The following is a 227,222-nucleotide window of genomic DNA, read 5'->3' as shown; positions in this document are numbered from 1 at the left end:
GTTGACGAAGCGGCTTTGTGGGTCGTCTTGATACTCCAGTGGCCAATCGGCCAGCAGGTAATAGTTGATCGCCGGCCGGCAGACATGACAGCCATTGGGCGTTTTCCATCCCAACTCCTGCCAGACAGCGGCCTGGCTTTTCAGCTCTTGGCCCTTGATCAAACGCCGCACATCCTCATGCTTGAGGTCGGTACAACCGCAGATCGGTTGCGCGGTCGGTAATTGGAAAGCGTCGCCCAAAGTGACTTGCAAGACCTGTTCGACCAGCCCCGTGCAAGTTCCGCAAGACGCGCTGGCCTTGGTGTTTGCGCGCACCGCGCCCAGATCCCCGGCCCCGGCATTGATCGCCTCGACAATCTCGCCTTTGCATACGCCGTTGCAGCCGCAAATCTCCGCCTCAGGCGGCAATGCTGCAACGGCTGAGAGAGGGTCCGCGGTGTCGCCCCCCTGATAGGCCGGGCCGAAGATCAGCGTTTCTCGCATCTCCTCTATGCTTGTGCCATCTTTGATCAGGCCGAAGAACCAACTGCCATCGGCTGTGTCCCCATACATGACAGCGCCGACGAGACAATCCTCTTCGATAACAAGGCGCTTATAGACACCGCGTGAAGGATCGCGGAAGACGATGTCCTCACGTCCAGGTCCGTCCGCGAAATCCCCCGCGCTGAACAGATCACAACCGGTGACTTTCAACTTGGTCGAGAGGGTCTTTTGAACGAATGCCGCCTCTTCCTCGAGCAACGACTGCGCTGCTACCTTGGCTTGATCGTAGAGCGGCGCAACAAGGCCGAAGACTTCTCCGTCATGTTCGACGCATTCGCCGACAGCATAGACATCCGTGTCCGAGGTCAGCATCTGGTCATCCACATGAATGCCGCGCCCGGTGGCCAGACCAGCCTCTTGTGCCAGCGCCGTATTGGGGCGGATGCCCACCGCCATGACCAGCAGATCACAGGGCAACTTGGTCCCGTCATCCAGCAACAGAGCGCGGACCTTGCCGTCTTCCCCAAGGACTTCCTTGGAATTCGCTTGCAGGCAGATTTTGATGCCTTTGTCTTCCAGCGACTTCTTCAACAGATAGCCTGCGGCCTCATCCAGCTGACGCTCCATCAGATGACCCATGATGTGGACCACGGTGACGTCTACTCCATGCGCGGCCATACCCGCCGCAGCCTCGAGACCCAACAAACCGCCGCCAATCACAACGACCTTGTTGTCCGGGCCCATGCCCATCATCCGCTGGGTGTCTTCCAGATCGCGATAGGCGATCACGCCTTCTAGATCATGACCGGGCAAAGGGATCATGAACGGGGTCGACCCGGTGGCAATTACCAGCTTGTCGTAAGGCACATGTCCGTTCTCGCCCTCGACCACCTTCATCTCACGATCGATTTTCTCAACCTTCTCACCAAAGCGACAGGCGATACCACGCGCGGCGTACCAGGCATCGTCATGGGTTACGATCTCTTCGTATGTCTTCTCACCCGATAGAACCGGGCTAAGCATGATCCGGTTGTAATTCCCGCGCGGCTCGGCGTTGAACAGGGTGATGTCGAACGCATCCGGCGCGGCGTCGGTCAGGTGCTCCAGCACCCGGCCCGAGGCCATACCTGCGCCAATGACTACAAGTCTTTGCTTCATGATTTCACTCCGCTGCAATCGCTTTGGGGGCGGGTGTTTTGGGTTTGGCGCCATGTTCGTATTCTTCCAGAAAATCGAGGACTTCCTGCCGGTACGCGTAGTAATCTGGGTGCTCCAACAAGGCTTTGCGCGTGCGTGGGCGTGGCAGGTCGACCTTGGTGATCTTGCCGATGGTCGCCTGTGGGCCGTTGGTCATCATCACCACGCGGTCGGCCAGAAGGATCGCCTCGTCCACATCATGGGTCACACAGATCGCGGTGACTTTGGTGCGGGACCAGACCTCCATCAGCACTTCCTGCAATTCCCAGCGCGTGAGGCTGTCGAGCATTCCAAAAGGTTCATCCAGCAACAGGAGTTTGGGAGATAGGGCAAAAGCGCGGGCGATGCCGACGCGCTGCTTCATGCCGTTCGACAGGTCGCTTGCGGATTTGTCCATCGCATCGGCCAATCCGACGCGTTCCAGATAGTACTCCACCACGTCCTGCCGCTCGGCCATGCTGGCCCTGGGATAGACCTTGTCGACACCGATCGCGACGTTCTCCTTGGCGGTCAACCAGGGGAACAGGTTGGGCGATTGGAACACCACGGCGCGTTCGGGATCAGCCCCTTCGACGTGACGACCGTCCAGTTTGATCGCGCCTTTCGAGATGTCGTTCAGCCCAGCGGCCATGGTCAAAACGGTGGACTTGCCGCAACCCGAATGGCCGATCAGCGAGATGAACTCGCCCTTGTCGATCTTCAGGTCGAAATCCTCGACCACGGTCAGAGGACCTTTGGGCGTCGGATACACCTTGTGTAACTGTGAAAAGTCGAGGAAGCGGCTCTCGATCATCCCCTTTTGGGCCTCGGCGACCGCCGTTGGAACTCCGTGGATCGGGGTGACATCCGGCAAGATGCGCGAGCCTTCGACCTTGGCCTCGATCCCCACATCCATCAGGTATTTAGTGACTTCAGCGCGCAGGTGTTTGAAGGTCTCATCGTTGTTCATCGCCCCACGTTCACGTGGGCGCGGGATCGACACGCGGAACTCTTGCCCCAATGTCCCATCAGGGTTCAGAGCGATGATACGGTCCGCCAGAATGATCGCCTCATCCACGTCATTGGTGATCAGCACGCAGGTCTTCTTGTCGGCTTCCCAGATATTTTCGATCTCATCGGCCAGATTGGCGCGGGTCAGGGCGTCGAGCGCCGACAGCGGTTCATCCAACAACAAAACTTCGGGGTTCATCGACAAGGCGCGCGCCACGTTGACCCGCTGACGCATCCCGCCGGACAGCTCAGCCGGGCGGCGCGAAGCGGCGTGGCTGAGGCCTACCATCTTGACGTAGTGCGCGACTTTCTCGGCTTTCTCGGCCTTGCTGAGGCCGGGAAAGACCGTATCCACTGCCAGACCCACATTGCCGCTGACCGTCAACCACGGCATCAAAGAGTAGTTCTGGAAGATCACGCCGCGTTCGGGACCCGGCCCCTTGATCGGGTCACCTTTAAAGGTGACCTCGCCATTCGACGGCATATCCAGGCCGGCCATCAAGTTGATCAGGGTCGTCTTACCGGTGCCCGAAAACCCGAGGATCACCAGAAACTCGCCCTCTTGTACGTCCAGATTGATGCCCTTCAAAACATCTGTGCGCGCGGTGCCTACACCAAAGGATTTCGAGGTGTTTTTGAAGCTCAGAATGCTCATCGCGCTCACCGATTATTCGTGAAGGTAAACAGGGATTGCAGCGCGTACATCACCCGGTCCAGCATGAAGCCGATAATGCCGATGGTGAAGACTGCAACCATGATCTTGGCGAGCGAACTGGAGGAACCGTTCTGGAACTCATCCCAGACAAATTTGCCCAGACCGGGGTTCTGCGCCAGCATTTCCGCGGCGATCAAGACCATCCAGCCTACGCCCAGTGACAGGCGCAGGCCGGTGAAAATCAGCGGCAGCGCTGAAGGCAGCACCAGCTTGGTGATCTTGGTATAAGTGTTCATTTTCAGAACCTTGGAGACGTTCACCAGATCTTTGTCGATGGATGCCACACCCAGTGCAGTGTTGATCAAGGTGGGCCACAGCGAACACAGCGTCACGGTAATGGCCGAGATCAGGAAGGATTTGGCGAACCAGCCGTCATTGGTCACGTATACCGCCGAGACGATCATGGTCACGATCGGCAGCCATGCCAGCGGCGAGACCGGCTTGAAGATCTGGATCAGTGGGTTCAGAGCCGCATTCGCAGTTGGGGACAGACCGGCGGCGATCCCCAAAGGCACGGCTACTACGGTCGCGATCAGGAACCCGAAAAACACGGTTTTGATCGAAGTCCAGATTTGCTGATAGTAGGACAGCGCACCGGTGTAAGCGACTTGCTTGACCTCATCTGCGCGGCCTGCGTCGATCAGTTTTTGATTCCGTTTCTCGACCATCGCCTCAAACTCGGCGCGTTTGACAGCCTTCGCCTGCGCGTCCTCGTTCAAGTTGATCATTTCTTCCCAGACCTGAGCCGGTCCGGGGACCGCACCCAGAGAGGTTTGCACTTTCGGGGCAAGTGTCCCCCAAAGCAGCAGGAACGCGCAGATCGACAGCAGGGGGACGACCAGAAGACGCCATATCTCGGTCATTTGGGCGCGCGGGTTGTCCCCGGCGGCGGCTTTCAGAACAGGCGTGGCCCAGCTGAGGCCCAGCACTTGGAACCATTTGTCGGCCGCGTTGATGCGGGTGAAAAGGCGGGCGCGACGTTCCTCTCGGGCTGCGTCAGCGTTGAATTCGGGATCGACCGTTGTCATCTGATGTGTCCTTGCGATGGCGGGGCACTTTGGAATCCGCACCCAGCGCTGGCCGGGCGCGGCGCTTCGGGCTTAGCCTTGTACGTCCGAGCCGACGATCTTCTGATCGCCTTTCAGACCGATGGACAGGCTTTCGAGATAGGCGTTGGGGGTACGACCGTCATAGGCGATGCCGTCGATGATATCCTCTGCCGGGGTCGGCGCTTTGTAACCATCGCTTTCCCAGGGGAAGTCGGCTTCATTCGCAAGGCCTTCGTCGACCAACAGGCGCGCGGCTTCCAGATAGATTTCTGGCTTGTAGACGGACTTAGCGACCTCGTCATACCAGCTGTCTGGCTTCGCGTCGGCGATCTGACCCCAGCGGCGCATCTGGGTCAGGTACCAGACCGCGTCCGAATAGAAGGGATAGGTCGCATTGTAGCGGAAGAACACGTTGAAATCGGGAACCTCGCGTTTGTCACCTTTTTCATATTCAAATGTGCCGGTCATCGAGTTGGCGATGACGTCGTAATCCGCGCCCACATATTCCGGGCGGCTCAGGATTTCGACCGCTTCAGGGCGGTTGGCGTTGTCGTTCTCATCCAGCCAAATCGCAGCGCGGATCAAAGCCTTGGTCACGGCCAACGTGGTGTTGGGATACTCTTCGGCGAACTCGGCAGTGATGCCAAACACCTTTTCAGGGTTGTTCTTCCACAGCTCATAGTCCGTGATCACCGGTACACCGATACCCTTGAAAACAGCCTGCTGGTTCCACGGTTCACCCACGCAGTAACCGTAGATCGTGCCGGCCTCCAACGTGGCAGGCATTTGCGGTGGAGGCGTCACGGACAGGAACACATCCGCGCCAATCTGACCGGTCACGTTTTCGGGGCTGTAATACCCCGGGTGCAGACCACCGGCGGCAAGCCAATAGCGCAACTCGTAATTGTGGGTCGAAACCGGGAAGACCATGCCCATGTTGAACGGCTTTCCTTCGGATTTGTATTTCTCAACCACCGGGGCCAGAGCCTCGGCGCTGATAGGGTGTTGCGGGCGGCCGTCATCCATCTTTGGGATGTTGGGCTTCATTTCTTCCCAAATCTCGTTCGAGACGGTAATGCCGTTGCCGTTCAGGTCCATCGAAAACGGTGTGATGATATGGGCTTCGGTCCCGTAGCCAATAGTGGCCGCCAGCGGTTGACCGGCCAGCATATGCGCGCCATCTAACTGGCCGTCGATCACGCCATCCAGCAGTACTTTCCAGTTGGCCTGCGCCTCAAGCGTGACGAAAAGGCCCTCGTCCAGAAAATAACCGTTCTCATAGGCCACGGCCAGCGGCGCCATATCGGTCAGTTTGATAAAGCCAAAGGTCAGTTCGTCTTTTTCCAGTTCCAATTCAGCCAATGCCGGAGATACAATCGCTGTAGACGCTGCGAGGCTCAGAAGAAGCTTTTTCATATCGATCCCTTTCGGTTTAGCCCAACCCCTTGGGCAAACAAAAAAAACCGCCGACACACACCGCCAGGAGGAGTTGGCAGTTGGTCGAGCGGCTTTGCTCTCGTGAGGTGCCCAATACTTTGGGCGAATTCTGTCGGTGGGCGTCGTTGCCTGCCGATGTCCTGATTTAGGCATCCCTGAACCGGGCCGTCATCCGCTTTTGGGCATCAGGATGCGAATTTTCTGCGATGCGGCATGAATTCATGCTGCATTGCAAAAAAATTAGGCACTCTCAACCAGCGGGCTCGAAAATGCGACGGTCGAAAAAAACATTGGGCGGCAGAATCAGGCTTCCGTTTACCGAGGCCACCGCGGTCGACTCGGGCAGCGCACCTTCGAGCTTCTCCGACGCGCCGGGAGTTTCGACACCCAAGCCGACAAGCTCGCGTCGATACAGATCGCTGCGAAAGACTCGGGCGGCCTGACGTTCGGCAGTGCTAACATCGATCCCATTCCGTTTCGCCAGTTGATGCGCGATCCACTTGGCCTGACTGCGCCATGGGAAACTCGCGGCACCGTCAAAGAATTCAACAAAACCGTCCACCTGTCGCTGCTCACCGCTCGCCGAGATGGTGAACTCTCCCATAAGGGCGCGGTCAATCAGTTCCGGTGACACGTTGAGGTATGCCTTGCGCGACAACATTTCGGACGCGGTGGTCCGGCTGTCGGCCTTCGACAGCCAGCGCCCGGCTTTCCAAACCGCGCGCATGAGGCTACCCAGCAGGTGCGGTTCGGTCTCTGCCCAATCGTTTCGGACCGCCAGCACCTTTTCCGGTGCGCAAGTCCAAATCGCTTTACCCGGTAGCAACAGTGCACCAACATTATCGTCCGCGGCGTAAGAGCCCCACGGCTCGCCCACGCAGAACGCATCGATCTCGCCACCGGCAAGGGCCTGCGCCATCAATGGCGGCGGGACGGTGCGGATTTCGACCTGTTTCGAGGCCAACTCGGTTCCCGCAACCCAATAGCGCAACAATTCGACGTGCATGGAAAATGGAAAAGGCACACCAAAGACCAACACGTCACCGGTGGCTTTTGCCAACGCGGACCCAGCCGCAGCGGCATCTGAGAAATCGAAGCCGTAGCCTTGGTCGGTTAACCGCCCAGCCAGTCGAGTTCCAACGCCTATAACATTGCCATTCAGTGACAGGACGGACACAGCAGATAAAGGTGTCGCAATGCCACCAAGACCCAAGGCCATCGCAACAGGGACCGGTGAAAGCAGATGCGCGGCATCCACATGCCCAAAGGCAAGCATATCTCGCAGAGATGACCATGACGGAGCTGGACGCATATCCAGCGAAATCCCTTCTGCATGATCAAACCCCATCTCGCGCGCAACGATCAGCGGGGCGGCGTCGACCAAGGGCATGTAGGCAACAGGCAGAGTTACGGTTCTCATGATAACAACCCCGAAGCAGTGACCAGAGCTTCTGCCACATCTGCGACCCGGCGGTTCTGGTTCATCGCGGTTTTGCGCAGCAGGGCATAGGCTTCGTCCTCTGACACGCCCTTTGCTTTCATCAACAGCCCTTTGGCACGGTCGATCACTTTTCTCTCTTCCAGCGCACGGCGGGTTTCGGCCAGTTCGGTCCGCATTTGGCGTAGGACCTGAAAGCGGGCGATAGCCGTATCGATCACAGGTTTGATGCGTTCGGCCTGCAATCCGTCGACCACATAGGCTGACACCCCAGCCTCAACAGCGGCTTTCGCCAATCCGCCCGCTGCGCCCGAGACGAACATAGCTACTGGACGTTCCAATGGACCCGACGCAACGGTCAGCTCTTCCAGCATATCGCGCGAGGGATTGTCGATATCAATGAGGACAATGTCTGGGCCATGCGTTGCGATTTTGCGTGCCAGCCCAGAGACGTTGCCGATCACAAAAACCTCTACGTCACCGGACTCTTTTAAGGCATCTACTATTGCAAAAGCACGATCTTGATTCTGCTCTACTACAACGACAGTCAGGTGTTGTTTCATAGAAACTCAAGTGAGCCCAAGACTCATTGATCGCAATTACAAGGTCATTGAATGCAGTCATCGGACTGCCGGTTCGCCCAATTTCTCAGCTCATTTTTGCGTGTAGCGGAATATTTGCTCAGTTTTCTTGCATGCTATCAAAGAAAGCTGCCGTGAACACCGCGGTGGTGCATTGGAACGACTCATTGTTTTTTCATTTGGGCAACTTGTTGGTTCTGGGGTATTCAAATGCACTTCCATAGAAGATCCAATTCGAAGGCCAGCTTTGACAGCTGGAACCATGTCATTCCGCGCGCGCAGCGACCCCCCGCTTTCCGCCCTAAACGACACATGCTGCGCTCATCACCTAAGTCGCCTTTGGACTCCAACGCTGTCATTCGCTGCACTTGGCATGGACGACCACTTTGCGGACAGATTGGAAATCGCAATGCATATCGACTGGCTTTCGCTGCCGTTTACTTGGCAAAGCAGCCATTCGCTGAGGATGCCAGAACTTGGTTCAACAAAACTCGTGGCCTGCGGGACAGCTGTTACGTCACCTGTCGGTTCAAATGGCACTGAGCGGCCCGCAGAAATTTATTCGCACTACTTTCTTGGGGAAAACAAACCCTTGGATTGCTTTTCTAAGTAACCTTGTCACTTCATCCTCAGATTGGTGAAAACCTCGTTCGGTACGCGGTCAGAAAAACTCTGACTTTCAGATCATTGAACACGGACTAAAGTCATCACTTTAAGCCGTTAGGCAATTCCTCGCTCCACTTTCGCAATTCGTCGAGAAACCCAAGTGCCGTGCGGCCAAGGTCAGTGATAGAATACTGCACGGAAACCGGCGCTGTATCCATCACGTGTCGGCTCACCAACCCCTGATCCTCTAGCTGGCGCAGCCGCTCGGCAATCATCTTTTTACTGGCCCCACCCAGCAACCGAGCAAGATCGTTGAAACGCACCGGACGATCCTTCAGGTGCCATAGGATGGACCCGGTCCATTTACCACCGATGATCCGCATGCCCCGTTCAATTGCGCATGGCTCCTGGCAGGCCTCTGTCACAATTCGGCGCCCTTTCACATCTTCGTCCACCCGCGCCCGCATCGTTATCCTTCCCCTTATTTTTTAAGGTTACTAAAAGTATACTGGTTGATTTTCCACACCTCAATACTCAAATGCTCCCGACCCCCTCCTACGTCAAGGGGTTCACACAGTGCACATATAGGATATGGACATGAGTAAAATCCTCATCGTGAACGGCACCCAGCCCTACGAATTCGCCCCCGGACAGTTGAACGCCAGCCTCGTCGAACGCGCACGCAGAACGTTGGCCGCAATGGGCCACGAAGTACGCATTACCACCGTTGCTGATGGCTATGACGCAAATTCAGAGGTCGAGGCGCATGTTTGGGCAGATACGGTCATCATGCAGTTCCCGGTAAACTGGATGGGCGTCCCATGGATCTTCAAAAAATATATGGATGAGGTCTACACAGCCGGAATGGATGGCCGCTTATGCGCTGGCGACGGTCGCACCGCCGACGCACCAAAAGCCAACTACGGCATGGGTGGATCACTGCACAGCAAGACATACATGCTGTCGGTGACATTTAATGCGCCGAAAGAAGCATTCGACAACCCCGCCGAGCCGTTCTTTGCCGGAGCAAGCGTTGACGATCTGCTGCGCCCGATGCATCTGAACGCCAAGTTCTTCGGTATGCAGGCCCTACCGACATTCGCGGCATTCGATGTTATGAAGAACCCCGAAATCGAGGCCGATTTCGCTCGATTTGACGCGCATCTGAAATCCACTTTTGTCAAGGTTGAACATGTCCCAGCCTGATATTCACCTGTATACCGCAGGCACGATGAACGGCTACAAGCCGGTCATTTTTCTGGAAGAGGCAGGTATCCCCTACGACCTGACCCATATCAACTTTTCCAAACAGGAACAGAAGGCGCCGGATTACCTGGCGCTGAACCCAAACGGAAAGATCCCAACGATTGAGGACCGTTCGGAAGGCCGTGCCATCTTCGAATCCGGTGCGATCCTGTGGCATCTGGCCGAGAAATATGGAAAATTCCTGCCGTCGGACCCGGTCAAGCGGTCCGAGGTTGTGCAGTGGATGCTGTTTCAGGTCGGCCATGTGGGGCCGATGATGGGACAGGCGATGTATTTCCAGCATATCGCCGCGCCAAATGGCCACGAAGAGCCTTTCTCGATCCGTCGCTACGTGGACGAAAGCCGCCGATTGATGGAGGTGATGAACACACGGCTGGACGGGCGTGAATGGATTGCAGCGGACGAATACACCATCGCTGACATGATGCTGTACCCGTGGGCGCGTGCCTATGTCTGGGCCCGGGTGGATGTGTCGGACCTTCCGCATCTGAACGCCTGGTTTGACCGTATCGATGCCCGGCCCGCTGTGCAGAGAGCGCTGACCATCCCCAAGGCCAACCCACAGTTCTGGGATGCTAACGCGGATGCCAGCGCCTTTGCCAAGGAAAACGCGGCGCGTTTTTCCGGAGATGTGAAAGGAACCTGAACCGTGCCAGATGCGCCCTCTTTCCGTGTCGATGTCGTGTCAGACGTTGTTTGTCCGTGGTGTGTGATTGGCTACCACCAGCTCGCCAAGGCCGCACGCGACACCGGCGTCGAACTGGATATCCGCTGGCACCCGTTCGAGCTGAATCCTCAGATGGCAGAACGCGGAGAGAACCTGCGCGACCATCTGGCATCGAAATACGGGACCACGTTGGAAGGGTCGATCCAGGCACGAGCCCGCCTGACCGAGATGGGCGCAGCACTGGGGTTCACGTTCAATTACGCCGATGACATGCGGATATATAACACCTTCCGCGCGCATCAATTGATTGACTGGGCCGCCGAGCAAGGCAAGGGCCACGAAATGAAGCAGGCCCTTTTTTCGGCGTTCTTTACACGCCGCGAAAATGTCTCGGACATACAGGTTCTGGCCGGCGCGGCTGCTGGCATCGGGCTGAACCGCGCGGATGCGCTGGACATGTTGCAAAGCCAAGATCGGGCCAATCACGTGCGCCAGAAAGAGCAAATCTGGATCAACCAAGGTGTTCGAGGCGTGCCCGCAATGATGTTCGACCAACGCCACCTTGTGACCGGCGCGCAGGGCGTAGAAAACTACACCCGCATCCTGCTGCAACTACGAGACGACAGGGCCGCGTGACACCCGTGAATGCCGTGTCCTTCCGGCACAAAAAATCCACGAACGGACGGATGTTGCCCGGCATGCCCTCGCTGAACAACCATTGTGGGGGTTGCATGACGTAGGTCTCCGCGACAACCTTCCGTTATAGAAAAAATTCAGTCGGGGTGGCTGCATGTCGGCCACTACAGCCTTTCAACCTTGAAGAGTTCTAATTTATGGCACTGCATGACCACCCCATGTGGCGAAAGCCCCAACATCACCGGGACCTTGACCACGCACATGATCATGTCCACTGGGCCGAGCTGTTCTATGACCTGATCCATGTCGTGACGATCTTTCTGCTGGGCAATTACCTTTCGCATCATCTCGATCTGCATGGGTTTCTTGTGTTCGCCGGGGTGTTCATTACGCTCTGGTACGCGTGGGGCGAACTCAGCATATTCAACTCGATCTACGTCAGTACGGATTTTTGGCATCGCCTGATCATGTCCGTAATGATCTGTACCGTGATGTTTATGGCAGCGGCGATCCCGGCTATTGACGGAAAGGGTTGGGTTTTCTTCGCGTTAGGATTTGCCGCGAACAGGGCCATGATCGCGGCGCTGTACTATCGAGCCCGGCGGGCCAATTCTTCAGGCGAGTCGATGTCGACGGCCCAGATCCGCAATTTCTCGGTCTTTGCGGTAATCTTTGCCATCGCGGCTTTTTTGCCCACTCCGCTTGCCTATTGGGTATTCGCGGCAGCTATGGTGGCCACGCAGGCAATGTACATGATCCCCGGTGTCACCGTCCTGCGTTTTGAGCGGTTCGTTCCCCGCCTTGGCCACATGGCCGAACGGTTTGCTCTGCTGACACTGATCGTTTTGGGCGAAGGGTTCTTCAAACTGGTCGTCACCCTGTCCGAGAAAGGCATCTACAAAGTTTCGCCCGACGTGCTGGTCAATTTTGTCATCGGTGGTGTGTCGATGTTCGTCATGTGCTGGATCTATTTCGACTTTGTCGGCAATGCCAAACCAAAGGACAAAAAGGTGTCGACATTGGTCATCTGGTGGCTTGCGCATCTGATCTTGATGCTTTGCGGCGTCATGGTCGGCGTCGCTCTTGCTGCCGAGGTCAAAGTCGGATTTTGGGAACCATATCCAACCGAATATGCCGCCATTGGCTGTTTCGGTCTTGCTGGTTATATCGCAATGCTTTGGGTGCTTCAGAGCGTCACAGAACACCGTTTGGCATCGGATTTCGGCCGTTGGGATGTACGGGTGTTTGGGATTGTTCTGGCTATTGCCTGTTTCTATGTCGTCCCACATGTCCCCTCATTGGTTGGCAATCTTATTTGGGGGACCGCTTTGCTATCGCAAATCGCAATCCCCTTGACACGCGCCTGGACGAAGTTTCGACATGAGTGAGGCTGTGACAAATTCAGGCTTTCTAAGAAGGAAAGTCTATTGGTGGCTCGAGCGCCCGGACCGGGCGGCCACCGGTCCGTGGTTTCTTGAAATAGCTCTAATTGCCCTAATCACGCTGAACGTGGCCGCCGTTATCCTGGAAACGGTCGACTCCATATATTTCCGTTGGGGCCTGGCGCTGAACCTCTTTGAGGGTCTTTCTCTGTTTGTTTTCGTGGTCGAATACGCGGCAAGGCTGTGGGTCGCCACCGAAAATCCAAGTTACAAAACGCGCGCCGCCTGGGCCGTCTCGCCGATCGCCATCATCGATTTACTAGCGATATTACCTGCGCTGCTTTACCTGATTTTCCCGGTTGATCTGCGTCTTCTTCGGACATTTCGTATGCTTCGACTGCTCAAGCTCACGCGGTATTCGCCCGCACTAGGCATGTTGCTTGCCGTGTTCGAGGAAGAGGCCGGCGCTTTTTTTGCAGGTTTCTTCATCCTGATGGTGATGCTGATCTTTGCCGCAAGCGGCGCTTGGCTGGCAGAGCACGAGGCGCAGCCAGAAGCGTTTGGCTCCATCCCCGCGGCTATGTGGTGGGCCATGGCAACGCTGACGACCGTTGGCTATGGCGACGTGACACCTGTTACTGTGGCCGGAAAGATCTTCGGTGCTGCGATCACAGTGATTGGCATTGGAATGGCGGCATTGCCGGCAGGTATCATCGCCAGCGGCCTAAACGACCAGTTACACCGCCGACGTGCGAGCTTGGAGCTCGAATTTCGAAAAGCACTGGAAGATGGCGATATCTGCGAGGCTGATGAGAAGGAAATTGACGCCGTTCGCAAGCAATTGGGTCTGTCGCGCCGCGCTGCAGATCATATCCGAAACCGCGTGCACACCGAAGCAATATCACAGTTCGATCACTGTCCCACATGCGGTCAGCCAACGGGGCAAAATACAAAGCCCTAAACGTTCACTTGCGTTCTGCACTCGTCCGCTTTCCGGCCCCCAACAAGCTGTCTACCGTGACCGAGATTTGCTTGGAAACCCAAGCCATCTATTCGGACGTTTCGAAGGTGCGTTACACCGATTCAACACGTGAGTCGAAGAAATGCCGGCAAGTTAAAGACATTTGACCCTCTTGTTAGCGGCCTTGAAACGCACGGTTACGTCGGGCTCGAAGCGGTCGTTCGGCAGAATTCAATGAATGCCTGCTAAGCGGACAAAGCTACCGTTCGAAATCTAGTCATTTCCAAAAGACAGGGAAATTGAGGCAAGGTGACATAGTCCACCTTGCCTTTAGCTGAGTTATTCAGGGATTGTCGCGCCGGGAACAGCCTCATACGCATTGGACGCCACGACTTGGGCCTCCCCAGCCGCGGTGCCGGGCAAGATCTCGAACAATGGGTCAAAGTCAACCATGGTTGAGGCAAGTTGTGAGAGAACGTTGGCATCGCCTTCAATCTTAGCAGTGCCATCTGCAATCTGCTGCTCCAGCTCTACCGCACCCATCATCGTCATTTCGAGGTCTGAGCGATTGATCACAAGCGTCAGGTCCGGATCATTCGCTTGATACCCCTCGATGTTGGTCAGGGTGGCATTTTCCAGTTCGATGATGAACTTCTCTCCATTGTCCGGTGTGACCAAGTTGATGGTGAACCGCATGCCTTCGGCTTTGCGGCTGTCCATCTTGATGCCGAGGTAGTTCAGGAACAGCTCGGTGGACATTGCGCGGACTACGTCGGGGCTGGTCGAGCTAAGCACCGGCGCATCTGAGATGCCGGAGCGTAATTCATAAGCACCCGACAAGAAGCTATTCCGCAATCCGGGATTTTCTTGTTGGTAGCCAAGCTGTTCATAGCAATCTGCCAAGAGATCACGAGCTAGCTGATTATCATTTTCAGCCAGGAAAAGCCTGTTCAGGATTTCGACGGCCATCTTGTACTCGCCCGCACCAAAAAGTTCCTGCCCTTTGGCCATGATCTTGTCCGATCCGCCCATCATCTCGACATAGAGCGGCGCTGAGTCTTCCGGAGACGGCGGGATAAGTGTCGCGGGATTGGCATCCCAAAACCCGAGGTACCGCTGGATTACCCCTCGGCTGTTGTGCTCGGGCGAGCCGTGATAGCCGCGGCAATGCCATTCGTTCTGCAAGCTTTTGGGCATCTCGTAGACGTTCTGGATCTGGTTGATCGTTACGCCCTGATTGGCAAAGTGCAGCACCTGATTATTGAAATGCGCGTACATATCGCGCTGCGCCCGCATGATCTCTTGAATGCGGTCGTTGCCCCAACGAGGCCAATGGTGCGATTGGAACATCACCTCTGCTTCTTCGCCAAATAGGTGCAACGCACGCGAGATGTACTTAGACCAGCGCAGCGGATCACGCACCGGCGCGCCGCGTAGGGTGTAAATGTTGTGCAATGTGCCGGTAATATTCTCGGCCATCCAGAGGGCCTTCATATCAGGAATGTACGTATTCATATTAGAAGGCGCTTCAGTGCCCGGTGTGTTTTGGAAGACCATTCGCACGCCATCGACGTCGATGTATTCGATGTCTTCTTCGATTATCTTTGTCGGCGCGATCAGCCCAAGAGCGCCCAGCGAAACGCGATGCCCTAGACCCTGACCGGCAAAGCCAAACGGGTTAATAGGAAGCTGTTGTCCATACTGGTAGGACAAGCGGCGGTTCATCGCGTTACCAGCGTAGACGTTTTCAGAAATTGTGAACTGCATGAAGTCGCGTGGTGCGATAATTTCTACCTTGCCCGCGCGTACGTCGGCTTCGTCAACTATCCCGCGGACGCCCCCCCAGTGATCTCCATGTGAATGCGAATAGATAACGGCTGTGACTGGAAGGCCATCACCGACATGTTCTTGAAAAAGGTTCCACGCTGCGCGAGCGGGCTCAGTCGTGAGAAGCGGATCGATGACAATCCATCCGTTGTCACCACGTACGAAGGAAACATCGGATAAATCCAATCCGCGCACCTGATATATGCCTGGTACCACCTCATAGAGGCCATAGTTCTGATTGAGCCGTGAGACACGCTGCAAAGAAGGGTGAATGCTGGGCCAGTCCTTGTCCTCGTCGAAAAAGCGGAAGCTCGCCATGTCCCAAGCAATGTTGCCCGCATCCGCCATTATCTCGTCTTCGGGCATTGCCGCGATAAAACCACGAGCCTGCTCGTCGAAATCTCGGGTATCTGAGAACGGCAGCGCCTCCCGCGCTTCGGCGAGGATTTTCAAAGTGTGCTCGGAAGGTGCTTTGCCTTTTGGATGAAAGTGCCCTTCGGCAGGTGTGGCGCTCTGAGCTTGCGCGGAACCTTCCTCTGAAAGGAACGTTGGCGCGACGGCAAAAGCGGCTCCCATCGCCGGAACGGTTTTCATGAAATCACGTCGGGTCGTCATTAGTAATCCCCTCCCAATTACTTTTGGATTGGAGAAGATTGAGGTACAAATAGTTTCGGCGCCTTGATCCATGACAATCAAATTTGAATTTTAGAATGACTGCTCAGGACTCGAAGCGATCGTTCGTTGCTACTTGTTTGTATGAATGATTTGCGGACAAGTGCAGACCCTTAGTTTTCTTAACCTGATTATCACAGTTAAGGCATGACGCACGTTGCGCTCAACCAAAGAGATCATTGACCGATAGGCCATTCGAACCTCAATATGATCACGCGCTGGCCCCGCGGCGAACACCATTGAAAACATGGGCGGAGCATCGGCCAAAGAACGACTGGGAGGGGCGCATGACTGCCAATGTGGAGACCCTTTTCACCGAAAGCGACGGGCTTTCCATCGCCTATCAAGTTTGGGGCGATGGGCCACGCAATCTTGTTTTGGTCCCCGGAATGATTTCGCACCTGGAAGCGTCCATGGAAAACCCGGGCTATCTGCAGTGGATGACAGCTCTCAGCTCGGTGGGAAGATTGGTTACTTTCGACAAGCGCGGCAACGGCATGTCAGATCGCATTCAGGGGACACCAACCCTTGAAGAGCGCGTCATGGATATAGAGGCTGTGATGGATGTCACTGAAATGACCTCAGCCACGGTCATTGCTTTTTCCGAGGGGGCCTCCCTTGCCTGTGTCTATGCCGCGATGCGCCCCGAGCGCGTTGAACGTCTGGCTTTGTGTGGTGGGTACGCTCAAGGCCGTCTAACTCGCGGTTACCTGACCCCCGAAAGCCTTGAAATCGCGTTGAAACAGTTCCGTGAGAATTGGGGGAAGCTCTATAAACCTCACCCATTTTCGGCTTTCGGCCCAAGTGAGGACGATGCTGAAGCTCAGGAAGCATGGGCGCATTTCCAAAGGATGAGCGCGACCCCTATTACAGTCGCCAACCTGTTCGAATTGGCGGCCCGGATAGATATCCGGGAATTGCTGCCTTCTATTTCACAACCCACTTTGGTCATACATCGCGAATTCGAAGAACCCAACGGGGCTGATTGCGCCCAGGATTTTCTGCGTTTGATGCCATCCACTAAATACAAAACCATACCCGGCCACGAGCATGTGCCATGGGAAGGCGACGTGGACAGTTATTCGGCCTCAATCGTCGAGTTTGTCACCGGCGAAGCACCGGCGACGATCCAACCCAAGCGCACCCTTGCTACCGTTCTGTTCTCAGATCTCGTCGCGTCCACTTCGCAACAAGCACGCATCGGTGATGAGAGTTGGCGCAACTTGATGAACCGCCACGATGACATTTGCGCAAACCAGATCTCTCGACACGGTGGTCATCTGGTGAAATTCACTGGCGACGGCGTGCTGGCGACGTTCAGTTCTCCTACGAACGCGCTGGCCTGCGCTGGTTCTGTGAAAGAAGCATTGTCTGCAATCGACCTTAACGCACGCTTCGGCGCTCACACTGGTGAGATTGAAATTCGCGGTGAGGATATCAGCGGCCTTGGCGTGGTCATAGCAGCGCGGGTGATGGGCCAAGCCAAGGAAGGACAGGTTCTGGCATCCGATCTCACGCGGCAACTGATGCTTGGTGCGCCGTTCGAGTTTCAAGACTGCGGTGAGCACGAGTTGAAGGGCGTTCCAAATACTTGGCGACTGCACGCGGTCAGTCCTGCGAACTAGACAACGCGGAACACTGGCCTTGCCTACTGTTCTTTACCACGGGATCCGATTGTGGGCTTTGCGCTCGAAGCGGTCCTTCGCCAAGTCGCAACGGATGTCCACTTTGCGGACCTTTTTGTCATTGGCGTGTGGGGGGCCAAGGGCGGCGACCAGCCCAAAACGGAGGTTGAACAGTTGTCTATTTGCCAGCAGTTTTAGGATAAAGTCGGCATCTGAATCATGCCTCAGTTTTTTGGCAAGTACCGATCCAAAAGAGCGTCGACCAACCCTTTCTGAAGTTGGTAACCAGTAGCTTCGTCCACACGTAAAATGTCTTCAAGAATGACAAGTTGTTCCATGCCCGTCGTCATGGACAATCGCTTTGCTAGGTCGTCAATTTCCTTCGGCTCCATCAATGGGTGAACTGGCGCAAGTGCTTCCGAAAAAGCCGCTAATCTTCTGGCCCCACGCATTTTGACCGTTCCATCCTCAAGAGATGCCTTGAGTGATTCCGCCAGAAACTGCCGGAAGTGCGCCTCATTAACCCGAGAAAATTCCAGATAGTAGCGCGCGACCACATGTACACGGCTCCTAACGTCATCCAGCCCCTCAAGAAGTTCCGACGTGGGAGTGACGTCAAGATCCAGCGTCGCATCCAAAGCCAAGACACTTGGGTCAGAAAAGTAGCGATAGACCGTCGCACGACTGGTTTTGGCGCGTTCAGCGACTTTTGCTAGCGTGACCTCCTTGCCTTCCGACATCAGGTCACGTGCAGCCGAAAGAAGTACTTCTCGCGTTCGGTTGATTTGATTTGTACGAGGCGCCAATTCCAAACCCTTTATAATACACTTGTCTCATAAGTGGATATGTGTATCATAAGGGCAGTTTGTTTCAAGTAAAGGGAGTCGCAATAATGACTGAATCTCGCCCGCGAATTTATCATCTACTTGGGAACCTTTTGACCTTTCATGCCTTTCCCAGTGAGACTGGAGATCGTTGCACAATTGTTGAGATAAAGACGGCACCGGGTGCCGGTGCACCGCCCAATCATCATGCTGGTGAAGATGAGAGTTTCTATGTGCTCGATGGTGAATTCGAGTTCTTTTTGAATGGTGAGACAGTCAACGTCAAATGTGGTGACTTCGTTAAGGTTCCGGACGGCGCAGTGCACGCCTTTACATGCACCGGAGAGCGGCCTGGCCGGTTACTTTGCATTAATGCCCCCGGCGCGATGCATGACACTTTCTTTACTGAAGCCGGTGAAGCAATGCCTGACGGCACGACCGATATTCCGGCGCCAGATGCACCACCAGACATTCCGGCGATCATGTCCGTGGCAGGTCGAGTGGGAATGACGATCCTGGCGCCTGCGGACGTTCCTAGCTAACTAGTCTGCTTAAAGTGCGCCAGCCTGCGAACCGGAGGCTTTGAACTAAAGATTCTACGGTACACCATATCTGCTACTACTAGCTCATTACGAAGGCGACATTCACGAATAGACCTTGCATTTCGGATAGCGGACATTCGCTGCGCTTCCGGAGAGTGTTATTTGCCTGAACCAAAGCAGTCGAATAGGTGCAGGCGATCTAATGCTTGGGTTTGTCCGCCATCAAAGGTGGGTCGTGTTTGTTTTGTCCCGAGAACGATCATCTGAGCATTCTTTCCGAAACGTCCTCGAGAAGAGTACGCAAATCGAACTCTCCTCCTTTATCCGCAAGTCCTTTGTCATGCAGAATGAACGACAGCCCGTGCACGAAACTCCATAGCAAAAAACCGCGGCGGCGAACTTCGTCTGTGATTCCCGGTTCGCCGAGACACTTTGCAACCTCAGCTAGCAGAATCGCAAAGCTTTGCTGGCCGCCTTCCTTCAGCCGGGGATCCGCGATGCGGTCTGTGAAGCCGCCAAATTTCAGCCTGAAGATCCCGGGCTCATTTAAAGCGAAGGCTATATACTCCATCCCGATGGCGGTAATGCGGTCGGGGGATCCTTCAGGAACGCCTTCCAGTGCGGCAAGCATTTTGTCTCGGTGCCGATCCATTCCCTCAAGGACAGTGGCGACCAGCATTTCTGTCTTGTCTTTGAAGTGCTTGTACGGTGCCGCAGTCGAGACGCCCGCGCGTCTGCACGCCTCAGATACGGAAAAACTGTCAGGTCCTTTCTCTTCAACCAACTGTCGGGTTGCTTCGATCAGCGCAGCACGGAGATCGCCGTGATGGTAAGCCTTCTTGCTCATTGAATGACCGGTCGCCTGGATGGTTGTTGAGTGATTTTTTTCTGTGCTGCTCATGATCCAAGATGTGCCAGATCACGTACCCCTTGTCAAAGTAAGAACTTCTAACATATGTTAGAGACGCTAACTTGATGAGGTTCCCAAATGCCGAATCCTGCAAATTCATCTACTAAAGCGATCAAACCGAACCTATTTTCGCTTTTGCTGCGCGGCACTACGCGTCTCGGCATGACCGTCAGCTTCATAGCCGTCGCAGCGGCCGCAGTTTACTTCGGCGCGTCCGAGCTCACTCGCAGGGCAGATGCTGTTCCCTCACCGGAAGCGGCCGCAGTGACCCCGGTTTCCGCAACGCTGATCACGTCGGAGAGCGCTTACACGGTCGGACGTGTATTCATCGGACAAGTCGAACCTCAACGTTCAGCGGATATCTCTTTCGAATTGAATGGCACGCTTGACCAAATCCTGGTGGATGAGGGAGACGAGGTCGCCAAGGGCCAGCTTCTCGCAACATTGGACGTCGCTCTGTTGGAGGTCGAACGCGACCGTCTCACAGCGTCACGTGATGCCATTGCAGCCCAGCTTGCATTTGCCAAGAAAACGGTCGAGCGAAACGCTAAACTCATCGAGCAAGGCTTTACCAGTCAAGCCCGCCTAGATGAGGCAGTTTCCCAACAAGATGAATTGCTTTCCAGAATTGGCGAACTGGATGCGGCCTTGCGTGATGTAACCGTTCGGATCGAGAAATCCAGTATAGAGGCTCCGTTTGCCGGTCAGATAACCGCTCGAAACGTGGACGGTGGAGAAACTCTGCGCTCAGGCGAGCTGGTTCTGGGTATGGTCGAGGTCGAGTCGCCGCAGGTTCGGATCGGTGTTCCTCTCGATGTTGATCCGGTTCTGCTGACTTATGTTGAGATCGAAGTAGCAGGTCAAAGATATAGGGCTGAGCTTACAACTTTGCGGCCTGATATTGACCCGGTGACCCGAACCCGAACCGCGCTGTTCGACCTGAAGAAAGCGCCGGACGTTGCTTTCGGACAAACCGCACGTGTGCATGTACTCGAACCTGTCCAAAGTGCGGGAACCTGGGTGTCCACAACTTCACTTAAGGAAGGAACGCGCGGGCAATGGACCCTGCTCGTTGCCGACGCGCAAAAGACTGTGCGGCTAGCGGCGGTCGAAGTGCTGCATGCCGAAGACGACCGTGTCTTTGTGCGTGGAGTGTTTCCGGAAGGCACAGTCCTGATCGATCAGGGGCCGCAGCGAGTCAGCGTTGGTCAGCGCGTCGCCTTCGACACTGGCGAGTAACGGAGCGATCTGATGGAAACCCTTACCTTTCGCCACCCCCGGCTGGTTGCCCTCATCATTTTGGTGCTTGTATCTGCAGGCCTGTCTTCGTTCCTATCTCTTGGGCGACAGGAAGACCCTACGATCACCAACCTCTTCGCAACTGTAACGACACAGTTCCCGGGTGCAGACCCAGAACGGGTTGAAGCGCTGGTTACAGCAGAAATCGAAGAAGAGATGCGGAAAATCGCCGAGGTGGATGAGATCAGTTCAGTCTCCCGCTCGGGTGTGTCGGTCGTTTCGGTAGAATTGCTGGAAACGCTAGACGAAGCCACCATTGAGCAGGTTTGGGCCGAGGCTCGGGATGCCGTCGAAGATGCGCGCCAGAATTTTCCCATAGGAGTTTTGCCACCGGAATTCGATGCCGAGGGCATTTCTGCCTATTCTGCGGTCATTGCAGTTGCGGCCGAGGATCCAGACTTCCCGTTAACTTTGCTGTCGCGTCATGCCGAAGCATTGGGTGACAGATTGCGTGCGATACCTGATACACGCGCAGTGGACTATTTCGGTCAGCCAGAAGAAGAGGTGCTCGTAAGCGTCGATATGGACAAGGCCGCTGCGCTTGGGCTTGGCGTAGCCGAGATTTCCCAACGGATCGCCGAAGCAGATGGGAAGGTCCAGTCTGGGCGTTTGCAGTCCGATGTCGACCTGACAATAGGCATCAGCGGAGAAATTGAGACTTTGGACCGCATTCGAAGCATCATCCTGCGAGAAAACGCAGACGGTGCCGTGGTGCAGCTCGGAGATATTGCCAGCGTAGACCGGGGCGCGCGCGAACCGCAGTCCTCAATAGCGTTTGCCAACGGAAAGCCCTCGGTTTTGGTAGGTGTTCTGGCGCAGGACGGCGTACAGATCGACCGTTGGACAGGCTTTCTTCGGGATGAACTTGAGGCTGGTGCTGCATCGGTGCCTTTGGGCATGCAGGAAATACTGCTGTTTGATCAAAGCCAGTACACAACGGATCGTTTGTCAGAGGTTGGGGTCAACATGGCCATTGGCGTGGCTCTGGTCGTGGCAGTTTTGTTTGTTACGTTGGGGGTTCGGGCGGCCGCGATTGTGGCTTTGGTATTGCCGGTCGTCTCATTGACAACTCTGGCGACGATGAACATGATTGGATTGCCAATCCATCAGATGTCCGTGACGGGTCTGATTGTTGCCCTCGGTCTGCTCGTTGACGCAGCTATCGTGATGACCGATGAAATCCGACGTCGTCTGCAGGATGGGATGGAGCGACTTGCAGCCGTGCGAGATGCCGTACGCCGGTTGGCCGCGCCACTGCTGGCATCGACCGTGACAACAGCGCTTGCCTTCACGCCGATGATCTTGCTGCCGGGACCCGCAGGCGACTTTGTAGGTGCCATCGCTATCGCAGTGGTACTTATGCTTGTCTGGTCCCTGGTTGTGGCGTTGACGGTTACACCGGCGATTGCTGGCTGGTTACTGTCCGATCGCTCAGACGCAGGAATGCTGAGCCGTGGTATCGTCATCCCGCCGCTTTCCCGCTTGTTTGAGGCCTCAATCCGATTGTCTGTTTCTAATCCCGTGCGATCCATCGCGTTGGCATTGGTCTTGCCTGTGCTGGGCTTTGCGGCCTTTCCAACGCTGACGGCGCAATTCTTCCCGGGTGTCGACCGAAACCAGTTCTATATCGAGGTCGACATGCCGGGTGGAACATCTATTGCCACCACTGAAGCAACAGCGCGCCAGATTGACGAAATGCTTCTGGCGGATGACGGCGTCAAGAGTGTCTACTGGACAGTTGGAGAGTCCGGCCCGGCATTCTACTACAACATCGTTGGCAACCGTTCACGCGAGCCCGGTTTTGCACAAGCCATGATCACGACCGACACGGCTGACGACGCGGCTCGCCTTGTCGGAGCGTTGCAGCGTCGTCTGGATACCGACTTTCCTGACGCGCAGATCATCGTTCGCAGTCTTGTTCAGGGCCCTCCGGTCGCCGCACCGGTTGAAGTCAAAATTCAGGGCCAAGACATCACGGTATTGCGCAATCTGGGCGACGAGGTGCCTTCAGTCATGGCCAATCTCGATTTGGTGACTCAGGCGCGCGCCAGTGTGAACGGCGGCACCCCTCAAGTCCGGTTCGAGATTGATGAAGTCAAAGCCCGTCTGTTGGGGCTGGACGTGGCGGATATAGCTGGCCAGCTGGACACGGCGCTGGTTGGCATTACCGGTGGATCGCTGATCGAAGGAACCGAGCAGTTACCAGTCCGCGTTCGCTTAGGTGACGAGGTGCGTTCAGATCTAAGCACGATTGTCAGTATGCCTATCCTACTGCCAAATGCAGCTGCGATATCTGCGACTGGAGCCTTCCCAGCGGTACCGCTGTCGGAATTGGCCAAGCCCGTGATTGAACCGGCAGAAAGCGTAATAACTCGAACGGATGGCGTGCGCGAAAACACCATACAGGCGTTTATCGTACCCGGTGTTTTACCCGAAGAGGCATTGCAGGACATACTAGAAGCGCTTGATGCGTCCGGGTTTGTGTTGCCGCAAGGCTATTCGATGTCCTTAGGCGGCGACAGTGATGCCCGATCCAACACCGTGGGCAATCTGCTTGCCTCTGTTGGTTTGATTGTCACACTCTCCTTCGCGACCATCGTTCTGACCTTTAACTCGTTCCGACTAACACTGGTGACCTTGGTCGTGTGCGTGTTGTCTGCAGGCCTTTCAATGCTGTCGCTGGCGGTTATGCAATTCCCGTTCGGTATAACAGCAATCATCGGGGTCATCGGCTCAATCGGGGTTTCGATCAACGCGGCGATAATCATTTTGACCGGGTTGCAACAAGACGTTGACGCAAACCAAGGCGACCGTGCGGCCATGGCGCGAGTAGTGACTGGATCAAGTCGGCACATCATCTCGACAACGGTCACTACCTTCGGCGGGTTCCTACCCCTGATCATGGGTGGAGGCGCATTTTGGCCGCCATTCGCCGTTGCAATCGCCGGAGGCGTTTTGTTGTCGACCGTCGTATCCTTCTATTTCACCACACCCGTGTTCGCGTTGGTGTATCGTGGCAAGCTCAACAAACCGCTTGAGGCAAACAACCAACATTCCCAGCCTCGAGAAGCAATTGTCGCACTTGTGGCAGAATGAGGATTGAGACTACTTCTCCTTGCGAGTTGGTATGTTTCGAAGCCGTCGTTGTTCGAAGCACGGTTCAAGTTCTGTTATGGGCCGCACACGGACTTAGCAAATTCTGGTTTCTGCGCATTACCGCCATTCACCACTGGTGCAGGATCTGACGCTCTTGGGCTCCAAGTAGACCTTAACTGCACCGGGCATGAATGACTGCTCTGCGGATTAAGCGGCCGCTAATCCCACTGAAGCGCATTGCAGGCTAGTCTCCGTTAAGATTTAGGCGACCCGCATTAAGCCAATCCGACAACTCTGTTCTTTCGCTGGGGTCAGGTGGGCCCGCAGGAGTTGGAGGGTCAACAGGCAATGGACTGTCTGATCCGACGATCTCTCTAACACTTACGGCATCTTCCGAAACATTCCAAACAAGCATGTCCTGAGCCAAAGTGAGCGGGCCGTCATACGTCTTTCGGATTGCTGCAATTGTGTCCGGAGCAATATCGAAATCGGCAAATGTATGGTAGGCAATCGCATGCCGCGGCTCAATCATCGCGAATAGTTTTCCGCACGCGTCTGGTGGCGTGTGAACCACCGTTGCCACCAATCGGGCGCGTTCAGGGTCGTAGTTTTTGATATCAATGAATTGTTGGATCGTTAAGTAGCATTCGTGAATGACAAGATCCGCTTCTTTAGCGTTTTCCACGAACCACTTGTTTGGGTTGGTGTCACCTGAGTAGACGAATTTAAGTCCTTTCCACTCCAAGCTGTAGGACACTGAACCGTCTATGCCGTGAATCGCGGGCCAAGATCGAATGACAACACCATCGCTTTCATAAACTATCTGTGTCTTAGAATAGTCGAACTCAGTCACCGAGAGGTGTCCACCTGCCGAGGGCATATTCCCGCGCCGCCCTGCCAAGTCCCAGGCCAACATTTTGAGGAGGCCATCCATGGCCGCAGCGGTCCCGTATTCTGGCTTTAAGCCACTTGGTCCCCATACCTGCAGGGGAACCGTTCGGTTTGACACCCAGCCACCCACAAAAAGTGCATCGAGGTCTCCAATATGATCTACGTGCAGGTGGCTAATGAACACTTTGTCCAGATAAGTGTATGGGATTTCCAACGCGGCCAAATTTGCTAACGAACCAGTTCCGACATCGAAGAGGAACTTGTCGCCATTGCCAAGTTCAACCAACCACGACGCTGACGCTTGAGAGTGTCGAAAATTAGGTGTTCCGGTTCCCAGCGAGATAACTCGCATCTCCGCTTCACCGAGCGGCTCTGCGTTTGGATAATAGAACTTTCGCTCTCCGGACGAACCAGCTGAAGCTGCGCCGCACCAAATCGACGCAAATACAAAACTCAATACCGGCAACAACCTTAGGCGCACGGTTTTCTCCGATTTGCTGATGAAATCTATTGTACAAGAAAATTGCTTCTGTCCAAAATCGCGCGTCTGCATTGGGCTAAATGCGGTCAACTTGCTTAAACCTCTACTTAGCGGAAAAACCCGACATTTGCTTTTTTCCGCCAAACGCCTTCACAATGCTCATATGCAAGATAACCAAGCACAGGCTGACTACTGGAGTTCGAAGAGCGGACTTAAGTGGATAGATTTCGAAAGCGAACTTGATGTGGTATTTGGCGCGGTCGACAAAGCGCTGGTTGAGCGGTCGAAGCCTTCGCCAGGCGAGCGCGTCTTGGACATAGGTTGCGGTACTGGAGCTACGAGCAGGACGTTTTCTTCGCTTGTCGCACCAGGCGGAACAATATGCGCAGTCGACATTTCTGCACCCTTGATCGAACAGGCCCGCCAGCGTGCAAAAGAAGCAACGGTTGAAGCACAGTATCTGTTAGCGGATGCGCAAACCGACCAGTTTCCTGACGCGCCGTTTGATTTGGTGATCTCTCGCTTCGGATCAATGTTCTTTGCCGATCCCGTTGCTGCCTTCGTCAATATTCGGGGCCAGATCAAGCCATCGGGCCGAATGGCTCTTGCTGCATGGGCACCGGCCAAGGGAAATCCTTGGTTTGACGTGCCCAAAGACGGTGCGGTTGACAGGCTGGGACCTTTAGAAAGCTCAGACCCCAACGCCCCTGGACCGCTGGGCTTTCAGAACGCTGGCCATGTCGCTGGAATTCTAGAAGAGGCTGGTTTCAAAGACGTGAACGGCGAAACGATCAGGGTAAACCTAACTCATCCCGGGCCCTTGGAGCGTGCTGCGGCTTTGGCTTCGAATATCGGCCCGGCAGCGAGGATACTCAAGAAGTACTCCGGGAGCGAGGAAGATATCGAGGCGATAACCGATTATGTAATCGCCAATTTTCGCTGCTTCGAAGTCAACGGAGGCATCCGCATCCCGGCAAATCTGAATTTCTTCACAGCCAGAAATCCGGGCTGATGACCTCAACTGCAACTTTGCGAGTATTGGAGCCAGCCCCCAATATTTTGGCGTTTTATGACGGTCGGGTTGCAGGGGCCCGACTTCATTCTCCGTCGTGGAATTGGATGGACGACGCGGCATATACACTCGGGGTCGCCAGCTATGCCATCCTCAATGGCACTGACGCTGTGGTCTATGACACGCACATCTCGCTTGATCACGCTCGTTGGATACGAAGCGAGCTGCAACGTCGTGGGGTGACATCAATTCGGGTTGTGCTTAGCCATCATCACAAGGATCATATCGCTGGAACCGAGGTGTTTGCTGATTGCGAAATCATTGCGGGCAACAAAACGGCAAAGGCGCTGGTTGAAAAAGAGGAAAGTTATTCGAAGAGCGATCCGCCGATCAAGCCGGTAGTGATGCCCACAACTGTGTTTGACGGTGAAATGGCGTTGAGTGTTGGGACGACCGACATTGAACTACGTCCTTTGGATATTCACAGTCACGACGGTGTCGCGCTCTACCTTCCAAAGTCCAGGATCTTGCTGGCGGGTGATGCGCTGGAAGATAGCGTGACCTATGTCGCCGAACCAGATCGCCTTGATATTCACCTGGCCGAACTTGACCGGCTTTCCACCTGGGATATTTCGGCCATCCTGCCCTGCCATGGTGACCCCGATCGGATCGCAAGAGGTGGATATGATTGCTCATTCATAACGGCTACGAGGCAATATGTTGCAAAGCTCTTGCAGTGCCGCGATGGGGCAGGATGGAGCAATCTTACGCTTCGGGAATTTGCGAAAGTCTGGTTCGAAGAAGGCTCGTTGACCTACTTCGATGCCTATGAGGGCGTGCACCAAGACAACCTGCAGTCTGTGACCGGCGTCTAAAAACGACGAACTGTATTGGTCCTGAATGACGTCCGATGTGGGCTCGAAGCCGTCATAAGGCGGTGCAGGCGCGAGGCTGTGACCTCTGCCGATCCTTCCGCATATCCGGCGCAGATTGCGGGGGCTAGTTGGGGGATTGATGCGGAAGGTTCTTTTATTTTTTTACAGAGTGTTAGATAAAATTTTGGTGCGGGCGGTGGGCACCATGTTTCTGGTGCAACATGTTGCAAACTGTCGCTAACACCTTAGCCCTGTTGCAAAATGCAACTGGCACCTGTAGCACACTGTTGCAGAATGTCGCAAAATAACGCGGCGCAAGTGTGGGGCAGAATGTGGGGCAGGCATGGCAAGAGGCATATCGCCCGCCAGCGACCGAAACCATCATCCCGATGGATCAAAGGCCGATGATGCACTAACAATCAACTTGGACCAGTCAGATGAGGCTGCTCATGAGCGCTATCGTTCGCGCAAACGCGTTGTTCAGTCATTACTGTTTCCTCCGGTTGTGATATTGATAGAAATCATATCATCACGAGCAAGGCAAATGTCAGTAGAAATTCTATCAATTAGGCAAATCAAAGCCGCTAGGGCATTATTGGCTTGGTCTCAAGTAGACTTGGCGGAACGGTCAGGTGTGTCCTACCCTACAATAGCCAGACTTGAGACAAACGACGGCCCCATGGGTGGCAGAAAGGAAACTGCACAAGCCATCCGATCCGCCTTAGAAGCCCAAGGCATTCAGTTCCTTGACGAAGGCGATACGGCAAGCGGGGTTGGGGTGGTTTTGTCCAGATAACAAGACTTTGCCGTTTCTGAACGCAGACCAAATCACACTACAAACAACACCTGTTTCCTCTGCGAATAGCCTCCCAGAACACTCCAGCGACTTCTGTGGCTCTCGGGAAATACAAACTTGGCGTCTATTTGAGGACCAACACAGCACCAGTAGGGCGATGGGTCGGTGCCAATCGCATCTGATTCCCGTCCAATTGCAACAACGGCCCAGCCAAATAGTCTTCATCTTGAAGTCCGATTGCCCAAACAACCGGAAGAGTGTCGTCGATTTCGGCGGCAATCGCAGCGACAATCACCATCATATCAAACGAACTGACACTTGATATTGATGATGCCAGAAACGTTCGATAGTCCTCTCCGCTACCAATACGGAAAATGACATTTCGCTGCGCTGCTCGGAGTGACAGTCCAGAAATCCCCGGAACACTTTGAGTGTCACCGGATCTCGGGCGCTCCCAAAATGCTGGTCCAGTTTGAAACGCGTCCGAGCAGTTTTCTGTCGCATACTTGTCAATCGCTGAGTCAAGTACTTTTTCGTTTGAAGTCGGTACACCTAGCTTTTCAGCAAGCCAATCTCGCTCTAGCAAATCAAGTCCATTTTGGCCAACGCAAAGAACGTGGCGGCCCGAGAAATTCCGATACTCACCAAGCTTCCCTAAGGTCTTCGATAGAATGATCCCAATAGGTTCTTCTCCATCTTTTGTTGGGCGGAAAAAGGGTCCGCTGACCAGTAGCCTAAATTGACTGCTATCTGGAAAAAGGAGTTCATTGTTGTTCACTAAGAAGTCAATTGACGAAGACAGGAAGAGTTCTCGTCCCGACTCTAAAAAAAGAACAATATCTCCGATCCTTTGAATGTTGGATCCTTCGGATTCCAATGCAGCATTTGTCAAGTTTCTAATAGGTAGTACAGAATATTCCTCATCATTGGGTAGCTCAATTAACCAAGTGAAAGCGCGGTAAGCCGGGTACGCTTGTTGGCGAGTGACACTGCAACGAAAGTTAGTTGCAAAAAACTCTGTCTGACTAAAAGCCACCTCATAAACAACGGGGATCAATGCCCCCTCTAAAGGCATCGGTGAAGAGACTGCCGCCACCGAACCCGCACGTTCATTGTACTGCCGCTCAATGCTATCTTCTGGGCACTCGGCGGCGAACAAAGGGTTGATGGTGCCAAAAAGAGCCGTGGCAAAGGAAAGCCAATACAGGTATCTTTTCAAATTAACCTCCTAAGTTCTTTTTCATGAAGGATTGTATCGTTCTTCCAAGGCCTCCAGGCTGAAATTCCCGAGGGTTGTCTCGAACATAGATCATTATCTCAAATGAACAGGATGAAAGAGCAGTTGCGCCTACCGCTCGCCGTTCCAGCGCTTCTCGCGCAGTTATTCCTTCTGCGGCACCACGCTCGGGAAATATCTCCAACACCAGAGATAGTTGGCGTAGGTCTGAACCGGTCTCTGTAGGCACCAAATTGGAGACACTTATTCCATCAAGGTCCAAGTCTTGATAATGTTCTCCGATCCCGGAACGTGACAGTTGAACCTGATCAACTTTCATCGAATAAGCGACCACTTCTTTTGTGGGGAAGTTAGAGACATTGTGGCAGTTTACATTGTGCCATATCGTAACTAGCGCGTCGATGGCTGCCGAAAATGGGAAGTTCTTGAATACTGTTTGATCAATTTCAATGTTGGCTTTGCGCAGCGTATTTATGTCATTTCTTACACGAAGGATTAACTCATTGGGTAAGTTCCCACCTTCGGCAATAGGTACAAACTCATCAGTTTGCGATTTCGCGCGCTCTTCGTTAAGTGCATTTCTCCAAAATTCTTTTAGTGTTCCTTCCAACCCATCAATCTTATTTCTATCCAAAAGGTTGATGACCGGCTCGGAAATTCCATAGAACGCGAGCATGTTCTCTTCATCTTTCAAAGATGGTATTTGAAATTCAAACTGGTGATAGAAAACGGTATCTTCAGAATGCGCGACACTCTTCTGAAGTTCAACAAGGTAACGCTCGATTGCCGTTATTCCTAAAGCTGCTTTAATTTGGTTCAGGAACAACAGTGCAAGAGCTGCGATAGCAAGAGGAACGAGTAATTTTGATAAGAATGAAATAGTCGTTTTCTTTGCCTCGGCGACCCATTCACTTTGCTGGTTTGTGGTTTTATTTGCTTCAGCCGAATCAGGTGATACGGCGGATGGTTTCTGATTTGCTGGGTCCGATTCTTCAACCAAAGTACTTCTCCTGAAATCTGTTTTTCAAACAGTCAGAAACTTCAACAATGCTCGAACTTACCTACAACTCTAAAAAGTTTTTTCTAATTTGACTCACCTTGCACAATTGGCATGAATCGCGCAAGTGCTGGCGCAAATGCACTGTGCTTAAGGCATTGTTGTGCCCTACGCCGGTTCTCTCCCTACCTCTAGAAATTGGCGTCGCGCTGTCCAAAGCGCCTCAGCCCCTTCGGACTGCCACTTGCGGTCCTATGGGGTCTCGGAATCCGCCGATAAAGCACCATGCAGTCGGCAGTGTGTCTCGCTGGGCAAGTGGGTTCGATGCAAACACCGCCCTTTGTCTTGGCTGTACAAGTCTTGGTCTCGCCGCTCACTACTTGCACGCTATCTGGAATAAAGCGAATGCGCCGGCAAACAGGCTCAAAGTGTTGGCGGGCTTTAAACATGAATCCTTGGTGCCCATCTTGTACCTGGATCGCAAGAACGTCTTGATTGCTGACGAAGAACAGGCGAAGGGCACTGTTGACCATGTGCCGGTATATCCGCGTGAGGTCGTTAAACGTGCTTTGGAACTCAACGCCAGCTCACTAATCTTGGTCCATAACCACCCATCAGGAGACCCGACCCCCAGCAAGGCAGATATCGAAGTGACTGAGCGCGTACAGGACGCCTGTGAAACATTGGGCATTTTGATACATGACCATGTTATTGTCGGGAAAAAGGAGGAATACTCTTTCAAGAGCAACGGGTTTCTGTAGAGATTTCCTCAAGTAGCTCTTAAGGACGGAAACTTTATCGACTTATGAAATACTTGATATTCACCACTTCCGTTTTTCTTGCTGTCCCAGCTTTTGCGGACTCTCTACACGTCCGAGATGCTGACACAATCGTTGTAGACGGCACCCCTGTTAGGCTGAACGGTGTTGACGCGCCGGAGTTGGGCACACGCTCAGGGCAGAACGCCAAGCGCTGGATGATAAACTATCTGCGTGGCAAGTCTATCTCCTGCCAGTTGAACGGTGAGCGCACCCATGACCGCTGGGTAGGGGTGTGTTACGCAGACGGACAGGACATAGGAGCGGCTGTTATCGCCGCAGGGCACGCGCTAGACTGTCGTAGGTATTCAGGTGGCCGCTATAGGCACCTGGAGACGTCAGCAGCCAAATCACGGCTCAAGCGGGCCGGTTATTGTCGTTGATGAACTGGAGCGAGTGTCTGCTGTGCGGACTTTCCTGCCGTTCGCATTGATCAGACCAGCTGCTGCTTTCGGCCCATTGTTACCGTTTCCCGACGTTCCTGTCGCCGCAATGCAGCTGCGCCAGACCGGCCATTCACTCGAGGTGGACAATCAAGGCACCCGCGAATTTTCGCTGTGTGAGACAAAGCGGAATTTAGATTCGGCGGGGATCCAATCGATTGCGGGACCAGACCTGTTGACCAAACGCGTGGCGCGAATGCTCCTGTCTCGGCGATTTTCTGGACGCACGCTAATTGCCTTTTAAGAGCCTCCTTCTGAACATCGCGAACGCGTCGTAAGAAATAGACGCATTTTAGATAGTCCAATGACGCCGGGGCAGACACCCTACGGACATCGCCAAGCGATACTGGATGTACATCAGCAATTCAGAATGCAGGAGCGAAAGCCATGAAACATGTCAACACAGTCATCATTGGTGGAGGTCAAGCGGGTCTCGCCATGGGCCGGTGCCTCGCTGAACACAACATCGACCACGTGATCCTCGAAAGGGGGCAAATCGCTGAACGGTGGCGCAGTGAACGCTGGGATTCGCTGCGCATGCTGACCCCCAACTGGCAAAGCCGCCTGCCGTACTGGCACTATCAGGGCGACGACCCTGACGGTTTCATGTCCATGGGCGAGTTTATCCGCCATCTGGAAGCATATGCAGAGTCCTATGAAGCGCCCGTTGAAACGGGAACGACTGTATTGGCGGTCGAGTGCCGAAAGGACGGAGCCTTTAAGGTTGCCACGGACAGAGTCGAATGGATTTCTTCAAACCTGGTGGTTGCAACCGGTTTCTGCGATATCCCCCGCGTGCCAGGCTTTGCGGCGGATTTGCCCAAAGACATTGCTCAAATCGTGCCCGCGCAGTACCGGAATCCCGGGCAAGTGCCCAAGGGTCACGTTCTAATCGTCGGCGCTTCGGCCACGGGGCTGCAAATCGGCGAAGAGTTGTTGGACGCCGGACACGAAGTCACCGTTGCGGTCGGCAATCATAAACGGGTTCCGCGCCGTTATCGGGGCAAAGACATCCTCTACTGGATGGACGCCATTGGCGCTTTTGCGGCACAGGCCGATCCGAAGGACGAGCGTTCAATGCCGCCCCCCCAGTTGGTTGGATCACTGGACAACCACGATCTGGACCTGAACGCTCTCCAAAGTCGCGGCGCCCGCCTGGCTGGTCACGCAACCGGGGTAACCGGCCGTTCCATTCGGTTTGCCGGCGATCTTGGCGAGACCGTTCGCAAAGCCGATGCGCAGATGTTCGATATCCTCGGAAAGATTGACGGGTACATTGCCGCCAATGGCATTGAAGCGCCGCAATCCGAACCTGATGCAATCCAGCCGGTAACGTTGCCCGTTGCCCCGGAAACTTTGGATATCGACGCAGAAAACATCCGCTCTGTCATCTGGGCGACGGGATATTCCCGCCAGTATCCGTGGCTCAAGGTCCCGGTCGTGGATGAACGTGGCGAGATCGAGCACAAGAACGGTGTGACACCGGTCGAGGGCTTGTATGTTCTCGGTATGCGCTTTCAGAGAACAAAGGGCTCCAATATCGTTGACGGTGTCGGCCGCGATGCAGAGTACTTGACCGACCATTTGATGGCGAGAAAACAGGCCCGTGCCGCCTGACCGGGCGAACGCGGCCCCTAAATAACCGAACGTAGCGCGTCGAGGATCAATTCACTGTCCTCGGCGCGCTCGTACGGCAAGGTCTTTGCAAACACTTCAGCGTCAAAACCCGGCAGCGCGTTGCGGAGCGTGTCCAGGGCTTTCTGCGTAAGACGTTTGTCCCCCAGCTTCGTGCTTGCCACGATGCCATATACCAGGTCGTCGCTTCTTGGCCTTCCGATCCGATCCAAAATGTCCAAAGCTTCGCTGTAACGTTCAAGGTGGACCAGCGCGCGGGCCAAATGGCTCCAGTATCGTTGAGGGTGGTAGGGGTTCAGTTTCAAAGATTTTCGCACCCACATCTCGCCCTCTGCAGCTTGTCCCGCAAAGGTCAAAAGCTCTCCCATCGCGCAGATCGAACGGTCATCATTCGGGTTGAGAAACAATGCGCGTTCCTGGTGCCAGAGCGCGCGACGCAGATTGCCACGGGTTAGGTAGACCTGTGCCAGAACACGGTGGCACTCGCTTTCATTCTCATCCAGTTCCAAGCCCCGTTCGGCCGCTGCTTGCGCCTTGTCGACGAGTTCTGCGATGCCGCCCAAATTGTGGACCATCGCCTGACCATAGCCGCACGCCAACCAAGCATGCGCGATCGCGTAATTCGGTTCGCGTTGGATCGCGAGCTCAAAGCAATCGATGCAGGCCTGGCAATCTTCGGCCGTAAATAGGTGGTGGTGATACTTCCCTCTGAGCATGATGTCATAGGCTTCGAGCCGTTCGACCGGAACAGAACGCGCTTGTTTGAGCCTTGCAGTTTCAACCCGGCCCACAAGCGTGGCAACCAGGGTCGACACGATGTCGTTTTGGATTGCGAACACGTCCTCCAATTGGCGGTTGTATTGTTCCCCCCAAATCGTTCGTTTGTTTTCAATGTCCAGCAGTTGCACGTTGATACGTACTGCTGCATTTGATCGACGAACGCTTCCCCGTACCAGATAATTTGCGCCAAGGGCCGCTGCGGCTTCGTTTTCAGGGACATCATTGCCGCGGTAAACAAAGGATGAGTCGCGTGCTATCACTTGCAGATCGTGAAACCGTGACAGCGCGGTTGTCATATCCTCAGTTATCCCGTCTGCAAAGTACAGATCGTCCTCTCCGGAAAGGTTGTCGAATGGCAAGACAGCTATGATTGGCGAGGATTCACCGGGTTCAGGGGGCTCGTATTGCACATTTTGCCCGCACTCCTGACTGTGGCCGCCGGTACGTATCTCTTCGTACATGGCCAAAGTTGCAGCCTCCGGTTTCACCCCGAGTTCGCGCTCCAGCGCATCGACGCAAATCTGATACTGCCTGATTGCTTCCGAGCGGTGCCCGCGTCGTGCAAGCATGTTCATCAATGCGCGATGTGCACTTTCGCAAGCCGGATCCATTTGCAATCGCTTCCGAACAACCCCTTCGGCTTCTTCGGTTCTGCCCTCTTTGAGCAACACCTCCGAGAGGCGATCAATGATCGTGCAGGCGCTCTCATGAAGGCGTTGACGCGTGTCGCGAAGCCAGTCCTCGAACGCAGGGGCATTTATCTGAATACCTTCCAGAAGGTCGCCTTTGTAATGCTCAAGGCACGAAAAAAGCCTTGTCGGGTCATCGCTTTCGACACCATCGAGAAATTCGGCTATGTCCGACGAACACACGTTTCTGTCGAGCTCAAGATACTGACCGTTTGAAGCAATAACCGCTCCACAATACTGCTTGATGTTCGACAATGTCTGGCGCAGGTTATGTCGGGCCCGGTCGTCGCCAGTTTCACCCCAAAGAAGCGCAGCCAAATGTTCCCTGCTTTTCGGGCCGGCATTTTCCACAGCGAGATAAGCCAAAAGCGACTGCGCTTTTTTTGCGATAGGACCACGTGGCTGACGTGCAGATACAACTTCAAAACGACCAAGAAAGTTCAGGTTTACTTGCTCTTTCATTACCGAAGTATACTCTGAATATGTTGAGCGAAAAGAAAAACAGATTTGGCTAGACGGGCATTCATAAAGAATGCAGCTAAATTTTTTCGCAACAGCCCAATGTTCGCTTCGGACTCTTACCTATCATCTGAGCCAACTGAGCTTGTAGATTTCAGCGCACCTGACAAAGACGAAGAGGTGCTTCTTCTCGAGGCGTTCCGTGCCCTTTCCCCCGAACAGCGAAAAGCTTGGCTCGAATGGGCGAAAGTAGCTAAGGGATCCGCCCTGGATAAAGAGTAAACGTTCTACACACCATGCCAATCGGATCAACCGATCTTGTGCACAGAAAAAAACGGCAAATCGAATAGTCACCGGGGCACGGGCTGCAAGACGGTGAAGGTCGAGGATCTGAAAAACCTGATCGAACGAAAAGCGGCCTGAAACCGCAGGTACGAATAGCCAAGTGTGGGGCAGAATGTGGGGCAATGAAAGTTGCCCCATTTTTTATTGTTTATTTATAAGCGTTTAATTTACTTTTGTGGTGCGGGCGGTGGGACTCGAACCCACACGGGCATACGCCCTTCAGATTTTAAGTCTGATATGTCTACCATTCCATCACGCCCGCACGGCGCGGCCTTGTCGGGCCCTGCATTCCCCTTACAGTCACAACCGGATGAGAACAATGCACTTTGATGCAAATGCGGCTGTAAATGTGTCGGGAAATCCAGTTACAAGACATCCCTCTTCCCGATTAATAAGGGCGTGGCGCTGCCCCGCCCCTTTGGAAGGCTCACATGCCCAGCGCTTCTTTATACATTTCCAAAACCGCCTCTTCCTCGGCGATGTCATCCTTGTCCCGCTTTCGCAACGCGATCACCTTACGCATGACCTTGGTGTCGTAGCCTATTACCACCATTAAAAAACTGTTCTTTAGGCTCATTTCAGAGAAAATCCGGCTTATCCTCCTGGGCCGCTCTTTTATTAGATTGACTTCTGTTCCTTGGTTTCGGTGTGCTTTAGACCGAGGCCTGCTGAGCGGAGCCATGCGTAGCTCAAGCGAAGCAGGCCGGGCGCGACGGTGGAGTTTAGCAAGGGCAATCGACCCCAGTCTGCCATAACACTGGATTGATTTCCTTACGTTATTTCCTGTTCTTTGGGTATGGACGATCATGCGCGCCTCCACATTACTTTGGTGATCAGTCTTCCAAGAGCTGGGTAAAAAGCGCCTGTCGTGTTAAAGTGTGTCCAATTACCACCACATCAAAATTAGTGCCTCATGAACCAAATGGATTTCCCTGTCGCGACTGAGGTAACGCTTCCCATCCGTGGAAATGGGCACCAATTCTTACCTGTTTTGCTCCAACAGGTAGGAAACGATGTCTTCGTTGACCGGCCAGCATTGCTGTGGTCGCGCGAACTCACGCTGGCCCTCAGCCTACCCTCAATCCAGCAGCGCATTAAAACGATAACTCGTTTTAAAAACTTCTATGCACTTTTTTCCGCCGGACAGAGCTTCAACATCGAAGAACAAACTCACTCGATCTATGCATACCTTGATTGGCGACTGGCCGGAACAGTATCCCTTTCGCCGGATAGGCGTCTTTCCAAATTGGGATGGCGTCCCGTCCAGAAAGAGACTGCAAGAAATGAGTTTCGACACATTGTCGAGTATTTCATCTTCTTGTCGAAGTACAATAACGACTCACGCTTTGTTCAATTTGAAACCCTGAGCATTCCCTCTCGACTGCTCAAAAAAATAATGTCCGACAATCATGACGACTTCTTTAAGCATTTAAAGTTTTCCCGTGATTATTGGGCAGATCACAGCCCCGACAATCCACAAGTGCCTTTATGGGGCCGTCCAGATTCAGGTAGATCAGGTTATCGACCATTCCCCACTTGGGAAGAAGTACGTGAAATAATATCCGCAAAAAAAACCCAATTTTCCGAGCTGTGTGGATAGCAGCCGCATTTGGCTCCCACCGCATAAGTGAGCTTCTAAACGTTTGGCAGATCGACGTGCTACCCGGCTCGTATCGAACGGAATTTTTTGAACCCAACATGAATAGCGATATGGTGCTGCTTTTGTTGGCTCATCCGAGCGAAAGTACCTATGTAGATCAGCCAGGTGAAAAGAACGCTGGTACGCGCCAGAAAGCGCTTGAAACTCGGTACAACCTAACCCCGAGAAACTTGCTACCGGAACGGCACCCATTGCGATCTGGTTGGAAATCAAAGCTTTTTACTGGGTTTCAGAAAACAGCTAATACCTTCTGGCTCGACCAATCGGCAGAAGCTGCATTTACCGAATGTGCTAAAGAAATTAAAAGATTTCATCTACTTCGCCAAACCAGCCGCTACCATCCTTACTTTTTCGTAAACATGTACTCCAAGGATGACACATTCGGCGAGCCTTTGAGAATGGCAAGGATTCAAAAGGCATGGGTGGCAGCCTGCAAACGTGTAGGCGTTCAACCGCACGTCCGAGGACGAAATATACATGGATTACGTCATTTTGCGAAGTGGTTTGCTGAGAGCGAATTGAAACTCAGCCAATCAAACATCCAGATTATCCGCGGGGATCGAAGCATCAATTCACAGAACGAGTATGCGCGCTGCGCCCTATCTGTGAACGAAGTCATGTCAGCGAACGCGCTTGGAAAGGTTCCGACGCCATGGAGATGAACCGAGACTTACTGGCAGCGACAGGCGATGGTCGCTTTTTCGCCAACACAACCAACCAAGTTTTCGTACTTAAGAACTTTTCCGAAGACGATCTTCTGAACGAATTCGACGATTTCGAAAACACGTATCGTGCGGCAGTTCTTGAGACGCTCCTATCCACGCCGAGAGAATTATACTCTGGCCCATTAGTGCACGTGGCTATTATGCCCAAAATTGATCTCTGGGAGAACCAACACGGTAATCTACCAGCGTTCTTCATGGGCACGACGGATAAGAGTACCGGATCCTACAAGTTTCTGTTCCTCCGCAGATCGTTAATACTGCGCGATTGGCTACAGCAGAATGGGCATTGGCCCAAAAAAACGAGTCCCGATGGAAGCGTGAGTTTTGCAAAGCGCTTAAAAACAGGCCTGAAACTTCATGACATGGTGTTCAATTTGTCCGAAGCCGAATACACCAGCATGCTGCATTCTGTCATCTTGGATCCACAATCCCGCACTGATCTGGATCGCAGTTGGGGGCTTTCTGTACAAGCCAATTTTGATCACGTTCGTGCGCACCTTTCAGAAAACCTTCGGGACGGGCTTCAGTATCGCCTTCAAATGCTGTTGGAAGATCATCTGCCCTCCAAAGCAGGACATGGCTTCGGCGCTCATCGGCGAGCGGCTTTGTCTTTTTTGATGTGGTTGGCACACAAAGGTTACATATTGCTCCCCATTCCGCACGTACGGCGTTCACCTTCACAGGTAAGCAATTTGTTTTCCGGTTGCTTCCGTCCAAGGTTCTTAAAAGCACTATTGCCGGATCACAAACTTGAAGAACTTATTGCGTGTGAACTCTACGAACGAAGGCCGAAAGAGCATAGTAAGTCGAAGAAAACTCAGCGCCGAATTCAGGAATGTGACCTGTTTACACTATATTTTGGAACGAACTACTGCTCTGCGAAAGGCTTTCATCCAGTTGCTATAGATCTTGCTCGCATAGCATCTGCGCCATCAAGCAATGGGATACGAATGTATCTTTTTGGCTGCATGAACTTTCACAAAATCAAAAGCAGTGAGCGTCGTAAATGGCAAAGTGTCTTTTCAGTAAGAAGCTCTGTGGGCTTAATCGAAGAAGACCAATTTGCACTTTTTCGCCTACCGGCAAGCACCGCACTCCAGGCTTTGAAGGTTCAAGTCGCCACTTTCGAGCGGAGAGCCGGGCTACGATTTCCGGATAAGGGCTTTGACACAGACATTCTTGCTTGGACGGATCTTCTTGAGGAAACCATTAGAACCGTTTCTTCTCGCAAGAATACAAAAGATTATTTCGTAAGTTCAATTGTTTGGCTTACTTATCTCCAATGCCTCGCACTCTTCACCTCGAAACTGCTGGCTTCGGCATCGGAACTTCGTGGCGTGAGCAAGTTCCTGCCCTACCAATAGAAGTGCTCCTTCAAAGCTGGTGCACCCATTGATTTCAAGTTCCAAAAGCGGGCGCAGGAACGGGCGATCGAGAAGGCTCGTTATGAAACGGCGCGCCAAAGGCTGCGGAATGCTCTCTACGATCACTTCGTCTCGAGCCTTTCTTGCCGCCAAATCCGCCAAGGCTATGAAATTCAACGAACCACCTTCAGGCACGCGCGTCGCTCCAGGTTGTTTTATCTACTTTTTAGATAATCTAAAATCCAGATTAGGGATCGTCAAGCACACAAATGTTTGGCGGTCATGTCAAAAACTATAAGAAGCAGTGGGCACAAAGCTTTGTGCCAAGCCATTGTAGACGCAAGGAAGCGTTCAGGATTGTCCCAGGAGCAAGTGGCCGAAAGACTACATTGCCAGCAATCCTTAATTGCTCGAATAGAAAGCGAAGAACGCCGTATAGACGTCGTTGAGCTAATTGTTATTTGCAGGGCTTTGGGCGTCGACCCTGAAGAAGTTCTAAGAGTTACTGAAGCCGCTACGCAGCGCGATCATTACCTTTGAAACTTGGGGGTGTCCGCAAACTGTGTTGGTGCGCTATGCGGACAAACCTCCAATTCGCTGCTGAGTAGCAGCCCGGCTGTAGAACGTCAGAAATGCTCAGATAGGGACCTTTGCAAAGTTTGAGGACCGGCCCAAAGCTGGCATCGGAGCAATCGCGGCATCTTTTCGACTGGCCCAACTCGCTCAGGTGCGAACGGCCCAAACCGGACATTCAGCACGGGGTCGAAATTCTGCGAGGCGCCCGCTTTGTCGACATTCGCTGAAAATGAAAATCTCGACGTCTGCGAATTCACCGGATGCGGACGTTACTGCCGTTCGCTGTGTGGCAAGGCCACTTCGTGATAGGATTGCTCACACCCGACATGCTTTGAGGAGGAATTCACTATGGGGGGAAAGGTATGTGCAATCATCGGCTTTGGCCCAGGCCTTGGGACTGCTTATGCCGAGACCTTCAATCGAGCTGGGTACAGTCTTGGCCTACTAAGCAGGTCGGGGGCGAGGTTCAAGGCAGCGGAAGCGACCAATACATCGGTTCGAGCCTACAAATGCGACGCGGGCGACCCTGATAACCTTATGGCGGCTCTGACATCCGTTCAAAGCGATCTTGGTCCCATCGACGTCGTAATTTACAACGCAGACCTCGCCCAGTTTGGAGCTCTGGACGATGTTTCAGAACTCCAGTTCGAACAAAGTTGGCGTGTTGGAGCACTGGGTCTATTCGCCACCGCCAAGGCCTTAGGACCTCAAATGTCCGAACGTGGTTCCGGCGCAATCATCGTATCTGGTGCCACTGCAGCGCTCCGGGGGAACGTCTGGACAACAGCATTTGCCCCTTCGAAATCGGCACAGCGCACACTGGCGAACGCGCTTGCCAAGCAACTGGGTCCTAAAGGCGTACACGTTGCGTACTTGGTCATCGATGGCGTGATCGACACGGAAGACACCCGAACGAACTTCGCTCCAAACGAGCCCGACGAGTTTTTTATCCAACCCCAGCGCATTGCGGAAACGGCGTTGATGCTTGCGCATCAAGACAAATCTGCTTGGACGTTCGAACTCGATATTCGGCCATTCGGCGAGAAGTGGTAAAGGTGCGGACGATCTACTGGCTGCTTAGCGGGACGATCTGGCCAAAAGTATCTATAGCTCGAACGGCAGGTTGGTTCGATGCTGCCGCCTTCTCGACTGTCTTAGGACTGTCTTAGTAAGCGCTCGAGCAATCTCGCGCAGGTGGGTGTGGCCGGTGCCGCAGCAGCCGCCGAAGATGTCCATGTGCGGATAGCGCGCCCGTAGGTCGGCCAGTTGCTGGCCAAGTTCCAAAGGGTTACCATCTTCGATATGGCCCAGTTTGCACAATGCGATTTTCTCCATCTTCGAAGCATTGGGCCGCACGCCGCGCAGGCGGTTTAACCAGTTGCCCTCGGTCAATGCCGGTTCGTATTCCAACGGGTGCGAGCAGTTGAGCAGGTAATAATCCGGCGCGGCGTCCCCGGCTTGATGGTCAATCGCGGGGATGGCTTCCGCCAGTGTCGGTCCGGAGCGCAGCCGATGAGAACTGTCCAGCGTGAGTGAAACGGTCAGCGGAACGCCTATCCTCGCTGCCGCGCGGGATACGCCGACAGCTTCGGGTATGTTGTTGAAAGTTGCCGCGCAGGCGAAATCCACGTTTGCTGCTTTCAGCGTTTCCAGTTGCACTGAATGATAGTCGTCGGCGCTCTCGGCGGTAATTTCGGTGTTCAATCCGTAAGCATCACCACGCGGCCCAATACAGCCACCGATCAGAAGTTGCGGGATCTGGCCAGCATAGGGCTTTGCGATTTCACGCAGGAACTCGATGCTGGCGATATTGGCTTCGGCCAGACCATAAGGAGAATAGCCCAGCTTCGCCCCCCAATCGGGGCTGGCACGATAGTCCAACCCCGTCAGCATGAACGACAGGCCAAATTCGGCGGCGACGTCCAGCATATTTGACAGGACTTGTCGCATGGCGCCTACGGCCTCGGGGTTTTCCAGCAGCGGGAACATGGCGAACTCGGGCAATTCGAACCCGTGGCGAAACATGATCTCGGTTTCCATGCCACCTTCGGTCAAGAAAATTGCGCCAGTGGCCGGGGTCGGGGTCGGGTTAGTCTGGGTCATGCCTTAGGCCTCCGGCTTGATGTTCTGGTTGAACCGGAAGCGGTTTCGCGGATCAAATTTCCTCTTGATTTCGACCAGCCGTTGATAGTTTGCCCCGAAGGTCGCACGGGTCAGCGCATCATTGTCTTCGCCATGGCCGGGAAAATTGAGATAAGCGCGGCCCTCGTGCCCGAAGCGTGCGGCACTTTCCCAGCCATCGCGTGCCCAGGCAATATTTGCAGCGTCGTCTGCCGCATCCGGCCAGACGCCATCGAGCGAGTACATCCATCCGAAAGAGCGGTCGCCAAAGGCGGTGGCATCCGCAGGCACCTGCGCGGTGGCCCCGCCGAAGTTCCAGAGTGACGAGATCGAGTTTTCCGAGGGCGCGGCCTCTGCATTGGCCATAGCAAGGTCAATCATCTCGTCAGAAAGATCAGTCAGATAGCGTGCCTTCCAATAGCACCGGAAGTCACCGGCGGGCATGAGCGTGTCAAACAGCATCTGAACCTCGCAATAGCTCATCCGGCCCGAGAAATCGGTGACCATGTTCCCCAGCTCTCGCAGGGGCTGCATCAGCACTTCGCCTTCGGCAGCGTCCCCGTTGTACACGCAGGCCAGAGTAAAAACGCGCTTCCCCCAGCTTTCCTTGGGGAAATCTTCGCCACCTGAGGTTGAAAACTCGCACAATGAACCGATGAGCCCGTCATGCTCAAGCATGAAATCCCGCCAAGCGCGGATCGGGCCGGGGCCGTCTTCTACTGCGTAAATCGGGGCGGCGAACATGACTTCGGGCCCGGCCGGGTGCAGGGAGAATTCGAACCGGGTCACCACACCGAAGTTGCCGCCACCGCCCCTGAGCGCCCATAACAACTCCGGGTTTTCATCGGCGCTGGTGTGTACAAGCGTGCCATCGGCCGTCACCACATCCGCCGCTACGAGGTTGTCAATCGACAGCCCGTGCTTGGCCCGAAGCCAACCGATGCCACCCGAGAGCGTCAAGCCAGCCACGCCTGTATCCGAGATCAGACCGCCGGGTGTGGCCAGCCCATGGGCCTGCGTAGCCTTGTCCACGTCACCCCAGAGTGCGCCGCCCTCAACCGAAGCGATGCGTCGTTCGGCATCAACGCTGACACCTCGCATCTGTTTCAGATCAATCATCAGCCCGCCATCGCAGACCGCATGACCTGCCACGTTATGGCCACCCGCTCGGATTGAAATACCCAGATCATGGGCTTCGGCATGGCGCACAGCGGCCATCACGTCTTGCGTATTCCGACACCGCGCAATCAGTGCAGGCCGCCTGTCGATCATTGCGTTCCAGACGCCCCGTGCCGTGTCGTAGCCGTCTACCCCTGCTGTTAGAAGCTCACCTTGAAAGCCGGAAATATTTGTGTCTGGGGCGCTCATGATCAAATCCTTTCCTCCATTTACAGAAAGGGTAACGCATCGGGTTTGGCGCGCTCAGTGGCGATTTTGCCAGTTTTGCGGCATACTGGACAAGCGATTATGGCAGACCGGTCATAACCGGGCCGTTTTGGACATTCTTTGAAAGAAGGGGGATTTCGACCATGGCGAAGAGGCCGCAGATTCTGTTGCTGGCCGCGCCAGAGACCTCAGCCTCAGTGCTATATGGGCTTTATGATGTGTTGATGTCGGCGGGGGCTGTTTATCTGGATATGGTGATTGGCAAGCCGGGGGATGAATTACTGGACGTGAAGATTGTCAGCGCCAACGGAAAGCCATTCCGTTGTATCGGCAATATCCCGGTAGAGCCACACGCCGCCATTGGCGATGTCGCGAACCCCGATGCGGTGATTGTCTGTGACATGTACACTACGATCTACGATGTGCCGCACGGACGCTACCCGCGCGAGATTGCCTGGCTAAAGGGGATGCACGCTGGCGGGGCGCTGGTGTCGTCGGTCTGCTCGGGATCGCTGCTCTTGGCCGAGGGGGGCTTGTTGGATGGCCATCGTGCCACGGCGCATTGGGCCTATCGTGACATGTTCCAGCGACATTTCCCCGATATCTCGTTCCAGACGGACTCGGTGCTGTGTCTGGCCGCAGAGGAAGACCGGATCGTTACCGCCGGGGGCGTCAGTGCCTGGCATGATTTGGTGGTCTACCTGATTGCACGCTTCTGTGGCTATCAGGTTGCGATTGAAACCGCCAAGGTATTTCTGATCGGGGGGCATGCCGAGGGCCAGTCGCCCTATGCGGTTATGACCCGGCCTATGGAGTCTAACGACGGCCCGATCACCGACAGTCAGGAATGGATTGCCGAGCATTATGCCACCGCCAACCCGGTGGAGAAGATGGTTGAGCGATCCGGCCTCAATCCGCGTACCTTTTCACGTCGCTTCCGCACGGCCACGGGCTTTGCCCCAATCGAATACGTGCAGGCGTTGCGGGTTGAAGAAGCCAAGCAGATGTTGGAGATGGACCAGATCAGCAATGACGACGTGGGGGCCGCCATCGGTTATGACGATCCAGCGTCCTTTCGACGCGTCTTCAAACGAGGAACTGGCATGACACCCGCTGCCTATCGCAAAAAGTTCCAACGGATTGCCCGGATCGCACAACCTTCGTGAAGCACGGCATTGCGGGCATGCAACCATCCCGCAGAGGCACGCATTTACAGCTCACTGCAGACCTCGGATAAAGCGCAGCATGAGCTTGAAGGGCTGAGCATGGCTGCGTGAACGGCCCAAAGCGGCCATTTGTGTCAGCCGCATCGAAGGTCTGGTTCGATCCCATAGTGACAAATCCTGCGCGATCAACTGACGGCGGCTATGCGCAGAAACCGGCTTTGCGATGTCCTGTTTACACCCCTTGACCCAGCCCCCTTGGCGAATGCTATCGAAACACTTCAGAAGACGATCCGCGTTCTTATACCGAACAGAGTAATCCGGTCTTGAGCGGGGTTCAGCAACGGGTTCGAAATGTACTGCAGGGACGGTGTGATCTGCAGCCCGGGTGAGACCGAAAATCGGTAGAAGGCTTCCAGCGTGAACTGGTCGCTATCTATGCCTCGTGCCTCGGCCCAGTTCAACCCGAGACCGGCCAGATCGGTATTGCGGCCATAGTAACCCAGACCGGCAGAAACCGATCGGTCATAGAGCGCGGCGGTCCCCTTTGAAGCTCCTGCGCGGAAGAACGGCATCCACTTATTGTCAACAAACCAAGCGGCAGAAAATGCAGCGCCGTAGTCTTCCGCTCGGCTGCCATCTTCGGCCGCATCCGCATGCCAGAGGGTCAGATGGATGTTGTCGAAATAGATGCGATCAAAGTCCGACGTGTACCCAAGTTCGAGTGATTTGAAGAGATTGCCGTCACTAAACACATCAAAGTTTGGATCAGATGGATCGGCGTTTGCATCTGCAACGCTCGCGACAGCGTAGAAGTTTTCGCTCAGCTTGACCCCACCGGCAATACCAAGGCCCGGGTTGGGCGCGTTTAGTGTCGGGTTGGTATTGAATGACAGGTTCTGGAAGCCACTATAGGGGCTTACCAGCCCATAGATATCCACAAAGTCCGTAACATCAATCTGCCCGAATTGGAGCGTCCACGAACCGTTCTCGGCCCTTTGGGTCCAGAACAGATTGGTCAGCAGCAGACCGCTATCGTTGAAGGCCGTTCCCGTGATTGAAAGCGCTCCGCCATCCAGACCGAGAAACTGCGGAGCAACGTCCGTGTAACTGTGCCGGTCTTCGATCTTGAATGTCAGAGAACCCCGTTCAGTTGCCTGCCAATTCCCGTAGAAACGCGCAATTCCGCTGGCCGCTTCGCCGTTTCCCAAATCAGCATTCGTGGTTTGGCCTAGCGCCAGGTAATCAATATTGAACCGAAACCCACCTTCGGCCAGTTGGTCTTTCCACCGAAACCAGCCCGGCGCGATATTGCGTGGAAAATCGGAACGGTATTGCGGGTCGGTTAGCCCATCTCCGGGCGCAAGATCAGCTTCGACCGAAGATGGTCCGGACAGTCCCTGAGCCGACGCTGCGCCAGCAAAGGCAATACTCAATGCGGCGGCAAGTAGTCTTTTCATTCAGACGCCCTTGCACCACCGGTCTTGCGATTGAGCGCCGCGCGGATGCGATCAGCGACGCGCTGCTGCCATTCCAGCCTGTCCGCCTTGGTTTCGAGCGTTTCGACACGTTCCGTTTCCAACTGGAAAGTCGCGTTCATGGGCACCTGGCCATCCACAACCATCATATTCTGAACAGACGGATCGATGGTCAGCATGCCCGTCAGCCGAACGGGTTCATGGAAATAGCGGGGCGCCCAGTCCCCGTTCAACCGCACACGGATCATCTGGTTGGGCGGAGGGGGCGGCATGTGACTGCACATCCCGCGTTCCGGCACCAAATACGCCACAGACCGCCCGTCCGGATCATTAGGCGCAGGAATGGCGAAACCAGCCAGTGTTATTGTTTGACCATCGAATTGCGGATTTCCGTTCGTCCCAGCCTTTCTCCGACGTTCCATCACAACTTCACGCTGATCGAGCAGCCAGTCGATATCAATTCCATCAGCAGCCAAGGCATCCTCAGTCTCGGTCAAGAACGATTGCCACTTTTGCCGCTCTTCTTCGCTGCCACCATGCTGCTGCAGCCTGCCGCGCAATCGAACGACGTAGAGGACATCGTCAAATTGTTCAGGGCTGAGATCACGATAGGGGTCTTCAAAGACCTGCGCGGACGGGTCAGGCAAGTCAGACCAGTCCAACGCGGCTCCTGGCGTCGCCATGACAGGATGACCACACCAAACCATCCCTGCGAGTACTACGGAGCGAAACCAATAGTGCATAAATACTCTCCGGCTTTTTAGACAGCTCAATCCAGTGTGTTCTTGTAGATTACACCGTCCTTCATGATCAGGCGGATTGTTGCTGGGCTTTCAGGCCTCGGGTCGGCGCCGAACCATTGATCACCCGTACCAACAACCGAGAAATCCTCGAGCGGGTTACCGTCGATCAGCAGGATATCGGCATAGGCGCCTTCTTCGATCACACCCAGTTTGCCTTCCGGGTAGGGGTTCATGAAATCACCGCTAAGTGCCGCGATCTCGCCACCTACCGAAGTTAGGGTTACCATCGACGCATAGGGGCCGAAGAAATGGTTATTCAGATGTTTCTCGTAGGCGATCTGGATGTTGCACGCTTCGACCGACCCGACGCAATCGGTTTGGAACCCTCGCGGCGCCGGGCATTCCTTCATGCTTGGAATGTAGGCTTCGAAGGTCGCCGAGGCCGATTTGGCCTTCCTCAAACTGTTGGGGTTGTTTTTCACGGACGGAACATCAAGTAGGCCTGGATCAAATGCTGTGATGTTCGTCGTGATGTACGCTCCTTTTTCTTTCATCAAAGCAGAAATCTCGCAGTCAAAGTGAAATCCGTGTTCAATGGTTCTGACCCCTGCATTCAGGGCATTGATGATCGCTTCTTTACGGTAGGAATGTGCCATGACATAGGTGCCGTACTCGTTGGCAACCTGAACAGCGGCCTCAATCTCTTCCTTCGAACCGGCGAGCAACTGCCATGGATCGAATGCCGAAATCACCCCACCCGATTGCATGAACTTCAGTTGCGTGGCACCCATGCGCAAGTTGTTGCGGCCATACATGTAAATTTCATCAACACCGTTGACCTGTTGGGCCATATTCAGAGTGCCGAAATTGGTCACCCCGCCCGGCGGAGATGTGAAGGATGCGAAATCGGCGTGACCACCACGTGTTCCGAGAAATGCCCCGGAAGGGTAAAAGCGGGGGCCGACGATCTGGCCGGCGTCTATTGCGCGCCGCAGCCCGCCGCCAGCGCCCCCGGCATCGCGAACAGTCGTGAAACCCTGCATTAGGTACATTTCGGCCATCCGTGTCCCGTGGATGGCGAAATCCTCCCAGGTCGAGTTGGTTTCCATCTCGGCAATCGATGGCCCCATGAGCATCAGGTGCGCGTGATTCTCGATAAAGCCCGGTGTCAGAGTGCGTCCGCCACCGTCGATAACCTTCGCACTCGGCGCATCAATGGCATCGGTTGAGACGGACTTGATCAGATTGCCCTCGACCAGAACACTGGCATTCTCAATGCGTTGCTCATTCACACCGTCGAAGACATGCACGTTGGTAAACAGCGTTTGGGGTTCTTCTTGATCCTGAGCCTGCGCGGTCGTCGAAAAAGAAAGAACTGCCGCGACAATTGCCGTCGAGCAAAGAGACATTCGTAAGCCGGACATAAGTACTCCCTTCATATTCATGTTTTGCCAACTATAGTCTGGAATTCATTGGCTCGGTTGCCCCTTTTGAATTAGGATGTGCGAATGTGACTGCAAAAATGGCCACTTCTTAAAGCTAATCCAGACAAGGGTTATGAGCTTGCCTTTCAACTCCACCTCCCGAGAGCATAGCGAGGGCTTTATTCGCCTCTCTTTAGCTGCTCCGTTTCTGCAATATCTCACCGAACGTAAGATCAATCCGCAACCAGCATTGGATCAGGTCGGCTTGAAAGCCGAACTGTTGAGTAACCCATCCGTGTTCGTTCACTCAGAGTTGGTTTACGGCTTGGTAAATGCTTTCTCAGAAGTGTCAGGGGATCGATACCTTGGACTGAATGTAGGGGAGACGTTTGACCTGCAAGAGTGGCCTCCATTCGCTCAAGCCCTGCAAACTACAAAAACGCTGTTCGAGTTTTTTACCCGCTTTGTTGGGCTTGTCCCGCAGGAGTCCAATTCTGTGCGGCACAGCCTTATCATTGAAGCGGACAAAGCGACTTATCGTATCGATAGGCAACAGGAACCAACAGTCCCGCCCATTCAGGTAACCGGTTTTGGTGCTGCAATCTATGTACGCCTGTTGCAGACCGTCGTCGGCGATTCCTGGGACTCTTCGCGTGTGCGATGGGAAAGCAGATACATCAATGGTCTGCCTCTCGACTACAAGGGCGTCGAGATCGGCGTGGGACCCGATCCCGGAATGCAAATCAGTTTTCCCGTGGAATGGTTGTTTCTTCACCATGCCTCCGAGGGTCATGCCAAACCCATAGCCTCTCCGCGACGAGATGAAGAAGTAACCGTGGTGGCCGCTTTGCGATCTGCCTTGCGCGACAAACTAGATGAAGCCGATTTGGGACCCGAGGTGGTGGCTGGATTGCTGGGAATACACCCGAACCGGTTTCTGAAAGCGCTTCAGAAACAAGGCACGACGTTGCCCCGCGAGATCAAACGGCTACGTATCGATGTCGCCAAAGAGCAACTCAGAGATGAGAAGATGACAATTGCGGACATTGGTCTGATGCTCGGCTACTCCGACAAGTCCCATTTCACTCGCTTTTTCCGAGGTCAGACCGGAACGACACCGACCAAGTTCCGAAGCAAGTAAATGTGGTCGAGCCAAATAAATGCTTCGAAGATGAGGTCCTCGTCGGACCAGTTCGGAGCAGTTGTAAGGCGACTTTGAACAGTTTAGCCGACGACCTGCATGGCTGGTTGCCACTTCCGATACAAACTCTGCAACTGGACCTTTCGTTGTGTAATTGAGTTTTCCAATGCTTGGTAGCGAACGTCCGCATTGGCCTGAGACCGGTCATCAGCAACCATTGAGCCTACGGCGAATTTGTACGCAATGCGGTCATTGGCACAAAGCGCAGCGAATGCCTGCTTTCCGCCCGACGTGCTGATAAAGCATGACCGCTTTGGGCTGCGACCTGCCGAATGCAAATACAGCTTGGATTTGACTTAGCGTGGTAGGTATGGGCTCGAAGAAGACCTCTGCGCGGCGTCTGGTCTACGATGCGTAGATAATCTCCGCCGGGCGCATACACACCGCTGACGGCGATTTTAATCGCCGATGCTATGATGCCGAACCCTGCTACCTGCTGGCGCATCAAACACTGGCTCCGATAGACCAAGTCGGACCCAACACGTCAGACTTATGAATAAGCCATCCAGGTGAAGTTGCCGAAGCTTGCCCGGAATGACGCCAACCATTTTCTTGGATGCCAGCGCCACATGGTTTTGGTAAGAAACTTTGTCTTCACAAGGAAGGGTTGCAGTCTTTGTGCCGCAAACTCGTTCAATCAGTATGATAGGGAGCGATACCGTAACCACATCCGGCCGTTCATGATGCGCCTCCAGCTTCTCCAATTGTTCCATTACCGCGTCGACGGCCATCTCCACGGCACGCGCATCGCTCGGTTCCTTGGCAATCTTTTCGATCTGACTTTTCGTCAGTACGCCTTCTTCGGCGGCCACCATTTCGAACCGACACCGATACGGGTTCTGATTTCTCAACCCGGGAAAATCCGGGTGCAGGTTCGGGTGTTTTTTGGTCTTGCCCTCAAACCCGTCTTCTATCGCATTCAGAAACTCGCCTGTTTTCTCTACGGTCATAATCGATGGGCCCTTCACCCTTCGACTTCTGATACACAGAGACAACTTCCGCCTGCGTCTTCTGTTTTGCGCCAAGGTATCTACCGTCGGCTTTCAACGTCCCGTTTCGGACTTTGCTTTTCAAATGCCGGTCTGGAGAGAACTGCTGCTTTCCACCTGTCGTCCCGTTCGGATCGATGTCCACTATTGGGGCAAGCTACAAGATAATTATCCGCTTTAGCACTGGGTCCAAGTTGTTTTCACAAAAACGGTGAAGATCGGCTTTCCGCCCCCACCCACCAGTGCTGCGCCTGCCGCTTGTACTCAACGGAGCTTTGCCATGGCCCTCGCACTCCAAGCGTTCGCAGCGACGTGCAAAGTTCTACTGGAAATTTAATTTTATGCCCGAAACTACAATCGAAACATCAGAGAACAATACCCGATCCAAGTGCCAAATTAACAAACTCGCGCCCGGATGAGATCGGTGCCACGTCTCAACTCAGCGTCAGGTCATACCCAACGCTTCTTTGTACATTTCCAACACAGCCTCTTGCTCTGCGATTTCGTCTTTGTCTTTTTTTCTGAGGCTAACGATCGCTCTCAGCGCTTTTTGATCGTAGCCACGTGCCTTACTTTCAGAATAGACCTCACGGATCTGATCCGCGATATCCTTCTTTTCCATCTCAAGGCGCTCTATTCTCTCGACGAACTGCCGCAGTTCTCCCGCGGTAACCTTGTAGCTATCTTGAACCGATTCCTGTTCCATCATTTACCTCATTAGTCTTCGCTGCGCATATCCGGGTACAGAGAACACATCTCGGGATATGTGTATTCCTCCTAATCCATTGCCTTTAAAGTAAGACAACAAATTATTGGTGGTAAAAGAATCCCCGCGCCTTGGCTTCGGCCATGACTTCCTTCTGTTGCTCGGCCAGGTCCTTTTTCTCGGCATCCAGACGTTCAAACCGTTCGATGAACTGGCGCAGCTCGCCTGCTGTTACGCGATAGTTGGCGGCGGCCTGATCTTCGGTGATATCTTCCATATGCGTCTCTCCCAAAGGCTGAAAATCTGATGCAAGATGCCGGATACAGTGCTGCCGCCCGGGTCGCAAGCACCCAATCCCCGGTCGCACTTGTACGATCTGATTCGATCCGTTAAGCGCGGTGTCAGTTCACGATGAGATGTGGGGAACCATGTTCGAATTCATCACCTGGGGCGGTGCAGCCCTTTCCCTTGCCGGGCTCTTTGGTCTGGTCTGGTGTATTCTTCGCGTGATGAAAGCGCGCAAGGCCGGTTTGTCGGATGACGAGTTGCGCGCGGTGGTTCAGGGCGTTCTGCCCTGGAACCTGGCCTCTTTGTTCTTGTCTGTGATTGGACTGATGATGGTTATCCTAGGGATTTCCTTCGGATGACCCCCCTTGTCAGATCGGCAGGTTGTCGAACTGCGCTTCCATAGCGTCTTCACACAACGCCGCATCGAGACGCCGCAATCGAGATGGCACATGCATCCCCTGCTGGCGCATACGATCTACAACCTTGCTTACACTCGGTTGAAGCGCCAACCGCGTGTCCAGACACGCGCCTTCCAGTTTCTGCTCAAGCTGTTCTGCTTCGGAATACAGATTAGTTGCTGTCATAACCATCCTCCCAAGTGTTGCCAGTATTCCAAATATAGGTAACGGGAATACGACCCACAGATATTAACCTGAACTTGTGCGGGAATTTGCCTGACGTATTCGTAATTTCGGCAATTCGGCGCAGATAGGTTAAAGTTTAAGCCAATTTAACCGAACCTGCCTTGACGGGCATCAAATTCAGATTGGCAGTTGTGTCACATTCCAAATTACATATATGATATACACAACGGAAACGGAGGACCTCATGACGCCCGCAGTGAAAGCGTTTTTCGACGATCAGACCTTTACGGTGTCCTACGTCGTTCACGAACCACAAGGGCGCGCCTGCGCCATCATCGACAGTGTTTTGGATTTCGATCATGCCTCGGGTCGAACAGCGACCACATCTGCAGATCAAATCATCGACTATGTGCGCAGTCGCGATCTCAAGGTCGAATGGGTTTTAGAAAGCCACGTTCACGCCGATCACCTGTCTGCGGCCCCCTATCTGCAACAGGAACTTGGCGGCAAGATCGGGATTGGTGCCCAGATCGTTACTGTTCAGGACACGTTCGGCAAGGTCTTCAATGAAGGAACCGAATTCCAACGCGATGGCAGTCAGTTCGATGCGTTGTTCTCGGAAGGTGACAGTTTCCACATTGGCCAGATGCGCGGCGACGTGCTGCACACTCCGGGTCACACACCTGCCTGCCTAACCTATGTCATTGGCGACGCCGCCTTTGTGGGCGACACGCTGTTCATGCCTGATTTTGGTACAGCGCGCTGCGACTTCCCCGGCGGCTCTTCGGCAACCTTGTATGAGTCGATCCAGAAAATTCTGGCCCTGCCTGATGAAACGCGCATCTATGTGGGCCACGATTACAAAGCGCCGGGCCGCGAAGAATACGCTTGGGAAACAACGGTGGGTGAGCAAAAGGCGCTGAACGTGCACATCGGACAGGGGCGTAGTATCGAAGAATTTGTGGAAATGCGCGACGCACGTGATGCGACCTTGGCGATGCCGCGCCTGATCTTGCCCTCCTTACAGGTGAATATGCGCGCAGGGCAGATGCCTCCGGCGGATGAGCAAGGTGATGTCTTTCTGAAACTGCCGGTCAACAAGCTCTGACGCGAGTTAAAAAAGGATATAACTTATGGAAATAGAATGGGTCTGGGGCCTGTGCGGCGGTTTACTGATTGGGCTGGGCGGCGCAGTTTACCTGCTTGGGAATGGCCGGGTTATGGGCGCAAGCGGCATTCTGGGCGGCCTTGTTGACGGCAGCGCCCGCGATACGAAGGCCGAGAAGTTGGCCTTTGTTGCAGGCCTGATCGGCATGCCTCTTCTGCTGCGACCGCTGATCGCGCCCGAGGCCCAAACGCATCTCACCAGCAACTTGGGCCTTGTTGTCATAGCTGGTTTGCTGGTTGGCATCGGCACACGTATCGCCAATGGCTGCACATCTGGTCACGGGGTCTGCGGCATCTCTCGGTTCTCACTCCGCGGCATTGTGGCCACCGTCTTCTACATTCTCGCCGGGGGCGTGACCCTTGTTCTGCTACGCCATATCTGGGGATTGATCTGATGCGCCTTCTTGTTGCCCTAACAGCTGGATCACTATTTGGTGCCGGATTGTTGATTTCTGGCATGACCGATACGACAAAAGTTCAAGGATGGCTGGACGTATTCGGCAACTGGGATCCGACTTTGGCGTTTGTTATGGGGGGCGCCATTTTGCCAATGCTGGTCGCATGGCGACTGACGACCGGGCGCAAGCCTTTGACCGGGAATGAATTTCCGCCTCCTGCGAAGCCCGAAGTGGATCGTAGACTGGTTGTGGGTTCAGTCCTATTCGGCATGGGTTGGGGGCTGGTTGGGCTCTGCCCCGGACCGGCCATGGCCTCGCTGAGTTATGGTGGGCTTGGAGGACTGGTTTTTCTGGTCGCAATGGTGGTTGGTATGTTCCTGGCCCCGACCTTTGGCGCGCAACTGGACAGAGCAGCAAACGCAGCCTAAGGAATTGGCATGGAGATTCGACCGATCACCCCCCGCTATGCCGTCTCACCGCAGATCACAGTTGATGATGTGCCAGCGATAGCTGCTGCCGGCTTTGTCAAAGTGATCTGCAACCGACCCAACGTCGAAGTTCCACCCACAATGCGATCCGACGCGATCGGTGATGCAGTGCGCGCTGCGGGCATGGAATACGAAGTGCTTGAGTTGACCCATCAGACCATGACGCCCGAGAATGTGCAGCGTCAGCGCGATATGGCGGAAAATTGTAGCGGACCGGTCTTGGCCTATTGCGCTTCGGGCACGCGATGTTCAGTGATTTGGGCTTTGGGTCAATGCGAACATATGAGCACGGATGACATCCTGACCGCGACCACAAACGCCGGATACCAGTTGGACGGTCTGCGCCCTGCTCTCGAGCAACTTCGCAGTAAGGCTGGTTAGACCTAAAGCGTTATTACTGTTCACCCAGCCCTGGTTCTGATGCGTTCAGACCGGCCAGCTGCGAGATTTCCGCCACCATCTGCTCAGAGTCGCCAATGACCAAATCCCCCGCAAGGGTCCCACCGGTCTCGGCCAAGGGCACCGGGGGCGTGATTTCAACGGCGCTGTCAATTGGCGCGTCCAGGCTGCCCTGAGGGTTTAGCCCTCCCCGGCTTTCGATAAACTCCTGGGCTTCTGCTCCGCTCAGCGCTGGTAAAGCAGCATGCTCGTTTAATCGAATGGCCCTTAGACCACCGCACTGTCCCAAGCGACCAACACCTGCTCGCGTTCGTTCAATCGTCAGAACCTCAGCTCGATCCAAGCGCGCGCCGCGCAACGGCAGGACATCACCAACCTGCATCCCAGACAACGCGGACAATGGCAACGTCATCCGACACAAGGCCGCATTCAAATCCGCCCTTACCATACCCGAAGACTGTTCAATGCGGGGGCCTGCAGGGCTTGGGGTTTCCTCCACAACTTCTGGCGCAACCGGTGCTTCGGGTAAAATGACCGAAATCTGCCCTTGCCGTACCCCGTTGGCCAAATCGACGGTCAGGTCGAAGATGCGATACTCATCCTCGGTCATGGTCAGAGACAAGCTCTGCAAATCTGCCGCGCGTGACGAATACTCGTTTCCCTCAAGGCAAACTTGTTCTGTCGTCGGGTCGATTAGACCCGCAGATCGAGCCAAGGCCGCTTCGACCAATGGCGCAACCATAGCGGCGTCGGTATCTGTAAAGGCCCGTGGTGTTGGCGCGTCCGACATCACCTCACCGATGGTTTGCGTTTGAACGATGGCGGACACCAAGTGCGAGTCCAAGCACGTGGCTGCACGTCCCTGTGGCCCATCAAACTCCAGTAGTAACCAGTCTTGACCAATCGCTTCAACCAGATGTTCAGCAGACTGACTGGTTTGTCTGGCCCCGATCACTGCAAGCGGCAAGTTCAGGCGATCCCCCGCGGCCCGCGCGAACCCCAAGCGCAGCGCCCGCAGAACCGAGCGCGGCCGGTCGTCCAAATCCTTTTGCCCAGCGGACAGTTTGCGCACCAATGCGGCATTGACGGGTTCTGACATAACGCCTGATCACCAATTGTTTCAGCAATTGGCAACAGGTTTACACCGTCGGACGTTACGAAGTTCTTTATGTCCGCTTCACTGGGCGGCCTGTCGGTGCGCCAATGGCAGGCTGACTCGGAACGCCGCCCCGCCCTGCCCCGGTAAATAGCTGATCTCGCCCCCCAACCGCTGCATGATTTCGCGGCAAATTGCCAAGCCCAGACCTGCCCCTCCGGCCTTGTCGCCGCCGACGCGGGCAAATTTCTCGAACACCATCGAGCGCGCGCCGGGCGGAATGCCACTGCCATTGTCGATGAAATCTATGATTACGCGCCCGCCAACATCATATGCGGAAATGGTCAGAACGGGCTCGTCCGCGTCACAGTATTTCTGTGCGTTTGAGATCAGGTTAATGAACACCTGCCCCAACCTGTCCAGATCCGTGTGCAAGACAATCCGTTCGGCCGCACGGGCGCGACGCACGCTTATCTTGCGCCCAGCACCAGCCAATGCGCTGGACACGGCCCGATCCAGGACCGAGCGCAGACTATCATCACCCAAGTTGAGATTGACTTGCCCGTTTTCCAGCACGCTCAGATCCAACAGATCATCCAGCAAGCGGGTCAAACGCAGCGCTTCGTCATGGATGATCGTCGCGTATCGGGTCTGCTCATCCCTGCTCAGCCCTTCGGTATCGCGCATGATTTCAGAAAACGCGCGGATCGAGGTCATCGGCGTCCGCAACTCATGACTGACCTGACTCAAAAAGTTGTCCTTTTGCGCCGAAACCTGCGTGAGTTTGGCATTTGCTTCGCGCAGTTGCCGTGCCGTCCGGCTGAGTTCAGAGGACTTCACCTCAAGCTGACTGGAATACTCCAGCAATTGCGCTGACTCATCCGCAACAGCCAAAAGGTCTTCGACCGAAACCGACGAGCCGCCGACGATCTGCCCAATCATCGCGTGAGCCGTGGCCGTTCCAACTGATCCGCTCAATTCGCGTTCAAGGCGGCCCAGGAATGCTGGCGTGGGCTCGGGCAGATGCGATCGACCTCCTTGTTTCTCGGCCTCGGCCTGGAAAAACTCCTGCGCGGGCCCGGTGCCCAGAATCCGCTGGGTCATGATCATCAAATCTTCGCTTTGCGCGACCGATCCGGACCAGCCACGCGGCGCGACCGAATGATCGAAAACATTGACAAATTGCGCGCCCTGCAACCGTTCCAACGGGCTGGGAAAACTCAGCAAAGAAGCCACACAGAACGCGATTGTGTTCAGCAACAGTGACCACATCACGGAATGGACCATTGGGTCGATCCCCTCGATCCCGAACAAGGCCTGTGGGCGCAGCCAGCTGATGCCGAACAATCCGTTCTGCAACACCGTTTCCGGCATCGACGCGCCGCTCATGCCGGGCAACAACAAGGTGTAAATCCACAAAACAAAACCGACCGTCAGCCCAACCAGAGCCCCGGTTCGCGTGGCCCCGCGCCAAAACAGACCGCCGACCAAAGCGGGCAAAATTTGAGAAATCCCCGCAAAAGCGATCAATCCGATTGAAGCCAGCGCTGCACCGCCTCCGGACAGGCGGTAGTAGAAAAAGCCCAACGCCATAACAACCGCGATGGACACACGACGGGCCATCAATACGATATTGCGCACATCGCCAGAGACCGAGCCCGTACCTTCTTGTGTGTTCAGCCAGATGGGCATGACAACATGGTTCGACACCATCGTGGACAAAGCCATGGCTGTTACGATCACCATCGATGTCGCAGAAGAAAACCCGCCGATGAAAGACAGCATCGCCAGCCAGTCATTGCCTTGCGACAACGGTACGGTCAGGACGAAAAGGTCGGGGTTAGCCCCTTCGGGCAGCAGGTCCAGACCCACTACGGCAATCGGTACTACAAACAAGCTCATTAACAGCAAGTAGAGGGGGAAAGCCCAGGCAGCAGTTCTTAGATGGCTTTCGTCGTCATTCTCGACCACCATCACCTGGAACATGCGCGGCAAACAGATAAAGGCCGCCGCCGACAGGAATATAAAGGTCGTCCACCGCCCGGCATCAACATGCCACTGCCCGATTTCCGACGCGTCGATCCGCTCCATCATCGGGCCGATACCGCCAGCGATGCCCCACACGACAAAAACGCCGACCGCAATCAACGCAAACAGCTTGACGATAGCCTCCACCGCGATGGCCGTAACCACCCCGTGGTGGCGTTCGTTCACGTCCAGATTGCGCGTTCCGAAGAGGATGGCAAAAACGGCCAAGCCAGCCGCAACCCAAAATACACTGGACCCTTCGCGATACAGGCCCGATGGGTCAGCTTCGGCAAAGATCGAGAAAGACAGGGTAATCGATTGCAGCTGTAGCGCGATATATGGCGTTCCGCCCAATACCGCCAGAATGGTTACGCAGACCGCCAGCGTGTTTGATTTACCATATCGAGACGACAGCAGGTCCGCGATTGAGGTCACTCTTTGACTGCGCCCCACACGCACCAGTTTGCGCAGCCCCCACCACCAGCTGACCATGACCAGTGTCGGGCCAAGATAGATCGTAACAAACTCCAACCCTGACCGCGCGGCGTTGCCCACGGCGCCATAGAAGGTCCAGGCGGTGCAATAGATCGACAGCGACAAGGTGTAGATCAGCGGCGAGCGCAACCATTTCCCACGCCCAGCAGCAGCCATGCGATCCGCAGCGAAGGCGACGGCAAACAGAAAGACCACATAGCCCAGACAAACCAGAATCAGAACGTTTACGGTGGTCATCACTCGGCCCCTGTTTCAGGGTCCTCGGGCGTGCGCATACGGCGCGCGGCAAAGCCGAAAATCACGCTGATCAAGATCAGCGCGCCCCAGCAGACGAAGATGTAGAAAATTGCCGAAGAAAGCGGTACGGCCGCATCTCCGCTGGACCGGTCGGGCCAAAGAAGCGGCAGTGCGAACAAGAGCGCCCCAAGAAACGGCAAAAACCGGGCCGCATCCGTCAGTCTGCGACGGCGATAGCTTTGACGTTCCAGAAAAAGCGAGGGTCTGGGGCTGGATGGCTGACCTTTGTCGCTCTCGTCTGACATTACATTTGCGTCGCCTGCGCGTGAAGATCACGCACAGCCGTCAACACTTCGGCGTTGGAAAACGGTTTGGTCATAAAGCGGCTAACGCCTGCATTTTCCGCCATTTCCCGGTCGCGCGACTGCCCGCGCGCCGTCAGCATCAAGACCGGAAGGCTTGCCAGTTCTTCCATCTCTCTGAGATCGCGCAGAATATCCATGCCGTTTTTACCCGGCAACATAACATCCAGAATAACCAAGTCGGGCTGAGCCCCCTGGATAACCTCAAGCGCATCGGAGCCATCGCCATGAATCTCGACCTGCCACCCCTCGCGGGACAACAGAAACCGGATTGCTTCGGCAATGTTCGGCTCGTCCTCGATCAACAGAACCTTGCGGCTCATATTTTCTGTTCCTCCCCAAAACCGGTCGTCCGTCCCGCAACCGATTAGGATCAGATTAAGCGTTCTGTCAGGAAAGTGTCAAAAACCTTCGCTCAAAATCGACGGTTCGCGGCGAGCGGTGCATTCGTTGCGGGGGCAGACCCGGCAGTTCGGCCCAACTTGCGTAACCGGTGCATCACCGGCTTGCTCTTGAACCGGCCGTACCAACATGACGGATCGATAAGCCGGATCCTGATCATAGCCCGGCACCGCATGGGGCCACGCATAGGCAAAGCACTCGAACTCAGCCGAAGCCCGCCCGGTTTGCTCGACTTGCTTACGCACCGGAACCAAAGGTCGGTTCAGCGCCGTGAAAACAGGCCAAAGCGGACAAGCCTCGCCATGTCTGGGCATGGCAAATCCTGGTGTTGGTTTTAGAAACAAGATGCTGCCGGATGCATCGCACAACACCAACCCCGCCGGTTCAGAAACAACACTTTCTGGCAAAAAAGCCAAACGCCGCAGCACGGTCGCCATGTCGACAGAAAAATGATGGGCCAAATCAACAGGGTCTGGTTGGGCGCCCCGAACACGAGCGGCGACAGCATCCAGTGGCATTGCCCGGGCGTCAGCCCTGTAAATCTCCAACATCTCGCGTGCCAAGGTTTGGGCTGCTGTGGTATTTAGGCTGCTCAGATCGACGGCATCCGTAGCGCCCCCCTCTTCCAGTTCCGTGAAACTATAATCGCGGGCCTGGAAAAACGCTTCGACCTCCTCCAACGGAACGCCACGCGGGTCGACGGCTGCGTCGCTTTCATCCAGAAATGTCACCAACGCCTTGGAGCTGTCCGCCAACCGCTCGGCATCCTGGTGCAGGTTTTTATGGAACCGTTCGCGCCATTCAGCCTCGATGTCTTCAGTATCCGCAAGAATCGCGGCCGTAGATCGAATCGCTGCCGCGGTCGACAAAACCTCGTGCATCGAGGCCGCCAGATGGGGGTCATGAGTCAGCCGGTCCGATAGGATCTCAACATTTCGTTCGAGCGAGACGACACGGCGATGCATCTGCGCCAGAACACCTGCCCAGCCGGTAAAGCGCCCGGCGAACTCCTCCAAGCTGTCCAACTCTGCATTCTGGCCAACCGCGTCATCTGCCGCTTCGCGCAAGGCCGACACCAGCGTGGCTTCTATCCCTCGCGTCAACACCGATGGTTCAACCGACAGGGCCGCAGCAATATCCACCAGCAACTTACCCCCGATCCGACGGCGATTGTGCTCGATAAGGTTCAGGTAAGAGGCCGAAATCCCCGCCAAACGGGCCAGTTCCGCTTGCTTAAGCCCGGCAATCTGCCGCCGCTCGCGAATGCGGCTTCCAGTCAAAGCGTCACGCATGTTAGTTGCCTCCTGACCCGCGACAAGCTAAGCACCCCAAATTATTTTCGAAACATACTATATTTCTCATTTAGTTAGGTCAAAATTTTCTGTTTCGATTTACATAGTTTACACAATCCAGACACACTCCACGACAGCGCAACTTGTCATCATCATGTAAGAAGTTGCTTCACCCCTTCTCTTCCGTGCTGTTTCCCGGCACGATACCCACATGAGCGACCCCGCCTTTGAATACGCACCCATCGGCCTTGTAGAGCTGGAGAACCGGATTATCCGGCGCTGCAATCTGCAGTTCTCGCGCACGTTTGGTGGTGAGGAAGCTGACTATCGCAATATGCCTTTGCTGCACCTCTATCCCTCGGTCGCCGATTGGGAGCGGATCGGAGAGCGCAGCCTGCAGGTGATGCGCGACACCGGATACTACACCGATGAACGCGTCATGCGGCGGCGCAATGGCGATCTGTTCTGGTGCCGCGCTCGGGGCCGCTCACTCACCCCTGATGACCCGTTCCGACACGGTATCTGGAGCTTTTCCGACATCTCGGAAGAACGGCCTCTGGTTGAGTTGACGGTACGTGAACGCGAGGTGGCCATCCTGTCGTGTCGCGGCTTGTCGGCTAAGGAAATCGGTGGGGAACTGGGGCTGAGTTATCGGACAATCGAAGCCTATCGTGCCCGCTTGCTTGAAAAGTTCGGCGCTCGAAAACTTTCTGAGTTGGTCGCAAAGCTGTCGGGAATGCCATTGTGACCCATTCGGCCCCTTAATTTAAGCGGCAAACCAGCTCGCAATGGTGCGAGTCGGCGCTTTTCATGCACGGCTGCTTGGCCTATAACGCTGCGTAATTTGATTAGAGCCCGCAAAAACAGACGGGCCAAAGGGGAACCGTCGAGGACACTCATGACAGATACCAAACACGAAGCGGATGTGGCATTCATCAAGGCTCTGGCTGAATTGCTGCGCGAAAACGACCTGACGGAACTGCAGGTCAAACGCGAATATGGCGAGGAAGACAGCCTCAACGTGCGCGTCAGCCGCATGACACAGGCCGCAGCCGCTCCGGTTCAGGTCGCAGTACCCGCCGCGGCCCCCGCACCAGCCGTCGCCCCTTCGGCTGCCCCTGTCGCAACCGAAACCCCCGCAGCGCAAGAAGACCCGGCCAATCACCCTGGCGCTGTCACCTCGCCTATGGTTGGAACGGTCTATATGCAGCCCGAACCCGGCGCGCCTGCATTCATTAGCGTCGGTGCTTCTGTTTCTGAAGGCGACACACTGCTGATCGTCGAAGCGATGAAAACCATGAACCACATCCACGCCCCCAAATCGGGCTCGATTAAACGCATTCTGGTTGGCGATGGCGACGCAGTGGAATTCGGCACCCCTCTGGTCATCATCGAGTAAGGCGGGCCCATGTTCGACAAGATCCTGATTGCCAACCGAGGCGAGATCGCCCTGCGCGTCATCCGCGCCGCCCGCGAGATGGGGATTAAGACGGTCGCCGTCCATTCCACCGCTGACAGCGACGCGATGCACGTGCGCATGGCAGACGAATCGGTCTGCATTGGCCCCCCTCCTTCACCGCAAAGCTATCTGTCCGTACCGGCGATCATCTCGGCTTGTGAGATTACAGGTGCGCAAGCGATCCACCCGGGCTATGGCTTCCTGTCAGAGAATGCCGAGTTCGTGCAGATCGTCGAAGATCACGGCATTACCTTTATCGGCCCCACCGCGGAACATATCCGCGTGATGGGCGACAAGATCACCGCCAAGGACACGATGAAGGCGCTGGGTGTGCCCTGCGTGCCCGGCTCGGACGGTGGCGTTCCCACGCTGGAAGATGCCAAGCGTATCGGAGAGGAATTCGGCTATCCCGTCATCATCAAGGCTACCGCTGGTGGCGGCGGTCGTGGCATGAAGGTCGCGATGAACGCCGATGAGATGGAAAGCGCCTTTATGACCGCGCGCGCTGAGGGCAAGGCCGCCTTTGGCAATGACGAGGTCTATATCGAGAAATACCTGACCACTCCCCGTCATATCGAAATTCAGGTCTTCGGTGACGGCAAGGGCAAAGCCGTGCATCTGGGTGAACGCGACTGCTCGTTGCAGCGCCGGCACCAGAAAGTGTTTGAAGAGGCCCCCGGCCCCTGCATCACCCCCGAAGAACGCGCCAGGATCGGCAAGGTCTGTGCAGATGCCGTGGCCAAGATCAACTATATCGGCGCGGGCACCATCGAGTTCCTCTATGAAAACGGCGAGTTCTATTTCATCGAAATGAACACCCGCCTTCAGGTGGAACATCCTGTCACCGAAGGCATCTTTGGCGTCGATCTGGTGCGCGAGCAAATCCGTGTGGCCGCAGGCGAACCGATGTCATTTGGGCAAGAGGATCTGGAAATCAACGGCCACGCCATTGAGGTTCGGATAAACGCCGAAAAGCTGCCGAACTTTTCACCTTGCCCGGGCAAGATTACGGCCTATCACGCGCCGGGCGGTCTGGGCGTGCGGATGGATTCAGCTCTCTATGACGGCTACTCGATCCCACCCTACTATGACTCGCTGATCGCGAAGCTGATCGTTCAGGGCCGCGACCGGGCCGAAGCTCTGGCGCGTCTGGATCGCGCGCTGGGAGAGTTGATCGTGGACGGCATCGATACCACAGTCCCTCTGTTCCATGCCTTGTTGCAGGAACCCGACCTGCACAGCGGCGATTACAACATCCACTGGCTGGAGCGCTGGCTTGCGGAGAATATGGAATAGTAACCTCCAAGAACCGGAGGGCGCACGCCTTCCGGTTCCCTCTTACCCAAAATGAGCCTATCCGCTGAACTTTTGCTGCACGGGTACTCCATCGGCATTTTCCCGATGGCCGAACATCGCGATGATCCCGAGTTGTTCTGGGTCGATCCAAAGTTTCGCGGCGTCTTTCCGTTGGACGGGTTCCATGTCTCGCGTAGTCTTTCACGCCGCATCCGCAATTGCGGGTTCGATATCACGATCAATCAGGACTTTTCAGGCGTCGTGGATGGCTGTGCCGACCGGGCCGACACCTGGATCAACGCAGAGCTGCACGATCTGTACCGCCAATTGCACCAAACAGGTTATGCCCATTCTCTTGAAGTCTGGGACAGAGCCGCACTTGTGGGCGGTGTCTATGGTGTAACCTTGGGGGCTGCATTCTTTGGGGAAAGCATGTTCTCACGCCGAACGGATGCGTCGAAAATCGCCCTTGCCTATCTTGTGGACCGCCTGCGACAAACCGGATTCCACCTGTTCGATACGCAGTTTCTAACCGCACACCTGGCTTCATTGGGTGCCATCGAAATTCCACGCAGCGCTTACAAAAAGGAACTGGAAGAGGCTCTGAATCTCAGCGCCGATTTCACAGCATCAATAGATCAGTCCGCAGCAGGTGTAATACAGCGGATCACCCAGACATCATAACGCGCATGATCCAGCGCGTTCAGGGCTGGGGATGTTGCAATCATCCAGCCGTCAAACAACTGATCAGCTTTCCCCGTTTCCCAAATCGTCAAATAGGCAAACGCGTCACCCGTCGGGTTGTCAACCGGATAGCGGCAATCCCCCAGGGCAACGTCCAAGCCAAAAACAGCTTCGGTCTCACCGCTTTGCATTTCAACATCGACGGTCTGACCGCTGACTTTGTCCAATCCGCGCAACATGGCCCCCGGACCGGACTGGACCTTTTGCTGAGCAACAGCGCTGGTCCCGACCATAAGAAGGGCAATTAAAGCAGCGCGGATCATTCGCTGCCATCTCCGGCCACAAACTTGACCAGCAGAGAGATCAGACTGACCGCGCCTTGCGTATCCTCAATCTCGTCTCCGGGTTCGAAATAGAATGGTGACCCGCCGGGCATTAACTCGACGAAATTTCCGCCCAGCAGCCCCTCGGACGAGATCACAATGGCGCTGTCATCCGGCACCAGGACGCCATCGGCAATGGTGAAGGTCGTGTCTGCGCGATAAGTATCCGCGTTCAGCGTCACGCCGGTCACGGTTCCAATCTTGACACCTGCAAGACGAACATCCGTCCCGACACCGACCCCTTCCAACGATCTGAAAGACGCGCCAAGTTCATACCCGGCCGCGCCCTTCGACAGGCCCGTCGATTGGCTGGCGTAAACACCAAATGCCAGCGCACCGGCCAACACGACGCCACCGACAACAACTTCGGTCCAATTATGGCTCGACATCTTTGCCTCGCTTATTCCGGGCTCCAGGCCTCATAATCTTTGCGCTCAACCGGTTCGGCCCGACGCAGCGATCCGGCCGGCGTATAAGCCAGCGCAGTACCCGTCAGGTTTTCCTGATGTGGTTTTTCCCAGGATTTATGCGGTAAAGGTTTGTCCGTCGGAGGTTCGTCCCAGGTGCGGTGCAACCAGCCGTGCCATTCCGGGTCAACTCGACTGGCTTCAGCCTCGCCGTTGAATATCACCCAGCGCTTGCTGTCATCCGCCGTTCGATAAAACACATTGCCTTCATTGTCTTCGCCAACTTTGACGCCCTTACGCGACGTATAGATCTGCGTGTTCAGAGTGGACCCGTTCCACCAGGTCACGGCTCGCAAAAGACTGTTCAGGATTCCCATCGGGTGCCTCCGGCATTTCGGTCGAGGAAAGGTATGGACCAAAGGCTCGCCAAGGTCCAGTGCCACTGGGGTCGCCTGCGTCACTCCGGCAGAAACGCGGTCACTTCAATTTCGATCCTGTATTTTGGGTCGATCAGCCCACACTCAATCATAGTCGCAGCCGGAGGATTTGCGCCGAAGGTTTCAGCCAGAATGGGCCAACACGGCTCAAACTCTATACGATCCGGCAACATGTATGTCACCCGCACAACATCTTTAAAACTTGCCCCGGCATTTTGCAGAGCAGTTTCGATGGTCGCCAGCGCGGAACGGCACTGCGCAACAATATCTTCACCTTGCCCAACTGTGCCGGCCACGTGAACCCACCCGCCGGCAACGACCGCGCGGCAGTAACCAACTTTTTCCTCAAATTCGCCGCCTGATGAGATCCGCTGGATCGCCATATCGCTCCCTCTTTGTTGTTGGCAATCCGCAAACCGCCATGCCCATCGCAGGACCCCTGCGTTCATTTGGCCTGACTTTTTTCCAAGAAAATCAACTGCGGCGGCGGGGGCAAAGCCCCCAACCGCATTGTCAAAAACAATAGCCGCGACAGGGCAGCTTACCCAGCAGAAGCTGATTCAGGAGCCGCATCCGCATAGATGAACAAAGGTTGAGACTCGGACGCGACGGCCTCTTCGTTCACCACAACTTCGCTGACATTCTTCATGCCGGGCAATTCGAACATGGTATCCAGCAGAATGTCTTCCAGGATCGACCGCAGTCCCCGTGCACCGGTTTTGCGCTCGATGGCCTTCTTGGCAATCGCTTTCAATGCGTCATCGGTAAAGTCGAGTTCGACGTCTTCCAGCTCGAACAGGCGCTGATACTGCTTGACCAAAGCGTTCTTGGGTTTTGTCAAAATAGTGACCAGAGCATCTTCGTCGAGATCCTCCAGCGTTGCCAGAACTGGCAAACGCCCAACAAATTCTGGGATCAGACCAAATTTAAGCAGATCCTCGGGCTCCAAATCCTTGAAAATCTCGCCAACGCCACGATCATCATTGTCGCGCACATCGGCTCCGAAACCCATGGCCGAGCCTTTGCCACGCTGCGCGATGATCTTATCCAGGCCCGCAAACGCGCCGCCGCAGATGAACAGGATATTGGTGGTATCCACTTGCAGGAATTCCTGCTGAGGATGCTTGCGCCCTCCTTGCGGCGGAACGCTGGCCACGGTGCCTTCCATCAGCTTCAGCAGCGCTTGCTGCACGCCCTCGCCCGACACGTCGCGCGTGATCGATGGGTTTTCGGACTTGCGCGTGATCTTGTCGACCTCGTCAATATAGACGATGCCGCGCTGCGCGCGCTCAACGTTGTACTCACTGGCTTGAAGGAGCTTGAGGATGATGTTTTCGACATCTTCGCCCACATAGCCAGCTTCGGTCAACGTCGTTGCGTCAGCCATGGTGAACGGAACATCCAGGATGCGGGCCAGTGTTTGAGCCAGCAGAGTCTTGCCGCAACCGGTGGGACCGATCAGCAAAATATTCGACTTCGCCAGTTCAATATCGCTGCCAGCTTTCTGAGCATGATTCAAACGTTTGTAGTGGTTGTGAACCGCCACCGACAAAACACGCTTGGCTGTGGCCTGACCGATCACGTAATCGTCGAGAACCTCGCAAATATCCTTTGGCGTTGGAACGCCATCAGACGACTTCAGCCCGCTGGCCTTGGTCTCTTCGCGGATGATGTCCATGCACAGCTCGACACATTCATCACAGATGAATACGGTCGGGCCTGCGATCAGTTTTCGCACCTCGTGCTGGCTTTTCCCGCAGAAACTGCAGTAGAGCGTGTTCTTACCGTCGCCGCCTGAATTCGTCGCCATGATCTACCTTTCGGGCCTCGTCCCTGCACCCCGTCAGGGATGCGCTTACGCCTGTTTGTGCAGCTTAGGCCAGCACTCTGGCGGCTACAATCTCAAAATGAACCCCGCGCCCAAGGCGCGGAGTGTCGGTCTCAGGCCTCATCTGTGTCCATTTTTGCACGGTTTTCGACGATTTCGTCGATGTGGCCCCAGTCTTTCGCCTCTTCCGGGCTCATGAAGTTGTCACGGTCAAGCGCTTTTTCAACCGCCTTTTTGGTCTGCCCGGTATGACGCACGTAAATGTCATACAGGCGATCCTTCAGCTTTTGCGTCTCGGCTGCATGAATCATGATGTCGCTGGCTTGGCCTTGGTAGCCACCGCTGGGTTGGTGAACCATGATACGGCTGTTGGGCAAGGAGAAACGCATTCCCTTCTCGCCGCCAGCCAACAAAACCGACCCCATCGACGCCGCCTGACCGATCACCAATGTGGAACATTTCGGCTTGATGTACTGCATTGTATCGTAAATCGACAAACCGCTTGTCACTACACCACCAGGCGAGTTGATGTAGATCGAGATTTCCTTGTTCGGATTCTCGGCCTCAAGGTGCAACAGCTGCGCGACGACCAAATGGCTCATTCCATCATGAATCGGGCCGTTGATGAAGATGATCCGCTCTTTCAGCAGACGTGAGAAAATATCGTAAGCGCGTTCGCCCCGGCTGGTCTGCTCGACGACCATGGGAACGAGCGTATTCATGTAGGTATCTACGGGATCGAACATTCGGAACCTGCCTGCTTTGCTATGGATCGGGACACTACCCCAACAAGTATTACCCAAGTCTTAGTGTTGGCTCGGGGGGGCTGCAAGGGGGGGCAAGCGAGAACGATGAAGGAATGTAGGATGACACCAATTCCGCACAGCTCGACCCGTTGTTCGCGATCCGGAATACTTTTGAGCCACCGCCTAAACCACACAGCCTTAGTATACGGGGAAAAGCGGCGAGGGTTCCCCTTTCACTCATCACGGTATTTTGATTTATACATATGGAACAAAATGCACGAAACATGTAGGTGAGTGAACGGCGTAGTTGCGCCGTAATATGATAACGTTACCCATTGACGGGGTTAGCAAGGAACTAGAACGATGGCACTTCCACAGTTGTCCCAGGACATGCCCCAAGAAGACATGTATCGCATGGTAGAAAACGCCGCGTTTGCATCTAATTTTCTAAAGGCAATTAGTCACGAAGGACGCCTGATGATTTTGTGCCATCTGGTATCTGGTGAGAAGTCCGTCACAGAACTGGAAGGGCTTTTGTCCGCGCGGCAAGCCGCCGTATCCCAGCAGTTGTCGCGTTTGCGCCTTGAAGGATTGGTCGTACCTCGGCGGGAAGGCAAAGCAATCTACTATCGTTTGGCAGACGATCGTCCACGTCGGATTCTTGAAGTTGTCTACGAGCTATTCTGCGACAGAGACGCCTCCTAACTACTGGTCTGGTCAGTAGAAAGCTGCTACCGAAAATTTATCGAGCACCAAGGAGACGACTATGATCCGTGTATTTCTGATTGGCCTGAGCCTGTTTGCCCTGACCGCCTGCGAAACTGCAAAAGGCGCTGGCAAAGACATCGAAAAAGCCGGGGATGCCATCCAGAACGCTGCAACAGACGTGCAGGAAAACCTGTAAGCGTTTCTGACCCTGATCACCAAGCATCGGCATTTCAAGAAAGACGGGCTCCGGTGTCACTACCAAGCATCCGCGCTTGGACGCTTGGCCCTACGACTTGATCACAAGCCAAATACCGGGGCTCTTTTGTTCGCGCAAAAGAGCCCCGTTCCCGTTCAGAAGAGGGGTGAGTGGTAGCCTGTATGAAACCGTGATCCGGCAAAGGAAAAGGCGTCAGGTGCGCAGACGCGGTCTTTGCATGTACCCTTTCGGATACGCCTGACGCCTTACCGGGTCGGCGCGCCCCGAGGGACGTTCCGATCCTTTTGCCTCAGCCCCACAGGGGGCTTTGGCGATTGCTGCGAACCCATAGGGAAACACAGCATGCATCGGTAAACCAAGAGGATGATCAACTGACGTGGGCGGGTTGCCCGCAATCACCTGACCTCAACGGTAAGTCTTTGAAGTTCAGAGAAAATCCCAAGACCCTCTCAATCGCTCCAACCCTCCGGCCCTTTGCGTACCGCCTTTGGCTCCGAGGATCCTGGGCGGTGTCAGGACTTTGGCATTCCGGCCGGCTTCGGACAAGAAAATAGCACTGCAGCATGAAAAATTGACGGGGATAAAATGTTGATATCCGCAGGGACATTTCTGTGGATAATCCGAGAAAGCGCGGCACTGCGCAGGGTTGATGGAGCATTTGCCAATACGGGTAGAAACCGCCCTTTTTCCGCGCAATGCTGCAAGCGCGAACGCCAACATGCACTCTGCCGGGCGAAAAACACCGGGTTTGACAAGTTCTCTGCGCCTCAAACTATCGAATCGCGCACTCAGACGCGAGAGAAACACACTATCGCATGAACTGGGACCGGATGGCGCGTAAGTCACCGCACGCAACGCCGCGCTGAAGGTCCGCGAGGTCCAGATGCCCATGGGTCGAGGAACACCGCATTCTGACCCAAAACCAACTGAACCCTGTCGCGGGCAATGTGCGCCACCCGGCCCACCTCCCCTGGTGGAGACAATGGTTGCTTTACTGAGAAGCGGCCCGGCCCGGCTGGCTAACCTACACCTCCGCCGCGCAGACAATCGGGCGGCGGTCCATACCCCCTACTGTCCGACCGGGCCGGAACCGCTTCAGTTCACCTGACGTTCCAGAACGGTGCTGTAGGTCGTTCCATTCCGCAGGCTACGGAAATCCGCATAGATCTTGCCATCCTCATACCGCGCGTCGATCAGCGCATTGGCTCCGATCACCAGCGGTGAGGTTTCAACGATGCCAATAGACCCCGAGCCATCGAGACTTATGGTGCCGGTGGCCTCGTACTCATTCCATTCTGTATCGCCATCACGGCGCCACTTGCTGGGCCCCCAGAAGACATTGTCTTCCTGCATCTGGACGTCGAGCATCCATTCGGCCTGATTGAACCGGGGCTGATCGCCCTTGTAGTAGTGGCTGGGTTGAACGGTCGTGTAAGACCCCAGCCACGTGCCGCGCAGGTCGGGCGTGGTATCGGCCAGAGCGGCCGTTCCAAGGGTGAGTGTCGTGGCCAAAGCGGCTGCTCCGGCAGTCATGTATCTGGTCATGGGCTCTCTCCTTTTCGTCTGGTCAACAGATTGGGAGGGCGCGCACAGGTTACAACTTACCTAAGGGAAACTTCATGATTGGTTCACCGGGAGCTTAGAATGGGGCTTCAGGCCCATGCCAGAGCTGTCCCGACAATGACCAGCGCGATGCCGACCCCCTCGCGATAAGAAAAGTTCTCGCCAAACAGGAAATATGAGGAGATGGCGATCAGCACGACCTCGGCCCCGAGAATACCGGTATAGATGATGCCCAACCGTTCATTGCGCAGCGCGGCAAGTTCCAGCGTCGCGGCGGCCAACAGCGTGGCAACGATCAGAAGGGTCAGGCCAACACCGGGGATCTTCCACCAGAACTTCATCGAGATCATGGCCACGGAATAAAGACCGGCCGACCCGAGGGCAATGAGTGGGAGCATGGATATGGACATAGGGGCCTCCCGCCGGGGTTGCCGTTAGGTCAACATTAACAGGAGAACGGAGTTGGGGCTGTGAGGTTGGTCACAGTTAGTCGGTTATTTGAATTGCGGGCAGCGCCGCCCGAGGGGGTGAGGGCGTCTTGGAATTCGTCCAGTGGACGAATTCAGCCGCGAACGGGCGGAGCCCCGGGGCGCAAACGCGCCTCCCGTTTTGCCGGAGGCAAACCTACGGTTTGACGGGGGCGGATCATGCCAGAGGCATGCTTTCAGCATGACGTGGCCCGGCGGTGCCGCCGGGCGGGTGGGTTCGGTTCGGATAAACCCGATCGACTACGTTACTATTCCACGAATTCGCATTCAGAACCGCTAACCGTCGCGTTATCGAAGCCATAATCATTCAACAAAATCTCTACAACTCCCCTATCAGACCGATTGTTAGGACCAATGATGACTTCTGCGATTGATGGCCTCGAACCACCCCCTCGATCAGCATGCACCAAGTCAAGACCAGCGAAAGCTCGAATGTTGTTTCGGGTGGCTCTGAACCCAACATCGCCGTTTTGAACAAATGGTTCTGGATCACCAAAAATCTCAAATGTGCTCGGTTCACCAGCCATTGAGCCAAACGGTATTAAAAGACGCGTTTCCCGCTCATTTTCCCAAGACTTGTGTTTATATGAAGCAGTCAAAGAGACCAAATCGATTGCGCAAAAGACCGGCATTTTTTCCTTCATGTTCGCATCGCAACCGGAATACTCGCGCATATGCTCTTCAAAAGTTTGCGCAATACTTTTTGAGAATAGTTGCGGCTCGTAAATTACACTGCGCCACCAATGCCGAGGAAAATAGTCTTCTTCTATTGCGATAGAAAACCCTTTACCGCCATCAGAGTAGTTCATCCAAGAATACAAATCGTCCTTTCGCTGAGTAAATGATGCGCCTAGAAATTTGATTTTTTCTTTGTAGTTATCGAAAGCGGCGCGCACTTCTTCCAAAAACTTTTGGTTTTCTGAACCCTCAGCAAATGAAAGGCTGTCTAGGTAGTCTTTGACTACAGGAAGGCCATTCTTTACTTCGCGCGGATCGTTCATCGATTCTAAGTCAGAAGCCCAAATCTCACCGTTTTTGACGATTTCAAGAAATGCCGCCGCGCTACAATAGTGATAGTATCGCGGAGAAAGACCCGAAAACAGGCCAGTAAGTGCGTTCTGCAAAATGCTACCTCGAAAGCTATTCGAAACAAGTTTATTCACCAAAACAAGATTATCAACTCTTCGGTTCTCGCGCTGAGACCCTGTGGGCAAGCAGTTGGCTGCGCCAACCGCTTTCGCCTACCCGCCGTAAAATGGCCAGCCTTTAGCTGTCCACCAGCACTATTACTGCACCGGGTGCCGCACGCAGTTGGCTGCGCCAAACGCTTTCGCGCACTCGCACTTAAAATGGATTAAGAATCCATTTTAAGTGCGGAAATAAACGCTTCCTGAGGGATATCCACCTTTCCGAACTGGCGCATCTTTTTCTTACCCGCCTTCTGCTTGTCCAGCAGTTTGCGCTTCCGCGTGGCGTCGCCTCCGTAACACTTCGCGGTCACGTCCTTGCGCAGGGCCGAGAGGGTCTCGCGGGCGATGACTTTGCCTCCGATGGCGGCCTGGATCGGGATTTTGAACATGTGGCGCGGGATCAGGTCCTTGAGCTTTTCGCACATCGCCCGGCCCCGCATCTCGGCCCGGTCGCGGTGAACCATGGTCGACAGCGCGTCGACCGGTTCGTCATTCACCAGCACCGACATCTTGACCAGATTGTCCTCGGTATAGCCGGTCATCTGGTAGTCGAACGAGGCATAGCCTTTGGTCACTGATTTCAGGCGGTCGTAGAAGTCGAAGACGACCTCGTTCAGCGGCAGGTCATAGACGACCATGGCGCGGCTACCGGCATAGGTCAGGTCCAGCTGGATGCCGCGGCGATCCTGGCAGAGTTTCAGTACGTCACCCAGATACTCGTCGGGCACCAGAATAGTCGCCTTAATACGCGGTTCCTCGATATGGTCGACCTTGGACGGGTCGGGCATGTCGGCGGGGTTGTGCAGCTCGATCATCTCACCGTCTTTCATGTAGACGTGATAGATCACCGACGGCGCGGTGGTGATGAGCTCGATATCATATTCGCGTTCGATGCGGTCGCGGATGACCTCAAGGTGCAGAAGCCCCAGGAAGCCGCAGCGGAAGCCAAAGCCCAGCGCGGCCGAGGTTTCCATTTCAAAGCTGAAGCTGGCGTCGTTCAGCGCCAGCTTGTCGATCGCATCCCGCAGGTCTTCGAATTCGGCCGAGTCCACAGGAAACAGGCCACAGAACACCACCGGCTGCGCGGGTTTGAAGCCGTCCAGCGCGTCCTCAGTCCCGTTACGGTCATTGGTGATCGTGTCACCCACTCGGGTGTCGCGGACCTGTTTGATGGATGCGGTCAGAAAACCGATCTCACCGGGGCCGAGGCTGTCGACCATCTCCATCTCGGGACGGAAAACGCCGACGCGGTCGACATGGTGCAGCGTGTTGTTCGACATGAACTTGACCCGCATCCCCTTTTTCAGCGTGCCGTCCATGATGCGGACCAGAACGATGACGCCCAGATAAGCGTCGTACCACGAATCCACCAGCATCGCCTTGAGTGGCGCATCCAAGTTGCCCTGCGGTGCGGGCAGCTGTTTCACAATGGCTTCCAGCGTTTCGTGGATGCCCTGCCCCGTCTTGGCGCTGACCTGAATGGCATCAGTCGCGTCGATGCCGATCACATCCTCGATCTGTTCGGCCACACGGTCACAGTCGGAGGCAGGCAGGTCGATCTTGTTGAGCACCGGCACGATCTCATGATCGGCGTCGATGGCTTGATAGACATTCGCGAGCGTCTGCGCCTCGACTCCTTGAGTCGAGTCCACAACCAGCAAAGAGCCTTCGACCGCGCGCATGGACCGGCTGACCTCATAAGCAAAGTCCACGTGACCGGGCGTGTCGATCAGGTTCAGAACGTAATGCTCACCATCATCCGCCGTATAGTCGATGCGGACCGTGTTGGCCTTGATGGTGATGCCACGCTCGCGCTCGATATCCATGCTGTCGAGCAGCTGTTCCTTCATGTCGCGATCCTTGACCGTTCCGGTCTCTTGGATGAGCCGGTCAGCAAGGGTGGATTTGCCATGGTCGATATGCGCGACGATGGAGAAATTGCGGATATGAGCGAGGTCTGTCATGGGTTGGGGATATGTAGAGGAATCGTGGGTTGGTCAAGGTGGATTGAGTGCGCCGACGATACTATACAACGTCCTTCGACTTGTTCACCTCGGCAAGCCGTTTGACAATTGCTTGAGCCTACGATGAATTCCCGCAATCTGAAGCCAGCTTATAGTCCCGCTCTCGATCAAGAACGCCAGGCCAATCAGCTTTCAAAATTAGGTCCCTAAGCAAAGGAACATGGCAAGTTCGATCCCGAGCATAGAAGTGGCGCCGGTTAATCACGAGGATTGGGAATGGTGTTTCATCCCCCTCAAACTCCGCCGTCAATACGGTTAGAAAATTGTCTTCATCATTACTTTGAAAGTCGCTTTCGACAAATCCGAGCGCCCTTACGATTTCTTCATCGAGAGCCTCAAAAAAATGGTCGGTAAAAATTACCATAAGGTCAAAATCAGAAAGTTGTTTTGAAGGATAGTTGAAGTCGATCTTCTGATTGAAATCCCCGCCGGTTACTTCAGTGGCGAGTTGACCGGAGATGCCTGAAATGAGCACTCTGACAGGTCTATCCAGGTCGTCTGATCGATCTTGAGCAGTGCTTTGCTCTGCCATGCCGAACACAAACATCAAAGTCGCGATTAAGAATAGTCCTGTTGTTTTTAGTTTCATTAAAACTTCCGCGTTCATAAACTTGAGTGTTGGAACAACCGTATAGCCAATAGTCCAGCAATCAAGCTATGTCGCGATGGGTGCGGGTTACACTCTTTCAGATGAATGCCGAGTTGAAGCCCGCCCTGCGGGCTAGGCGTTTCCGACTCGTGCAATCACTTTTTTGCAACGTACGATTGATCCGTTAACCACTTTGATTCATACTCCCGCTCAGACTGAGAGGGGCACAAGATCCCTCAGGGCAGGCAAAAACGAGGCATGAGCATGAAACAGTTCCTCTTAATCGCTTTCTGTGCCGCAACGATGACGGCCATCGCTCCGCAGGTTGAGGCCGCGCAGATCAAGCGCGCCTGCCTGGCGTCGGATCGGGCGGCGGCCACACGTGATCGGTGCAGCTGCATTCAGCGCGTGGCAGATCAGGCACTGACGCGCAGTGACCAGAAGACCGTCTCGAAGTGGTTCGAAGACCCCCATCAGGCGCAAGAGCTGAAAATGTCGCGCACGGCGCGTGATGATGCGCTGTGGGATCGGTATCAAAACTTCGGCCAGATGGCGCAGGCGATCTGCAGCTAACGCACCGCAAATCCTTGACCTGATCCACGCTGCGCCTCAGAAAAGGCGCAGCGAAAGGGATGTGCGATGGTGATGAAAGGGCTGACCCTGCGGGGCCTTGAGGTGTTCGAGGCTTTGGCGCGGACGGGATCGGTAGCGCAGGCCGCCGAGATCACCGGGCTCAGCCAGCCGTCCGTATCCCAGCAACTGCGCAATTTGGAAAAGGCGCTAGGCACCGATCTGGTTGATCACGGGCGGCGGCCTATGCGGCTGACCCAGGCCGGGCGCAGCTTTCTGGCGCGGGCCGAGGCTGTGCTGGCCGAATTGCAGGTGGCCCAAAGCGAGCTTTCGGTCATGGAGTTGGGTCATCTGACCACGCTTTCCATCGGGTTGATCGACGATTTCGACAATGATCTGACTCCACGGTTGGCCACATTGCTGGCCGATAGCCTGACCCGTTCGAAATTCAAACTGATCACCTTGTCGAGCCTCGATCTGTTTGAAGCTTTGGCCGAGCAGCGCCTCCACATGGCGATCACCGCCCATAGCGGTGAGGCGCTGGAAGGCGTGATCGAGTATCCTTTGGTCCGCGATCCGTTTATTCTGGTGGCCCCAAAGGGTTCGGGCGCGGTCGAGGCCGTGCAAGAGAGCTTGCCGTTTCTGCGTTACGCGCGCGAGCAACTGATCAGCCGCCAGATCGAAGCGCATATGGCGCGCGACGGGAAAGAGTTCGAGGAACGGTTCGAGATCGGCTCACACATGGCTTTGATGGCCATGGTCGCGCGGGGTTTGGGTTGGGCAATCACGACGCCGCTGGGCTTCATGCGCGCGGCACGCTTCCATGACGGGTTGGAGGCGCACCCTGCCCCGTTTGGAGATTTCTCTCGCACGATCTCGCTTTTGGCCCGCACCGATTGGTCGGATCAGGTCCCGCAGGAGGTCGCAGGTATGACACGTCGGCTGATGCAAAACCAGATCATCGAACCGGCCCTTAACAAACTGCCCTGGCTGAACGGTCAGTTGAAGGTGATCGGCGGCTAGCGCTCCAGATGAGCGGCCAAGCCGGCTACTGCTGTTTCGATCAGATCCAGCGCACCATCGAAATCCCGCGTATAATAGGGGTCAGGCACATGATCAGACTGGGTTTCATGGGCAAAGTCGGTCAGCAGGCGCACAGGCGTGGCGTTGCCCGTAGGACGCAGATCCTCAATATCCGCGATGTTGTTGGCATCCATGCCAATGATCAAATCGAACCGATCAAAGTCGGCGGCTGTAAACTGTCGGGCACGCAGGTCGCTAAGGTCAAATCCTCTGGCTTTTGCGGCGGCCTGCATGGGGCCGTAAGGCGGGTTGCCTGCGTGCCAACCCATGGTTCCGGCACTGTCGGTTGCGTGATGCGGCGCGCGATCGCGAAAGACGCCTTCGGCCGCAGGGGACCGGCAGATGTTGCCCAAACAGACAAAGAGGATACGGTGTGACATATGCAAGCTGTACCGTGTGGAGAGGACATGGAAAAGATTGTCATTCTGACCGGAGCCGGAATTTCCGCTGAAAGTGGGCTAGGTACCTTTCGCGATGAGGGCGGATTGTGGGCCAAGCACCGGATCGAGGATGTGGCCACGCCCGAAGGCTTTGCCCGCAATCCGGCCTTGGTTCAGGGATTTTACAATGCCCGTCGCGTTCAGGCGGCTGGCGTGAAACCCAATGCCGCCCACAAAGCACTGGCCCGGCTTCAATGCGACTGGCCCGGTGAAGTGGTGATTGTCACTCAGAACGTCGACAGCCTGCACGAAGCCGGTGGTGCACGGAATGTCATTCACATGCACGGCACCTTGGCCGGCGCGTTGTGTTCGAACTGTGGGCACCGCTGGACTGCCCCGCCCGAGATGGCGGTCGCAGAACCCTGCCCCTCCTGCAACCGGCCAACAGCCCGTCCTGATGTAGTCTGGTTCGGAGAAATGCCTTACCACATGAATGCGATTTACGACCATCTGGCCAGCGCGTCGCTCTTTGCGGCTATTGGCACATCGGGTCAGGTCTATCCAGCAGCAGCCTTTGTGCACGAGGCACAAGCGGCAGGCGCGCAAACCGTCGAGATTAATCTGGAGCCAACGCTTGGGGCCTCGGGGTTTGACACATATATCCTTGGCAAGGCGTCAGAGACGGTGCCTAACTGGGTTGAGCAATTGCTGGCACGACCCTCATAAGATGCAGACAACACTATATTTTTTGCTTAGATTGCGCCCGAAACGATTGGAGGATCAGCCATGGCCGACCAAGAACCCAAAACCGGCGAAATCCTGGAGGATGGCAGCATGGCCCAGCGCGACTTGCTGGGCGAGCAGCTATCCAATCTCTGGTGGACCTTTTTACTGCGTGGAGCGTTGGCGGGGATTGTTGGCATTGCTGCGCTGTTCTGGCCCTCTGGCAGCATCGCCGTGCTGTTGCAACTGGTCGGAGTACTATTGATCCTGGATGGCGGCCTGACTCTTTTGGGGGTTGGACGCCGTGGTGTTTTAGGAGGTGCCGCGATCGGCGCGCTAGTGATCGGTCTGATCCTGCTGATCTGGCCGGAAGGCACGGTCAAGCTTGCCTTTTTCCTGTTGGGTGCATGGGCGCTTATCATCGGGATCGGTTCACTGGCCGCCGCTCAGCAGATGCACCAGCGAGACCCGCAACGCGGATCAATGCGGGTTTCGGGCTTTGTTGCCCTGGTTGTCGGGCTGGTTCTGATGATCTGGCCAGCGGTGGCATTGGTGGCGCTTGGGTGGGGTATCGCCTTTTCGGCGCTTGCAATCGCTGCTGTCATGTTCTGGCTGGCCTCCCGGTTCCGAAAAGCGGGTGATCGGGTCGGACTAAAGACCGTGAATAAATAAAAGCCACCCCCCTCAACAAACGCACTCAGGCCGGGCAATGCCCGGCCTGATGCATGGAAAAGGTGCAACGTGGCGCAAAGACAGGCGCGCTTTAATCCGTGCTCTCTCCGTGAGATCCGTGACCGCCATGACCACCTTTGTCTTGACGTTCCAGATCAACGGGTATCTCGATCGCGACCTCGCCGGCATTCTCGAAAATCAGAGTGACGGGCACCATTGCGTCTTGCTCGAAAGGCGCTGTCAGGCCCATGAACATCACATGAGCCCCGCCGCGTTTCAGCATGTAGGTTTCGCCAGCGGGAATGACAAAGCCTTCTTCCACATGCACCATCTTGGCCACGCCGTTATCGTCGACCTCGTGTGTATGCAGCTCAACACGGGCCGCGGCGTCCGAAGTTGCGCCGATCAGGCGGTCATCTGCGACGCCCTGATTCTCGATCATCATGAAAGCGGCACCAGCCTTGGCCGTTTTGCCCGAAGAGCGGGCATAAGCGTCATCCACCTTGATGGTGCCATCGGCCAGAGCGGGAACGGCCAGCGTGACTGCGGCCAAGGTTGCAAGCAGTTTGGATTTGAGGGACATCGCGCCTCTCCTTGTTGTTCAAAACTTTAGAAAAGATGGGTTTCAAACAACAGAAGGCGGCGCGCGGGCCGGAGCGCGCGGCACCGGCAATGCGATCTGGTTGCCCACATCTCGCAATGGCGCGGGTTGCGCAAGTTCCGGCGCTGCGGGCAATGTGGGATGGGTCGCGGCAATTGCCCCCATGAGGGACAGCGCGTAATCCGGGCAATAGTGCGGTGGCGCAATAGGTTGCCCACTTTCATCCATGTAGACAACGACCGGGCCATTTCCGGTGCACAATACCATCTGGCCAACAGCACTATTCATGCCGCGCGACATGGCAAGACCCTGCCCGGTCAGCACCAGAAGCAGGGATAAAACAAACGGCAGAATACTGGCGGTCTTAGGTCTCATCCTGACCTTGGTATAGGTCAGCGTGCAAAGGCGCTTCAAGCGCTAAAGGGTCGCGCTTGAAGCGGTTCTCAGTAGTCCACCCCAGGTCGTTTCACTTCGCTTGCAGTAAAGCTGGTGTGCGACTGGTTCACTTTGCGCTGTATCTGCGCGCAGGCTGCAATTGCCTTGCGGAGCACAGCGGCCAGAAAAAGAAAAATGTAGAAACTTTTTAACGACATATTCGGGCCCCCGCCTGATGAATGACCTAACGTTAAGTCAGATTCGAATCTCTGTATGTGAAGAAATTCACCAATCGAGAAAAATTATTTCGAATTCGGGAACAATGCGAATTGCCGCCATATAGCCACAGAGCAAAAAAGCCCCGCACCAAAAGGGTACGGGGCCTTGAATTACGTAAGAGAATAAAGGCTTAGGCCGAGGCTTGCGCCTTGGCGATTTCCTTTTTCACTTTCAGAGCGTTTGCCGACAGCTCTTCGTCCTTGGCTTTAGCCAGGAACGCGTCCAGACCACCGCGGTGGTCTACCGAGCGCAGCGCAGCTGCCGAGATGCGCAGTTTAACACCGCGACCCAGGGTCTCGGACTGCAGGGTGACGTCGTTCAGGTTCGGCAGGAAACGACGTTTGGTTTTGTTGTTGGCGTGGCTGACATTGTTGCCAGTCATCGGGCCTTTTCCGGTCAGTTCGCAACGGCGCGACATGGTTTCTTCCTTTGTTTCTGGAGGCCGGGCTTCAGACCCTTGGCCAAATCACAAGGGGCGCAACCCGAAGTCGCGCCCGAAAACTGGTTGGATGCGTGTAGTGGGAATCGCCGGGAGGGTCAAGACAGGCCGCGCGAAATCTTTTATTTTGCACAGCCCGTAGGCTCCCCGACCAAACCCGACCATCAGGTCAGCGCACCGAGCAGTTCCTCTGCCGCTTTTGCCGGGTTCAAATGCCCGGCTGAGACTTCGGCGTTCAGACGCTCCATCTCGGCCTTGGCCTGCGGTGTGTCGAGTCGCGCAAGAAGAGCATGACGCACCTCTTGGTCGAACCAATACCGTGCTTGCGCCGCGCGATTGGCTTCCCAAATGCCATTGTCCCGACGCCATTGGGTCAAGGATTGCATTTCGTCCCACGCCTGCTCCAGCCCATGTTCTTCAACCGCTGATACGGTCATGGCCTTGGGAAAACCTTCGGGATCTTGCGGACGTTTACGCAGCAATCGCAACGCGCCCGCATAGTCCGCGCAGGTGCGTGTGGCAGTGGCCTTCAGGTCGCCATCAGCCTTATTGATCAGGATGATGTCGGCCATCTCCATTATGCCGCGTTTCACACCCTGCAATTCGTCTCCGCCCGCAGGGGCCAACAACAGCAGGAACAGATCCGACAGCTCGGAAACAACCGTCTCCGACTGCCCCACACCAACCGTTTCGATGAGCACCACATCATAACCCGCCGCCTCGCACAGGGCGATGGCCTCACGGGTACGACGGGCTACGCCGCCAAGGTGGCTTTGGCTGGGAGAAGGCCGGATAAAGGCATTTTTTTCCCGACTCAGGCGTTCCATCCGGGTTTTGTCGCCCAGAATCGAACCACCCGAACGTGCCGAGCTCGGATCGACCGCCAAAACAGCCACGCGCAGTCCTTGCCCAGTCAGCATCATGCCGAAGCTTTCAATAAAGGTGGACTTGCCAACCCCGGGCGTCCCCGACAAACCGATCCGCAACGCCTGACGTCCCGATCCCGCAAGCTGAGTTAAAAGCTCGCTGGCTTGCGCCCGATGATCAGCACGATTGCTTTCGACAAGAGTGATGGCACGCGCCAGCGCACGACGCTCGCCGTTCAATATCCTGTCACTTAAACTGTCTGTCTGCATGCTTGTTCCGTTCCCTGAGGCAGGAATAGTTGCCGTGGTCGGGGGGTATTTGTCCAGACCGAAGAGCACGGGAATTGCGCGCAAAACAAATCCTGCGGCATTTCGTTCATGGCCTGCAGCTTGTGCAAGTGCGGGAACTGGACGCCGCCAGCACGATGGCGGATAAGGTGCACATGACCAATCGCCTGCCAATAGATGACGCCGTTCCCGCCTTGCTGAATGCCTTGCGTGCCCGTGGACGCGCAGTGCTGCAGGCACCGCCAGGCGCAGGCAAGACCACGCGGGTGCCGTTGGCGATGCTCGAGGCCGATCTGTGCGACGGCAAGATCGTGATGCTGGAACCCCGAAGGCTGGCTGCGCGGGCAGCGGCAGAGCGGATGACCGAAACTCTGGGAGAGCGCGCGGGGCAGACCGTGGGCTACCGTGTACGTGGCGATGCGAAAGTGTCCAAGGACACGCGGATCGAGGTCGTCACCGAAGGCATCCTGACCCGAATGCTGCAATCAGACCCTGACCTGCCCGGTATCAGCGCGGTGATTTTCGACGAATTCCACGAACGCTCTTTGAACGCTGATCTGGGGCTTGCGCTGTGCCTCGAGGTGGCAGGTGCGCTGCGGGATGACCTAATCCTGCTGGCCATGTCTGCCACCTTGGATGCCGAGCCCGTTGGCCAATTGATGGACGCCCCGCTGATCACGTCCGAGGGGCGCAGCTTTCCTGTCAAGACCCGCTGGCTGGATCGCCCCTTGGGGCTACAAGCACGTCGTTTGGATGCGCTGGTAGAACTGGTGGTACAGGCCGAACGTGAAACGCGCGCCACAGGAGGTGGTCTTTTGGTGTTCCTGCCCGGTGAAGGCGAAATCCGGCGGGCCGAGGCCGCCTTGAAAGCCAGACTATCTGAAGCCTGTGCCGTGTATCCATTGTTCGGGGCAATGCCCTTTGCCGCCCAGCGCGCAGCGATTGCCCCCGCTAAAAGCGGGCGCAAAGTGGTGCTGGCGACGTCGATTGCCGAAACCTCTTTGACCATCCCAGATATCCGCGTGGTCGTGGATATGGGGCAAGCGCGGCGGGCACGGTTTGATCCGGGCTCGGGCATGTCGAGGTTGGTCACAGAACGCGTGACGCGGGCCGAAGCGACGCAACGCGCGGGTCGCGCGGGCCGTGTGGCCGAAGGCGTGTGTTATAGGCTGTGGTCAAAAGGTGAAGAAGGCGCGCTGGCCGCCTACCCGCCCGCCGAGATCGAGGCAGCTGACTTGACCGGACTGGCGTTGGAACTGGCGTTGTGGGGCGCGGACGCCAATGATCTGGCCTTTTTGACACCGCCGCCCGACGGAACACTGGCCGAGGCACGGGCATTGCTGACGATGCTTGGCGCACTGGACGATAAGGGGCGGATCACTGATCACGGGCGAGCCTTGGCCGCGTTACCTCTGCACCCCCGGCTGGGTCACATGTTGGAAAGCGCAGGTTCGCAAGCTGCGCCATTGGCGGCACTTATGGCTGAACGTGACCCCTTGCGCGGCGCCCCGGTCGATATCGCGCTACGGCAAGAGGCGTTGCGCGACGTGCGTGCGTTTCAGCGTAACCGCGTATGGCAGGTGAATATGGGCGCCATAGACCGTATCCAGGCCGAAACCAAAAGACTGCGGGCGCAGGCCAAGAACGGGTCCGAGCGCCTGAGCCCTGCGGCCATGGTCGCCCTGGCCTACCCTGATCGCGTCGGACAGCGGCGCAAAGGAGAAGCACCGCGCTATGTGCTGTCGGGCGGCAAGGGCGTTGTTCTGGACAATGGTGACACGCTGGCGGGCGCGCCTTACTTGGTTGTGAACGATACGGATGGCAACCCGCGCGAAGCAAAGGTACGCATGGCCACGCAGATCTCGGAACAAGAGATCCGGGATTTGTTTTGCGATCAAATCGCCTGGGTTGACAGTTGCACGTGGTCGAAACGCGAACGCCGGGTTGTGTCACGACGACAGGAACGGTTCGGTGCGATCACCTTGGATGATCGTATCTGGAAGGAAGTCCCGGATGAAGATGTCGCGCGGGCCATGCTGGACGGGGTCCGCGACCTAGGGCTGCGACTGGACGGGGCCGCCGGTCGACTGGCAGCCCGGGTCGAACTGGTGCGCGCAGACGGGACCGACCTGCCCGATTTCTCGGTCGAAGGCCTGATGGCCGACTTGGAGGATTGGCTGCTGCCGATGCTCTCAGACGTCAAAAGCGCGGAAGATTGGAAGCGTTTCGACCTGTTACCCGCCCTGCGCGCCCGTTTGGATTGGGCACAGACGCAAGAACTGGACCGCCGTGCACCGGGATCGTTTGAAACACCGCTAGGACGCAAGGTGCCGATTGACTACAGTGCAGCGGTGCCAGAAATCTCGGTCCGGTTGCAGGAATTGTTCGGCGTTTCGAGTCACCCGGTTGTCGGGGGCGCGCCGCTGAAAATTACCCTTCTGTCACCTGCGCAACGTCCGATCCAGATCACCCGCGATCTACCCGGATTCTGGGCTGGCTCTTACGCGGACGTGCGCAAGGATATGCGGGCCCAGTATCCAAAACACCCGTGGCCGGAAGACCCAACACAAGCCGACCCAACGCTGAGGGCAAAGCGCAGACGCGGCTAAGGCAAGATCGACCGGGGCTGAAACAGTGTTCAGCCACTCGAACCGAAAACTGCTCACGAATACGGAAAATCTGAAGATTTAATTGAAATTCAACATTTCCACTGTTACGTCCCTTCAGTTCCGATGACAGGATATGGTTGATACGCTGCGGATGGGTTCAAAACTGCGAAATATCTGGGAAGAGGTTGGTCGGCCTTTGTTCCTGCGCCCCAGACGGGTGCAGTTCGCGGCTTTGTGCACCCGAAAACACAAAGGGCAGAATGAGGTTCTGTTGATCACCAGTCGGGATACCGGGCGCTGGATCATTCCAAAGGGCTGGCCGATTGACGGTCTGGACGGGGCCGAAACGGCGCTGCAGGAGGCTTGGGAAGAGGCCGGAGTGCGGGCGGACAAGGTGGACAAGAAACCCATCGGTCACTTTACTTACGACAAAATCCTCAAGGACGGGTCGACGCAACCGGTGCTGACCAATGTATACCGGATTGTGGTGCGCAAGCTGGTCGAAGACTTCCCCGAAGCCCATCAGCGGACACGAAAGTGGTTTTCACCGGCCGAAGCCGCCACGCAGGTGCAGGAACCTGAACTACAGTCGCTGCTGCGTCAAATGTAACAACTTCGCAACAAATTGATGACATGCGGCTTGTCCTTGCAGCATCGAAACGTTAGCTGCGGGCCGTCTTTGAAAAACTGATCAAGCCCATGTCTGACACAAACCCCAAGCCGCGCTGGCAGGCGCTGGACAGCGACCTGCATCGCATTTCTCGCGTTGAAAACGCCAACATACACGTTTCCCGTCCTTTGTTGGCACCGGGAATCGCGTTGGCGTTCATGGTCGTTGCAGGACTGACAGCGGCCGTTCTGTTTGGTCAGGCCGATGGCAGCTACATCGTGGTCGCCGCTGCCGCTTTTGGGGCCTATATGGCGATCAACATTGGCGCAAATGATGTGGCCAACAACATGGGTCCAGCCGTTGGTGCAAACGCACTGACTATGGGCGGGGCCATCTTGATCGCGGCCATCGCCGAAAGCGCAGGTGCGTTGCTGGCAGGTGGTGATGTGGTTTCGACCATTTCCAAAGGGATCATTGATCCTGCGTCTGTTCAGAACAGCAACGTTTTCATCTGGGCGATGATGGCAGCACTGATTTCGTCGGCCATGTGGGTCAATCTGGCAACTTGGGTCGGCGCGCCTGTGTCGACTACGCACTCGGTTGTCGGAGGCGTCATGGGGGCCGGGATTGCAGCAGCGGGGCTAAGTGCAGTCAGTTGGGGCACGATGAGCGCAATTGCGGCCAGTTGGGTGATCTCGCCTGTACTGGGTGGTTTGATTTCCGCCGGTTTTCTGGCGCTGATCCAGACCAAGATTCAATATCAGAATGATAAGATCGCGGCGGCCCGCAAATGGGTGCCCATCCTTGTGGCAGTGATGGCAGGGGCCTTTGCCACTTATCTTGCCGTAAAGGGGCTTAAACGCATCGTTAAAATCGAACTTGAGATGGCGCTGCTAATCGGGTTGGCCGCAGGTCTGCTGGCCTGGTCCGCCACCATCCCATGGGTGCGACGCAAGTCCGAAGGGCTTGAAAACCGAACGCGGTCACTGAAAGCTCTGTTTGGCTTGCCGCTGGTCATCTCGGCCACGTTCCTGAGTTTCGCACATGGCGCAAATGACGTGGCCAATGCGGTTGGCCCTCTGGCCGCGATTGTGCACGCGGCAGAATTCGGGGATTTCGCGTCGAAGGTCTCAATTCCGCTTTGGGTAATGATTATCGGCGCGTTTGGGATTTCCTTTGGTCTGTTCTTATTTGGCCCCAAACTGATCCGGATGGTCGGTAGCCAGATCACCAAGCTGAACCCTATGCGGGCTTTCTGTGTCGCCCTTTCGGCGGCGATCACCGTGATCGTGGCCAGTTGGCTGGGGCTGCCTGTCAGCTCGACCCATATCGCAGTTGGCGCAGTTTTTGGTGTGGGCTTTTTCCGCGAGTGGGACTCCGAACGGCGACGTAAACGCGCCAACCTGCTGCGTGCAACAGGGCATAATCTGGCACCCGAAGAGTACCGCCGTCGTAAACTGGTGCGGCGCTCGCATTTTATGACCATCGTAGCGGCCTGGGTCATCACCGTACCTGCTGCCGCGACCATGTCAGCCATAATCTTTTGGATGCTAACTGCTTTCGCCTAAGGGGTCTTACAACCTGATCTGATCCGGGGTCAGCGGGTGATCAGGCGCGTGTTTGATCAGGTCGGACACTTGTATGCAGATGGGCGTCGGCACCCCGGCTTCATGGCCCAACCGTATTATGTGGCCTTGCAAACTGTCGATTTCCGTTTGTCGTTCAGCCATCAGATCATAGGCCATAGACGTCCGGGCACTGGGATCAATCGTCAGCATCCGGGCGGCGACGCGGGTAAACAGCGGAGTCGGCAGCCGCAGGATATGCGGGGTCATCCAAACCGGAAGCGGCGTGGTCGATGCCACTGGGTGCCCCGCCGCCTTGAGAACCAAAAGCGCCTCGGCCATCTGATCCGCAACAAGTAAACGCCAGTCGCGGCTTTTCAGTTGATCCACGATCGTCAAACCCGACAGTGCATTCAGCGCGTTATTCAGATTGATCAACAGTTTGCCCCATTGCACGGCCTCGATCTGATCACTCGCCAAAACAGGCAGATCCGGGCTGCTGAGACGCTCGGCCAGATCTCCGGGCCCATTTTCGATGACGACTTCGCCCGAGGTGGCCCGGTGATAGGTCGCAGGCCCACTAGGCACCACGTTAAAGGGCACCATTCCGGCACGGACATCTCGCCCCGGCAAGGCAGCACGCAAGGTCGCAGCGTTTTCGATCCCGTTCTGCCAGGACAGAATCGGCGCGTCCGACGGTGCCTCAGCGGCGATCTGTTCGGCCATATCCGCAGTGGCACCCGATTTGACAGTGACGATGACCAATTCTGCATGAGCCAAACAAGCTGGATCTTGGCTGAGGTCTAGGGAATTGGCTGATGCTGTGTAATTAAGCCCATCGAAATCCGTAACAGTCAGCCCGTGTTGGCGGATCGGGTCCAGCACACGGGCGCGGCCCAGCAGGGTGACGGAATGGCCCGCTCGGGCCAGTAATGCTCCGCAATAACACCCAATGCTGCCCGCACCTGCAATGACGAGTTTCATAATGCCCCCTCAGAAATACCTGAAAGGATCACCGCAAACGACCTGTTACACAACCCCGCCGCTTTTCGGGGCGCTTGTCAACGTGCCAACCGAGGTTTGGTACGTTCAAGCTCTTCAGAAATAGGGATAAACTCCTGATCGTCACCCGGTGGCAAATGGAACGCACCATTGGCCCAATCGGCGCTTTTCCACTCACGCGTTGCGGTTTCGATCTTTTCTTTCGAAGAGGAAACGAAGTTCCACCAGATATACCGGTCCTCGTTCAGCGTCGCGCCGCCCAGCAGCATCAGCCGCGCACCCAAGGGGCCCGCTTTGACCGACAGCTTGTCGCCGGGGCGGAAAACCATCATACGGCCTTCGTCAAACGTGTCGCCTGCGATCTCGACCGAGCCTTGAGTGACATAAACGCCGCGATCCTCTTGATCATCGGGCAGCGGGAACGAGGCACCGGGTTCAAGCTGCACGTCCAGATAGAAGGTTTCGGACAACATAGTCACCGGACTGGTTTCGCCATAGGCCGAGCCCAGAATCAACCGGGCGCTAGCACCCGCGTCCTGAAGATGCGGCAGCGCGGCCTGTTTATGATGTTCGAAATCAGGGGCCATATCCTCATGCGCTTCGGGCAAGGCGATCCACGTCTGGATTCCAAAAAGACTATGCTTTTTACCACGCGTTTCGTCGCTTGTGCGTTCGGAATGTGTAACACCTCGCCCCGCGACCATCCAATTGACCTCACCCGGATAGATCATCTGATGGGTTCCAAGGCTGTCGCGGTGCTCGAACTCGCCCTGATACAGATAGGTCACTGTGCCCAGTCCGATATGCGGATGGGGGCGCACGTCGATACCGCCTTCGGTGATGAATTCGGCCGGACCCATCTGATCGAAAAAGATGAACGGGCCAACCAATTGTCGTTTCACTGAAGGCAATGCGCGGCGCACTTCGAACCCGCCCAGATCGCGGGCACGCGGGATGATCAGCGTGTCCAGCGCCGGGTTTTCCGAGACGCAATCAGGATTATGGGTCGGATTCCAACTCATTTCAGCACTCCCTTGGTTGCAGATGGCAAAGCCATCCATCGTTCGCTCAAACAAGAGATAGACGCTTATTCCGCCCAATAAAGTGCGCAAACGCACAGATTGGGTGCATTGCCCCCCCGCTTAGCGGGGCCATAAGCGGGGGAAAAAGGGGCCGTCGATCTTATCGCCTTCGCCATAACCCGCGGATTCGAACTGCGCGCGCTCGTCTTCGGCCCAGTCGCCGCGGTATCGGATGACTCCATCTGGTGCAGTCATGCGAAGGGTGAAACGGCGGACCGTTTCCGACGGGGTCGTCGCGGATAGCCCGCCATGTAACGTTCGCATATCGAAAAAGATACAGTCCCCAAGCTCCAGATCCCATTGCAACAGGTCATACGCTTCGGGGTCCGCGTTTACATCAGGTGGCGGGTGATAGGTTTGCCCGGCAACTTCAGTCGGTTCATAACTCGGATGCCCATCAGCAAAGCGCACCCGCATGAAAAGCTTGTTCCAGAGGTGTGATCCCTTGACGAAGGCGATACCGTTTTCCTTCGTCACCTGCTCCAGCGGCAGCCACAGCACGCACATTGTGCCCTCAAAATCGAAGTAGGACAGATCCTGATGAAAAGGTGGGCGCGAGGTTGATCCCGCTTCGCGCAAGAACCAGTTGTCCATGACAAGATTGACAGACGGAGCCCCAAGCAGTTCAGCAGCAAGTGGTGCACAGGGAGAGTGATGAACGAATTCGGTAAATTGGGGAATTTTGTTCCAGGCCCAGTAATCCTCGAAATAGCCGGGAGCGCTTGGGTCCTTGGTATGGCGTGTGAAATTGTCGGTCGGATTTTCAAGGTCGGCGTCGATGCCTTCGCGCAATAACGACAACCAGTCGTGCGAAAACTTTGACCGAAGGACAACAGCACCGTTGCGCCGGAAGGCAGCTATGTCCTCGGCTGAGACTTTATCCACTTGTGTCATGGCACGACCTTTCGTTTCAGACACGGTGAATACAAACATCGCACCTTGTAAAACGAAACGTCAAAGAGATTCGGTGCCGCTGCCCCTGTCCGTCTCACAGAACCGTGAGAGTAGGATTTTATGATCCGGTGCACCTCGGAATCCATCGGAACCATGCTATCTTGAGTATCGTTGTCGGACCGTAAAGGGTCGCGGATTGGAGGTTTCTCAATGGCTGACGCTTTGCTCTCCCGTCGTTCACTGATTACCCAAGCTGCCGCTGTTGTGGCAACTGGGGCCTCGGGGCTTTTGTTACCAGCACGTGCGAGCGGGCTTGCACCAACGCCATCGATGCGGGGCGGATCGAACAATTACCGTCCCGGAGCACCTATCGTGAACCAGATCGGTGGCGGTGGGTTCTGGATGACCGGCACAGTGCGGCGTGCAGGCGATGGAGCCCCCCTGCCCGGCCAACGCATTCAGATCTGGGCGCACACGACCGAGGGGCACGAGCGCGATCCGCACAGCCATGGCGCGACGTTGACGGATGCGAAGGGTGAGTTTCGGCTGGAGATGCCGCAGATCGTGCCCGCCTTCGGTCAACCTCACGGGCATTTGGCCTATGACAGCGGGGAGTTCGAGACCGTTTTCCTGCGCCCCGTGATGTCGAGTGCAGATGACTTGACGCTAGCCGCGCATTTTGTATTGCAGCCGCTTTAAGAAGTGTTGAGGCGCAGTTTGATCTGGGTGCTGTTAAGTGCCGCGCTTGCTATCCCGATCATCGCAGCGGCCTATAGCCCTTATCTGGCGTGGCGTGATCCGATCTACATTCTCGCCGGATTTGCGGGCATTATCGGAATGTGCCTTTTGCTGCTGCAACCGCTGCTGGCCGGGCGCTGGTTGCCTGGACTTTCCCCTGTGTCCAGCCGCCATTGGCACAGGCGGTGTGGTCTGGCACTGATCGTGGCCATATTGATCCATGTGGGAGGTCTATGGATCACCAGCCCGCCAGACGTAGTCGACGCCTTGCTTTTTGTTTCAGCCACCCCGTTTTCGAATTGGGGTGTCATCGCGATGTGGTCAGCTTTTGCAGCGGCTCTGTTGGGTGTCATGCGCCAACGTTTGAACCTGCGGTTTCGCCTTTGGCGGCTTAGCCATACCGGTCTAGCAATGGTGACGATTATCGGCAGTGTTGTTCACGCGATGCTGATCGAGGGAACGATGGAAACCATGACCAAGACCACGTTATGCGTTCTGGTTCTATTGGCGAGCGCACGGACGCTCGCCAAGCTAAAGGTTTGGGATATCCGCCGACGAGCCTAAACGCCCAGGCACCAACGCATGACAGCTTTTTGCGCGTGCAGGCGGTTTTCGGCCTCGTCAAAAATGACCGAGTTCGGACCATCCATCACCTCGGACGTTGCCTCTTCCTCACGGTGCGCGGGCAGGCAGTGCATAAACAACGCATCTGGTTTGGCGTGTGACATAAGTTCCGTGTTGACCTGATAGGGGCGCAGCAGATTGTGGCGGCGTTCTTTGGCCGATTGGGAATCATGCATGGAAACCCAGGTGTCCGCGACCACCAGGTCCGCTCCTTCAACGGCTTTGAACGGGTCGCGTTCCACCACGATTTGCGAGCCTTTCTGGCGCGCAAAGCCCATAAACTCTTCCTCGGGATCAAATTGCGCCGGACCTGTGAATGTCAGATCGAACCCGAACTGGCCCGCCGCGTGCAGGAACGACGCGCAGACGTTATTCCCATCTCCGGTCCAGACCACTTTTTTTCCTGCGATGGGGCCGCGATGTTCTTCGAACGTCAGCACGTCGGCCATGATCTGGCAGGGATGAGTCCGGTCGGTCAGGCCGTTGATCACCGGTACATCCGAATATTCCGCCATCTCAGTCAGGATGGTTTCATCAAAGGTCCGGATCATGATCATGTCGACATAGCGGGACAGGACGCGCGCGGTATCGGCAATTGTCTCGCCATGCCCCAGCTGCATGTCTTTACCCGAAAGTACCATGGTCTGTCCGCCCATCTGGCGCACACCCACGTCAAAGGACACGCGCGTCCGGGTTGAAGGCTTTTCAAAGATCAGCGCAACCATACGATCTTTGAGCGGTTGTGCCTCATCAAGTGCTGCCTTGGGGCGACCCAGGCGGGCCCGCTTCATTGCGCCCGCCTGATCAATCATGGCCCGCAGGTCGTTGGCGTCGGTTTTATGGATATCGAGAAAGTGGTTCATGTCGTTTCGCTTTTGGCTGAGCGGTGCGTGGGGGCCAGCCCCCACACCCCCGCCGTATTTGGAACAAGAAGAAAGGTCAGGCGCTGGTGAGTTGTGAGTTGACCTGTGTTGCCGCCTTGGCCAGGCGGATCAGGGCTTGGGCGATGTCGTCCTCGGACAGCGTCAGCGGCGGCAGCAAGCGGATGACGTTGTCGGCGGCGGGGACCGTAATGACCTCGTTTTCATAGCCCGCATTGACCATATCGATATTGGACGTCTTGCATTTGAGACCCAGCATGAGACCTGAGCCACGCACCTCTTCGAAAACGTCGGGGTGATCTGCGACCAGACCTTCGAGTTTCTGCCGCAACAGACCCGCCTTGCGATTGACTCCTTCCAGAAAAGCGGGTGTTGCGACCTGGTCAATCACTGCGCAGCCGACAGCGCAACCCAAAGGGTTGCCGCCATAGGTCGAGCCATGGGTGCCAGCGGTCATTCCGCTGGCAGCGTCTTCGGTGGCCAGTACAGCGCCCAGAGGGAAACCACCGCCAATGCCCTTGGCAACCATCATGATATCCGGAGTAATGCCCGCCCATTCATGGGCGAAGAGTTTGCCGGTGCGGCCAACGCCACATTGCACTTCGTCAAGGATCAGAAGCAGGCCATTTTTGTCACAGATCTGGCGCAGCGCCTTTAACTCAGCATCAGGCACGGGGCGGATGCCGCCTTCCCCCTGTACCGGCTCGATCATGACCGCGGCGGTGCGCTCGGTAATCGCGTTGGTAACGCCATCAAGGTCCCCAAAGGTCAGGTGTACAAATCCCGGCAAAAGCGGACCGAAGCCTTTGGTCATTTTTTCCGATCCGGCCGCGGCAATACCTGCCGACGAACGTCCATGAAATGAGCCGTCGAAGGTGATGATTTCAACCCGCTCGGGCTGACCTTTGTCATAGAAGTATTTGCGGGCCATTTTCACAGCCAGCTCGCAAGATTCCGTACCGGAGTTGGTGAAGAAAACCGTGTCGGCAAAGGTGTGTTCCACCAACTTGTCCGCCAGCGCCTGCTGCTGTGGGATGTTATAAAGGTTCGAGACATGCCACAGAGCATGAGCCTGTTCGGTCAGAGCGGCCACCAGCGCAGGATGGGCGTGGCCCAGCGCGTTGACTGCGATCCCGGCGCCCAAGTCCAGAAAACGTCGGCCATCCGCCTCGGTCAGCCAGGCGCCTTCGCCCTTCACAAATGTCAGGGGCGCGCGATTATAGGTCGGCAGAACGGACGGGATCATCGGATCATCCTTTTCGAATTGCTTGAGCCCTGTGAGTGATACACCAGAGCCTTGGTCGTCAACATATTTGGTGGGATTTGCGCGGATTTTGAACACGCAATAGATCAAAAGGGCCGGTTACGCGGTCAGGCGTCGGCGTCGGAGTCGCAGGATATGTGCGGTTTTGATCATGCTGGTCGTATAGCGGCGTAAGCTCGATCTGGGAACCCTCTAAATGAATCGTCGATAATTATCGCCACGCGGTGCTCGAAACAGGATTTCCTTCTTGTCTTTCGCGCCTATCTGCCGCACCGCTGAGACATGACGCCTGCACGCCAAGACCCCGCCCTTGCAGCCCTGTTGATCTTTGCCGCCAGCGCTCTGTTGGCTGGCACAACACTGCTGGCAAAGGCGCTTGGGACGGATGCGTTGGGCCCGCCGCTGCACCCTATGCAGATCAGCCATGGACGTTTTTTGTTTGCTTTTCTGGTGATCATCAGTGCGGTCGCGATATTGCGTCCACAGCTCAAACGCCCGCATTGGGGATTGCATATCGGGCGCTCCAGCTTTGGATGGTTGGGAATTACGCTTATGTTCGCATCGGTCGCGTATATCCCGATTGCAGATGCCACCGCGATTTCCTTCTTGAATCCGGTCTTCGCCATGGTTTTGGCGATCCCGCTTCTGAAAGAGGGGGTCGGTCCCTGGCGTTGGCTGGCCGCAGCGGTCGCCCTTGTAGGTGCATTGATTCTGTTACGCCCGACCCCTGCCAGCTTTCAACCTGCTGCCTTGTTAGCCTTGACCGCGGCCGCCGTGATCGGAATGGAGCTGATTTTCATCAAAAAGCTGTCTGGCCGCGAAATTCCAATCCAGATTTTGCTGGTGAACAACGCGATGGGATTGGTAATTGCCTCTGTCGCGGTGATTGCGGTGTGGCAGGCGCCAACATCGGAACAATGGGCAGCATTGGCTGGAATCGGTGCTTTGATGGCCTGTGCGCAAGCCTGTTTCGTCAACGGCATGGCCCGGGCGGATGCCTCTTTTGTGGCGCCGATCAGCTATGCCACGCTGGTTTATGCAGCGTTCTATGACTTTTTGGTATTCGATGTGATCCCGGACCGGATCAGCCTGATCGGGTCTTTAACCATTCTGACCGGAGGGTTGATTCTGGTTTGGCGCGAAGCGGTTAGGCGCCAAAAATGAACGGTAAAAGACAGTTTACACGGGGGGTTCTGTTCAAGCCTTCAATCTGTACCCCGTGCGCAGCATGTGCCAGGTGATCACTCCGATCAAAAGGGTTGCAAAGGTACAAACCACCATACCCACCCAGGGTGAGCTGTCTGAGACTCCGATCATGCCATAACGCAACCCGTCGATCAGATAGAAGACGGGGTTCAAGTGGGTCAGACGGTTCAGCACAGGTGGCAGCGCCTGAACCGAGTAAAATGTCCCCGACAGGAAGGCCAGCGGTGTAACGATGAAATTGGTAATGGCCGCCATCTGGTCGAATTTGTTTGCAAAAATCCCGGCAAACAAACCAAGCGCGCCCATGAAAGCCCCGCCCAGAACGACGAAGATCATCGCGATAATGATGTTCTGTGGCACGATGCCAAGAACCAGGGCCAGTGCAACAGCGACGACGCATGCAATCAGGATGCCTCGGGCAATTCCACCCGCCAGATAGCCAAGCAAGATCTCAAGCGGCGACAGAGGTGGCATCAGGGTATCCACGATATTGCCCTGCACCTTGGAAATGACCATCGAAGACGAGGTGTTTGCAAAGGCATTCTGGATCACGGTCATCATCATGATCCCCGGTGCCAGAAAGACCAGAAACGGCACGCCCATGACATCCGGTCGGCTGGGGCCGATAGCAATATTAAAAATCAGCAGAAACAACCCGGCCGTCACAAGCGGTGCCAGAATGGTCTGGGTCCAAACCGCCAGAAAGCGCAAAGTTTCACGCTGCGCCAGCGTGTAAAGGCCCATCCAGTTGACGGCTCCAAAGCGGCGCGCGGTCTGATCTGCGGAATTCTGCATGATTTGCCCCAAACCTGATTCGAAGACAGCTTGTAACTCGGGCTGCAGTGTTTAGAATAGGGGGCTGAGACGATTTCCCAAGGCGGCCCGAATCCGGGGCCGCTTTCCGCTTTTGAAAGGCTAACGATGTCCTGGACAGACGAGCGCGTAGAACTGCTGAAGAAGATGTGGGGCGAAGGCCAGTCGGCCAGCCAGATTGCCAAGGAACTGGGCGGCGTGACCCGCAACGCGGTGATCGGCAAAGTGCATCGCCTAGGCCTGTCCAACAGGACAGCGGGCGCGTCCCCTGCCAAATCCGAGCCTAAGGAAAAACCGGCCCCCGCACCCAAGGCCGAGGCCAGGCCTAAACCTGCACCAAAGACTGAACCGGCGCGCCCGGCCCCTGCCCCTGCCGCCGAGGCGAAACCTGCCGTACCGGCACGTCGTCAGATCATCCCGGCCGGTCAACCATTGCCTCCTCAACCGTCGGCCAATGAGATCAGCCCCGAGGCGCTGGCCAAGGTCAACGAGGTCGAAAAGAAGGCCAAGAAGCTGACGCTTATGGAACTGACCGAGAAGACCTGCAAATGGCCTGTGGGCGACCCCGCGACCGAGGATTTCTGGTTCTGTGGTCTGCCAGTTGAAGCAGGCAAACCCTATTGCGAAGCGCATGTGGGCGTGGCCTTCCAACCCATGAGCGCGCGCCGCGACCGACGCCGGTGACACAGATGCGCCAGGATCCGACAGCAATGGAGGATACCTGGCTAGCCCGTGCAAAGCGCCTGCTGGCCCTGTCTGAAACCGGCCAGCATTTCACCAAAGACCCTTTTGACAGGGAACGTTACGACGAGATCGCCGCCATGGCCCGCGCCATGCTGGCTGATCTCGGTCAGGTGCCGATTTCGCGGATAGAAGGGCTGATCACAGACCATGCGGGCGGCTATGCAACCCCTAGTATCGACATTCGCGGCGCGGTGATCCGGGATGACCACATCCTTCTGGTGCGCGAACGTAGTGACGGTCGGTGGTCGATGCCCGGCGGCTTTGCCGATATCGGCAGCTCTCCGGCGGAAAACATCGAGCGTGAGGTCTGGGAAGAAGCAGGGCTTCGGGTTCAGGCACGAAACCTGTACGCCTTGCGCCATAAGGCGCGACACCCTTACCCGGCAGATGCGCGTGATTTCTATAAGCTGTTCTTTTTATGCGATGAGGTAGGACAGGACGACCCTAAGACGGGAAGCGAAACCAGCGCGGTCGGGTTTTTCCCAATGTCTCAGCTGCCTGACTTATCCCTAGCGCGAAACATCGAACGAGACATTGCAGAAGCATTTGAAACGCTATCCAACTCGTCTGCAACAGTGCTTTTTGACTAATCCCTACTGCGCAGGATGTGACGGCAGGTTCGGCATCGCCACCCAACTGGGCAGTTCGTCTGGTGAAACCGAGACGTGCAGACGCTCGGATTGGTCGCGGCCTACTTTGCGGTGTTTGCGCAGAAGGAAAATCTTGCCCCAACCGCGCCACGTGCCCACCGAACGCGCATGTGGATCAATGGGGAAGCGATCGCGCCAGCCCTCAGGCAGCGGCAGCCCGTGCATCTCGGCCTTGTCCAGCATCCAGATCAAAGAGATGTTGCTGAGCGGTCGCGCCTCTTCGTACCCGTTCAACTGCCCGCCGACATCGCCATGAGTTCCGCGGAACCAGACCTGTTCTACGTGACCCTTGAACTCAGGCGTGCATTTCCAAAGCACCGGGTCGAAAACCTCGCGTGTCTCGTCCAACGCCATCGCGTGATAGCCGTGGCGGGTGGAAGGGCCCAGTTGATGGTTGTGAAAGGCGTGGCGCTCTTCGGCCCAGCGCCACAACAGCGGCAGCCGCAAACCCAACGCCTTGACGGTGTCCCAGACCCCAATCATCTCGATCTCAACCCCGTCGTGGCAGAACTTGCGGCGAAAATCGCGCGCGGCGGTGCCACTGGGATTGCATTCATAGTGGCGATAGGCTTGCTGGATGTTGCGCTCGGTCGCGTGTTCAGCCTTGAGCAAACCGATCATGTCGATCACTCCGGCCAGACTGCGCACGCCATAAGCTCCACGCGAATAGCCGATGAAATAGATACGGTCCCCAGGTTTGTAGCGTGAGGCAAGATAGCCATAGGAACGGCGGATCTGGCGGTTGATACCCCGCCCCATCATCACATCAAGCGAGGACTTCCAGCTTTCCCACTGCACGCCCGCCTCATAAAAAACCGAAACCTTGTTGCCCATTTCGCAACACAGCCGCAAGGTTTGCCCCGCATGGGTCTCGAACCCCGGTTCGAGCGTCGACATGGTACCGTCGAGGATGATGACATGGCTGAGCGGTTCGCGGTGAAGAACCTCGGCAGAATGTTCGGACCGCAGGGGCCGTCCGAGCCATCCCAGAACCTTTCTACTCAGCCGCGACAGATTCATGCGTCAGCAATTCCCATACTCTTTGAGGTGTGAAAGGCATATCCGCCTGCCGCACCCCGTGATCCCAGAGCGCATCCTGAACCGCGTTTGCCACCGCGGCCAGCGCGCCCACTGTACCGGCCTCGCCGCACCCTTTCATGCCCATCGGGTTTGAGGTTGACGGAACCGGCACCGAGGTAAACTTAATCATGGGTATGTCAGCGGCACGGGGCAAGGCGTAATCCATAAACGAAGCCGTGAGCAGCTGCCCGTGTACATCGTGCACAACACGCTCGCTCAGCGCCTGTCCGATGCCCTGAACCACCCCGCCATGAACCTGCCCTTCGGCCAACATCGGATTGATAAGATTACCAAAATCATCAACGACCGTATAGCGATCAACCCACGTTTCCCCGGTGTAAGAATCGATCACGACTTCGGCAACATGCGCGCCATTGGGATAGCTTCGGGCATCCAGGTTGGCGCGGGCTTCATGCTGTAGCAAATCCATACGCCCGTCGATGCGCGCCATCTCGGCCGCCTCGGTCAGGGTTGGCGTCAGGTTGGACCCCGGCGCGCGGAATGTCTCGTGGTCAAAACTCACATCGTTTTCCTCGACCCCCATCTTATCGGCAAGATAAGGCGTGAATGCGGCGATCATCTGGTCGATGGTCGCCAGAGTCGCCGTGCTTTGCACTGTGACCGAACGCGAGCCACCCGTGCCGCCGCCATGAGCTAACCTGTCGGTATCGCCCTGAATGACAGAGATCTTGTCCATGGGAATGCCGGTCTGATCGGACAAGAAATGGGCATAAACCGTCTCATGCCCCTGTCCGTTCGACTGAGTGCCTACATAAAGGTTCACCGAACCATCCTCGCAAAACTCGACCTTTGAGTTCTCGGAAGGGTCACCCAAAATGCTTTCGATATAGTAACATAGGCCCTGCCCCCTGATCAGGCCGCGCTCGGCATCCGCCGTTTTGCGGGCCTCAAAGCCGATGGTCTGGCTGGCTGCGCGGCTGAGGATCATGTCGAAATCGCCGACATCATAGGTTTCGCCAGTGGCCGAGGTATAAGGAAAATCGTTGGGGTGGATAAAGTTCTTGCGCCGCAGCTCCCACGGATCAACCCCCAGCTCGCGTGCTGCACGGTCCATCGCACGTTCCAGCACATAGATCGCCTCGGGGCGGCCCGCACCGCGATACGCATCGACCTGCGTTGTATTGGTATAGAACCCCTCGACCCGCAGGTAGGTAGTTTGCACGTCATAGACGCCCATCAGCACCTTGCTGAACAGGCTTGTCTGAATTGCCTGCCCGAAATGGCTGTTGTAGGCACCAAGATTGACCTTGCTGTGGACACGGTAGGCCGTGATCTTGTGATCAGCATCAAAGGCCAGTTCAGCCAACGAGTGCAGATCGCGGCCATGGTGATCGGACAGCATCGCCTCGGACCTGTCCGACATCCAGTGCACCGGTTGGCCCAACTTCATCGCAGCGACAGCGACGCAGAAATATTCAGGATATGGCATCACTTTCATGCCGAATCCGCCGCCCACATCCGGCGTGGTGACCCGGATATCCTCAGCATCAAGCTTCAGCTTTTGAACCAGTTGCGCCTTCATCGCCCAGACGCCCTGCCCGCCGTAAGAAAAATGCAGACGACCATCGGACCAATCGGCCTGACATCCGCGTGGTTCCAACGAGCTGATGATGACTCGGTTGTCCTCCACGTTCAGCGACACGGTATGAGCCGCGTCCTGAAAAGCGGCCTCGGTGGCGGCTTCGTCACCCAGCCCCCAATCAAAGGCCCGGTTGTCGGGGGTTTCTGGGTGCAGAATCTCACCGCCTGCCTTCACGTCCAGCTTGGCAGGGCGCTCTTCCGTGTCCATCCAGATCAACTCAACCGCGTCCTGCGCCTGTGTCAGCGTGTCCGCGATAACAACCGCCACCGGCTCGCCGACAAAGCGCACGCGGTCCTTGGCCAGCATGTGCCGCTCCGGAGCCGCAGCCTTCGATCCATCGCGGTTTTGTAAAACGGCGGCGTTTAGCACCGTGTCAATGCCCGAAGCTGCCAGATCATCCAACGTCATCACCAGTCGCACACCTTCGGCAGAGCGCGCATCCTCAAGATCTAAACTTGTAATTTCCCCATGGGCCACCGGGCTGCGGAAAAAGGCAGCAAACAGCGCTTTTTCAGGCACGGCATCATCCATGTAACGCCCCTGCCCAGTCAGGAACCGCTGATCTTCGGTCCGCTTTACGGGTTGGCTCCTGCCGAATTTTTCCATGGACGGTCCTCCTTATGGATCTTGCGGCCGAGCCTAGCCCGTGCCCCGACGATGTCCAGCGGAGCTCACGGAAATTCGTTTGTGCCTGCCAGATGTTGGAGTAGGTTTGGTCATGACCTGGACCCACGACACCGTTTTTCCTTTTTCCGCTCCGCTAACTGGCGGTCAGAGCGTGACACATGACGTCTATGTCGGCGGAGAGGGGCCACCGATCCTGATCCTTCAGGAGTTGCCCGGAATCGGACCAGAGACTTTGGCGCTGGCAGCAAAGCTGAACGCATCCGGTTTTCGTGTCTACCTGCCACATCTGTTCGGCACCTACGGCAAGGTCGAGATGGCCAAAAACACCGCCCGTCTATTTTGCGTTCGGAAAGAGTTCAACATCTTCGCCAGAGGCAAACAAAGCCCCATCGCAGGGTGGATGCGTGCCCTAACTCATGAGATCAAACAGCGCGAAGGTAGCGCCGGTGTAGGTGTCATCGGTATGTGCCTGACAGGCAGTTTTGCCCTGACTTTGATGGCCGAAGACGCCGTTGTTGGTGGGGTCGCCAGTCAACCTGCTTTGCCAATATTTGGTGGTAAGCATCTTCACATGAGCACGCAGGATATCGGCGCAGCGTCGGCAGGCATGGCCGCGAAGGGGCCCGGGCTGGCGATGCGGTATTCCAAAGACAAACTGGCACCTAAGAAACTGATGCACGCGTTGGAGCGGGCTTTCGGCGATCTGTTGGAGACAGTGGAATATCCTGGCAGGGATCACTCGCTGCTGACGCTGGATTTCCACGAACCTGCCTATCAGCGCGTGGACGCCTACTTCAAAGCCCGCTTTGGCATGAGCTAAGCGCGCAAGGCCTTCCCCTTCCTGCCTCCATTCGCTATTGCAGGCGCTGACCCGAATTTGTTGACGCAGGACGCACCCCATGGCGATGGAAAAGACATTCAACGCGGCCGAGGCCGAGGCCCGCATCTATGAAGCCTGGGAACAGGCCGGAGCCTTCAAGGCAGGCGCGAACAAATCGCGCGACGAGAGCTTTACCATCATGATCCCGCCGCCCAACGTCACGGGTGCGTTGCATGTGGGTCATGCGTTCAACAACACGTTGCAGGACATCCTGATCCGCTGGCACCGGATGCGCGGGTTCGACACGCTGTGGCAACCCGGTCAGGACCACGCGGGCATCGCCACGCAGATGCAGGTCGAGAAGATGCTGGCCAACACGCAGCAGCCCGGTCGGCGCGAGTTGGGCCGTGAGAAGTTCCTGGAAAAAGTCTGGGAATGGAAGGGCGAGTATGGCGGTACAATCATCGAACAGCTGAAGCGTCTGGGGTCATCGTGTGACTGGTCGCGGAACGCCTTCACCATGGCCGGTGCTGCAGGTGATCCACGCACCGGGCATGAGAACTCGGCCAACTTCCACGACGCCGTGATCAAGGTCTTCGTCGATATGTACGAAAAAGGTCTGATCTATCGCGGCAAGCGTCTGGTCAATTGGGACCCGCATTTCGAGACGGCAATCTCGGACCTTGAGGTCGAAAATATTGAGGTCGCCGGTCATATGTGGCACTTCAAATACCCCTTGGCCGGTGGCGAGACATATGAGTATCTGGAAAAAGACGAAGATGGGAATGTGATCTTCCGCGAGGAGCGGGATTATATTTCCATTGCCACGACCCGCCCCGAAACCATGCTGGGCGACGGCGCAGTTGCGGTCCATCCCTCGGATGAGCGTTACGCGCCAATCATCGGGAAACTTTGCGAAATCCCGGTTGGGCCGAAAGAGCATCGCCGCCAGATCCCGATCATTACTGATGACTACCCCGATCCCGATTTCGGCTCGGGCGCGGTAAAGATCACCGGTGCGCATGACTTCAACGACAACATGGTCGCCAAGCGCGGCGGCATTCCGATGTACCGCCTGATGGACACCAAAGGCGCGATGCGAGCCGATGGCGCGCCTTACGCCGAAGAGGCCGACAAGGCGCAGGAATACGCGCGCGGCAAAGCATTCACCGAAAACGAGATCGATGCGATCAACCTGATCCCCGATCACCTGCGAGGGCTTGATAGGTTCGAGGCTCGGGCGAAGGTGGTGGAAGAGATCACCGCTGACGGCCTGGCCGTGATGACTCGCGCGGATGACCCGCGTCTGGGCACCAAACTGGGCGAGGATGACGACCCGGCGGCGTTGGTCCCGCTGGTCGAGAGCAAACCGATCATGCAGCCCTTCGGCGACCGCTCGAAAGTGGTCATTGAGCCGATGTTCACCGACCAGTGGTTCGTCGACGCCGCCAAGGTCGTCGGCCCCGCGCTGGATGCGGTCAAGGACGGCACGGTCAAGATCATTCCTGAATCGGGCGAGAAGACCTATTACCACTGGCTGGAAAACATCGAGCCTTGGTGCATCTCACGCCAACTGTGGTGGGGGCATCAGATTCCGGTTTGGTATGGCCTTGATCTCTCGGCTGAGAACTTCGAGGACGACGAAAACGATGGCGACCTTGATCTCGTCGAACTGGGCCGTTTGCTGAACGAAGGCGGCATGCTGCACCGCGGCAACGTCATGGAGTGCGCAGCAAGCCTTGAGGCTGTGACGGAGAAATTCCTCGACGACAACGCAAACATTCCCAGTCCGCTGAGTCACGCGACGGTTATCGAAGTCGCTGACAAGCAGGAAGCCATCCATCAATTTGCGGAAAGCCTGGCTCAATATGCGGTCGACCAGGATCCAACCAAGCTGGTCTACCCTGTTTGGCGCGACCCCGACGTCCTCGATACCTGGTTCTCCTCCGGCCTCTGGCCCATCGGCACGCTGGGCTGGCCCGAACAGACCGATGAGCTGGAGCGCTACTTCCCCACGGACGTTCTGATCACCGGCTTCGACATCCTGTTCTTCTGGGTCGCCCGGATGATGATGATGCAACTGGCCGTAGTCGATCAAATCCCGTTCCACACCGTCTACCTGCACCAGCTTGTCCGCGATGAGAAGGGCAAGAAGATGTCGAAGACCACCGGCAACGTTATCGACCCGCTGGAGATCGTGGACGAATTCGGCGCCGACGCGCTGCGCTTTACCAACGCCTCGATGGCCGCGATTGGCGGCGTGTTGAAACTGTCGCGCGAGCGCATCACCGGCTATCGGAATTTCGGCACCAAACTGTGGAATGCCGTCCGCTTTGCCGAGATGAACGAGGTCTTCACCGACGCCGTTCCTCAACTAGACGTGGCCGATCTGAAGCCTAAAGCCGCCGTGAATCGCTGGATCATCGGTGAAACCGCCCGCGTGCGCGAAGAGGTTGACGCGGCGCTGGAAAGCTATCGTTTCAACGATGCGGCCAACGGGCTTTACGCCTTTGTCTGGGGCAAAGTCTGCGATTGGTATGTGGAGCTGTCAAAACCCCTGCTACAAGGCGACGACGCCGAGGCACAGGCCGAAACCCGCGCCACCATGCGATGGGTTCTGGATCAGTGCATGGTCCTGCTGCACCCGATCATGCCCTTCATCACCGAAGAGCTGTGGGGCCTGACCGGCGCGCGAACCAAGATGGTTGTCCACGCTGAGTGGCCGAATTATTCCACCGCTGATCTGGTGGATGCCGATGCAGATCGTGAGATGAACTGGGTGATCTCGGTGATCGAAAACACCCGTTCGGCCCGTGCGCAGATGCGAGTACCGGCTGGCCTCTACGTCCCGATGCTGGTGACCGAAATCGACGCCAACGGCCAAGCCGCGTGGGACCGAAACGAGGCTCTTATCAAACGCCTGGCGCGGATCGACAGCCTGACCAAGGCCGACGAACTGCCCAAGGGCACCATCTCTATCGCCGCCCCCGGGGCCTCCTTCGGACTGCCGCTGGCCGACATCATCGACATCGGTGCAGAAAAAGAACGGTTGGAAAAAGCCAAAACCAAACTGGCCAAGGAACTCGGCGGTCTGCGCGGACGTCTGAACAACCCTAAATTCGTGGCCTCGGCCCCGGAAGAGGTTGTCGAAGAAGCCAAAGCCAATCTTGCCGCCCGTGAAGAGGAAGAGGCGAAACTGAACGAAGCGCTCGCCCGCCTGGCAGAAATCGCCTGATCTTCTTCTCGTTCCAAATACGGAATTCCCAGCCTCACCGCCCTAACCGGCGGTGAGGTTTTTGTTTGCGTTCAAAGCTTTCCCCTTGTTCGCAACACCAAGCAGTTGCTAGCAATTCAGCACCAAAACTCCCGAGGCCCCGATGGCAAAGCCCCTTCCCCCAGTGCAAACCATTTCAACCGGGCTGGTCGTTTCAGTGGTCGGGTTCTTCAGTTCCTTCCCCATTATTCTGCAAGGGCTTGAAACCATGGGAGCTTCGGAAGCCGAGGCTGCCTCGGGCTTAATGAGTGCAGCGATTGCGATGGGGTTGGCTGCGATCTTTCTCAGCCTACGCTATCGGCAGCCGATCAGCGTCGCCTGGTCTACTCCGGGTGCTGCCCTTTTGGCAGTGTCCGCCACCCCGGCAGAAGGCTTTTCGGGCGCAATCGGGGCCTTCCTCTGCGCCGGCGCACTGACGGTATTGGCCGGTCTCTGGAAACCGCTGGGACGTTTGGCCGCCACAATCCCGACGACGCTGGCCCAAGCTATGCTGGGGGGTGTGCTGCTGCCGTTGTGCATCGTCCCATTTAAGGCGGCAGTCGAACTGCCCTGGCAAGCCCTTCCCGTTATCCTGACATGGTTCATCGCGGGGCGTTTCAACAAACTGTTCGCAGTACCCGCCGCAGTGGTTGCCGCAGCACTGGTTGTCGTCTTCAGCGCCGAAGGCACCTCCGTGCGGCCCGAAAGCTTTCTTGCGCCCCCCGTTTGGACGATGCCCACTTTCTCGCTCGCGTCGGCCATCGGCATTGGTCTGCCCCTTTTTGTCGTCACGATGGCCACGCAGAACATCCCCGGCATCGCGGTCATGCGCGGTTTTGGCTACACGTCTGAACCGGGTAAGCTGTTCTCGTCAGTGGGTGGCGCAAGTCTGTTGTCCGCCCCATTCGGGGCACCCGCGACCTGCCTTGCTGCCATCACGGCCGCCATGTGCTCCAACGAAGACAGCCACCCGGATCGGGCCTTGCGCTATTGGTCAGCGATCATGGCGGGGCTGTTCTATTGCCTGTTTGGTGTCTTCGCCGTGGCCATCACTGGTTTCGCTGCTCATGCCGACCCACTGCTGATGGGGACGCTGACCGGTGTCGCTTTGATCGGAGTGATGGCCAACGCCACCTTCGCCGCGCTTGAAGTTCCAGCCGAGCGCGAAGCGGCAATCCTGACCTTTGCCATAACAGCTTCGGGCATTACTGCGTTTGGTCTGGGCGCGGCTGTTTGGGGGCTGCTGGCGGGCGGGGTCGCCTACCTGATCTCGCAACGCATCAGATAGATGGTTTGTCTGGTATCACAGATCGCTTAAAGTAAACCCATGTTTGGAGCATTGGCAAAACTGGTCGAACGCCAGATCAAAAAGGCTCAGGCTGAGGGCCAATTGCAGGGGCTGGAGGGTGAAGGCCAACCACTGCCTGACAGGTCGCCTGAAGCGATGAGTGATCCGGCCATCGCCGCAGGTCACAGGATCATGGCGCAAGCCGGTGTTTTACCGGAAGAGTTCGACATCAAAAAGCAGCTCGACGCAGCGCGGCAGACCTATGCTAATCTGACTGACCCGGCCAAGCGAAAAGCCGCGATGGCCCACATCGCCGATTTGGAAATGCGCTACAACATGGCCCGCGACGCACGCCGGGCCTTTATGCGCTGATTACTTGAACTCGGGCTTGCGGCCCTGCATCTGCGCCATCACAACCTCCATCTGGTGGGGCTTGCCGATCAGTCCGACCTGTTCGGCGGATTCTGCCATCAGAACGTCGGCACGCGCCTGCGACTCGGCAACTTCGATAAGGCGTTTGGCGGCGCGGATAGCCGAAGGGCTTTGACCGGCGATATTCTCGGCAAGGGCCAAAGCTTCGGTCAGCGGATCATCAGAAAGCTGCGTCACCAACCCCCAATCCGCCGCCTGCTGCGCGCCGATGGGACGCGCGGTGTAGGTCAGCAGTCGCAGCACATCCGAACGAACCAGGCGCGGCAACAGAACCATACCGCCCATGTCGGGAATGATCCCCCATTTCATCTCCATCACGGCCAGTTTGGCCTCTGGATGCGCAATTCGAATATCCGCGCCCAGTGCGATCTGCAGGCCACCACCGAAAGCCACGCCCTGAATGGCGCAAATTACAGGCACCGGGACGCGTCGCCAGATCAGTGCCAGCTCCTGCATCTCGTTGGCGTCCTCGTGGCTTCGGGTCATCAGCCATTCAGTTGGGTCCATGTGCGCCATCTTGGCAAAGCTCGCCATATCGAGCCCTGCGCAAAAGCTCTTGCCTTCACCCGATAGCACCACGGCGCGGGCGTCAGAGGCCGCGACTTCTTGCCCTGCGGACAGAAGCGCCTTGATCATCGCATCATCCAACGCATTCATCTTGTCGCCCCGGGTTAGGGTGACATGGGCAACATGATCTTGGTAGATGACGGATACGCGTGACATGGGGAACCTCCCGAAATTTTCGTGTTACAACCATGCCCGGGCCGACGGCCAAATACCACTGCGACGTCAGGGCAAATCGCTGACGGGCATCCGCGCAAACCACGGGGAATCGAGCGTCATGACGTAGAACTGATCCGCCACGATCTTACCCCCGGTCGTGATTCCCAAACGACCCTGCGGATCCTGCAACGTGAGCAAAATACGACCTTCACCATCGAACTGCACCATCATGCCACGATGGATCGGTGCAGGGCGGACGGCTGGACCCAGCCGCCAGATGATCTTACGCAAAAACGGATACGGCATCAGTGCCTCTGACGGTACACGTGGGCTGGCGAAGGCCATCCAATAGGTGCCATCGCCTTGCGCCTCGATGTTGTCTGGATAGCCGGGCAGGTTATCCATCAAGACGTTCTGCTTCCCGGCCTTCGGACCGGTCAGCCACAGTTTGTGCACCCGTGCCCGACCCGTTTCGGCGATCAGCAAAAAGTCTTCTTCCGGGGACAGGGCGACACCGTTGGTGTAGACGAACCCTTCGGCGATCTTCTGGGTGGTGCCATCGGGCGTGCGACGGGCGACATAGCCTGTTTCGGACTGTTCCCAAATGGTCAGAACCGAGGTTGGTTTTGTCCCACCCATGGTTTCGGGATCGAAACGGTCCGAAGAGTTCGAGAAATAGATCGTGCCGTCCTGTGCCACATCCAACTGGTTGGCATAGATCACTGGCGCACCGTTGATGTCACCTACCACCGTTTCCAAGGTACCCGGCCCAGTCCAGCGCATCACGCCGCGAAAGCTGTCAGCAACATAAAGCGCGCCGTCAGGCCCGGCCTTGAGACCCAGAGGGCGCCCGCCCAGACGGTCGACCTCTACAGGTTCTTCTTCTTCGATGCGGTAGAGGGTACCCGCCCGACTGGTGGTATAAACCGATCCATCGGGCATCACCGCGATGTCTTCGGGGCCGACCTCATCCCTAGGCAGGCGGACTAGCTGTGCGGAATCCAGCGCCGCATTTTCAGCGAAATCTCCTGTAAACCCAGCATCTTCCGGCATTTCAACTGCGACGGGCGTTACCGGAACGGGCCAGAACAAAAGATAGGCGAGGCCCAACAGAATGACAGCTATGAGAATGCGCATCTGCGCTCCTTTATTCAAAGTCTTTGCTAGCGCGCCGGATGGCACACGCTTGCTCAATCTTCGGGCTTAGGGTTATCTGCGCACATGACCGGACCTCGATACACCCCGCTTGCCCAATCCCTGCCAGCCACCGTGCCCTTTGTCGGCCCAGAAACGCAAGAGCGGCAACGCGGTGCGCCGTTTGGTGCGCGTCTGGGTGCAAATGAAAGTGTGTTTGGCCCCTCGCCACAGGCTATCGACGCGATGGCGCAAGCTGCATCTGAAATCTGGATGTATGGCGATCCCGAAAACCATGACCTGCGCGACGCCCTGGCAAAGCACCATGGCGTGACGCCAGAAAATATCGTCGTGGGCGAAGGGATTGACGGGCTTCTGGGTTATCTCGTCCGACTGCTGGTCGGTCCGGAAGATATGGTGGTGACATCGGACGGGGCTTACCCGACCTTCAACTATCATGTGGCCGGATTCGGAGGTGTTCTTCACAAAGTGCCCTACTCCGGCGATCACGAAGACCCGACAGCGCTGTTTGCCAAGGCGGCTGAAGTCGAGGCCAGGTTGGTTTATCTGGCAAACCCGGACAACCCGATGGGCAGCTGGCATTTGGGTGCCGATATCGTAAATGCGATGAAGGACTTGCCGGAAGACTGCCTGCTGGTACTGGATGAGGCTTATGTGGAATGCGCACCCGAGGGGACGGCGGCACCAGTCGACGCAAATGATCCCCGCGTCATCCGGATGCGGACATTCTCAAAAGTTTATGGCATGGCAGGCGCGCGCGTTGGATATGCCATAGGCGCGCCGGACCTGATTTCGGCCTTCAACAAAGTGCGCAATCATTTCGGCATGAACCGCGCAGCGCAGGCAGGTGCTTTGGCCGCACTCCAGGATGCAGACTGGCTGCCGCATGTCCAGAACCGGATCGCGGACGCGCGAGAGCGTATCGGCGCGATTGCACGCGACAATGGATTGCAGCCACTGCCGTCGGCCACCAATTTTGTTGCGATCGACTGCGGGCACAATGGGGATTTCGCCAAAGCGGTGTTGGATTCACTGGTCGAACAGGGAATTTTCGTACGCATGCCGTTTGCCGCGCCTCAAAACAGATGCATTCGAGTAAGTTGTGGAGAGGCGGCGGATTTGGACGCATTTGCAGAGGCTTTGCCCAAGGCTCTGGCGGCAGCTCGGGCGCAAACCGCCTGACCACTGCCCTGATCAGGCAGCGAGCACAGTCGCTGCGGCCTCGAGCGCCCCAGTGCCACGGGGGATGTCCAGCGCGGCCAAAGCTGTTTCAACACCGCCCAGCATTGCCATGATCATCTGCCCGTTGACATGCCCCATGTGACCTAAACGGAAATATCCGTCATAGTCCGCCATCCCCAGGCCGATGCCCAGCGTCAAACCCAACTGGTTCTCCGTAAAGGCGCGCAGCGGGGTGCCCCGGCCATCACTAAGGCGCAGGGACGTGACCGCGCGGCTGCGATGGGCGCGATCTGTAACGTTAAGATGCAATGCACCGCCTTCTGCCCAAGTTTCGCACGCTTTCCAGATTGCTTTGGCCAAGTGTTCGTGGCGCGCCCAAACCTGCTCGATCCCTTCTGCATGGATCAGATCCAGCGCGGCACGCAGGCCATAGAGGTGGTGCGTGGGTGCTGTACCATTGAAATACTGGTAGAACAGGTCCGGGTTCGCGCGCGGCTGCCAATCCCAATATTGCGACACGCGCGGCATTGTAGCCCGTTTCGCCTGTGCTTTGTCGTTAAAGAACGCAAATCCCATACCTGCCGGGGTCATCATCCCCTTTTGACAGGCACTGACCGTCACATCGACACCCCATTCATCCATCTCGAACCGGTCACAACCCAGAGACGCGATGCAATCGGCCATCAGCAACGCCGGATGACCAAGATCGTCCAGAAGTTTGCGAAGCCCGGGAATGTCGTTGCGGATCGAACTGGATGTATCCACATGGACCGCCAGCACGGCCTTGATCTGGTGGTCTTGGTCGGCGCGCAGCGCATCAGCGATTTTGTCTAAATCCCACGCCGAAGCCGTTCCAAAGTCGATCAATTCAACCTTTGCCCCGATCCCTTCAGCCATTTCGGCCCAGCCGTGGGTAAAGCGGCCCGACGCCGGAGCCAGCACCGTTTCACCCGGTGCAATCACGTTGGAAAGCACAGCTTCCCACGTGCCATGGCCGTTGGCGATGTAAATCGCCACATTATGCCGGGTTCGTGCAACACGCTTAAGGTCGTTGGTCAGCGCGGGCATCATTTCTATCAACTCACCGTCATAGATATTCGGTGAAGGACGGTGCATGGCTTGTAATACGGCATCGGGCATGACCGACGGGCCAGGAATAGCCAGATACTCGCGCCCTTGCGCAAGCGAAACTTTGTTTGTCATGAGGTCAACCTGTTTGAATTGACGCCCAACCTAGCAAGGGTTCTGGCGGCGTCAATCCATCAGCTTGGATGCTTCGCTTGCCAGCGCCTCGATCCCAGCCCAATCGCCTGCTTCGACAAGATGTTTCGGTGCGACCCAGCTGCCACCGGCACAAATCACATTGGACAACGACAGGTAATCGCGCGCGTTAGACGGAGAGACACCACCCGTCGGGCAAAAGCTGATCTGCGGCAGAGGCGCGCCAATCGCCTTGAGCGCGGGTGCGCCGCCCGACGCCTCGGCCGGAAAGAATTTCAGCATGTCATAACCCTTTTCCAGCAAGGCCATCGCTTCGCTTGCTGTGGCAGCGCCTGGTAGCAGCGGCAGGCCTTCGGCCTCACAGGCCGCGATTAGTGTTTCGGTTGCACCCGGAGAGACCCCGAATTGCGCACCTGCGTCCTTGGCGGCGCGGACGTCTTCGGGCGTGACCAGCGTGCCTGCGCCCACGACGCCCCCCGGCACCTCAGCCATTGCCCGGATCGCGTCGAGTGCAGCCGGAGTGCGCAGAGTGACTTCCAGCGCGGGCAGACCACCTGCAACCAGAGCTTCAGCCAGAGGGCGCGCCTGTGCGGCATCATCGACGACGAGCACCGGAACGATGGGCGCCAGCGCGCAGATTTCGCGGGTGCGTTGGGTTTTAGACATGTCTTAAGCTCCGAATATGCTGGCACCTGTGTCGGCAGACCCGACGTTCTGCCGGAACGCACCGAAGAGGTCGCGACCGACACCGTGATGGTTGGATGAAAGATCGGCGGTGGCCGGTGCCCGGTCCAAAACGCCGGGAGTGAGGATTTTCAACGCGCCCTTGACCGCATCAACGCGCAGCATGTCACCGTCTTGCAGATAGGCGATGGCTCCACCGTCCAAAGCCTCGGGGCAGACATGGATTGCTGCGGGCACCTTGCCGGACGCGCCGGACATGCGACCGTCGGTGACCAGAGCCACCTTCTGCCCCCGACCTTGCAGAATTGAAAGGATAGGCGTCAGAGAATGCAGCTCGGGCATCCCGTTCGCCTTGGGGCCTTGGAAACGCACGACAACGATGACGTCATCCGTGAACACTCCGGCCTTGAAGGCCGCTTTGACGTCATCCTGATCATCGAACACACGTACAGGTGCTTCGACCACCTGATGTTCGGGGGCAACGGCTGAAACTTTCATGACACCGGTGCCCAGGTTGCCCGTCAGGCGCGACAGACCTCCGGTTGGTTGGAACGGATCATTGGCCGGGCGTAAAATCTTTTCGTTCAGGCTGCGGTCAGTCCCATCCTGCCAGACGAGGTCTCCATCGAGCAGCTTGGGTTCTTTGGTGTAGTTCTGGAGGCCCTGCCCCGCGACGGTCAGCGTATCGGGGTGCAACAACCCCTCGTCCAGCAATGTGCCGATTGTATACCCCAGCCCCCCAGCAGCGTGATAGTGGTTCACATCCGCCAGACCGTTGGGATAGACCCGCGCAACCAAAGGCACGACGGCAGAGATGTCGGAAAAATCTTCCCAATCCAACACGATACCACCTGCCCGCGCCATAGCGATCAGGTGGATCAGCAGGTTGGTCGATCCCCCTGTGGCCATCAGACCCACGATGCCGTTCACAAAGGCACGTTCATCAAGAATCTGGCAGACCGGTGTGTAGTGGTTGCCCAGCGCGCTGAGCGACAAGGCGCGGCGTGCACCTTCCTCGGTCAGGGCATCACGCAAGGGCGTGTTTGGATTGACAAAGCTAGAGCCCGGCAGATGCAGGCCCATGAACTCCATCAGCATCTGGTTGGTGTTGGCCGTTCCGTAGAAAGTGCAGGTGCCGGGTCCGTGATATGCGGCCATTTCGGCAGCCATCAGGTCTTCGCGGCCGACCTCTCCGGCGGCAAATTGTTGGCGGACCTTGGCTTTTTCGTCATTCGGCAAGCCACTGGTCATCGGCCCCGCAGGCAGGAAGACGGCAGGCAGGTGGCCAAAGGCCTGTGCGCCGATGACCAGCCCGGGGACGATCTTATCGCAAACGCCAAGGAACACCGCCGCGTCATAGGTGTTGTGGCTCAGCGCTACGCCAGTCGCCAATGCGATCACGTCGCGCGAAAACAGCGACAGTTCCATCCCGGCCTCACCTTGCGTGACGCCATCGCACATCGCCGGAACTCCACCTGCGACCTGCGCGGTGCCTCCGGCTGCGCGGATCGCCTGACGGATCAGTTCGGGATAACGCTCAAACGGCTGATGCGCCGACAACATGTCGTTATAGGCGGTGACAATTCCCAGATTGCCTGCCGTGCCAGTTGCCATCGATTGCTGGTCTTCCCCCGAACCCGCATAAGCGTGGGCCTGCCCGCTGCAAGACAGATGCGCACGGGCCGGGCCCTTGGATTTGGCCTGTTCCATTCGGTCCAGATGCGGACCGCGCAGATCGGCGCTGCGGTCGATGATCCGTTTTGTGACGTCGGCAATAACTGAATTTACCATGATTACCCTCCGATCTGACGCCACCGGCGTCCATCGCGATGCATCAGCATCAGTGCTTCTTCGGGACCTGAACTGCCCTGATCGTAGCGGGACGGGCGGTCTCCGCGCTGTTCCCAGCCCTGAATGATGGGATCGACCCAGGCCCAGGCGGCCTCGGCCTCATCACCGCGCATGAACAATGTTTGATCGCCTCGGATGACATCCATGATCAGACGCTCATAGGCATCTGGGGCTTGCGCCTCGGCCCCAAGCGCATCGGCAAAGCTCATGTCCAGCGCCACGTCCGACAGGCGGAACCCGCCCGGCCCCGGATCCTTGATCGTGGTGCGCAGGGTAATGCCTTCGTCGGGTTGCAGACGGATCACCAGCACGTTGCCGTGCAGAGGGCCGACATTGGGGAAAATGGTATGTGGCGGATCGCGGAAGAACACCGCGATCTCGGATTCGCGCGCGCGCAGACGTTTGCCGGTGCGCAGATAGAAAGGCACACCCGCCCAACGCCAGTTACCGATATGAACCTTGAGTGCAATGAAGCTTTCGGTTCGGCTGGCGGGGTTGCCGACATGATCGACATATCCGCCCTCACCCTTGTCCGCCCGGTATTGGCCGCGCGCGATATCCTTGGGTTCGATCGGTTCCAGCGCTTCGATCACCTTGACCTTTTCATCACGTACGGCGTTGGGCGCATATTTCGAAGGCGGCTCCATCGCCGTCAGACAAAGCAATTGAACCAGATGGTTCTGGATCATGTCCCGCATTGCACCGGATTGATCGTAATAGGCCCCGCGCCCTTCAACACCCACGGTCTCGGCCACGGTGATTTGTACGTGATCGATATGGGTGGAATTCCAAAGCGGCTCGAACAGCGAATTCGCAAAACGAAGCGCCATCAGGTTCTGCACGGTTTCCTTACCCAGATAATGGTCGATCCGATAAATTTGATGCTCTTCAAAACAGGCGCGCAAACCTTCGTTAAGTGCCTTGGCCGAGGCGAGATCATGACCAAACGGCTTTTCAACGACGATGCGGCTGTCAGGCGTGGCCAAGCCGGTGTCATGCAAACGCTGCGCGATCCCAGCGAACAGGCTTGGACCCACTGACAGATAAAAAGCCCGGACAACCTCGTCGCGCAGCAACTTTTTGAGACCGGACCACCCGGCTTCACCCAAAGCATCCACGGGCACGTATTCGACATGTGCCAGAAACTGGTCCAGCGTCTCAGGAGAAAAGTCTGGTGCAAATTGCTGCATCGACTTGCGGACCTGATCACGGAACCCATCGCTGTCGATTTCTGATCGTGCCGTACCGATGATCCGCGCGCCTTCGGGCATCTGTCCAATCGCGAAACGATGGCACAGGCCCGGCAGTATCTTGCGTTGCGCCAGATCGCCGGTTGCCCCGAACAGAACCAGGTCGAATGGTTCTACCGGAATTACACGTGAAACCATCATGGGCTCCTTCTGAGTGTGTCGATACCAACCCAGCATGGTACAAAACTGCACAATACCGCGACTGTTATCGCTAACATTGCCCGCGTATTAGAAAGACCCCACGCAAAAATCAAGCAGAGTTTCCGAAAACCCGCGCGTTTTGCGCGTTATCCTTGATTGCGCAGCCATTCCATCACAGCCGGGCGTACGCTTTGCTCACCTCGATGCCGGGCATCGGCGATGATTTTACGTACCTCTGACAGATCACAGCGCAGCAACAGGCTTTTGACCGGGCCAATCGAAGCAGGGCGCATCGACAATGTCCGAATGCCCATCGCCGCCAAGCACAGCGCTTCGACGGGGCGCCCGGCATCTTCACCGCAGAAACTGAGCGGAGTGTCCGAGATATCGCAGCGCTCAACAATCCGCTCCATCAAACTCAGGAAGCTGACATTTAGCGTGTCGTAACGGCGCCGGACCAGTTCATTTTCACGGTCGGCAGCAAAGAAGAACTGCTTTAGGTCGTTGCCGCCGATCGAGATAAAGTCCACCTCGTCAAAGAACTTCTGGGGGGCAAAGGCCAGCGACGGGGTTTCCAGCATCGCGCCAACCTCAAGCGTTTCAGGCAGGATATGACCCAGCCGTTTTTCGCGATCGATGGTTTTGTTCACCTCCCACCGGGCTTCGCGGAACTCGTCCGCCTGCGCGACAAATGGAAACATGATCGTCAGCGGTCGTCCATTCGCAGCCCGCAGAAGCGCTTGCAACTGCATCCGCATGACCCCGCGTTTATCCAGCCCCACCCGAATAGCGCGCCAGCCCAGCGCAGGGTTCGGTTCAGCAACATGCTTCATATAGGGCAGAACCTTGTCTGACCCGATATCCAAGGTGCGGAACACAACCCGCTTGTCCCCTGCCGCATCCAGAACACGTTGATATTGTGTGACAAGCTCGGACCGCTTGGGCATCTTGTTACGGATCAGGAATTGCAGCTCGGTGCGGAACAGGCCGACGCCCTCGGCACCTGATGTGCCCAACGACGGCAGATCAGCCATCAGACCCGCATTCATCACCAGATTGATGCGTGCACCATCCCGTGTGACACAGGGAGTTTCTCGGATCGACGCATAGCGTTCCTGCGCCTTGGCCTGCATGGCGATCTTGTCGCGAAAGGCGCTGACCACGGTATCTTCGGGACGCAAATGCACCACGCCCTGATCACCATCGACCAGTATATGATCACCGTTCAACGCTTCGGTCGTAATCCGACCCACATGCACCACAAGCGGGATCGCCAGCGCCCGCGCCACTATGGTGGCGTGGCTGCCAACCGAGCCCTCTTCGAGCACAATCCCCTTCAGCGCGCGCCCATATTCCAGCAGATCACCCGGGCCGATATTGCGCGCGATCAGAATCGGATCCGGCGGCAGATCGGCACTGTCGGTCTTGCCCTGACCGGTCAGGATCCGCAGCAAGCGATTGCTGAGATCGTCCAGGTCCGCCAGCCGTTCGCGCAGATAGGGGTCCGTGACCTGCCCCATACGCGCGCGTGCCTGCGATTGTTCCTTTTCGACCGCAGCTTCGGCGCTGAGGCCAAGGGCAATGTCCTCTTCCATCCGCCGCATCCAGCCTTTGGAATTGGCAAACATGCGATAGGCTTCAAGCACTTTAAGCTGCTCGGTGTCACCGTCCCGAGAAATCTCGAGCATCTTGTCGACCCCGACGCGCAACTCATCTACCGCCCCGATCAGACGCTCGCGTTCTTTGTGTGGGTCTTCTGCTATTGGGTTCGTGACGACCACGCGGGGCTCATGAAGCCAGACATGTCCTTCAGCGGACCCTTCCTGCGCGGGACCACCACGCAGTAGAACCGATTGCTGGTGAAGCGGTGACAGTGCCGCGCCCTCGCCCACAAAAGCACCAAGCTCGGCCATTTCGGCCAAAACCATAGCAACCACTTCCAAGGCATAGACTTCGTCAGCGGAAAATTCGCGTGCTTCACGCGACTGAACCACCAAAACACCCAGCTTTTCCCCAAGGCGCTGTACCGGAACCCCAAGAAACGACGAATACCGTTCCTCGCCGGTTTCCGGCATATAACGGAACCCTTTTTCGGATGGCGCATCCGCTGTATTGACCACCTTACTGAATTTGGCAACGCGCCCCACCAGGCCCTCGCCCATACGCATCCGCGTCTTGTGGACCGATTCAGGAGAAAGACCTTCGGTTGCACAAAGCTCCAGCGTCTCATCATCGCGGAACAGGTAGATCGAGCAAACTTCGGCCCTGATGCTGTCGGCAATCAGGTGAGTGATCCGGTCAAGACGTTCCTGACCGGCGGCTTCGCTCGCCATCTCTTCGCGCAACCGCCGCAGCAGCTTGCGGGATTCTGTTTCGGTGCCGTCCGCCATGGCCCACCCAGTTTAGTGTGTCAGGCGAAACCCTTGGCTGAAAAGCTCAGGCCGCCTTGTCCAGTTCAAAGGCATCATGCAGCGCCTGAACAGCAAGTTCCATGTATTTCCTGTCGACCAGAACGGAAATTTTGATCTCAGAGGTTGTAATGACCTTGATGTTGATCCCCTCATCCGAGAGCACCTTGAACATTTTGGCCGCAACACCCGACTGCGAGCGCATACCGATTCCCACAACCGAAACCTTGCAGACGTCATTGTCCGCCACCAGCTCGGCATAGTTCAACTCGCCAGCTTCCTTAATTGCCATCAGCGCTTTTTCTGCGCGGGCCACCTGGTCGGTCGGGCATGAGAACGTCATGTCCGTGCGCCCCTCGTCCGAGATGTTCTGAACGATCATGTCGACGTTCACACCCTCATCACTGAGCGCGGTAAAGATGATCGAGGCGATACCGGGGCGGTCGGCCACCGATACGACGGTCATCTTGGCTTCGTCACGGGAATAGGCCACACCGGCCACAACATTGGATTCCATGATATCCTCCTCGTCGCAGACCAAAGTACCGGCCTCGTCGGATTGTTCTTCGAAACTTGAAAGAACGCGCAGTTTCACCTTATAGCGCATCGCCAGCTCGACCGAGCGGGTTTGCAGCACTTTCGCACCCAGCGAGGCGAGTTCGAGCATCTCTTCGAACGATATGCGGTCCAGCTTGCGCGCCTTTTCGCAGATGCGCGGATCGGTGGTATAGACGCCATCCACATCTGTGTAGATGTCACAACGCTCCGCACCGAACGCTGCTGCAAAAGCCACGGCCGTGGTGTCCGAGCCGCCACGACCCAACGTGGTGATACGGCCCTCGGGGCTGAGACCCTGGAAACCCGCGACAACCGCTACTTTCATACCTTCGCCGAATTTCTGGTTCAGGTTTTCGGTCGGGATTTCCTCGATCCGGGCCTGGCTGTGGGCGCTGGTGGTCAGCAGCGGCACCTGCCAGCCCTGCCAGCTGCGCGCAGGGATGTCCATTTCCTGCAAAGTCAGAGCCATGAGCCCAGCAGTGACGTTTTCACCCGAAGACACAACGGCATCGTATTCACGCGCGTCAAACAGCGGCGATGTCTCATTCACCCAGCCCACAAGCTCGTTGGTTTTTCCCGACATGGCCGAGACGATGACAATCACGTCATAACCCTTGGCAACTTCGACGCCGATGCGCTTGGCGGCACGGCGGATACGGTCCAGATTGGCGACAGATGTGCCGCCGAATTTCATTACGAGTAAGGGCATGGGGGCAAAAGTCTCCGCGCCTTGGATTGTAGGTTCCGTGCCTCATATGCGAGGGGCACACCAAGAGCAAGGGCGCAAAAGGCACCAGCCTGCGGCGCAGGGCCGCTTTACATTGTGCAGACGCAATGTCAGCCTACGGGCAACAACCATATCAAGAGGTTCTTCATGTTTCGCCTAGCCCTTGCCGTCGCCCTAATTTCGTCGCCAGCCTTGGCTCAGGTCGCAAGTGTCGCTGGAACCGACGGTCAAAACGCACTGGGCACGGTACCTTGCGCCGCAAACGCCGGTGATCCTCTGCAAAGCTGCCATGCAGAGTTGCGCCGCCACGACGACGGCAACATCACACTTGCAGTCGGCCTAGGCGGCGGGCAGGTGCGTAACATCTATTTCAAAGATGGTGTGCCTGAATCCAGCAGCTCGACCTCAAAAATGTCCTATGAAACGCGCGGCGATCTGTTGGTGATCTATATTGATCCTGGCGAAGTCTACGAAATCCCCAAGGCTGCGCTGAGCTCTCAGTAAGCGTGTGGCTGCCCATCATAGGTTTCGAAGCACCCTGTGGTGGCCAGTGACAAATCATCGAACCGCTCGATCAGGCCCGATACGGCCTGTTCCACGTCGATTTCTGCTGCGTCTCCGCCCATGTCCGTCTGGACCCAACCTGGATGATAGATTCCAACGGCGATACCGTCGTCTTTGAGGTCGGTCGCCAGATTGCGCCCCAAATTCAACACCGCCGCCTTGGACGCGCGATAGATATAGCTGCCACCCGGTGCGCGGGTATGCGAGGCCATTTGCGAAGATAGGATGGCCACCTTTCCGCGCGACGCTTGTAGATTGGGCAACAAAGCCTGAACCGTCAGGAATACCCCAGTAACGTTGGTTGCAAAGCTCTGCGCCCACATGTCGGCCGGGTAGTCGTTGATCGTGTGACCTTTGTCCAAATATACGCCCGCGTTACAGATCAGAAGATCAACGGGTTGGTTCCTCAATTGCTCTGCGAATGCAGCGTGTTGCGCGGGATCGGTTACATCAAGGCGCAGCTGTGCGCTGCCATCGCGAGAGGTTCCTGTAACGGTGTCGCCCCTGTCACTATAGCGCGTGGACAACGCCAGGCCGATTCCGCGATTGGCACCGGTAATCACGATGTGCATGTTTCAGTTTGTCTTTCTGCTGGGTACAAAGGGCAATGGCGCCACAGGCACGCCGTCTTCTATCAGCGACTTTGCCTCATCTGGCTTGGCCTCGCCATAGATTGCACGGTCCGGAGCCTCACCCAGATGAATTTTGCGGGCTTCACTGGCAAAGTCCTTGCCCACGTAGTCCGAGTTCTCTTCGACATGGCGCCGCATCTCGGACAAAACCTTCTCAATCTCGGGCGAAGGTGTGGCCACGTCGATCTTTTCATCCGCAGCAGGCGGCACTTGAAGCTTGGGTTTCGCGTTTCGAGCCGGACGGACACGCGGTGTCATGATCGCCTTTTCGACGTGCACGCACCCGCATACCGCGCAGGTAACCATCCCTGCCGCAGCCAATTTGTCGTAGGCTTCGGCGGATTGGAACCAACTGTCGAACGTGTGGCCTTCAATGCATTTCAACGCGTATTGAATCATGTTCAGTCCAAAAAATCGATTGGCGAATAGATACCGACCCGAATGACAATATCAAGCCTCTCTGGCCCGATCTTAATGTGTGCAAGGCTTAAAGTCTCGTAACAGTTCGGCAAGGCCCGGAGAATGAACCTTCAAAGCCGCCTTTTTGAGCGGATACCACTTGCGTTTTCGCATCCCCTGTTCCGGGAAATCCTGCGAAACGGACCGCACAAGAACCGGGAATACATCCACTAGAATCGGTACAGGCGGGCGATTCAGCCGGTGCTTGTGGTGCAGAAACTGCCCCACCTGCTCCCCAAAACTCTGACCGGCTACACCTGCTTCTTCCCACGCTTCCTGCAGTGCCGTGTCAGCCCGTGACAAGCCGGGGATAAGCCAGCCTTTGGGAATAATCCAACGTTGCGCCCTGCGTGTCGTGATTAGCAAGACCTCGGGGCGATTCCCCTTGATCCGGTAACACAGCGCTGCAGCTTGCTGCAAAACGGATTGTTCCGCAGATTTGAGATGCTCAACACGCAGCAGCCGTGGCTTCATCGCTTGATGGCCCCTTCAGCCAGTACCATGTCCCTTCGCACATGAGATCCGAGTACACTCATTTTGTGGAAGGCTGCCACAAGTATACCACATGATGTGGATTTCGCCAAGCCAGGTGCGTCTGCTGAAGTGTGATCTACATGCGGGCCGCGAGTTGCCGCACCAGATCATCATGCGGAATATCGGCATCGATTGCCAGCCGCCGCAAACCGAAATGCACGCGCGCGATCTGCTGATAATAACGCGTGTAAACATAATTCGTCCCGCCGCCCGCCAAAGCCCCAAGTACAGGAACCGACTGAGCCGCCAGCTTTTGCCCCAGAACAATCGAAAAGCGCGGCGCAACAGCAGCGATCAGGCGCTGTATAGCCGGTCCTGTCAGGGTCAGGCGCACCGAAAAAAAGCCAAGATCCGCCCCATCGTCATGCGACAAAGGACCAGAAGCGGCTAAAACCCGCACGCAATCGAATTTCACATTCTCCGCAGCGGGATCGAACCCTTCGCGGGCTGCAGCCCCTTGAATGGCGCGCAGCAGCAAGGCGGTTGTTGCGGGCAGTTCCATCAAAGCTGTCGAGACACCACCCATCCCGCCAGCCGCACCCATGGCCGTGGTCACGGCTGTGTTCACCCAGGGCTGCTGATCAGGGACAGCGCGCCGCGAACCCTGTGCAGCGTGCATCGCGAGCCATAAAGCCTGCTCGGTTGCTCCGGTCAAGCCATGCCGCACCGGTTCCGGCAACTGCTCAAGCAAAGACTCGGCTGACCCGCCCAGCTTGTTCAAGAGTTTCACACCAGCACCACCGGCAGATCGGTAGTGATCCGCCAGACGATCCAGTTCGGCCTCGGCATCCACGTTTTCGACAAGAACCACGTTCTGCATCTACGCCCTCCTGCCTATCAACATCGGCGTTGCGCGGCGCCGATTCAATAGGTCAGCGGCTCCAACGGGTCACTGCACCCTGCACCCCGGACCATACGCCGGGTCTCAATTCCAATCCCAAAACCCTGTCAGGGTTGGTGGGTGGCGGCATCTCGACCCCACTCAAACGCGCGAATCCGAACCGTTTGTAGTAAGGTTCATCGCCCACCAGCATGACCCGCTGCCACCCGCGCGTGCGCCCTGCGTCAACACCTGCGTGGATCAGATACCCGCCCAGCCCCTCGCCCTGATGAGTAGGGTGTACGGCAACCGGCCCTAGCAGTAAGGCATCGTGGTCGCCGACATGAACGGGCCAGAACCGGATTGCACCGGCCAAAATACCCTGACCATCCCGCGCGACCAAAGACAGCCCCGCAACCGGCGGCACATCATCGCGCAACCGATAAGACGACAAAGCCTCACGACCCGGCGCAAAGCACAGGTCATAAAGGGCCTCAACCTCCCACCAATCGTCTGGCTCTTCCGGCCTGATCCCGAATTGCTGCACCCTGCCCTCTTTTCCTTGCTGGAAATCGCCCTAGCACTTCGCTACGCCTTGGGCAAACGCTTGGAGATCAGATGTTCTATCGCCCCAAAGACGGCCACGGCCTGCCGCACAACCCGTTCAACGCCATTATCACACCGCGTCCAATCGGCTGGATTTCAACCCGGGATGCAAATGGGATCAACAATCTGGCACCTTATTCCTTTTTCAATGGCGTCGCCTACACGCCACCGCAAGTGATGTTTGCCACAACCGGCACCAAGCACGATCAGAACGGAGGCAAGGACAGCATCGCCAATATCGAAGCGACCGGCGTTTTCTGTGTAAACGTGGTGGCTCATGCGCATCGGGATGCGATGAACGCCAGTTCGGCCGGACTGCCGAAAGACGTTGATGAGTTTGAACATGCCGGGTTGTCACCCATCGAATGCGAAACCATTCCGTGTTCCCGGATTGCAGGGGCTCCTGCTGCACTGGAATGCAAGCTCACCCAGATCGTCACTCTACCCGGTGAAGCCAATCGAGTTGTATTTGGCGAAGTAATCGGAGTGCACCTGCACGACGATCACATCCGAAACGGCAAGTTTGATGTGACGTCGTTTCAACCATTGGCACGCCTTGGGTACCGGGATTACTCGGTCGTGTCAGAGTTGTTCTCACTCAATCGCCCAGACGATTGACGTGATCCGGGGGCGCTGCCCCCGCCGCCCGTTCCGGGCGACTCCCCCGAGGTATTTGACGCCAGATGAAAAATGGATCCCCTGCTTCATCTGGCCAAAAATACCTCGGAGCGCGAGGCAGAGCCTCGCAAAAGGCCTAGTGTCCACCCAAAATGCCGGTACGGACAGAGTAGTCGACCGCCAGCTCGTAATCCGGATCGTCATCACTGTCGATCATCAGGTGGCCAGCTTTGTTCAGCAGCTTGTGACAATCGCGGCTCAGATGACGCAGCATGACCCGTTTACCTGCCGCCTCGTATTTCGCAGCGATGTTTTCGATGGCCTGCAGGGCTGACTGATCCACAACACGGCTTTCGGCGAAATCAACAATCACGGTTTCCGGGTCGTTCGGTACGTCGAACAGTTCGATAAAACCATCAGAAGATCCAAAGAACAGCGGCCCCTGGATTTCATAGACTTTCGCGCCTTTTTCAGTTTCCGAGTCCCGGGTAACGGCGTGAATACGTTTGGCGTTATTCCAGGCATAGGCCAGGGCCGAAACGATGACACCGACCACAACGGCAACTGCAAGGTCCTCCATCACCGTCACTACTGTCACCAGAACAATCACGAATGCGTCCATCAGCGGCACCTTGCGCATGATCTTGAACGAGTTCCACGCAAAGGTGCCGATCACCACCATGAACATCACACCGACCAGCGCGGCAAGTGGGATTTGCTCGATCAGGGGCGAGGCGAACAGGATGAAGATCAACAGGAAAACCGCAGCTGCAATACCTGCAATACGGGTGCGTCCACCGGATTTCACATTGATCATCGACTGACCGATCATTGCGCAACCGCCCATGCCACCGAAGAATCCTGTCACGATATTGGACGCGCCCTGAGCGATACATTCTTGCGAGGCCCCGCCGCGCTTGCCCGTGATCTCGCCCACCAGGTTCAAGGTCAGCAGGGACTCAATCAGGCCAATGGCCGCGAGAATGACGGCATAGGGCAGGATGATCTCAAACGTTTCCCAGTTCAAAGGCACCATCGGGATGTGGAACGCAGGCAGACCGCCCTCAATCGAGGCCAGATCGCCAACGCGCGGTACATCCAGACCCAGACCTATTACCAGTGCAGCGACCACCAGAATACCGGCCAGCGGTGCCGGAATGATGCGTGTGACACGCGGCATCACCCAGATCACAGCCATCGTCAGCGCCACAAGACCCAGCATGGTATATAGCTGCATCCCCGACAGCCACTCGCCGCCGCTCATGCCATGGCCGGTGTTTTCCATAGTGCCGGGCACTTTGAATTGACCCATCTGAGCCAAAAAGATCACGATGGCCAGGCCGTTCACAAAGCCCAGCATCACCGGATGCGGCACCAAACGGATAAAACGCCCCCAATGCATTGCCCCGGCAATGACTTGGAGAATCCCCATAAGAACTACGGTCGCAAACAGATATTCGACCCCGTGCTCGGCCACCAGCGCGACCATGACAACCGCCAGTGCGCCGGTCGCGCCCGAGATCATACCGGGCCGTCCGCCGATCAGTGCCGTGATCAGGCCCACCAGGAACGCCGCATACAGACCAACCAGAGGGTGCACGCCCGCCACAAAGGCAAAAGCCACAGCCTCGGGCACCAGCGCAAGGGCCACGGTCAGGCCGGACAAGAGTTCGATCCGCAGGCGAGAGAAGGTCAGCCCCTCATCAGGCACCCAGCGCAGATCGGGCATGGCGACGCGGTTGGCAAAACTTGCCAGCAAGGCTCGGGGCATTGGTCAGTCCTATAGGGTTTTATGTTCGCGCGAAGGCGACGTTGTAGCGGACACGAGGGTTTTAAGCTACTGCACCAAGTGGGATGCAGCCATGTTCTTGGCGCATACCTCATCCTCGCAGCAACGTGATTTGCGGGACTGTGGTCCAGCAACCAAATCTGAGATCATGCGCTGGATCATACTCTTTTTCTTCTCTGCCCTTCCCGCCCTTGCGCAGGACTTGCAAGGCAACGACACGGCCGGAAACTGGCGCGTGACACATCATGAGATTTTCGGGATCTGGAATTCAATCTGCGACGAGCGCGAAGAAAATGGTGCGTTGAAACAGCGGTGCTACATCCGGCGGGCAGAAGTTTTCTCATTTCGGCCGAAGTTTGCGGCACAGTTCGTGTTCATCACGCCTGAACCCGAAGGATTCAAAGTTGAGTTCGGGATGGAGCCCGGCACCTTTTTCAACCCGTCAGGGTTTCGCATCGACAAAGATAACGAAACGATATGGCGCACGCGGCGTCCGGGATGCCTGACGGGGCTTGGCTGTACCTTTGCAGACCAACGCGCACAAGACCTGCTGGATGCTATGCAAACCGGGGATGCGTATCGCTTTGTTTTCCGCGACAGGCACGGACAATCGCAGAATCTGACGTGGCCACTGGACATGTTCGACGCAGCTTGGGCTGACTTCACCGCGCAGTCTCAACAACGTAACCTGTTGCCAAAACAGGACTAGGCCTCTTGTCAAACTGTGCGCAAGCCCGCACAAATCCAATAGCATTGCAAGACGTGGAGCAGGACAGTGACCCAAACCAAGATTGCCGTCATTGGCGGATCAGGCATCTATGAAATTGATGGGCTGGAAAACGCCGAATGGGTCGCGGTTGAGACCCCATGGGGAACGCCGTCAGACCAAATCCTGACCGGATCGCTGGGCGGTGTCGAAATGGCTTTTCTGCCGCGTCATGGCCGCGGCCACGTGCATTCGCCGACCGATGTGCCCTATCGCGCCAATATCGACGCGTTGAAGCGGCTGGGCGTGACGGACGTGATCTCGGTTTCAGCCTGCGGATCGTTCCGCGAGCACATGGCACCCGGCGACTTCGTGATTGTCGATCAGTTCATCGACCGGACTTTTGCACGTGAGAAAAGCTTTTTCGGCTCGGGGTGCGTCGCCCATGTAAGCGTGGCCCATCCCACCTGCCCGCGCCTGTCGGATGCCTGCGAAACCGCCGGCAAGGCCGCTGGCATCACCATCCATCGCGGCGGCACTTATTTGGCGATGGAAGGACCGCAGTTCTCGAGCCTTGCTGAATCGAAAATGTATCGTGAGCAATGGGGCTGCGACGTGATCGGCATGACCAATATGCCCGAAGCCAAACTCGCCCGCGAGGCCGAGCTTTGCTATGCCTCGATCGCGATGGTCACGGATTATGACAGCTGGCATCCCGACCACGGAGAGGTGGACGTTGCGACCATCATTGCCACTCTGACAGGCAATGCCGACAAGGGTCGCGCTCTGGTCAAGGGTCTGCCCGCGTTGCTGGGGGCTGAACGTGAACCTTGCCCGCATGGCTGTGATAGGGCCTTGGAATACGCAATCCTGACTGCCCCTGAAAAGCGCGACCCGGCGCTTTTGGCCAAGCTGGACGCGGTCGCCGGGCGAATTCTCTGAAATCAGTACTGTGGCAGGCGGTCTTGAACGGTCTGCCACAGGCCGTATGACCACAACTCGTTGTGGGTTCCGCCGGGAATCAAGAAAAACTCGACCCTCTCGCCGCCCATCTTGGCAAGGCGCGCGCCGTGATGCACTGGAACGGTTTGATCACCTGTGCCGTGGAAGATCAACGTCGGCACCTCGATTGTCCCGATGATGTCGCGGGTGGCAAACTGGTCGTGCATCAGGGCCGATACCGGCAGCCACGGATAGCGTTCCGCCGCCACATCTACGGTTGCAGTGAAGGGCGCTTCCAGCACCAACATCGTGGCTTCGGGTCGTTGTGCCGCCACTTGCGCCGCGACCGCCGTACCGAGGCTTTGGCCGTGCAAAACAACCGCCTCTCCGGCGTCGTAAAGTTGGTCAAACAGCTCCAATCCGTCCGAAACCAAGGTCGCTTGGGAAGGTGTGCCTGTGCTGCCGGGGTATCCGCGATAACTGGGTGCCAGCAGCCCATACCCGCTGTTCAGTATCTCACGCAACCTGTCCGCGCGGTCACCCAAATTGCCGCTTTGGCCGTGAAGGAACAATACGGTCGGTGCACCTTGAGTGGCCGCGGGCGCTGCCCAGACGGTCAGTTCTGTCCCATCCTCCATGGACTTCGTCATGACATCGATATCGACCAATCCGACAGAGGCAGGCTCGGGAAGTACTCCCGAAGGTTTGAACAGCAGCGCGCGCTGGTTCAGATACATGTACCCGACCACAGCGGCGTAGAGCGTTGTGATCAGAACAATGGATACAATGCCCGCGATTTTCCATCGGCTGGTCATCAGACCCGTCCTGGGAACCTTACCGGGAGTTGCGTATTCGCTATGTTCCATCACAGCCTCATTTAGACTTGTTCGCACCATAGACTGGTAGAGGGCGTTTGCAATTCAAGGAAGATGGAGGAGACTTAATCTTGGCTTTAAGGCGAACCTAGCTGGCGTTGAATCGGAAGCTTCCTCCGCAGAACGCATCAATTAGCCGGGAACGAATACGCCCGGCGTCAAAAGAATGGGATTGCTTACTGGACAGGGATGCATTCTGTCCTCGGACAACTGGATTGAGCCTCGAAATGGTCAATGGCCTACTCGCCAACTGGGATCAAGCACGCGTCTGGCCTGCATGGCAGCGATCAGGCAACGGAATAGCGATACTATCCAAGCCGGATCAGCGCCAACTGGCGTTGGTAGCCAAGCTAGATGAAATCACAGGGCGGTCGTTTAGTCCCAGTTTGAGGCAATCAAGGGAATGCTTGCGACTAATGGATACGCACGATACCCCATTCGTCCTTGGACCGCGTCAACCAACCGGGATTGAGTACTGATTTGACCGGCACCGGCGCTTGGCATTCTGGTTCGCATCCGCTGAAGATTATCGACGTTTGCGACAATTGCACCATTTCCATGTCGTCAAGGGCCTCCTGATCGAAGAACAGTGTTTCGACCAAGAATACCGAAAAGTTCGGATCCCTGGCTAATTCCTCGACCTTTGAACGGCAGGACTCATCGAATGATGTACCGTTCTTTGCCTTCCAGAATTGTTTCTGGAATTGCCATTTGGCGTCAGCACCAGAGATCTGCATGGCTTCACCAATCTTGTCGCCGACATATTCCGTGATGGAATCCCATGCACCGTTCCAACCTAGGGCAATCAGACTTGAACTGTGGATCGAAACCGGATGCGGCCCAACTTGGTTGCCACCGACAACAAGTTCACAAATCATCTGTGGTTCGAATTCTTCCGAAATGTGGTTATACGCAAAGGCACCACCCAGCACCGGACCGTTCAACTGACCTTCGGATACGCTGAACTTCTGATACCGCAAATCCGATTCGTTGGCGTTGAACAGGAGTGCTTTACCAGCACCAAACGCAGCTAAACCAACAACGACGACGGCGGCGTACCGCAAATTGAATTTAGGCATGTCATATCCTCTGAACTAGTTCTGAGGATTGGGGCAGCACAGGTCTCCGCCGCAATTAAAGTAGCCGTCCGGGCACGCAGAGGCGACAGTCGGGATCAGCAATATGCCCAACAGAAAAACGGAAACGATAAGTTTCATGACGAACCTCCTATTTTAAAATCGAAACAAAAAAATGCGGCGCAACCATAACACAAATTGAATGTTTTGTCGCGAAACTAATAAAACCCGAGTAAGCATTTGAGTATTTTTGTGTTTCACAGCCAAGCGCGAAAGGCATGCTGCTGATACGTCGTGCATATGCGACTTGATTCCTGAAGCTGATTCTCTCAATCTCAGACCGTCAAATCAGGACTTCTGCGATGCAATTTGATCTTTGGCTGGCCTTTGTTGCCGCCTCCACCGCTTTACTGCTTATCCCCGGCCCGACCGTTTTGCTGGTGCTTAGCTATGCCCTGTCCAAGGGGCGCAGCGTCGCGGTTGCTTCGGCGACCGGGGTCGCTGTGGGTGATCTGGTGGCCATGACAGCCTCATTGCTGGGGTTGGGCGCATTGGTGCTGGCCTCGGCGACCTTGTTTTCGGTACTCAAATGGGTTGGGGCCGCCTATCTGGTGTGGCTCGGGATCAAACTGTTGCGCAGTGCACCTGCCGGAGGGTTAGGCACAATTGATACCGCGCGCGACGTGACTGCGCGCAATGTGTTTGGGCACGCTGCGGCCGTGACCGCGCTAAACCCGAAATCCATTGCCTTCTTCATCGCTTTTGTTCCGCAGTTTCTGCGCCCGACCGAACCGCTGGGTCCGCAATTCGCCATCCTGATCGTGACATTCGTGGGGCTGGCCTGGCTGAACGCATTAGCTTACGCGCTGTTGGCCGACCGACTGCGGCGCCTGATTGGCCGTGCGAGTGTCATAACAGCAATGACACGGTTTGGCGGGCTGACCTTGGTAGGGATGGGAGTCGCCACGGCAGTTCTACGCCGCCCGGCCTGAGGTCATTCTAATCCTCTGCGTGTTCTTTCATAAAGCCACGGATAAACCGGCGAATTTCTCGCGCGGCTGAGGTATCCAGCTCTTTACACAGTTCGACAAAAGCGTCCCGTTCGTCTTTATCCAGACGCAGGACCAACTGACTGTTTTTCTTGTTTGATCCCTTGCCGTCTTTCTTTGCCACGCGCGTTGCCCCCCAGCAGACCTTGCAATTTTCGGCGATGCATTGTATATACATAGCATAGTGATTGTCGTTATCGGGCACTTAACAACAATAAAAGGAATATGGCAATGAACCTTCATACTGCTCAGGCATTTCTATTGCGAGATCAACGCAATTGGCGCAAACCGCACCTGTCCTGGTTACCCGCTGCGCTCTATCGCTACAAAAGCTTGCCTAGGGCCATCATGACCCCTCGCTCATGAAAGTTGCGCCGGATTAGAACCTTGCGCGGGGCTGTTTGATGGGCCAAACACCTTGGTGTGTTTTGACGCTAAAAGGGTTGGCCCATGTCCAGAAACAAATCTGTCAAAGATTACATCCGAACAATTGTCGATTTTCCCCACGAAGGGATCATGTTTCGCGATGTGACAACCTTGTTTGCCGACCCCCGCGGGTTTCGGATGGCGATTGACCAGATGTTGCACCCCTATGCCGGTGAGCGGATAGACAAGGTGGTGGGGCTGGAAGCGCGGGGCTTTATCCTGGGCGGTGCGATTGCGCATCAGCTAAGCGTTGGCTTTGTGCCGATCCGCAAAAAAGGTAAGCTGCCCGACACCACAATCAGCCAGGACTACAAATTGGAGTATGGTGAAGCGATTGTTGAGATCCACGACGACGCCATCCAACCCGGCGAAAAGATTCTGGTTGTCGATGATCTGCTGGCCACAGGCGGCACAGCGGCGGCGGGCATCAAGCTGATCGAACGGCTTGGGGGCGAGATCGTCTCATGCGCGTTCATCATCGACTTGCCCGATCTCGGAGGTCGTAAAGTTCTGGAAGAGATGGGAATGGACGTGCACATACTGTGCGAATTTGAGGGGCTCTGACACAGAAATCTTCACAAAAGCGTGATTGGACTATGAAAGCCACGCTGGCTTAGCGCGGCTTTCGGTTCCTTCAACCCACAATTCGGCGCAAAACAAGTGATCTTGCTGTGAGGATGCCGCGTACCTCGGTTGATGCTGTTTCGAGCATTCTTACCAAGGGAGACCCTCATATGTTCCGCAAATTCGCCGCCGCTGGTGTCGCCACGATCCTGTTCAGCACTACCGCTTTGGCCGACGGCCATGGCAAAGACATTGTTGATACCGCTGTTGCCGCTGGCAGCTTTGAAACTCTCGTAGCCGCCGTGCAAGCGGCCGAACTAGTTGACACGCTGAAAGGCGAAGGGCCATTCACCGTATTTGCCCCAACAGACGACGCGTTTGCGGCTTTGCCAGAAGGCACAGTCGCAGACCTGCTCAAGCCGGAAAATAAGGACCAGCTTGTTGCTATCCTGACTTACCACGTCGTACCGGGCAAAGTGATGTCCGGTGATCTGACCGATGATATGACTGCCGCAACCGTTCAGGGCGGTGATATCACAATCGATCTGGACTCGGGTGTGATGGTGAATGATGCCAACGTTGTTCAGGCTGACATCGAAACCAAGAACGGTGTGATCCACGTGATCGACAAAGTGATCCTGCCTGCGTCGTAACACCGTTTAAAGACACGGCCCGTATCATGGGCCGTGTTCACCCTTTGAGGACCGCGCCCGGGTTCATGATCCCCTGTGGGTCCAAAGCTGCCTTGATGGCCCTCATGGCACCCAGCTTTACCGGGTCGCCATAGCGTTCAAGATCGTCCGTTTTCAAACGCCCCACCCCATGTTCAGCACTGACCGAGCCGTCAAAAGCGTCAACCAGATCATGTACAGCCTGCTTGATCGCGCCCCTTTCCGTGTCAAACTCTGATCGGCTTTGCCCTTTGGGCGGGAACACGTTGTAATGCAGATTGCCATCGCCAAGGTGTCCGAAACAATTGATCCGAAACGGTCCGAGGCCAGCAATCACCTGCCCACCTTTGCGAATAAAGTCTGGAATCCTGGAAATCGGTATCGAGATGTCATGGCTCGAAACAGATCCGATCAGGCGGTTGGCCTCGGGAATGTGTTCGCGAACCGCCCACAGATCAGCGCGCTGCGCTTCGCTTTGCGCAATCACCCCATCTTGAACCAGACCGCGCTCTTCAGCGCGGATGTAAATCTCCTCCAACGCGGCTGACGATGATTGCCCCTTTGCAAGTCCCAATTCAATCAACACGCTCCACTCTGTCGCTGTGTTGAAAGGTTGGCGAACATCCGGAAGGACATCGGTCAGGAAATCGAGTCCTTGCCGATGGATCAGCTCAAACGTACTGACAGTCTCGCCCACCTGATCTCGGGCCAGCGCCAGCAGGTCGATGGCCGCCTCGGGCGAAGCCACCTGAAACATCGCCGTGCCCTGCGCAGCAGGTTTTGGAAACAGCTTAAGGGACGCTGCCGTGATGATCCCCAGCGAGCCTTCGGCCCCGATCAAAAGGTCCCGCAGATCGTAGCCCGTGTTGTCCTTTCGCAACCGGCTCAGCCCATGCCATATCTCGCCATTGGGCAACACCGCCTCAAGCCCCAGACACAGGTCACGTGCGTTGCCATAGCGCAAGACATTAACGCCCCCGGCATTGGTCGAAAGGTTGCCCCCGATCCGACACGACCCCTGCGCCGCCAATGACAGCGGAAACAGCCGATCCGCATTCTCGGCCGCTGTCTGAACGTCTTGCAAAATGGCCCCGGCTTCGGCGATCAGGATGTTCTCGGTCGGGAAAACAGACCGAATGGCTGTCATTCGCTCCAAAGAGACCAGCAAAGGGAGTGGGCCATCTGACATCACCTGCCCGCCTACCAATCCTGTGCCACCGCCATAGGGTACAACCGGCACCCGCTCCTCCGAAGCCAACCGCACCAGTGCGGAAACCTCTTCGGCGCTGTCGGGAACAGCCAACACCCCGATCTGCCCGGAAAACCGCCCGCGCGGTTCTTCCAAATACCGTTCTTCAACGGGGCGCAGGACATCGTCGCGTATTGTCGATTGGATCAGCGCGGCAAATCGGGCATCGGCGGGGTTTAAATTCATACGTTTTCAATGCCCAAGCGACGCGGCTGCGGCAAGCCCTATTCCAAATCAATCAGATATTGCGGCTCCAGAACAATCACCGTAGGTCGGTCGGGAAGATCGCGAAGCGAGACAGTGATTTCCGAAACACCGTTGCGTTCAACCGGAAAAGTATCCCGAATATCAACAAGGAACCGGTCAAGCGAGAATCCAGAAAACCAGTGCATCGGAATGATGACAGAACTTTTCAGTCGCTTCAGAACCGAGATCATGTCTGGCAAGGGCATTGTCGTCCCGCCATCAACCGCAGCCATTACAACATCCAGCCGCCCCAACGCGGCGAACTGCTCGTCTGACGGCACATGATGCAAATGCCCCAGATGACCGATACATAGCCCTTCAACCTCGAACACGAAGATCGAATTGCCCCGTTCTTCGACACCGCCATAAGCCGAACGAATATCGGTCGAGACATTCCGCACCAGCATCTCACCCAGATCAAGATGATGCTCAATGCCCTGACCAAACTCACCCCATCCCGGCAGAACATGTGGGATCGCCGGATCGGGATGGGCCGTCCAATGCGTGCTGTGGGCATGGTTCATCGTCACCACATCAGGGATCAAATCCGCACTGCCGATAAAACCGGTGAAATCGGTGACTGCATTCAACCCGCCCCGCGTCTGGATCAGAAACGACGCGTGCGCGATATAGCTGATCCGCACAGAAAATTCCGGCACCGGATCTTGCCACGCAGCTTTGTGAAGGTACTCAATCCCCGGCGCGGCATCAGCAATGGCGATGCAATGGCTTGGCCGCCGCTCTTGCGCTGCAGCTCCACCAGAAATCACCATCAATGCCGCAACCAACCAGCGCATAACTTAACTTTAGCGCAGAACACGCCCAAGTCATGCCCCTTGTTCATCTGGCGCCAAATACCTCGGGGGAGGCGCGGCCTGCCGCGACGGGGGCAGAGCCCCCTAACCCGCGTCGGTCTTTCCGCGCCTGTCGGACCGCAGGCTTGCATACAAAACATGCGTTCGCCATCGTCCGTTGATCTGCAGATAGGACTGCGCCACACCTTCGTATTTGAAGCCAGAGCTTTCCAGCAACCCGCGCGATGCCCGGTTTTCAGGCAAACAAGCGGCTTCGATCCGGCTCAGGTCCAGCCGAGTAAAGGCGTGATGGACCATGGCACCAATTGCCTCGCGCATGTAACCTTGGCGGGCAAAAGCTTGACCGGTCCAGTATCCTAAGGTTCCGGCCTGCGCGGGACCACGCCGAATGTTGTCCAGCGTGATGGCCCCAACCAGCGCGTCGTCTTCGCGACGAAAAAGGAACAGAGGTATCGCAGTCCCACTGGCGACCGAGCGCTGCGCCCAATAGACCCGATTGGTAAAAGACTTGCGGCTCAGGTGATCCGCTGCCCAGACCGGCTCCCACGGTGTCAGGTAATCCTTTGAAGCCCGCCGCAATGCGCACCAGGTATTGAAATCGGAATGTACAGGCGGGCGCATGCTGAGCCGCGCGGTTTCGAGTTTCAGCTTGCGTCTGCCCAACAGCATCACGCCGCCCGCCTCTCCTGCAGTTCGGTCAAGCTCGGCGCGCCAGCCACAGGCCCATAAAGCGCCAGAGCTGCCGGAGCCTGTACAGCCATGGTTTCTGCAAATGCTTTCACATCTTCGGTGCCGACCGCATCAATCTTGGCAACGGTATCCTCTAGCGAAGGCACCCTGCCCCAGATCTGCACCAGCCGCGCCAGACGTTCGGCCCGGTTTGAAGGGCTTTCCAATCCCATCAGCATCCCGGCCTTCATCTGAGCACGGGCGCGGGCAACCTCTTCCGCGCTCATGTCCTCGGCCGCGCGCTTCATCTCATCAATGGTGATTGTCGCCAACTCACCAACCTGATCCGCCGAGGTTCCCGCATAAATCGTGGTTGTACCAGTATCAGCGTAAGCACCGGTCTGAGCAAAGATTGTGTAGCACAGCCCGCGCGTTTCTCTCACCTCCTGGAACAAACGCGAGGACATGCCGCCGCCCAAAGCCGTCGAATAAATCTGCGCCGTATAAATCGCATCGTCGCGGTACCCGGGGCTTTCCAGCGCCAGGGCAAAGTGCGCCTGCTCCAACTCTTTCTCTTGCCGTGCCTCACCCCCGGTGAACCGTGCAGCGTCCGGGATCAGGCCCTTGCGCGGTTGCAGATGGCCAAACATCTCTTCGGCCATTTTCATCAGCGCATCGTGATCCACGGCACCGGCAGCCGACAGGATCATCTGCTCGGGGCCATAATGCTCGGCTACAAAGCCCGACAGATCCTCGCGTGAAAACGCACTGACCTTTTCAGTTGGCCCCAGAATAGTGCGGCCCAGGGGTTGGTCGTGATAGCTCTGCTCTTGCAGCCAGTCAAAGATCACGTCGTCCGGCGTGTCATAGGCCTGACCGATTTCTTGCAGGATCACCCCACGCTCGACCTCGATCTCACGCGGATCGAAAACCGGGTTCAGAACGATGTCGCCGATCACATCCATGGCCAGCGCGACGTCGTCTTTGAGAACACGCGCGTAGTAGGCCGTCACCTCGCGCGAAGTATAGGCGTTGATATAGCCGCCCACATCCTCGATCGCTTCAGCGATTTGCAGCGCAGAACGACGCTCGGTTCCCTTGAACGCCATATGTTCAAGGAAATGCGCGATGCCGTTTTGTTCGATCCGCTCATGCCGCCCACCGGCGGTCACCCAGATGCCGATGGCCGCTGATTGCAGCCCCGGCATATGTTCACTGACGATACGAAAGCCGTTCTTCAGTTGGTCTTGTCTGACTGTCACTCAGCGATATGCCTTCTGATATGATCCTCAAGGGTACCCAGTTCGTTTGCAATGCGGGTCACCCGTTCCGAACGTTCATACAGATCAGACATGCGGGATGGAAGAGGCGGATGTTCGCCGCTTGCCTTCTCGACCGCCGCCGGGAACTTGGCGGGATGCGCCGTTGCCAAAGTGATCATAGGTGTATCGGCGGCGCGGTGGTCTTCCCCAACCTTGACCCCAATAGCGGTGTGGGGGCAAACCAGCTCCGCACTATGCGCCAGCGTATGCTTGATCGTTTCCAGCGTCTCGTCTTCGGACATGCGACCCGAATCGAAACTCTCGCGCAGTGCCTCCATCGCGCCCTGGCTGACGTTGAAGCCACCATTCTTGAGCTCATCCATCAGCTGCGCCACAGCGCTACCGTCCTCGCCATAGGCGTAATACAGAGCCCGCTCAAAGTTCGAGCTGACCTGAATATCCATCGACGGGCTGATCGAGGGGATGGTTTCGCCCTTGAAATATCCCTCGCCCGACAGACAACGATGCAGAATGTCATTCTGGTTGGTTGCCACCACCAAACGGTCGATGGGCAGGCCCATACGTTTGGCCAGATAACCCGCGAAAATATCTCCAAAGTTCCCGGTCGGCACGGTGAAGCTGACCTTGCGATGCGGCGCGCCGAGACTGACGGCGGCAGAGAAATAATAGACAATCTGCGCCAGAACGCGGGCAAAGTTGATCGAGTTCACACCCGCCAGTTTCACCCCATCGCGGAAATCAAAATCGTTGAACATATCCTTCAGCGCGGCCTGGCAATCGTCGAAGTCTCCGTCGACGGCCAGAGCGTGAACATTGCTGTCCGCAGGCGTTGTCATCTGACGGCGCTGCACCTCGGATACACGGCCATGCGGAAACAGGATAAACACGTCTACCGCATCCAGCCCCCGGAAAGCTTCGATAGCGGCAGAACCCGTATCACCGCTGGTCGCACCCACGATGGTTACACGGTCGCCACGGCGTTTCAGAGCCACCTGGAAAAGTTGGCCAATCAACTGCATGGCAAAATCCTTGAAGGCCAGTGTCGGGCCGTGGAACAGCTCTAGCAGAAAATGGTTTTCGTTGAGTTGCTTCAGAGGCGCGCGGGCGTCGTGGCCGAAACCCTCATAAGCGCGGGCGATGATCGCCTTGAACTCTTCCTCGGTAAAGGAGCCGCTGACATAGGGCCACATCACGCGAAAAGCGATCTCTTCATAGGGCAAGCCCGCCAGCGCCGCGATCTCGTCTTGCGACATCACCGGGATCTCGGCGGGCAAGTACAAGCCACCGTCGCGGGCCAAACCCGTCAGCATCGCCTCTTCAAAAGTCAGTTCGGGCGCCTGCCCACGGGTCGAGATGTATTTCATATCGTGTCACTCTCAGAATTGGCACGGCTGCGCCATAGGAAGTACCCGGTCATTGCGGCCCAGACCAGAGCCAGACCAAACCAGGTGATTGCATATTGTAGGTGATCGTTGGGAATGCCCGCCGTATCTACCGGCAAAGGCGTAATGTTTGGGTCCGTTTCCGACCGGGCGATCAGAAGCACAGGTTCGGCACCCAAAGCTGCGGCCAAGTTCGGCACGTCGCGAGCAAACCAGATATTGGCGTCAATATCGGCTTCGGGCGTATAGCTGTCGATCTCGTCCGGCCAGTGCAAATTACCGGTGATCTTCATCGGGCCAGTCAATCGCTTTGCGTCTTTGGCAGTTGTTGGAACAAAGCCCCGATCCACCAATATTGTGCGGTCCCCGGCGGTGAAAGACTGAATGATGCGGTACCCTGCGCCAACCTGCTTTACGGAAACCAGAACGTGGATTTCCCCGGGCTCCATATCGCCCGAAATGGTGACTGGCAGGTATTTGTCAGCGTCTTCTGACACCTGCGCTGGTAAGTCCACAGGATCCGCCGAGATACGGCTTTCAATCTCGGCCAACACCTCTTGTTTCCATGACAGACGCTGCACCTGCCAAATGCCCAGCGACAGCAGCACACCCAAACCGGCAAGGCCGAAGATCAGCAGAAACAGAATGCGGCGCATGGCAGGATCAAACCTCGTTGCAGGAACCGGCGTCTTGTTAAGGGCGGAGCGGTCGAAAACGCAACCACACAATTGTATTGGGTGCAATCTTGCACCGGGAAAAGCAAAAAGCCGCCCCCAGGGGCGGCTTTCGCAATCGGCTCATTTGACCGGTTTTACATCAGCGGAGCTTGGCCCCAGATGTAGACGGCAAAGAACAGGAACAGCCAGACTACGTCAACGAAGTGCCAGTACCAGGCCGCGGCTTCAAACCCGACGTGCTTCTCGGGTGTAAAGTCACCCTTAAGCGCCCGTATCAGACAGACAGTCAGGAAGATGGTGCCGATGATCACGTGCGCGCCGTGGAAACCGGTTGCCATGAAGAAGTTCGAATAGAACTGATCACCACCGAACTCCCAGCCTTCATGGGCCAGCAGCTCGTAATATTCATAACCCTGCAGGAAGGTGAACAGCACGCCCAGAACGATACCGATGGCCAGACCGTTTATAAGCGCCTTGCGGTCATTGTCATGCACCAGCGCATGGTGGGCCCATGTGATCGCGCAGCCCGACAGCAGCAGGACCAGAGTGTTGATCAGCGGCAGGTGGAAAGGGTCAACCGCGTGGATGTCTGGCTGAATGTATTCGGTGCCCGCATAGTCATACATCGGGTACATGCGATGCTTGAAGAACGACCAGAACCAGGCGAAGAAGAACATCACCTCGGACATCACAAACAGGATGAAACCATAGCGCAGGCCGATGCGGACGACAGGTGTGTGATCGCCCTGACGGCTTTCAGCAACCACTTCAGACCACCAGGCGAACATGGTGTACAGCACCGCGACCAAGCCAGCCCAGAACATCCACGGCGTAATGCCATGCATCCAAAGGACGGCTCCGAGCAGCATCACAAAGCCACCGACGGCTCCGATCAGAGGCCAGATCGACGGGGCCAGAATGTGATAATCGTGGTTTTTAGCGTGTGCCATCAGCGTCCCTCACCTACAGGCGTTAGTTCGTGTTTGTTTCTGCCTGCGTTTCAAGGGCGGCATAGCCCTCGGGCAGGTCGATTTCGTAGAATGTATACGACAGAGTGATCGTATGAACATACTTTGCTTCAAGATCCTCGACCAGTTCCGGGTCGACGAAGAAAGTTACTGGCATTTCAACCCGTTCGCCGGGTTGCAGCACCTGCTCTTCAAAGCAGAAACAGGCGATTTTCTGAAAATACCCACCGGCCGAATATGGGGCAACGTTGTACGAGGCCTGCCCCGCGATGGGCCGGTCGGTTGGGTTATATGCTTCGTAGAATGCCAGACCGGTCTCGCCGATGCGCACTTCCATCTCGCGTTCAATCGGCTTGAACTCCCACGCCATGCCTTTGGCCTTGGACGCGTCGAACCGAACGGTGATGGTGCGGTCCAGAATGTCTTCGGGCGCTGCTTCGGCTACACCCGTGGTGCCGCCAAACCCCGTCACCCGACAGAACCAATCATAAAATGGCACAGCCGCCCAGGCCAAGCTGCCCATCAGAACAACCACACCCACAGTCTGAACAACCGTTTTCTGGGGACCAGTCAATGCCATCAGTTCTGAACCTCCTGTGTTGCCATACCGAAATCCGTGCCCGACACCTTTACGACCGTCAGCCCAAAAATGATCACGATAAAGGCGGCCAGTGTCAGGCCAACCCCCAGATTGCGGCTGAATCGCCGTTGGTGCAGCTCGTGGTTCTTTCGAAGGCTCATGACCAGCCTCCCAACCCATAGGGTTTCAGCAACGCCTCAACCAGAATGGCGCCGAAATGCAGGAAGAGGTAGAGCAGCGAAAGCTTGAAAAAGCTGCGCTCGACCTTGAAATTGTCGGCTTCCGAGTCCTCCTCGGTCCGGCGTGAAATCCGCCATGCTCCGTGTAGGAACAGCGCGTTCAACACCAAAGCAACGGTCAGGTAAACTGGGCCACCGATACCAGAGAATGCGGTTCCCAATGCCAAAATGGCCAGCAGAGCCGTGTAAACCAGAATATGCACCCGCGTCGCACGGCGACCATGCGTCACGGTCAGCATCGGGACACCCGCGTCGTCGTAATCTGAGCGCATGAACAGAGCCAGCGCCCAGAAATGCGGTGGCGTCCACATGAAGGTCAGGGCGAACATCAGCCAAGGTTCAACTGACATCGATCCGGTTGCCGCAACCCAACCAATGACGGGCGGGAAAGCGCCTGCGGCGCCACCGATCACGATGTTCTGCGGCGTCGAACGCTTCAGCCACATCGTGTAAACGACAACGTAGAAGAAAATGGTGAAGCCCAAAAACGCGCCTGCAAACCAGTTGGTTGCGAGACCCAGCATGATCACCGAAAGGCCCGAAAGCGCTAGCCCAAGCGCCAGCGCCTCACCCTCTTCCACTTTGCCGGAAGGGATCGGACGACCCTTGGTGCGTTTCATAACGCGGTCGATATCCGCGTCCCACCACATGTTCAAAGCGCCAGAGGCACCGCCTCCAATGGCAATGAACAGAATGGCGCAAAAACCCACAAACGGATGCACGGAAACAGGTGCCGCCAGCAAACCCACCAGCGCCGTGAAAACAACCAGAGACATCACGCGAGGCTTCAGCAGGGCGAAGTAATCGCCAAAGCTGGCCTCGTCCGCCTGAGCGGTCGCAGTGCTGGCATTGATACTTGCGTCGGTCATTTCCGGTCCCTTTGGGCGAAAGCTGCGCGATCACGCGCGCAGCCTGCGTCATGTCTTAGGCTGGGTCTACCCCGCCCATGTCGCTTCGATTAGTTCGAGGCAACCTGATAGTTTTGCGGCAGACCCGCATATTCATCGATCGCGCCCTGCAGCCATTCGTCGTAGGCTTCCTGGCTGACCACTTTGACAGTGATCGGCATATAAGCGTGGTCTTTGCCGCAAAGTTCAGAACACTGACCGAAGTAGACGCCCTCTTTCTCGGCTTCGAACCACAGTTCGGCCAGACGTCCGGGCACACCGTCCTGCTTCACGCCAAAGGACGGAATGGTCCAGGAATGGATCACGTCAGAGGCGGTAACCTGCATCACGATGACCTTGCCGACAGGTACGACAACCGCGGTGTCGGTGGCCAACAGCCATTCGTCATCGCTGTACCCGGCATCGGCCAGCTTGGCACGCATGGCGTCATCCAGAACAAACGGGGTCACGTCCGCATCTGCTGGGCGCGCACCTTCATCCAGAGTTGCCGGGTGGCCCAGAAGATAGCTGTCGAAGGCAAAATCGTGATCAACATATTCGTAAGTCCAGTACCACTGGTTGCCGACGACTTTGATGGTGATGTCACCTTCTGGAATTTCCTGTTGCTTGAACAGAACCGGCAGCGAGAACGCACCAATGAAGACCAGAATCAGGATCGGACCGAGGGTCCAGGCAATCTCGACCGGGGTATAGTGCGAGAACCGAGCCGGTGTCGGGTTTGCGCGCTGGTTGTAACGCACGATGCAGTAAAGCAGCAGGGCCGCAACAAACAGACAGATCACGGTGATGATCACCAGAATCATTGTGTCCAGCCGCTGAATTCCATCGGCCAAGCTTGTGGCCGCAGGCTGGAAGCCCATACCGCCGTCGACCGGCTTGCCAATAATCTCTAGCTCCTGAGCCATGGCGGGAAGGCTGGAGAGGGCTGTCATAAACCCTGAAAGCATCAAAGCATTCTTCATTTTCTGTCCTGATCGTTTGATCTTTGCGTCCCTGGCGAAAAGGTGTGAATCGGTCGCACCTCTCCCGTTGTCTTTGGCCGCGTTAAAAACCATATTCCGTCGGGTAGATAAAGCAAAATGCTTGCGTCAAACAGACGCTATTTTTGATCTGGATCAAACCCGAAAGGTCACAACTCATGTCCGACGCCCCATTTCGCCCCTTTGAAAGCGCTCTTGCGCATGACGAAGCGCTGTCTGTATTGCAATCGGCGACCGCTGGGGCCGAGGACGGAGAACTGTTTGTCGAACGTCGAAAATCCGAGTCACTGGTGTTTGATGACGGTCGGCTGCGCACCGCATCTTACGACGCTTCCGAAGGATTTGGCCTGCGCGCGGTTCAAGGGGAAGTCGCTGGTTATGCACATTCTACTGATGTTTCCATTCCCGCGCTGAAACGGGCAGCCGAGACCGCGCGGCTGGCCGTTGGGGATGGCGGCGGAACCCTTGCCGAAGCACCTCGATCCACCAACACACGTCTTTATACCGACGAAGATCCCATCGATTCTGCCGCGTTTCCTGTCAAGATCGAAACCCTGCGCGAGATTGATGCATTTGCCCGCGATCTGGATTCACGCGTTGTTCAGGTCAGCGCAATGATCTCGGCCGCCACTCAGGAGGTCGAAATACTGCGACCTGATGGAGTGATGGTGCGCGATGTTCGCCCGATGACACGCGTGAATGTTTCAGTGATCGTGGAACAAAATGGACGCCGCGAAAGCGGTTCGGCGGGTGGCGGCGGTCGCGTGGGCCTGAGCGGATTGATTGATCCGGCAGACTGGCAGGCCAAGGCCCGCGAAGCCTTGCGCATTGCGCTGGTCAATCTGGACGCGATCCCGGCTCCCGCGGGTGTGATGGAGGTGGCGCTTGGCCCCGGCTGGCCCGGGATTTTGCTCCACGAGGCCATCGGCCACGGGTTGGAAGGGGATTTCAACCGCAAAGGAAGTTCTGCCTTCGCCGGTCTGATGGGGCAACAGGTCGCTTCAAAAGGCGTAACCGTGGTCGATGATGGCACGATCGCTGACCGGCGCGGCTCGATCACTGTAGACGATGAGGGCACGCCCAGCTCACGTACGGTGCTGATAGAAGACGGCATCCTCACCGGATATATGCAAGACCGTCAGAACGCGCGTCTGATGGGCGTTGCGCCCACAGGCAACGGGCGGCGGCAAAGCTATGCGCACAAGCCGATGCCGCGCATGACCAATACAATCATGCTGGGTGGCGAGTCCGACCCAGCGGCCTTGGTCGCAGATATCAAAGACGGCATCTGGGCCGTGGGATTCGGCGGCGGTCAGGTGGACATCACCAATGGCAAGTTCGTCTTCTCCTGCACCGAAGCCTATCGCGTTGAAAACGGAAAAATCGGCGCCCCGGTCAAAGGCGCGACGCTGATTGGCGATGGGCCATCCGCTTTGAAACGGATCCGGGGGCTTGGCAACGACATGGCGCTGGATCCCGGTATGGGCACCTGCGGCAAGGACGGGCAATGGGTGCCGGTGGGCGTCGGACAACCCACCGTTCTGATGGATGGACTGACAGTTGGGGGGTCGGCAACCTGAGTCGCAAAAGACCAAGTTACACGGGCGCATGGTTAACCTTGCGCCCATGCGTAAAGCGCCCAAACAGTTGAAAATCCCTTTGCATCAAAAAGGCCGATTTTTATTTTTCCTTTTATTTCATAAGCATGCTTCTGTTGGATAGAACAAGTTCGAACAAAAACACATCTAGTTTTCCACGATTTACAAGCTGTTAACCCGCCCGCCTGTAAACCAGTTTTGCAACAAGGCGGAGCAACGGATGACCGAAGAGCAGCTTTCTTCCAATCACCCCCCACTCCCACCCACCACGGAAGAGGACCGGTTTTCGTGGCTTCGCCTTTTGCGTTCTCGCAAGGTCGGTCCGGCGACGTTTCGTCGGCTTCTGCGGGAACATGGCTCGGCGCAGAACGCGCTGGCCGCGTTGCCGGAAATGGCACGCGCTGCCGGAATAGAAGGGTATGAAATCTGCCCCCCCGGCGTGATTGAGGCGGAGCTCAAGGCCGCAAAAGCCGCAAAAGCGCGGCTTTTGTGCCTTGGGTCCGCCGATTTCCCAGCAGCTCTGAGTGATCTGAATGATGCGCCCCCTATGCTTTGGGCAATCGGTGACGTGTCTCTCTTGCAAAAACCTGCGGTTGCAATGGTTGGTGCACGGAATTGTTCTTCGCTCGGTGCTCGAATGGCCCGGGGTTTGGCGACTGACTTGGGCAGCAAAGGCTATGTGATTGTCTCAGGCCTGGCGCGCGGCATTGATACGGCGGCACATATAGCGACCCTTACATCCGGCACCATTGCCGTCATGGCCGGCGGCGTGGATGTCGTCTATCCAGTCGAGAATACAGAGCTGGCTCATGACATCGCTTCCAACGGGTTGCGCGTGTCGGAACAGCCGATGGGCGTGACACCGCAGGCTCGGCACTTTCCCCGCCGAAATAGGATCATCTCTGGCCTTGCGCAAGCTGTTGTCGTGGTCGAAGCCGCAGCAAAGTCTGGCAGCCTGATCACGGCACGCGATGCCTTGGATCAGGGGCGCGAGGTTCTGGCCGTACCCGGCCACCCCTTCGATGCGCGGGCCGCCGGGTGCAATCTGTTGATTCGGGATGGGGCTATCTTGGTCCGGTCCGCGGAGGACGTGGTTGAAGCCTTGCCCCACAAGGACAACCTGCCTTCACACCGCCCCCAGCAGCCACCTACCCCGGTCGCACACCCTGCCCAAGACTTACACATTCAAATCCTTGAACGACTTGGCCCCTCACCCATCGCGGAAGACCAGTTGCTGCGAGACATCGCGGCATCGGCTGGCGAGCTTGGCCCCGCATTGGTCGATCTGGAACTGGATGGACGAATCCAGCGCCAGCCCGGGGGTCTATTGTCCCTGGCAGGCTGATCGAACCACTTCCATGAAACATGGTGTCGGCCCTTCCAGAGACACGGCACCTTGAATAATGACCTGAAATTAAGGCGTTTTTCGACCTGCAAAAGGAACGCATTGACAATTCCCGCTTGCCCCACACATTTTGCACCACCATAGAAGGCGCCAAATTCGTCGAGCGAGGTTTCCCCTTAAATGCCTGTAGTTGTTGTAGAATCTCCGGCCAAAGCAAAAACAATCAATAAATATCTCGGCCCCGACTACACAGTTTTGGCCTCTTACGGCCATGTTCGGGACCTTCCACCAAAGGATGGGTCGGTCGATCCCGAGCATGAGTTTTCCATGAAATGGGAAGTTGGCAATGACAGCCGCAAACATGTCAAAGCCATCGCCGATGCCCTGAAAGAAGATAACGCACTGATCCTCGCCACTGACCCTGATCGTGAGGGCGAGGCGATCAGCTGGCACTTGCAAGAAGCTCTGACCAAGCGCCGTTCGATCAAGAAAGATACGCCGGTCAGCCGCGTAACGTTCAACGCCATCACCAAAGAAGCCGTCACCCAGGCGATGCAGAACCCGCGTCAGGTCGACATGCCGCTGGTCGAGGCCTATCTGGCCCGCCGTGCGCTGGACTATCTGGTGGGCTTCAACCTTTCTCCCGTCCTTTGGCGCAAGCTGCCCGGTGCAAAGTCCGCCGGTCGCGTGCAATCCGTCTGTCTGCGCCTGATCGTCGAACGCGAGATGGAGATCGAAGCGTTCAAGCCGGTCGAATACTGGTCGGTTAAGGCGCTTTTCGAAACACCGCGCGGCCAGACCTATGAGGCGCGGCTGGTTACTCTGGCCGGCAAGAAACTGGACAAGCACGATCTGGCCAACGCCACACAGGCGGAGCTGGCGGTTCAGGCTATCACAAGTCGGGCGCTCAGCGTCACCTCGGTCGAGGCGAAACCGGCAGCACGCAACCCCAGCGCGCCGTTCATGACATCAACCTTGCAGCAAGAGGCCAGCCGCAAGTTCGGCATGGGTGCGCGCCACGCGATGCAGGTGGCGCAGCGGCTATATGAGGCTGGCTACATTACCTACATGCGGACCGACGGTATCGATATGGCCCCCGAGGCCGTGGCCGCCACCCGCGATACAATCGCGGAGCGCTATGGCGCCGAATATGTGCCGGACAGCCCGCGCATGTACAAGAACAAGGCCAAGAACGCACAGGAAGCGCACGAATGTATCCGCCCAACGGATATGTCACGCGATGCCAAGGCCCTGAAAGTCACCGATGAGGATCAGCGCAAGCTTTATGACCTGATCTGGAAACGCACCATAGCTTGTCAGATGGCCGCCGCCCGACTGGAGCGGACCACCGTAGAGATCGGCAGCGATGACGGTCAGGTCGGCTTGCGCGCCACTGGTCAGGTAGTCATGTTTGACGGGTTCATGCGTGTTTATGAAGAAGGTCGCGACGATGTAGCCGACGACGACGAAAAGCGCTTGCCGCAGATCATGCAGGGCGATCCGGCGCGTTTTGCCAAAACCTCACTGAAAGGTCAGTTCGCGAAGGCCGAGGAAAAAGCCGCAATCCTGTCCGAAAACGAATCCGTTCTGGCGCAGCAGCACCACACGCAGCCTCCGCCCCGCTATACCGAAGCCACACTGGTCAAGCGCATGGAAGAACTTGGCATCGGTCGCCCCTCGACTTACGCCTCGATCGTGACCACGATTCAGGATCGGGAATATGTGCGCAAAGACAAAAACCGACTGATCCCCGAAGAAAAGGGCCGGATCGTCACGATCTTTCTGCTGAACTTCTTCCGTCAATATGTGGGTTATGAATTCACAGCCAATCTGGAAGAAGAACTGGACGACGTCAGCGCAGGGGACCGCGATTATAAGGACCTGCTGGGCAAGTTCTGGCACGATTTCTCGGCCGCAATTGGCGAGACGTCCGAACTGCGAATTTCCGAAGTACTGGACAAGCTGGACGAAGCGCTCGCGCCGCAGCTGTACCCGCCGCGTGAGGATGGATCGGATCCGCGGATATGCCCGAAGTGCGGCACTGGGCAATTGCACCTGAAAACCTCGCGCACGGGCGGTTTCGTCGGTTGCGGCAACTACCCCGAATGCACCTATACGCGTCCCATCGCAGGTGAAGGTGCCGAAGGGGATGAACGCTTGTTGGGCGAAGATGCGGGTGATGAGATCTGGCTGAAGTCCGGTCGTTTCGGTCCTTACGTTCAGCGCGGCGAACCCACGCCCGAGAACAAGAAGCCACCGCGCGCCTCTTTGCCGCGCGGGTGGAGCAAAGATGACATGGACCTTGAGAAAGCTCTGACGCTGCTCTCTCTGCCACGTCAGATCGGCGAACACCCTGAGGGTGGCATGATCAGCTCGAATTTCGGGCGGTTTGGCCCCTACCTGATGCACCAACTGCCGGAAGACGCAAAGCCGGTTTACGCCAATCTCAAAGACCCCAACGATGTGTTCGAAATCGGCATGAACCGCGCGGTCGAGTTGCTGGCTGAAAAACGCGCCAATCCAGGGCGCGGGCGCCGCGCGGCTGCGAAACCGTTGAAGGAGTTGGGCGAACATCCTGACGGCGGCGCCATGCAAGTTCTGGATGGTCGCTATGGGCCATATGTCAAATGGGAAAAGGTCAATGCGACCATTCCCAAGGACATCAAGCCAGAAGACGTGACGCAGGAAATGGCCATCGAACTGGTGAATGAACGCGCCGCCAAGAAAGGCACCAAGAAAAAGGCGGCCCCAAAGAAGAAGGCCGCAGCCAAGAAGGCAACCAAGAAGGCGGCGGAATAGGTAGAAATACCAACACACCCTTGGTTTCATTGACTTCCCCATGACGTGGCGGCACAACCTGCCCATCACCATGTCATTGGGGGAGTTTTCCATGAAAAAAATCTATGCCAATGCCTCTGAAGCGCTCGATGGGGTGCTGACAGATGGTATGCTGATTGCCGCGGGCGGCTTTGGCCTGTGCGGCATTCCGGAACTATTGCTCGAAGCTATTAAAGAGTCTGGCGTCAAAGACCTGAGCTTTGCATCGAACAATGCCGGTGTGGACGATTTTGGAATCGGCATTTTGCTGCAAACGAAGCAGGTCAAAAAGATGATCAGCTCGTATGTCGGCGAAAATGCTGAATTCATGCGCCAGTATCTGAGCGGTGAATTGGAACTGGAATTCAATCCGCAGGGAACCCTGGCCGAGCGGATGCGCGCAGGTGGTGCCGGTATTCCCGGCTTTTATACCAAGACAGGCGTGGGCACGGTGATCGCCGATGGCAAGGAACATAAGAACTTCAATGGCGAGACCTACATCCTAGAAGAAGGGATCTTCGCCGATCTGGCCATCGTTAAGGCGTGGAAGGCGGATGACACCGGAAACCTCGTGTTCCGCAAGACCGCCCGTAATTTCAATGTGCCTGCGGCGACCTGCGGCAAAATTTGCGTAGCCGAAGTAGAAGAGATCGTTCCGCGCGGCTCACTTGACCCGGATTCGATTCACCTGCCCGGCATCTATGTGCATCGCATCATTCAGGGCGAGCACGAAAAGCGCATCGAACAACACACCACCCGCAAGAAGGAGGAAGCATAATGCCCTGGGACCGCAATCAGATGGCCGCGCGCGCGGCAGAGGAGCTGGAAGACGGCATGTATGTGAACCTCGGCATCGGCATTCCGACGCTGGTGGCGAACTATGTTGGCGACAAGGACATCACCCTGCAATCGGAAAACGGCATGCTGGGCATGGGGCCGTTTCCTTTTGAAGGCGAGGAAGACCCAGACCTGATCAATGCAGGCAAGCAGACGATCACGGAACTGTCCCGCACGGCCTATTTCGACAGCGCCACTTCTTTTGCCATGATCCGCGGCGGCAAAATCGCTGCGGCGATTCTGGGCGCCATGGAAGTGGATGAGAAAGGCGACCTGGCAAACTGGATGATTCCAGGCAAGCTGGTGAAAGGCATGGGTGGAGCAATGGATCTGGTCGCGGGTGTCGGCCGTGTCATCGTTGTGATGGATCACACCAACAAGCACGGCGACAGCAAGGTTCTGAAAGAATGCACCCTACCCCTGACAGGTAAAGGCGTGGTCGATCGCATCATCACCAATCTCGGTGTATTGGATGTGGTCGAAGGCGGCCTGAAGATCGTCGAACTGGCCGATGGTGTCAGCGAAGACGAGATGCGCGCAGCAACACAAGCGACACTTGTTTCTTAAAAGAACAAAGGCCCGCCGAATCGAGGCGGGCCTTATTTAGTTTGAGGTCTGGAACACGCAGCCGTCAGAAATCAGATCAGGCGGGGTGGCACACAAGGCCTTTGCGATCTGGAATGCAGCCAGAACTTTGGGCACATAGTCCCGGGTTTCCGTATAGGGTGGCACACCGCTGTGTTTACGCACTGCACCTTCACCTGCGTTGTATCCGGCCAATACCAGAATCGGATCGTTCCCGAACTCTTCCATCAGCCAGTTGAGGTATTTCACCCCTCCGGCGATGTTCTGTGCTGGCTGAAGGCTGTCTTTCACCCCGAAGCGTGCCGCCGTGGCGGGCATGAGTTGCATGAGCCCCTGCGCTCCGGCAGAGCTGATCGCATCCACCCGCCCGGCGGACTCGACCGAGATCACTGCCAAGACCAGCGCCGGTGAGACATTGGTACCGACAGTCGAGCGCAGAATCTCTTTACCCTGCTGCTGAGCAATGTTCTGCAGGGTTTGAAGTCGGGGAGACCGCACACTCGTGGCTGCAAGGGCCGAGATGGCGGCATCTAAACGTCCTGCACCACCCTGACCTATCTCGGGCGAGATCCTGTCCCAGAAAGCTTTATAAGACCCTTTGGGATTACGCTTGTTTTGTGCCTCTGGAGGAATCGGCTGGGCAATTTCTGTGCGCGCAATGACATCTGGCACCGATAGGTCGGCCCCTGTGCTGGGCGCAGAAGGTTGTGTTGCATGTTCCTCCGCAGTGATTTGTACGGTCACGCGGGGGCGTTCACCCGGCTGGGGTGCTTTGATCCGTTTGTACACGCCGCGCGGTTCTACTTCGGTTGCGTCTGCATATGTGACACTCGAAACTAGAAACGCGAGTACACCGGCGCATTGGAGTGCGGTCCGGAGATTCATTTGCCTGCCTCATGTTTTCTTTTTAGGCGATTTGAACCTCGAATCTTCGCGCAAAGCCAGAAAAACAAAGCGAAATGGGGCAATTTCGCCTCATTTGACGCAATTTTGCACCGTCCAAACAGGTATGATCTGACCATTGCGTTTTTTTAATCGTTTTATTTCAGTCTCTTATGCATTTTCTAACTAAAAAGTTAAGCTGCACGAAAAAAAATCTGCGTTTGGCCCAATTCCTGCCACGCACCACAGGCAAACATAGATGCATACCGAGACGGACGGGAGCGGACTGAGAGAGGAAGCTCTGGAAGACGCCGAGGTTCATTAGACTTATTTAGATCCTTTAGGAGGGACGTAACATGATCAAGTTCATCAAGAACTTCCGCAAAGACGAAGACGGCGCAGTAACAGTTGACTGGGTTGTTCTGACCGCAGCAGTCATCGGCCTGGCCGCAGTTGCTTACCAGCAGATCGAAACCGGCGCCACTGGCCTGGCAACCGGCGTGAACGAAGCGCTGAACGGCGCGGCACTGAGCACCGGCAGCAACACCACTTCGGGCGGTATCACCACCGAAGGCACAAGCAACTAAGTTGTTGACATAGAGAATTTTCGAGGCCGCGCCAGTCTGGCGCGGCCTTTTTTGTCCAGGGCGACCTGCAAACTAACTTAATGCTCACATCAAGACTAAGCAGGCAACGTCTTGGATTAGAACTTGGAAACACCCGACACCACGCGCAACCTGGCTTTGTTCCCAAAGCGCCTTTAATCTCGCGCGAAAACAGCGTTTGTCCAAGTTCAATCCTAAAAAGCCTATTATTGCCCAATTTCCGCCATTACCGCGCAATCTTTTGAATAAAAGCTGCCAGCAATATGGTTAAAATCAATTGGAGTAGAGAACATGGTCAAGTTCCTAAAACGCTTCAAATCGGAAGAAGCGGGCGCGGTGACAGTCGACTGGGTAGTGCTGACGGCTGTTGTCATTGGCCTGTCCGGTGCGACATACCTCGTCATCAGTTCCAGTGTTGACAGCTTAGGCGGAAATGCAAACGAAGCCATGAATGCTGCCGTAGTCAGCACCGGCTCAAACAGCGCTCCTGGCGGGATCGTCACCGAGGGTACCGCGGGTGGCGGCGGTTAAATCACGCAGCTTGGTGCTTTTGGCGGCCTGAGCAAAGCAATTCCCCAAATTAAAAAACGCGACGTCCATTGGGATGTGGCGTTTTTTGCGTCAAACCCAAATGTCGGGCGAAGCTCGATAGATCATGTGCAGAATTGTGTGGATTTTGGCAGAGAAACTGACAATCAGACATATTTGTCCCACATTTCGACACAATTTGCATTTAAGGATTAGGCTGTTTCAAAGCGCCCTTGCGGCAGCTTAGTATTCGACCAAACTAAATAAAGAGGTACTCGCATGCGAGCGGTATTCGGACTTGTCCTAATTGTCGGCGTAGCTCTGGCCGGAGGCGCAGTCTATATGGCGCGCAACTATATCTCGGCTTACCAAAACGAGCTGGCCCGTCAAAGGCTTGCCGCAGAAGAGGCTCTGGCCAACGCACAGGTCGAGGTAATTCCTACGGTAACAGTATATGTGTCGAATCGCGCACTTAAGTACGGCGAGCGTCTAACGCAGGAAGACATCCGCGCTGTGGACTGGCCGGAAAACGCGATTCCGGAAGGCACCTTCACTGAACTCACAGCTCTGTTCCCTGAAAACGGTCCTACAGAACGTTTTGTTCTGAGAACGATGGAAAAAGACGAAGCGATCATGGGCGTCAAGATTACCGAGCCTGGTGAAAAAGCTGGCCTGACCTCGCGTCTTGAAAAAGGGATGCGCGCCTTTGCAATCAGTGTTGATGTTGCGTCGGGCGTTTCAGGCTTTTTGCGCCCTGGTGATAATGTGGACATCTACTGGACAGGCTCCAGCGGCACTCTTGAAGGCACTGGCAACGGGGGCATTACCCGCCTGATCGAAACCAATGTACAATTGATCGCCGTTGACCAAACAGCGGGGTCCGACGTCACCAACACAACGATCGCACGGACCGTCACAGTTGCGGTAACTCCGCAACAGGTCGCCGCTCTGGCACAAGCTCAAAATTCCGGCCGACTGTCACTGGCACTGGTTGGTGTAGCAGATGAATCTGTCGCATCTACGATTGAAGTTGACCAGCGCAAGCTGCTTGGCATTCAAGCTGCAGCACCGGAACCGGAACAGAAAGTAGAAGAAGTTTGCACGACCCGCATCAGACGCGGCGGCGAGATTGTCAACGTGCCTATCCCTTGCACAAATTGACGCTAATTCAGAACCTTACAAGATCAGAGCCGCGCCTAGGGTGCGGCTCTTTTTTTGTGGTTGTTGCCAATTCTCCACATAAGGAACATTCCGGAAACCATTGATTATTGCAATAAATTTGGAATTCGCGCAGTCTGCTTTGGTATAGGGCATAAGACCCAAAAAACGAGGCGTGATCGGAGAGGCAGGTCACATGACAATACGTTCCTGGATCAGCGCAACCCTGCTGGGGTTGTCGCTTGTTATTAGTCCGGTTGGCGACGCCGCCTGGGCTGAAACTTTGCGCGTGGTGAAAAAGGGTACGGTGGAAACACTGGATGTCCCTATGAACCGCGCAATCGTCGTTGAAAGCGAGCAACCGTTTGCTGAACTCAGCATTGCCAACGCAGGCATTGCGGACATCTCGTCGTTGTCGGACCGGACCATTTATGTTCTGGGTAAGGCTCCGGGCTTAACGACACTGACCCTGTTTGACGGGGCCGGCAACCTGTTAGCCAACGTCCGCGTACGCGTTTCACCCGATGTTTCGGAGTTCAAGGAGCGTCTGCGTCAGATTCTGCCTGAAGAACCCATTGAAGTTCGCACCGCCAATGATGGCATCGTGCTGTCCGGTACGGTTTCCAGCTCGGCCAAACTGTCGCGTGCACTGGAGTTAGCCGAACGCTATGCGCCTGATCGCGTCTCGAACCTCATGTCAGTTGGTGGCGTTCAGCAGGTGATGTTGAAAGTGCGCTTTGCCGAGATGAATCGGTCCGTTGCCAAGAGCTTGACCGCTTCACTGGGTTTCGGCGGCAGTGATGTGACAGGTGGTTTCAACACTCTCAACAACCAGCTTTCACTTAATAATGCCCTCAACAACAACATACCTGCGATTCAAACAAACACAGGCGCGATCCTTTTCGGGTTTGGTGCCGGTTCAACTCAGGTTCGCTTGTTGCTGGAGGCGCTTGAAAGCAAGGGGCTGGCCCGCAGCTTGGCTGAACCGAACTTGTCAGCCTTATCTGGTCAGCAAGCAACATTTTTGGCCGGTGGCGAAGTTCCGATTCCAGTACCACAGGATGAAGGCGTCATAACCATTGAATACAAAGCGTTCGGTGTCGAGATCGATTTCATCCCTCGCGTCGTAGATGGAGACCTGATCAACCTTGAAATGGCAACAGCGGTTTCAAGCATTGATCAAAGCTCTGACTTCACGCTTAACGGTGACCCCGTTCCCAGCTTCATCACGCGCCGGGCAACTACGACGATTGAACTGCGTGACGGCGAAAGCTTTGCTATAGCGGGATTGATCCAGGATGATTTTGCAGACCTGAGCAACCAAGTTCCATGGCTGGGCGACGTTCCGGTTCTTGGGGCCCTGTTCCGCAGCGCCAACTACCAGCGTGAGCAAAGCGAACTCGTTGTTATCATTACTGCGCACCTGGTCTCGCCAACGCGCGGCGAAGCGCTGGCCCTTCCAACCGACCGGGTCAAGCCGCCCAGCGAATTTGATCTGTTCGTGAATGGGCAGGTCGCACGCACTCAGCGTGCCGGTTCCGGTGGAGCATCCGAAGTTGCCAAACAAGATTTCGGCAGCTCGTACGGCTACGTCCTAGATTGATCAGGAGGATAGGACCAATGCAAAAGTGGATCATCACATTGGGTCTTACGGTCGCAGTTGCCGCATGTACGCGCGAGGCCGGATACGAGATCGATGCTGGAACTTTCGGCAACGCAACGTTGAACAACATTCAGGTACAAAACGGTGAACTGACTTACGCTCAGATCCTCGGCCAACGCTTTGCGGCGGATGTACCAAGCCAGGTGAACTTTGCCTTTAACAGTTCACAGTTGGACGCGTCGGCACAGCGAATCCTGTTGCAGCAAGCAGACTGGATCAAACAGTTCCCTGAAGCGCGCTTCCGGGTATACGGCCATACCGACGCTGTGGGTTCGACCAGCTACAACAAAAGCCTCGGCTTGCGCCGTGCCCAGTCGGTTGTGGCCTTCCTTGAGCGCCAAGGAATCTCGCGTTCGCGACTTGAAGCAGTTGTGTCCTTTGGCAAATCGCAGCCTTTGATTGCCACACAGCAGCGCGACCGCCGGAACCGCCGGACTGTGACCGAGGTTTCAGGCTTTGTTGACGGCAACCGGCAGCTTCTGGACGGCAAATACGCAAATGTGATCTACCGGGAATATGTGGAAAGTGCGTCATTCAAGAGCACGGTCCAAGAAGTGACCGCGTCAGATGGCGATGATGGATAATACATCCGAAATGGGCGGCATCGTCGCCCATTTCCCTACAATTGGTTCTTTTGCGCCCAATTCTTGCCCAACTTCAAAGCAACATTGTGAACAATAGGGTGACCTGCGGCCAAATTTGACCGTATTGGGGCGACAGCACATCAATCTGGCGGATTTCGTTCATATGACATGCTGAGCCCTCACGACGAGGATAGTGTTTATGACCAGCGCGACGCCGCAAGATGACAATACAGCAATTTTGGCCTGCACCATCAGCCGGGATGTCCAAAATTTCGATCTTTTGATCGAAGACATGGAGGCCATTCTGGGTGAACGCTGGGGAGATCTGGGCTTTGCCGAGGCGCTGGCCTTTTTCAGCCAGCCAGAAGCTGAATCTCTTGAATTTGTGGCGTTGGCAATTGATGGAGAGGACGAAGACAACCTTTCTTTGATGGGTGAGATCATCACCCAGGCCAAAGAAAAGAAAATCAAAGTTGTCCTGATCGCTGAAGACGTCACACCGGCCTCACTGCATCAGCTATTGCGCAAAGGCGCAGACGAATTCGTCCCCTACCCTCTTCCGGAAGGCGAACTGCAAGAAGCGATCGAGCGCATGAAGCAGCCCGATCCTGTCGCAGTGGCTCAAGCCGCCGCCGTTCCTTTGACAAGCGGCGAGGCAAAGGAAGGGGCATTGTTCGTTGTGCAGGGGCTGGCTGGCGGTGTGGGTGCGACCACAATGGCCGTCAACCTGGCTTGGGAGCTGGCCTGTGCGTCGGAAAAAGATACCCCTTCGGTCTGCCTGATCGATCTGGATCTTCAATACGGTACGGTTTCCACCTATCTGGACCTGCCGCGGCGCGAAACGGTTTTTGAAATGTTGTCAGATACCGAATCGATGGATAACGAGGTTTTCTCACAAGCGCTTCAAACTTATGAAGAAAAGCTTCAGGTTTTGACGGCACCATCGGATATGGTGCCGCTGGATCTGATTACACCAGATGATATTCAGCGCGTTATCGACATGGCCCGCACACATTTCGATTATGTGATCGTCGACATGCCCAAGACGCTGGTTCTGTGGTCCGAAACGGTCTTGCAAGCGGCGCATGTGTATTTCGCGATGATCGAATTGGACATGCGCTCTGCGCAGAATGCACTGCGCCTGAAGCGCGCCTTGCAGGCAGAGGAGTTGCCCTTCAATAAACTGCGTTTTGCTCTAAACCGAGCGCCCAAGTTTACCGATCTCAACGGAAAGAGCCGAGTAAAGCGTATGGGTGAAAGCCTTGGGATCTCGATCGACCTGCAATTGCCCGATGGGGGCAAGCCGGTCATGCAGAGCGGTGACCACGGTCTGCCACTGGCGAATTCGGCCGCCAAGAACCCGTTGCGCCGGGAAATCGCGAAACTGGCAAAATCGCTTCACAGCCTTGGTAGCGGCAGCGCCGAAGAAGCTGCGTAACATCTTTGCAAAGGGGTACCTGCCGTGTTTTCAAGATATAAGAAACCGTCCGCTGCACAGCCGGTAAAAGCGCCGGCACAAGCCACCGAACCGGCAGCGCCCGTTGCACAGGCCGCTGCCACAACGACAGCGGTTGCACGCAAACCCCAAAAAAAGAAGCCCGGCGAGGTCGTTGGATCCGATCGTGATCGCAAGCGAAAGGAACGACTGGGCGAAATCAAGATCGAGCTGCACAAGGAATTGTTGGAAAACCTGAACCTTGCGGCTTTGGAAAACGCGGGCGAAGCCGAATTGCGCGCAGAAATCAGCGCAATTGCCAGCGAGGTTCTGGAAACCAAGAACATCGTTCTGAACCGCGAAGACCGGTCTCAACTGAACAAAGAACTGTATGATGAGGTGACAGGTCTCGGCCCGCTTGAGACCCTGCTACAAGACGACACGGTCAACGATATTCTGGTCAACGGCCCGCAACAGATTTTTGTTGAACGCGCGGGTAAGCTGGAACTCAGCGACATCACGTTCAAGGATGAAAAACACCTGATGCGGATCATCGACAAGATCGTGTCCGCTGTGGGTCGTCGTGTTGATGAATCAAACCCTTATGTTGACGCCCGTCTGGCCGACGGCTCGCGTTTCAACGCCATGGTCCCGCCAATTGCGGTGGATGGATCGCTGGTCTCGATCCGTAAATTCAAAAAGGACAAGCTGGGCATTGACGATCTGGTCAATTTCGGCGCTTTCACGGAAGAAATGGCTGCCTACCTGCAGGCGGCGGTATCAACGCGCCTGAACATAATCGTTTCGGGCGGTACCGGTTCCGGTAAAACAACCACTTTGAACGCACTGTCCAGTTTTATCGACGATGCCGAGCGCATCCTGACCATCGAGGATACGGCGGAACTTCAGTTGCAGCAGACCCATGTGGGACGAATGGAAAGCCGCCCGCCCAACGTGGAAGGCAAAGGCGAAGTCAGCCCGCGCGACTGTTTGAAAAACGCCCTGCGTATGCGGCCTGATCGCATCATCGTGGGTGAGACGCGAGGCGCCGAAGTGATCGACATGTTGCAGGCCATGAACACCGGCCACGATGGGTCGATGACCACGATCCACGCCAACTCGGCGCGTGACGGTATTTCGCGACTAGAGAACATGATTGCCATGGCAGGGATCGAGATGCCGATCAAGGCGGTCCGCAGCCAGATCTCATCTGCTGTGAACCTGATTGTGCAGGCCAGCCGCTTACAGGACGGTTCACGCCGGATGACCTCGATCACCGAGATCACAGGGATGGAAGGCGATGTGATCTCGATGCAGGAAATTTTTCGTTTTCAACGCGTTGGACTAACACCCGACAACAAGATCATCGGTCATTTCACCGCAACCGGCGTGCGCAGCCACTATTCGGAACGCTTCCGTCTGTGGGGCTTTGATCTACCAGCGTCGATCTACGACCCAACCACGATGTAGGAGAAACACGCATGAATGTGCCTATGGAGGCGATTATCTATGTCGCCATCTTTGTGGGGGTTCTTGCCCTGGTCGAGGGCATCTATCTTGTCGCCTTCGGCAAATCCATCAGCCTGAACAGCCGGGTTAACCGCCGTCTGGACATGCTGGAAAAGGGTGCCGGGCGCGAACAGGTGCTTGAGCAGCTGCGCAAGGAAATGCAGCAGCATATGAAATCGCAGAGCATCCCTCTGTATTCACTGCTTGCTGACAAGGCTCAGAAGGCGGCGATTGCGTTTTCCCCGCGTCAGTTGATCATGATCATGGCTTTGGTGTCCGGCGTGGCGTTTGTCGGGCTCAGCATTGGCACTGCCACAGATACCGCACTGCGCGCCGTAATCTCTATCGCGATTGGCATCGGAGGCGTTTACGCATGGGTCAATCACAAGGCCAAGAAACGCATGGGTATGATTGAGGAACAACTGCCCGACGCGGTTGAATTGATGGTGCGTTCGCTGCGTGTGGGTAACCCGTTCGTGTCGACCATTCAGGTGGTTTCAAACGAAGTTCAGGATCCGCTGGGCACTGAATTTGGCGTCATTGCGGATGAATGTGCCTATGGCCGCGATGTCGGTGAGGCCTTGAAAGATATGGCCGAGCGGCTGGACATGCAGGACTTGCGTTTTTTGGCCGTCGCTGTGGGTATCCAACAGCAATCCGGTGGTAACCTCGCTGAAATTCTGGCCGGTCTGGCTCAGGTCATCCGGGCCCGATTCCGCCTGTTCCGCCGGGTAAAAGCCATCACCGCCGAAGCGCAGTGGTCAGGAAAGTTCCTGTCTGGCTTTCCGATTGCCTGTCTGGTTTTCATCCTGGTTAAAGACCCAGGCTATTATGACGAGGTGTTGGACCATCCCTGGTTCATCCCCGCCTGTTTCGTTGTCGCCATCATGCTGACACTGAACCTGATCGTCATGAAGATCATCACCAACATTAAGGTCTGAGGGCGCATCATGGAATTTCTGACCAGCATCAATGACCTTTTGACACAACACCTGGGTGAATTCGGACCGCTTATCGTTGTCGGCATTCTGGGTCTGATAATGATTCTTGTGGCCGTCTCGCTGATGATGAATCAGCCCGAAGACCCGCTGAAAAAACTGCAAAGATCAAACTCAGCCCCTAAAAAGCAAACAAAAGACAAAAAAGAACGGCTTCGCAACTCAAGCCGTAACGAGCAGCTTGAGAAATTTGCAACGTTCCTTGAGCCTAAGAACGAAGAAGAATATTCGGCGGTCGAACTGAAACTGCGGCAGGCCGGGTATCGGTCGAAAGACTCGGTTCGGTTCTTCCATTTCGCTCAGTTTTCGCTGGGTATTCTTGGGATTCTCGTCGGTGTCCTGTTGATCACCGTCTTTTCCGGTGGACAGGAATTCACCGGTCAGCAGATGATCATCCGGGTTTTTGTTCCGGGCGCGATCGGCTACTTCGCCCCCAAATACTGGATCTCACGTCGAGTGGAAGAGCGAAAAGAAGCCATTACCGCAGGATTTCCCGACACGCTTGACCTGATGCTAGTATGCGTCGAAGCCGGGCAATCCCTGGATCAGGCAATCGTCCGTGTGGCCAGCGAAATGAGTGCCTCCTACCCTGACATCGCGCAAGAATTTGAAATCGTCGCCTACGAAATGAAGGCCGGTAAGGACAAAGATACGGTTCTGCGCGACTTCGGTACGCGGTGCGGTGTGCAGGATGTGAATTCATTCGTGACCGTGATGATCCAATCGGCGTCATTTGGTACATCCATTGCCGAAGCTCTGCGGGTGTATGCCGGTGAGATGCGCGACAAACGCGTCATGCGCGCCGAAGAGGCCGCGAACAAGTTGCCGACAAAGATGACTCTTGTCACAATGGCGCTGACAGTGCCGCCATTGCTGATCATTCTGATCGGTCCGTCGGTAAGGGTCATTTCGAGTTTTGGACGCGCGGGCGGATAGAACCCTATGAAAGCTGAAAACAGGTGCTTCCCTTTCGGGTTTCGCCGAATACTTTGGGCCACCACAGTTTGCGCTGTGGTGGCTTCCTGCACGGAAGAGTCGTCGTCAAACGGTTTGGACGCGCCGGGGTTTGATCCCAAAGGTGAGGCTGAAGACAACATAACGGTCGGAAACAGATTGATGGCCGCTGGCGAATACGAGCTGGCATTAGAGTCGTTTTCCCGCGCCGCGCTGGATCAAGGTATGACCACACAGGTGCTGACGTCACTGGGAACAGCCAATCTTGGCTTAAGAAGGGTGGGCCAGGCTGAGACACTTTTGCGCCGCGCTGTTGAGAACGAGCCCGACTGGCCCGTCGCCTGGAACAATCTTGGTGTCCTTCTGATGGAAAAACAGGAATATCCCGAGGCCGCACAGGTGTTTCAGCGAGCGTTTGCATTGGACAATGGCGAAAGTGACGCAATCCGCGACAATCTGCGCTTAGCACTCGCAAAAATGGAAAATCCTGTTAATACTACTACTCAAGAACAAGAATACACACTGGAACAGCGTGGCGACGGGCAATTTACGCTCCGCAAGATCCAGTAATTGAGGCAAGAGCAGTAAAGGACGCAAAAATGCGCCAGCAATTCTTGATTCCGACTGTCATTATCAGCGGTCTGATCCTTTCGGCCTGTGCAAAGGAAACCGAAGAGGAAAAAGTCGAACGCACGTTTCAAGAAGTGAACGTGATTGACGAAACAAACTTGAACGATGTGCTTCTGAACGCGGCTGACCCAAACGAAGCTGTTACCTATTTTCAGGGTGCCGCGCTAAAAAATCCCGACCGGATCGACCTTCAACGCGGATTGGCCATTTCTCTGGGACGTGCCAAGCGCACGACTGAAGCCGCAGCCGCGTGGAAGCGCGTGACGACAATGAAGGGCACGAACGCCGCGGACAGGGTCGAGTACGCGGATGCATTGGTCAGGAGCGGCGACTGGACAAAGGCCAAATCAGTTCTGGATACAGTTCCCCCAACCTTTGAGACCTTCAAGCGGTATCGACTTGAAGCAGTGGTCGCGGATTCGCGCAAAGAATGGAAGCGTGCTGACCACTTTTATGAAACCGCAGTCGGCCTGACCACCCGGCCCGGCAGCGTCATGAACAACTGGGGATATTCGAAACTGACCCGCGGTGAATATGCCGAAGCTGAGCGCCTGTTCACTGACGCCATCCGTCAGGATAGCTCATTGTTCACCGCCAAGAACAATCTGGTATTGGCCCGTTCGGCACAGGGCAACTATAGCCTACCAGTCGTTCCGATGACCCAGATCGAGCGGGCGCGGCTGCTGAACACAATGGCAATTTCAGCTGTTAAACAAGGCGACGTCACAACCGCAAAGAACCTGTTCCGCGAAGCAATCGCTACCCATCCACAGCATTTCGACGAAGCGGTCCGCTCGCTTCGTGCGCTTGAAGGGGCCTGATACATGCACATTCCAGCAGCCGCTGCGGCCTGGTTTCTGCCGTTTGTGCTGCCGATCTGTTTTTATGTCGCCTTCACCGATATGCGTGACATGCGGATCAAGAACCATGCCGTTTACGCGCTGACGCTGGTCTTTGTTGTAATCGGCCTGATCGCAATACCACCCTGGTCGACAGACTGGCTAAGCGGCAATCTGGGTCCTTTGTCGGTGTCGTTGCCGATTTATGCATGGCAACTGCTCCATATCGTGGTGATCTTGCTTCTGGGTATCATCCTGAACGCTGCAGGGGTCATGGGTGCGGGCGACGCCAAGTTCATGGCTGCGGCATCTGCTTTTATCTGGTTGGGTGATCTCAGGGTGATGATGCTGATCCTTATGGCCTGTATTCTGGCCGCTGTTGTGACACACCGGCTTGCTAAACATACACCGCTGCGGGCCATTGCGCCGCATTGGGAAAGCTGGGATCGCGGCAAACAGTTTCCAATGGGCCTTGCTCTGGCTGGTTCCCTAGCCATGTACTTGATTTTGGGTACTGTTCTCGGATCGTAAACTATCATCAGCACGCCTTGTCATTGCCTTTGTCCCGCCACAAAGCTGGGTCATTTTTCCTCCAAACCGCCCTCATTCGGGTATTTGGCGTGACACTTTGACAAACGAGCAACGCGCATGAATATGCAGACTTCCGCAGTTATGGCCCCCCCTGCCCCAAAAGGCCTGGGCGAAATGAAACTTCCGCTGGTGATGATGCGGGATATTCTGCTGAAAACCGTCTTCCGCAAAAATGCCAGCACCGTTTCCGAAATCGCAGCGGCCATTTGTCTGCCCGGTTCGGTAACGCAAGAACTGGTGGACATCGCACGCGATCAGAAACTGCTGGAGGCGACCGGGACCCTGAATGCTAACAGCGGCAACGAGATGGGGTATCAGCTGACCGATGCAGGCAAGGCCCGCGCCTTGGACGCGCTGAGCCAGTCAGAATACTTCGGTGCCATGCCCGTGCCGCTCGACGTTTACCGCGAGCAGGTTAAACGCCAGTCAATCCGCAACATTCAGGTCACACGAGAACAACTGGTTGGCGCAATGGGCCATCTGGTGCTGCCCGACAGCCTGCTGGATCATCTGGGCCCCGCGGTCAGCGCTGGTCGTTCAATCCTGATGTATGGCCCTCCGGGCAACGGTAAATCCTCAATTTCGAACGGTATCCGCGACGCGCTTGGGGACAATGTCTATGTGCCTTACGCCATCGAATATGCCGGTCAGGTGATCACCGTCTATGACCCGATCGTACACACTGCGATCGAGCAAGAGCCTGACGACCCCAACAGCCTGCGTCGCCGCAAACGGTTTGATTCGCGCTATGTCCAATGTGAACGACCTACGGTTGTGACCGGTGGTGAACTGTCACTGAGCATGCTGGATCTGGTCTACAACCCGACCGCGCGGACCTATCAGGCCCCATTGCAGTTGAAATCGACTGGCGGCATCTTTATCGTGGACGACCTTGGCCGTCAGGCCGAACCGCCGCAGGCGCTGGTCAACCGTTGGATTGTTCCGTTGGAAGAGAACAAGGATATCCTGGGCCTGCAATCGGGTGAGAAATTCGAAGTGCCGTTTGACACGTTGGTCATCTTCTCGACCAACTTCCACCCGAATGAGATCTTCGACCAAGCGGCCCTGCGCCGGATCTTCTTCAAAATCAAAATCGACGGTCCGAACCAGGAAAACTTCCTGAAAATCTTTGCCATGGTGGCCCGCAAACGCGGCATGCCACTGGATGAGGCGGCACTGGTGCATCTGCTGAAGGTTAAATACCCGACCATCAACAACATCTACGCCAATTATCAGCCGATCTTCCTGATCGATCAGATGATCTCGATCTGCGAGTTTGAGGGCATCCCCTATCAGATGAGCCCCGATCTGATCGACCGCGCCTGGGCCAACATGTTCGTAAAAGACGAGAAAATCGTCAAATAACGCTGTGCCAATTCCTCTGCCGCGCGGGTAATCTGTGTTCATGACGCAGATTCCCGCTCGGATCGGTACGTGGTTTTCCACCAAAGGCTGGTCCATCCACCCGCATCAGCATGAGATGTTCGACCGGGCGCAAGACCCCGCAACCTTGCTGATCGCGCCCACTGGTGGTGGCAAGACCATGGCCGGCTTTCTGCCAACACTGGCCGAGCTGGCCGACGGTGCCCATACCGGTTTGCACACGATCTATGTTTCACCGCTCAAGGCACTGGCGGCCGATATCAAACGTAACCTGCGCACCCCGGTGGACGAGATCAACCTGCCCATACGGATCGAAGATCGCACCGGCGACACATCGGCCACACAAAAGAAACGTCAACGCGCCGATCCGCCCCATATCCTGCTAACCACACCCGAAAGCCTGGCACTGCTGACCTCTTACGAAGATGCGCCACGTATGTTCGATGGTGTGCAACGGATCATCGTCGATGAAATCCACGCGCTGGCAGAAAGCACGCGGGGTGATCAGCTGATGCTGGCGCTGGCACGACTGCAACGCCTCTACCCTGCTCTGCGTCGCGTCGGCTTGTCAGCCACCGTTGAAGACCCCGCAGCAATAGCCCGCTTTCTGGCCCGCCACCCAGACCCCTGCCAGATCGTGCAGGCAGATCCGGGGCCGGACCCGGATATCCAAATGCTGGAAACAACCGAGATGCCGCCCTGGTCCGGTGGTGGCGCAGCCTATGCGATTCCGGCGGTGCTGGATCAAATCCGGCAGCATAAAACCACACTGATCTTTCATAACACGCGCGCTCAGGCCGAAATCTTCTTTCACAACCTGTGGCTGGCCAATGAAGACGGCCTGCCCATCGGCATTCATCACGGCAGCCTTGACCGGCAACAACGCGAGAGGGTTGAGGCTGCGATGGTCCGGGGGGATCTGCGCGCCATCGTTTGCACTGGTTCTTTGGATCTGGGCATCGACTGGGGCGATGTGGATCTGGTGATCCAGATCGGTGCACCCAAGAATGTCAAACGTCTTGTTCAACGGATCGGGAGGGCCAATCACCGTTATAACGCGCCCTCAAAGGCGCTGCTGGTGCCTGCCAACCGGTTTGAAGTGGTCGAATGCGTCGCTGCGCTGGAGGCGGTAAAAGCCCATGATCTGGATGGCGAACCCCGCGGCCCTGGCCCCCGCGATGTCTTGTGCCAGCATATTCTGATTGCCGCCTGCGCCGGACCGTTTGAGGCTGGTGATCTGTACAAGGAAATGACGGCTGCGGGGCCTTACGCGCACCTGAACCGTGCCGAGTTTGACGCCTGTCTCGATTTCTGCGCCACCGGTGGTTACGCCTTGAAGGCATATGATCGCTGGCAACGGCTGCAACAACGTGCTGACGGGAAATGGCAGCTGCGTGATCCCCGCGCAGCGTCGCGCATTCGCATGAATTTGGGCACAATTCAGGACACTGACACGCTCAAGGTCCGTCTAAAGCGCAGCCGGGGCGGCAAGCCGTTGGGAGAGGTTGAGGAAGCCTTTGCCGCCTCTCTGACGCCTGGCGACACTTTTTTGATAGGTGGACAAATTGTGCGGTATGAGGGCCTGCGCGAAATGGTGGTCGAGGTCAGCCGTCGTGCTGATCGCAAACCCAAGATCGCGACCTTCTCGGGTACGAAATTTGCAACCTCCACCCAGCTCAGCGACCGCATTCTGCGCATGTTTGCCCAAGAAGATTGGCCGCAACTGCCCTCTCATACCGCGGAATGGCTGGCCTTGCAGCGGCAGATCTCGCGCCTGCCTCAGCGCGACCGCTTGCTGATCGAAAGCTTTCCAAGCGACGGTCGGGAAAATCTATGTGTTTACGGATTCGCCGGTCGTAACGCGCAGCAAACACTGGGTCTGCTGCTGACGAAACGGATGGAAGATACTGGCCTGGCCCCGATGGGCTTTGTTGCAACGGATTACGCCACGCTGATCTGGGGGCTGGATGCAGTTACAGATCCTACCCCACTGTTTCAACGCGACGCGTTGCGCGACGGGTTGGACACTTGGCTCGCTGGCAATGCCGTGATGAAACGCACCTTTCGCGCCTCTGCCACCATAGCGGGCCTGATCGAACGCAACACGGTTGGCCAACGCAAAAGCGGGCGGCAGGCAACGTTTTCGTCGGACATTCTCTATGACACTCTGTGGAAATACGACCCGGATCACCTGTTGATGCAGATCACCCGTGAAAAAGCAATGCGCGGGTTGGTCGATTTTGGCCGGATTGAAGCCATGCTGGAGCGAATAGGCGACCGAATGGATCTGCTGCGGCTGGATCGCATATCGCCACTGTCAGCCCCACTTTTCCTTGAGGTCGGAAAAGTTCCCGTGAAAGGCGCTGCAGAGGAACGCCTGCTGGCGGAAGAAAGCGAGCGTTTATTGCAATCAGCCGGGCTAGATCAGCTTTGATCCTCTTGCGTCAGGCAACGAAACACGCCAAGAACGTATCATGAACGTGTGCGAGTTTTTCTTTGCAAGTCAGCGCCTCGGCGCTCTGTCTTCGGGTGCGCTGTGGTGGCCAGAGCAGCAAATGCTGTGTGTCTCGGACCTGCATTTGGGCAAATCCGAACGATTGGCGCGGCGCAACGGGCTTGCATTGCCCCCTTACGACACCCGCGAAACACTGGATCGATTGGCGGATGATTTGGAGCGCACCAACGCGGAAACTGTTCTATGCTTGGGTGACAGCTTTGACGACCTTGAAGCCGCCCAAGCGCTGCCTTCAGCCGAAAGACTACGGATCGCAGCATTGCAAGCTGGGCGCAAATGGATATGGATCGAAGGAAACCATGATCCCGGCCCAATTGAGCTGGGCGGAACTCACCTGTTCGAATGGCGCATTGGCCCGCTTGTCTTTCGCCATATTGCAGAGGATCAAGCACAAGGAGAAGTTTCCGGCCATTACCACCCAAAAGCGCGGATCAGGGTAAGGGGGCGGCACATTTCGCGACCCGCTTTTCTATTGGATCAAAAACGCCTGATCCTGCCGGCTTACGGTACCTTCACAGGCGGGCTGCGCAGTTCGGATCAAGTTCTGGCAGACCTCATGGATCAAAGCGCCATGGCTATTCTAACCGGCCCGCACCCGCAGATGATGCCGATGCCGCGCTAACGTCAGATCAAACCGTCCTGTTCCAACATCGGTTTGTACTTTCGGCTGACTGGCACCAGATCGCCGTTGACCAGCTTTAAGAACGTTTTGCCATTTGTCTTTTCAACACCGGCGATAGAAGCATCCGTCACCCAATGCGAGCGATGCGAGCAATGGCCGGGAACCGGTTCCATCTCGGCAATGGCGTCCGTGAAACGCGACCGGAGCGTGAAAACTCCTTCCGAAGTCACAACATCCACATTGTGATCCCTTACGGTCAGGCGATAAATCTGACCATTGAAACCAGCAGGTAAGCGTTTGGCAAGACGCGGCTTTTCAATGTCTGGCGACAACGCCACTGCAGCTTGCAAGTCGTTGCGTTGCACAAAAACCAGCCCTGCCACCAACAACACCCCATAAACAGCAACTGTTTGCGCACCTGGTGCCATATGACCACCGATAGTGAACAAAATCCACGCCAGCAACCAAAGCGACGGTGTGAAAAAGGACAGGATCAGACCGGCGTAAGCTAGATCCCGGGCTGGAATGTTCAAAAGCAATGGGCTGTTGAGCATCAGCTTTCGCACTAAACCGGTCACTGAAAGTGCCAAGACCATGACGCCGACCCAAAACAGAAGGCGCAAACCAAAGCTGAGTTCGGCAACCAGAAATGGTGGGAACGCATAGGCAAGCACAGGAAGAAAAACGACGCCCGCTGACACTCTTTGCGGGGTGCAAGCTTTTCGAATTGAATTTAACTTAGACGACATACTGCTTTTGTGCGTGCATAGCCCGAGCGCGATAGGCACAAGGGAAAATAAACCTGTAAACAACTGGAAATACAGGCTTATCAAGATAATTCAAGCTGGGAAACCCACTCATGAGTACGTCGCTCATGTTGTCTTGGGTTTAGTCCTGGCGTGTCACGCAGTCAGGTTAGGCGACGGGCCGTCTGTAGCGGCCCGACCCAAGTTGGTTTAGGCTGTCAGACCTTCCGGTTCTGGCAATCCGTTGGACCGGCAGCAGGCGGTCAGCGTGTTGGCCAGCAAACACGCGATAGTCATCGGGCCTACGCCGCCCGGAACCGGAGTGATTGCGCCCGCACGTTCAGCCGCGCTGGCGTAGTCTACGTCGCCAACCAGCTTGTTCTTGCCGTCACGCTCGATCCGGTTGATGCCTACGTCGATCACGGTGGCACCTTCCTTGATCCAGTCGCCCGGCACCATCTCAGGACGGCCAACAGCGGCGACAACAATGTCTGCGCGACGCACGACGTCAGGCAGGTCTTTGGTGCGCGAATGCGCAATCGTTACGGTGCAGCTGTCGCCCAGCAACAGCTGTGCCATAGGTTTGCCAACGATGTTTGAACGGCCAATCACAACCGCATCCATGCCCGACAGCGAGCCGTGATAGTCGCGCAGCATCATCAGGCACCCAAGCGGCGTGCAGGGCACCATCGATTTCTGCCCGGTGCCCAGCAGGCCCACGTTCGAGATGTGAAAACCATCGACATCCTTGGCAGGATCAATCGAGTTGATCACAAGATCTTCGTTCAAGTGCTTTGGCAGAGGCAGCTGAACCAGAATGCCATGGACGGCGGGATCGTTGTTCAGCTTATCGATCAGAGTCAGCAGGTCCTCTTCCGAGGTGTCGACGTCCAGCTTGTGTTCATACGAGTTCATGCCGACCTCGACGGTCTGCTTGCCCTTCGAGCGGACATAAACCTGGCTGGCGGGGTCTTCGCCTACCAGAACCACGGCAAGGCCGGGGGTGATGCCGTTTTCTTCTTTCAGCTTGGCAACCTGATCGGCCACTTGCGCGCGCACTTTTGCCGCGAATGCCTTACCGTCGATAACCTGCGCTACCATCCTTTGATCCCTTCTTTCAAAAAACGGATCGGGCGCAAGATGCGCCCGGTCAGTCAGTCAGAGCCGAGCACACGCTCTTCGCGGGCAATCGACCAATCTATCAAAATACGCCAGAGTTCTTCAGCAAGCTCAGGGTCCATACCCAGTTCATCGGAACTCTTGCGCACGCGCTGCACCACCTCTTCAACACGATCCGGGATTCGGGCGGGCAGCCCCTCGCCGGGTTTCAGCTGGGACGCACGGTCGATGTAACTGGCACGGTTCACCAGCATTTCGATCAGTTGGCGGTCCAGCCTGTCGATCTGAACCCGCAATTCCTGCATAGTGTCACAGTCTTGCGGCGGTGTCAGAGTGGGCATCGCGGTCTCCTCATGGCCCGGGGAAATCCCCGGACCACGAGATGGTTCAAAAAACGGCTTAGAACAAGCCCTCGATCTCACCTGCGTCGTTAAGGCAGATGGTTTCTGCAGCCGGTTTGCGGGGCAGACCAGGCATGGTCATGATCTCACCGCAGACAACTACGATAAAACCGGCACCTGCGGACAGGCGAACCTCACGCACCGGAACCGAGTGGCCGGTGGGCGCGCCGCGCAGGGTCGGATCGGTCGAGAACGAGTACTGAGTTTTCGCCATGCAGACCGGCAGGTTGCCATAGCCCGCGTCTTCCCACTCGCGCAGTTGGTTGCGGATCTTGTTGTCGGCCAGAACCTCGTCAGCGCGGTAGATGCGCTTGGCGATGGTTTCGATCTTTTCGAACAGCGGCATTTCGTCGGGGTAGATCGGCGCGAAGTTTGCGGTGCCACCTTCAACGATTTCGACCACTTTCTCGGCCAGCGGAGCCGAGCCTTCCGAGCCCAGTTCCCAGTGACGCGACAGAACTGCTTCGACACCGTGATCGGCGCAGTAGTTCTTGACGGCCTCGACTTCGGCATCGGTGTCGGTGACGAAGTGGTTGATGGCGACAACAACCGGCACACCGAACGATTTCACGTTCTCGATGTGGCGGCCCAGGTTGGCGCAGCCCGACTTAACAGCGTCAACGTTTTCAGCACCCAGATCAGCCTTGGCCACGCCACCGTTCATCTTCATCGCGCGTACAGTGGCAACCAGAACAACAGCCGACGGGGCGATGCCCGCTTTACGGCATTTGATGTTCATGAACTTTTCGGCGCCAAGGTCCGCACCAAAGCCAGCCTCGGTCACAACATAGTCAGCGACTTTCAGCGCGGTCTTGGTCGCGATGACCGAGTTACAGCCGTGCGCGATGTTCGCGAACGGGCCACCGTGAACAAAGGCCGGGTTGTTTTCCAGCGTTTGCACCAGGTTCGGCTGCATGGCGTCCTTCAGCAGAACGGTCATTGCGCCTTCGGCCTTGATGTCGCGGCAATAAACCGGGGTTTTATCGCGGCGGTAAGCAACGATGATGTCGCCCAGACGCTTTTCAAGGTCTTTCAGATCGTTGGCCAGGCACAGGATCGCCATGACTTCGGATGCCACGGTGATGTCAAAGCCTGCTTCGCGCGGGAAGCCGTTCGAAACACCTCCCAAGCTGGCGGTGATCTGACGCAGGGCACGGTCGTTCATGTCGACCACACGACGCCATGCAACACGGCGCGTGTCGATTTCGGCTTCATTGCCCCAGTAAATGTGGTTGTCGATCATCGCCGACAGCAGCGAGTGCGCCGAGGTGATGGCGTGGAAGTCGCCGGTGAAGTGCAGGTTCATCTCTTCCATCGGAACAACCTGCGCGTAACCGCCACCTGCAGCACCGCCCTTCATGCCGAAGTTCGGGCCCAGCGAGGCTTCGCGGATACAGATCATCGCATTCTTGCCGATGCGGTTCAGGCCGTCACCCAGACCAACGGTGGTGGTGGTCTTGCCTTCGCCTGCCGGGGTCGGGTTAATCGCGGTCACCAAAATCAGCTTGCCGTCTTCGCGGTCCTGAACCGAGTTGATGAAGTCCTGACTGACTTTAGCTTTGTCATGGCCGTAAGGCAGCAGATCCGCTGAGTCGATGCCGATCTTGGCACCGATTTCCTGAATCGGCTTTTTGTTCGCTTCACGAGCGATTTCGATATCGGATTTGTAGCTCATTGGCCGGGGTCCCTAATTGAATGCCGTGCAATACCGACGCGATACGTCGGCGCTGCGCATTCCATACCCTTGTGTACAATCTCAATAGCCATGGATTCCGACATTCTGGTGTCGCGAAGCGTCGTAAGGTCATTTCATCGGTTTCTAATCGGAAACCTGACGCGTTTAAGGAGCCCAGGCGGGCTGGTCCGGAACAAACAACGTCAGATGATCCCCAAGCTGAATACGCCCCGGGCGTTCGACCCATCCGGTTATGCCGCGACGCCCCACCGCTGCCGGTTTGAACGCGGCACCATACCCGGGCTGATCCGCCTCGACCTCGCGCCCCGGTAACACGCAGGGAGCGTTTTCCATGTCGACGGTGATTGTTGCACCTAACGCGGCCTGCAAGCGTGATGATGGCGGAATGTGCGAGAAATCGGGAATGCCTTTCAGGACAATTGATGCGCCAAGATATGCGGGGTCTAGCGCCTCCAAACCCATACCCTGCGCGATCTGGTCAAGCTCTTCCACTGACAGAACCGACAACTGACGTACATTGCGGATTTCTGTCCCTGTGGGATAGAGGTTCTTGACCCGCACACAGGATGCCCGATTGAGCCCTTCGTGCCGTTCCCCAGCCACACCATCAAATGCCAGGTCCAACTCTTGCACGGCTGTCGCACGAAGCGACTTCCCAGCAGGAACATGGCCCAACCAAACCACTTCGCCTACATATTCAGTTTCACGCAAAAACGGCATAATGGCATCCCTTTTCCGCTGGAGTTCGAAAGGCATATTGCCCAGCAAACGTCAGATGAAAAGAGAAAAGACCCGAGCGTTCGCCCGGGTCTTTGTGATTTATGCGGTAGGTTCTGGCTCCATCCCACCCTCAGGAGGGGATTTCTTGGCCTTCGTCTTGGGAATGGCCGTAACGCTGGGTGCGCTGCCCTGATCCGGGCTGTCCCCTTCGTCATCGCCTTCGGTCGGCGATTCACCATTCATGACACGCTTGATCTCGTCCCCGGTCAGGGTCTCGTATTCCAGCAGGCCTTGGGCCAAACGCTCCCATTCTTCGTTCTTGTCGGTCAGAATCTTGTGAGCGCGCTCATAGCCTTGCTGGATCAGGCGCTTTACCTCTTCCTCGATCAGCTCTTTGGTATGCGCCGACACTGAGAAACCAGCAGTGTTGCCTGAATATCCCTCATGCGCCTCGGCATAATCGATATTGCCGACTTTATCGGACATACCCCAGCGCATCACCATGGCGCGGGCCAACTGGCTGGCCTGCATGATGTCACCGGCGGGGCCGTTCGAGACGTGGTCTTCACCGTATTTGATCACTTCGGCCGCTTTGCCCGCCATGGTCATCGCCAGCTTCTGCTCACACTCGTCCCGGTGATAGTTCAGCTGATCCATTTCGGGCAGGCTGACAACCATGCCAAGCGCACCGCCACGCGGGATGATCGTCGCCTTATAGACCGGATCACACAGCGGCAGGGTCATGCCAACGACGGCGTGGCCCGATTCGTGATAAGCGGTCTTTTCTTTCTGATCCTGAGTCAGCACCATCGACCGGCGCTCGGCCCCCATCATCACCTTGTCCTTGGCGTTCTCAAAATCTTCCATGGTGACAAAGCGACGACCCACACGCGCTGCCATCAGCGCAGCCTCGTTCACAAGGTTCGCCAGATCAGCGCCCGAGAAACCCGGAGTACCACGCGCGATGATGCGCAGATCGACATCGGGGCCCAAAGGTGTCTTGCGGGCGTGCACGCCCAGAATCTTCTCGCGGCCTTTGATGTCGGGGTTGCCAACTGTCACGTTGCGGTCAAACCGGCCCGGACGCAGCAGCGCAGGGTCCAGAACATCCTTACGGTTCGTCGCCGCCAGTATGATCACGCCTTCGTTGGCCTCGAACCCGTCCATCTCAACCAGCAGCTGGTTGAGCGTCTGTTCGCGTTCATCATTACCACCACCGTAGCCGGCACCACGGTGACGGCCCACGGCATCGATCTCGTCGATAAACACGATGCACGGCGCGTTCTTCTTGGCCTGTTCGAACATGTCGCGCACGCGGGATGCACCAACACCCACGAACATCTCAACGAAGTCCGAACCGGAAATGGTGAAGAACGGTACACCTGCCTCACCTGCAATCGCACGGGCCAGCAGTGTTTTACCGGTACCCGGAGGGCCAACCAAAAGCGCGCCTTTTGGAATTTTTCCACCAAGCCGCGAAAACTTCTGCGGGTTGCGCAGGAATTCCACGATCTCTTCCAGCTCTTCCTTAGCCTCATCAATGCCAGCAACATCATCGAAGGTCACACGGCCATGCTTTTCGGTCAGCATCTTGGCCTTGGACTTGCCAAAGCCCATCGCACCGCCTTTGCCGCCGCCCTGCATGCGGTTCATGAAGTAAACCCATACGCCGATCAGCAGCAAGAAAGGCAGCAGCGTGATCAGGAAGGACTGGAACCCAGACTGCTGTTGCTTGACCGCTTGAACCGGGATGTTCTCATCGATCAGCAGCTTGGTGACCTCGGCGTCGCCTGGTTTGATCGTGACATAGGTCGCGCCGTTTTCAGTGGTATAGCGAATCTGCTCTCCATCCAGCGTCACGTTTTTGACTTCACCGCTTTGGACGGCACCGACAAAGTCGGAATATGTTCTCTCATTGCTCTGAAGCGTTCCACCCGGTCCACTGAACAGATTGAACAGTGCCAGAATAAGCAGGAACAGAACGACCCAAAACGCGATATTGCGAGCGTTGCCCAAGGAAAATCTCCCAAAAGTTTCGGCAGGTGAGGAACTGCCAAGTTGTCTCTTAAAATAGAGAGGATTGTCCTATGTTCAATGCGATAAAAAAGATGCGTGAAATGCAGGCCAATCCGAGACCGGTTCCGCACGCCATCCATTGGCAAATCCCGCAAGCGGAGCCGCAACAACCGTTTCGCCCGCCCAAACCGCAGGGGTTGCAGTCAAAGCAAGCCTGGGACGCCCTGTGTTTTGCCAATTTACGACCTGGTGCAGCCCTTTTTCGCCCAGCGCTCGAATTTCCGCGCCTTCCGTTTCTGGGCCGGTCAGCACCCATTTGCTGTCCCAGGCGGTGCCAGATGCGGCAATTTGGCCCTCTACGGACTTAAATTCCCTGCAAATCCAAACACTCGCGCCTTTCGGCACCAGCAGACACCCGGCAATTGACCCGGCTTGACCGCAGGCAATAGCATCCATTGCCTGCTCTACAGTCGCCTGACGCGGGGGATAGCCCTGCCCGGCAATCCATTCGAGAATTCCCAGCAGAACACGCCTTTGAATCTCTTTCGGCAGTGCAGCAAACCCAGCCCGGTCCACCCTCACATCGCTTTGATCGACCCGTGTCACTTTCCGCGCGGATTCCTGCGCAAAAACACCCAAAGCCTCATGCGCCTGCGCCAGATTATTTGCTACGCGTGACAAAGACAGTGCATCGATTCCCAAGGGTTCAAGACCGTGAAGAGCTTCACGAGCCTTGATCCGGTCAAATTGCGCGTCCTGATTCGATGGGTCCTCGACCCAACTCGCCTCGATTTCTGTTAGGTAAGTGCGCAGCCTGTCTCGGGTGATACCCAGCATTGGTCGCAACAACGTCACCCCATCCCGTTGCCGCATGGGCGACATACCTGACAGGCCTGTGACGCCAGAGGACCGCCCCAGTCGCATGAGCAAAGTTTCGGCCTGATCGTCTGCGGTATGCCCCAAAGCGATTGCACCAATACCATTGTCCTTTGCCCAATTGGTCATCAGGTTGTATCGCGCCTGACGCGCTTGATCTTGCAGGTTGCCCACACCGTCCCAGCCCGACCATCGCAGAGTGTCGTGCTGCAAGCCCAGGGTCGCAGCCTGACGGGCAACGGCCTCGGCCTCCTGCGCCGCCTCGGGGCGCAACCCGTGGTCGACTGTGACAGCATAGAGTGTGATCGCTTCTGTTTGGGCGACAGTGTGCAACAGATGCATCAGGGCGACGGAATCTCCGCCACCTGATACAGCAACCCCCAGCTTGCGGGGCAGATTGTCCGGCAACCTTTTGCGAAGATCGGAAATCAGGCTGTTTGGCTGAGTGCTCAAGAACACCCCAGCGCAGTCATCTCTTGCGTGGCGTTTGCCAGCGCAGGCGCAGAGGGGAATCGCACCCCGACCTCATTCAGTGTGATGCAAGCCTGATCGGTTTGTCCCAATCGGCCCAGCGCTGCGCCCAGCTCGTACAGGGCTTCGGGGGCAAAGGCACCTTCGGAATCGCCGGTGAAGCTGGCCAAAAAGGCGCGAGCCGCTTCGCGAGTGTCACCCAGTCCCTCAAGGGCGTGACCCCGTTTCAGGTTCGCTTCAGGGGCCAGTGGGCTGCCGGGATAGTTTGCCTCGAACTGCGCGAACATGGTGGCGGCCGTTTGGAAATCACCATCGACCAAAGCTTGCGACGCCGTATCGAAATCCGCGCGTTCGCCCACGGCAAGCTCGGTTTGATCCGTTGCTGGTGGCGTTGCAACGCTTACGGGGCCCGTGTCAGACGCCGTATCACCGCCCAATGTCGAGGTTTCCTCAAGCGCCGACAGGTCTCCGCCTTCAAGTTCGACCAACCGAAACTCCAGATCGCCAATGCGGTTCGTGCCATCGGTGACTATGTTCTGGACCCGTTGGTTCAATTGCTCGGTCTGGCGCGTCAGGCGCTGCAACTCAGCCTCGATCGCGTCAACACGCTCAAGCACCGAACTGCCGGACAGGTTGGGCGCAGGCGATCCTGTGGTGGAAAACTCGCGCTTCAGGCGCTGTATCTCGACATGCAGCACCGTCAGCTCCTGACGAATATCCGCCAGGGTCTGCTGATCCTGTGCCTTCGCCACACCCGCCGTCGCCACGACGGCCGCCAAAACCCATCCTGCAATACGCATCATCTTACCCCAGAGTTGACCCTGTCAGCACCGTCACCGCACGGCGGTTCTTGGCGTAGCAGTCCTCGGTGCTGCAAATCTCGATCGGGCGTTCCTTGCCGTAGCTGACTGTTTTAAGACGGTTACCCGCCACCCCGCGGGAAATCAGATACTCGCGCGCGGCATTTGCGCGCTTTGCGCCCAAACCAAGGTTGTACTCCCGCGTACCCTGTTCATCCGCGTGACCTTCTATCGTGGCGACAAAATCGGGGTTAGCCAACAACCACTCTGCCTGCCCCTGCAGAACGGTTTGTGCCTGCGGTGTAAGGGTCGACTGATCAACAGCGAAAAGGACACGGTCGCCAACTGTTTGCTGGAAATACGCCGGCGAACGTGGGTCGCTTGGCGAACCCGGCACGATAGCGCCAGTGCCACCTGCGCCACCGCCCCCCAAAGCGGAAGGGTCGTTATTTGAACAGGCGGCAATCACACTCAGCGCGCCCAGCGCCAGAACTTTGCTCAATACGTTCATTTCAAGTGCCTCGTGTTTTGTTTATTGCCGCCTGTCTACCACAGGCGCGATTCGTTGTGAACTTTGCTGCGATCAATTCTGCAACGGGCCCCATGACGGGTCGCTGCCACCATCCGGAGTGCGCACCGGGCGCAGATTTCGGCCCGATATATCCACTGAATATAGCGAGGCCCGACCGCTTGCCCCCTGCGTTTCGCGGGTGAACATGATAACGCGTCCATTGGGCGACCAGGTGGGACCTTCATCCAGGAACGAAGCAGTCAGCAACCGTTCTTCCGACCCGTCCGTGCGCATGACGCCAATGTGGAACCGGCCTTTGTTTTGCTTGGTAAAGGCGATTAAATCGCCGCGCGGCGACCAAACCGGGGTGCCATAACGCCCCGCGCCAAAGCTGATCCGCGTTGCCTCACCCCCATTTGCAGGCATCACATAAAGCTGCGGTGTGCCCGACCGGTCGCTTTCAAAAACGATGCGGCTGCCATCCGGAGAATAGCTGGGCGCTGTTTCAATCGCGGGCGTGTTGGTCAGGCGTGTACTTTGACCCGAGGCCAGATCCATCTTCCACAAATCCGTGTTACCGCCCTGAATCAGCGAATACACAATGGACCGACCATCGGGCGAGAAACGGGGCGAGAAGCTCATGGTGCCGTCCTGAGTCTTGAGTTCTTGCCGTTTCACGCGCCCCACATCCAGAACATAGATGCGCGGGCTGCCGCTTTCGTAGCTGGTATACAGCAACCGGTCGCCCGTGGGCGAAAAGCGCGGCGCCAAAACGATGGCGGAACTGTCGGTCAGGTATTGTACATTTGCGCCGTCGTAATCCATGATCGCCAACCGCTTGAGGCGTTGATCCTTGGGTCCGCTTTCCGACACAAAGGCCACGCGGCTGTCGAAATACCCTCCTTCACCTGTGATCCGGCTATAGACCTGATCGGCAACCTTGTGCGCCATGCGGCGCCAGCCCTCGGTTGTACCTGCCAGTTGCAGGCCGGTGCCCAGTTCCTGACCCGAGAACACATCCCAGACACGGAACCGGACCGTCAATCGTTTCCCCGAAACATTGACTGCCCCAGTAACCAACGCATCAGCATTAATCGCTTTCCAGTCAGCGAACTGAACCGGCGCTTCAAAACTGCTAACCCGACTGATGAACGCATCCGACGAGATTTCGCGAAACAGACCTGTTCCGGTCAGATCCGCTGCCACCACGCGCGAAATATCCTGCGCATATTGCGCGGCCGAAGGGCCATCGGGCACGAAATTGGGAACCGCAAAGGGCAAGGGCTCGATTATGCCTTGGTCCAATTCCAGCCGCAGGGGGCCGTTTTGTGCGTAAACCGGCGCGGACATCAATGTCAGGCCGACAAAGAGGCTGGTCAGAAGTTTCATCATTTGATCCGCATCCTCTCGGGATTGAATGTAATCTCAACATCCTGCCACTGAGCGTATTTGTCAGCAGGCAAGTCATATCCTTTGGCTCCACAGCGCAAAATCGCGCGTCGCGCGGCCTGGTATGCCTGATTGGCGGCACCGGCAGACCCGCCAGAGCTGTCCAGCATCCGAATACTGCCGCCTACAACTGTACCATCACGGTTCAGCGAAAACGCAACCACGACCACCGTTTTCAGCGCATCCGTAGACAGTGAACCTACGTTCCAACACCTGGATACAGCCAGTCGCATTGCATCTTTCTCACCGCTGGTGAGCGGCGGGCCCGAGGGCTCGGTGCCAGCACCCAGAGCTTCAGCCAAGGCATCGTTTATCGCAGTCTCGTCTGTCTGCGTTTCGGGTTCCGGGGTCGTCTCGGGCGTTTCAGCAACTTCCGGTTCCGGCGGCGGGCTGGGCCGATTGGGGCGTGTGCGCGGGCGGGGTGAACTGAGCAGGGGTTCCTTGGTTTCTTCCGCCTCGGTCACAATCTCTGGCGCGGCCTCTTCCGGGGCGGTTTGATCTTGCTGTTCCTGCTGCACCTCAGCGCCCTCATCCAAGGACACCGGAGGCGTTTCAAACTCATCCGGCGTTGCCTCGGGCGGTGGCGGCGCAATCGCCTCGGGCGCAACGCGATCGGCGGGGCGCGGCTGCGCTTCTGGTTCGGGCTGCACGGGCTGTGCAACGGTTTCAACCTCAGGCTCGGCCAATGAAGGCGGCTCCTCCGGAAGCTCGGGCTCGGGCGGGGCTTCAACGATAACGGGCGCGGGTTCAGGGTCGGGTTCAGCAGGCGCCACGGGTTCGGGGCGCGGCTGTTGCTCAACCACCGGTTCCGGCGGGCTGGTTTCCGCCTGCTCAGGGTCGGGCGGTTGTTGCAAAGCGGCAGGCACTTCGGAGACGTCGGGCGCGTCGCGCTGCGCGGTCATAGCCGCGAATTGTTCAGCGGTGATCACGGAAACATCCTGGACAGCCATCGGCAACGGCTCGGACCGAAAGGTGCCGCCAAAAAGTGCGACGCCAATCAGGCTGACATGCGCAATCGCCGAAATCTTGGTGCCGGTATCCACCGTGCGACCTCACTCTCCACCTTCATCCAGCGTTGGCCCGCCCGTATCGGTTACAAGGCCAACGTTAGAAAACCCGCCCGCATTCAGCGCGCCCATGACCTGCATCACCTGTGCATATGGAATCGCACCATCAGCGCGCAGGAACACACGGTCACTGCTCCGCTCTGCCGCAATCGCGCGCAGCTTGCCAATCAACTCTTCGCGCAAGACATCAGTCGTCTGGATTTGCACGCGCCCATCTGCGGTGAGCGTCACGGTCAATGGTTCCTCGTTGTCACCGGGCAAAGCGCTTGCCGCGGTCTTAGGCAGATCGACAGGAACACCCACGGTCAGCAGCGGTGCCGCGACCATGAATATGATCAGCAACACCAGCATCACGTCCACAAACGGCGTCACGTTGATCTCGGCCATGGGTTGAGCGCGCCCGCGACGCCGTCCGCGTCTGCGCCCGTTACCAACCGAAGATTGCTGAACCGCCGCGCCCATGGTCAGCTGTCCAACTGACGCGACAGAATGGTGGCGAACTCATCGGCAAAAGCTTCGTAGCCACCAACAATCCGGTCACTATCCGCGCTAAGCTTGTTATAGAAAATAACCGCAGGGATCGCGGCCAACAAACCCAGGCCCGTCGCCAACAGCGCTTCGGCGATACCGGGGGCGACAACGGCCAGATTGGTGTTCTGCTGCTCGGCAATCTCGATAAAGGCATTCATGATGCCCCATACGGTACCGAACAGGCCAATAAACGGCGCGGTTGATCCCACCGTGGCCAAAATGGGCAACCCTTTCTGCAAGGTCTCTGCCTCTTTTGCGATGGCAACATCCATCGATCGGTCGATCCGCGCAGTTGCACCGGCGATCAGCCCACCATCATTTCGGTGCGACCTTCGCCATTCGATCATGCCTGCGGCAAAGATCTTTTCAGAACTGCCGTCCGGTTGCGCTCCGATCTGCTCAAACAGCTCATCCAAAGGGTTGCCCGACCAAAAGCTTTCATCAAACACCTGCGCCTCACGACGTGCGGCCCGATAGTTGATCAGCTTTTGGATGATAATGCCCCAGGACCAGATCGATGCACCGATCAGCATCAACATCACCAATTTGACGATAAAGGTCGCGCGGGCATACAGCCCCCACATGGAGAAATCGATCTCCTGCGCCAGCGCCAGCGTTTCAGCTTCCATGAACCTGCTCTTTGTTTTTGCCTGACGGCCGTTTGTTTGGCCTTGTTTTGCCAAACGCTAACGCAATTGGGGTTGAAAAGCCAATAGAACCACCCTTGGCCCGCAAATTGTTACATCAATGCGCGAATCTCTGCCGGAAGGCGGATCGGCTTGCCTTCCTTGTTGATGCACACAGCCGTAACTGAAGCGCGAAAAATCTCGGTTTCCCCCCGCCGAACCAACTGCGCCATCGTCAGGCGCACGCCGGAAATCTCAGTCACTTCGGTTTCAACGATCAACTCGTCATCAAACTTGGCAGGCGAAAGGTAATCGGCCTCAACGCGCCGCACGACCCAAACAATGCCCTCGTCCCGCATGGCATTCTGATCATTGCCCAGATTGCGCACCCAGTCCGAGCGGGCACGCTCAATGTACCGCAGATAATTCGCGTGATAGACAACACCGCCCATGTCGGTGTCTTCATAGTAAACGCGAACCGGGTACACGTGTTTCATTGTGGCAGCTCCAGCCGGGCAAACAGCCTGAGTGCATGAGACGCATCCTGCGCCGCCCCAGGCAGGACCGGATCATAGGCGGCCCGGATCAATGCAGCAATGTCAGGGCGCAGGATCGTTGCCTCACCGGCGACAGCCAGCGGTGATTGCGTGCGAAACGCAGTATCGGACCAAAGCAAGACGGTCTGCACCACCTGGCTAAGGGCAAGCGTTTCCGCCGGAACCTTGGACAATTCCTTGTCCATACGCAGGAACACAAACGCCGCACGGATTGCGCCATCTTCTTCGAACCGGAATATTCGATACTGATTGGCATCCGCAGCCACCAGGCGTTCCACCAAAGGCCCAAGGTCCGGGACCAGCCGATCAAGATCAGGCACTTCCAGCAGTTCTTGCCAGTCGCGAAAAAAGAAGACCATGCAATTGGCACCAAGCTCGGGATCGGTCTCGGCCATCTTATGCCCAGCCAAAGTTACAACGGCTTCGAACGCGCCCTTGACGGTCACCAGCGTCTCGTCTTCGACACCAAACACGATTGGCACGATGGGACGTCCCCAACGCGCAAACAGGAACTCACCGCTTTCGCGTGTAAACAGCGCCTCAATTTCTTCTGGTGTCACACCCAGTCCTTCTTCTTGTTTCAAATACGGCCGCCGGAGGCACAAAACCCTGATCGCACCGCTTCAACCAAACAGATCGCTCTGCCGCTTCGGCGCAGTCATGCCCAAATGAGTCCACGCCTTCTGCGCCAACATCCGTCCACGCGGGGTTCGTTGAATCAAACCTTGCTGCAACAAGAAGGGTTCGATCACTTCTTCCAGCGAGTCGCGGCTTTCTGACAAGGCTGCCGACATTGTTTCAATACCGACCGGGCCGCCCCCATAGTTTTCGGCGATCAGTTTTAGATACCGGCGGTCCGCCCCATCAAGCCCCAGGTGGTCCACACCCAGCCGCGTTAAGGCTCCGTCCGCCAGTTCGCGTGTTATCCGACCGTCGCCTTCAACGATGGCAAAATCCACAACCCGCCGCAGCAACCGCCCCGCAATCCGAGGGGTGCCACGTGACCTGCGCGCAATCTCGCGCGCGCCGTCATCATCTGCCGGAGCCCCCAGCTTTCGCGCGTTGCGCGTAACGATCTCGTGCAATTCATCGACTGTGTAGAACTGCAATCGCGTCGGGATACCGAAACGGTCGCGCAAAGGGGTTGTCAGCAAACCCATTCGGGTCGTGGCCCCCACCAGCGTGAACGGCTGCAATTCGATCCGCACGGTTCTGGCCGCAGGCCCTTCGCCGATCACCAGATCCAGCTCAAAATCTTCCATCGCGGGATACAGCACCTCTTCCACCGCCGGATTCAAACGGTGGATTTCATCGATGAACAGAACATCGCGCGCTTCCAGATTGGTCAGGATCGCCGCCAGATCGCCAGCTTTGGCCAGAACCGGGCCGGAGGTCATACGAAAGTTGACACCCAACTCACGCGCCATGATTTGTGCCAGGGTTGTTTTCCCCAATCCCGGCGGGCCATGGAACAAGGTATGATCCATCGCCTCGCCCCGTTGCTTGGCGGATTGAATAAATATACGCAGGTTGGCCCGCGCCTCGGCCTGACCGATGAACTCGTTCAGCCCTTGCGGACGCAATGCACGATCGTTGTCCTCGGGCAGAGGATCCGGGCGCAGGGTGGGATCAGCATCTACCATTTAACTACCCTTTCGGAGCCAACAATCTGAGCGCGGCGCGGATCAGATCAGCCTCGCCCGCTTCAGGTTGGCTTGCCGCCGCCTCGGCCACGGCTGCTGCCGCGTCAGACGGTCCATATCCAAGATTGGCCAGTGCCGACAATGCACCGGCGGATGCCGCAGCAGCCCCCGATGGCGGTTTCGATGACCGTTTTGGAGCGGGCGCGGGTTCGGCCAGTTCCACTACCTCAAGCGCGGGCCCATCCAGCGCCTCGGCGACCGTCCCGCCCATGGCCATGACCCCCGGCGCTTTATCCTTGAGGTCCAGCACAATCCGCTGCGCCGTTTTCGGCCCTACGCCTTTGGCCGCTTTGACGGCGCCCCAATCGCCCAATGCAATAGCGCGGCTCACGCCATCCGGCCCTAAGGCGCTGAGGATGGCCAAAGACACTTTTGCGCCAACGCCCTGAACCGAACACAAAAGGCGATGCCATTCCTTCTCGACCAACGAGAGAAACCCGTAAAGCTGCATCAGATCTTCGCGCACGACCATGTCGGTATAGATCGAGACTGCCTCGCCGACGCCCGGCAACGCCGCCAAAGTCCGGTCGGAACAATAGACGATATAGCCAACGCCTCGCACATCGATCAGAACGTGATCTGCTGCGCGATAGTCCAGCCGCCCTGTCAGTTTGCCAATCATGCCCGCACCTCTTTCACACGCTCCTGTTGTGTCTTTCCGTAATAGGCGTGGCAGATGGCAATCGCCAGCGCATCTGCAGCGTCAGCTCCTTTTGGCAAACATCCCGGCAGTTGCAACTTGACCATGTGGATGACCTGCTCTTTCTCGGCATGGCCCACGCCAACCACCGTCTTCTTGACCCGATTGGGAGCATATTCGCCCACCGGCAATCCAGCCTGCGCCAATGTCAGCAACGCAACGCCCCGCGCCTGACCCAGCTTAAGCGTCCCTGCCCCATCCTTGTTCACAAATGTCTGTTCGATGGCGGCCTGATCCGGGCGGTGATCGGCAATCACTTCGACAATCTGGTTGTGCAGCGACAACAGGCGCTCACCCAGATCGTCCCCATCTGATTTGCATAACCCATTGGCTACATGGCTCAGACGGCTGCCATTTGATTCGATGACGCCCCATCCCAGGGTCCTAAGCCCCGGATCAATGCCTAGAATTCGCATGTTGTGCCTCGGCCTGCTCGGGTTTTGTGATCTTTTTTCAACGCCTAGCACGAAGCGTGAACATTTTCCAAGCGAATTGGCCCAAAGTCTGAAAACGACACCTATATCTCAGCCGCGACCCAGAGGCAGATTTACGACCCGAAAAAGGTCTGAAAACGGCACCTTTGTTAACGCAAATTTACCAATAAATTAAGGGGGTTTCAGCATTTCAGAGCATTGCAAAAAATGCATAGGACACATGCAAAAACTGAACTTGTGCACGCGAATTGGCAGCACTAGATGCCGCTCAGATCGCAAGATTGAAAAGTGAACACAAACCAGAAGGAAACAGGATATGGCTGCACTGGACACTACCCGCATCGCCACCACTGGCTCGTTCGGCCTCGTTGGCCGTATCGGCGTATTTTTCGTATCGGCCGTGAACGCCGCAATCGAATGGAATGACGCCCGCGTAACCCGCAACGCGCTGATCATTCTGAGCGACCGCGAACTGGAAGACATCGGCCTGTGCCGTGGCGACATTGACGCCATCGCCGAGGGCCGTCGGTAACTCCGGCAACCACTCACGCGCCCCAATCTCCTCCCTCGAGTGGGGCAAAGACAAACACCGCGCGCATTACGGCACGCGGTGTTTATTTTTTTCATGTTTCGAGATCAGAAGAGAATCTTGTTCATTTGCTGAGACAGCGCCTGCGACACAGGATCAATTTGCATCACCCATGCCCCTGCCTGTTCGACCTTGGTGCCTTCGTTCAAGCTGTCTATTCTATATTGGTATCCGGAGGGGCCAAGGTGTGACAGAAGGAACGCCTTGAACACAAAGAACGCGACAAGCGTGAACAGCAGGACCCTTACCGGCACGGCCGAACTGATTCGTTGCGGTCTCATGACAACCAGGCCATCTTTGCGCATCGTTGCGCGATAGCCCCGGCTCATCTTCTGATGCTTCTTGTTCAGGCGATTAACGCGCTGAGTGAACTCCAGTTGTTTACCCGTCATGGCAGCCTCCAAAAAACCGCCCCCCTCGACTTTGATCAGAAAACGGTAATTAGAGATTGCGACAAAAGCGTGGCAAAATTCCACAAAACTCCTGCAAATGGCCTAATTCGCGCCCTGTTTGGTTAAGATTAGGGTCGTCCATTCACCAATCTCACCTCTATGAGCAAGATTGAACGCGTTTTGTGAATAAACTGAAACCACATCATCGGCCTGTTCGTTAAGGATTCCCGACAGGATCGCATACCCTCCTGGGCGCAGATTCGCGGAGATTTCAGGCGATAACGCCACCAGCGGACCCTTCAGAATATTGGCAAAGATCAGATCATACGGGGCGTGTGCCTTTAGGTCAGGATGATCGAAGCCAGCGGCTTCCACGCATTTCACCGCATCGGACATACCGTTTGCCTTCAGGTTCGCCTCGGCCACGTCAACGGCGACTTCGTCGATATCGCTGGCAATGATTTCGCCATCCCAGACCCGAGCGGCAGCCATGGCCAAAACGGCCGTACCGCAGCCAATATCGGCCACTTTTGACGCAGCAAATCCTTCGTCCAACAAGCGATCCAGCGCTTTCAAGCAACCCAATGTTGTGCCGTGATGCCCAGTGCCAAAGGCCATTGCAGCTTCGATAAGCAACGGAATGCGGCCTTCGGGCAGCTTGTCGGCATCATGGCTGCCGTAGACGAAAAACCGACCGGCTTCGACTGGTGCAAGCTCGCGACGCACATGTGCGACCCAATCTGTTTCAGGCAATTCCGAGACGACAAACGGCTTCGCTTCAAACGCCGCTGCCAGTACCGCCAGTGCAGTCTCGTCCGGGGCTTCGGTGAAATAGCCGCCCACTTCCCACAGGCCCGAACCGTCCTCAACCTCGAACACACCAACACCGGTGGGTTCCGGCTCCAAACGCTCCATGGCTTCGCCCAGACCTTCGGCGGCCTTCTTACCTGTCAGCGTAGTCAGCGCGGTGAATGTGGGCATCTGGGCCTCCTGTCTCAGTTGGCACAGCGCCTAGGACGCCGTGCCGCCAAGGTCAATCCGTCCGGCCTATTCCGCAGGCGCCGGAGCGTATTTGGTCAGGATTGTCTCATTGCCCGGTTCGGGATGGCGCGGGATCAACAGCGACAACAGAAGTGAAACAATTGCCATAGCCGCCGCCAAACCAAACACTGCGCCCGGCGAAACCACCCACAAAAGCCCCAGCAATGCAGGCAAGAACACAGCGGCGATATGGTTGATCGTGAAAGCCACGGCCGCTGTCGGTGCAATGTCCGCTGGGTCCGCGATTTTCTGAAAATAGGTTTTCAGCGCCAGCGCCAGTGCGAATAGCACATGGTCGATCACATATAGGATCGCAGCCAGCAACACACCCCAGCCAAACCAGTAGATACCGCCATAAGCCGCAAACACGATGGCCAGTCCGGCATATTCGAAGATCAGGGTGCGCCGCTCGCCAAACTTTGCCACAGCTTTGCCCAGCAAAGGCGCGGCCATCATGTTGATCATCAGGTTGATCAGGTAAAGGCTGGTCAGTTCATGCACTTTGAAACCGAACTTTTCGACCATCATGAACCCGGCAAACACAATAAAGATCTGCCGCCGTGCGCCGGCCATGAATTGCAGCGCATAGTAGAGCCAGTACCGGCGACGCAGGATCAGCTTTTTGGTCTGCGGTGTTGGGGCGTCAAACTGAGGATAGGCGATCAGGCTGAACAGGGCCAACAAGACCGTCACGCCGCCTGCGGCCATGAAAACGAAGTTATAGGAAAGATCAAAGCGCTCCCAGGTCAGAACGATCAACCCATAGACCACCGCCGTCGCTGCCGACCCCATCGCAACCAGCCATCCCAGAATTTGCGGCGCGCGATCCTTGGGCAGCCATTGCAGCTGCAGCGACTGATTTACCGTTTCATAGTAGTGAAACCCGATCGAGCTGAACAGGGTCACAAACAACAACCCACCCAAGCTGGGGAACCAGGCAGTTACAGCCGTTGCCACCCCAAGCATCATCAGCGAAATCATCGCCAGAACCTGCTCGCGGATGAAAATGATGACGGCGATCACGCCAATCGCAAGAAAGCCCGGAATTTCACGTACCGTATGCAGCAGGCCAATATCGGCCCCATCAAAATTCGCCACCTCAATGACGAAATTGTTCAGCAGCGCGCTCCACGCATTGAACGCGATGGGCATGGTCATGGCCATCACAAACAAGAGCGTGACAGGACGACGCCAGAACGGAAGGCTCTGCGCCTCGTTAAGGGGCATGGGTTTCAGCATATTGGTCCTCTACGCCCATTTTGGCGCTTTGGCGAGAGGTAAGCCGTTCGCGCACAGCCGACCTGCGCTGATGCAGAAGTCAGTAAAAGCTCTGCGGGTCGATATCGACAGTCAGACGGATGTCCCCTTTCAGACGCAAAGGCGCGATCCAGCGAGCAATCGCGTCCTGAATGGGGGCACCTTTTGGGGCTTTGACCAGCAGGCGCACACGGTGCCGTCCGCGAATACGTGCAATCGGCGCTGGTGCAGGGCCAAAAACTTGCCCCCCCACATCGCGCACAGGGGCATCATTGCGCGCCATCGCGTTTCCGATATCGAAGACAGGGCCGACCTCTGGCCCCGACAGCACGATACCGGCCATGCGCCCATAAGGGGGAACCCCCGCCGCCTGCCGCCCTGCGGCTTCCGCTTTCCAGAACCCTTCTTCGTCGCCAGACAGGATGGCACGTATCACTGGATGTTCTGGTTGGAACGTCTGCAACAACGCCTGCCCCGGCTTATCCGCCCTGCCAGCACGCCCGGCAACCTGCCGCATCAATTGAAACGTCCGTTCCGCCGCGCGCAAATCGGCACCGTGCAGTGACAAGTCCGCATCAATCACACCAACCAATGTGAGTTTGGGAAAGTTATGTCCCTTGGCAACCAACTGAGTGCCGATGATGATATCGGCATCGCCCTCGGCGATCTCTTCGATCTTGGCCTTCAGTGCGCGTGCTGAACCGAAAAGGTCGGAACTCAGCATCGCAATCTTGGCGTCAGGAAAGGTCGCCTCGGCCTCTTCTGCCAGCCGCTCGATCCCCGGCCCAACCGGGGCCAGCTTGCCTTCTACCCCGCAGGACGGGCAGGCATCTGGCATGGGTTTGGTCTCACCGCATTGGTGGCACATAAGGCGTTTCAGGAACCGGTGCTCAACCATTCGCGCGTCACAATGATCGCAGGCGATCTGTTCTCCGCAGGCCCGGCACAGGGTCACGGGAGCATAACCACGTCGGTTGATGAACAGCAGCGATTGTTCACCCTTCTCGATCCGCTGCTGCACCGCCTGTCGCAGGGACGGAGAAATCCATGTCCCGGGCTGCATCTGTTCGACCCGCATGTCGATGGGCTTCATTTCGGGCAGGACCGCCGCGCCAAAGCGCGAGGTCAGATCCGCCCGCTCGTATTTGCCTGCTTCGGCATTGGCCCAGCTTTCCAACGAGGGCGTGGCGCTGGCCAGAATCACCCGCGCACCACAAATGGCCGCACGCAGAACTGCCATATCCCGCGCGCTGTAGTGCACGCCGTCTTCCTGCTTGTAAGAGGTATCGTGTTCCTCATCGACCACCACCAGCCCCAAATCGCGGAACGGTAAAAACAATGCAGATCGCGCGCCCACAACCAACTGCGCATTCCCCTGCCCGACCATTCTCCAGACCCGTCGGCGTTCCGTCATGGTCGCGCCCGAGTGCCACTCGGCAGGTCGTGCACCAAACCGCGCCTCGACACGGGTCAGGAATTCAGCGGTCAGCGCAATTTCCGGCAGCAAGACCAAAGCCTGTCGTCCCATGCGCAGGGCTTCGGCCACTGCCTCCAGATACACTTCGGTCTTGCCCGAACCTGTAACGCCTTTCAGCAATGTCGTGCCATAACCCCCCGTCCGCTGCCCGGCTTGCAATCGGGTCACAGCCGCCGCCTGATCTTCGGTCAGATCTTTCCCGGGCAGGTTCGGATCAAGATGCGGGTACGGCAGATCACGCGGACTGTCCTCCTCCCGGACGGCGCCTTGTTTAACCAACCCTTTGACAACAGAGGAGGTTACACCTGCCTGCTCGGCAAGCTCTTTCAAGGTGAAGGCGAGACCACCATAGTCGCGCAAAACCTCCATCACACGGGATCGCGCATCGGTCATCCGGTCCGGTTCGCCACTGCCAAGACGATAGACCTTGCGCATTGACGGCGGGTCGCCCAACCCCGGCGCACGCGTCGCCAGCCTCAGCATGGCAGGCATCGGCGTCAGCGTGTAGTCGGCCACCTTACCTAGAAAAGCCCGCATTTCTTCACGCATCGGCGCGACTTCGAGTACCCGGATCACAGACCGCGCCTTGTTCAGATCAAACCCGCCCTGTCCCGGGCCCCAGACCACACCCAGAACCTTGCGTGGCCCCAAAGGCACTTCGACAAACGCACCCAGAAAGCACCCGCCTTCAGGCGCTTTGTAATCCAACGTCCGGTCCAGCGGCTGCGTTGTCAGCACCGCAATCAGCTCTCCTTGGTCGAAAAATCCGTTAGCGCTCACAGCATATCCTTAGCAGGGGGTTCCAGCATGGCTCACTTTGAGGTAAAGCCATCCGCGACCAAGGCCAACCCATCAAAGGACTGCCCTCATGAAATTCTTCGTAGACACCGCCGAGATCGACGCCATCGCCGAACTGAACGATCTGGGCATGGTGGACGGTGTGACCACCAACCCTTCGCTGATCCTAAAGTCGGGTCGCGACATTCTGGAAGTAACCAAAGAGATCTGTGATTTGGTCGACGGGCCGGTTTCGGCCGAAGTTGTCGCCACCGAAGCCGATGACATGATCGCCGAAGGCCGCAAGCTGGCCAAAATCGCTCCGAACATCGCAGTGAAAGTGCCGCTGACATGGGCTGGCCTGAAAACCTGCAAAACGCTCAGCGACGAAGGTCAGATGGTCAACGTGACGCTCTGTTTCTCGACCAATCAGGCCATTCTTGCTGCCAAAGCAGGTGCGACTTTCATCTCGCCTTTCATTGGTCGTCTCGACGACATCAACCTCGACGGCATGGATCTGATTGCCGACATCCGTCAGGTCTATGACAATTACGGGTTCGAGACTGAGATCCTTGCCGCCTCGATCCGCACCGTGAACCATGTGACCGACAGCGCCCGCATTGGTGCCGATGTCATCACTGCTCCACCAGCCGTGATCAAGAAGCTGGCCGATCATCCTCTGACCGACAAAGGCCTGGAAACCTTCTTGGCCGATTGGGCCAAGACCGGTCAAAAAATCCTCTGATCTTTAGAATAACTGCGCGGTGCTTTCAGGCACCGCGCCCGACCCAACGGCCCTATGCCTGATTTGTGATCAAGCATGAGGGGCGAGAGCCTCATCGTCACAGCACTCAAGGAAATCCACCTTTGCGTGCATTTTTCCCAAGGCAAAACCGGTCTGGTATGTTATAAGCCGCTCAACAAAAAAAGACCGGACGGGACATGAGCAGCAACCCCAAACTCGAGGATAACCTCCGCGCGGCGATTCTGGCTGAGCCTGACGTCGTGCTGGATGACAAGGACCTGATGCAGGCGCTGGTCAGCGCCAATGAACGCGCACGCGGCGACAATGTGATCGATCTGCGCGGCATCGCCATGCAACGGCTCGAAGCGCGGCTGGACCGGCTGGAAGACACCCACCGGTCTGTCATTGCGGCGGCTTATGAGAACCTGGCAGGCACCAATCAAGTGCATCGTGCGATTCTGCGCCTGTTGGAGCCCGTTGAATTCGAAGATTTCCTACGCGCGCTTGGTGCGGACGTGGCAGATATTTTGCGTGTTGATCACATCACTTTGGTTCTGGAAACAACAGTGGTTCAGGACGATCCAGCCGTCGACAAGCTGGGCGGCGTTCTGACAATTGCCGAACCCGGCTTCATCGACCAGTACCTGACCATTGATCGCGGCGGTCCCGCCCGCGACGTCACTCTGCGCGAGGTCCATCACCCCAACCGCCGCATTTTTGGCGCGCTTGCAGATCAATTGCGCTCCGAAGCCTGCCTGAAGCTTAACCTCGGCCCCGGCCGCCTGCCGGGAATGATTGTCATGGGTGCGCGTGACCCTCGGCATTTCACACCACAGCTCGGCACCGACCTTTTAAGCTTTTTCGCCGGCGTGTTCGAACGCTCGATGCGCCACTGGCTGTCGTGAGCCTGATTTCACCCGCCTGCCGCGATGCGCTGCAGCATTGGCTGGACGGCTTGGGTGCGCTGGCGGGACGGTCCGAGAATACGCAAACCGCCTATCGTGGCGATGTGACCGAGTTCCTGTCGTTCATGACGCTGCACCATGCCAAACGGCAAGGATTGAAAGCACTGGAACGGATCACCGTATCGGACATGCGCGCCTGGATGGCAGATCAACGCAGCGGTGATGTTGGTGCACGATCACTCGCTCGCAAACTCTCGGCCGTCAAAAGCTTTTACCGCTGGCTGGCCGAACGTGAAGGCTTTGAACCCACTGCTGTCTTGTCCACACGCGCACCAAAGTTCACCAAGAAACTGCCCCGCCCTCTGGCCGAAGACGCTGCCCGCGCCATGATCGACACGGTCGAGGTGCAATCCACTTCAGATTGGGTCGCCGCGCGGGACGTGGCAGTGGTGACGTTGCTTTACGGGTGCGGGCTGCGCATATCCGAGGCGTTGTCATTGACCGGTGCTGACGCACCTTTACCTGCAAGCTTGCGTATCATCGGAAAGGGCGACAAAGAGAGGGTCGTTCCCGTTTTGCCCGCTGCTCAGGAAGCCGTCGACCGGTACATGCAGCTGTGCCCTCACCCGCAGGCCCCTGACACACCCTTGTTTCGCGGCGTCCGCGGCGGGGCGTTGAATCCACGTGCGATACAGGGCGTCATGGCGAAAGCCCGGATGCAACTGGGCCTGCCTGCGACCGCAACACCCCACGCCATGCGACACAGCTTTGCCACGCACCTTCTTTCGGCGGGAGGCGACTTGCGCGCCATTCAAGAACTTTTGGGACACGCGTCGCTTTCAACCACACAAGCCTATACTGCCGTAGACACAGCGCGATTGATGGAAGTCTACAACCGCGCGCACCCCAAAGCCTGACACACACATGCATCAAAACCGCGTGGCTTTTGGTTTGCATCTCAGGCGTGCATCAGTCATGACGCGTGCATGACACTCAGATTCAAAGCTCTTTCCGTCCATCTCTTCACTGCAACTGGCGCCGTTTTTGCCATGCTCGCCATGCTGGCTGCCGTCGAAGAGAAATGGAGCCTTATGTATCTTTGGCTGGTTGTCTCATTCATTGTGGACGGCATCGACGGTCCTCTGGCGCGTCATTACCACGTCAAAAAGAACGCGCCCGAATTTGACGGCGTGCTGCTGGATCTGATCATTGACTACCTGACCTATGTGTTCATCCCGGCCTTTGCCCTGTTCAAGTCCGGGCTGATGGACGGCTGGACCGGATGGTTTGCGATAATCGTCATAACCTTTGCCAGCGCGATGTATTTCGCGGACACCCGGATGAAGACCAAGGACAACTCCTTTTCCGGTTTTCCCGGATGCTGGAACATGTTCGTTATCGTGATCTTCGCGCTCGAACCGAATTTCTGGATTATTCTGCTGTTGGTGACACTGCTGTCGCTTGCGATGTTCCTGCCGCTCAAGTTTGTCCATCCCGTACGCACCGAGCGTTGGCGCGGCCTGACCCTGCCCATGGCTCTGGCGTGGACGTTCTTTGCCGGTTGGGCGGCCTGGGTCGATTTTCACCCTGAAAGCTGGGCGCATTGGGGTCTGGTGATCACCAGCCTGTATCTGACCTTTGCAGGCATCGCGCAACAAATCATACCGCAGCGCCACGCCTGACGCAGCGCTGCCGACAGTCGAGCTACATGACGTCCTGCACCTCGAACTCGGTGCCGTTATGGGTAAAGACATCACCCTCTTGCAGGCCCACCATGGCCAAGTAAATCGGGCTTTGTGTTGAAATGCCCATATAGGTCTTTCCATCCACCTCGAACCGGGTGGTCGAAACGCACACGACAAATCTGCGATTGTTGAACTTGATCACTGCGCCGGGCTGAACTGTGTCCGTCAGACCGAAGTCGGTGTTTTCAATCACGTCGATCTTGGCGTGATGTGCGTGCACAGGGGCGTCAAACGCAGCCGCCAAGTCAGCGTTTTCGCGTGAGGCGGCAAGGTCATCCTTGTCGTGACCTTCCCGATCATCCAGTTGAGCGTCCTTCAAATACGCATCGTAATGCGCCTGCGCCGTTGCAAGCTCTTGCGCTTCAAGTGACATCAACCTGTCAATAATGGCCTTCTTTCGGGCGGCGCGATCTTGATCCGTGGTCATGCAATGCGGTCCTTCAAATTCAACAACACGTATATGGTGTGCCCGCCGTTGACGGATTGCAACCGAATTTCACGGATCAGATCAAAAGCCCGGCTGCGCGCTCATGGCGCAACAGGGCCACTTTGGTCTCGACCCCGCCCGCGCCGGAAAAGCCACCCAGACCATTTGCTGAAAGAACTCTGTGGCAGGGAATGATCACCGGAATGGGGTTTGCACCGCAAGCCTGCCCTACAGGTTGCGCAGGCTGCCCAAGCTCTTTTGCGATATCTCCGTAAGTACGCGTTTCGCCGAGAGGAATCGCATACATCAGATCGCAGACTTGTCGTTGGAAGTCAGACCCTGCGATGCGGTAAGGAAGGTCAAACCGGTCCAATTCCCCGGCGTCATACGCTTTCAATTGCGCGGCGGCTTCACGCAACAGATCCGTCGGTTCTCCCACATCCCGGCCATCCCAGACCAGGCGCGTGAGGGCTCCGTCTGTTTCTTCGACACCCAGACATCCAAATTGGGTTTCCACGGCAATCATCGGCATAGGCGCAGCGTTTCAGATCACCAAAGCTGTTGCAAGCAGGGAAAGAAAAACCCCCAGCCGATGGGCTGGGGGTAAGTGTTAACCAAGCGCGTCGTTACAGCGGCTGCATACACCCGGATGCGTGTGGCGGCCCACGTCGGGCAGGATTTTCCAGCACCGCTGACATTTCGCGCCCTCGGCTTTTTCAAAGACCACCGCAACGCCTTCGATTTCAGGCACGCGGAACGCCTCGGCAGGGGCAGGATCACCCGAAACCGCCAATCCGGAAGTGATGCACAGATCATCCACGTCAAAGGTTGCCAGCAGGTCACGGGTCTCCTGATCTTCGACATGCACGATCGGCGCGGCTTCGAGGCTCGATCCGATGACCTTGTCCTGGCGCTGAACTTCCAGCGCAGCGGTCACCGCGCGGCGAACGCGGCGCACTTTGGCCACGGCCTCTTCCAACTCGGCGTGACGCCAGTCGGCGGGTGTGTCCGGGAAATCCACCAGATGGACCGAGCTATCATCGCCCGGGAAGCGTTCCAGCCACACCTCTTCCATAGTGAACACCAGAACCGGAGCCAACCAGGTTGTCAGGCGGTGGAACAGAATGTCCAGAACAGTGCGCGACGCACGACGGCGCAGGCTGTCGCCATCGCAGTACAGCGCATCCTTGCGGACGTCGAAGTAGAAAGACGACAGATCAACTGTGGCAAACGTAAAGACGGCGCTGAACACACCCTGAAAGTCGAAGGACGCGTAGCCCTTGCGCACTTGTTCATCCAGTTCGGCCAGACGGCTGAGGACCCAGCGTTCCAGACGCGGCATATCCTCGGGCTCGACCCGATCCGCTTCGGTGAAGTCGGACAACGAGCCCAGCATGAACCGCATGGTATTGCGCAGGCGACGATAGCTGTCGGCAGTGCCTTTCAGGATCTCAGGCCCGATCCGCTGGTCGGCGGTATAGTCGGTCTGCGCCACCCACAGACGCAGGATATCGGCACCGTATTGCTTGACGACCTCTTCAGGCACAATCGTGTTGCCCAGCGATTTGGACATCTTGTTGCCCTTGGCATCCAGCGTGAAGCCGTGGGTCACCACGTTGCGGTACGGCGCGCGACCCTTGGTGCCGCAAGCCTGCAGCATGGACGAATGGAACCAACCGCGGTGCTGGTCAGTGCCTTCCATGTAGACATCGGCGATACCGTCCTCGGTGCCATCCTCACGATCGCGCAGAACAAATGCGTGGGTCGAGCCCGAGTCGAACCACACGTCCAGCACGTCGAAAACCTGATCGTAGTCGTCCGGGTTGGCGATGCCGTCGAGGATCTTTTCTTTGAAGCCGTCGGTGTACCAGACATCTGCGCCGTCTTTCTCGAACGCAGCCTTGATGCGCGCGTTCAGGTCCGCGTTGCGCAGCAGATAATCCACGTCGGTGGGCAGAGCACCTTTCTTGGTAAAGCAGGTCAGCGGCACGCCCCAGGCGCGCTGACGGGACAGAACCCAGTCCGGGCGCGCTTCGATCATCGAATAGAGGCGGTTACGGCCGGTTTGCGGCGTCCATTTCACCAGCTCGTCGATGGACCGCAGGGCCCGTTCACGGATGGTATCACCCATCTCGCCCATGCCATCGTCCAGCTTACGGTCAACCGAGGCAAACCACTGCGGTGTGTTACGGTAGATGATGGGAGCTTTCGAGCGCCATGAATGAGGATAGCTGTGCTTGATCTTGCCACGCGCCAGCAGCCCGCCAACTTCGGCCAGCTTGTCGATGACGGCTTTGTTCGCGTCGCCCTCGCCGCCCTTACGGGACAGGATGTATTTGCCGCCAAAGAACGGCAGATCAGCGCGGAAGCTACCGTCGTCCATCACGTTATAAGTGATTACCTGCTCGAGCATCCCCAAGTCACGATACAGCTCGAATTCTTCCATCCCGTGCGATGGTGCACAGTGAACAAAGCCGGTCCCTTCGGTGTCGGTCACGAACTCAGCAGCGCGAAAATCGCGGATGTCGTCCCATTCGCCATTGCCGCCTTCGGCCCCGGCCAGCGGGTGGGTCAGTTGAACGCCTTCCAGCTCATCCGCGGTCACGTCATGAACGCGGGTCCACTGGTCGTCGTTCAGACGCGCGCGACCCAGAACGTCAGCGGCCAGGTTGTCGGCCAGCAGGAACTTGTCGCCTACCTTGGCCCAGCATTCCTCTGGCGCGCCGGTGACTTCGTACAGGCCGTAAGAGATGTCTTTGCCGTACACGACTGCCTTGTTCGACGGCATGGTCCATGGGGTCGTTGTCCAGATTACGACAAACGCGTCATCCAAATCACCCGCATTCACAACCTTGAACTTCACCCAGATGGTGAAGCTTTCCTTGTCGTGATACTCGACCTCGGCCTCGGCCAGAGCGGTTTTTTCGATCGGCGACCACATTACGGGCTTCGAGCCCTGATAAAGCGTACCGTTCATCAGGAACTTCATGAACTCATCCGCGATCACGGCCTCGGCGTGATAGTCCATGGTGATGTAGGGATCAGGCCAGTTACCGGTGATGCCCAGGCGCTTGAACTCTTCGCGCTGGATATCGATCCAGCCCTCGGCAAACTTGCGGCATTCCTGCCGGAAGTCGACGATGTTCACCTCGTCCTTGTTCTTGCCCTTCTTGCGGTATTGTTCTTCGATCTTCCATTCGATCGGCAGGCCGTGGCAGTCCCAGCCGGGCACGTAACACGCGTCGAAACCCATCATCTGATGGCTGCGTACGATCATGTCCTTGATGGTCTTGTTCAGCGCGTGGCCGATATGCAGGTGGCCGTTCGCATAGGGGGGGCCATCGTGCAGGGTAAAGGGCGTGCGGCCTTGTTTCTCGCGCAGGCGGTCATAGACGCCGATGGTCTCCCACCGTTCCAGCCATGCGGGTTCGCGCTTGGGCAGGCCAGCGCGCATGGGGAATTCGGTTTTGGGCAGGTTCAGCGTGTCTTTGTAATCAGGTGTCTGGATCGTGTCGGCGCACATTGGGGGCGTCCTTTGGATGATCTGGTCGTACTAGGATCGAAGCGGTCGGTGCGAGTTCTCAAACACCTTTGCCCGGCGTCTCAGAGGGTCAGAGCGCCGGGGATATAATTCGAATAATGATGGCCAAGCGGTCATGCATAGCGGGCTTATAAGACGCCCGCGCCTAATGGTCCAGAGGTTCTGCCTCATGCGGCGAATGGCGCAGTTTGGCCCAGCGGTTCAGCCATGCCAGACCAGCCAGCGCAAGGCCAAGCGCAAGCAGTGAGAAGACCCGGATCAACCCGCCTAGCCCTGCGATGTCGATCAGAAAGACCTTGGCAACAGCCAACCCGATCACAACGAGGCCCGCCTTCCGCATCAGGTCCGATCCGCGGGCCAGAGATTGATAGAACAGCGCAGCTCCGATCAGCAGCAGAACCAGAGTATAAGTGTAAAGCTCGGGCTGTGTGACGCCGTTTCCTTCAAACATGCCCGCAGAGCCCTGCCAGACGTGGCGGATTGTCAAACCCAACCACATGGCCGCAAGCCCCCCTGCCACGACATAGCTTGTCATCGTGATCTGGTTGGGCATATCTTTGATCCGCCAAGCGGACCCGGCGATAACCAGCGCGGGCAGCAGATACGCAATGGCAAGCGTGTTGAAAACCGGCAGACCGAGCACCGGATCAGCATTTGGATTCAAAAGCGGGTTTTGCTCGGACACGGCAAGCATGAGATAGAACAGACCATGCGCGGCAAAAAAAACCGCCAACACGTAACGCGCATAGTTCAGCTTACCGCCCAGCTCAAATCTCTGAACCTGAGCAAAAGCCAGCAGCAGCCAGATGACCGCCAGCAGTCCCAGACCCCAATGGCTGTTGTCGGCGCCGCCTTCGCCAAACCCTTCAAGCCAGCGCAGCAGCAACAGGGACAGCAGAATGCCACCTGTCGCCCACGCTGCGCTTTCCAGCAGCAATGACGCCACTGGGCGCTGCAAGGGGCGCTGCACCCACCAACCCGCCACAAACCCCACCGTGGCCGAGCCGTAAACCAATGTCATCTCGAGCACCGGAGCCGAATTTGCCCAATACAATCCTGGATCAAGCACCAGTCGAACGGTGACGGCAAAAACACCGGCCCAGATAAACCAGCTCATTGGCGGCAAGGTGAACTTGCGGTCCAAAGCCGCCGCCACAACCACGCTTGCAACAAGCGCCACCGTCAGCGCCGCCGCACTGAGGACTATGACGCAGGCAAAGACGAGGCAAGACAGAGCAGACAAAGTGGCCAACGCAGCACGCATCCGATCCTCTCCATCGACCCGTGCAAAACGTTCCGCAATCACCACCATCAAGACGGCCAGCGCAACCGCGTGCAAGGCCCAGGGGTAGGCCCCGATAACAGAAACCGGATGCCAGCCGACCTCCAGCCCGATAGCCATTACCGGGGCAAACAGAGCTGCCCCTCCGGCCCAGATGGCGCGAAACTGGGTTGCTTTCGCAGACCGCCACGCCATTAGGATTGAGATCAAAGCCCCCAAGGCGACCAGCACCGTGACGACCATCGGATAGTCGGCCTCAGCCGTTTCCGCATAGGTGGCTGCAAAGCCGAGAAAAGCTGCGCCTTGGTCAAGCCCGTGCATCAGGACGTTAAACACAAGCCCGACGGCCGGCAGGACGGTCAGGTCCTGAAGCGCAGGTGCATCCTTAGCCCAAAGAAGCAGGGCCAGCACAAGTGCGGACAGTAAAGTAACACCAAGCCAGAACTCAGTTTCCGTGTCGGCCCAATGCCAGGCCAAAATCGCCGAACTTACTGCAATGGCCCCGGCGGCCAATCGGGTCGGAAAATCCGGCCATGGGCGCGCCTTTGGATAGCGGATCATCTGCGAGATCATGGGCCCTGAATGATCCGGCCAGACGCGCCGCGCAGGAATGGCGATCACCAAAAGCGCCAGTATCAATGTGGCGACCAGATAACCCGGTTCCGTGTTTGGCGCGCCTGCTACCAGCAGAAGGTTCGCCGAATAGGCTCCAAACACGGTCAGAACGGACACCCAAGCCCAGCGCCGGACTGTGTCGATGCCAAGCCCCAAAACGGCAACCAGCAGGAAATAGGCATAAAGCCACGAGGGATCCTCGGACGCTCCGCCAACCAGAAATGGGGCCAAAAATGCGCCGATCAGGCCAACCGCGGCCAACAGCGGGCCATGGAACCACCCCAGAACAAGGCCGATCACGGCGACCGCGACCATCCCCGCCAGCGCCGCCTCGGCACCGATCAGGTCGTACAGCTGACGCGCCGCCAGAATGGCCCCGAAAAGGGTAACAAGCCCTGCCCCAGAAAAGACCGATGGTAAATAGGCGGTGGTCGCGTCCTCATCATCGCCGAATTTCCGACGCAAGGCTTCACCCGCAGTGATCAGAATCGAACCGAACCCAAGTGCAGCCAGAACCCTGGCAGCAGGAGGCAGCAATCCGTTTTCGACGCCGTATTGCACAAGAAATATCCCGGCCAAAGCCAGCGATACGGCTGAGACCGCATAAAACCAGTTCTCGCGCAGCCAATCGCCGAACGCTGTAAACCGGTCATGAGTGAATACGATGGCCGATGAAGTCACATCCGCCGTTCCAACCAAAGTTTCTTCTGCTGGCCTTTTGGGCGCGGCCCATGGGGCGGGCCTGCGGGGTTCCTGTTCAGCTTCCGACTGTGGATCAGGCACCTTTTCTAACGGCCCCTCAGAAACCACCGTATCAGCTGAAGACAGGGTTGAAATCTGCGCCTCCAAATCTGCTACGCGACGACGCAATCGGGTCTGCCCGACCACCAGCACAACCAGAGTCACCGGGATTGCCAGAACAATCAGCCCAACAAGAACAAGTAGCGATTCCAACGCGGTCTCCGATCTTTGTCTTGTGGCTAGGCTATCTTGAGAAGGCGAGCAATAACAGTCAGGAAAGCCGCGGCTTGGCTGACCCATACACCCGTTTCAGACAAGTCTACGCTGCCGGAGAGCGCCCGGCGGCAGCAACACCCCTGCTGCGACAACTATGGATGGAACAGAGACCCGACCAGATAAGCGATCAATGCGGCCAGCCCGCCGATCAACAGCGTCTCCATTCCCGATCGCCACCAAGGGGCCAGCGACCATCGGCTTTTGAGCGCGCCGATTGCGAAAAAGACCCCCATGGTCATCCAGGCAGACATCACAAATGCGTTCGGAATCGAGGCAAGGAAAGGCAGCAAGGGGATCATCCCGGCCACAAGAAACGCAAAAAACGTGGCCAAAGCTGCCTTCATCGGGTGCGGGTCAACACTGCCCAATCCATATTCACCCTCGATCATCAGGTTGATCCAATTTTCATGACTCGATGTAATCTCTGCCGTAGCTTCGTTCAAAACGTCGCCCGACAGCCCCTTTTGGGCAAGGATTTCGCGCACTTCCTCCCGCTCGCCATCCGGGTACAAAGCTATGTGGCGTTCCTCGACCGCGCGGATGCGTCGAATGTTGTCAAGTTCAGCCTTGGTGCCCGAATAATTGCCCGCAGCCATGGAAAACCCGTCAGCCAGCACATTCGCCAAACCCAGCGCGACGATAACAAACGGGGAAAGCCCTGCCCCCGCGACGCCTGCGACGATCGCAAAGGTGGTGACGGATCCGTCGATGCCGCCATAAACAACATCGCGCAACACACCTCGACCTGGTGGTGCATTGATCCGCTCGGCGATTTCCTGTGGGCTGTGACCGTGATCCGTCATGGCTGGCTCCTCCGACACTCCTAGTGTGGCGAAGGGCGGGCACTGACGCTTTGCTTTGGATCAACCCTTGGAAAACAGGCCTTGCAGAGCGCGTTTGATGATACCGCGCGTTGACGGTTTGTGCCGTTCAGAGAATGGCAGCGGGCGGCAAACCTCCATCGCGGCGACGCCCACACGCGCGCTCAGCGCCCCGTTCACCAGGCCCTCTCCAAACCGGCGGGACAGTTTGCTGAGAACGGACCCGCCCAGAACAGGCTCCAGAAGATCGTCGCCGACGGCCACAGCCCCTGTGGCGACCAGATGTACAAAAACGGCACGGGTCAGGCGCCAACTGCCAAGAGTACCGGCCCGACCGCCATAGATTTCCGCGACCCGACGGATCATCCGAAGTGACGCGGCCAGTGCGGTCACAACATCTGCCAAAGCCAATGGGACTAAGGCGGTCACAGTTGCAACTTGCCGGGCTGCGGCCTCAACCTCGCGGCTGGCAGCTTCGTCCAGCGGAGCCAGCAGTTCATCTTCGGCAAGGCTCAGCAAAGCCGAGGCATCAAATTGATCCCCCATACGCTCTGCCAGTCGGTCGCGGCCCCAGCGGGTCTCTTCCCGGCCTTTATAAAAGGTGATCAGACGATTGGTAACAACACGGGCCTGTGCCAGATCGGCATCCGCCAAAGCCGTATCCGCCGCGCGGCGCATTCCGTCGACCCGCGACAATCGCCCCAAAGCTGCCAATTCGCGGATCGCAATGATCAATCCAACCAGCACCAATGCCGCCAGCAAGCCAACTACGACCCACCCCAGAACTGGCGTCCGCGCCACCAGTGAAGTCGCAAAATCCCAAGCTGCAACAGAGATTGCCGCGCCAACAACAGCCAAAGCCAGCCCCCAAAACCAACGCGCCAAGGCGGATGGTTTTCGGGCGGCAAGCCTTGCAGCGCTCTGCATCGCCTGCCCCTGAGGTTGCGCGACGTCTGGCACCGGAGGGGCCTGCGCAACATCAGCAGCAGGCTCATCCGCTTCAAGATCGATCAGAACCGGGCCCTTAGCCATGGGTCATACCTTTGCTGCGCCAGACAAATTTAATGTCCGGCAGATTTTCGTCATTATCCGCGCCATTGCTGCGCGCTGCTTCGGCAAAGCCGTTGCGCTGATAAAATTTACACGCGCCTGTGTTGGCCTGAAACGCATACAAGCTAAGCCGGGTTTGACGGGATTTCGCGTGATCCAGCAGTTGCCGCCCGATCCCTTGCCCGCGCGCCTGCATGTGCAGGTAGAGTGAGTTGATCTCCGTTTCGTTCAGCGCCAGAAATCCGACCACGCCCACGTCACTTTCCGCAACAGTTACCCAATCCTGATCGATCATTTTACCACAAAAGGCGATGGTTTCAGCGCAACTGTGCAGATTTGGCATCCAGTCATTTTCCAAAGTGAAACCGTGCAGGATTGTCCCGATGGCACCGGCATCTGTGGTACGTGCAGGACGCAAGATAACGGTCACAACCTGTCTCCGATCAGGAACTGGGCTGCGCGATCCAGACGGATATGCGGCGGCCCATCGCCGGGTTTCAGGGTCAGATGCGCAGGGGCAAATGCCATGAACCCATAATCCTCATCCAACCAACTGTCCGCCCCATTTCGCGCCGGACCCAAAAGATGCGCTGGGTCTTCAGGCAATTCGCCGGGATAGAACGCAGCCTGTTTCCCGCTGTCCAACAAGGTGCCCCTCACGCATGGCAACTCCACCCCGTTGTGCCTGCGCATTTCTTCGGTCGTAGCGCGCAGCGAAGCCAAAGACAGAGCTGCCGTCTGCGCCCCCGCGAAATTCGCGCGGTCTCGTGCCTCGCGTGTCAACGCTTCGATGATCGCCGTCATTCGGGGATGCTGCGTGTGGTGCAAGTGGTCGGCTTTAGTCGCCGCAAACAGGATGCGTTCGACCCGCTTGCCCAACAGCAACTGACTAAGCCACGCATTCCTGCCCGGACGAAAAGCCGACAGGATATCGGCCATCGCGCGGCGCATATCCTCAACCGCCTGCGGGCCTTTGTGGATCGCGCCCAGCGCGTCGACCAAAACCACCTGCCGGTCGATGCGCGAAAAGTGGTCGCGAAAAAAGGGTTTCACCACTTGATACTTATAAGCCTCAAATCGCCGCTCCATCTCACTCTGAAGAGTTTTACGGCGTGATGGTCCGGACAGAACCAAAGGCGCAAAGGTCAGCACCGGTGAGCCCGCCAGATCACCCGGCAACAAGAAACGCCCCGGGGTGCAGTCATAAAAACCAGCTTCACGCGCCTGATTGAGATAAGCCGTGAACGCCGTCGCCAGAGCCTGCGCGGTCAGCTCGTCATGCGCGCCGGACGGGTCTGTGGCCTTTACCTGCGCGAGGTACTCGGCGGCCTCGGCACGTGTCTCGATGCGCGTCAGTGTTTCCTGCGACCAATCTTCGTAGGATTTGTCCAAAAGGGCCAGATCCAGCAGCCATTCACCGGGATAATCCACGATGTCCAGATGCACTGTTCGTGGCCCCTGCAACCCGGCAAGCAACCCTGCGGGGCGCGCTTTGAACGACAAACGCAATTCGGACACAGCGCGGGTGCTGTCGGGCCAATGTGGCGTGGGGCCCGTCAGAGCAGACAGGTGGGTTTCATAGTCGAACCGGGGCACCGTATCGTCCGGCTGTGGTTGCAGATAAGCGGCGTTGATCCGCCCTTCTTGCTGCGCGGTCAGGCCGGTCATGCGGCCCCGATCCAGCAGGTTGGCCACCAGCGAGGTGATGAAAACCGTCTTACCCGATCGCGCCAGCCCGGTGACACCCAGACGGATGACCGGCTCGAAAAACGTCTCGGACACGCTGTCGCCGATGGTTTCGACGCCACGCACAAGACTGTCTGCCAGTGATGAGATGACCAAACTGTCGCCCCGCAATTTTCGTTTTACCCAAGATAGGTAGAGGGTGCGGCACATACCAGCGCTTTCGCCCCCTTGCCCGTTCCCGCGCTGCGCTGTACCAGCGACGCATGCCCAGATACGCGTTGAAAGTTGAATACCAAGGGGAACCGTTTGCCGGATGGCAGCGGCAAAAGGATCAGCCGTCCGTTCAGGGGGCCATTGAAGAGGCTCTGTCGCGTATTCAGCCGGGCGCGCACACAATCGCTGCCGCAGGTCGCACCGATGCCGGGGTTCACGCGCTTGGTCAGGTTGCCCATTGCGATATGGCCAAGGATTGGGACCCGTTTCGCCTGTCCGAGGCATTGAACTATCACCTCAAACCGCAGCCTGTGGCGATTGTGAAGGCCGCTCGGGTCGATGAGGATTGGCATGCGCGCTTTTCAGCGGTTGAACGGCAATACCTGTTCCGCATCCTGATGCGCCGCGCCCCGGCAACGCATGACCGGGGGCAGGTCTGGCAGATCAATCATCAGTTGGATGTCGATGCGATGCAGGACGGGGCAAACATGCTGCTGGGACGGCATGATTTCACCACGTTCCGATCCTCGATCTGTCAGGCTGCGAGCCCTGTAAAAACCCTGGATGAATTGCGGGTCGAGCAGGTTCCGGGCTTTTCCGGCCCCGAGATCCATTTCCACGTGCGCGCCCGATCTTTCCTGCACAACCAGGTACGCAGTTTCGTGGGCACCTTGGAACGTGTCGGCGCCGGTGCTTGGACACCCGAGGACGTGCGCGACGCATTGAAAGCTGAAAACCGCGCAGCGTGCGGACCGGTCTGCCCACCGCAGGGGCTGTATCTGGCGCGTGTTGGCTACCCGGAGTCCGTGTTCGACTAAATCGCGCGCATAAGCAAACCGCCGGCAATCACTGCAATGACAAGACCAGCGACCAGTTCGATGGTCGGGGCCAGAACCGAAGCAAAGCGTGTGGCCGAGGCAGAGGCCAGCAGCCCTCCACGCAAACCGAAGGAAGTCCAACCGACCAGCGTGGTTACTGTGGCCGTGCCCAGCGCCATAGCAAAAGCCCCGGCGACACCTACCATTGCAATGCCCATCTGCCAGGTCAGGATCAGCACGAACAAAGCACCCGTACAGGGCCGCGCGGCAATACCGGCGATCAGGATCATAGCCTCGCGCAGAGTGCCCACATTTGCGACCTCTTCCGCCGTTGGTCCATGCCGATGGCCACAATCCGAGCAGACACCGTCATCATGGTGATGTGCATGATCGTGGTCGTGGTGATGGTCATGACTATGTTGGTGGTCGTGAGCATGGTCATGATCATGCGTTGCCTGGCTTTTTTGCCGCCGCGCGAAACTGCGCAAAGCACGGAACACCAGCCACAGCCCGATCAAAGCAATCGCGCCATAACTGATTGGGGCCATGACCTGCTCGGTCGCGCCCACAAGGCTTTGGCGGGACATCTGAAAAACCAATACCCCGGCATAGACCAGAACTATGGCTGTCACGGCTTGCCCTAGACTGGAAAGCACGCTTATCGCTGACAGCCGCCAGAAAGCCACGCGTCGACCCAGCCCGTACCCGCCGATCAGAACCTTACCGTGACCGGGGCCGATGGCATGAAAAAAGCCATAGGCGAAACATACAGTCAGCAGCGTGGCGACGGCCTGGGGCTGTTCGGCGCGTGCGGCACGCAGCGAGCGGGCGATCTGGTTCTGAAATTCGCGTTGCTCACCCGCGGCCCAAGCCGCAAGGGAGTCAAACCCGCCGCTTCCCCAAAACCAAAGAAGCAACCCACACGCAAGCGCGACCGGAACAATCAGGTAGCGGGACATGAAACGCGAATCTCGGTGGCAAAGTTTTCTCCGACCAGGGGAATATCGTTTTCCTCAAGATCGTAATCTGCATCCAGCGTCAGCAGAAATGCCTGCATCTGAGCCAACTGGCCATCGATATCCGGGTCGAAACGCTCTATCTTGCAGGCAACGGGGCCTGACACGACAACCGGGCGTGTCACTTCGTAGGCCGTGTAATAAGTTTCGTCGAACGCCTTCGCCGACAAAGCGCTGGCGGGAACTGCCTCCCCTTCGACCGCACGCAGATGGGTGGTAACGATGCGGCCATCCTCGGTTGTGGCACTTGGTGAAAGCGGGCCGGACAGGGTGACCGGCATTCCGCCCGCAGTCACAACCAGATCGCCATTATATCCCTCGATCCATTGCGCATCGAACCCGGCCAGAAACTTTTCTTCGCTTTCGGTCAACACACCGTCGCCATCCTGATCCAGCCGCATATCTTCCAGTTGCAGCAGGGAAAACAGCTCATCATAGGCCCATGTCACGCGGATATGGGTCAGTTGACCACTTTCATCCACGATGAATTCAAGCCCGGTGTCGATAAAGACATGTGGGTGGGCCATGGCCGGGATCGGCAAGCAGCAGGATATAACTGTGAACAACCATCGCATGAACGCAAGATAGGTCCGGCTGTCCACCGCGGCAACGGCTTTTGCCATCAAACTGCAAAAACCGGCCGAGTGTCATCCCGGCGGAAACAGCACCAGCGTCTGCAACGCCGTGCCAACGGGACCTTGCGTGTCATAAAGCACCGATTGTGACATCCCGATGCCCGACGGCTGCCAATGCGAGACCGAGTTTGTGGCCAACCAATCGGAAATTGGCTCGCGGTGAATATTTACGGTCAGGTCCGTGTTCATGAAACCCATTTCCGACGTCGGCGCGTTCCACGAAATGCCGTTGCCGCAATCGGCCAGCGGACAAAGGGCCTGAATGGGCGATTGCACTTCACCCTGTAAAAGAAGCGGGGTCCGCATCCACACCGTTTTGGGCCCGGCCCCCTGCTTGCCGCCTGTCGGATACCGAATGTCGCTGTAATGGGCAAAACCGGGCAGGTCGTGACGAATCTCACCAATTGGAAACGGGCCGTCGACTGTATCCTCGATCCGGGGCGCGGTGGTTTTCACATTGGCAACCGGTCCAAGATCACGACGCACCAGGTGCATGGTCGAGGCCGTAGCACAGAGCGTGTCGTTCAGGTCGTGTACCGTAACCCGCGTGGTGGCCAGTGTCTTTGTGTGGCGCGTGGTTTCCGCTGCAACCCGCAAACCGGCCAACGGCAGAGGGCGCAGCAGGTCGACAGTCAGACGGGTCAGCATCTTTTCCGGACCGACTTCGGTTTCCGCCGCACGCACGATCAAACCACTCACTGGCCCTGCATGGCAGTGATCGGCAGACCATGGACCACGTGCGGGATCGTTGCCGACAAACGCCCCGTCTTCTCGTTGATGAAAATAGGTCTTGTCGGCGAAATCGAGCGCTGCTGCCATAGGCCCCCTCAGATCTTTTCCTGCGTGTATTTCTTTAGCTCGGCCCGCGCCACCTGACGGCGATGCACCGCATCTGGCCCATCGGCCAATCGCAGGGTCCGCACATGGGTCCAGGCCATCGCAAGCGGTGTGTCTTGGCTGATGCCCTGCGCACCGAACATCTGTACCGCTTCGTCAATCACCTTTAGAGCAACCCGAGGTGCGATGACCTTGATCTGGCTGATCCACGGCGCAGCTGCCCGCGCGTCGCCCTGATCCATGTACCAAGCGGCTTTCAGGCACAGCAGCCGGGCCATCTCGATCTCCATCCGGCATTCGGCAATGATGTCGTAATTGGCCCCAAGCTGCGCCAGTTTCTTGCCAAACGCCTCGCGTTGCAGCGACCGTTTGCACATCTGCTCCAGCGCGCTTTCGGCCTGTCCGATGGCGCGCATACAGTGGTGGATGCGGCCCGGCCCAAGGCGACCTTGCGCAATCTCGAACCCGCGCCCTTCGCCCAGCAGAATGTTTTCAGCCGGAACGCGTACGTTGGTGAAACGGATATGCATGTGGCCGTGTGGTGCATCATCGTGTCCGTAAACCTGCATGGGGCGCAAAACCTCGATCCCTGGAGCGTCTGCAGGCACCACGATCATCGACTGCCGCTTGTACTTGGGCTGTTCGTCGCCGCCGGTTTTGACCATCACGATATAGACCTTACACCGTGGATCGCCTGCGCCTGAGGACCACCATTTTTCACCATTGAGGACATAGTCATCCCCGTCCCGCACACAAGACATCGACACATTGGTCGCGTCAGACGAGGCCACGTCAGGCTCGGTCATTAAATAGGCAGACCGGATCTCACCTTCGAGCAAAGGCTTCAGCCATTGCTCCTTCATCTTCTCAGACCCGTAGCGTTCGAAAACTTCCATATTTCCAGTATCCGGGGCCGAGCAGTTGAACACTTCGGCCCCCAGGGGGGTCTTGCCCATCTCCTCGGCGAAATAGGCGTATTCGACGGTGGTCAGCCCAAATCCCTTGTCACTGTCGGTCAGCCAGAAATTCCACAGCCCCGCCGCCTTGGCCTTGGCCTTTAGCCCTTCAAGAATTTCGGCTTGGCGCTGTGTGTACTGCCAGCGGTCGCCCTTGTTGATTTCGGCGTGATACTCTTCTTCCAACGGCATGACCTCATCCCGAATCATATCGGCAACACGTTGCAGAAGAACGCGATTTTCCTCGCGCAGGGTAAATGACATGTTCACGGGCGCATCCTCCTGGGACATCGAGACAGGGCTATACTTTCGCGGCAAGGATGGCTTAACTGCCCCAAGCCTGTCCACCGCAGTGACGGGACGTCACCACTTCAAAATCAAAGCAGGAGCTGCGCATGGCGTTGTTGATCGAAACCGGGTTGTCCGATTGGATAGGCGACAGTGAAATTGCCGCCAAATTGCAGGCTGCTGCACCCGATGCGGATATCCGCACCCCTGAAACGCTTGGAAACCCCGAAGACATCACGATGTTGGCCTTGGTCAATATGCAAAGCGACCATCCCACACGCTTGCCGAACCTGAGGCTTGTTCAGAAGTTGGGGGCGGGCGTGGAAACCATTGTAAGCCATCCCGACCTTCCAGCCCATGTCCGCATCGCGCGTCTAAAGCCAGATGCACCGGCACAGGGTATCGCCGAGTGGTTTGTGGCTTACATCCTGCGCCGCCAACGGCATATGGCGTTCCATGAGGCCGCCCAAGCCCGGTCGGAATGGTCGCCGCGAGAGCCGATCTTTACACCCGACACAGTCGTAGGTGTTCTGGGTCTGGGCCATATCGGTGCCCGCACCGCCTTGATGCTGCGGGCCATCGGATTTCAGGTCATGGGTTGGAGCCGCACACCAAAATCCATAGAAGGTGTGACCTGTCTGCATGGACAAGACACCCTGCCCGAGCTTTTGGGTCAATGCGATCATGTGTGTGCTATTTTGCCTTCGACACCACAAACCGTTGGTTTGTTCGACGCAAAAACGCTGGAGTCGATGAAACCCAGTAGCCAGTTGCTGAACGCCGGGCGCGGGGATCTGATTGACGAAGCCGCCCTGATCGAAGCGCTGGACAAAGGCACACCGGCTCATGCCGTGCTGGACGTTACATCAGTGGAACCTCTGCCGCAGGGCAGCCCGTTATGGGCCCATCCCGGCGTGACGATCACACCGCATGTCTCGGGGTGGCATCTGGGCGACGCGCTTTCAGACGTCGCCGAGAACTTTCAACGGCTCAACTCTGGCGCGCCCTTGCTGCATGAGGTGGATCGAGCTCAGGGCTATTGAGGCCCGTACCGCAGATCAGGGCGTGAGAATCCAGTTGCCATTGCCGTCATTGCACCGGCGGGTTCTGATCTCGCGGCTCTGATCCCCACCTTCCGGCTGAATTATGTGTTGAAGGCTGACGCAGTTCCCCTGCACATTTTGCACCCGGATCGTGCCTTTTGATCCGGTGTCGTCATTTTTCCAGGCCCGTTCCTGACCCACGGATGGCGTACCACTGGTCAGCAATGTGTTCGCGGTTACGTTGACCACTTCGAAATCCGCAGGCGACAAGCCCATCTCTGCAATGATTCGCGATAGGGGCTTGGCGTCTGCCAAACTGGTCATCAAAAGAACACCACAAGCGACGATTGCGGGCAAAAACTGGGCTTTCATAGCGGCCTCACAGAACTGAAATCATTTGTGTCCAAGGATATACCGCTGCCGCTGCAGGGCCAAGCCCCTGACGTCGACCTTCAAATTATCCCGAACAAACCTATCGCGCCGGTGGACCTATCTGCGCACGGTCTTTGCGCCCATAGTGCCGTACAAACGACCCAGAGGCTCATGATGACCAACCCAACCTATTTTGCCCCAACCGGGGGCCATCCCGGTCAGGACCAACTGTTGACCGACCGCGCCATGTTCACGGACGCTTATGCGGTCATTCCCAAAGGCACGATGCGCGACATCGTCACCAGCTCCCTGCCTTTCTGGGAAGGCACGCGCCTGTGGGTTCTGTCGCGTCCGCTCAGTGGTTTCGCCGAAACGTTCTCGCAATACATCATGGAGGTACAACCCGGCGGTGGCAGCGACCAGCCTGAAACCGAAGCACAGGCCCAGGCCGTTCTCTTTGTGGTCGAGGGGGCTGTCACCTTAACCCTGAATGCCGAAAAACATGTATTGGAAACAGGGGGGTATGCCTATATTCCACCGGGAAGCGACTGGGCATTGCACAACACGGGTGACGCAGTCGCCCGGTTCCATTGGGTCCGCAAAGCCTATCAGTCGGTGCCCGGGCTGCCTTTGCCCGATCCGATCATAACCAACGAGCGAGACGTGACACCGGTCGAAATGCCGGGAACACAGGGCCGCTGGTCGACCACGCGGTTTGCCGACCCTCAGGACCTGCGCCATGACATGCATGTGAACATCGTCAATTTCGAACCCGGCGGGGTCATCCCGTTTGCCGAGACCCATGTGATGGAGCACGGGCTCTATGTGCTGGAAGGCAAAGCCGTCTATCGCCTCAATCAGGACTGGGTCGAGGTTGAAGCGGGCGATTACATGTGGTTGCGCGCCTTCTGCCCGCAAGCCTGTTATGCAGGTGGTCCGGGGCGATTCCGGTATCTGCTGTATAAGGACGTCAATCGGCACATGCCGTTGTCTTTGCCCTAAGGTAAACAGGTGGCTCGCAAAGGTGTGCCGTGAATTTGTGGCTTCGGGGCTTCACACGCGCGCCGGAATTTGCTGAAATCCAAGCAAATTCTGATTTTAAGCATTGGAGATTGTTCCATGAAACTGCGCCCTGCCCTGCTGGCCATCGCCGCATTCGCCGCATCTGCGACCCTTTTCACCTCGCCCCTTTCCGCCAAGGAAGAGACCAAGTCCGTGTTCGTCATGAGCCGCACCTGGGCGGTGACACAGGTCTCTGACGCGCCGGTTGTGTACCGCGCCACGCGTGACAACAACAACCTCAACCCGTTTGGCCCCCCGCCACGTTTGCGCACGCTTCAGGCCATCGCCGCCATTCAGCAGGCAACCGGGTGCAAACCGATCGTGGCCAGCATGTATCAGAACATCTCGGGCCAGTTCTTTTCCCAGGTCAGCTGCAACTGACAGAACGTCAGTTAGGGCATTGAGGTCGTCCGACCACCCTGCCATAGCTTGCGCATGAAACTCGCGATTAACGGATTCGGCCGTATCGGCCGTACGATCCTGCGGCAGGTTCTGGCCCTGCCGGAGGGGTCAGATATCGAGCTGGTGCTGATCAATGACATCGCACCGCTGGAAACCTGCGCCTACCTGTTCAAATACGACAGCACGTTCGGCCCCTACCCGGGCGATGTGTCCCAAGGGGATGCCGCGCTGATTGTGGATAGGCGGACGATCCCAATGACGCACAGTGCCGATCTGACTCGCGTTGATCTATCGGGCGTGGATGTGATGCTGGATTGTACAGGCATTGCCCGCAGCTCTGACGTTGCGCGCCGTGGTCTGACCGCAGGGGCTGGCAAAGTCCTGATCTCGGGTCCTTCGCCCGCTGCCGATGTCACCATTGTTCTCGGAGCCAACGAGGAGCAATTGGGAAGCGCCCGGATCGTTTCAAACGCGTCCTGCACTACCAATGGGTTGGTGCCGCTGGTCAAGGTCATCGACGATATCGGCGGTGTTGCGGCAGGGCACATGACGACAATCCACTGCTACACCAATAGTCAGCCCATGGTAGACGCCCCGCGCGGCGACCTCGCCCGCTCACGTGCAGGTGCCCTATCGATGGTGCCCACCACATCGAGCGCCATGCACTTGATAGACGTCGTTCTGCCGCATCTGGCCGGGCGCATCTCTGGGGCGGCTGTCCGCGTTCCTACAGCAAGTGTGTCTGCCGTGGACCTAATAGTGACACTGGAACGGGGCCTGAGCGCGGATGCCTTTGAAGAGGCGCTGAAAGAGGCCGTTGCTGCATCCCCGGTCCTTGGCTGGACAGACATGCCGCTGGTCTCGTCCGACCTTCGCGCACGCTCGGAATCTCTAGTCATCGCCGGCACTGAAACCCGAATGGTCGGTGAAAACCAGGTGAGGGTCTTTGGCTGGTACGACAATGAATGGGGTTTCTCGACGCGCATGCTGGACGTGGCCCGCCTTATGGCTGCCCAATAGCCGGACCGCGCCCCGCAATTGCGTGTGCGATCCGGCGTCGGCTTGGTTATTTGTGCCCCGACAAACTACCGGAACCGTGCCCGGACATCCCACCAGATACTTCTTCTGTGGCCTCGTCCGTAAGCTCTTCCGGCAGAACGAGATTGAGTACGATGGCAATAACCGCCGCAGGCAACAACCCACTTTTCATCAGGATACCCAGCGTGTCCGGCAAGTGCTGAACTGCATCGGGTTCAAGCTGCAACCCGAATCCGATGGAAAGCGAGATTGCAAAAATCACCATATTGCGACGGTTCCAGTCGACGTCAGACAGCATCGAAATACCCGCAGCCACAACCATCCCGAACATGACGATGACGCCCCCGCCCAACACCTCAATTGGAATGGTCCGGATGATTGCACCGACCTTGGGAACCAACCCGCACAGGATCAGGAACAAGGCACCAATGGTCACGACATGGCGGCTCATCACGCCGGTCATCGCGATCAGACCGACATTTTGGCTGAACGACGTGTTGGGCAATCCGCCGAATACACCGGCCAGCGCTGAACCGAAACCATCGGCGTAAGTAGCACCCGAGATTTCTTCATCTGTCGCTTCTCGACCTGCACCACCTTTGGTCACGCCCGAAACATCGCCAACAGTTTCGATGGCAGACACAAAAGCCATGAGGCAGAAACCGATCACAGCTGCAAATGAGAATTCAAACCCGTATTTAAACGGAACAGGCAGAGCAAACGCCGAAGCGCGACCCCAGCTTGCACCAATCGCTTCAAAGGTCACCATTCCGACCATCAATGCGTAAAGGTATCCAACCGCCAGACCAATCAGGACTGCTGAAACTGAAAGCATACCCCTGGCGAAGAATTTCAACGCAAGCGTTACAACAACAACGACCATCGCCGCTGACCAGTTCAGCATTGACCCGTATTCTGGTGTGCCGATCGCCGGAACCCCTCCAGCAGCGTACTGGATGCCAACCTTGACCAACGCCAGACCGATCATTGTGACCACAAGACCGGTCACCAGCGGCGGCAGAGCGAAGCGTATCTTCCCGATGACAGCCCCCAGACAGGCATGGAACACACCGCCGATGATCACGCCCCCGAACAAAGCTGCCAACCCGTCGACCCCTTTGCCCGCCACAAGAGGGATCATGATCGGCAGAAAGGCGAAACTTGTTCCCTGAACAATCGGCAACGCTGCCCCAACCGGACCCACAGTGACCGTCTGCAACAACGTTGCCACGCCGGCAAATAGCATCGACATCTGGATCAAGTACAAAAGCTCTGGGAAATCAGGCGAGTTCGAACCAAACCCAAACCCAGCTGCGCCAGCGACAATGATTGCAGGTGTCACGTTTGAGACGAACATCGCCAGAACGTGCTGAATACCCAGTGGAATCGCCTTGTGCAGCGCGGGTGTGAAATTCGGATCCCGAAGCTGTTCGGGTGTTCCAATTGAAGTTTCGGCCATGGGCACTGTCCTCTCAGTCAGAGTTCACGGGGGTATTGCCGCTTATCCCGCGGCTTCGTTGGGTTTCGGCACCACCTCATAGGGTGTGTCGAACCAGTGTTCTTCCAGATTTGATCCGGTGCCGATCCTGTCCACCACCGCAAATAGACCCGGGCCATGTAGAGGTGTCAGAACGCCATGCCATGTACCGCGGTGGTAATTCACCATCTGGCCCGGCTTGGTTATGAACGCGCGCGGAACGCCCGGTTCCCCGGCATTGTCTGCCGCGACGACCACCAGAAAAGGCTGATGCGTCATGGGAATGAAAGCCTGACTGCCATCCGGATGGCGCTCGACCATCTCAAGCGTGTAGGGCAATGAACGGGGGTTGGCGTTGAACAGGCTCAGCCCAGCCCGACCATCAGAAAAATCCAACCGCGCGCGGTCGTGAAACCGCCCGCATTGCCCTTGGTTGATGATCTTGTCGGGCGGTCCAGACGCCTCGATCAAATCGCCAAAAGGGGCAAATGCGTCTGCCGAGATTATTTCTGTCACGATCTGCCGGGTCATGCGGGCAACACATCCCTCAGACGAAACTCGGCGATCCGTTCAACCTGACGGCAGGCTTCGGCAAATTCCGTTGTGCGATCCTGTTCAATGCGTCGCTGAAAGGCTTCGAGGATCGACGCTTTGTTATGGTCCCGTACCGCAATTATGAAAGGGAACCCGAATGCCTGCGTGTAGCGCTGGTTCAGATCGGTAAACGCCTCACGCTCGGCATCGGTCAGTGCGTCCAAACCCGCTGACGCCTGTTCAGACGTGCTTTCCTGTGTCAGCCGCTTGGCCTGCGCCAGCTTGCCCGCCAGATCCGGATGCGCGGTCAGAACGCCCAAACGCTCGTCTTCTGAAGCCGAACGGAACATGCGCGTCAGCGCGTTGTGCAACCCGCCTGCGGTGTCATGTGCCGGGCCCAGCTCCAGATCAAAGGCGCGGTCAGCAATCCAGGCCGAATGCTCAAAAATACCGCCAAATGCCTCGACAAACGCGGTGCGGTCCATCTGTGACGGACGCACGCGATGCACCGGCGGATGGGAGGTTGCCCAATGTTGCGCGATTTGCAATCGCGTTGCGAACCAGACATCGGCAAATCCCCGTGCATAGTCCAAGAACCGTTTCAGCGCCATCACACGCCCCGGTCGGCCAATCAGGCGGCAATGCAAACCGATCGAGAGCATCTTGGGAACGCCCGCCTCACCCTCAGCGTACAGTGCATCAAAACTGTCTTTCAGGTACGCGAAGAACTGATCACCCGAATTGAACCCCTGCGGGGTGGCAAAACGCATGTCGTTGCAATCCAGTGTGTATGGCACGATCAACTGATCCCGCCCACCTGTCTGCAACCAATAAGGAAGATCGTCCGCATAGGTGTCGGCGACATAGGCAAACCCGCCCTCTTCCGCGACCAGACGCACCGTGTTTTCAGAACAGCGCCCCGTGTACCACCCGCGCGGACGTTCACCGACAACTTCTGTGTGCAAACGTATGGCCTCGGCTATTTGTGCGCGTTCTTCGTCCGGGGTCATATCTTTGTGTTCGACCCACTTGAGACCGTGGCTGGCAATTTCCCAACCAGCGGATTTCATCGCCGCCACCTGATCGGGCGACCGCGCCAGAGAAGTCGCCACGCCATACACCGTGATCGGAAGATCCTTCATCAGCCGATGCAAACGCCAGAACCCGGCGCGGGCGCCGTATTCATAGATCGACTCCATATTCCAGTGCCGCTGACCCGGCCACTGCGCGGCTCCCACGATCTCGGACAAAAACGCCTCGGACGCGTCATCGCCGTGCAGCACGCAGTTTTCGCCACCCTCTTCATAGTTCAGCACAATCTGAACGGCCAACTTGGCCCCGCCCGGCCACTTCGCCTGCGGAGGGTGTGCTCCGTATCCGATCATGTCCCGGGGGTAACGCGGCGGCTGCATGGTATGGTCCATTTCTATTTCTGTTTCCAACAGACTTACCCCAGAACACAGCCTTTGATTATCAAATCAATCCGAACGCTGTTTCCGGTTCTTTCGGCATTTCAACTGTTTCGAACTTTGCGCCAGACTGTCAAAAATCAAAAGGCACATGATAGGAGAGACCGGTGGCAGGCTATTTGACAACCCATGTTTTGGATACCGCACGTGGCTGCCCTGCCGTGGGGCTGAAAATCGCGCTTTACCGCGTGTCCGGCAACTCTCATCGCAAACTGGTTGAGATGGAAACCAACGCGGATGGCCGTACCGACAGCCCAATATTGCCGCAGGACGCATTTAAAACAGGCACTTACGAACTGATTTTCTTTGCAGGCGATTACCTGCGTGCAACAGGTCAGGACGGAGACGATCCCTTGTTTCTGGATCAGGTACCCATCCGGTTCGGCATGTCCGATGCAGAGGCGCATTACCATGTCCCGCTTCTGCTTTCGCCCTACGGCTATTCGACCTATCGCGGGAGCTGATCGAGAGCTGAGGTCTTAAGCTGGGAGCTCGGCGCTTCGAACGATTTTTCCGATCCGTTCGATCATGAAGTCCATGAACAAGCGAGCCTTCGGATCTTGATGTCGCCGGTGCGTGTAAAGACAGGCCATTTGCACAGAAACCGGCGGCGTTTCCGTTGCAACCGGGACCAGGCGTCCCGATCTGAGGTGTTCGGCGACTTCAAAAACGGGTTTCATTGCAATCCCTTGCCCTGACAAAGCCCAATCTGTCAGCACGTCTCCATCATCGCATTCAAACCGACCCGACACCGCAAAACGTTTCGGTCCCTCGGGGGTTTCAAGCATCCATTGAAACTCGGCCGCTCCCGGAAAGCGCAGGTTCAGGCATTCGTGTTTGTCGGCGACCAGATCAGCACCGGTTGATGGCATTCCGCGTCGCGATACATAGTCGGGGGCGGCACAAAGCACGCGCTGACAATCTGCGATCTTACGGATGCGTAGGGTGCTGTCTTCGGGTTGGCCGATAAAGAACGCCAGATCCAGCCCTTCGGTTGTCAGGTCGACAGACCGGTCCGTCAGGCGCAAGCGCACGTCTACTTCTGGGTACGCAGCCAGAAAATCAGGAACATGCGGTGCCAGCAGACGGCGACCCACCCCCAGCGGCGCCGCCGCAAACAATGATCCACGTGGGGCTTCGGTCAGATGGGTCACCTTAGCCTCGGCATCATCCACCGCGTCCAGAACCGCGACAGCTCCGGGATAAAACGCTTTGCCTTGCTCGGTCGGAGACAGATTGCGGGTCGTACGCTGAAAAAGGCGTACGCCTAAGTGATCCTCAAGCTGAGAAATCCGCGCTGAAGTCACAGCCGGAGAAATTCGCAGGTCTCGCCCCGCGGCGGACATGCTGCCCAGATCGTAGACCCTGACAAAGGTGCGGATGTTATCGAGATAGGACATCTTTTCGTTTTTTTTGATACAGTTTGACAATATACGGGAATACCGAAGAAAAGCCTGTTTGCCTAGTGTGGTGGCAACCAATCGGAGACCTCTGAAATGTACGACTTTGCCGTGTTCTGGGACTGGATGGCGTTTGCCGTGCGCTGGTTGCACGTGATCACCGCCATGGCCTGGATCGGATCCTCATTTTATTTCATCGCGTTGGACCTGGGGCTGAACCGCAATATTCCGGGTCCGGCGGATGGCGAGGAATGGCAGGTGCATGGCGGCGGCTTCTACCATATCCAAAAGTACCTGGTTGCCCCTGAACGGATGCCCGATCACCTGACCTGGTTCAAATGGGAAAGCTATTCAACCTGGCTCAGCGGTGCAGCGCTGCTGATGATCGTCTACTGGGTCGGAGGAGAGCTGTATCTGATCGATGCGGAAAAGGCCGATCTGGCCCTTTGGCAAGGCATTCTGATCTCGGCAGCCTCGCTGACCGTTGGATGGCTGGTCTATGATTTTCTGTGCAAGTCCGGGCTTGGGGAACGCCCTACTTTGCTGATGGTTTTGCTGTTCGCGCTGCTGGTCGCGATGGGTTGGGGCTACAACCAGATCTTCACCGGGCGTGCGATGATGCTGCATCTGGGCGCGTTCACCGCCACGATCATGACGGCAAACGTGTTCTTCATCATCATGCCCAATCAACGCATTGTGGTGGATGATCTGAAAAACGGGCGCACACCGGATCCGAAATACGGCAAGATCGCCAAGCTGCGCTCGACGCACAACAACTACCTGACTTTGCCCGTCCTGTTCCTGATGCTGTCGAACCACTACCCGCTGGCGTTCGCGACGGAATACAACTGGATCATCGCCGCGCTTGTGTTCCTGATGGGCGTCACCATCCGGCACTATTTCAACACCCGCCATGCACGCGCCGGCAATCCCACCTGGACCTGGTTGGCCACGGCGCTGCTGTTCATTGCCATCATGTGGCTGTCGACAGCCCCGATGTACCAGCCGCTGGAAGAGGCAGAGGCACAGCCACTAACACCATATGAACAGAAATTTGCTGATGCGGACGGGTTCGAAGACGCCCATGACATTGTTCTTGGGCGCTGCTCGATGTGTCACGCGCGCGAGCCGGTGTGGGAGGGCATTCTTTGGGCCCCGAAGGGTGTGCTTTTGGAAACCGAGGCCGACATCGCCAGAAATGCAAAGCAAATCTATTTGCAGGCGGGCGTAACCCACGCGATGCCCCCGGCAAACGTAACCTACATGGAACCAGAAGACCGCCAGGCCATCATCCGGTGGGTGCGCAACGCAGGACTGTAGCAGAAACGCAATTTGCCCCAAAATTTCGCATCTGGCTGATAATCTCTTTCCCAGATCGCGCTCAGATGCTCTAACCTGAATGCAAAGGTCCGTGGCAAACACGGTGTATGATATTTGGAACTGGGACATTTGGGGCAATTCATGCAAGGGAGCAAGCCGCAAGGCCGTCTGAGGCGCTGGCTGGGTGTCGCTGTTTTGGCGTTGGCTCCAAACGTGTCACTGGCATTGGAAACCTCTCTGACTGCACCAGGTGCGTCCAAGGAGCTGGTGGATCGCCTGAAAGAGACGTCATCCGTCACCACGGCAGAAGAGCGCGGCCTGGACACCCCGCTTGAAATCCTTTCCGCCGCGCTGTCGGATTACCGCACAATTGTGCAGATTCTCTATGATGAGGGGTATTTCAGCCCTGTCGTCAGCATCAAATTAGACGGTCAGGAAGCCGCCGAGATAAGTTCGTTGACCGTGCCTGCTAAAATCGACCGAGCAGCAATTACGGTTGAGACTGGACCCAGCTTTAAATTTGGCACTGCCACAGTGCAGCCACTGGCCCCTGAAACCGTTCTGCCGGAAGAGTTTGCCACCGGCAAACTGGCCACAACCGGTGCAATTCAGCAGGCCACCTCGGCCGGTGTGCAAGGATGGCGGGATGCAGGCCATGCAAAGGCCGGGGTCGCTGGGCAAACCGTCATCGCGCGTCATTCACAGGCGCAGCTGGACGCTCAAGTCACGCTGGAACCTGGGCGCAGGCTGACATTTGGCAAGATGTTTATCAAGGGCGACACAGATGTGCGCCACACATCCATCGAAAAGATCGCTGGTTTCCCAAGTGGCGAGGTTTATTCGCCTGAAAAGATCCAAAAGGTCGGAACGCGTCTGCGCCGCACCGGCACGTTCAACGTCGTCTCGCTGCAAGAGCGCGAGACACCAAACCCGGATGGAACGTTGGACTTCGATGCCACGTTCGAGGACCTGCCCAAGCGACGGTTGACCTTCGGGGTCGAACTGGCCTCGCGCGATGGCGTTGACGTCACTGCGACCTGGACCCATCGCAACATGTTCAAACGTGCCGAGCGTTTGCGATTTGAAGCGGCGATACGCAATATCGGCGGGGCCGAGGATATCGATGGCCGGATCGGGTTGCGCCTGGATCAACCGGATCGCCTCGGGCCGGACGACAACACGTTCTGGAGCGCATTGCTGGAACGGCGCAACACGGAAAACTACAACGTATCGGTTGCGTCCTTGGCCTATGGTGCACGCCGCACCTTTTCCGACAATTTGTATGCCGAGGCGTCCGCCGGATTTCAACTTTCAAACGCCGATGACGCCTATGGCAGCGGTCGCAAGTTCAGGTATTTCATCCTGCCCTTCCGATCTGAATGGGACCAACGCGACAGCAAAGTCAGCGCCACGCGGGGGTTTTATTTGGATTCGCAAGTCATGCCCTTTGTCGGAATTTCCGGAACGGACACCGGTATCCGCCTGTTCTTTGATGGCCGGGCTTATACAAGCCTGGGGACCGGCGGTCGGATCGTTCTGGCCGGGCGCGCGCAATTGGGCTCAGTTATCGGCCCGCCTGCAGATGGCGTAACGCCCGATTTTCTGTTCTTCTCGGGCGGCGCGGGCACTGTTCGCGGGCAACCCTTCGAAAGCCTTGGCATTCCAGTCGGAACCGGCATCGCAGGCGGCAAGTCGTTTATCGGTTTGTCTGGCGAAATCCGCGGCAAGATCACTGATAGCCTGTCACTGGTCGGGTTTTATGACTACGGTGTTGTCGATACGTCCTCGTTCATTGGCAGCGGTGCAGAAGATCACGCCGGCGCCGGTATCGGCGTAAGATATGATCTGGGCGGATTTGGACCTTTACGACTTGATCTCGCCTATCCGGTGAGTGGCCCCACCGGGGACGGCCTGCAGTTTTACATCGGGATCGGACAGGCATTTTGAAACGGCACCTTTCATATACTCTGCTGATCGGAACGCTGACGTTTGCACCTGTCGCCGGACTGGCGCAGGAGGATGAAGGCGGCAGCATGATCGAAAGGTTCCTGCAGGACACGCTGTCAGGAGACGATCAAAACGTGACGGTCTCGGGTCTGCAAGGCGCGCTGAGTTCGCGGGCTACAATCGACGAGATCACTGTTGCCGATGACGAGGGGGTCTGGCTGACCATTAAGGATGCCGTGCTGGACTGGAACCGACTGGCATTGATCCGTGGCCGGTTTTCCGTCAACGCCCTGACTGCACAGGAAATTGACATCGCCCGCACCCCGGGCACAACCACCAAAGATACGCCGCCCCCAGCAGCCGAAACGCAAGCCTTTCAACTGCCCGAACTTCCCGTCGCCATTGAAATCGGTGAAATCAGCATCAGCGAACTGTCTCTGGGCGAGCCGCTGATCGGCGTTGCGGCAGAGTTGGCAATGAATGGTAACCTGTCGTTGGCGGATGGCACGCTGGACACCAATCTTGATATCACGCGCCTGGACCGCGCCGGGGACGAAATCAAGCTAAGCGCAGGATTTCAGAACGCCGACAGCCAGATCGACCTTGACCTACAAGTGACCGAGGCGGCAGGCGGCCTGATTTCGACGGCTCTCAATATCCCAGACAGCCCACCCATTGGGTTGACCGCAAAAGGGTCTGGGCCAGTAAGCGACTTCACCGCCGATATTGGTCTCAGCAGCGATGGCCAGCCGCGTGTGACCGGGCAGGTTCGACTACGTTCAGCCCCGAACGCTGCGGCGAGCGCAGATGAAGGCATTGCCTTTACTGCCGATCTGGGCGGTGATCTAACACCCTTTGTCGCCGACAACATGGATACGTTTTTCGGCACCAAAACACAGTTGTTCGTGGACGGTCGAACCGAGCCGGATGGCGCGCTGAACATCAGCGACCTTGAGCTGACATCGCAAGCGCTGAACCTCGAAGGTGAACTGCAACTCGCTGCTGGTGGCCAACTGCAATTGGCCGCTTTGCAGGGGCGGATCACGCCGCCGGAAGGGCAAAGCGTGGTTTTGCCGGTTTCGGGCGGCGAAACATCTATTGAGGCGGCACAGATTTCAGCGTTGTTTGATGAGAAAAACGGCAATCTTTGGGACCTGAGCCTTACGGCCAACGGAATAAAGACGCCACAGATCGATTTGCAACGTGCGCAAATCTCGGCACAGGGGACGCTGGAACAAGGGACGGCCCTGCAACTGGATGGCGATCTTCAGGCTGCTCTGGACGGGATCGACCTGGCTGACGATGCGCTGAACGCAGCCGTGGGCGAGCGCATCACGCTGGATGGTGTGTTCGCCTATGGCAGTGATCAAACGGTAAACCTGTCTGGCGTGGAGCTGGTTGGTTCTGATTATGAACTGGGGCTGGACGCGGTGATCAGCGGCCTGTCCACCGGTCTGGCCGTAGATGGCACAGCCACGTTGCAGGCGACGGACTTGTCACGGTTTTCGGATCTGGCGCAGATGGATCTTAGTGGCCAAGCATCTGCCCGGCTTGTCGGGAAAGGCTCTCCTCTGGAGGGCAGCTTTGATGGCAAGCTCGAGGTCGAAGGTAATGACCTGTCCACAGGGCGCGATGACATCGATCCGGTCATTCGCGGCGACACCAAAATCACCATGGACGCTAAGCGCAGTGCAGATGGGATTACGATCCGGGACTTCACCCTGATCGGCGACACACTGCGCGCGCAAGCTGATGGCGCAGTGACGACCCCCGGCGGCAACCTGACCATCGACGGGCAGGCCACGGTTAATGCCCAGGATCTTTCCATCTTCTCCGGCCTTGCGAATCGTAAGCTCGCCGGTGCCATACAGGCACAGCTGAGCGGTAAAGGCGCAGTTCAGACGCTGGAATTCGACGGTACCGCCAGCGTAACAAGCCGAGACATCAAAACTGGTATGTCCGAGATCGACCCGCTGCTTGTTGGTCGGACCGAGATTACCTTTGATGGCGCGCTTAGCCAGGATCAAATCGTGATCCGGGACGCCAAGGTTAACGGAACCGCCCTAACGGCTCAAGCGGCAGCCACAATCGACGATCCGACAAATGCGCTGGCTGTGGATGGACAAGCCAGCCTGAATGTCCCGAACCTGTCTTTGTTCTCGGGCCTAGCCAAACGCGATCTGGCCGGATCGATCAAAACCGAACTTTCGGGCAAAGGTGCTGTAGGCAACAAGAGCTTTGACGTGAAAGGCAATCTTGATGCGAATGATATCAAAACCGGAATCGACACTGTAGACAAACTGATCCAAGGGCGCACAACCTTGACCGTGGATGCGCAGAATGGCGATGCAGGGCTTGATATCCGCAGCTTCCGATTGAAGGGAACTGCCCTGTCGGCAGAGGCGTCTGGCAAACTGGACCGCGACGCCGGAGGGTTAAGCTTTACAGCCGCCCTGGACGATCTGGGCCGACTGTCTGAAACCGTTACAGGCCCATTGAAACTGGATGGAAATGTCGCGCCCACAAGTACGGGTTTCGAGGGCACAGCCAATTTGCAGGGGCCTGACAGCTCTTACGCCAAGGTCGCGGGTTCGGTTGACACGAATGGCGCAGCGGACCTGGATTTCGACGCAAAGTTCAACCGTATCGAAAGGTTTGTGCCTGAATTCCCGGGCACCATCGCAGCTTCGGGCAACGCAAAGCGGGACAATGGGCTTTGGACCATCGATGTCAAAGCCGAAGGGCCGGCTGACATCACCAGTACCGTAGCCGGAACCTTTGATGAAACCAGCACCCAGGCGGATCTGACCGCGCAGGGCGGTGTCAATCTTGGGATTGCAAATATCTTTATAACGCCCAACAAGATCGATGGGTCGGCACGTTTCGACCTGGCCTTGAATGGCGCACCGTCTTTGGCTTCTCTCAGCGGGTCGATCACCACATCTGGCACATCACTTGCCATTCCCGGTGCTGGCCAGACAATCACCGGTATCAGCGGTCAGATCGATCTTGCGCAAAGCCGTGCAACCATCAACCTCAGCGGTGGTGTGCGGGCTGGTGGTGGTTTTACCGTCAGCGGCCCTGTTGACCTCGCGCCACCGTTTAACGCTCAGATCACCACCGCGTTGAACAGTCTCGTGCTAACGGATCAGTTGCTTTACGAAACCACCTTGAACGGCCAGATCGCAATGACCGGGGCCTTGGCCGGAAACAGTTCACTGGCCGGGCAAATCACGTTCGACGAAACAAACATCAATCTTGCAGCCGCCTCAGGCGCGGTCGGCGCAGCCCCAATCCCCGAGATAAAGCATATCAACGAAAGCCGCTCTGCTTTTGTTACGCGTGAACGCGCGGGGCTGGTTGTCACAGAAGAAGCTAGCCAAAGCAATTCCAGAATTGCGCTGGACATCAGCCTGCTGGCCCCCAAAGCCGTGTTTGTTCGTGGGCGGGGCGTGAACGCAGAGCTGGGCGGACGGATTTTCATCGGTGGCACCACCGCTGCTGTCGTTCCATCGGGTCAGATCGAATTGATCCGAGGCAATTTCGACATTCTGGGCCGTAGGCTGGCCCTGACCAAAGGCATCGTCACGCTGCAGGGCGACTTGACGCCTTACATCGAGTTCGAATCCTCGGCCAGCACCTCTGATGGCACCGCAACAATTGAGATTGCGGGACCGTTGGATTCACCAGAAGTGGATGTGTTCTCTGACCCCGAACGCCCGGCTGAAGAGGCGTTGGCAATGCTGCTGTTTGGAAATCGGTTCTCAGAAATATCGCCATTCCTGATCGCACAGATGGCAGCGTCGCTGGCACAACTCAGCGGCGCGGGTGGCGACGCAACCAAGAGTCTGCGTGAATCCACCGGCGTGGATACAATTGATGTCGGCGCATCGGAAAGTGGTGCTGGCCGGTTGGGGGCTGGCGCCTATCTGGGTGAGAACCTGTATACCGACTTTACCGTCAACACCGAAGGTGACACCGAAGTGAACCTGAACTTGGATGTGACTGACAACTTTACCGTCAAAGGCACAGTTGATGGCCGCGGCGAAACCGGCATCGGGGTGTTTTTCGAACGCGATTACTAAGGCGTCATTTTCGGCGAATACCAATCGGCTGCCCAATCTGGGGCGCGGGTGGCAAAGACGCGTGATCCGACACCATCCGTGCCAACCGAGTGACCGCCCAATCCGGATAGGGTTCAGAGCGACCCGTTCTGTGGCTGACATTCATGAACAGCACTTCTTGCGTGGCACATACAGTCTGGTCGGGGGCCGAGATCATCTGACCGAAATAGTGCCCACGTTTGTGATCTGCATCCAACAATCGAAACTGGAAATAGATCGTCATGTCGTCGGTCACCTCACGCAGGAACTGCATGTGGGATTGCAGGACGTACGGCCCCTGCCCCAACGCCTGGACCTGGGGCTCGCCAAGACCCAATTGATCGACAAGCAGCCGTTCGAAGGCCATGTCGAACGCGACGCCATAGTAGCCGACATTCATATGCCCGTTGTAATCGATCCAGTCTGGTTGCAGCGCAAACTCGTGAATTTCAACAGGCGCATCGTACGGGCCATCATGACCACCTAACGGCTGTGTATCTTGTGACATGGCTGAACAGTCCTCACTCGTCCGGATCTTCAAAGATCGCAACGGCGCGGATGAACCCTGCCGAGGCACCTTTGATCTTGAAAGGGAAACAGGAAATTTCAAACCCTGTCGGCGGAAGCGTTTCCAAATTGGTCAGCTTTCCCATGTGGCAATACCCAATCTCCATCGAGGCGCGGTGCCCTTCCCAGATGATCGAGGGGTCTTTGGTATCTGCATATTCCTGCGCGGTCAGCGGGAAGGGTGCGTCCCAACTCCAGGCATCTGTTCCGGTCACCCGCACCCCGCGTTCTGTCAGGTACAAGGTCGCCTCACGTCCCATACCGCAGCCTTTCATCAGATAGTCAGGTTGGCCATACTGTGTCCCTGCGGACGTATTGACCACCACGATATCCAACGAGTTCAGAGTATGACCGATCCGCTTCAGTTCGGCCTCGACATCCGCTGCGGTAACCACATAGCCATCCTCGAAATGACGGAAATCCAGTTTGACACCGGGGTTCATGCACCATTCCAGCGGCACCTCATCAATGGTGATCGCCCTCTCGCCTTTGTTCATTGTGGAATGGTGGTGGTAGGGCGCGTCCAGATGGGTGCCGTTGTGCGTCGCGATTTGCAAACGTTCCAGCGCCCAACCCTCGCCACCTGGCAGGTCTTCTTTCGCAAGGCCGGGGAAAAAGGCCATGACCTGCTCGGCGGTCTGGTCATGGGTCAGGTATTCGATCTCGGGCAGCATGATCGGCGGGTCCGATACAATGCCGGTTTCCAGCGGAACGGACAAATCGACGAAACGGCGAGGCATATGCAACTCCATCAGAAGAACAGCCACAGGGTTGGCCGCGCGTAAGCTGCTGTCAAGACGCGAAAAAGGCGGCCCGCTAAGACCGCCTTTTCGAAAGAATGATTGGCGCAGAGGTTATTCCGCTGCGATGGCGTCTTCGATCTTTTCGACCTTGATCGCCGAGAACTTGAACTCGGGGATCTTGCCATAGGGGTCGATGGCCGAATTGGTCAGCATGTTCGCAGCCGCCTCGACATAGGCAAACGGGATGAACACCATATCCTCGGCGATCGCCCGGTCGGCACGCACCATGATCTCGATGGAACCGCGACGGGTCGTCAGACGGATCATTTCACCCGGTTCGATCCCCATCAGCTTGAGCGTACGCGGATTCATCGAACAGTTCGCTTCCGGCTCTACCGCATCCAGAACAGTGGCGCGGCGGGTCATAGAACCCGTATGCCAATGCTCCAACTGGCGACCCGTTGTGGCTATCATCGGATACTCTTCATCCGGAGCTTCATCCGGTGGGATGATACTGGCCGGGGTGAACCTGGCCTTGCCATCAGCCCGTGGGAAACCGTCGCCAAACACGATGGACTGGCCCGGATCGGTTTCGCTGAGCGACGGGTAGGTGATCGTCTCGGTTTCCAGACGCTCCCACGTGATGTTGTCCAGTGACTGCATGGTCAGCTTCATTTCGTTGAAGACCTGAGACACATCTGTGTAATCCCAGTTCAGACCGATACGCTGCGCCAACTCGACAGTGATCGCCCAATCCTCGCGCGCCTCACCCGGAGGTGCCACGGCCGGGCGTACACGCTGTACCTGGCGGTTGGTGTTCGACACCGTCCCGTTCTTTTCATAGAGCGCCGAGGCCGGCAGGATGATGTCGGCATAGTTCGCCGTCTCGGTCAGGAAGATGTCCTGCACGATCATCAGATCCAGCTTGGCCAACGCATCACGGGCGTGGTTTACATCCGGGTCGGACATGGCCGGGTTTTCGCCCAGAATATACATACCCTTGATGTTGCGCGCATAGATCTGATCAATGATCTCGGTAACGGTCAGGCCCTTCTCGTTCGAGAAATCATCCGAGCCCCAGACATCGGTGAACTGAGCCCGGATGTTGTCATCCGTGACGGTCTTGTAGTCCGGCAGGAACATCGGGATCAGACCCGCATCAGATGCGCCTTGAACGTTGTTCTGGCCACGCAGCGGGTGCAGACCCGCGCCGGGCTTGCCCACGTTGCCGGTCATAAGCGCCAAGCTGATCAGGCAGCGCGAGTTGTCGGTGCCGTGGATATGCTGGCTGACGCCCATGCCCCAGAAGATCAGACCGGCCTTGGCCTGCGCAAATGTGCGGGCCACGCGGCGCAACTGATCTGGTTCGATGCCACAGATCGGTGCCATCGCCTCGGGCGTGAACTGGCGCAGATGTTCTTTCTCGGCCTCCCAGTTCTCGGTCCAGCGGTGGATGTACTGGCTGTCGTAGAGTTCCTCTTCGACAATCACGTTCATGATCGCATTGAGCATCGAGACATCAGCACCCGGGCGGAATTGCAGCATTTCGTCAGCGAATTTGCGCATGCCGACACCGCGCGGATCCATCACAATCAGCTTGCCACCGCGCTTGGTGAATTGCTTGAAATAGGTCGCTGCAACAGGATGGTTTTCAATCGGGTTGGCCCCGATGATGATCGCCACATCCGCGTTTTCGATCTCGTTGAAGGTCGCGGTCACAGCACCCGAGCCGACGTTCTCGATCAGAGCCGCAACGGACGACGCGTGGCACAGACGGGTGCAGTGGTCGACGTTGTTGTGCTTGAATCCCTGACGGATGAACTTCTGGAACAGATAGGCTTCTTCGTTGGTGCACTTGGCCGAACCAAAGCCCGCAACGCTGCGCGGATCTTCGTCGCGCAAGGCTTTTAGCTTGGTGGCGGCCAAATCCATCGCCTCTTCCCAGGTCGCTTCGCGGAAATGGGTCGACAGGTCTGATGGATCGACGTTCAGGCCCTTTTCAGGGGCGTCTTCGCGCCGGATCAACGGCTTGGTCAGGCGGTGCGGGTGGTGGATGTAGTCAAAGCCAAAGCGGCCTTTGACACACAAACGGCCTTCGTTTGCGGGGCCGTTGATGCCCTCGACATATTTGACCTTACCGTCTTTAACCTTCAGCGAGACCTTGCAGCCCACACCGCAGAACGGGCAGACGCTTTCGGTTTCGCTGTCGTAGTCTTTGCTATCGCCCAGTTGCTGGTCGTCCAGCACGGTGGCGGGCATCAGCGCACCGGTCGGGCAAGCCTGAACACATTCACCACAGGCCACGCAAGTTGATGCGCCCATTGGGTCGTTCTGGTCAAACACCACCTGCGCAGTGTGGCCGCGACCGGCCATGCCGATCACGTCATTCACCTGCACGTCGCGGCAAGCGCGGACGCAGAGGTTGCAGTTGATGCAGGCATCCAGATTAACGCGCATCGCGACGTGGCTGTCATCCAGCAGCGGGATTTTCTCGGCCTCTTTCGCCGGGAAACGGCTGTCGCTGACATCGTTCAGCTTGGCGATATCCCAGAAATGGCTTGAGGTGTCGTGCGCTTCCTTTGGCTGGTCCGCGACCAGCAGTTCCATGACCATGGCGCGGGACTTCTCGGCACGCGCGCTGTCGGTTTTCACAACCATGCCGTCCGCCGCAGGACGGATGCACGAGGCGACCAACGTGCGCTCGCCTTCGACCTCAACCATACAAGCGCGGCAGTTGCCGTCGGGTTTGTAGCCCGGCTGAGGCTTGTGGCACAGGTGCGGAATTGTGAAACCTTGCCCTTTGGCGGCTTCCCAGATGGTCCAGCCTTCGGGCACAGTGACATCTTCGCCGTTCAGGTTGAAGGTGACGGTCTTGGTTGGACTTGCGTCAAGCATGGCTCTGTCTCCCTCAGATTTCGTCAGCGAAATGTTTCATGACTAGGCGGATCGGATTCGGGGCCGCCTGCCCCAGACCGCAGATCGAGGCATCTCCCATGACCTGGCACAGATCTTCCAACAGTTCGGTGTCCCATTTGTCGGCCTGCATCAGCTTAACCGCCTTTTCGCAACCCGCACGGCAGGGCGTGCACTGACCGCAACTTTCATCTTCGAAGAACCGCAGCATGTTCAGCGCAGCGTCGCGGGCGGTGTCCTGATCTGACAAAACCACAACCGCAGCGGAGCCGATGAAGGTGCCCAGCGGTTGCAGAGTGTCAAAGTCGAGCGGGACGTCATCGATGCTGGAGGGGAGAAGACCTGACGACGGCCCGCCCGGTTGATACGCCTTGAACACATGGCCTTCGGCCATGCCGCCGGCGGCATCAATCACATCCAGAATGGTCGAACCTGCGGGCAGCAGGTAAACGCCCGGCTTAGCCACCCGACCCGAGACCGAATAGCTGCGCAGGCCCTTGCGACCGTTCTTTTCGGTGCTGTTGAGGCATTCCGGCCCCTCTCGGCACACTTTGGTGACCCAATACAATGTTTCGACATTGTGCACCAAGGTCGGGCGGTTAAAGACACCAACCTGCGCCACGAACGGAGGACGGTGACGGGGCAGGCCCTTTTTGCCTTCGATCGACTCGATCATCGCAGATTCTTCGCCGCAGATATAAGCGCCAGCACCCCGGCGAAGGTCGATGTAACCTTCTTCGACGATACCCGCCTGTTCCAACGCGGCGATCTCACGGCGTAGGATTTCCAGCACCGCAGGGTATTCGTCACGCATATAGATAAAGCAGGTCTCGGCCTCGACCGCCCAGGCGGCGATCAACATGCCCTCAAGGAAGACATGCGGCGTGCGTTCCAGATAGTAACGGTCCTTGAACGTGCCGGGTTCGCCTTCATCCCCGTTCACGGCCAGATAGCGTGGACCTTCGTTCATGCGAACAAAGCCCCATTTCTTACCAGACGGGAAGCCCGCGCCACCCAGACCGCGCAGGCCCGAGGACAGCACGTCTTCTTGCACCTTTTCCCAATCACCGCCGTCGCGCAGCTCCTTCAGCTTGGCGTAACCGCCATTGGCTTCGTAGGCGGCGAAGGCTTCATAATCGGGCAGATGGGTATGGGTATCTTCCGCGGCAATCGCGACCTGTACCTTTTCAGGGGTCGCATGATCGATATGGTTGTGACCGATCTCCAACACCGGAGCTGTATCGCAGCGGCCCATACACGGCGCGCGGACAACGCGAACCTCAGAGGCGTCCAACCCGTTTTCCAACGCTTTCTGCAACTGCTGGGCACCGGCCATTTCGCAAGACAGGGAATCACAGACCCGGATCGTCAGCGCGGGCGGAGGTGTTTCATCTTCTTTCACCACATCGAAATGGGCATAGAAGGTGGCGGTTTCATAGATTTCCGCCTGACCGATGCGCATCTCAACTGCCAAAGCTGCAATGTGGTCGGCACTGATATGACCGTGCGCGTCCTGGATCAAATGCAGGAATTCAATCAGCAAATCGCGGCGGCGCGGGCGATGGCCCAACAGGCGATGAATCTCGGCCTGCGCCTCATCCGTGAATTGACGGCCTTTGGGCGTGTGCCGCCCCTTGCCTTTACCTGACTTCCAGACGCCCTTGGGTGCGCCTGATGGCTTGATATCTAATGGTGCCATGATGCCCTCCGATTGAGGCTCCGTGTCTCATCAGATCAGCATATCGTCAAATCGCATTTGGCAATCGCACGATAACGACGGTTTATCACCGTAAAGACGTCACCACGCTACGCAACGCGCCGACCGTTGGCAGTTCTGGGTCGCGACTGAGGGTGGCCAGGCAAATGGGTTTGCTGACAATGGGATCGACCAGCGGCAACACACGGGTCCCTTTCAAGTCGCCCAGCGCGCGCACAAGGACCCGAGGCACGACAGTGGCCGCCAGCCCCTCTCTCGCCATGACCATTGAAGCGGTGAAGCCGCTGGTTTCGGCTACGACGTCAGGATGCAGGCCCTGTTCCGCAAAAATCCGGTCCAGGATACGACGATTCTGCATCTGCGGCTCAAGCAGGCTCAACGGAAAATCGGCGACCTGAGCCCAGGGAATCGGGCCAGTTTCCTCGGTCATGTGGGATGGCACCAACAGGACATAGGTTTCCTCGTACAGTGGCTGCACTTGCCGCAGGTCCGTACCGATGCTGTCGCCATAAGTTATCCCTGCATCCAGGCTGCCTTCGTCCAGTCGGTGCTGAATCGCGGTGGCGGACATGGTTTCAATCCGGGTCACGATCCGGGGATGGGCCATACGCAGACGTTTGATCAGGCGACCGGTGAACGCGATTGCTGTGGGGATCACGCCCAATATCAACGTCCCTGTGATCTCACCCTTGGCTGCCAGCACTTGCTGCTCCAGCGCCTTGGTGTCATCGAGGATACGTCGCGCCCGTTGGACAATCATCTCGCCCTCTTCCGTGAGACCCTGAAACCGGTTTGCGCGGCGGACTATGGATAGGCCAAGCCGATCCTCGAGATTGCGGATACGCATCGAGAACGCGGGCTGCGAAATCCCGCATTCCTCGGCCGCTTTGGCAAAATGGCGATGACGCGCCAAAGCGCTGAGCAATTGCAGGTCGCGGATTTCGATCATTTCTAGTCGGTCCAACTTGAGAGCAAACGGCAGACTAACGCGTTTTTACCTGCATAGAAATGCGCTTCATCCACGAACTTCGGAGAGTTTCTTTTTGAACCTGTCAGCGATACTATGAAAGACGCGGTGGATGCGAGTATTGGGATGATTAAGGGCAAATATCTCGATGATCTGATGCTTGGAGACTCCTTCGAGACCGGAGGCGTAACTCTTACAGAGGGCGCGATCGTGGATTTTGCCCTCGTGCACGATCCGCAACCATTCCACATAGACAAGATCGCTGCGACAGAGTCCATTTTTGGCGGCCTTATCGCAAGCGGCTTTCAAACCATAGCGCTTACCTTCCGGCTATTTCGCGACACTGGTGTGCTTAACGGTACAAATCTTGGCGGCCACGGCATGGACGAAGTGCGCTGGCTCGCACCGGTTTTCTCGGGGGATACTATCTGCGTGCGCGTAACGGTCGAGGCGATCACGCCTTCACATTCAAAGCCTGACAGGGGTACGGTGCGTTTCCGGTATCGTACATACAACCAAAAAGACATCGAAGTACTCAGCTTCATCATTGACCATGTGATGGCACGGCGGGGACAAGCAGACTCAGCAAAACCGACGAGAGAAGCGAAGCGCACAAAATGAATGTGATCCTAGAATTTCAGAAACTGTTTGATGGCTATGTCGAATGTTATCGATCCAATGACCCAGCGGGATGCGCGACCTATTTCACAGACAATGCAGAACTCTTCTCACCGTATGGGCCTGCGGTAAAGGGTCGGAAGGCGATCGAAGCGGCGC

Annotated in this window: 219 protein-coding genes, 1 tRNA gene and 1 pseudogene (2 of these 221 only partly in view); 93 read left to right on the top strand and 128 right to left on the bottom strand. The window is 56.8% G+C overall.

The window, feature by feature from the left end; translation table 11 throughout:
* The 7 genes from nirB to I9187_RS04185 form a co-directional block, all read right to left on the bottom strand.
* Positions 1 to 1,641, bottom strand: partial view of a nitrite reductase large subunit NirB gene (gene nirB, locus I9187_RS04215; RefSeq protein WP_209940070.1) — the 5' portion only. It extends 795 nt beyond the left edge of the window; the window shows 1,641 of its 2,436 coding nt (coding positions 1-1,641); the start codon lies at positions 1,639 to 1,641; its stop codon lies beyond the left edge, outside the window.
* Between the two features lie 4 nt (positions 1,642 to 1,645).
* Positions 1,646 to 3,325: an ABC transporter ATP-binding protein gene (locus I9187_RS04210; RefSeq protein ID WP_171727621.1), complete on the bottom strand. Its 1,680-nt coding sequence runs from the start codon at positions 3,323 to 3,325 to the stop codon at positions 1,646 to 1,648.
* Between the two features lie 5 nt (positions 3,326 to 3,330).
* The gene (locus I9187_RS04205) at positions 3,331 to 4,413 is read right to left on the bottom strand and encodes an ABC transporter permease (RefSeq protein ID WP_209940069.1); all 1,083 of its coding nucleotides are present in this window, start codon (positions 4,411 to 4,413) and stop codon (positions 3,331 to 3,333) included.
* Positions 4,414 to 4,485: 72 nt separating this feature from the next.
* Complete coding sequence (locus tag I9187_RS04200; RefSeq protein ID WP_171177639.1) at positions 4,486 to 5,850, bottom strand: CmpA/NrtA family ABC transporter substrate-binding protein; 1,365 nt, start codon at positions 5,848 to 5,850, stop codon at positions 4,486 to 4,488.
* Between the two features lie 271 nt (positions 5,851 to 6,121).
* Positions 6,122 to 7,291, bottom strand: a complete 1,170-nt coding sequence (locus I9187_RS04195; RefSeq protein WP_171238208.1) for an ABC transporter substrate-binding protein — start codon at positions 7,289 to 7,291, stop codon at positions 6,122 to 6,124.
* Positions 7,288 to 7,872, bottom strand: coding sequence for an ANTAR domain-containing protein (locus I9187_RS04190; RefSeq protein WP_171177643.1), 585 nt, complete (start codon positions 7,870 to 7,872; stop codon positions 7,288 to 7,290). Before I9187_RS04190 ends, I9187_RS04195 begins: the two co-directional genes overlap by 4 nt.
* Before the next feature lie 725 nt (positions 7,873 to 8,597).
* Positions 8,598 to 8,963 (bottom strand): helix-turn-helix domain-containing protein, encoded by a 366-nt coding sequence (locus I9187_RS04185; RefSeq protein ID WP_171177647.1) that lies wholly within the window; start codon positions 8,961 to 8,963, stop codon positions 8,598 to 8,600.
* Between the two features lie 130 nt (positions 8,964 to 9,093).
* Between I9187_RS04185 and I9187_RS04180 the strand changes: the two genes are divergently transcribed.
* The 5 genes from I9187_RS04180 (at position 9,094) to I9187_RS04160 (ending at position 13,408) form a co-directional block, all read left to right on the top strand.
* The gene (locus tag I9187_RS04180; protein WP_209509578.1) at positions 9,094 to 9,702 is read left to right on the top strand and encodes an NAD(P)H-dependent oxidoreductase; all 609 of its coding nucleotides are present in this window, start codon (positions 9,094 to 9,096) and stop codon (positions 9,700 to 9,702) included.
* Entirely contained in the window at positions 9,689 to 10,408 is a 720-nt protein-coding gene (locus I9187_RS04175) for a glutathione S-transferase N-terminal domain-containing protein (RefSeq protein WP_171236763.1), read from the top strand. Before I9187_RS04180 ends, I9187_RS04175 begins: the two co-directional genes overlap by 14 nt.
* A 3-nt stretch (positions 10,409 to 10,411) precedes the next feature.
* Positions 10,412 to 11,065, top strand: coding sequence for a DsbA family oxidoreductase (locus I9187_RS04170; RefSeq protein ID WP_171236762.1), 654 nt, complete (start codon positions 10,412 to 10,414; stop codon positions 11,063 to 11,065).
* 197 nt (positions 11,066 to 11,262) lie between these two features.
* Entirely contained in the window at positions 11,263 to 12,453 is a 1,191-nt protein-coding gene (locus I9187_RS04165) for a low temperature requirement protein A (RefSeq protein WP_171177655.1), read from the top strand.
* Positions 12,446 to 13,408, top strand: a complete 963-nt coding sequence (locus tag I9187_RS04160) for an ion transporter (RefSeq protein ID WP_171177657.1) — start codon at positions 12,446 to 12,448, stop codon at positions 13,406 to 13,408. Before I9187_RS04165 ends, I9187_RS04160 begins: the two co-directional genes overlap by 8 nt.
* A gap of 339 nt (positions 13,409 to 13,747) precedes the next feature.
* Here I9187_RS04160 and I9187_RS04155 read toward each other — a convergent pair whose 3' ends face one another.
* Complete coding sequence (locus tag I9187_RS04155) at positions 13,748 to 15,922, bottom strand: alkyl sulfatase dimerization domain-containing protein (protein WP_245223007.1); 2,175 nt, start codon at positions 15,920 to 15,922, stop codon at positions 13,748 to 13,750.
* Positions 15,923 to 16,194: 272 nt separating this feature from the next.
* Between I9187_RS04155 and I9187_RS04150 the strand changes: the two genes are divergently transcribed.
* Positions 16,195 to 17,532 carry an adenylate/guanylate cyclase domain-containing protein gene (locus I9187_RS04150; protein WP_171177661.1) on the top strand — a complete coding sequence of 446 codons (1,338 nt, stop codon included), beginning with the start codon at positions 16,195 to 16,197 and terminating at the stop codon, positions 17,530 to 17,532.
* A gap of 224 nt (positions 17,533 to 17,756) precedes the next feature.
* On the opposite strand, the gene I9187_RS04145 is transcribed toward I9187_RS04150, so the two are convergent.
* Positions 17,757 to 18,338: a TetR/AcrR family transcriptional regulator gene (locus tag I9187_RS04145; RefSeq protein ID WP_256368829.1), complete on the bottom strand. Its 582-nt coding sequence runs from the start codon at positions 18,336 to 18,338 to the stop codon at positions 17,757 to 17,759.
* Between the two features lie 86 nt (positions 18,339 to 18,424).
* On the opposite strand from I9187_RS04145, the gene I9187_RS04140 reads away from it, so the two are divergent.
* The gene (locus I9187_RS04140) at positions 18,425 to 18,898 is read left to right on the top strand and encodes a cupin domain-containing protein (RefSeq protein ID WP_171177665.1); all 474 of its coding nucleotides are present in this window, start codon (positions 18,425 to 18,427) and stop codon (positions 18,896 to 18,898) included.
* Positions 18,899 to 19,157: 259 nt separating this feature from the next.
* Here the strand turns inward: I9187_RS04140 and I9187_RS04135 are convergent, their stop codons facing one another.
* Positions 19,158 to 19,799, bottom strand: a complete 642-nt coding sequence (locus tag I9187_RS04135; protein ID WP_217352154.1) for a TetR/AcrR family transcriptional regulator — start codon at positions 19,797 to 19,799, stop codon at positions 19,158 to 19,160.
* A gap of 87 nt (positions 19,800 to 19,886) precedes the next feature.
* Here I9187_RS04135 and I9187_RS04130 point away from each other — a divergent pair, with 87 nt between their 5' ends.
* Complete coding sequence (locus tag I9187_RS04130; protein WP_171238201.1) at positions 19,887 to 21,047, top strand: efflux RND transporter periplasmic adaptor subunit; 1,161 nt, start codon at positions 19,887 to 19,889, stop codon at positions 21,045 to 21,047.
* 12 nt (positions 21,048 to 21,059) lie between these two features.
* The gene (locus I9187_RS04125) at positions 21,060 to 24,203 is read left to right on the top strand and encodes an efflux RND transporter permease subunit (RefSeq protein ID WP_209940068.1); all 3,144 of its coding nucleotides are present in this window, start codon (positions 21,060 to 21,062) and stop codon (positions 24,201 to 24,203) included.
* A gap of 244 nt (positions 24,204 to 24,447) precedes the next feature.
* Here I9187_RS04125 and gntH read toward each other — a convergent pair whose 3' ends face one another.
* Positions 24,448 to 25,647, bottom strand: coding sequence for a guanitoxin biosynthesis MBL fold metallo-hydrolase GntH (gntH, locus tag I9187_RS04120; RefSeq protein ID WP_171619691.1), 1,200 nt, complete (start codon positions 25,645 to 25,647; stop codon positions 24,448 to 24,450).
* On the opposite strand from gntH, the gene I9187_RS04115 reads away from it, so the two are divergent.
* From I9187_RS04115 to I9187_RS22180, 3 genes are all read left to right on the top strand, one after another.
* Positions 25,595 to 26,587, top strand: coding sequence for a class I SAM-dependent methyltransferase (locus I9187_RS04115; RefSeq protein WP_171177673.1), 993 nt, complete (start codon positions 25,595 to 25,597; stop codon positions 26,585 to 26,587). The two genes, gntH and I9187_RS04115, sit on opposite strands and share 53 nt — an antisense overlap.
* Positions 26,587 to 27,462 (top strand): MBL fold metallo-hydrolase, encoded by an 876-nt coding sequence (locus tag I9187_RS04110; protein ID WP_171177674.1) that lies wholly within the window; start codon positions 26,587 to 26,589, stop codon positions 27,460 to 27,462. The genes I9187_RS04115 and I9187_RS04110 overlap by 1 nt, the downstream gene beginning before the upstream one ends.
* 343 nt (positions 27,463 to 27,805) lie before the next feature.
* Entirely contained in the window at positions 27,806 to 28,258 is a 453-nt protein-coding gene (locus I9187_RS22180) for a helix-turn-helix transcriptional regulator (RefSeq protein ID WP_348540070.1), read from the top strand.
* A gap of 124 nt (positions 28,259 to 28,382) precedes the next feature.
* Here the strand turns inward: I9187_RS22180 and I9187_RS04100 are convergent, their stop codons facing one another.
* A complete protein-coding gene (locus I9187_RS04100; protein ID WP_171177676.1) occupies positions 28,383 to 29,477 on the bottom strand; it encodes a hypothetical protein in 1,095 nt (364 codons plus the stop codon).
* Between the two features lies 1 nt (position 29,478).
* Positions 29,479 to 30,495, bottom strand: coding sequence for a hypothetical protein (locus I9187_RS04095; RefSeq protein ID WP_171177678.1), 1,017 nt, complete (start codon positions 30,493 to 30,495; stop codon positions 29,479 to 29,481).
* Positions 30,496 to 30,746: 251 nt separating this feature from the next.
* On the opposite strand from I9187_RS04095, the gene radC reads away from it, so the two are divergent.
* From radC to I9187_RS04080, 3 genes are all read left to right on the top strand, one after another.
* On the top strand, positions 30,747 to 31,253 hold the full coding sequence (gene radC / locus I9187_RS22060) for a DNA repair protein RadC (protein ID WP_280922854.1): 507 nt from the start codon (positions 30,747 to 30,749) through the stop codon (positions 31,251 to 31,253).
* 44 nt (positions 31,254 to 31,297) lie between these two features.
* Positions 31,298 to 31,693, top strand: coding sequence for a thermonuclease family protein (locus I9187_RS04085; protein ID WP_171177680.1), 396 nt, complete (start codon positions 31,298 to 31,300; stop codon positions 31,691 to 31,693).
* Between the two features lie 447 nt (positions 31,694 to 32,140).
* On the top strand, positions 32,141 to 33,370 hold the full coding sequence (locus tag I9187_RS04080) for an NAD(P)-binding domain-containing protein (RefSeq protein ID WP_209509574.1): 1,230 nt from the start codon (positions 32,141 to 32,143) through the stop codon (positions 33,368 to 33,370).
* 17 nt (positions 33,371 to 33,387) lie between these two features.
* Here I9187_RS04080 and I9187_RS04075 read toward each other — a convergent pair whose 3' ends face one another.
* The 3 genes from I9187_RS04075 to I9187_RS21870 form a co-directional block, all read right to left on the bottom strand.
* On the bottom strand, positions 33,388 to 35,175 hold the full coding sequence (locus I9187_RS04075) for a BTAD domain-containing putative transcriptional regulator (RefSeq protein ID WP_209509573.1): 1,788 nt from the start codon (positions 35,173 to 35,175) through the stop codon (positions 33,388 to 33,390).
* Between the two features lie 662 nt (positions 35,176 to 35,837).
* Positions 35,838 to 35,923, bottom strand: a tRNA-Leu gene (locus tag I9187_RS04070).
* 165 nt (positions 35,924 to 36,088) lie between these two features.
* Positions 36,089 to 36,469, bottom strand: coding sequence for a GapR family DNA-binding domain-containing protein (locus tag I9187_RS21870; protein WP_245223004.1), 381 nt, complete (start codon positions 36,467 to 36,469; stop codon positions 36,089 to 36,091).
* 105 nt (positions 36,470 to 36,574) lie between these two features.
* Here I9187_RS21870 and I9187_RS04060 point away from each other — a divergent pair, with 105 nt between their 5' ends.
* The 5 genes from I9187_RS04060 (at position 36,575) to I9187_RS04040 (ending at position 41,039) form a co-directional block, all read left to right on the top strand.
* Complete coding sequence (locus I9187_RS04060; RefSeq protein ID WP_209940067.1) at positions 36,575 to 37,261, top strand: hypothetical protein; 687 nt, start codon at positions 36,575 to 36,577, stop codon at positions 37,259 to 37,261.
* Positions 37,262 to 37,359: 98 nt separating this feature from the next.
* On the top strand, positions 37,360 to 37,983 hold the full coding sequence (locus I9187_RS04055) for a hypothetical protein (RefSeq protein WP_209940066.1): 624 nt from the start codon (positions 37,360 to 37,362) through the stop codon (positions 37,981 to 37,983).
* The gene (locus tag I9187_RS04050; RefSeq protein WP_209509571.1) at positions 37,974 to 39,410 is read left to right on the top strand and encodes a hypothetical protein; all 1,437 of its coding nucleotides are present in this window, start codon (positions 37,974 to 37,976) and stop codon (positions 39,408 to 39,410) included. Before I9187_RS04055 ends, I9187_RS04050 begins: the two co-directional genes overlap by 10 nt.
* A gap of 282 nt (positions 39,411 to 39,692) precedes the next feature.
* Positions 39,693 to 39,950, top strand: a complete 258-nt coding sequence (locus I9187_RS04045) for a helix-turn-helix transcriptional regulator (protein WP_209509570.1) — start codon at positions 39,693 to 39,695, stop codon at positions 39,948 to 39,950.
* Positions 39,951 to 40,334: 384 nt separating this feature from the next.
* Positions 40,335 to 41,039: an SDR family NAD(P)-dependent oxidoreductase gene (locus I9187_RS04040; protein ID WP_209509569.1), complete on the top strand. Its 705-nt coding sequence runs from the start codon at positions 40,335 to 40,337 to the stop codon at positions 41,037 to 41,039.
* 51 nt (positions 41,040 to 41,090) lie between these two features.
* Here the strand turns inward: I9187_RS04040 and I9187_RS04035 are convergent, their stop codons facing one another.
* Positions 41,091 to 42,089 carry a homocysteine S-methyltransferase family protein gene (locus I9187_RS04035; protein WP_209509568.1) on the bottom strand — a complete coding sequence of 333 codons (999 nt, stop codon included), beginning with the start codon at positions 42,087 to 42,089 and terminating at the stop codon, positions 41,091 to 41,093.
* A 3-nt stretch (positions 42,090 to 42,092) separates the two neighbouring features.
* Positions 42,093 to 43,475 (bottom strand): FAD-binding oxidoreductase, encoded by a 1,383-nt coding sequence (locus I9187_RS04030; protein ID WP_209509567.1) that lies wholly within the window; start codon positions 43,473 to 43,475, stop codon positions 42,093 to 42,095.
* Positions 43,476 to 43,636: 161 nt separating this feature from the next.
* Here I9187_RS04030 and I9187_RS04025 point away from each other — a divergent pair, with 161 nt between their 5' ends.
* Positions 43,637 to 44,659, top strand: a complete 1,023-nt coding sequence (locus I9187_RS04025) for a helix-turn-helix domain-containing protein (protein WP_209509566.1) — start codon at positions 43,637 to 43,639, stop codon at positions 44,657 to 44,659.
* A 278-nt stretch (positions 44,660 to 44,937) separates the two neighbouring features.
* Here I9187_RS04025 and I9187_RS04020 read toward each other — a convergent pair whose 3' ends face one another.
* The 3 genes from I9187_RS04020 to I9187_RS04010 are packed head-to-tail and all read right to left on the bottom strand — an operon-like array spanning position 44,938 to position 48,301.
* Positions 44,938 to 46,116: a carbohydrate porin gene (locus tag I9187_RS04020; protein WP_209509907.1), complete on the bottom strand. Its 1,179-nt coding sequence runs from the start codon at positions 46,114 to 46,116 to the stop codon at positions 44,938 to 44,940.
* Positions 46,113 to 46,877 (bottom strand): DUF3299 domain-containing protein, encoded by a 765-nt coding sequence (locus I9187_RS04015; RefSeq protein WP_209509908.1) that lies wholly within the window; start codon positions 46,875 to 46,877, stop codon positions 46,113 to 46,115. The genes I9187_RS04020 and I9187_RS04015 overlap by 4 nt, the downstream gene beginning before the upstream one ends.
* Positions 46,878 to 46,903: 26 nt before the next feature.
* Positions 46,904 to 48,301 carry an amidohydrolase family protein gene (locus I9187_RS04010; RefSeq protein WP_209509909.1) on the bottom strand — a complete coding sequence of 466 codons (1,398 nt, stop codon included), beginning with the start codon at positions 48,299 to 48,301 and terminating at the stop codon, positions 46,904 to 46,906.
* A 133-nt stretch (positions 48,302 to 48,434) separates the two neighbouring features.
* Between I9187_RS04010 and I9187_RS04005 the strand changes: the two genes are divergently transcribed.
* Positions 48,435 to 49,442 (top strand): AraC family transcriptional regulator, encoded by a 1,008-nt coding sequence (locus I9187_RS04005; protein WP_209940065.1) that lies wholly within the window; start codon positions 48,435 to 48,437, stop codon positions 49,440 to 49,442.
* A gap of 458 nt (positions 49,443 to 49,900) precedes the next feature.
* On the opposite strand, the gene I9187_RS04000 is transcribed toward I9187_RS04005, so the two are convergent.
* The 3 genes and pseudogenes from I9187_RS04000 to I9187_RS03990 form a co-directional block, all read right to left on the bottom strand.
* On the bottom strand, positions 49,901 to 50,452 hold the full coding sequence (locus tag I9187_RS04000; protein ID WP_209940064.1) for a hypothetical protein: 552 nt from the start codon (positions 50,450 to 50,452) through the stop codon (positions 49,901 to 49,903).
* A gap of 484 nt (positions 50,453 to 50,936) precedes the next feature.
* The gene (locus tag I9187_RS03995; protein WP_170516978.1) at positions 50,937 to 51,197 is read right to left on the bottom strand and encodes a DUF2312 domain-containing protein; all 261 of its coding nucleotides are present in this window, start codon (positions 51,195 to 51,197) and stop codon (positions 50,937 to 50,939) included.
* Positions 51,198 to 51,315: 118 nt separating this feature from the next.
* Positions 51,316 to 51,474: pseudogene (locus I9187_RS03990) on the bottom strand (GapR family DNA-binding domain-containing protein); the annotation flags it as partial.
* A gap of 151 nt (positions 51,475 to 51,625) precedes the next feature.
* Here I9187_RS03990 and I9187_RS03985 point away from each other — a divergent pair.
* On the top strand, positions 51,626 to 51,844 hold the full coding sequence (locus I9187_RS03985) for a hypothetical protein (RefSeq protein ID WP_171177689.1): 219 nt from the start codon (positions 51,626 to 51,628) through the stop codon (positions 51,842 to 51,844).
* Between the two features lie 9 nt (positions 51,845 to 51,853).
* Here the strand turns inward: I9187_RS03985 and I9187_RS03980 are convergent, their stop codons facing one another.
* On the bottom strand, positions 51,854 to 52,069 hold the full coding sequence (locus I9187_RS03980) for a hypothetical protein (protein WP_171177691.1): 216 nt from the start codon (positions 52,067 to 52,069) through the stop codon (positions 51,854 to 51,856).
* A 244-nt stretch (positions 52,070 to 52,313) separates the two neighbouring features.
* On the opposite strand from I9187_RS03980, the gene I9187_RS03975 reads away from it, so the two are divergent.
* Genes I9187_RS03975 through I9187_RS03960 form a run of 4 tightly spaced genes read left to right on the top strand, consistent with a single transcriptional unit; the run spans position 52,314 to position 54,503 of the window.
* A complete protein-coding gene (locus tag I9187_RS03975; RefSeq protein WP_171177693.1) occupies positions 52,314 to 53,177 on the top strand; it encodes an MBL fold metallo-hydrolase in 864 nt (287 codons plus the stop codon).
* 25 nt (positions 53,178 to 53,202) lie between these two features.
* Positions 53,203 to 53,631 carry a YeeE/YedE thiosulfate transporter family protein gene (locus tag I9187_RS03970; RefSeq protein ID WP_171177695.1) on the top strand — a complete coding sequence of 143 codons (429 nt, stop codon included), beginning with the start codon at positions 53,203 to 53,205 and terminating at the stop codon, positions 53,629 to 53,631.
* The gene (locus I9187_RS03965) at positions 53,631 to 54,062 is read left to right on the top strand and encodes a DUF6691 family protein (protein WP_171177697.1); all 432 of its coding nucleotides are present in this window, start codon (positions 53,631 to 53,633) and stop codon (positions 54,060 to 54,062) included. Before I9187_RS03970 ends, I9187_RS03965 begins: the two co-directional genes overlap by 1 nt.
* Before the next feature lie 9 nt (positions 54,063 to 54,071).
* Positions 54,072 to 54,503 carry a TIGR01244 family sulfur transferase gene (locus I9187_RS03960; protein ID WP_171177700.1) on the top strand — a complete coding sequence of 144 codons (432 nt, stop codon included), beginning with the start codon at positions 54,072 to 54,074 and terminating at the stop codon, positions 54,501 to 54,503.
* A 13-nt stretch (positions 54,504 to 54,516) separates the two neighbouring features.
* Here the strand turns inward: I9187_RS03960 and I9187_RS03955 are convergent, their stop codons facing one another.
* The 5 genes from I9187_RS03955 to I9187_RS03935 form a co-directional block, all read right to left on the bottom strand.
* The gene (locus I9187_RS03955; RefSeq protein WP_171177702.1) at positions 54,517 to 55,620 is read right to left on the bottom strand and encodes a FliM/FliN family flagellar motor C-terminal domain-containing protein; all 1,104 of its coding nucleotides are present in this window, start codon (positions 55,618 to 55,620) and stop codon (positions 54,517 to 54,519) included.
* A 78-nt stretch (positions 55,621 to 55,698) separates the two neighbouring features.
* Positions 55,699 to 58,377 (bottom strand): sensor histidine kinase, encoded by a 2,679-nt coding sequence (locus I9187_RS03950; protein WP_171177704.1) that lies wholly within the window; start codon positions 58,375 to 58,377, stop codon positions 55,699 to 55,701.
* A complete protein-coding gene (locus tag I9187_RS03945) occupies positions 58,377 to 58,682 on the bottom strand; it encodes a hypothetical protein (protein ID WP_171177706.1) in 306 nt (101 codons plus the stop codon). Before I9187_RS03945 ends, I9187_RS03950 begins: the two co-directional genes overlap by 1 nt.
* Positions 58,682 to 59,062: a response regulator gene (locus I9187_RS03940; protein ID WP_171177708.1), complete on the bottom strand. Its 381-nt coding sequence runs from the start codon at positions 59,060 to 59,062 to the stop codon at positions 58,682 to 58,684. The genes I9187_RS03945 and I9187_RS03940 overlap by 1 nt, the downstream gene beginning before the upstream one ends.
* Before the next feature lie 78 nt (positions 59,063 to 59,140).
* Positions 59,141 to 60,433, bottom strand: coding sequence for a short-chain fatty acyl-CoA regulator family protein (locus tag I9187_RS03935; RefSeq protein WP_171177710.1), 1,293 nt, complete (start codon positions 60,431 to 60,433; stop codon positions 59,141 to 59,143).
* Between the two features lie 211 nt (positions 60,434 to 60,644).
* Here I9187_RS03935 and I9187_RS03930 point away from each other — a divergent pair, with 211 nt between their 5' ends.
* The 4 genes from I9187_RS03930 to aat all read left to right on the top strand — a co-directional run bounded on the left by I9187_RS03930 (position 60,645) and on the right by aat (position 63,872).
* Positions 60,645 to 61,181, top strand: coding sequence for a helix-turn-helix transcriptional regulator (locus I9187_RS03930; protein ID WP_171177712.1), 537 nt, complete (start codon positions 60,645 to 60,647; stop codon positions 61,179 to 61,181).
* 150 nt (positions 61,182 to 61,331) lie between these two features.
* Entirely contained in the window at positions 61,332 to 61,832 is a 501-nt protein-coding gene (accB, locus tag I9187_RS03925) for an acetyl-CoA carboxylase biotin carboxyl carrier protein (protein WP_209509542.1), read from the top strand.
* A gap of 9 nt (positions 61,833 to 61,841) precedes the next feature.
* Complete coding sequence (gene accC / locus I9187_RS03920; RefSeq protein ID WP_171177716.1) at positions 61,842 to 63,188, top strand: acetyl-CoA carboxylase biotin carboxylase subunit; 1,347 nt, start codon at positions 61,842 to 61,844, stop codon at positions 63,186 to 63,188.
* A gap of 51 nt (positions 63,189 to 63,239) precedes the next feature.
* Positions 63,240 to 63,872: a leucyl/phenylalanyl-tRNA--protein transferase gene (aat, locus tag I9187_RS03915; RefSeq protein ID WP_171177718.1), complete on the top strand. Its 633-nt coding sequence runs from the start codon at positions 63,240 to 63,242 to the stop codon at positions 63,870 to 63,872.
* Here aat and I9187_RS03910 read toward each other — a convergent pair.
* The 6 genes from I9187_RS03910 to I9187_RS03885 form a co-directional block, all read right to left on the bottom strand.
* Positions 63,827 to 64,195, bottom strand: coding sequence for a DUF2155 domain-containing protein (locus I9187_RS03910; protein ID WP_171177720.1), 369 nt, complete (start codon positions 64,193 to 64,195; stop codon positions 63,827 to 63,829). The genes aat and I9187_RS03910 overlap by 46 nt on opposite strands.
* The gene (gene mlaD, locus I9187_RS03905; RefSeq protein ID WP_171177721.1) at positions 64,192 to 64,644 is read right to left on the bottom strand and encodes an outer membrane lipid asymmetry maintenance protein MlaD; all 453 of its coding nucleotides are present in this window, start codon (positions 64,642 to 64,644) and stop codon (positions 64,192 to 64,194) included. Before mlaD ends, I9187_RS03910 begins: the two co-directional genes overlap by 4 nt.
* Before the next feature lie 11 nt (positions 64,645 to 64,655).
* Positions 64,656 to 65,039: an NADH:ubiquinone oxidoreductase subunit NDUFA12 gene (locus I9187_RS03900; RefSeq protein ID WP_171177723.1), complete on the bottom strand. Its 384-nt coding sequence runs from the start codon at positions 65,037 to 65,039 to the stop codon at positions 64,656 to 64,658.
* Between the two features lie 80 nt (positions 65,040 to 65,119).
* A complete protein-coding gene (locus tag I9187_RS03895; RefSeq protein WP_171177725.1) occupies positions 65,120 to 65,482 on the bottom strand; it encodes a RidA family protein in 363 nt (120 codons plus the stop codon).
* A 158-nt stretch (positions 65,483 to 65,640) separates the two neighbouring features.
* Positions 65,641 to 66,909, bottom strand: coding sequence for an ATP-dependent Clp protease ATP-binding subunit ClpX (gene clpX / locus I9187_RS03890; protein WP_171177726.1), 1,269 nt, complete (start codon positions 66,907 to 66,909; stop codon positions 65,641 to 65,643).
* 131 nt (positions 66,910 to 67,040) lie between these two features.
* Positions 67,041 to 67,673, bottom strand: coding sequence for an ATP-dependent Clp protease proteolytic subunit (locus I9187_RS03885; RefSeq protein WP_171177728.1), 633 nt, complete (start codon positions 67,671 to 67,673; stop codon positions 67,041 to 67,043).
* Between the two features lie 363 nt (positions 67,674 to 68,036).
* Between I9187_RS03885 and I9187_RS03880 the strand changes: the two genes are divergently transcribed.
* On the top strand, positions 68,037 to 68,378 hold the full coding sequence (locus tag I9187_RS03880; RefSeq protein WP_209509541.1) for a metalloregulator ArsR/SmtB family transcription factor: 342 nt from the start codon (positions 68,037 to 68,039) through the stop codon (positions 68,376 to 68,378).
* A gap of 61 nt (positions 68,379 to 68,439) precedes the next feature.
* Positions 68,440 to 68,577, top strand: a complete 138-nt coding sequence (locus I9187_RS03875) for an entericidin A/B family lipoprotein (RefSeq protein WP_171177732.1) — start codon at positions 68,440 to 68,442, stop codon at positions 68,575 to 68,577.
* Positions 68,578 to 69,693: 1,116 nt separating this feature from the next.
* Here I9187_RS03875 and I9187_RS03870 read toward each other — a convergent pair.
* The 5 genes from I9187_RS03870 to I9187_RS03850 form a co-directional block, all read right to left on the bottom strand.
* Entirely contained in the window at positions 69,694 to 70,143 is a 450-nt protein-coding gene (locus I9187_RS03870) for a hypothetical protein (protein ID WP_171177734.1), read from the bottom strand.
* A gap of 107 nt (positions 70,144 to 70,250) precedes the next feature.
* Positions 70,251 to 70,571, bottom strand: coding sequence for a hypothetical protein (locus tag I9187_RS03865; protein ID WP_171177735.1), 321 nt, complete (start codon positions 70,569 to 70,571; stop codon positions 70,251 to 70,253).
* A gap of 326 nt (positions 70,572 to 70,897) precedes the next feature.
* Positions 70,898 to 71,773, bottom strand: coding sequence for a DUF2971 domain-containing protein (locus I9187_RS03860; RefSeq protein WP_209509540.1), 876 nt, complete (start codon positions 71,771 to 71,773; stop codon positions 70,898 to 70,900).
* A 230-nt stretch (positions 71,774 to 72,003) separates the two neighbouring features.
* Positions 72,004 to 73,803: a translation elongation factor 4 gene (gene lepA, locus I9187_RS03855; protein ID WP_171619677.1), complete on the bottom strand. Its 1,800-nt coding sequence runs from the start codon at positions 73,801 to 73,803 to the stop codon at positions 72,004 to 72,006.
* A 118-nt stretch (positions 73,804 to 73,921) separates the two neighbouring features.
* On the bottom strand, positions 73,922 to 74,452 hold the full coding sequence (locus I9187_RS03850; RefSeq protein ID WP_171727630.1) for a hypothetical protein: 531 nt from the start codon (positions 74,450 to 74,452) through the stop codon (positions 73,922 to 73,924).
* 264 nt (positions 74,453 to 74,716) lie between these two features.
* Between I9187_RS03850 and I9187_RS03845 the strand changes: the two genes are divergently transcribed.
* Positions 74,717 to 75,025 (top strand): hypothetical protein, encoded by a 309-nt coding sequence (locus I9187_RS03845; RefSeq protein WP_171177743.1) that lies wholly within the window; start codon positions 74,717 to 74,719, stop codon positions 75,023 to 75,025.
* Between the two features lie 66 nt (positions 75,026 to 75,091).
* A complete protein-coding gene (locus tag I9187_RS03840; protein ID WP_171238185.1) occupies positions 75,092 to 76,045 on the top strand; it encodes a LysR family transcriptional regulator in 954 nt (317 codons plus the stop codon).
* On the opposite strand, the gene I9187_RS03835 is transcribed toward I9187_RS03840, so the two are convergent.
* Positions 76,042 to 76,485, bottom strand: coding sequence for a low molecular weight protein-tyrosine-phosphatase (locus I9187_RS03835; protein WP_171177747.1), 444 nt, complete (start codon positions 76,483 to 76,485; stop codon positions 76,042 to 76,044). The genes I9187_RS03840 and I9187_RS03835 overlap by 4 nt on opposite strands.
* 27 nt (positions 76,486 to 76,512) lie before the next feature.
* Here I9187_RS03835 and I9187_RS03830 point away from each other — a divergent pair, with 27 nt between their 5' ends.
* Both I9187_RS03830 and I9187_RS03825 read left to right on the top strand, forming a co-directional pair.
* Positions 76,513 to 77,211: an NAD-dependent deacylase gene (locus I9187_RS03830; RefSeq protein WP_171619673.1), complete on the top strand. Its 699-nt coding sequence runs from the start codon at positions 76,513 to 76,515 to the stop codon at positions 77,209 to 77,211.
* 60 nt (positions 77,212 to 77,271) lie between these two features.
* Positions 77,272 to 77,880 (top strand): DUF308 domain-containing protein, encoded by a 609-nt coding sequence (locus I9187_RS03825; protein ID WP_171177751.1) that lies wholly within the window; start codon positions 77,272 to 77,274, stop codon positions 77,878 to 77,880.
* 91 nt (positions 77,881 to 77,971) lie between these two features.
* On the opposite strand, the gene I9187_RS03820 is transcribed toward I9187_RS03825, so the two are convergent.
* From I9187_RS03820 to meaB, 4 genes are all read right to left on the bottom strand, one after another.
* Positions 77,972 to 78,463, bottom strand: coding sequence for a copper chaperone PCu(A)C (locus I9187_RS03820; protein WP_171177754.1), 492 nt, complete (start codon positions 78,461 to 78,463; stop codon positions 77,972 to 77,974).
* Positions 78,464 to 78,505: 42 nt separating this feature from the next.
* The gene (locus I9187_RS03815; protein ID WP_171177756.1) at positions 78,506 to 78,856 is read right to left on the bottom strand and encodes a hypothetical protein; all 351 of its coding nucleotides are present in this window, start codon (positions 78,854 to 78,856) and stop codon (positions 78,506 to 78,508) included.
* 409 nt (positions 78,857 to 79,265) lie between these two features.
* On the bottom strand, positions 79,266 to 79,553 hold the full coding sequence (gene rpmB, locus I9187_RS03810) for a 50S ribosomal protein L28 (RefSeq protein ID WP_171094054.1): 288 nt from the start codon (positions 79,551 to 79,553) through the stop codon (positions 79,266 to 79,268).
* Between the two features lie 185 nt (positions 79,554 to 79,738).
* The gene (gene meaB, locus I9187_RS03805) at positions 79,739 to 80,710 is read right to left on the bottom strand and encodes a methylmalonyl Co-A mutase-associated GTPase MeaB (RefSeq protein WP_171177758.1); all 972 of its coding nucleotides are present in this window, start codon (positions 80,708 to 80,710) and stop codon (positions 79,739 to 79,741) included.
* Between the two features lie 173 nt (positions 80,711 to 80,883).
* On the opposite strand from meaB, the gene hrpB reads away from it, so the two are divergent.
* The 3 genes from hrpB (at position 80,884) to I9187_RS03790 (ending at position 85,515) form a co-directional block, all read left to right on the top strand.
* Entirely contained in the window at positions 80,884 to 83,337 is a 2,454-nt protein-coding gene (gene hrpB, locus I9187_RS03800; protein ID WP_171727650.1) for an ATP-dependent helicase HrpB, read from the top strand.
* 133 nt (positions 83,338 to 83,470) lie between these two features.
* Positions 83,471 to 83,947 (top strand): NUDIX hydrolase, encoded by a 477-nt coding sequence (locus tag I9187_RS03795; protein WP_245222999.1) that lies wholly within the window; start codon positions 83,471 to 83,473, stop codon positions 83,945 to 83,947.
* Between the two features lie 89 nt (positions 83,948 to 84,036).
* Complete coding sequence (locus I9187_RS03790) at positions 84,037 to 85,515, top strand: inorganic phosphate transporter (RefSeq protein ID WP_171619669.1); 1,479 nt, start codon at positions 84,037 to 84,039, stop codon at positions 85,513 to 85,515.
* A gap of 6 nt (positions 85,516 to 85,521) precedes the next feature.
* Here I9187_RS03790 and I9187_RS03785 read toward each other — a convergent pair whose 3' ends face one another.
* From I9187_RS03785 to I9187_RS03775, 3 genes are all read right to left on the bottom strand, one after another.
* Positions 85,522 to 86,496, bottom strand: coding sequence for a 2-dehydropantoate 2-reductase (locus tag I9187_RS03785; RefSeq protein WP_209509539.1), 975 nt, complete (start codon positions 86,494 to 86,496; stop codon positions 85,522 to 85,524).
* 77 nt (positions 86,497 to 86,573) lie between these two features.
* The gene (locus tag I9187_RS03780) at positions 86,574 to 87,536 is read right to left on the bottom strand and encodes a pirin family protein (RefSeq protein WP_171177764.1); all 963 of its coding nucleotides are present in this window, start codon (positions 87,534 to 87,536) and stop codon (positions 86,574 to 86,576) included.
* Positions 87,537 to 87,656: 120 nt separating this feature from the next.
* Positions 87,657 to 88,490, bottom strand: coding sequence for a phytanoyl-CoA dioxygenase family protein (locus I9187_RS03775; RefSeq protein ID WP_171177766.1), 834 nt, complete (start codon positions 88,488 to 88,490; stop codon positions 87,657 to 87,659).
* Positions 88,491 to 88,700: 210 nt separating this feature from the next.
* Between I9187_RS03775 and I9187_RS03770 the strand changes: the two genes are divergently transcribed.
* Together I9187_RS03770 and I9187_RS03765 are read left to right on the top strand one after the other, a co-directional pair.
* Positions 88,701 to 89,189 carry a twin-arginine translocation pathway signal gene (locus tag I9187_RS03770; RefSeq protein WP_171177768.1) on the top strand — a complete coding sequence of 163 codons (489 nt, stop codon included), beginning with the start codon at positions 88,701 to 88,703 and terminating at the stop codon, positions 89,187 to 89,189.
* An 18-nt stretch (positions 89,190 to 89,207) separates the two neighbouring features.
* On the top strand, positions 89,208 to 89,792 hold the full coding sequence (locus I9187_RS03765; RefSeq protein WP_245222996.1) for a ferric reductase-like transmembrane domain-containing protein: 585 nt from the start codon (positions 89,208 to 89,210) through the stop codon (positions 89,790 to 89,792).
* Here I9187_RS03765 and argF read toward each other — a convergent pair.
* Both argF and I9187_RS03755 read right to left on the bottom strand, forming a co-directional pair.
* On the bottom strand, positions 89,789 to 90,715 hold the full coding sequence (argF, locus tag I9187_RS03760) for an ornithine carbamoyltransferase (RefSeq protein ID WP_171177780.1): 927 nt from the start codon (positions 90,713 to 90,715) through the stop codon (positions 89,789 to 89,791). The two genes, I9187_RS03765 and argF, sit on opposite strands and share 4 nt — an antisense overlap.
* Before the next feature lie 76 nt (positions 90,716 to 90,791).
* Positions 90,792 to 91,979 carry an aspartate aminotransferase family protein gene (locus I9187_RS03755; RefSeq protein ID WP_171177783.1) on the bottom strand — a complete coding sequence of 396 codons (1,188 nt, stop codon included), beginning with the start codon at positions 91,977 to 91,979 and terminating at the stop codon, positions 90,792 to 90,794.
* A 300-nt stretch (positions 91,980 to 92,279) separates the two neighbouring features.
* Between I9187_RS03755 and I9187_RS03750 the strand changes: the two genes are divergently transcribed.
* Positions 92,280 to 93,161, top strand: coding sequence for a DMT family transporter (locus I9187_RS03750; protein WP_171177785.1), 882 nt, complete (start codon positions 92,280 to 92,282; stop codon positions 93,159 to 93,161).
* A 33-nt stretch (positions 93,162 to 93,194) separates the two neighbouring features.
* On the opposite strand, the gene I9187_RS03745 is transcribed toward I9187_RS03750, so the two are convergent.
* On the bottom strand, positions 93,195 to 93,998 hold the full coding sequence (locus tag I9187_RS03745) for an ABC transporter permease (RefSeq protein ID WP_171177787.1): 804 nt from the start codon (positions 93,996 to 93,998) through the stop codon (positions 93,195 to 93,197).
* Between the two features lie 126 nt (positions 93,999 to 94,124).
* Between I9187_RS03745 and I9187_RS03740 the strand changes: the two genes are divergently transcribed.
* Complete coding sequence (locus tag I9187_RS03740; protein WP_171177789.1) at positions 94,125 to 94,700, top strand: GcrA family cell cycle regulator; 576 nt, start codon at positions 94,125 to 94,127, stop codon at positions 94,698 to 94,700.
* A gap of 5 nt (positions 94,701 to 94,705) precedes the next feature.
* Positions 94,706 to 95,350, top strand: a complete 645-nt coding sequence (locus tag I9187_RS03735; RefSeq protein ID WP_209509536.1) for an NUDIX hydrolase — start codon at positions 94,706 to 94,708, stop codon at positions 95,348 to 95,350.
* A gap of 3 nt (positions 95,351 to 95,353) precedes the next feature.
* Here the strand turns inward: I9187_RS03735 and I9187_RS03730 are convergent, their stop codons facing one another.
* Positions 95,354 to 96,430, bottom strand: coding sequence for a DUF2235 domain-containing protein (locus tag I9187_RS03730; protein WP_171177791.1), 1,077 nt, complete (start codon positions 96,428 to 96,430; stop codon positions 95,354 to 95,356).
* On the bottom strand, positions 96,408 to 98,699 hold the full coding sequence (locus tag I9187_RS03725; RefSeq protein WP_171727634.1) for a xanthine dehydrogenase family protein molybdopterin-binding subunit: 2,292 nt from the start codon (positions 98,697 to 98,699) through the stop codon (positions 96,408 to 96,410). The genes I9187_RS03730 and I9187_RS03725 overlap by 23 nt, the downstream gene beginning before the upstream one ends.
* A 112-nt stretch (positions 98,700 to 98,811) precedes the next feature.
* On the opposite strand from I9187_RS03725, the gene I9187_RS03720 reads away from it, so the two are divergent.
* The 4 genes from I9187_RS03720 (at position 98,812) to I9187_RS03705 (ending at position 104,453) form a co-directional block, all read left to right on the top strand.
* On the top strand, positions 98,812 to 99,540 hold the full coding sequence (locus tag I9187_RS03720; protein WP_171177795.1) for a dienelactone hydrolase family protein: 729 nt from the start codon (positions 98,812 to 98,814) through the stop codon (positions 99,538 to 99,540).
* A 79-nt stretch (positions 99,541 to 99,619) separates the two neighbouring features.
* A complete protein-coding gene (locus I9187_RS03715; protein ID WP_171177804.1) occupies positions 99,620 to 102,775 on the top strand; it encodes a valine--tRNA ligase in 3,156 nt (1,051 codons plus the stop codon).
* Positions 102,776 to 102,917: 142 nt separating this feature from the next.
* Entirely contained in the window at positions 102,918 to 104,081 is a 1,164-nt protein-coding gene (locus I9187_RS03710; RefSeq protein ID WP_209940063.1) for a benzoate/H(+) symporter BenE family transporter, read from the top strand.
* A gap of 39 nt (positions 104,082 to 104,120) precedes the next feature.
* Positions 104,121 to 104,453, top strand: a complete 333-nt coding sequence (locus I9187_RS03705) for a DUF1992 domain-containing protein (protein WP_171177816.1) — start codon at positions 104,121 to 104,123, stop codon at positions 104,451 to 104,453.
* Here I9187_RS03705 and I9187_RS03700 read toward each other — a convergent pair whose 3' ends face one another.
* Both I9187_RS03700 and I9187_RS03695 read right to left on the bottom strand, forming a co-directional pair.
* The gene (locus I9187_RS03700) at positions 104,454 to 105,236 is read right to left on the bottom strand and encodes a crotonase/enoyl-CoA hydratase family protein (protein WP_171177818.1); all 783 of its coding nucleotides are present in this window, start codon (positions 105,234 to 105,236) and stop codon (positions 104,454 to 104,456) included.
* Between the two features lie 66 nt (positions 105,237 to 105,302).
* On the bottom strand, positions 105,303 to 106,373 hold the full coding sequence (locus I9187_RS03695) for an SMP-30/gluconolactonase/LRE family protein (RefSeq protein ID WP_171177820.1): 1,071 nt from the start codon (positions 106,371 to 106,373) through the stop codon (positions 105,303 to 105,305).
* An 84-nt stretch (positions 106,374 to 106,457) separates the two neighbouring features.
* On the opposite strand from I9187_RS03695, the gene I9187_RS03690 reads away from it, so the two are divergent.
* Positions 106,458 to 107,573, top strand: coding sequence for a pyridoxal phosphate-dependent aminotransferase (locus I9187_RS03690; protein WP_171177822.1), 1,116 nt, complete (start codon positions 106,458 to 106,460; stop codon positions 107,571 to 107,573).
* A gap of 12 nt (positions 107,574 to 107,585) precedes the next feature.
* Here the strand turns inward: I9187_RS03690 and I9187_RS03685 are convergent, their stop codons facing one another.
* The 6 genes from I9187_RS03685 to I9187_RS03660 form a co-directional block, all read right to left on the bottom strand.
* Positions 107,586 to 108,776 carry an aminotransferase class V-fold PLP-dependent enzyme gene (locus I9187_RS03685; RefSeq protein WP_171177825.1) on the bottom strand — a complete coding sequence of 397 codons (1,191 nt, stop codon included), beginning with the start codon at positions 108,774 to 108,776 and terminating at the stop codon, positions 107,586 to 107,588.
* A 51-nt stretch (positions 108,777 to 108,827) separates the two neighbouring features.
* The gene (locus I9187_RS03680; protein WP_171177827.1) at positions 108,828 to 109,460 is read right to left on the bottom strand and encodes a bifunctional 4-hydroxy-2-oxoglutarate aldolase/2-dehydro-3-deoxy-phosphogluconate aldolase; all 633 of its coding nucleotides are present in this window, start codon (positions 109,458 to 109,460) and stop codon (positions 108,828 to 108,830) included.
* 3 nt (positions 109,461 to 109,463) lie between these two features.
* A complete protein-coding gene (gene edd / locus I9187_RS03675) occupies positions 109,464 to 111,269 on the bottom strand; it encodes a phosphogluconate dehydratase (RefSeq protein WP_216599029.1) in 1,806 nt (601 codons plus the stop codon).
* 2 nt (positions 111,270 to 111,271) lie between these two features.
* Positions 111,272 to 112,717 carry a glucose-6-phosphate dehydrogenase gene (gene zwf, locus I9187_RS03670; RefSeq protein ID WP_171177829.1) on the bottom strand — a complete coding sequence of 482 codons (1,446 nt, stop codon included), beginning with the start codon at positions 112,715 to 112,717 and terminating at the stop codon, positions 111,272 to 111,274.
* A 149-nt stretch (positions 112,718 to 112,866) separates the two neighbouring features.
* Complete coding sequence (ptsP, locus tag I9187_RS03665) at positions 112,867 to 115,110, bottom strand: phosphoenolpyruvate--protein phosphotransferase (protein ID WP_171177831.1); 2,244 nt, start codon at positions 115,108 to 115,110, stop codon at positions 112,867 to 112,869.
* Positions 115,111 to 115,156: 46 nt separating this feature from the next.
* Complete coding sequence (locus I9187_RS03660; protein WP_171177834.1) at positions 115,157 to 116,395, bottom strand: aspartate kinase; 1,239 nt, start codon at positions 116,393 to 116,395, stop codon at positions 115,157 to 115,159.
* A 165-nt stretch (positions 116,396 to 116,560) separates the two neighbouring features.
* On the opposite strand from I9187_RS03660, the gene I9187_RS03655 reads away from it, so the two are divergent.
* Positions 116,561 to 116,917, top strand: coding sequence for a hypothetical protein (locus I9187_RS03655; RefSeq protein WP_171177836.1), 357 nt, complete (start codon positions 116,561 to 116,563; stop codon positions 116,915 to 116,917).
* On the opposite strand, the gene I9187_RS03650 is transcribed toward I9187_RS03655, so the two are convergent.
* From I9187_RS03650 to I9187_RS03630, 5 genes are all read right to left on the bottom strand, one after another.
* Positions 116,911 to 117,549 (bottom strand): SDR family oxidoreductase, encoded by a 639-nt coding sequence (locus I9187_RS03650; RefSeq protein WP_171177838.1) that lies wholly within the window; start codon positions 117,547 to 117,549, stop codon positions 116,911 to 116,913. The genes I9187_RS03655 and I9187_RS03650 overlap by 7 nt on opposite strands.
* A gap of 3 nt (positions 117,550 to 117,552) precedes the next feature.
* Positions 117,553 to 118,008, bottom strand: coding sequence for a DUF1178 family protein (locus I9187_RS03645; RefSeq protein WP_209940062.1), 456 nt, complete (start codon positions 118,006 to 118,008; stop codon positions 117,553 to 117,555).
* A 72-nt stretch (positions 118,009 to 118,080) separates the two neighbouring features.
* Positions 118,081 to 118,542, bottom strand: a complete 462-nt coding sequence (locus tag I9187_RS03640; RefSeq protein ID WP_209509534.1) for an NUDIX hydrolase — start codon at positions 118,540 to 118,542, stop codon at positions 118,081 to 118,083.
* A gap of 136 nt (positions 118,543 to 118,678) precedes the next feature.
* Positions 118,679 to 119,422, bottom strand: a complete 744-nt coding sequence (locus tag I9187_RS03635) for an EcsC family protein (protein WP_171238159.1) — start codon at positions 119,420 to 119,422, stop codon at positions 118,679 to 118,681.
* Between the two features lie 52 nt (positions 119,423 to 119,474).
* Positions 119,475 to 119,969, bottom strand: coding sequence for an N-acetyltransferase (locus tag I9187_RS03630; RefSeq protein ID WP_171177846.1), 495 nt, complete (start codon positions 119,967 to 119,969; stop codon positions 119,475 to 119,477).
* A gap of 71 nt (positions 119,970 to 120,040) precedes the next feature.
* Between I9187_RS03630 and I9187_RS03625 the strand changes: the two genes are divergently transcribed.
* Entirely contained in the window at positions 120,041 to 120,646 is a 606-nt protein-coding gene (locus I9187_RS03625) for a flavin reductase family protein (RefSeq protein ID WP_171177849.1), read from the top strand.
* Between the two features lie 136 nt (positions 120,647 to 120,782).
* On the opposite strand, the gene I9187_RS03620 is transcribed toward I9187_RS03625, so the two are convergent.
* On the bottom strand, positions 120,783 to 122,417 hold the full coding sequence (locus I9187_RS03620) for a SulP family inorganic anion transporter (protein WP_171177851.1): 1,635 nt from the start codon (positions 122,415 to 122,417) through the stop codon (positions 120,783 to 120,785).
* A 91-nt stretch (positions 122,418 to 122,508) separates the two neighbouring features.
* Between I9187_RS03620 and I9187_RS03615 the strand changes: the two genes are divergently transcribed.
* Both I9187_RS03615 and I9187_RS03610 read left to right on the top strand, forming a co-directional pair.
* The gene (locus I9187_RS03615) at positions 122,509 to 123,144 is read left to right on the top strand and encodes an invasion associated locus B family protein (protein WP_245222981.1); all 636 of its coding nucleotides are present in this window, start codon (positions 122,509 to 122,511) and stop codon (positions 123,142 to 123,144) included.
* A gap of 66 nt (positions 123,145 to 123,210) precedes the next feature.
* Positions 123,211 to 124,083, top strand: a complete 873-nt coding sequence (locus I9187_RS03610; RefSeq protein ID WP_171177853.1) for an S-methyl-5'-thioadenosine phosphorylase — start codon at positions 123,211 to 123,213, stop codon at positions 124,081 to 124,083.
* A 2-nt stretch (positions 124,084 to 124,085) separates the two neighbouring features.
* On the opposite strand, the gene I9187_RS03605 is transcribed toward I9187_RS03610, so the two are convergent.
* From I9187_RS03605 to I9187_RS22055, 3 genes are all read right to left on the bottom strand, one after another.
* A complete protein-coding gene (locus I9187_RS03605; protein WP_245222955.1) occupies positions 124,086 to 124,898 on the bottom strand; it encodes an alpha/beta hydrolase in 813 nt (270 codons plus the stop codon).
* 473 nt (positions 124,899 to 125,371) lie between these two features.
* Entirely contained in the window at positions 125,372 to 126,037 is a 666-nt protein-coding gene (locus I9187_RS03600; RefSeq protein ID WP_171177857.1) for a hypothetical protein, read from the bottom strand.
* 15 nt (positions 126,038 to 126,052) lie between these two features.
* Positions 126,053 to 126,175, bottom strand: a complete 123-nt coding sequence (locus tag I9187_RS22055) for a hypothetical protein (RefSeq protein WP_256368547.1) — start codon at positions 126,173 to 126,175, stop codon at positions 126,053 to 126,055.
* Positions 126,176 to 126,396: 221 nt separating this feature from the next.
* On the opposite strand from I9187_RS22055, the gene I9187_RS03595 reads away from it, so the two are divergent.
* On the top strand, positions 126,397 to 127,026 hold the full coding sequence (locus I9187_RS03595) for a LysE family translocator (RefSeq protein WP_171238155.1): 630 nt from the start codon (positions 126,397 to 126,399) through the stop codon (positions 127,024 to 127,026).
* Positions 127,027 to 127,033: 7 nt separating this feature from the next.
* Here the strand turns inward: I9187_RS03595 and I9187_RS03590 are convergent, their stop codons facing one another.
* Positions 127,034 to 127,207 (bottom strand): hypothetical protein, encoded by a 174-nt coding sequence (locus tag I9187_RS03590; protein WP_171177861.1) that lies wholly within the window; start codon positions 127,205 to 127,207, stop codon positions 127,034 to 127,036.
* A 326-nt stretch (positions 127,208 to 127,533) separates the two neighbouring features.
* On the opposite strand from I9187_RS03590, the gene I9187_RS03585 reads away from it, so the two are divergent.
* Positions 127,534 to 128,073, top strand: coding sequence for an adenine phosphoribosyltransferase (locus I9187_RS03585; RefSeq protein ID WP_209940061.1), 540 nt, complete (start codon positions 127,534 to 127,536; stop codon positions 128,071 to 128,073).
* A gap of 170 nt (positions 128,074 to 128,243) precedes the next feature.
* Positions 128,244 to 128,726, top strand: coding sequence for a fasciclin domain-containing protein (locus I9187_RS03580; RefSeq protein ID WP_171177866.1), 483 nt, complete (start codon positions 128,244 to 128,246; stop codon positions 128,724 to 128,726).
* 37 nt (positions 128,727 to 128,763) lie between these two features.
* Here the strand turns inward: I9187_RS03580 and I9187_RS03575 are convergent, their stop codons facing one another.
* The 11 genes from I9187_RS03575 to coxB form a co-directional block, all read right to left on the bottom strand.
* Entirely contained in the window at positions 128,764 to 130,179 is a 1,416-nt protein-coding gene (locus I9187_RS03575; protein ID WP_209940060.1) for an FAD-binding oxidoreductase, read from the bottom strand.
* 38 nt (positions 130,180 to 130,217) lie between these two features.
* On the bottom strand, positions 130,218 to 131,036 hold the full coding sequence (locus tag I9187_RS03570) for an MBL fold metallo-hydrolase (RefSeq protein WP_171177871.1): 819 nt from the start codon (positions 131,034 to 131,036) through the stop codon (positions 130,218 to 130,220).
* 102 nt (positions 131,037 to 131,138) lie between these two features.
* Positions 131,139 to 131,723 carry a GNAT family protein gene (locus tag I9187_RS03565; protein ID WP_171177874.1) on the bottom strand — a complete coding sequence of 195 codons (585 nt, stop codon included), beginning with the start codon at positions 131,721 to 131,723 and terminating at the stop codon, positions 131,139 to 131,141.
* Positions 131,723 to 132,985, bottom strand: a complete 1,263-nt coding sequence (locus tag I9187_RS03560; protein ID WP_171619639.1) for a pitrilysin family protein — start codon at positions 132,983 to 132,985, stop codon at positions 131,723 to 131,725. Before I9187_RS03560 ends, I9187_RS03565 begins: the two co-directional genes overlap by 1 nt.
* Positions 132,982 to 134,370, bottom strand: coding sequence for a threonine synthase (gene thrC / locus I9187_RS03555; protein ID WP_171177878.1), 1,389 nt, complete (start codon positions 134,368 to 134,370; stop codon positions 132,982 to 132,984). The genes I9187_RS03560 and thrC overlap by 4 nt, the downstream gene beginning before the upstream one ends.
* On the bottom strand, positions 134,367 to 135,044 hold the full coding sequence (locus I9187_RS03550) for an SURF1 family protein (protein WP_171177880.1): 678 nt from the start codon (positions 135,042 to 135,044) through the stop codon (positions 134,367 to 134,369). The genes thrC and I9187_RS03550 overlap by 4 nt, the downstream gene beginning before the upstream one ends.
* A gap of 155 nt (positions 135,045 to 135,199) precedes the next feature.
* On the bottom strand, positions 135,200 to 136,015 hold the full coding sequence (locus tag I9187_RS03545; RefSeq protein WP_209509533.1) for a cytochrome c oxidase subunit 3: 816 nt from the start codon (positions 136,013 to 136,015) through the stop codon (positions 135,200 to 135,202).
* A gap of 22 nt (positions 136,016 to 136,037) precedes the next feature.
* On the bottom strand, positions 136,038 to 136,613 hold the full coding sequence (locus I9187_RS03540) for a cytochrome c oxidase assembly protein (protein ID WP_171177884.1): 576 nt from the start codon (positions 136,611 to 136,613) through the stop codon (positions 136,038 to 136,040).
* Positions 136,613 to 136,774 (bottom strand): hypothetical protein, encoded by a 162-nt coding sequence (locus I9187_RS03535; RefSeq protein WP_171177886.1) that lies wholly within the window; start codon positions 136,772 to 136,774, stop codon positions 136,613 to 136,615. Before I9187_RS03535 ends, I9187_RS03540 begins: the two co-directional genes overlap by 1 nt.
* The gene (gene cyoE / locus I9187_RS03530) at positions 136,771 to 137,721 is read right to left on the bottom strand and encodes a heme o synthase (RefSeq protein ID WP_171177888.1); all 951 of its coding nucleotides are present in this window, start codon (positions 137,719 to 137,721) and stop codon (positions 136,771 to 136,773) included. Before cyoE ends, I9187_RS03535 begins: the two co-directional genes overlap by 4 nt.
* Positions 137,722 to 137,810: 89 nt before the next feature.
* A complete protein-coding gene (gene coxB, locus I9187_RS03525) occupies positions 137,811 to 138,722 on the bottom strand; it encodes a cytochrome c oxidase subunit II (protein ID WP_171177890.1) in 912 nt (303 codons plus the stop codon).
* A gap of 176 nt (positions 138,723 to 138,898) precedes the next feature.
* On the opposite strand from coxB, the gene tldD reads away from it, so the two are divergent.
* The 5 genes from tldD to I9187_RS03500 all read left to right on the top strand — a co-directional run bounded on the left by tldD (position 138,899) and on the right by I9187_RS03500 (position 145,904).
* Positions 138,899 to 140,320 carry a metalloprotease TldD gene (tldD, locus tag I9187_RS03520; RefSeq protein ID WP_171238149.1) on the top strand — a complete coding sequence of 474 codons (1,422 nt, stop codon included), beginning with the start codon at positions 138,899 to 138,901 and terminating at the stop codon, positions 140,318 to 140,320.
* Positions 140,321 to 140,558: 238 nt separating this feature from the next.
* On the top strand, positions 140,559 to 141,683 hold the full coding sequence (dprA, locus tag I9187_RS03515; protein ID WP_171238148.1) for a DNA-processing protein DprA: 1,125 nt from the start codon (positions 140,559 to 140,561) through the stop codon (positions 141,681 to 141,683).
* 180 nt (positions 141,684 to 141,863) lie between these two features.
* On the top strand, positions 141,864 to 144,482 hold the full coding sequence (gene topA, locus I9187_RS03510) for a type I DNA topoisomerase (protein WP_171619631.1): 2,619 nt from the start codon (positions 141,864 to 141,866) through the stop codon (positions 144,480 to 144,482).
* A gap of 91 nt (positions 144,483 to 144,573) precedes the next feature.
* Complete coding sequence (locus tag I9187_RS03505; protein ID WP_209509532.1) at positions 144,574 to 145,278, top strand: CoA transferase subunit A; 705 nt, start codon at positions 144,574 to 144,576, stop codon at positions 145,276 to 145,278.
* Positions 145,278 to 145,904 carry a 3-oxoacid CoA-transferase subunit B gene (locus I9187_RS03500; protein ID WP_050603192.1) on the top strand — a complete coding sequence of 209 codons (627 nt, stop codon included), beginning with the start codon at positions 145,278 to 145,280 and terminating at the stop codon, positions 145,902 to 145,904. Before I9187_RS03505 ends, I9187_RS03500 begins: the two co-directional genes overlap by 1 nt.
* A gap of 36 nt (positions 145,905 to 145,940) precedes the next feature.
* On the opposite strand, the gene I9187_RS03495 is transcribed toward I9187_RS03500, so the two are convergent.
* On the bottom strand, positions 145,941 to 146,807 hold the full coding sequence (locus I9187_RS03495; protein ID WP_171177900.1) for a lytic transglycosylase domain-containing protein: 867 nt from the start codon (positions 146,805 to 146,807) through the stop codon (positions 145,941 to 145,943).
* Between the two features lie 353 nt (positions 146,808 to 147,160).
* Here I9187_RS03495 and I9187_RS03490 point away from each other — a divergent pair, with 353 nt between their 5' ends.
* From I9187_RS03490 to pdeM, 15 genes are all read left to right on the top strand, one after another.
* Positions 147,161 to 147,391, top strand: a complete 231-nt coding sequence (locus tag I9187_RS03490) for a hypothetical protein (RefSeq protein ID WP_171177902.1) — start codon at positions 147,161 to 147,163, stop codon at positions 147,389 to 147,391.
* 309 nt (positions 147,392 to 147,700) lie between these two features.
* Positions 147,701 to 147,940 (top strand): hypothetical protein, encoded by a 240-nt coding sequence (locus I9187_RS03485; protein WP_171177904.1) that lies wholly within the window; start codon positions 147,701 to 147,703, stop codon positions 147,938 to 147,940.
* Positions 147,941 to 148,216: 276 nt separating this feature from the next.
* Entirely contained in the window at positions 148,217 to 149,098 is an 882-nt protein-coding gene (cpaB, locus tag I9187_RS03480; protein ID WP_171235296.1) for a Flp pilus assembly protein CpaB, read from the top strand.
* A 193-nt stretch (positions 149,099 to 149,291) separates the two neighbouring features.
* The gene (locus I9187_RS03475) at positions 149,292 to 150,698 is read left to right on the top strand and encodes a type II and III secretion system protein family protein (protein WP_171177908.1); all 1,407 of its coding nucleotides are present in this window, start codon (positions 149,292 to 149,294) and stop codon (positions 150,696 to 150,698) included.
* A 17-nt stretch (positions 150,699 to 150,715) separates the two neighbouring features.
* Positions 150,716 to 151,342: an OmpA family protein gene (locus I9187_RS03470; protein WP_209940059.1), complete on the top strand. Its 627-nt coding sequence runs from the start codon at positions 150,716 to 150,718 to the stop codon at positions 151,340 to 151,342.
* Between the two features lie 199 nt (positions 151,343 to 151,541).
* Positions 151,542 to 152,780, top strand: coding sequence for an AAA family ATPase (locus tag I9187_RS03465; protein WP_171177912.1), 1,239 nt, complete (start codon positions 151,542 to 151,544; stop codon positions 152,778 to 152,780).
* A 24-nt stretch (positions 152,781 to 152,804) separates the two neighbouring features.
* Positions 152,805 to 154,247 carry a CpaF family protein gene (locus tag I9187_RS03460; protein WP_171235300.1) on the top strand — a complete coding sequence of 481 codons (1,443 nt, stop codon included), beginning with the start codon at positions 152,805 to 152,807 and terminating at the stop codon, positions 154,245 to 154,247.
* Positions 154,248 to 154,258: 11 nt separating this feature from the next.
* Positions 154,259 to 155,227, top strand: coding sequence for a type II secretion system F family protein (locus I9187_RS03455; RefSeq protein WP_171177923.1), 969 nt, complete (start codon positions 154,259 to 154,261; stop codon positions 155,225 to 155,227).
* A gap of 9 nt (positions 155,228 to 155,236) precedes the next feature.
* Positions 155,237 to 156,220 (top strand): type II secretion system F family protein, encoded by a 984-nt coding sequence (locus tag I9187_RS03450; protein WP_171177924.1) that lies wholly within the window; start codon positions 155,237 to 155,239, stop codon positions 156,218 to 156,220.
* Positions 156,221 to 156,226: 6 nt separating this feature from the next.
* Positions 156,227 to 156,808, top strand: coding sequence for a tetratricopeptide repeat protein (locus tag I9187_RS03445; protein WP_171177926.1), 582 nt, complete (start codon positions 156,227 to 156,229; stop codon positions 156,806 to 156,808).
* A gap of 29 nt (positions 156,809 to 156,837) precedes the next feature.
* Positions 156,838 to 157,689, top strand: coding sequence for a tetratricopeptide repeat protein (locus tag I9187_RS03440; RefSeq protein WP_171177928.1), 852 nt, complete (start codon positions 156,838 to 156,840; stop codon positions 157,687 to 157,689).
* Positions 157,690 to 157,692: 3 nt separating this feature from the next.
* Positions 157,693 to 158,238: a prepilin peptidase gene (locus I9187_RS03435; protein WP_171177930.1), complete on the top strand. Its 546-nt coding sequence runs from the start codon at positions 157,693 to 157,695 to the stop codon at positions 158,236 to 158,238.
* A 117-nt stretch (positions 158,239 to 158,355) separates the two neighbouring features.
* On the top strand, positions 158,356 to 159,663 hold the full coding sequence (locus tag I9187_RS03430) for an ATPase (RefSeq protein ID WP_171235303.1): 1,308 nt from the start codon (positions 158,356 to 158,358) through the stop codon (positions 159,661 to 159,663).
* A 40-nt stretch (positions 159,664 to 159,703) separates the two neighbouring features.
* On the top strand, positions 159,704 to 162,115 hold the full coding sequence (locus I9187_RS03425; RefSeq protein ID WP_209940058.1) for a ligase-associated DNA damage response DEXH box helicase: 2,412 nt from the start codon (positions 159,704 to 159,706) through the stop codon (positions 162,113 to 162,115).
* Between the two features lie 40 nt (positions 162,116 to 162,155).
* A complete protein-coding gene (gene pdeM / locus I9187_RS03420) occupies positions 162,156 to 162,818 on the top strand; it encodes a ligase-associated DNA damage response endonuclease PdeM (RefSeq protein WP_171177936.1) in 663 nt (220 codons plus the stop codon).
* 2 nt (positions 162,819 to 162,820) lie between these two features.
* On the opposite strand, the gene I9187_RS03415 is transcribed toward pdeM, so the two are convergent.
* From I9187_RS03415 to ruvC, 18 genes are all read right to left on the bottom strand, one after another.
* Entirely contained in the window at positions 162,821 to 163,414 is a 594-nt protein-coding gene (locus tag I9187_RS03415) for a LytTR family DNA-binding domain-containing protein (RefSeq protein ID WP_245222952.1), read from the bottom strand.
* A 360-nt stretch (positions 163,415 to 163,774) separates the two neighbouring features.
* A complete protein-coding gene (gene folD / locus I9187_RS03410; RefSeq protein ID WP_171177940.1) occupies positions 163,775 to 164,665 on the bottom strand; it encodes a bifunctional methylenetetrahydrofolate dehydrogenase/methenyltetrahydrofolate cyclohydrolase FolD in 891 nt (296 codons plus the stop codon).
* A 53-nt stretch (positions 164,666 to 164,718) separates the two neighbouring features.
* Positions 164,719 to 165,024: a chorismate mutase gene (locus tag I9187_RS03405; protein WP_171177942.1), complete on the bottom strand. Its 306-nt coding sequence runs from the start codon at positions 165,022 to 165,024 to the stop codon at positions 164,719 to 164,721.
* Positions 165,025 to 165,082: 58 nt separating this feature from the next.
* Positions 165,083 to 166,759 carry a formate--tetrahydrofolate ligase gene (locus tag I9187_RS03400; RefSeq protein ID WP_171238135.1) on the bottom strand — a complete coding sequence of 559 codons (1,677 nt, stop codon included), beginning with the start codon at positions 166,757 to 166,759 and terminating at the stop codon, positions 165,083 to 165,085.
* 165 nt (positions 166,760 to 166,924) lie between these two features.
* Positions 166,925 to 167,500: a sulfurase gene (locus I9187_RS03395; protein ID WP_171727642.1), complete on the bottom strand. Its 576-nt coding sequence runs from the start codon at positions 167,498 to 167,500 to the stop codon at positions 166,925 to 166,927.
* A 99-nt stretch (positions 167,501 to 167,599) separates the two neighbouring features.
* Complete coding sequence (ftsH, locus tag I9187_RS03390; RefSeq protein ID WP_171177949.1) at positions 167,600 to 169,516, bottom strand: ATP-dependent zinc metalloprotease FtsH; 1,917 nt, start codon at positions 169,514 to 169,516, stop codon at positions 167,600 to 167,602.
* A 75-nt stretch (positions 169,517 to 169,591) separates the two neighbouring features.
* Complete coding sequence (gene tilS / locus I9187_RS03385) at positions 169,592 to 170,851, bottom strand: tRNA lysidine(34) synthetase TilS (RefSeq protein WP_348540069.1); 1,260 nt, start codon at positions 170,849 to 170,851, stop codon at positions 169,592 to 169,594.
* Complete coding sequence (gene ybgF, locus I9187_RS03380; protein WP_171178101.1) at positions 170,842 to 171,663, bottom strand: tol-pal system protein YbgF; 822 nt, start codon at positions 171,661 to 171,663, stop codon at positions 170,842 to 170,844. Before ybgF ends, tilS begins: the two co-directional genes overlap by 10 nt.
* Positions 171,664 to 171,667: 4 nt before the next feature.
* Complete coding sequence (gene pal / locus I9187_RS03375; RefSeq protein WP_171177962.1) at positions 171,668 to 172,174, bottom strand: peptidoglycan-associated lipoprotein Pal; 507 nt, start codon at positions 172,172 to 172,174, stop codon at positions 171,668 to 171,670.
* Between the two features lie 72 nt (positions 172,175 to 172,246).
* Positions 172,247 to 173,566, bottom strand: a complete 1,320-nt coding sequence (gene tolB, locus I9187_RS03370; RefSeq protein WP_171177964.1) for a Tol-Pal system beta propeller repeat protein TolB — start codon at positions 173,564 to 173,566, stop codon at positions 172,247 to 172,249.
* Entirely contained in the window at positions 173,563 to 174,666 is a 1,104-nt protein-coding gene (locus tag I9187_RS03365) for an energy transducer TonB (RefSeq protein WP_171177967.1), read from the bottom strand. The genes tolB and I9187_RS03365 overlap by 4 nt, the downstream gene beginning before the upstream one ends.
* A gap of 9 nt (positions 174,667 to 174,675) precedes the next feature.
* Complete coding sequence (gene tolR / locus I9187_RS03360; RefSeq protein WP_171177969.1) at positions 174,676 to 175,152, bottom strand: protein TolR; 477 nt, start codon at positions 175,150 to 175,152, stop codon at positions 174,676 to 174,678.
* A gap of 2 nt (positions 175,153 to 175,154) precedes the next feature.
* Positions 175,155 to 175,850, bottom strand: coding sequence for a protein TolQ (gene tolQ / locus I9187_RS03355; protein WP_171177972.1), 696 nt, complete (start codon positions 175,848 to 175,850; stop codon positions 175,155 to 175,157).
* Between the two features lie 110 nt (positions 175,851 to 175,960).
* The gene (ybgC, locus tag I9187_RS03350; RefSeq protein WP_171177974.1) at positions 175,961 to 176,344 is read right to left on the bottom strand and encodes a tol-pal system-associated acyl-CoA thioesterase; all 384 of its coding nucleotides are present in this window, start codon (positions 176,342 to 176,344) and stop codon (positions 175,961 to 175,963) included.
* A complete protein-coding gene (locus I9187_RS03345) occupies positions 176,341 to 176,964 on the bottom strand; it encodes a hypothetical protein (RefSeq protein WP_171178103.1) in 624 nt (207 codons plus the stop codon). Before I9187_RS03345 ends, ybgC begins: the two co-directional genes overlap by 4 nt.
* Positions 176,965 to 177,027: 63 nt before the next feature.
* The gene (gene ruvB / locus I9187_RS03340; RefSeq protein ID WP_171177976.1) at positions 177,028 to 178,047 is read right to left on the bottom strand and encodes a Holliday junction branch migration DNA helicase RuvB; all 1,020 of its coding nucleotides are present in this window, start codon (positions 178,045 to 178,047) and stop codon (positions 177,028 to 177,030) included.
* Positions 178,048 to 178,051: 4 nt separating this feature from the next.
* Positions 178,052 to 178,729, bottom strand: a complete 678-nt coding sequence (gene ruvA, locus I9187_RS03335; protein WP_171177978.1) for a Holliday junction branch migration protein RuvA — start codon at positions 178,727 to 178,729, stop codon at positions 178,052 to 178,054.
* Positions 178,726 to 179,223: a crossover junction endodeoxyribonuclease RuvC gene (ruvC, locus tag I9187_RS03330; protein WP_171177980.1), complete on the bottom strand. Its 498-nt coding sequence runs from the start codon at positions 179,221 to 179,223 to the stop codon at positions 178,726 to 178,728. Before ruvC ends, ruvA begins: the two co-directional genes overlap by 4 nt.
* A gap of 334 nt (positions 179,224 to 179,557) precedes the next feature.
* On the opposite strand from ruvC, the gene I9187_RS03325 reads away from it, so the two are divergent.
* A complete protein-coding gene (locus I9187_RS03325) occupies positions 179,558 to 179,773 on the top strand; it encodes a DUF1127 domain-containing protein (protein WP_171177983.1) in 216 nt (71 codons plus the stop codon).
* Positions 179,774 to 179,877: 104 nt separating this feature from the next.
* Here the strand turns inward: I9187_RS03325 and I9187_RS03320 are convergent, their stop codons facing one another.
* The 4 genes from I9187_RS03320 to I9187_RS03305 form a co-directional block, all read right to left on the bottom strand.
* The gene (locus tag I9187_RS03320; RefSeq protein ID WP_171177986.1) at positions 179,878 to 180,222 is read right to left on the bottom strand and encodes a hypothetical protein; all 345 of its coding nucleotides are present in this window, start codon (positions 180,220 to 180,222) and stop codon (positions 179,878 to 179,880) included.
* Between the two features lie 102 nt (positions 180,223 to 180,324).
* Positions 180,325 to 181,203 carry a 50S ribosomal protein L11 methyltransferase gene (locus tag I9187_RS03315; protein ID WP_171177988.1) on the bottom strand — a complete coding sequence of 293 codons (879 nt, stop codon included), beginning with the start codon at positions 181,201 to 181,203 and terminating at the stop codon, positions 180,325 to 180,327.
* 66 nt (positions 181,204 to 181,269) lie between these two features.
* Positions 181,270 to 182,502 carry an MFS transporter gene (locus I9187_RS03310; RefSeq protein WP_171177990.1) on the bottom strand — a complete coding sequence of 411 codons (1,233 nt, stop codon included), beginning with the start codon at positions 182,500 to 182,502 and terminating at the stop codon, positions 181,270 to 181,272.
* A 79-nt stretch (positions 182,503 to 182,581) separates the two neighbouring features.
* Complete coding sequence (locus tag I9187_RS03305) at positions 182,582 to 184,777, bottom strand: primosomal protein N' (RefSeq protein ID WP_171177992.1); 2,196 nt, start codon at positions 184,775 to 184,777, stop codon at positions 182,582 to 182,584.
* Between the two features lie 88 nt (positions 184,778 to 184,865).
* Between I9187_RS03305 and fsa the strand changes: the two genes are divergently transcribed.
* The 4 genes from fsa (at position 184,866) to I9187_RS03285 (ending at position 188,106) form a co-directional block, all read left to right on the top strand.
* The gene (fsa, locus tag I9187_RS03300; protein ID WP_152457215.1) at positions 184,866 to 185,519 is read left to right on the top strand and encodes a fructose-6-phosphate aldolase; all 654 of its coding nucleotides are present in this window, start codon (positions 184,866 to 184,868) and stop codon (positions 185,517 to 185,519) included.
* A 197-nt stretch (positions 185,520 to 185,716) separates the two neighbouring features.
* Positions 185,717 to 186,424 (top strand): DUF484 family protein, encoded by a 708-nt coding sequence (locus tag I9187_RS03295; protein ID WP_171177994.1) that lies wholly within the window; start codon positions 185,717 to 185,719, stop codon positions 186,422 to 186,424.
* The gene (locus tag I9187_RS03290) at positions 186,421 to 187,341 is read left to right on the top strand and encodes a tyrosine recombinase XerC (RefSeq protein WP_171177996.1); all 921 of its coding nucleotides are present in this window, start codon (positions 186,421 to 186,423) and stop codon (positions 187,339 to 187,341) included. The genes I9187_RS03295 and I9187_RS03290 overlap by 4 nt, the downstream gene beginning before the upstream one ends.
* Before the next feature lie 69 nt (positions 187,342 to 187,410).
* On the top strand, positions 187,411 to 188,106 hold the full coding sequence (locus I9187_RS03285; RefSeq protein WP_171177998.1) for a CDP-alcohol phosphatidyltransferase family protein: 696 nt from the start codon (positions 187,411 to 187,413) through the stop codon (positions 188,104 to 188,106).
* A gap of 22 nt (positions 188,107 to 188,128) precedes the next feature.
* On the opposite strand, the gene I9187_RS03280 is transcribed toward I9187_RS03285, so the two are convergent.
* From I9187_RS03280 to I9187_RS03245, 8 genes are all read right to left on the bottom strand, one after another.
* Positions 188,129 to 188,596 carry a hypothetical protein gene (locus I9187_RS03280; protein ID WP_171178000.1) on the bottom strand — a complete coding sequence of 156 codons (468 nt, stop codon included), beginning with the start codon at positions 188,594 to 188,596 and terminating at the stop codon, positions 188,129 to 188,131.
* A 76-nt stretch (positions 188,597 to 188,672) separates the two neighbouring features.
* Entirely contained in the window at positions 188,673 to 189,128 is a 456-nt protein-coding gene (locus I9187_RS03275) for a methylated-DNA--[protein]-cysteine S-methyltransferase (protein ID WP_171178002.1), read from the bottom strand.
* Positions 189,129 to 189,206: 78 nt separating this feature from the next.
* Positions 189,207 to 192,119, bottom strand: coding sequence for an isoleucine--tRNA ligase (gene ileS, locus I9187_RS03270; RefSeq protein WP_209509530.1), 2,913 nt, complete (start codon positions 192,117 to 192,119; stop codon positions 189,207 to 189,209).
* A gap of 163 nt (positions 192,120 to 192,282) precedes the next feature.
* Entirely contained in the window at positions 192,283 to 194,988 is a 2,706-nt protein-coding gene (locus I9187_RS03265) for a DUF2339 domain-containing protein (RefSeq protein ID WP_171178006.1), read from the bottom strand.
* A 155-nt stretch (positions 194,989 to 195,143) separates the two neighbouring features.
* Positions 195,144 to 195,854 (bottom strand): VIT1/CCC1 transporter family protein, encoded by a 711-nt coding sequence (locus I9187_RS03260; RefSeq protein ID WP_171178008.1) that lies wholly within the window; start codon positions 195,852 to 195,854, stop codon positions 195,144 to 195,146.
* Positions 195,855 to 195,914: 60 nt separating this feature from the next.
* Positions 195,915 to 196,904: a TIGR01620 family protein gene (locus I9187_RS03255; protein WP_171178011.1), complete on the bottom strand. Its 990-nt coding sequence runs from the start codon at positions 196,902 to 196,904 to the stop codon at positions 195,915 to 195,917.
* Positions 196,897 to 197,352 carry a GNAT family N-acetyltransferase gene (locus tag I9187_RS03250; RefSeq protein ID WP_171178013.1) on the bottom strand — a complete coding sequence of 152 codons (456 nt, stop codon included), beginning with the start codon at positions 197,350 to 197,352 and terminating at the stop codon, positions 196,897 to 196,899. Before I9187_RS03250 ends, I9187_RS03255 begins: the two co-directional genes overlap by 8 nt.
* A complete protein-coding gene (locus I9187_RS03245) occupies positions 197,349 to 198,764 on the bottom strand; it encodes a YcjX family protein (RefSeq protein WP_209509529.1) in 1,416 nt (471 codons plus the stop codon). Before I9187_RS03245 ends, I9187_RS03250 begins: the two co-directional genes overlap by 4 nt.
* Positions 198,765 to 198,871: 107 nt before the next feature.
* Here I9187_RS03245 and truA point away from each other — a divergent pair, with 107 nt between their 5' ends.
* On the top strand, positions 198,872 to 199,639 hold the full coding sequence (truA, locus tag I9187_RS03240) for a tRNA pseudouridine(38-40) synthase TruA (RefSeq protein ID WP_171178017.1): 768 nt from the start codon (positions 198,872 to 198,874) through the stop codon (positions 199,637 to 199,639).
* On the opposite strand, the gene I9187_RS03235 is transcribed toward truA, so the two are convergent.
* From I9187_RS03235 to I9187_RS03220, 4 genes are read right to left on the bottom strand one after another with little or no spacing between them, the layout of a single operon-like run.
* On the bottom strand, positions 199,636 to 200,598 hold the full coding sequence (locus I9187_RS03235) for a hypothetical protein (RefSeq protein ID WP_209509528.1): 963 nt from the start codon (positions 200,596 to 200,598) through the stop codon (positions 199,636 to 199,638). The genes truA and I9187_RS03235 overlap by 4 nt on opposite strands.
* Positions 200,583 to 201,278, bottom strand: a complete 696-nt coding sequence (locus tag I9187_RS03230) for a DUF1007 family protein (protein ID WP_348540066.1) — start codon at positions 201,276 to 201,278, stop codon at positions 200,583 to 200,585. The genes I9187_RS03235 and I9187_RS03230 overlap by 16 nt, the downstream gene beginning before the upstream one ends.
* 24 nt (positions 201,279 to 201,302) lie before the next feature.
* Positions 201,303 to 202,109 (bottom strand): thioesterase family protein, encoded by an 807-nt coding sequence (locus I9187_RS03225; RefSeq protein WP_171178021.1) that lies wholly within the window; start codon positions 202,107 to 202,109, stop codon positions 201,303 to 201,305.
* Between the two features lie 8 nt (positions 202,110 to 202,117).
* A complete protein-coding gene (locus I9187_RS03220; RefSeq protein WP_171619593.1) occupies positions 202,118 to 203,353 on the bottom strand; it encodes an acyl-CoA dehydrogenase family protein in 1,236 nt (411 codons plus the stop codon).
* A gap of 125 nt (positions 203,354 to 203,478) precedes the next feature.
* Between I9187_RS03220 and I9187_RS03215 the strand changes: the two genes are divergently transcribed.
* Complete coding sequence (locus I9187_RS03215; protein WP_171178023.1) at positions 203,479 to 204,414, top strand: glyoxylate/hydroxypyruvate reductase A; 936 nt, start codon at positions 203,479 to 203,481, stop codon at positions 204,412 to 204,414.
* Positions 204,415 to 204,429: 15 nt separating this feature from the next.
* Here the strand turns inward: I9187_RS03215 and I9187_RS03210 are convergent, their stop codons facing one another.
* Positions 204,430 to 204,786 carry a hypothetical protein gene (locus I9187_RS03210; protein WP_171178025.1) on the bottom strand — a complete coding sequence of 119 codons (357 nt, stop codon included), beginning with the start codon at positions 204,784 to 204,786 and terminating at the stop codon, positions 204,430 to 204,432.
* A gap of 174 nt (positions 204,787 to 204,960) precedes the next feature.
* On the opposite strand from I9187_RS03210, the gene I9187_RS03205 reads away from it, so the two are divergent.
* From I9187_RS03205 to I9187_RS03195, 3 genes are all read left to right on the top strand, one after another.
* On the top strand, positions 204,961 to 205,788 hold the full coding sequence (locus I9187_RS03205; protein WP_171178027.1) for a bifunctional allantoicase/(S)-ureidoglycine aminohydrolase: 828 nt from the start codon (positions 204,961 to 204,963) through the stop codon (positions 205,786 to 205,788).
* A gap of 117 nt (positions 205,789 to 205,905) precedes the next feature.
* On the top strand, positions 205,906 to 206,229 hold the full coding sequence (locus I9187_RS03200) for a hypothetical protein (RefSeq protein WP_171178029.1): 324 nt from the start codon (positions 205,906 to 205,908) through the stop codon (positions 206,227 to 206,229).
* 54 nt (positions 206,230 to 206,283) lie between these two features.
* Positions 206,284 to 207,270 carry a glyceraldehyde 3-phosphate dehydrogenase NAD-binding domain-containing protein gene (locus I9187_RS03195; RefSeq protein ID WP_171178031.1) on the top strand — a complete coding sequence of 329 codons (987 nt, stop codon included), beginning with the start codon at positions 206,284 to 206,286 and terminating at the stop codon, positions 207,268 to 207,270.
* Positions 207,271 to 207,316: 46 nt separating this feature from the next.
* On the opposite strand, the gene I9187_RS03190 is transcribed toward I9187_RS03195, so the two are convergent.
* From I9187_RS03190 to puuE, 3 genes are read right to left on the bottom strand one after another with little or no spacing between them, the layout of a single operon-like run.
* A complete protein-coding gene (locus I9187_RS03190) occupies positions 207,317 to 208,747 on the bottom strand; it encodes a nucleobase:cation symporter-2 family protein (RefSeq protein WP_171178033.1) in 1,431 nt (476 codons plus the stop codon).
* 42 nt (positions 208,748 to 208,789) lie between these two features.
* The gene (locus I9187_RS03185) at positions 208,790 to 209,296 is read right to left on the bottom strand and encodes an ureidoglycolate lyase (RefSeq protein ID WP_171178035.1); all 507 of its coding nucleotides are present in this window, start codon (positions 209,294 to 209,296) and stop codon (positions 208,790 to 208,792) included.
* Positions 209,293 to 210,711, bottom strand: a complete 1,419-nt coding sequence (gene puuE, locus I9187_RS03180; protein WP_171721836.1) for an allantoinase PuuE — start codon at positions 210,709 to 210,711, stop codon at positions 209,293 to 209,295. The genes I9187_RS03185 and puuE overlap by 4 nt, the downstream gene beginning before the upstream one ends.
* A gap of 164 nt (positions 210,712 to 210,875) precedes the next feature.
* Here puuE and uraH point away from each other — a divergent pair, with 164 nt between their 5' ends.
* Positions 210,876 to 211,232 carry a hydroxyisourate hydrolase gene (gene uraH / locus I9187_RS03175; protein WP_171238108.1) on the top strand — a complete coding sequence of 119 codons (357 nt, stop codon included), beginning with the start codon at positions 210,876 to 210,878 and terminating at the stop codon, positions 211,230 to 211,232.
* Positions 211,233 to 211,247: 15 nt separating this feature from the next.
* On the opposite strand, the gene I9187_RS03170 is transcribed toward uraH, so the two are convergent.
* Entirely contained in the window at positions 211,248 to 212,168 is a 921-nt protein-coding gene (locus tag I9187_RS03170; protein WP_171238107.1) for a LysR family transcriptional regulator, read from the bottom strand.
* 96 nt (positions 212,169 to 212,264) lie between these two features.
* Between I9187_RS03170 and I9187_RS03165 the strand changes: the two genes are divergently transcribed.
* From I9187_RS03165 to I9187_RS03155, 3 genes are all read left to right on the top strand, one after another.
* Positions 212,265 to 213,488: a urate hydroxylase PuuD gene (locus I9187_RS03165; RefSeq protein ID WP_209509527.1), complete on the top strand. Its 1,224-nt coding sequence runs from the start codon at positions 212,265 to 212,267 to the stop codon at positions 213,486 to 213,488.
* Positions 213,489 to 213,629: 141 nt separating this feature from the next.
* Positions 213,630 to 215,435 (top strand): BamA/TamA family outer membrane protein, encoded by a 1,806-nt coding sequence (locus I9187_RS03160; protein WP_171238105.1) that lies wholly within the window; start codon positions 213,630 to 213,632, stop codon positions 215,433 to 215,435.
* The gene (locus tag I9187_RS03155) at positions 215,432 to 219,520 is read left to right on the top strand and encodes a translocation/assembly module TamB domain-containing protein (protein ID WP_245222938.1); all 4,089 of its coding nucleotides are present in this window, start codon (positions 215,432 to 215,434) and stop codon (positions 219,518 to 219,520) included. Before I9187_RS03160 ends, I9187_RS03155 begins: the two co-directional genes overlap by 4 nt.
* A 4-nt stretch (positions 219,521 to 219,524) precedes the next feature.
* Here the strand turns inward: I9187_RS03155 and I9187_RS03150 are convergent, their stop codons facing one another.
* The 5 genes from I9187_RS03150 to I9187_RS03130 all read right to left on the bottom strand — a co-directional run bounded on the left by I9187_RS03150 (position 219,525) and on the right by I9187_RS03130 (position 226,427).
* Positions 219,525 to 220,046, bottom strand: coding sequence for a thioesterase family protein (locus tag I9187_RS03150; protein ID WP_171235341.1), 522 nt, complete (start codon positions 220,044 to 220,046; stop codon positions 219,525 to 219,527).
* A gap of 13 nt (positions 220,047 to 220,059) precedes the next feature.
* On the bottom strand, positions 220,060 to 220,845 hold the full coding sequence (locus I9187_RS03145) for a cyclase family protein (RefSeq protein ID WP_209940057.1): 786 nt from the start codon (positions 220,843 to 220,845) through the stop codon (positions 220,060 to 220,062).
* A gap of 114 nt (positions 220,846 to 220,959) precedes the next feature.
* Entirely contained in the window at positions 220,960 to 223,743 is a 2,784-nt protein-coding gene (gene fdhF / locus I9187_RS03140; RefSeq protein WP_209509525.1) for a formate dehydrogenase subunit alpha, read from the bottom strand.
* A gap of 13 nt (positions 223,744 to 223,756) precedes the next feature.
* Positions 223,757 to 225,460 carry an NAD(P)H-dependent oxidoreductase subunit E gene (locus I9187_RS03135; RefSeq protein ID WP_171178051.1) on the bottom strand — a complete coding sequence of 568 codons (1,704 nt, stop codon included), beginning with the start codon at positions 225,458 to 225,460 and terminating at the stop codon, positions 223,757 to 223,759.
* 85 nt (positions 225,461 to 225,545) lie between these two features.
* Entirely contained in the window at positions 225,546 to 226,427 is an 882-nt protein-coding gene (locus I9187_RS03130; RefSeq protein ID WP_171178052.1) for a LysR family transcriptional regulator, read from the bottom strand.
* Positions 226,428 to 226,541: 114 nt separating this feature from the next.
* On the opposite strand from I9187_RS03130, the gene I9187_RS03125 reads away from it, so the two are divergent.
* Together I9187_RS03125 and I9187_RS03120 are read left to right on the top strand one after the other, a co-directional pair.
* Positions 226,542 to 227,066 carry a MaoC family dehydratase gene (locus I9187_RS03125; protein WP_209509524.1) on the top strand — a complete coding sequence of 175 codons (525 nt, stop codon included), beginning with the start codon at positions 226,542 to 226,544 and terminating at the stop codon, positions 227,064 to 227,066.
* Positions 227,063 to 227,222: the 5' end (the start) of a nuclear transport factor 2 family protein gene (locus tag I9187_RS03120; protein WP_171178054.1), read on the top strand. Its footprint extends 197 nt past the window's final position; the window shows 160 of its 357 coding nt (coding positions 1-160); it begins with the start codon at positions 227,063 to 227,065; its stop codon lies beyond the right edge, outside the window. Before I9187_RS03125 ends, I9187_RS03120 begins: the two co-directional genes overlap by 4 nt.

Source organism: Ruegeria sp. HKCCE4148, assembly GCF_017872495.1.
Lineage (GTDB): Bacteria > Pseudomonadota > Alphaproteobacteria > Rhodobacterales > Rhodobacteraceae > Ruegeria.
This window is presented reverse-complemented; position numbering and strand designations above follow the sequence as displayed.

What these genes read in the sequence shown, in the direction of transcription:
- I9187_RS04045 (WP_209509570.1), top strand. Translation starts at nt 39,693, where the DNA reads ATGTCAAAAACTATAAGAAGCAGTGGGCACAAAGCTTTGTGCCAAGCC.
- I9187_RS03820 (WP_171177754.1), bottom strand. Translation starts at nt 78,463, where the DNA reads ATGTCCCTCAAATCCAAACTGCTTGCAACCTTGGCCGCAGTCACGCTG.
- I9187_RS04010 (WP_209509909.1), bottom strand. Translation starts at nt 48,301, where the DNA reads ATGTCCGGCTTACGAATGTCTCTTTGCTCGACGGCAATTGTCGCGGCA.
- I9187_RS03850 (WP_171727630.1), bottom strand. Translation starts at nt 74,452, where the DNA reads ATGAAACTAAAAACAACAGGACTATTCTTAATCGCGACTTTGATGTTT.
- ruvB (WP_171177976.1), bottom strand. Translation starts at nt 178,047, where the DNA reads ATGGTAGATGCTGATCCCACCCTGCGCCCGGATCCTCTGCCCGAGGAC.
- rpmB (WP_171094054.1), bottom strand. Translation starts at nt 79,553, where the DNA reads ATGTCGCGCCGTTGCGAACTGACCGGAAAAGGCCCGATGACTGGCAAC.
- cpaB (WP_171235296.1), top strand. Translation starts at nt 148,217, where the DNA reads ATGCGAGCGGTATTCGGACTTGTCCTAATTGTCGGCGTAGCTCTGGCC.
- I9187_RS03775 (WP_171177766.1), bottom strand. Translation starts at nt 88,490, where the DNA reads ATGACACAAGTGGATAAAGTCTCAGCCGAGGACATAGCTGCCTTCCGG.
- I9187_RS03730 (WP_171177791.1), bottom strand. Translation starts at nt 96,430, where the DNA reads ATGAATCTGTCGCGGCTGAGTAGAAAGGTTCTGGGATGGCTCGGACGG.
- I9187_RS03690 (WP_171177822.1), top strand. Translation starts at nt 106,458, where the DNA reads ATGACCGGACCTCGATACACCCCGCTTGCCCAATCCCTGCCAGCCACC.
- I9187_RS04125 (WP_209940068.1), top strand. Translation starts at nt 21,060, where the DNA reads ATGGAAACCCTTACCTTTCGCCACCCCCGGCTGGTTGCCCTCATCATT.
- I9187_RS03485 (WP_171177904.1), top strand. Translation starts at nt 147,701, where the DNA reads ATGGTCAAGTTCCTAAAACGCTTCAAATCGGAAGAAGCGGGCGCGGTG.
- I9187_RS03755 (WP_171177783.1), bottom strand. Translation starts at nt 91,979, where the DNA reads ATGATCCCGTCCGTTCTGCCGACCTATAATCGCGCGCCCCTGACATTT.
- I9187_RS03635 (WP_171238159.1), bottom strand. Translation starts at nt 119,422, where the DNA reads ATGCAGAACGTGGTTCTTGTCGAAAACGTGGATGCCGAGGCCGAACTG.
- ybgC (WP_171177974.1), bottom strand. Translation starts at nt 176,344, where the DNA reads ATGAAACACGTGTACCCGGTTCGCGTTTACTATGAAGACACCGACATG.
- thrC (WP_171177878.1), bottom strand. Translation starts at nt 134,370, where the DNA reads ATGAAATACATCTCGACCCGTGGGCAGGCGCCCGAACTGACTTTTGAA.
- I9187_RS03190 (WP_171178033.1), bottom strand. Translation starts at nt 208,747, where the DNA reads ATGGCCGAAACTTCAATTGGAACACCCGAACAGCTTCGGGATCCGAAT.
- gntH (WP_171619691.1), bottom strand. Translation starts at nt 25,647, where the DNA reads ATGCAGACGCGCGATTTTGGACAGAAGCAATTTTCTTGTACAATAGAT.
- I9187_RS04035 (WP_209509568.1), bottom strand. Translation starts at nt 42,089, where the DNA reads ATGACCCAGACTAACCCGACCCCGACCCCGGCCACTGGCGCAATTTTC.
- I9187_RS03445 (WP_171177926.1), top strand. Translation starts at nt 156,227, where the DNA reads ATGAAAGCTGAAAACAGGTGCTTCCCTTTCGGGTTTCGCCGAATACTT.
- I9187_RS03960 (WP_171177700.1), top strand. Translation starts at nt 54,072, where the DNA reads ATGGAGATTCGACCGATCACCCCCCGCTATGCCGTCTCACCGCAGATC.
- lepA (WP_171619677.1), bottom strand. Translation starts at nt 73,803, where the DNA reads ATGACAGACCTCGCTCATATCCGCAATTTCTCCATCGTCGCGCATATC.
- I9187_RS03135 (WP_171178051.1), bottom strand. Translation starts at nt 225,460, where the DNA reads ATGGCACCATTAGATATCAAGCCATCAGGCGCACCCAAGGGCGTCTGG.
- I9187_RS04180 (WP_209509578.1), top strand. Translation starts at nt 9,094, where the DNA reads ATGAGTAAAATCCTCATCGTGAACGGCACCCAGCCCTACGAATTCGCC.
- folD (WP_171177940.1), bottom strand. Translation starts at nt 164,665, where the DNA reads ATGGTAGCGCAGGTTATCGACGGTAAGGCATTCGCGGCAAAAGTGCGC.
- I9187_RS03405 (WP_171177942.1), bottom strand. Translation starts at nt 165,024, where the DNA reads ATGCCCACTCTGACACCGCCGCAAGACTGTGACACTATGCAGGAATTG.
- I9187_RS03125 (WP_209509524.1), top strand. Translation starts at nt 226,542, where the DNA reads ATGAAAGACGCGGTGGATGCGAGTATTGGGATGATTAAGGGCAAATAT.
- I9187_RS04210 (WP_171727621.1), bottom strand. Translation starts at nt 3,325, where the DNA reads ATGAGCATTCTGAGCTTCAAAAACACCTCGAAATCCTTTGGTGTAGGC.
- I9187_RS03930 (WP_171177712.1), top strand. Translation starts at nt 60,645, where the DNA reads ATGAGCGACCCCGCCTTTGAATACGCACCCATCGGCCTTGTAGAGCTG.
- I9187_RS04015 (WP_209509908.1), bottom strand. Translation starts at nt 46,877, where the DNA reads ATGCACTATTGGTTTCGCTCCGTAGTACTCGCAGGGATGGTTTGGTGT.
- I9187_RS03720 (WP_171177795.1), top strand. Translation starts at nt 98,812, where the DNA reads ATGACCTGGACCCACGACACCGTTTTTCCTTTTTCCGCTCCGCTAACT.
- tolB (WP_171177964.1), bottom strand. Translation starts at nt 173,566, where the DNA reads ATGATGAAACTTCTGACCAGCCTCTTTGTCGGCCTGACATTGATGTCC.
- edd (WP_216599029.1), bottom strand. Translation starts at nt 111,269, where the DNA reads ATGGTAAATTCAGTTATTGCCGACGTCACAAAACGGATCATCGACCGC.
- I9187_RS04175 (WP_171236763.1), top strand. Translation starts at nt 9,689, where the DNA reads ATGTCCCAGCCTGATATTCACCTGTATACCGCAGGCACGATGAACGGC.
- I9187_RS04055 (WP_209940066.1), top strand. Translation starts at nt 37,360, where the DNA reads ATGAATAGCGATATGGTGCTGCTTTTGTTGGCTCATCCGAGCGAAAGT.
- I9187_RS03395 (WP_171727642.1), bottom strand. Translation starts at nt 167,500, where the DNA reads ATGCCGTTTTTGCGTGAAACTGAATATGTAGGCGAAGTGGTTTGGTTG.
- I9187_RS03680 (WP_171177827.1), bottom strand. Translation starts at nt 109,460, where the DNA reads ATGTCTAAAACCCAACGCACCCGCGAAATCTGCGCGCTGGCGCCCATC.
- I9187_RS03700 (WP_171177818.1), bottom strand. Translation starts at nt 105,236, where the DNA reads ATGTCACGCGTATCCGTCATCTACCAAGATCATGTTGCCCATGTCACC.
- I9187_RS03600 (WP_171177857.1), bottom strand. Translation starts at nt 126,037, where the DNA reads ATGCCTAAATTCAATTTGCGGTACGCCGCCGTCGTCGTTGTTGGTTTA.
- I9187_RS03280 (WP_171178000.1), bottom strand. Translation starts at nt 188,596, where the DNA reads ATGACCACGGATCAAGATCGCGCCGCCCGAAAGAAGGCCATTATTGAC.
- tolR (WP_171177969.1), bottom strand. Translation starts at nt 175,152, where the DNA reads ATGGGCGCGGCGGTTCAGCAATCTTCGGTTGGTAACGGGCGCAGACGC.
- argF (WP_171177780.1), bottom strand. Translation starts at nt 90,715, where the DNA reads ATGAACCACTTTCTCGATATCCATAAAACCGACGCCAACGACCTGCGG.
- I9187_RS03165 (WP_209509527.1), top strand. Translation starts at nt 212,265, where the DNA reads ATGTACGACTTTGCCGTGTTCTGGGACTGGATGGCGTTTGCCGTGCGC.
- I9187_RS03255 (WP_171178011.1), bottom strand. Translation starts at nt 196,904, where the DNA reads ATGGCTAAGGGCCCGGTTCTGATCGATCTTGAAGCGGATGAGCCTGCT.
- I9187_RS03995 (WP_170516978.1), bottom strand. Translation starts at nt 51,197, where the DNA reads ATGGAACAGGAATCGGTTCAAGATAGCTACAAGGTTACCGCGGGAGAA.
- I9187_RS03980 (WP_171177691.1), bottom strand. Translation starts at nt 52,069, where the DNA reads ATGACAGCAACTAATCTGTATTCCGAAGCAGAACAGCTTGAGCAGAAA.
- I9187_RS03660 (WP_171177834.1), bottom strand. Translation starts at nt 116,395, where the DNA reads ATGCCCTTACTCGTAATGAAATTCGGCGGCACATCTGTCGCCAATCTG.
- I9187_RS03880 (WP_209509541.1), top strand. Translation starts at nt 68,037, where the DNA reads ATGGCACTTCCACAGTTGTCCCAGGACATGCCCCAAGAAGACATGTAT.
- coxB (WP_171177890.1), bottom strand. Translation starts at nt 138,722, where the DNA reads ATGAAGAATGCTTTGATGCTTTCAGGGTTTATGACAGCCCTCTCCAGC.
- ruvA (WP_171177978.1), bottom strand. Translation starts at nt 178,729, where the DNA reads ATGATTGGCAAACTGACAGGGCGGCTGGACTATCGCGCAGCAGATCAC.
- I9187_RS04130 (WP_171238201.1), top strand. Translation starts at nt 19,887, where the DNA reads ATGCCGAATCCTGCAAATTCATCTACTAAAGCGATCAAACCGAACCTA.
- ptsP (WP_171177831.1), bottom strand. Translation starts at nt 115,110, where the DNA reads ATGGCGGACGGCACCGAAACAGAATCCCGCAAGCTGCTGCGGCGGTTG.
- puuE (WP_171721836.1), bottom strand. Translation starts at nt 210,711, where the DNA reads ATGCAGCCGCCGCGTTACCCCCGGGACATGATCGGATACGGAGCACAC.
- accB (WP_209509542.1), top strand. Translation starts at nt 61,332, where the DNA reads ATGACAGATACCAAACACGAAGCGGATGTGGCATTCATCAAGGCTCTG.
- fsa (WP_152457215.1), top strand. Translation starts at nt 184,866, where the DNA reads ATGAAATTCTTCGTAGACACCGCCGAGATCGACGCCATCGCCGAACTG.
- I9187_RS03835 (WP_171177747.1), bottom strand. Translation starts at nt 76,485, where the DNA reads ATGTCACACCGTATCCTCTTTGTCTGTTTGGGCAACATCTGCCGGTCC.
- I9187_RS03705 (WP_171177816.1), top strand. Translation starts at nt 104,121, where the DNA reads ATGTTTGGAGCATTGGCAAAACTGGTCGAACGCCAGATCAAAAAGGCT.
- I9187_RS03950 (WP_171177704.1), bottom strand. Translation starts at nt 58,377, where the DNA reads ATGACCACCGTAAACGTTCTGATTCTGGTTTGTCTGGGCTATGTGGTC.
- I9187_RS03935 (WP_171177710.1), bottom strand. Translation starts at nt 60,433, where the DNA reads ATGCGTGACGCTTTGACTGGAAGCCGCATTCGCGAGCGGCGGCAGATT.
- I9187_RS03170 (WP_171238107.1), bottom strand. Translation starts at nt 212,168, where the DNA reads ATGTCCTATCTCGATAACATCCGCACCTTTGTCAGGGTCTACGATCTG.
- I9187_RS03885 (WP_171177728.1), bottom strand. Translation starts at nt 67,673, where the DNA reads ATGTTCGATCCCGTAGATACCTACATGAATACGCTCGTTCCCATGGTC.
- I9187_RS03455 (WP_171177923.1), top strand. Translation starts at nt 154,259, where the DNA reads ATGAATGTGCCTATGGAGGCGATTATCTATGTCGCCATCTTTGTGGGG.
- I9187_RS03185 (WP_171178035.1), bottom strand. Translation starts at nt 209,296, where the DNA reads ATGACCCGGCAGATCGTGACAGAAATAATCTCGGCAGACGCATTTGCC.
- ileS (WP_209509530.1), bottom strand. Translation starts at nt 192,119, where the DNA reads ATGTGCGCCGACACGATCCAGACACCTGATTACAAAGACACGCTGAAC.
- I9187_RS03620 (WP_171177851.1), bottom strand. Translation starts at nt 122,417, where the DNA reads ATGCCCCGAGCCTTGCTGGCAAGTTTTGCCAACCGCGTCGCCATGCCC.
- accC (WP_171177716.1), top strand. Translation starts at nt 61,842, where the DNA reads ATGTTCGACAAGATCCTGATTGCCAACCGAGGCGAGATCGCCCTGCGC.
- I9187_RS04135 (WP_217352154.1), bottom strand. Translation starts at nt 19,799, where the DNA reads ATGAGCAGCACAGAAAAAAATCACTCAACAACCATCCAGGCGACCGGT.
- I9187_RS04195 (WP_171238208.1), bottom strand. Translation starts at nt 7,291, where the DNA reads ATGAGAACCGTAACTCTGCCTGTTGCCTACATGCCCTTGGTCGACGCC.
- I9187_RS04060 (WP_209940067.1), top strand. Translation starts at nt 36,575, where the DNA reads ATGAACCAAATGGATTTCCCTGTCGCGACTGAGGTAACGCTTCCCATC.
- I9187_RS03780 (WP_171177764.1), bottom strand. Translation starts at nt 87,536, where the DNA reads ATGAGTTGGAATCCGACCCATAATCCTGATTGCGTCTCGGAAAACCCG.
- I9187_RS03625 (WP_171177849.1), top strand. Translation starts at nt 120,041, where the DNA reads ATGTTCTATCGCCCCAAAGACGGCCACGGCCTGCCGCACAACCCGTTC.
- I9187_RS03215 (WP_171178023.1), top strand. Translation starts at nt 203,479, where the DNA reads ATGGCGTTGTTGATCGAAACCGGGTTGTCCGATTGGATAGGCGACAGT.
- I9187_RS04030 (WP_209509567.1), bottom strand. Translation starts at nt 43,475, where the DNA reads ATGAGCGCCCCAGACACAAATATTTCCGGCTTTCAAGGTGAGCTTCTA.
- I9187_RS03945 (WP_171177706.1), bottom strand. Translation starts at nt 58,682, where the DNA reads ATGTCAGACGAGAGCGACAAAGGTCAGCCATCCAGCCCCAGACCCTCG.
- I9187_RS04050 (WP_209509571.1), top strand. Translation starts at nt 37,974, where the DNA reads ATGGAGATGAACCGAGACTTACTGGCAGCGACAGGCGATGGTCGCTTT.
- I9187_RS03550 (WP_171177880.1), bottom strand. Translation starts at nt 135,044, where the DNA reads ATGCGCCGCATTCTGTTTCTGCTGATCTTCGGCCTTGCCGGTTTGGGT.
- I9187_RS03745 (WP_171177787.1), bottom strand. Translation starts at nt 93,998, where the DNA reads ATGCAGAATTCCGCAGATCAGACCGCGCGCCGCTTTGGAGCCGTCAAC.
- fdhF (WP_209509525.1), bottom strand. Translation starts at nt 223,743, where the DNA reads ATGCTTGACGCAAGTCCAACCAAGACCGTCACCTTCAACCTGAACGGC.
- I9187_RS03435 (WP_171177930.1), top strand. Translation starts at nt 157,693, where the DNA reads ATGCACATTCCAGCAGCCGCTGCGGCCTGGTTTCTGCCGTTTGTGCTG.
- hrpB (WP_171727650.1), top strand. Translation starts at nt 80,884, where the DNA reads ATGACCAATCGCCTGCCAATAGATGACGCCGTTCCCGCCTTGCTGAAT.
- meaB (WP_171177758.1), bottom strand. Translation starts at nt 80,710, where the DNA reads ATGCAGACAGACAGTTTAAGTGACAGGATATTGAACGGCGAGCGTCGT.
- I9187_RS03710 (WP_209940063.1), top strand. Translation starts at nt 102,918, where the DNA reads ATGGCAAAGCCCCTTCCCCCAGTGCAAACCATTTCAACCGGGCTGGTC.
- I9187_RS03585 (WP_209940061.1), top strand. Translation starts at nt 127,534, where the DNA reads ATGTCCAGAAACAAATCTGTCAAAGATTACATCCGAACAATTGTCGAT.
- I9187_RS03130 (WP_171178052.1), bottom strand. Translation starts at nt 226,427, where the DNA reads ATGATCGAAATCCGCGACCTGCAATTGCTCAGCGCTTTGGCGCGTCAT.
- I9187_RS04025 (WP_209509566.1), top strand. Translation starts at nt 43,637, where the DNA reads ATGGCGAAGAGGCCGCAGATTCTGTTGCTGGCCGCGCCAGAGACCTCA.
- I9187_RS04000 (WP_209940064.1), bottom strand. Translation starts at nt 50,452, where the DNA reads ATGACCGTAGAGAAAACAGGCGAGTTTCTGAATGCGATAGAAGACGGG.
- I9187_RS03865 (WP_171177735.1), bottom strand. Translation starts at nt 70,571, where the DNA reads ATGTCCATATCCATGCTCCCACTCATTGCCCTCGGGTCGGCCGGTCTT.
- I9187_RS04020 (WP_209509907.1), bottom strand. Translation starts at nt 46,116, where the DNA reads ATGAAAAGACTACTTGCCGCCGCATTGAGTATTGCCTTTGCTGGCGCA.
- I9187_RS03955 (WP_171177702.1), bottom strand. Translation starts at nt 55,620, where the DNA reads ATGTCAGAACCCGTCAATGCCGCATTGGTGCGCAAACTGTCCGCTGGG.
- I9187_RS03940 (WP_171177708.1), bottom strand. Translation starts at nt 59,062, where the DNA reads ATGAGCCGCAAGGTTCTGTTGATCGAGGACGAGCCGAACATTGCCGAA.
- I9187_RS03790 (WP_171619669.1), top strand. Translation starts at nt 84,037, where the DNA reads ATGTCTGACACAAACCCCAAGCCGCGCTGGCAGGCGCTGGACAGCGAC.
- I9187_RS03200 (WP_171178029.1), top strand. Translation starts at nt 205,906, where the DNA reads ATGAAACTGCGCCCTGCCCTGCTGGCCATCGCCGCATTCGCCGCATCT.
- I9187_RS04165 (WP_171177655.1), top strand. Translation starts at nt 11,263, where the DNA reads ATGGCACTGCATGACCACCCCATGTGGCGAAAGCCCCAACATCACCGG.
- I9187_RS03430 (WP_171235303.1), top strand. Translation starts at nt 158,356, where the DNA reads ATGAATATGCAGACTTCCGCAGTTATGGCCCCCCCTGCCCCAAAAGGC.
- I9187_RS03230 (WP_348540066.1), bottom strand. Translation starts at nt 201,278, where the DNA reads ATGGCAAAAGCCGTTGCCGCGGTGGACAGCCGGACCTATCTTGCGTTC.
- I9187_RS03275 (WP_171178002.1), bottom strand. Translation starts at nt 189,128, where the DNA reads ATGCCGATGATTGCCGTGGAAACCCAATTTGGATGTCTGGGTGTCGAA.
- I9187_RS03465 (WP_171177912.1), top strand. Translation starts at nt 151,542, where the DNA reads ATGACCAGCGCGACGCCGCAAGATGACAATACAGCAATTTTGGCCTGC.
- truA (WP_171178017.1), top strand. Translation starts at nt 198,872, where the DNA reads ATGCCCAGATACGCGTTGAAAGTTGAATACCAAGGGGAACCGTTTGCC.
- zwf (WP_171177829.1), bottom strand. Translation starts at nt 112,717, where the DNA reads ATGGTTTCACGTGTAATTCCGGTAGAACCATTCGACCTGGTTCTGTTC.
- aat (WP_171177718.1), top strand. Translation starts at nt 63,240, where the DNA reads ATGAGCCTATCCGCTGAACTTTTGCTGCACGGGTACTCCATCGGCATT.
- I9187_RS03845 (WP_171177743.1), top strand. Translation starts at nt 74,717, where the DNA reads ATGAAACAGTTCCTCTTAATCGCTTTCTGTGCCGCAACGATGACGGCC.
- I9187_RS03795 (WP_245222999.1), top strand. Translation starts at nt 83,471, where the DNA reads ATGGTTGATACGCTGCGGATGGGTTCAAAACTGCGAAATATCTGGGAA.
- I9187_RS03310 (WP_171177990.1), bottom strand. Translation starts at nt 182,502, where the DNA reads ATGCTGAAACCCATGCCCCTTAACGAGGCGCAGAGCCTTCCGTTCTGG.
- I9187_RS03450 (WP_171177924.1), top strand. Translation starts at nt 155,237, where the DNA reads ATGGAATTTCTGACCAGCATCAATGACCTTTTGACACAACACCTGGGT.
- I9187_RS03415 (WP_245222952.1), bottom strand. Translation starts at nt 163,414, where the DNA reads ATGGTCTTGGCACTTTCAGTGACCGGTTTAGTGCGAAAGCTGATGCTC.
- I9187_RS03570 (WP_171177871.1), bottom strand. Translation starts at nt 131,036, where the DNA reads ATGCGCTGGTTGGTTGCGGCATTGATGGTGATTTCTGGTGGAGCTGCA.
- I9187_RS03650 (WP_171177838.1), bottom strand. Translation starts at nt 117,549, where the DNA reads ATGCACATCGTGATTACCGGTGCCAATCGCGGAATCGGCCTGGCGTTG.
- I9187_RS03695 (WP_171177820.1), bottom strand. Translation starts at nt 106,373, where the DNA reads ATGCGCATTCTCATAGCTGTCATTCTGTTGGGCCTCGCCTATCTTTTG.
- I9187_RS03595 (WP_171238155.1), top strand. Translation starts at nt 126,397, where the DNA reads ATGCAATTTGATCTTTGGCTGGCCTTTGTTGCCGCCTCCACCGCTTTA.
- I9187_RS22055 (WP_256368547.1), bottom strand. Translation starts at nt 126,175, where the DNA reads ATGAAACTTATCGTTTCCGTTTTTCTGTTGGGCATATTGCTGATCCCG.
- I9187_RS03150 (WP_171235341.1), bottom strand. Translation starts at nt 220,046, where the DNA reads ATGTCACAAGATACACAGCCGTTAGGTGGTCATGATGGCCCGTACGAT.
- I9187_RS03470 (WP_209940059.1), top strand. Translation starts at nt 150,716, where the DNA reads ATGCAAAAGTGGATCATCACATTGGGTCTTACGGTCGCAGTTGCCGCA.
- I9187_RS03725 (WP_171727634.1), bottom strand. Translation starts at nt 98,699, where the DNA reads ATGGAAAAATTCGGCAGGAGCCAACCCGTAAAGCGGACCGAAGATCAG.
- I9187_RS03160 (WP_171238105.1), top strand. Translation starts at nt 213,630, where the DNA reads ATGCAAGGGAGCAAGCCGCAAGGCCGTCTGAGGCGCTGGCTGGGTGTC.
- I9187_RS03210 (WP_171178025.1), bottom strand. Translation starts at nt 204,786, where the DNA reads ATGAAAGCCCAGTTTTTGCCCGCAATCGTCGCTTGTGGTGTTCTTTTG.
- I9187_RS03495 (WP_171177900.1), bottom strand. Translation starts at nt 146,807, where the DNA reads ATGAATCTCCGGACCGCACTCCAATGCGCCGGTGTACTCGCGTTTCTA.
- ybgF (WP_171178101.1), bottom strand. Translation starts at nt 171,663, where the DNA reads ATGCGTATTGCAGGATGGGTTTTGGCGGCCGTCGTGGCGACGGCGGGT.
- I9187_RS22180 (WP_348540070.1), top strand. Translation starts at nt 27,806, where the DNA reads ATGGCAAGAGGCATATCGCCCGCCAGCGACCGAAACCATCATCCCGAT.
- I9187_RS03875 (WP_171177732.1), top strand. Translation starts at nt 68,440, where the DNA reads ATGATCCGTGTATTTCTGATTGGCCTGAGCCTGTTTGCCCTGACCGCC.
- I9187_RS04185 (WP_171177647.1), bottom strand. Translation starts at nt 8,963, where the DNA reads ATGCGGGCGCGGGTGGACGAAGATGTGAAAGGGCGCCGAATTGTGACA.
- cyoE (WP_171177888.1), bottom strand. Translation starts at nt 137,721, where the DNA reads ATGACCGACGCAAGTATCAATGCCAGCACTGCGACCGCTCAGGCGGAC.
- I9187_RS03425 (WP_209940058.1), top strand. Translation starts at nt 159,704, where the DNA reads ATGACGCAGATTCCCGCTCGGATCGGTACGTGGTTTTCCACCAAAGGC.
- I9187_RS04150 (WP_171177661.1), top strand. Translation starts at nt 16,195, where the DNA reads ATGACTGCCAATGTGGAGACCCTTTTCACCGAAAGCGACGGGCTTTCC.
- I9187_RS03645 (WP_209940062.1), bottom strand. Translation starts at nt 118,008, where the DNA reads ATGATTCAATACGCGTTGAAATGCATTGAAGGCCACACGTTCGACAGT.
- I9187_RS04200 (WP_171177639.1), bottom strand. Translation starts at nt 5,850, where the DNA reads ATGAAAAAGCTTCTTCTGAGCCTCGCAGCGTCTACAGCGATTGTATCT.
- I9187_RS03260 (WP_171178008.1), bottom strand. Translation starts at nt 195,854, where the DNA reads ATGACGGATCACGGTCACAGCCCACAGGAAATCGCCGAGCGGATCAAT.
- pdeM (WP_171177936.1), top strand. Translation starts at nt 162,156, where the DNA reads ATGAACGTGTGCGAGTTTTTCTTTGCAAGTCAGCGCCTCGGCGCTCTG.
- I9187_RS03320 (WP_171177986.1), bottom strand. Translation starts at nt 180,222, where the DNA reads ATGACGGGTAAACAACTGGAGTTCACTCAGCGCGTTAATCGCCTGAAC.
- I9187_RS03970 (WP_171177695.1), top strand. Translation starts at nt 53,203, where the DNA reads ATGGAAATAGAATGGGTCTGGGGCCTGTGCGGCGGTTTACTGATTGGG.
- tolQ (WP_171177972.1), bottom strand. Translation starts at nt 175,850, where the DNA reads ATGGAAGCTGAAACGCTGGCGCTGGCGCAGGAGATCGATTTCTCCATG.
- I9187_RS04005 (WP_209940065.1), top strand. Translation starts at nt 48,435, where the DNA reads ATGAGCTTGCCTTTCAACTCCACCTCCCGAGAGCATAGCGAGGGCTTT.
- I9187_RS03640 (WP_209509534.1), bottom strand. Translation starts at nt 118,542, where the DNA reads ATGAAGCCACGGCTGCTGCGTGTTGAGCATCTCAAATCTGCGGAACAA.
- ruvC (WP_171177980.1), bottom strand. Translation starts at nt 179,223, where the DNA reads ATGCGAATTCTAGGCATTGATCCGGGGCTTAGGACCCTGGGATGGGGC.
- I9187_RS04115 (WP_171177673.1), top strand. Translation starts at nt 25,595, where the DNA reads ATGAAATCTATTGTACAAGAAAATTGCTTCTGTCCAAAATCGCGCGTC.
- I9187_RS03840 (WP_171238185.1), top strand. Translation starts at nt 75,092, where the DNA reads ATGGTGATGAAAGGGCTGACCCTGCGGGGCCTTGAGGTGTTCGAGGCT.
- I9187_RS03785 (WP_209509539.1), bottom strand. Translation starts at nt 86,496, where the DNA reads ATGAAACTCGTCATTGCAGGTGCGGGCAGCATTGGGTGTTATTGCGGA.
- I9187_RS04110 (WP_171177674.1), top strand. Translation starts at nt 26,587, where the DNA reads ATGACCTCAACTGCAACTTTGCGAGTATTGGAGCCAGCCCCCAATATT.
- I9187_RS03205 (WP_171178027.1), top strand. Translation starts at nt 204,961, where the DNA reads ATGACCAACCCAACCTATTTTGCCCCAACCGGGGGCCATCCCGGTCAG.
- I9187_RS03580 (WP_171177866.1), top strand. Translation starts at nt 128,244, where the DNA reads ATGTTCCGCAAATTCGCCGCCGCTGGTGTCGCCACGATCCTGTTCAGC.
- I9187_RS03195 (WP_171178031.1), top strand. Translation starts at nt 206,284, where the DNA reads ATGAAACTCGCGATTAACGGATTCGGCCGTATCGGCCGTACGATCCTG.
- I9187_RS03605 (WP_245222955.1), bottom strand. Translation starts at nt 124,898, where the DNA reads ATGACCAGCCGATGGAAAATCGCGGGCATTGTATCCATTGTTCTGATC.
- I9187_RS04140 (WP_171177665.1), top strand. Translation starts at nt 18,425, where the DNA reads ATGACTGAATCTCGCCCGCGAATTTATCATCTACTTGGGAACCTTTTG.
- I9187_RS04040 (WP_209509569.1), top strand. Translation starts at nt 40,335, where the DNA reads ATGGGGGGAAAGGTATGTGCAATCATCGGCTTTGGCCCAGGCCTTGGG.
- I9187_RS03505 (WP_209509532.1), top strand. Translation starts at nt 144,574, where the DNA reads ATGAAAAAAATCTATGCCAATGCCTCTGAAGCGCTCGATGGGGTGCTG.
- pal (WP_171177962.1), bottom strand. Translation starts at nt 172,174, where the DNA reads ATGAACGTATTGAGCAAAGTTCTGGCGCTGGGCGCGCTGAGTGTGATT.
- I9187_RS03985 (WP_171177689.1), top strand. Translation starts at nt 51,626, where the DNA reads ATGTTCGAATTCATCACCTGGGGCGGTGCAGCCCTTTCCCTTGCCGGG.
- radC (WP_280922854.1), top strand. Translation starts at nt 30,747, where the DNA reads ATGGGGTCTCGGAATCCGCCGATAAAGCACCATGCAGTCGGCAGTGTG.
- I9187_RS03235 (WP_209509528.1), bottom strand. Translation starts at nt 200,598, where the DNA reads ATGTCCCGCTACCTGATTGTTCCGGTCGCGCTTGCGTGTGGGTTGCTT.
- I9187_RS03910 (WP_171177720.1), bottom strand. Translation starts at nt 64,195, where the DNA reads ATGATCCGCGCTGCTTTAATTGCCCTTCTTATGGTCGGGACCAGCGCT.
- I9187_RS03715 (WP_171177804.1), top strand. Translation starts at nt 99,620, where the DNA reads ATGGCGATGGAAAAGACATTCAACGCGGCCGAGGCCGAGGCCCGCATC.
- I9187_RS03655 (WP_171177836.1), top strand. Translation starts at nt 116,561, where the DNA reads ATGTTTCGCCTAGCCCTTGCCGTCGCCCTAATTTCGTCGCCAGCCTTG.
- I9187_RS03475 (WP_171177908.1), top strand. Translation starts at nt 149,292, where the DNA reads ATGACAATACGTTCCTGGATCAGCGCAACCCTGCTGGGGTTGTCGCTT.
- I9187_RS03500 (WP_050603192.1), top strand. Translation starts at nt 145,278, where the DNA reads ATGCCCTGGGACCGCAATCAGATGGCCGCGCGCGCGGCAGAGGAGCTG.
- I9187_RS03685 (WP_171177825.1), bottom strand. Translation starts at nt 108,776, where the DNA reads ATGACAAACAAAGTTTCGCTTGCGCAAGGGCGCGAGTATCTGGCTATT.
- I9187_RS03315 (WP_171177988.1), bottom strand. Translation starts at nt 181,203, where the DNA reads ATGCCCACATTCACCGCGCTGACTACGCTGACAGGTAAGAAGGCCGCC.
- I9187_RS03965 (WP_171177697.1), top strand. Translation starts at nt 53,631, where the DNA reads ATGCGCCTTCTTGTTGCCCTAACAGCTGGATCACTATTTGGTGCCGGA.
- I9187_RS03815 (WP_171177756.1), bottom strand. Translation starts at nt 78,856, where the DNA reads ATGAGACCTAAGACCGCCAGTATTCTGCCGTTTGTTTTATCCCTGCTT.
- I9187_RS03740 (WP_171177789.1), top strand. Translation starts at nt 94,125, where the DNA reads ATGTCCTGGACAGACGAGCGCGTAGAACTGCTGAAGAAGATGTGGGGC.
- I9187_RS03770 (WP_171177768.1), top strand. Translation starts at nt 88,701, where the DNA reads ATGGCTGACGCTTTGCTCTCCCGTCGTTCACTGATTACCCAAGCTGCC.
- I9187_RS03545 (WP_209509533.1), bottom strand. Translation starts at nt 136,015, where the DNA reads ATGGCACACGCTAAAAACCACGATTATCACATTCTGGCCCCGTCGATC.
- I9187_RS03490 (WP_171177902.1), top strand. Translation starts at nt 147,161, where the DNA reads ATGATCAAGTTCATCAAGAACTTCCGCAAAGACGAAGACGGCGCAGTA.
- I9187_RS03575 (WP_209940060.1), bottom strand. Translation starts at nt 130,179, where the DNA reads ATGAATTTAAACCCCGCCGATGCCCGATTTGCCGCGCTGATCCAATCG.
- I9187_RS03540 (WP_171177884.1), bottom strand. Translation starts at nt 136,613, where the DNA reads ATGGCATTGACTGGTCCCCAGAAAACGGTTGTTCAGACTGTGGGTGTG.
- I9187_RS03285 (WP_171177998.1), top strand. Translation starts at nt 187,411, where the DNA reads ATGACACTCAGATTCAAAGCTCTTTCCGTCCATCTCTTCACTGCAACT.
- I9187_RS04190 (WP_171177643.1), bottom strand. Translation starts at nt 7,872, where the DNA reads ATGAAACAACACCTGACTGTCGTTGTAGTAGAGCAGAATCAAGATCGT.
- I9187_RS03735 (WP_209509536.1), top strand. Translation starts at nt 94,706, where the DNA reads ATGCGCCAGGATCCGACAGCAATGGAGGATACCTGGCTAGCCCGTGCA.
- dprA (WP_171238148.1), top strand. Translation starts at nt 140,559, where the DNA reads ATGACCGAAGAGCAGCTTTCTTCCAATCACCCCCCACTCCCACCCACC.
- I9187_RS03975 (WP_171177693.1), top strand. Translation starts at nt 52,314, where the DNA reads ATGACGCCCGCAGTGAAAGCGTTTTTCGACGATCAGACCTTTACGGTG.
- I9187_RS03750 (WP_171177785.1), top strand. Translation starts at nt 92,280, where the DNA reads ATGACGCCTGCACGCCAAGACCCCGCCCTTGCAGCCCTGTTGATCTTT.
- clpX (WP_171177726.1), bottom strand. Translation starts at nt 66,909, where the DNA reads ATGGCGACGAATTCAGGCGGCGACGGTAAGAACACGCTCTACTGCAGT.
- I9187_RS03295 (WP_171177994.1), top strand. Translation starts at nt 185,717, where the DNA reads ATGAGCAGCAACCCCAAACTCGAGGATAACCTCCGCGCGGCGATTCTG.
- I9187_RS03440 (WP_171177928.1), top strand. Translation starts at nt 156,838, where the DNA reads ATGCGCCAGCAATTCTTGATTCCGACTGTCATTATCAGCGGTCTGATC.
- I9187_RS04080 (WP_209509574.1), top strand. Translation starts at nt 32,141, where the DNA reads ATGAAACATGTCAACACAGTCATCATTGGTGGAGGTCAAGCGGGTCTC.
- I9187_RS03870 (WP_171177734.1), bottom strand. Translation starts at nt 70,143, where the DNA reads ATGACCAGATACATGACTGCCGGAGCAGCCGCTTTGGCCACGACACTC.
- I9187_RS03535 (WP_171177886.1), bottom strand. Translation starts at nt 136,774, where the DNA reads ATGAGCCTTCGAAAGAACCACGAGCTGCACCAACGGCGATTCAGCCGC.
- I9187_RS03225 (WP_171178021.1), bottom strand. Translation starts at nt 202,109, where the DNA reads ATGGCAGCAGCGCTCGATTTCGCCGACAAGACCTATTTTCATCAACGA.
- I9187_RS04160 (WP_171177657.1), top strand. Translation starts at nt 12,446, where the DNA reads ATGAGTGAGGCTGTGACAAATTCAGGCTTTCTAAGAAGGAAAGTCTAT.
- I9187_RS03400 (WP_171238135.1), bottom strand. Translation starts at nt 166,759, where the DNA reads ATGAGCTACAAATCCGATATCGAAATCGCTCGTGAAGCGAACAAAAAG.
- I9187_RS03895 (WP_171177725.1), bottom strand. Translation starts at nt 65,482, where the DNA reads ATGGCGATCCAGCGGATCTCATCAGGCGGCGAATTTGAGGAAAAAGTT.
- I9187_RS04085 (WP_171177680.1), top strand. Translation starts at nt 31,298, where the DNA reads ATGAAATACTTGATATTCACCACTTCCGTTTTTCTTGCTGTCCCAGCT.
- tldD (WP_171238149.1), top strand. Translation starts at nt 138,899, where the DNA reads ATGTCCGACGCCCCATTTCGCCCCTTTGAAAGCGCTCTTGCGCATGAC.
- I9187_RS03145 (WP_209940057.1), bottom strand. Translation starts at nt 220,845, where the DNA reads ATGCCTCGCCGTTTCGTCGATTTGTCCGTTCCGCTGGAAACCGGCATT.
- I9187_RS03900 (WP_171177723.1), bottom strand. Translation starts at nt 65,039, where the DNA reads ATGGGAATCCTGAACAGTCTTTTGCGAGCCGTGACCTGGTGGAACGGG.
- topA (WP_171619631.1), top strand. Translation starts at nt 141,864, where the DNA reads ATGCCTGTAGTTGTTGTAGAATCTCCGGCCAAAGCAAAAACAATCAAT.
- I9187_RS03825 (WP_171177751.1), top strand. Translation starts at nt 77,272, where the DNA reads ATGGCCGACCAAGAACCCAAAACCGGCGAAATCCTGGAGGATGGCAGC.
- I9187_RS21870 (WP_245223004.1), bottom strand. Translation starts at nt 36,469, where the DNA reads ATGATCGTCCATACCCAAAGAACAGGAAATAACGTAAGGAAATCAATC.
- I9187_RS03615 (WP_245222981.1), top strand. Translation starts at nt 122,509, where the DNA reads ATGTTCTTGGCGCATACCTCATCCTCGCAGCAACGTGATTTGCGGGAC.
- mlaD (WP_171177721.1), bottom strand. Translation starts at nt 64,644, where the DNA reads ATGTCGAGCCATAATTGGACCGAAGTTGTTGTCGGTGGCGTCGTGTTG.
- I9187_RS04205 (WP_209940069.1), bottom strand. Translation starts at nt 4,413, where the DNA reads ATGACAACGGTCGATCCCGAATTCAACGCTGACGCAGCCCGAGAGGAA.
- I9187_RS03325 (WP_171177983.1), top strand. Translation starts at nt 179,558, where the DNA reads ATGGCTGCACTGGACACTACCCGCATCGCCACCACTGGCTCGTTCGGC.
- I9187_RS03830 (WP_171619673.1), top strand. Translation starts at nt 76,513, where the DNA reads ATGGAAAAGATTGTCATTCTGACCGGAGCCGGAATTTCCGCTGAAAGT.
- I9187_RS03565 (WP_171177874.1), bottom strand. Translation starts at nt 131,723, where the DNA reads ATGCTGTTGGGCAGACGCAAGCTGAAACTCGAAACCGCGCGGCTCAGC.
- I9187_RS04155 (WP_245223007.1), bottom strand. Translation starts at nt 15,922, where the DNA reads ATGGATCAAGGCGCCGAAACTATTTGTACCTCAATCTTCTCCAATCCA.